Below are 220,593 nucleotides of genomic sequence, written 5' to 3' on the forward strand. Positions count from 1 at the left end.
GCACGCGCTCGCCACGACGCACGAGCGTGCCCGAGCCCTTGTGGGTGAACAGTTCCTTCGCCAGCTCCGACGGCCGGGTAATCGACACCGACGAGGTCAGCGGCAGGTCGTCCAGCAGGTCCTTGATCTGCTCGATCTTCAGGCGCATGCCCGAATGCAGCCACGGCTGCGCGAGCAGCTGTTCGTATTCGGTCGACAGGTTGATCGAGTCGATGACGTTGCCGTCGCCGTCGAGCAGGCCGCCCGTGCCGGTCAGGAACACGATCTTGTATGGCTGGAGCACGCGCACCAGTTCGTTGGCGGCGAAGTCGGCGTTGATGTTGAGGATCTGGCCGGTTTCCGTCTCGCCGAGGCTGGCGATGACCGGGATCGAGCCGGCGCGCAGGCTGGCTTCGATCGGCGCGAGGTTGATCTCGCGCACGCGGCCGACGAGGCCCAGGGCATCCTGGTCGAGGAAGTCGGCCGTGAACACGCCCGACGGCACCGAGGTGGCGCGAGTGCCGACTTCCTGCAGGGCTTCCACCAGGCGCAGGTTCTGCGCCTGGAAGACCTTGCGGACGATCGCCAGGGCTTCCGGAGAGGTCACGCGCAGGCCGTTGACGGTCTTCTTCTCGATGCCGGCGGCCTGCAGCTCTTCGTCGAGCTGCGGGCCGGCGCCGTGCAGCACGATGGGCGTCAGGCCCACCTGCTGCAGGAACGACAGCGACGAGGTCAGGTCGGGTAGTTCGTCGCGCAGCACGGCGCCGCCCACCTTGACCACCGCGAAACGCGCGGCGTCGAGCTGGGAGAAGCGCTTGAGGTACTGCTGGATCTCGCGCGCGCTGCCCATGGCGGAGAGCAGGCGGACGATGGTCTTGCGGGTGTGCTGGTTAGATTCCACGATCGACGATCCGATGGATGGTCTGGGCGTAATGCCCAAGTTGTTCGAGAGCGACCCATTCGTCGGCGGTGTGCGCCTGCGCGATGTCGCCAGGGCCGTAGACGAAGGACGTGTAGCCACCCTTCGAGAACAGCGCCGACTCGGTCCAGAAGTCCACCGCGTTGCCGACGGGGATGTTCAGTTCATCGGCGATGTCGCGGGCGGCCAGGCGACGGGTTTCCGCCGTCGCGGTGTCACCGGCCGGCAGCGAATCGCCGCGGAAGGTTTCGCCGAATTCCACCGGATGCGGTTCGACCAGCGTGCGGAAGGTTTCCAGCAACTGGTCGGCGTCCATCGACGGCAGCGGACGGAAGCCGAAGCGCACGTCGGCCGTCGGTGCGATGACGTTGGCCTTGATGCCGCCTTCGACCTTGCCCACGTTGAAACGCAGGCCGGTGAGGCCTCCGAAACGTTCGTGCGACAGCGACTGGACGTGGTCCAGTGCTGCGGCGCCCCAGCGAATCGCCTGGTGCAAGGCGCTGTCGGACGGCTTCTGGTCACCCGAGGCATGGCCTGCGCGACCAAGGAAGCGCATCTGCACCGACAGGATGCCCCGATGCGCGAGCACCGCTTCACCCTGGGTGGGCTCGGCGACGATCACGGCCTCGTAGTCGCGCGGCGTCTTCAGGAAGCCGTCGATGCAGCGTGCGTCGTTGGCTTCCTCGTCGGTGGACAGCAGCAGGGCCATGTCGCCCTGTGTCGCGTTGGCCACCGCCACGAGCGCGGCGGCCGCGCCCTTGATGTCGCACGCGCCCAGGCCGATGGCACGATCTTCCGTCACGCGCAGCTCGAACGGGCTGGCCGTCCAGTGCGGGGAGTCCGGCACGGTGTCCAGATGCACGTTGAACAGGTACTTCGGCTTGCCGCGCACCGCGTACAGGTTGACGGCACCGGCGCCGAAATCGGTCACCTGCACGTCGAACCCGGGAAGGTTCGCGCGCAGGTAATCGAAGATGCCACCGGTACCGATGGTTCGCGGCGGGTTGCGCGTGTCGTGGCTCACGAGCGCGCGCAGATGGGTCAGGGTGTCCTGGAGAAGTTTATCCATGGGTCGGGATCACTTGCCGTTGGCGCGGTCGACTTCGGCCCAGAGCGTGGAGCTCATGCCGTAGAGCTTGATGAAGCCTTCGGCCTCGGCGACGCCCCAGTCGGCGGCCTGCGCGTAGGTGGCCTTGGCGGACTGGAGGATGTTCTTCGATTCCACCTTCACGGCGTACACCGAGCCACCACGCGTCTCGATGATCACCTTGCCGTCGACCTTGCGCTGCGTGGAGGCAAGGAAGGCTTCCAGGTCGGCCTTGATCGGGTCGTTGAAGAAGCCTTCGTAGGCCACTTCGGTCCACTTGCGACCGATTTCCGGCTTGAAGCGGTTCTGCTGCTTGGAGAGCACGGTCTCTTCGAGCGCACGGTGCGCGGTGAGCAGCGCGGTGAGCGCCGGCGCCTCGAATACGATGCGGCCCTTCAGGCCGATGTTGGTGTCGCCGGTGTACAGGCTGCGGCCCACACCGTACTTGGCCAGCTCACGGTTGAGGAAGCCGAGGATCTCCGGACCGGTGGCGGCCTTGCCGTTCAGCGACGTGGCCACGCCCTTCTCGAAGCCCAGCTCGACACGCAGCGGTTCGGACGGCCATTCGGCACGCGGCGCGCACCAGCCGATGGCGCCTTCGCCCGGGATTTCCCATGCGTCGATCTCGCCGCCGGAGATGGTCACGCCCAGCACGTTCTCGTTGATGGTGTAGTGCTTGGTCTTGGCGCGGACTTCGAAGCCCTTCTCTTCCAGGTACTTCTGCTCGTAGGCGCGCACCTGGGTGTGTTCGCGCTGGATCTCGCGAATCGGGGCGACGATGGTGTAGTCGCCGAGCGCCTTCACGGTGAGGTCGAAGCGGACCTGGTCGTTGCCCATGCCGGTGCAGCCGTGGGCGAAGAACTTCGTGCCCAGCTCGTCGCAGCGCTCAAGGGAGGCCTGCACGATGAGGTAGCGGTCGGACACCAGCAGCGGGTACTGGCCCTGGTAGAACTCGCCGGCCTGGATCAGCGGGGTGACGAAGCTGTCCCAGATCGCCTGCGCGGCGTCCACCGTACGATGCGAGGCGGCGCCCAGCTCCGTCGCGCGGTGCTCGATGTACTCGCGCTCCTCGGCCGAGACGCCACCGGTATCGACGAACACGGTATGCACGGCATAGCCGCGCTCCATCAGGTAGGGGACGCAGAAGCTGGTGTCGAGGCCGCCCGAGAAGGCGAGGACGATATCGTTGCTGGACATGCTGGCTCCGGAAAGAAAGTGGTCGTAGAAAAAAGGGGAATCAGAAACCGAGGCCGGACTTGGCGCCCGACTGGGAAAGCAGCGAGGCCATGATCGCCTTCTGCACGTGCAGGCGGTTCTCGGCTTCGTCGATGGCGATGCAGGCCGGCGAGTCCATCACCGCGTCCGTCGCCTTGATGTTCCGGCGCAGCGGGAGGCAGTGGCTGAACAAGCCGTTGTCGGTGAGCGCCATCTTGGCCTCGTCGACGATGAAGTGCTTGTTGGCGTCGCGGATCGCCTTTTCCTCGTCCCAGCGGCCGAAGTAAGGGATGGCGCCCCAGCTCTTGGCGTAGATCACGTGCGCGCCGCTATAGGCCGACTCGATGTCATGCGACACCTGGAGCGATCCACCGTTCTCGCGGGCGTTCTGCTTGGCGAACTCCATGTAGCGCTCGTCCAGCACGTATTCCGGCGTCGGGCACAGCAGGGTCACGTCCATGCCCATCTTGGTGGCGATGAGCAGGGCCGAGTTGGCCACGGCCGTATTGAGCGGCTTGGGGTGGTAGGTCCAGGTCAGGACGTACTTCTTGTTCTGCAGGTCGCCCAGGTGTTCCTTCAGGGCCAGCGCGTGGGCCAGCTCCTGGCAGGGATGGGTGATGGTCTCCAGGTTGATCACCGGCACCGTCGCGTAGCGAGCAAAGGCGGCCAGCACCTTGTCCTGGCGGTCCACCGACCAGTCCTGGAACTTCGGGAAGGCACGGACGCCGATCAGGTCGACATAGCGCGAGAGCACGCGGGCCACTTCGGCGATGTGTTCCTCGGTGTCGCCGTCCATAACGCTGCCCACCTCGAACTCGATGGGCCATGCATCCTTGCCCGGCGACAGCACCACCGCATGGCCGCCCATCTGGAAGGCGCCCAGCTCGAAGCTCGTACGCGTGCGCATCGACGAGTTGAAGAACAACAGCGCGATGGACTTGCCCGCCATCTGCTGGCCCTGCGGGGAGCGCTTGAACTCGGCGGCCTGCTCGAGCAGGGCGTCGATCTCGGCGCGGCTATGGTCCTGGGTGGAGAGGAAATGGCGAACGGTCATGACGGTCCAGGGCGGTGGGTGGCGATGGATGGGAGGAAAAACCGGAAACGGAAACAAAAAAACCCGGCACATGGCCGGGTTTTTTAGTCGATACGAATGAAACGCGCGCGACAGCCTACCCGGCCAATTGTCCGATGTACGGTCGACGAGCACGCGAGGTCATTCCTGCGGCCATACGGGCGCTGGTAAGGACGATCGCGGTGTAGACGGCGTTGGACACGGCGGAGCCTGTCAAGGTGGAAACGCGATCATGCCGTGGATTGGTGCGTTGCGCAACAGGTCTAGCGCACAAAAAAGGCCGCGATCGCTCGCGGCCTTTCCTGTACTGGATCGCCTGCCGGGTTCAATCGGCCGGCGCGACGTTCACGCGGACCCGCAGGCGCTCGCCCGGGTCGTAGTTCAGGCGCGAGACATAGACTTCGCCGCGATAGCGGTATTCCACGTCGTAGCCGGCGATGCGGCGCTGCTCGGAGACCGTGCTGACGTCGCGGCAGCGGGTTTCGGTGCTCTGGTAGGTCCGGTCATCGCCGCGCGAGACATTGTTGCCCACGGCGCCACCGGCCACCGCGCCGACCACCGTGGCGGCCGTACGGCCATTGCCCTTGCCAATGGTGTTGCCGAGCACGCCGCCCACGACGGCGCCAAGGATGGTGCCGGCGGTGCTGCCCTGGCCCTGCTCCTGGTGAACCACCTGCTGGTCGTAGCACTCCTGCCGGGGCGTCTCGACACGCGAGACACCGTAGACGGGATCGACGCGCAGGACGTCGGCCCAGCCGTAATGGGTGTTGTCGTCCGGACCGGACGGGCCGGGCGGACCATAGCGGCCATCCTGCGCGTTGGCGCCGGTGGCGAATACCGCAAGGATGAGTGCGGGAATGAGCAGGCGAGACATGTAGAAAAACCTCCAGCCAGGCGCACAGAACGCCTACTGGCATGCATTTCACCAAGTTCACGCTGAATCGACGCTTAGAAGTGCACCGCGACGGAATCACGTCGCGTGTCAACCAAATTCGACCCTGCGCGTACGCCCGTGGGGCGGCCGGCTTGCTACTATCTCCGACCGGCCGCCCGCCGCGCCCGTCCACGGATTCCAGATGCCGATCTCGCTCTACAACACCCTGTCGCGCCGCACGGAGGCGTTCACACCCCTCGATCCCGAGCGGGTGACGATGTACGTCTGCGGGCCCACCGTCTACAACTACATCCATATCGGCAATGCCCGGCCGCCCGTCGTCTTCGACGTGCTCGCCCGGCTGATCCGGCGGACCTACCCGAAGCTGGTCTACGCCCGGAACATCACCGACGTGGACGACAAGATCAACAAGGCCGCCGCCATCGCTGGCGTGCCCATCGGCGAGATCACCGGCAAGTACACCCAGGCCTACCGCGACGACATGGCCCGACTGGGCGTCGCCCCGCCCGATGTCGAACCCCACGCGACAGCCCATATCCCGCAGATCATCGCCATGGTCGAGCGACTGATCGCGAGCGGCCACGCCTACCCCACCGAAGGCCATGTCCTCTTCCATGTGGACTCGTTCAAGGACTACGGCGCCCTCTCCGGCCGCGATCCCGATGAACAGATTGCCGGTGCCCGAGGCGAAGTCGCCCCAAACAAGAAGAGCCCCCGGGATTTCGTACTCTGGAAGCCCTCCGACGAGACGCTACCCGGCTGGGACAGCCCCTGGGGCCGCGGCCGTCCGGGCTGGCACATCGAGTGCTCGGCCATGAGCGAGACCCACCTGGGCGAGACCATCGACATCCATGCCGGCGGCGTGGATCTCACCTTCCCGCACCATGAGAACGAGATCGCCCAGAGCACCTGCGCCCACGGCGGCAAGGTTTTCGCCCGCTACTGGCTGCACAACGGCATGCTCACCTTCGACGGCAAGAAGATGTCGAAGTCGCTGGGCAACGTGCTCCAGTTGCATGAACTGCTGAACAAGCACCCCGGCGAGGCACTGCGCCTGCTGCTGCTGCGCGGCCACTACCGCCAGCCGCTGGACTGGTCCGACGCCGCGCTGACCCAGTCCGTGCGCACGCTGGACGGCTGGTACGGCGTGCTGCGCGACCTGGCCGACGTGCCGGTCGCCGAAGTGACGATCCCCGACGCCGTCGAGGCCGCGCTGTGCGACGACCTGAATACCCCGCAGGCCCTGGCCGAGATCTCCCAGTTGGCCGACGCCGCACGCCGCGCCAGCGGTGACGAGCGCGCCGCGGCCAAGGCCGCCCTGCTCGGCGGCGCCGGCCTGCTGGGCCTGCTCCAGGAAGACCCGGAAGCCTGGTTCCGCCAGGGCAGCGACGGCGAGAGCGTGGACGCCGCTGTCATCGAGGCGAAGCTGGAAGAACGCCGCGCCGCCCGCGCCGCGAAGGATTTCGCCCGTTCGGACGCGATTCGCGACGAGCTCAAGGCGATGGGCATCGCTATCGAGGATGGCGCCCAGGGCACTCGCTGGAATGTGGTGAAGGCATGAACGTTCCCCAGGAATCCAGCGCCGCCGAGGCACAGGCCGCGATCGCCGAGGAATTCGGTTTCTTCGGCGACTGGACCGAGCGCTATCAGTACCTGATCGACCTGGGTCGCCAGCTTCCGCCGTTCGCGGAAGAGAAGAAGACCGAGGAACACCGCGTGCACGGCTGCCAGTCGATGGTGTGGCTGATCCCCTCGGGCGATCCCTCGCGCATGACCTTCGAGGCGACCAGCGACTCGGCCATCGTCTCAGGGCTGATCGCTCTGGTGCTGCGCGTGTATTCGGGCCGATCGGCTTGGGAGATCGTCGACACCGAGCCGGCCTTCGTGCAGGAGATCGGCCTGGCCAAGCACCTCTCCCCCACCCGCTCCAACGGCCTTGCCGCCATGCTGGCGCGGATCAAGGCGTATGCGGCCGAGGCGCTAAAAAACTGATGTAGGAGCGCGCTTGCGCGCGATCGCGCGCAAGCGCGCTCCTACAGGTCAAGGCTGCTCGCTGCGCTCGCGCACGTCCGCGAAAGACCAATCCCTGACCAGGCTACCGTTCTCCCACACCGTCTCCATCGCGTGCTCCCAGCCATGGTCGGGCACCATGTCCTCGACGCGCTCGGCATCCACGGGAATGGGTACGGTCTTGAAGGTGCCGTACTCGCGATGGCGGATCAGCGTGAGGCGACCACGCTGGGAAAACTTGCCGGCATCGGTGATCGGCGCCTTGAAGACATCCACCCAGCGTCCGTCGATGCGCGCGGCCGAGCACTTCAGCGCGAATTTCTGCGTATCGCGATCCACCTTCTGCAATAGTGCGCCGCCCATGCCGAAGGCGATGTTGTCGGCGGCATAGCCTGCGCCCGTGATACGTTCGAGGATCGCCCGAATGCTGTCCGGATTTACGCCGTCCCCCTGGATCAGACGGACATGGTTGAGCAACTTGAAGCCCTTGCCGTTCTTCGTGTGACCGAAGGCCTCGTCGAGCAGTGTGATGCACTGATGCACCACCTCCACCGGGTCACCCGAATCCGGACGCACCACCAGCGTGCCGCCCGAGGCGATCACTTCGTCGCGCAAAGCCTTGCCCCAGTGCTCGCGGATGGCATGGAAGATGTCGTAGCTATCGGACACCACGGCGACAAGACTGCCCGGCTTGGCAAAGTGCCGGAGCATGTTGCGATAGGCGTCGACCTCGCGCTCGCGACCCCAGCTCGTGATCGTGCTGTGCTCGGCGGCAGGAATCGAATAGCCGGCCATCGGTTCGCCGTAATACGTGTGGGCGGCTAATACCCCCTGCACCGTGTCGGTGCCTCGGAAGTTCACCAGATGTGACATGCCGCCGATCGCGGCCGACTCGGCGCTCGACACGCCGCGCGCGCCGAAGTCATGCAGCTTGAACGGCAACTGGCCTTCGACATCGTCGCTGGTCCGCTCAAGGAAGGCGCGGATGGTGCGCTTCACCTGCCAGCTCAGCGTGGCCACGGTCACCGGATACCACAAGCGCAACAGCAGGGTCTCCAGGTAGCTCGGCAGCCAGTAAGCCTCAGGGTCGGTCGATTCGATGGTGACGAGGGCCTGGTGCGTCGGTACCACCATGCCTTCGGGCACGGCGCGGATACGCATGGGCAAGCGGCCGCCATGCACGTCCACGATCCGCCGCCAGCCCGCCTCGTTGAACGGTTCGCCATGGGCCGCGAAGAAGTCACGAGCCTCGTCGACGTTGGCATGCGTGACGGGCGTGGCCAGCCACTCCTTGAGAATTGCCTGAAGTCCGAAGAACACCGTCTTGTCGTACACGCCACCGCGCGACTCGACGTAGAAGAACGTCCGGTCGGTGCCAGGCGGGTACTGCAACCAGTGGCTCGCCTTGTAGCTGTCGGTGTTGAGGATGAGGTTCTGCAGGTGGCGCATGACGGAAGCTCCTTCGCGTCCGGAAAGCCAGCGGTCTTTCTGCGGGCGGTCGTTGCCGGGATCAACCACGGCCAAGAAAGAATTCAAGGATGTACCGGTGGTCTTCGTACCTCAATGGCCGGGCCGAAACGAAGAAGCCCCGCGATGGCGGGGCTTCTTGTCGAACCAGGGGGCGTGGATCAGTCGCCCATCTGCTTCTGAAGGTGCTCGCGGCGCTCCTGCGCGTCGAGCGTGAGCGTGGCGATCGGACGGGCGTCGAGGCGCTCGAGACCGATTTCCTCGTCGGTTTCCTCGCAGAAGCCGTAGCGGCCTTCCTCGATGCGGCGCAGAGCCTTGTCGATCTTGGAGATGAGCTTGCGGTAGCGGTCGCGGGTACGCAGTTCCAGCGAGTTTTCGGTCTCGCGGGTGGCGCGCTCGGCCTCGTCGCCGACGTCACGGACTTCCTCGCGGAGGTTGTCCATGGTCTGTCGCGACTCCTCGATCAGATCTTCGCGCCACTTCTTCAGCTTGGCGCGATAGTAGGCGAGGTGCTTCGGGCTCATGTACTCCTCGCCATCGTTATCGTTGGGACGATAACCGGCGGGGAGGTCGATGATGGTGGTAGCCGGCAGCGCGTAGCGGCCGTCCTCTTTGGTGATGCCGTTTTCAAGAGTGGTGCTGTTCATGCTGAATTGCGCAGATTTCTCAGTTCTGGATGGGGAGGCGCTGGCCACCGCGGATGCCTTGCGACCGTCGGTCGCGGCCGCATCGTTGGCATGGGCGGTTTTGGCCGCCGGTGCCGGCGTGGCCTTGGGCGCGGCCTTCACCGGCGCCTCGGGCGTCTTCTTGGCCGTCGCAGCCTTGCTGGCGGCGGCCGTCGTCTTCTTTGCCGCGGTCGGCGCGGCAGGCGCCTTGGCTGCGGGCTTGGTTACGGCCTTGGCGGGCGCTTTCGTCGCTGCCTTGGCCGGTGCCTTCTTCGCGGCGGCCTTCACCGGCGCGCTCTTGGCGGGAACCTTCTTCGCCACGGCCCCCGCCGTCTTGGCCGGCGTCTTGGCCGCCTTCGCCACGGCCGGCGTGGCCTTCTTCACATCACCAGCCCCGCCTTTCTTGGCGGCGCCCTTGGCAGCTGCGGAACTACTAGCGATTTTCGCCATATCCTTCACCTCGGTGGCCGTGGCGGCGGGGTGTTATAGCCCAGATGCGTTACCCCAGCAACCTTCTTCTGGGATACTGTCGGCTGGCATACGCCGGTCGACACCTGGCCTTCAATCAGTGACCCGCCTCCTCCTTCTACTGTTGTCCTTCTACAAGCGGTGGCTCAGCCCCCTCCTAGGGGCCCGCTGCCGGTTCCATCCATCGTGTTCCGATTATGCACGGGTTGCCATAGCCCGCTTCGGGCCGGCGCGCGGCGCCGTCCTGGCCAGCTGGCGCATCCTGCGCTGCCAGCCTTTCTGCGAGGGCGGGCATGATCCCGTGCCGGACCAATTCACTTTGCGCCGCTGTGGCGCCCAAGGAGCCCATACCCATGACTAACGCCTGGCTCATCAAGAACGCCGAACTGATCAACGAAAACAAGCGGTTCACCGCGGATGTCCGCGTCCGCGACGGCAAAATCGCGAAGATCGCGCAAGGACTGGAAAAGGAGCGTGACGAAGAGGTTATCGACGCCACCGGCCTGTGGCTGCTGCCGGGAATGATCGACGACCAGGTCCACTTCCGCGAACCGGGCCTCACCCAGAAGGCCGACATCTTCCACGAGTCGCGCGCCTGCGCGGCCGGCGGCATCACCAGCTACATGGAAATGCCCAACACCAAGCCGCCGGCGCTTGACCGCGACACGCTGGAGGCCAAGTACACCCGCGCCGCCGAGACCTCGGCCGTGAACTACGCCTTCTACATGGGCGCCAGCAACGACCATCTTGAACACATCCGCAAGCTCGATCCCAAGGCCGCCCCGGGCGTGAAGGTCTTCATGGGCGCATCCACCGGTAACATGCTGGTCGACAACCCGGAGACGCTCGACGGCATCTTCCGCGACACCCCCGTGCCGATCATCACCCATTGCGAAGACACCCCGATGATCGACGCCAACCACGAGAAGGCGCGCGAGAAGTACGGCGAGGACATCCCCGCCTGGGAACATCCGCACATCCGTTCCCGCGAGGCCTGCATCAAGTCCACACGCCTGGCGATCTCGCTGGCGAAGAAGCACAACACCCGCCTGCACGTGCTGCACATCTCCACCGCCGACGAACTAGCCCTGTTCGAGCCGGGCCCGATCGAGGGCAAGCGCATCACGGCGGAAACCTGCGTCCACTTCCTGCATTTCGGCGGCAAGGCCGATTACGACGAGAAGGGTTTCTTCATCAAGTGCAATCCGGCGATCAAGGACGAGGCCGACCGCGAGGCCATCACCAAGGCGCTGGCCGAAGGCCGCCTCGACGTGCTCGCCACCGATCACGCCCCGCACCTGCTGGAAGAAAAACAGCAGAAATACGACAAGGCCCCGTCCGGTCTGCCGCTCGTGCAGTTCGCCCTGCAGGCCGCGCTCGAGCGCGTCACCGAAGGCAAGCTCACGCTGCAGCGCGTGGTGGAGACCGTGTGCCACAACCCGGCGAAACTGTTCAACGTGAAGGATCGTGGCTTCCTGCGCGAAGGTTATGCAGCCGACCTGGTCCTGATCGATCCGAAGAAGTCGCATACGGTGACTCAGCAGGAAGTGCTCTCCAAGTGTGGCTGGACACCCTTCGAAGGCACCACCTTCAGCCACAGCATCGCCTCAACCTTCGTCAATGGACAGCGCGTGTGGGATGGCAAGAAGCTCGACGATTCCGTGCGCGGCCAGCGCCTGGCCTTCGATCGGTGAGGCGCATCGCACTCGCCCTTGCGGCGTGCCTCGTGTTCCCGGTGGCCCACGCAGTCACCACCGACCTGCCACCCAGCGTCTCGCAGGGCGGCCTGGTCATCGGTCACGCGGCGCCGGGAACGCGCGTCGCGGTGGCGGGCAAGCCGGTGCGCGTCGGCGACGACGGCACCTTCGTTTTCGGCGCCGGCCGTGACGAGCAAGGCCCCATCGTCGTCACCGTGGGCGGCACTCGCCACACGCTGACGGTGACGCCCCGCGACTGGCCCATCGAACGCGTGAACGGCGTGCCGCCGAAGACGGTGAACCCGCCGCCGGAGATCGCGAAGCGCATCCAGCGCGAGCAGGCCGAGGTGGTCGCAGCCCGCGATCGCGACGATGCGCGCGAGGACTTCGCGAAAGGCTTCATCTGGCCGGTGACCGGACGCATCAGCGGCCGCTTCGGTAACCAGCGCATCTATAACGGCGATCCCAAGGCGCCGCATTCGGGCATGGATATCGCCGTGCCGGAAGGCACGCCGGTGAAGGCGCCCGCCGATGGCGTGATCACCTTCGCCAAGCCGGATCTCTACCTCACCGGCGGCACGGTGCTGCTCGACCACGGTTTCGGCCTGTCGTCGAACTTCCTCCATCTGTCGCGCATCGACGTAAAGGTGGGCGAGCACGTGCGGCAAGGCCAGGTGATCGGCGCAGCAGGCAAGACAGGTCGTGCGACGGGGCCGCACGTGCACTGGGGTTTCAACTGGTTCGGGACGCGTCTGGATCCGTTGCTGCTACCTGGCATCCGTCAGCCCTGACGACCACCATCGCGGACACGGTCCGCTCCCATCCCTTCGGTAGGGCGGAGCGTGGCCGCAATGGGATCAGCCGCGGGCCTTGCTGGCGAAGGCCACCGCGTCATGCGGATGCAGGCTTTCGTGGTGTGCCACACGCACGTGGAAATCCGCGACGCCCGTGTCCGCGTCCAGCGTCTTCTGGATGCGCCTCGCGGCATCCTCGCAGAACATCAGGTTGCCGCCGTTGGCCAGCGCGAACGCCTGCTCGTCGGCGCGCTTCACCGCCGTCTGCACGGGGGTGCCAAGCGCATCCTCCACGCGATCGATCATGCCGATCAGGTCGAAACCGCCCTCGCCTGCCGGACGCACGCGAATTGTCGCGGTGCTGCGCTGGGCATGGGGCGTGGCGACAATGCCCTGCTCCGTGCCCAGCCACGCGAGGATCGTCTCGCGATCCAGCGACAGGTCGGCGGGGAAGGCCTTCGCGAAGCTGTCCTGGATCAGCTGGCGCGACAGCGCCGCCGATGCCGGACAAGTGGACGAATAGACCACGTCCGTCATCAGTTCCAGATGGAAATGGCCATCCGAACGCAAGGTGGCATCGATGGTGATCGGATACGCGCGCCAGCCACTGTTGTCGCTGCGTAACGCACGACGACGCACCAGATGCTCGAAGCCGATGGTGATGCGCGCATGGTCGGACAGACCCTCGTGCGAGGCGAGGAACCGGCCAAGCAGCTCACGTACCCCGATCATGGTCAACGGCCCCGCCGACAACGCCTCGGATACCAGCAGATAAAGGCGCGACATATGGATGCCACGCACATCGGCCTTCACGAGGTTCACGAAGGCACCCACCCGGGCGCCCGTGGCGCGAACGTCGCCATCACCGGCATCGAATGCCACAGGCATTTCCATGCCGTCCATGCCGACCCAGTCGAGCGTGCCGGGAGCGACCGCGTGATCGTGGGATGCGACGTCGGGAAGCAGGCGGGTCGGGGAGTCTTGCGTGTACATCGGGAAGATCCTTAGGGCAGGTCGTCGGATGACCGACTCACTGACAGGACATGGGGGAGACGGCGGCGGCGGTCAATGGCGAACAAGAGAACGCTCCGTTCACCCCTGGCGGGAAGCCGCCTGACGCGCCGAACGCCATGCGCGGAACGCCGTGGCCGGACCGGTACGCGACTGGCGGCGATGTAGCTCTACGAAAGGTTCAGCCGCCTTGGCGGCGCCACGCGCCGTGGCCAGCGCCGTGCGGCCCTCCAGGCCACGGAAGGTGCTAAGGGGCTCACCCAGCGCCAGCGCCTCGTCCAGACCCGCTGCAAGGTCCTGCAACTGCGCACGCAGGGCATCGCGACGAGCCGGGGAATCGTCCTTCAGCTGTCCGCGCGACAGGCCATGGCGGGCCAGACGGGACATCGGCAGCGGCAGGCGTTCGCGCTCGGCATCCAGTTCGAGCCGGGACAGCGCGAAGACCAGGTGCGACAACGTGGCGATCCGGGTGGCGGCCTCGGATGGTGCCGTCGGGCCGAACCACCAGGCGTTCTCCAGTGCCGCCAGCGCGCCATGCATGTTGCGGGCGGCGACGACCTGGGACGCGAAGTCCGAGGCCGTGCCCTGCTCGAGCTGAGCCATCGCCGCAAGCACGGGAGCGAGCCAGAGTCGCCCATCCACCTGGCGTGCGCGCTCGCTGGCGAACAGCACCTTGGTCAACGGATGGCGGCCGCCACTGGCGGCGGCGCCGGAAAGCTCCTCCGCCCACCATTGCAGCTTGGCTGCGGCCACCTGGGGCTCACGAATACCGTAGGCCGAGGCGATCAGCTCCTGCTCGAAAGCCGCCAGCGCCACATGCTCGTCGCGTACGGCCGGATCGACGAAGCCCAGCGCGACGCGCTGCTGGGGCTGCACCGCCAGCCATTTGTCGACGAAGCTCTGGGTCGCGCCTTCGGTCACGCCGCCACCTCGATACCGAGCAGGGTCGCCAGCTCGTCCGGGTGGTCGATCACCAGGTCGGCGCCCCACTCTTCCGGATTGCCGCCGTCCAGGTAACCCCAGCGCACAGCCACCGTGTACAGGCCGGCCGCATGACCCGCCTGCACGTCGCGACGATCATCGCCGACGAACACAGAGCGCATGGGAGCGCAGCCCGCGATCTCGCATGCGCGGATCACAGGCGCGGGGTCCGGCTTCTTCACCGGCAGGGTATCGCCAGCCACGACGGCGGCGGGCTTCCAGTGCGGCACCGCCTTCGGCAGCAACGCCTCGGTGAGGAAGCCGGGCTTGTTGGTGACGATGCCCCAGCGCATGCCGGCGGCTTCGATGCCGCTGAGCAGCGGCTCGACGCCATCGAACGGATGCGTGCCGGCGAGGCCCATGTTTTCCTCGTAGATGGCGAGGAAACGCGGGACATGGCGCAGCACGGCGTCGGCGTCGAACTCGGGGAAGGCCACGGCGATCATCGCGCGCGAACCGCGCGAGACGACTTCGCGTAGCGGCGCGAACTCAGGGTGCGGTGCCTTGAGTTCGTCGCACAGCTGCACGATGGCGGCGTAGAGATCCTGCGCGCTGTCCAGCAGCGTGCCGTCGAGATCGAAGAAGATGCCATCAGGCTTGAAAGGTAGTGTCGTCATGCGGCTTTCCTTGCGGACAGAACGTAATTCACCGAGGTATTGCCCGACAGGCTCGCGTTGCGCGTGATCGGGTTGTACGCCAGCCCCTTGATGTCCTCCAGTTCGAGATCGAACTGGCGCAGCATGCCGGCCACCTCGGAGGGTTTGAGGAACTGCGCGTAATGATGCGTGCCGCGCGGCAGCAGGCGCATGAGGTACTCCGCGCCGACGATGGCCGCACCGAACGCGGCCGGCGTGCGATTGAGCGTGGACAGGAACAACTGGCCGCCCGGCTTGAGCATCGCCGCGAGATCGCGGATCAACACCAGCGGATCGGGGACATGCTCGATCATCTCCATGCAGCACACCACGTCGAACGAGGCGCCTTCGCTGGCAGCCAGTTCCTCGGACGATTGCACGCGGTAGTCGACGCTGAGGTTGGATTCGAACAGGTGAAGCTTGGCGATCTCGATCAGCTTCTCGCCGAGGTCGATCGCGGTGACATTCGCACCGGCGCGGGCCAGGGCCTCGCTCAGGAGGCCGCCGCCGCAACCCACGTCCACCACCTTCGCGCCGCGAAGGTGGGCACGGCCGCCCACGTAGGCGGCGCGCACGGGGTTGAGGTCGTGCAGTGGACGGGATTCGCCATCGGGATCCCACCAGCGGGCGGCGAGTTTTTCGAAGCGCGCGATTTCTTCCGCGCTGACGTTGGCATGGGACATGGGGCTACCTCAACTGAAACGGCGCACGCGCCACTCATGGATAGTGAGCGTCGACGAGCCGCTGGTGTGCAGCGGATCGTCATGGGCGATACGGGTGGCCTCCTCGAGGCTGCCTGCGCGCAGCAGGTAGGCGCCGCCGGTGCCGTCGGTGAACGGACCGGTCGTGTCGAGCGCGCCTTTGGCGATCAGGTCATCGAGGAAGGTCTTGTGGGCTTCGCCGGCCGAGGCCTGGAACGCAGGCTTGCGAATGGCGAGAATGAGGTACAGGTGGTCGGTCATGCCGGGTCCTCCGCGGCGATGCGTTCACGCCAGCCACGCGCCTTCTCGCGGATGGCGTCGATGTCGACGTCGACCAGGCGCTTGTTCGCGAGCTTGCGCGCGCCGTCGATCCACACGTCGCTGACCTGGTGGCGGCCCGTGGCGTACACGAGCTGCGAAGCCACATGGTAGAGCGGCTGGGTTTCGAGGTCGTCGAGACGCACCGCGGCGAGGTCGGCGCGCTTGCCCGGCTCGATCGAGCCGACGCGGTCGCCCAGACCGATGGCCCTGGCGCCGTTGAGCGTGGCCGCGCGCAGCGCGCTGGCCGCGTCGAAGGCGGCCGCGTCACCGGCCACGGCCTTGGCGAGCATCGCGGCGGTGCGCATTTCGCCGAACATGTCCAGGTCGTTGTTGGACGCGCAGCCGTCGGTGCCGATGCACACGTTCACGCCCGCCTTGCGCAGCTTCTCTGCCGGGCAGAAGCCCGAGGCCAGCTTGAGGTTGGATTCCGGGCAATGCACCACCGAGACGCCGGCAGCGGCGCAGGCGGCGATCTCGCCGTCGGTGAGCTGAGTCATGTGCACGGCGATGAGACGCTCGTTGACCAGGCCCAGCTTCTGCAGGCGCGCGAACGGACGGATACCGTCCTTCGCGGCGCCCTCTTCCACTTCCTGCGCCGTCTCATGCGTGTGCAGGTGCACGGGGATGTCGAGCTGGTCGGACAGCACGCGGATGCGCTCGAAGTTCTCGTCGGACACCGTGTACGGCGCGTGCGGCGCGAAGGCGGTGGTCAGCAACGGCTCGCCACGCAGCGAGTCGTGCACTTCCTCGGCGCGCTGGAAGTATTCGTCGGAGGTCTTCGCCCAGGGCGTGGGGAAGTCGATGATCGGCAGGCCGATCACCGCGCGGAAGCCCATCCGGCGATACGTCGCCGCGATGACATCCGGAAAGAAGTAGTTCTCGTTGGCGCAGGTGGTGCCGCCACGGATCATCTCGGCGACGGCCAGTTCCACGCCGTCGCGGATGAAGTCCGGACCCATCACGCGGCCTTCGGCCGGCCAGATGTGTTCCTGCAACCAGACCATCAGCGGCAGGTCATCCGCGAGGCCACGCAGCAGGGTCATGGGGTTGTGGGTGTGCGCGTTGACCAGGCCCGGGATGAGCGCATGCTCGGCAAGCGTGACGCGCTCGCGCGGCGTGTAGTGCTTGCGGGCCTCGTCGGTCGGGAGGATCGCAAGGATCTCGCCGCCGTGGATTGCCACGGAGTGGTCGTCGAGGACGATGCCGTGCGGCTCAACGGGGACGACCCAGCGGGCTTCGATAAGGAGGTCGATGTCGATCGGGGAAGAATTCATTCAGTGCCTCAGGGAAGCCGGATACCAGAAATCGCGGAACATATCGGAACCGTAGGACTTTCCATCGTAATGGAGCATCGTACGGACGGTTCGCGTGCCCGTCTGCTTAAAGTCGCCATCACTGTCTTGCGTGCGCGTGACATGGGCGGTGAGGGAGAGGTCGGCGAAGCCGTGGCTCGTCGTCTTTTCTACCGCGATGGTCATGTGCGCGGATTCGCTGACGCTGCCCGAACGGGGCATGCACGACGTGCCTTCGATCTGCGCCCAGCCATCGAGATTGCTGCCGAACACAGCGCGCAAGCGGTCGCCTTCGCGGATCCAGAGCGTCAGTTCCGACGAGGCGTCGGCGTCCGGACAGCTCGCGCCGCGCGCGCTGCTGGAAAACACGACACCGAAGGCCCGAACCTCGGGTGAAAGACGATACGGAGCGGTGTCGATGCGATAGCTGCCGACCTCGGTCGAGGCGTCCTCCTCGATGGTGGAGCGATCGGCGGCGAGCACCTTGCCGCCCGCGACCAGGGCAACCACCTGCTCCTTCGAGCCATCCTGCGAGCCCGGGCCTTCGTGCTTCGTGTCGAAGGCGATCGCGGCGATGGTGGTACCCGCGCTGCCGGGCATGGCCTTGCAGCTCGCCGCGGCGATGAGGCCACCGTCCTCGGTCCAGGACACGAGCTTGCCGTGGATGCCCGCCCAGGACGCCACGGCGGCGACCACGCCATCCGCGCAGGGCTGCTCGTCGGCATGGGCCAACGGAGCCCCCGCGAGGGCCAGCAGGGGCAGGAAACGTAGGATCGAGCGCATGGGGAGCATCCTGGTCACCATAAAGAAACGGCACGGCGCCCCGGGGGCCGCCGTGCCGATCAACCGTGCGAAAACCGGCTGCCTTACTTGACGCGGCTGTCGTACTCGCCGGTGCGGGTATCGACCTTGATGATTTCGTCCTGGTTGACGAAGAGCGGCACGCGGACCACGGCACCGGTTTCCAGGGTGGCCGGCTTGCCGCCGCCGCCCGAGGTGTCACCACGGACGCCCGGATCGGTCTCGACGATCTTCAGCTCGACGAACTTCGGCGCCTGGACGGCGATGATCTGGGTTTCGTTGAAGAGGGTGATCTGGCACTCCTCGTCGCCCTTGAGCCACTTCCAGGCGTCGCCCATGGCGGCCAGGTTGGCGCGGTACTGCTCGAAGGTCTCCGAATGCATGAAGATCCACTCGCGGTCGTTGCCGGTGCCCTCGATGTACGAGAACGAGGCGTCGGTGTCGACGGCGTTGGCTTCCTCGTAGGAGTCGCTCGACTTCAGGGTGAGCTCGGTGGTGCGGCCGTCCTTCAGGTTGCGCACGCGAATACGGGTGAACGCCTGGCCCTTACCCGGCTTGATGAAGTCGGCTTCGGTGATGACCCAGGGATCACCATTGTGAAGGATCTTCTTGCCCGTTTTGACGTCATTAAGGCCAAGGGTCGCCATGCGTTTCTTGCTCCAGAGGTGAATCCGCCCGCCGGGCGGCTAAAATAGGGGGCTATCGGGGGCCATATGGCCCGCCCCAAGGCCGACCATGATAACCGCAAGCCCCACCTCCCGCCTATCCGCGCCCGCCACGGGCTGGCGCGAGCTTTGGCGGGACGCCATCACGGACGCCGCCGAGCTGCTGGCCGCCGTGGGCCTGGCCCACCGCACCGACCTGCTGCCTCCGGACGACGCCGGCTTCCCGCTGCGCGTACCGCGCGGCTTCGTGACCCGCATGCGCCAGGGCGACCCGGACGACCCCCTGCTGCTCCAGGTGCTACCACGCCAGGCGGAGCACGTCGAGGCGCCTGGCTACACGGTGGACGCCGTGGGCGACATGGCCTCCCGGGCCAGCCATGGCGTGCTGCACAAATACGACGGTCGCGCCCTGCTGATCGCCAGCGGCTCCTGCGCCGTGAACTGCCGCTACTGCTTCCGCCGCCACTTCCCCTACGGGGACGAGATCGCCGCCGCGTCGCAGTGGCGCGAGGCCCTGGCCCACGTGGCGGCCGATACCTCGATCCGCGAGCTGATCCTGTCCGGCGGCGATCCCCTGTCGTTGGCGACGCACAAGCTCGAGGAATTGACCCAGGGCCTTGCCGCCCTACCCCACGTAATCCGCCTGCGTATCCATACGCGCCTGCCCGTGGTGTTGCCGGAGCGCATCGACGACGCCTTCGTGGCCTGGCTGTCCGCGCTGCCGCTGCAAAAGGTGGTGGTGCTGCACGCCAACCACGCCAACGAGTTCGACGCGGGCGTGGACGCCGCCTGCGCCCGCCTGCGCGATGCCGGCGCCACGCTGCTCAACCAGTCCGTGCTGCTGGCCGGCGTGAACGACGACGCCGACACCCTGGCCGCAATGTGTGAACGCTCGTTCGCCGCGGGCGTGCTGCCCTACTACCTGCATCAGCTCGACAAGGTCACCGGCGCGGCGCACTTCGAGGTGCCCGACGACAAGGCGCTCGGCCTCGTCGACGCGCTGCGCGCCCGGCTTCCCGGGTACCTCGTCCCAAAACTCGTACGTGAATTGCCCGGGGACCCGTCGAAACGCCCCGTTGCCGATTCGGCGCGCTAGTATGTCGATCTTCCGGTCGGCGACATGCGACCGGACCGCGTTTGGGGGAAGCGGGGCGGGTAACCGTTCCGCGGGGTGAACAAGGCGGCAACCGGAACGGCATGAAACACGACAACGTCATCAGGATCCTCTTCATCGAAGACTCGGTGGAAGACGCCGAGCTGTTGATCAACGTATTGCGCAATGGCGGCATCGCCGTGCGTCCCGCAAGGGCCACGAAGGACGAGGAGGTCCATGCCGCCCTCGACGAGCTCCAGCCGGACCTCGTCGTCCTGAATCCCGCGGTGCCCGGCATCGAGACGTCGGCGGTCATGCGCCGTATCGACGCCAGCGGCCGCGACATGACCCTGGTCGCCGTGGTCGACGGCATGGACACCGACACCGTCGCGGACCTGTTCGCCAGCGGTGCGCAGGGCGTGGCGCTGCGCCGCCACTCCGACCAGGTGCTGGCGGTGGTGAGGCGCGAATTCGAGGCACTGTCCACGCGTCGACAACTGCGTCGCATGGAGACCTCGCTGCGCGAGACCGAGCGGCGTTGCGACGCCCTGCTCGACTCGTCCCGCGATGCCATCGCCTATGTCCACGAAGGCATGCACGTCAGGGTAAACCAGGCCTTCCTCGAGGCCTTCGGCTTCACCGAGGCGGACGACGTGATCGGCCTGTCGATCCTCGACCTCGTGGCGAACAGCCACGCCGACGAGCTGAAGGCGGTGCTGCGCGGCCTGTCGCGCGGCGAAAAACACGCACCGCTGGACCTGGTCGCGCGCCGCGACGACGACCGGACCTTCAAGGTGGTGGCCGAGTTCGCCCCCGCGTCCTATGAAGGCGAGGCCTGCGTGCAGATTGTCTTCCGCCAGCAGGCCGTCGATCCGGCGCTGGTGGCTCAGCTGCAGCGCGACCCGGTCACCGGCCTGTTCAATCGCGCGCGTACCCTCGAACACATCGACCAGGCGGTCGCTTCGGCAGCCGGCGGCAACGAAGGGCAGGCCGTGTTGCTGCTCGAACCCGACAACTGGAAGGACATCGTCGCCAGCGTCGGCATCGGCAATGCCGACCGCGTCCTGTCGACCCTGGCGAGACGGGTCGAGGACGTGATCGACGACGAGGATGTCGTCGGCGTCCTTGGCGACCATACGCTCGGCTTCATCCTCGGCTCACGCGGCGACCTCGAGCACTCGGCCCTCGCCGAGCGTCTGCGCACGACCGTGGCCGAGCACATCTTCGACGCGGGCAGCCGCTCGGTCACCCTCAGCGTCACCATCGGCGGCGCCCTGCTCGCCGAGAAGAACGCCAACGCCGAGACCGTGCTCGACCAGGCCAGCGCCGCGCTGCGCAACGCCCAGAACCAGGGCGGCAACCGGGTGGAACTGCACGACCCCAGCGCCCGCGAGAAGGCGGAAGCCGAGCGCGAGCAGTACTGGCTGGACCTGGTCAAGGAGGCCCTGGCCGACGACGGCCTGCGCCTGTACCACCAGCAGATCATCAGCCTGCAGGACGCCGCCGGCGAGTTCTACGAGATCCTGATCCGCATGCGCGGCCCCAAGGGCGACGTGCTGCCGTCGTACTTCCTGCCCGTCGCCGAGCGCAACGGCCTGCTGCCAGCCATCGACCGCTGGGTGCTGGGCCATGCCATCGACGCCCTCGCTCATCGCGAAAAGGACGGCCTGACCACCACCTATTTCGTGAAGATCACCCTGCAATCGGTCGAGGACCCCGACCTGCTGCCCTGGTTGAAGCGCCGCCTGGAAACCGCGCGCCTGCGCCGCAGCACCCTCGTGATCGAGATGCCCGAATCCAAGGTGCTTACCAGCCTGCGTCCGGTTCAGGAGTTCGTGAGCGGCTGGCGCAAGTCTGGCGGCCGCTTCGCGATCGAGCAGTTCGGCTCGGGCCTCAACTCGTTCCAGATGCTGACCCACGTCGAGGCCGACTACCTGAAGATCGACCGCAGCTTCATGACCGACCTGCCTCAGCATCCGCAAAACCAGAAGAAGATCGCCGACATCTGCCGCGAGGGCCATGCCTCGGGCAAGCAGACCGTGGCCGAATGGGTGGAGGACGCCGTCAGCACCTCCCTACTGTTCGCCTGCGGCGTCGATTTCGTGCAGGGCAACTTCCTCCAGAAGCCCGCCAAGGTGCTCGCCGAGGAATACATGCCCCTGTGACGGCCCGGGTATAATCGGCGGCTGCCCCGCATCCGCCTCAGGAACCTCCCATGTCCCACGCCACGCTGACCGCCCTTTCGCCGCTGGACGGCCGCTACGCCGCCAAGGCGGCCTCGCTGCGCCCCATTTTCAGCGAATTCGGCCTGATGCACCGTCGTGTGCACGTGGAGATCCACTGGCTGCTCGCCCTGGCGAAGCACCCGGGCATCGTCGAGCTGCCGGCCTTCCCGGCCGAGGCCGTGGGCCGCCTGGAGGCCATCGCCGATGGCTTCTCCGTCGACGACGGCGAGCGGATCAAGGAGATCGAGGCCACCACCAACCACGACGTGAAGGCCGTGGAGTACTTCATCAAGGAGCGGATCGGCAACGACCCCGCCCTGGCCCAGGCCAAGGAGTTCGTCCACTTCGCCTGCACCAGCGAGGACATCAACAACCTCGCCTACTCCCTGATGCTGCGCGATGCCCGCGAGACGGTGCTGCTGCCGGCCATCGACCAGGTGATCGGCAAGCTGCGCGCCCTGTCGCACGAGCACGCCGGCCTGTCGCTGCTGTCGCGCACGCACGGCCAGACCGCCTCGCCCAGCACCATGGGCAAGGAACTGGCCAACGTCGTGGCCCGCCTGGAGCGCCAGCGCCGCCAGCTCGTCGCCATCGAGATACCCGGCAAGATCAACGGCGCCGTGGGCAACTACAACGCGCACGTCATCGCCTACCCCGAGGTGGACTGGCCGACCCTTGCCGCCGGTTTCGTCGAAGGCCTGGGCCTCACCTTCAACCCGTACACCACGCAGATCGAACCGCACGACGGCATCGCCGAGTTCGCCGACGTGCTGCGCCGGATCAACATCATCCTGATCGACCTGGCCCGCGACGTGTGGGGCTACATCTCGCTGGGCTATTTCCGCCAGGCGCTCAAGGCCGGCGAAGTCGGCTCGTCGACGATGCCGCACAAGGTCAACCCGATCGACTTCGAGAACGCCGAAGGCAACTTCGGCCTCGCCAACGCCCTGCTCGGCCACTTCGCCGAGAAGCTGCCGATCAGCCGCTGGCAGCGCGACCTCACCGACTCCACCGTGCTGCGCGCGCTGGGCACCGCCTTCGGCCATTCGATGGTGGCGCTGGAGTCGCTGATGAAGGGCCTGGGCAAGCTCAACGTGAATGCCGACCGCGTCGCCGCCGACCTCGACGGCAGCTGGGAAGTGCTCGCCGAAGCCGTGCAGACCGTCATGCGCCGCTACGGCCTGCCGGAGCCGTACGAGCAGCTCAAGGCCCTCACCCGCGGCCAGGGCATCACCAAGGACTCGATGCGCGCCTTCATCGCCGGCCTGGATCTTCCGGCCAACGCGAAGCAGGCCCTCGCCGATCTCACCCCGGCCAGCTACATCGGCCTCGCGGACAAGCTCGCGCGCGAGATCTGACCGAGGATTTGCTTGTAGGAGCGCGCTTGCGCGCGATGGGTGCTTGCCGCGACCGGTGATCGCGCGCAAGCGCGCTCCTACAAAAGCTGTCCCACACCGCGACGCCCCAACAAAAAACGCCAGTCTTTCGACTGGCGTTTTTTGTTTACCCGATGACCGAATCGATCAGCAGCCGTGCTCGTTGCCGAACGGGTCGTCGAGGACGATCGTGTCGTCGCGGTCGGCGCCCGTGGCCACGAGGGCCAGCTTGCAGCCCGAGAGTTCTTCCACGGCGCGCAGGTAGGCGCGGGCGGCGAGCGGCAGCTTGTTCCAGTCGCGGATACCCGCGGTGGATTCTTCCCAACCCGGGAACTCGAGGTAGACCGGCTTGCACTCGTCCCAGCCGTCCGCATCCAGCGGGGCCAGTTCGCGACGCTTGCCGCGGTATTCGTATGCGATGCAGACCTTGATGCTTTCCAGGCCGTCGAGCACGTCGAGCTTGGTGATCGCCAGGCCGTCGATGCCGTTGATCTGCACGGCGCGCTTCAGCGCGACGAGGTCGATCCAGCCGCAGCGACGCGGACGCCCCGTGCTGGCGCCGAACTCGTTGCCCTTCTTACGGAGCAGCTCGCCCATCTCATCGTGCAGTTCGGTCGGGAACGGGCCGCCGCCAACGCGGGTGGCGTAGGCCTTGCAGATGCCCAGCACGTAGTCGATGTCACGCGCGCCCACGCCGGTGCCGGCCAGTGCGCCGCCCACCGTGGTGTTCGACGAGGTGACGTACGGATAGGTGCCGTGATCGATGTCGAGCAGCGCGCCCTGTGCACCTTCGAACAGGATGTTGCCACCCTCGCGACGCACGTCGTGCAGGATGGTGGCGACGTCGTCGACCATCGGCTTGATGTACTCGCCCCAGGTGAGGGCTTCGTCGAGGACGGTCTGGTAATCGACCGGCTCGGCCTTCAACCACTGGGTGAGCACGAAGTTGTGATACTCGACGGCAGCCTTCACCTTCTCCGGCAGCTCGTGCGGGTACATCAGGTCGGCCACGCGGATCGAGCGACGGGCGATCTTGTCTTCGTAGGCCGGGCCGATGCCGCGACCGGTGGTGCCGATGGCCTTGGCGCCGGAGGCGACTTCGCGCGCCTTATCGACGGCGATGTGGTACGGCATGATCAGCGGCGTGGCCGGCGAAATCTTCAGGCGGGCGCGGACATCGACGCCCTGGCCTTCCAGCTCGGCGATTTCGCTCATGAGCGCGGCCGGCGACAGCACGACGCCGTTGCCGATGAGGCACAGCGCGTCGTCGCGCAGGATGCCCGAGGGAATCAGGTGCAGGACGGTCTTCTTGCCCTTGATCACCAGCGTGTGGCCGGCGTTGTGGCCGCCCTGGAAACGCGCGACGGCGCCGACGCGCTCGGTGAGCAGATCGACGATCTTACCCTTGCCTTCGTCGCCCCATTGCGCGCCGAGGATGACTACTGACTTGCCCATGATGATGATGCTCTCTTCAAGGTAGGTTGCCCCGCCAGGGGCGATGTGGAGATGGTTCAGCGCTGGCGGCCGGGGCCGTCGTTGAGGTAGCGCAGGAATTCGGAATCGGGTTTCAGCACCAGGGTGCCCTTGCCGTCGGCGAAGGCTTTGCGATACGCGGCGAGGCTGCGATAGAACGCAAAGAATTCGGGATCCTGGCTGTAGGCCTGGGCGTAGATGGCGGCCGCCTGGGCGTCGCCGTCACCCTTCACTTTCGTGGCGTCGCGATTGGCGTCGGCCAGCAGCACGAGCCTCTGGCGATCGGCGTCGGCGCGGATGCGCTCGGCGCTTTCCTGGCCCGTGTAACGCAGTTCGTTCGCCAGCTGCGAGCGCTCGGCGCGCATGCGCTTGTAGACAGAGCCACTGACTTCGTCGGGCAGGTCGATGCGCTTGATGCGCACGTCGACCACGGAGATGCCGAGGTTCTTGCGGGCGACGGCGTCGGTCTGCTGGCGCACGCGCTCGGTGATGTCCTTGCGGCCACCGGCGATCAGGTCTTCGAGCGGACGAGCATTGAACTCGTAACGCAAGGCGTCCTTCACGATGGGCGTGAGGCGCTGCACGGCCTGGATGGTTTCACCCGAGGTGGCACGGTAGAACGCTGCGTTATCGGCGATGCGCCACTTCACGTAGAAGTCGACGTTGACGCTCTTCTTTTCCAGCGTGAAATAACGCTCGGGCTGGGCATCCAAGCCGAGGATGCGATTGTCGAAGCGCATCACCTGCTGGATGACCGGCACCTTGAAATGCAGGCCGGGCTTGTAGTCGGCGCGCACGATGCGGCCGAACTGCAACAGCAGCGCGTTCTCGCCTTCCTTCACGACAAAGGCACTGTTGAAGCCGAGCAGGACCAGGGCGACGACGATGAGGCCGGAAATGATCTTCACTGGGCGTTCCCCTGCGCGTTCGGCTCGGTGGTCGCGGACTGCACGACGGTGCCCACGCCCGGCACGTTGCGGACGGTCGTGTTCGACGAGCCTTCCACCGGCAACTGGATGATGTTCTTGCCGTTGGTGCCGTCGATGACCTTGGGATTGCCGGCCATCACTTCCTCCACGGTTTCCAGCCAGAGGCGACGACGGGTCACTTCGGGCGCGGCCTTGTATTCCTTGAGCAGCAGGTTGAAGCGCTCGACGTCACCGTTGGCGCGAGCGATACGCTCGACACGCTCGGCCTCCGCCTCGGCGCCGATACGCGCGGCATCGCCACGGGCCACCGGTACCACCTGGCTTTCGTAGGCACGCGCCTTGTTCTCTTCGCTCTGCTTGTCTTCGCGGGCGGCGTTGACGTCGTCGAAGGCGTCCTTCACTTCCTTCGGCGGAGCCACGTTCTGGAAGCTGACGCCGGTCACGGTGACACCCGCGTCGTACTTGTCGAGCGTGGCCTGGAGGATGTCCCGGGTCTGCTGCTGCAGGGTTTCCTTCGCCGCGGGCGCGACACCGGCGGCGGGCGCCTGGTCCGGCGCCGTCGGATCGGCACCCGGCGTGGTCAGGATGTTGTCCATGATGTTGGCGCCCACCACCGAACGCACGGCCGCCTCGGCCGCGCTCGAGATGGTGCCGTTCTCGATGTCGGCGTTCGAGTACAGGAACTTGCGGGCATCCGCCACCTGGTACTGGACGTTGAAATCGATCGCGATGATGTTCTCGTCGCGGGTCAGCATCGACACGTTGTCCGAGATGGAGCGGATCTGGGTAGTCTCGACCTTGGTGACCGTCTCGATCGGGCTCGGCGCCTTGAGATGGAAGCCGGGCGGCAGGATGCGCGAGAACTCGCCGAAGCGCAGCACCACGCCGACCTGGCGCGCATCGATCACCGTGTAGCTGGACACCAGCAACCAGGCCACGATGAACACACCCACGATGGCCGTGACGCCACCGCTACCGGCACCAAACTTGCCGAAGCGGGATTTGAGATTCTTGATCGCGCCGTCGAGGTCGGGCTTGCGCCCGCCTTGCCGGTTGCGGTTCCAGGGATCCTTCTGGCCGTTACCGGGTTCGTTCCAAGCCATGGGCGGCAGTCTCCTTCGGGGACCGGAGGGTGGGCGGCTGGCAAGCCTTGATCAGGCCGACACGGCAAGAGCGAACGGCGGGCGTCATATCGACCCGGCGCCGCGCCGGATCGGCACGCAAACAGTGGCAATTCTACCAGAAGGCCATGGCGATGCGGCGGGTCAGAAATCCGCCTGGGGTGGTGCGATCAGGTCGCGTAAAGGCCTGGCATGCTCGTCGTCGCCCAGCAGCGGCGCCAGCACGGAGCGTGGCGCGTCAATGTCGAGGTGCCAGCCATGCTCATCGACCGCCTCACCGGCGATCGCGCCGGCGGCCTTGAGTCGCGCATGCAGCCGGCCCGCCGTGAGAGGAAGCTCAAGGCCCGCGCGGATACGGTCGCCACCCAGCAATTCGCCAAGCGCTTCACGCAGCCCCTCGAGCCCCTCACCCGTATGCGCGGACAACCAGACCTGGCGAGGACGGCCGTCGTCTCCGCGATCGACACGCGCCTCGGTATCCACCAGGTCGATCTTGTTCATGACGGACAACTGCGGCACGTCGCCCGCACCGATCTCCTCCAGCACCTCGTCGACCACTCGGCGCAGCAATTCGCGCTCCTCGTCGGCGGCATCGCTGACATGGATGAGCAGGTCGGCATCGCGGGCTTCGGCCAGGGTCGCGCGGAAGGCCGCGACCAGGTCGTGCGGCAGCTCACGGATGAAGCCGACGGTGTCGGCGACCACTGCGGGGCCGCAGGACAAGCCGTCGATCTTGCGGACCGTGGGATCGAGCGTGGCGAACAACTGGTCGGCGGCATAGACACCGCCGGTAGTCAGCACATTGAACAGCGTGGACTTGCCGGCATTGGTGTAGCCGACCAGGGCGACGCGCGGGACGGTGTTGCGCAACCGCGCACGGCGCTGCTGGTCGCGCTGAACCTGAACCTTTTCAAGGCGCTTGGTCAACATCTTCACCCGCTCGGCAAGCAGGCGTCGGTCGGTTTCAAGCTGCGTTTCGCCCGGGCCACGGTTGCCGATGGCGCCGCCACGCTGGGCGTCCAGATGGGTCCAGCCACGCACCAGCCGGGTGGCGATGTGCTTGAGCTGGGCCAGTTCCACTTCGAGCTTGCCCTCGTGCGAACGGGCACGCTGAGCGAAGATGTCCAGGATCAGGCCGGCACGATCGACCACGCGAGCCTTGAGATGCTTCTCGAGGTTTCGCTCCTGGACGGGCGTGAGCACGTGGTCGACCAGCACCAGGTCGGCCTCCAGGGCGCGCACGGCCTCGGCCACTTCCTCGGCCTTGCCACTGCCGATATAGAAGCGGGGATTCGGGGTTTCCACCCGGGCGGAAATGCTAGTCAGCACCTCGGCGCCTGCCGAGGTCACGAGTTCGGCGAATTCCTCGCCACGACGGATCGCGTCGCCTTCGCCGCGCGAATGCGGCAGCACCAGGACGGCCCGGTCGCCTTTCTTTTGCCTATCGAACACTTAGCGGAATAACCTCATGAATGGTGAAGGGCGCGCGCCGCCTACGCGTACGTGCGCCCAACGCACTTATATGGGATTCCGTCGAAGGCCCCTCAACCCTCGGCGTCGCCCGACACCGACTCCGCGTGGTTCTCATGACCACCGACCCGCACATTACGGCTCGGCACCACGGTGGAGATGGCGTGCTTGTAGACCATCTGGCTCACCTGGTTGCGCAGCAGCACCACGAACTGGTCGAACGACTCGATGGTGCCCTGCAACTTGATGCCGTTCACCAGGTAAATGGCGACCGGTACGCGCTCGCGGCGCAGCGCATTCAGAAACGGATCTTGCAACGATTGCCCCTTGGACATTTTTCTTCTCCCCTACGTATTTTTATTGTGCGGGTCCGGGTAAAGAACGCCCCGCGGCGCCCCGGCCCAAATTTTTTGAATCTTAACTGCATTTAAATGCCATCTGGAAGCGTCTGTCGTGACGATTTCGGCATTCCAAGAAACAGCCCCACGGCGGCCGCGGCTTCCGCCAACGGAGGAGCCGTGTCCGGGTCGAATGTCCGTGCATCCAGCTCGCTCCGCAGCCAGGTGATCTGCCGCTTGGCGAGTTGCCGGGTCGCATAGATACCACGGTCGCGGAATTCCGTCGCGTCACCGCGTCCGTCGAGGTATTCCCACGCCTGACGATAGCCCACCGCGCGGATGGCGGGCAGGTCCGCATGCAGGTCGCCCCGGTCGCGCAGCGCCCTCACCTCATCAAGCAGCCCCTGCCCGATCATCTGATCAAAGCGCAGGGCGATCCGCTCGTGCAGCGCGGCCCGCTGTTCCGGCAGCAAGGCCAGCTTGAGCACTCGCCAGGGAAACACGCGGCGCGCCTGCTGCTGCAATTCACTGATCGGTCGCCCGGTCAGCGCCATCACTTCGAGCGCGCGCTGGATACGCTGGGCATCGGCCGGTTTGATGCGCTGCCCCGCATCCGGATCCATGGCGGCCATACGAGCATGCATGGCGGCCCAGCCCAGGCTCGCGGCTTCGGCGGCGATCCGCTCGCGGACGGCGGGATCCGCCTCCGGCAACGCGGACAATCCGCGCTGCAAGGCCCGGAAATAGAGCCCCGTACCGCCAACCAGCAAGGGCACCTTGCCCTCGCCTGCCACCTTCGCCATGGCGGCCTCGGCATCCGTCGCGAAATCGGCCGCCGAATACGGCTGAGCAGGGTCGCGGATGTCGATCAGCTCATGGGGATAGCGCGCCAGCGTGGCGGCATCGGGCTTGGCGGAGCCGATATCGAGCCCCCGATACACCAGGGCAGAGTCCACCGAAATCAGGCCCACCGGAAAGCGATCGGCCAGATCGCAGGCAAGCGCCGTCTTTCCCGACGCGGTCGGGCCCATGAGGAAGATGGCGAGGGGGCGCTGGTCGATGGACATGCCGGTCCCTGGAAGAAAATCGCCGGCCCTGGGCCGGCGATTTTCAGGGGATCAGTTACTGCTGGGTCTGGGGGTCGTAGGCACCGCTGGAGGCTTCCTTACCCTGCATGCGATCAGGCAGTGCGGCCTTCTGCGGGGTGTCTTCCAGGACGCGCGCGTCCTTCTCGACGGCGTTCAGACGGACCAGCTCGCCCTTCTTGTCGTAATAGACGGCAAAGCCATAGTCGAGGGCCATGCGAGCCATGAAGCCAAGGTGGGCGTCGCGGATCTTGGAGTCGTCGCTGGGCACCAGCAGCACGGTCTTGGGCAGCTTGCCCTGGTCCTTCAGGTAGGCGAAGTGACTGCCCGTATCGGCCGCCGAAAGCACGGCGCCATCGACGAGGAACTGGCCGCTCTTGTACGCCTTGAGGGTGACGTCGAACTTGCTCTGGCTGGCGGCGGACGCGGCCTGGTCGTCCTTGGAGACGCCACGGTGGCAGCCGGCAAGCACCAGCAGGCTGGCGAGAAGGATCGCCGCGGCGGCGCGGGCCATCAGGGTGGGAACTCGGATCATCGGTGTCTCCGTGGATCGGGTGCGGCTTCGGAAAGGGGCGAGTCTACCGCGCACGGGTTTCGTGCGCGGCTGGGACGCGAAAGGCGTTCAGGTGCTCGGCAGCGTCACGCCGCGCTGGCCCTGGTACTTGCCACCGCGGTCGGCGTAGGACACCTCGCAGACCTCGTCGGATTCGAGGAACAGCATCTGCGCCACGCCCTCGTTGGCGTAAATTTTCGCGGGCAGCGGCGTCGTGTTCGAGAACTCCAACGTGACGTGGCCTTCCCACTCGGGCTCGAGCGGGGTCACGTTCACGATGATGCCGCAGCGAGCATAGGTGCTCTTGCCCAGGCAGATCGTGAGCACGTTCCGCGGGATGCGGAAATACTCCACGGTGCGCGCCAGGGCGAACGAGTTCGGCGGGATGATGCAGACGTCCGACTTGATGTCGACGAAGCTGCCCTTGTCGAACGCCTTGGGGTCGACGATGGTCGAGTTGATGTTGGTGAACACCTTGAACTCGTCGGCACAGCGGACGTCGTAGCCGTAGCTGGACGTGCCGTAAGACACGAGACGGTGGCCGTCGCGCTCCTTGACCTGGCCCGGCGCATACGGCTCGATCATGCCGTGCTGCTCGGCCATGCGGCGAATCCACTTGTCTGACTTGATGCTCACTTACGGTCTCCCTCGCTGGAGCGGGAAAGGTATAGGAACGCCCCTTTCCACGCCACTTGTTTACGTGTTCTGGATGACGATCTTGGGGAAGGAAATGGCTTTGTTGCGGGCCTGGAGCGACAGCTTCGCGGCAGCCGACCGGGCGATCGCCCGGTAGCGCGCCGCGAGGTCCGACTCCGGTATCGCCGCGACGGTCGGCTTGCCGCCGTCGGCCTGCTCACGGATGCGGATGTCCAGCGGCAGGTCGCCGAGGTAGGCGATATCCGCCTCCTCCGCCATGCGCGCGCCGCCACCGTGGCCGAAGATATGTTCCTCGTGGCCGCACTGGGAGCAGACATGGGTGGCCATGTTTTCCACCACGCCCAGCACCGGGACCTCCACCTTGCGGAACATCCCGAGCGCCTTGCGGGCATCGAGCAGGGCGATGTCCTGCGGCGTGGTGACGATCACCGCGCCGGACACCGGCACCTTCTGCGACAGCGTGAGCTGGATGTCGCCCGTGCCGGGCGGCAGATCGATGATGAGGTAGTCCAAGCCGTCCCAGCGCGTGTCGGTCAGCAGTTGCATCAAGGCCTGAGTGACCATCGGGCCGCGCCAGATCATGGGCGTGTCCTCGTCGATCAGCACGCCGATGGACATCGCCTGCAAGCCGTGCGCCCGCATCGGCTCGATACTCTTGCCGTCCGGCGAGACGGGCTTGCCGGACAGGCCAAGCATCTTCGGCTGGCTGGGACCGTAGATATCGGCGTCCAGGATGCCCACGGTGGCGCCCTCGGCGACCAGCGCCAGGGCCAGGTTGACCGACACGGTGGACTTGCCCACGCCACCTTTGCCCGATGCCACGGCGATGATGTTCTTCACGCCCGGCAGGGGGGCCAGTTGGCCCTGGACCTTGTGGGCGTGGATGCGCCAGCTCACGGACACGGCCGCGGAGGCGATCGCGGACTCGGCCTCCAGGGCCGCCCGGGCCGCGGCGGCGGCCTGCTCCACGTAGCCGACGGCCGGGTAGCCCAGCTGGATATCGACGGACACGCGGTCGCCATCGATACCGACGGCGCGGATCGCGGCAGAGAGCGACTGCCCGGAATGGGGATCGATGACGCGGTCGAGGACGCCGCGCACGAGGGTTTCGCTGGCCTGGGTCATGGGGAGAAGTGAGGAAAATCGAAGATGACATTATTATGCCAGCCTGGCGCTGCCACCGGTTTAGCTGGCGCCACGCCAGCCCCGATCGCGCGCAAGCGCGCTCCTACACAAGCTGCCCTGTAGGAGCGCGCTTGCGCGCGATTGCTTCACCCGTGGCGCGATGCAACTTGACGATTCCCGCCCCGCTTAGTCAGTCTCACCCCATACCTGACCGTATGGGGAGTCCCGATGCTTGTGAAGCACCTGATCCGCACCACCGCCGCCCTCGCCTTCGCGACGGCCACCCTCCCCGCCTTCGCCGCCACCGATACCCCGGTCGGCAAATGGAAGACCATCGACGACACCACCCACGAGGTGAAGTCGGTCGTGGAGATCACCGACAACGGCGGCGTCCTGGAGGGCAAGGTGCTCCAGGTGCTCAAGCCCACGCCCGGCGCCGCCAAGGACGCCAACGGCCACCTCATCTGCGCCAAGTGCGACGGTGAGCGGAAGAACAAGCCCATCGAGGGCATGACCATCCTGTGGGGCCTGAAAAAGGACGACGACGTATGGTCCGGCGGCCAGATCCTCGATCCGTCCAAGGGCAAGATCTACAAGGTCACCCTGAAGCTGGTCGATGGCGGCAAGAAACTCGACGTCCACGGCTACATCGGCATCTCGCTGATCGGCCGCAGCCAGGAATGGGTCCGCGACGAATAAGGCGCATCGCGCGCAAGCGCGCTCCTACAGTGGCCTTTTGTAGGAACGCGCTTCGGCGCGAAACCCCAGCAGGGGAATGACCCCCATGCCATAATCCCCGGTCCCATAGCCGACCGTGCGAATCATGGCCCGCCGCATCCTCGTCACCAACGCCCTCCCCTACGCCAATGGCCCGCTCCACCTGGGCCACATGCTCGGCTACATCGAAGCCGACATCTGGGCGCGGGCGCAGCGAATGCAGGGTAACGAGGTGTGGTACGTGGCGGGCGAGGACGCCCACGGCACGCCCATCATGCTGGCGGCGGAAAAAGCCGGAAAGACGTCCGAGCAATACATCGCCGACATCCGCGCCGGCCACGAAGCGGACTTCACCGACTTCCACTTCAGCTACGACCAGTACCACACCACCCATTCGCCGGAAAACCAGGACCTCGCCACGGCGATCTACCTGCGCCTGCGCGACGGCGGCTATATCGCCCGTCGCAACATCCAGCAGCTGTACGATCCGACGCGCGACATGTTCCTGCCGGATCGCTACATCAAGGGCACCTGCCCCAACTGCGGCACGCCCGACCAGTACGGCGACAACTGCGAGAACTGCGGCGCCACCTATGCGCCGACCGACCTCGTCAACCCGTATTCGGTGATGTCCGGTGCCACGCCGATCCTGCGCGACTCCGAGCATTACTTCTTCGAACTGGGCAAGTTCGAACAGCTGCTTCGTGACTGGTTCGCCGGCACGTACACCGATGGCAAGCCCACGGCCGACAGCAGCGTCGTGGCCAAGCTAGGCGAGTGGATCGACGGCGGCCTGCGCGACTGGGACATCTCCCGCGACGCACCTTACTTCGGCTTCCCGATCCCCGACGCCCCGGGCAAGTTCTTCTACGTGTGGCTCGACGCGCCGGTGGGCTACCTCGCCTCGTTCAAGGCGCTGTGCGAGCGTACCGGCCTGCGCTACGACGACTTCCTCGGCAAGGACAGCACTGCCGAGATGCACCACTTCATCGGCAAGGACATCATCAACTTCCACGGCCTGTTCTGGCCCGCGATGCTGCACGGCGCCGGACTGCGCGTGCCGACCGCGCTGCACGTCAACGGCTACCTCACCGTGAACGGCGCGAAGATGTCCAAGTCGCGCGGCACCTTCATCCAGGCTCGCACCTACCTGGACGCCGGCCTCGATCCCGAAGCGCTGCGCTATTACTTCGCCACCATGCTCGGCCCGACGCCGGTGGATGTGGACCTCGACCTCAAGTCCTTCGAGGACAAGGTCAACTCGCACCTCGTCGGCAAGTGGGCGAACATCGCCAGCCGCACGGCGGGCTTCCTGCACACGCACTTCGACGGCAAGCTGGCCGACCGCTTCGACGACGAGGCCACCGCCATCTGGCGCGACCTGCTCGCCCAGTACGAAGGCATCGAGGCGCTCTACGAAGCCGACGAGTACGCCGAGGTCACCCGTCGTTTCGTCGCCATGGCCGATGCGGTAAACGGCTACATCGCCACGAAGGCGCCGTGGGTCATCGCGAAGGACGAAGCGCGTCGCGTCGAGCTGCAGCAGGTCTGCACCTTCGCGATCAACGCGTTCCGCCTGCTCTCCGGCCTGCTCAAGCCCATCGTGCCGATCACGGTCGCCGGCGCCGAGCAGTTCCTCGGCGGCCCCATCGAAAACTTCGCCGACGCCCGTCGCGAACTGTTCGGCCATACCGTCAACGCCTTCTCGCCGCTGTTCGGCCGCCTCGATCCGAAGAAGATCGACGCCATGGTCGAGGCCTCGAAAGAGTCACTGACGCCCGCCGAGCAGGCCCGCGAAGTGGCGAAGGCTGAAGCAAAGAAATCGAACAAGACCAAAGAAGCTCCCAAGCCCATGACCGACACCACCACGACCCACATCTCCATCGACGACTTCGCCCGCCTCGACCTGCGCATCGGCAAGGTTGATGTCTGCGAATTCGTCGAGGGCTCGGACAAGCTGCTGCGCTTCGAACTCGACGCCGGCCCGCTGGGCAAGCGCCAGATCTTCTCGGGCATTCGCGCCGCCTATGGCGAGCCGGAGAAGCTGGTCGGCCGCAACGTGGTCTTCATCGCCAACCTCGAACCGCGCAAGATGCGCTTCGGCCTCTCCGAGGGCATGATCCTCTCCGCTGGCGAAGGCGGTTCGGACCTGTTCCTGCTCGACGCCGACCAGGGTGCCGCGCCGGGCGCCACCGTTCGCTGATCGCTCCTCCGGCCGTGCGCCAGCCATGACGCCAACGCTCGCCGACCGCATCGACGACCTGCTGCCGCAGACCCAGTGCGAGCAGTGCGGCTTCCATGGCTGCCGCCCCTACGCGGAAGCCATCGCCGCCGACGAGGCCGAGATCAACCGCTGCCCGCCGGGCGGTGCCATCGGCATCGCCCGGCTCGCCACCCTGCTCGATCGCGCGATCCTTCCGCTCGACACCTCGCGTGGCGAGGAAAAGCCGCGCACGCTCGCACGCATCGTCGAAGCCGACTGCATCGGCTGTACGAAATGCATCCAGGCCTGCCCCGTCGATGCGATCCTTGGCGCCTCAAAGCTCATGCATACGGTGGTCAGCGATCTCTGCACGGGCTGTGAGTTATGCGTACCGGCCTGCCCCGTGGATTGCATCACGCTCGACCCGATGCCACAGGCCCAGGCCGACGACCGTGCGCACGCCGACACCGCGCGCCTCCGTTTCCAACGACGTGAGGCACGTGTAGCCCGAGACCGCGACATGCGCGAACGCCAGCTTGCCGCGAGCAAGCGCGATGTCGGCGCGCCGGCGGCACGCAATGCCGTACTGGAAGCCCTGGCCCGTGCCAAGGCGAAAAAGAAGGACACCCCGTGAAGAAAGCCGACATCGTCGAGATGTTCAGCCGCCTGCGCGAACTGAATCCGCATCCGAAAACCGAACTCGAATACACCACTCCGTTCGAGTTGCTCTCGGCCGTGGCCCTGTCGGCGCAAGCCACCGACGTGGGCGTGAACAAGGCCACGCGGAAGCTGTTCCCCGTCGCCAATACGGCGCAGGGCATCCTCGACCTGGGCCTGGACAAGCTCAAGAGCTACATCAGCACCATCGGCCTGTACAACAACAAGGCCAAGAACCTCATCGCGATGAGCCAGATCCTCGTGGATCGCTACGATGGGGAGGTGCCGCAGTCTCGCGAAGCGCTTGAAGAACTACCGGGCGTTGGCCGCAAGACGGCAAATGTCGTGCTCAACACAGCCTTCGGCCAGCCCACCATCGCGGTGGACACGCACATCTTCCGCGTTTCCAACCGCACGGGCCTCGCCCCGGGAGCGGACGTGCGCAAGGTGGAGGACAAGCGGGAAAAAGTGATCCCCAAGGAATTCATCCAGGACGCCCATCATTGGCTGATCCTGCACGGGCGTTATGTGTGCAAGGCACGCAAGCCGGAGTGTCCGGGCTGCCCGATCGTGGATCTTTGCGCGTTCAAGCAAAAGACCAAGGCGGCGTAGCCGCCTTGGTCGTCGTGTTGTCGTAACCGGGGGTCGCGCGCAAGCGCGCTCCTACAGGCGATCGGACTGCTAGGCGGCCTTGGGTGCGCCCTCGACGCGTCGGCCCAGCTCTTGCCAGTCGACGATCAGTTCGCAACCGCGCTTGGAAGCGTTACGGCCCCATTCGCGCAGCAGCTCCAGCGACGCCTGGTCCACATGCTGCAAGCGATCCATCACGACGCGCAGGCGGGTATTCGGCGGCACGGCTTCGAGAGTGCGGGCCATGCTCGGCACCTTGAGGAACGTAGCGGAGCCTTCCAGGTGCAGCGTGGCCTGACCGGGTTCGTCGTGGTGCTTCACGTCCATCTTCAGCTTGGAGGACAGCAGCGCCAGGCGGAACAGCGACAGACCGAAGCCGACGATCACACCGGTGAGCAGGTCGGTCGCCACGATGGCGACGGTGGTCGCAACGTAGACGGCGGCGGTGCCCTTGCCGTAGGCGGCGAGGTCCTTGATCTGCTTCGGATTGACCATCTTCACGCCGGTGAACACGAGGATGCCGGCCAGGCACGACACCGGGGTCATGCGCATCAGCCACGGCAGCAGCATCACGAAGGCGAGCAGCCACGCACCCTGGAAGATCGTCGCCATGCGCGTGGCGGAACCTGCCTGCACATTGGCGGCGCTGCGCACGATCACGCCGGTCATCGGCAGCGCGCCGAGGAAGCCGCAGATGAGGTTGCCCACGCCCTGCGCGGTCAGCTCGCGGTCGTAGTTGGTACGCACACCGTCGTGCATGCGATCCACCGCGGCGGCGGAAAGCAGCGTTTCGGCGCTGGCGATGAAGGCGAAGGTGGCGGCCGCCACCAGCAGCGTGGCATCGAACAGGCCGAACAGGCTGCCCATGTTCGGCAGGCTTACCGCCGAGAACAGGTTGGCCGGCACGTCCACGCGCTTCACGTCGAGTGCGCCCAACTGCGCCACGAGGGTCATCGCGACCACCGCAAGCAACGCACCCGGGATGAAGCGCAGCTTCGCGGGGCGAAGCTTTTCCCAGCCGAGCATGATGCCGATGGTGCCCAGACCGATCAGCAACGCGGCGGGCGCCTGCCCTTCGGCGGCACCGGTCACCGATTCCCACGCAGCGGCGGGGAGCGCCGCGAAGTTCTCGAGACCGCGAGCCTTGGGAATCGCATCGAGCAACACATGCGACTGCGAAGCAACGATGAGGATGCCGATACCCGAGAGCATGCCGGCCACGACGGCCGGCGATGTCATACGGAACCACACGCCGACCTTGCACAGGCCAGCCACGATCTGGATCAGGCCGGCAAGGAGCACGACGGGACCGAGGGCGGCCACGCCGTGCTCGCGCACCAGTTCGAACACCAGGACCGCCAGGCCCGCCGCCGGGCCGCTGACCTGCAGCGGCGATCCGGCGATGGCGCCAACGACGAGACCGCCGACGATACCGGTTATCAGGCCCGCGCTGGGCGGCATGCCCGACGCGATCGCGATACCCATGCACAACGGCAGAGCGACAAGAAAAACGACCACCGAACCTAGGAGGTCGCGGCCAAAGAGGCCCTGGGAGAAATAGGTGCGCATCGGGGTAAGTCCTTAGGCGGCGGAAGCCACCGGCAGGCGCACGGAGAACCGTGCGTGCGGCGTGGCATCGGGGATTTTGGTGGCATCCGCCTCCAGCGGACGGAAGCGACCCTCGGCGGGGTCGAAGGCGGTGATCTCGGTCTTGGCGATGTCGTAGATCCAGCCGTGGATGCGCAGGCTGCCATTGGCCATCGCGGCGGCGACAGCAGGCAGCGTGCGCATGTGCTCAAGCTGGCCGACCACGTTTTCCTCGGTGAGGTAACGCAAGCCTTCCTCGCCGTGGATCGTCGGGCGGTTCTCGGCAACGACGTAGCGAGCGACATCGGCATGCTTCAGCCACTGCTCGACCGACGGCTTGCCCTTGAGCGCCGCCGGATTCTGCAGCGCCTTCATCGCACCGCAATCGGAGTGACCGCAGATCACGATGTGCTGCACCTTGAGCGCGGTAACCGCGTACTCGATGGCGGCGACGACGCCGCTGACGTGCTGCGCGTACGGCGGCACGATATTGCCAACGTTGCGGTAGACGAACAGCTCACCCGGCTGCGCACTGAACATCAGTTCAGGCATCACACGCGAGTCGGCGCAGGTGATGAACATGGTGTGCGGGGTCTGTCCGGAAGCCAGGCGCGCGAAGAGCTCGCGCTGCTCGGTGGTCATTTCACGGCGAAACTGATTGAAACCCTGGATAAGACGTTCCATTGTGGTTCTCTCTCTTTGGGGGAGGATGGGGATGCGGACACACGGGCCCGCGAGCGCCCCGGCTCAAGCCGGCACGCGCATGCATCGATGGCACGGGGAAAGGAATGGCCGTCGCGGACGCGACGACGCACCGGATCGATCAGACGATCGGAGGACGGTGGTCCTGGCGGGGATGATGCGCGTGCGGCGGAGGCACGAGGTCGACAGGACGCGGGGTGACGCCGCGCGGCACGTTCATCACGTACTCGGGCGGAACGTCGAAGGTGTCGTCGAGGTTGTAGCTGTTGTCTTCGAGCGAGGGAACCTGGCCCGATGAATCGTCGTCCGCAGCAAACATGCCACTCATGTCATGGGAGACATGCTCCATGACGACGACATCGTCGTGCGTGACGCAAGGGTTCGCCTGCACCGCGCCGCACGCGACGAACATCGCCACCAGCACGAACATCGTGCTGAGGAAACGGCGCATAACGGTGGCGAAGGGGATACCCATGACGGCCGAACCTACCCAGCGCCCTGGTACCTTGCAAGCGCTGCGATGCAACAGATTCAGGTTTTGCGCCATTTCACATGCCAAACCGTGATAAATGCCCGTTTGTCGCAGGTACCCGGCGGCAAAAACAGTGGGAATCCGTTCACATTCTGGCTTCGCAAGCCCCCTGACGCGGTGAGACGATTCGCAGCCAGAGGACAAAAGCCAGGCAAAAGCAGGCCCCACCATCATCCCGGCACGCCGGCCCATCCCTCCACCCGCACCGAATCGAGCCACCTCCATGCATATCCTCCTGATGGAAGACGACACTGAACTGGGCGAAGCGATCAAGCACGCGCTGGAGCACCAGTCCTATGCCGTCACCTGGCTGACCGACGGACGCCAGGGCATGGCGGCCCTGGCGGACGGCTCGATCGACCTGGTTCTTCTCGACCTCGGCCTGCCCGGCAAGGACGGCTTGGAGGTGCTGGCAGAGGCCCGGCGGGGCGGCGTGAAGACGCCGGTGCTGGTGATGACCGCCCGCGACGCGCTGGAAGCGAGGATCCGCGGCCTCGACCTGGGCGCGGACGATTACCTCGTGAAGCCCTTCCACCTGGGCGAGCTGGCAGCCCGCATCCGCTCGCTGACCCGCCGCGCCCAGGGTCTCGTGGACAATCGCGTGGAAGTCGGCGGCCTCCGGCTCGACCTCGCCACCATGGAAGTGGAGTTCCGCGAGCAGCGCGTCACCCTCACCCGCCGCGAATTCGCCGTGTTGCGCACCCTCATGGAGCGCGCCGGCCGCATCGTCCGCCGTGAAAGCCTGGAAGGTTCGGTCTACGGCTTCGACACCATCGTGGATCGCAACGCCATCGAGGTGCAGGTGCACTGGCTGCGCCGCAAGCTCAGCCCGGAAGTGATCCACACCGTACGTGGCATCGGCTACATGATCCCGAGGGATCCCCAATGAAGACGATGAGCCTGCGCTCGCGCCTGACCTGGCTCATCATCGCCGTCATGGTGGTGGTGCTGATTCCCCTCGGCGCCATCAGCTACCAGCGCGAGCAGCGGGAGATGGGCCAGTTGCTCGACGGACGCCTCGCCCAGGCCGGCCGCACACTGGGCACACTGATCGCTCACGGCCAGGACGGCTACGTATCGCAGGAGCAACCCCGGGACATCGCCCTGCCCGAGGAGGCCCGGCGCGGCAGCGTGCTCGTGCCCGTCCACCCCCGCAACTACGAGCCCGAGGTGGGCTTTCAGGCCTACGACCCCGAAGGCCGAATGATCGCCGCCACCGCGAACCTCGCCGACCTGCCCCCGCCCACCGCGGCGGAACGCGGCTTCAGCGACCTGGACCACGACGGTTCGCGCTGGCGCATCTTCACGCTGAAGAACCGCTACAACCTGGTAATCCGCATCGGCGAGCGCTACGACAACCGCCGGGACATCACGCGCGGCCTCGTGCTGGAGCACACGCTGCCCCTCGTCATCGGGCTGCCCCTGCTCGCGATCCTCGTCAGCCTGGCGGTCAAGCAGGGCTTGCACCCCCTCGACCTGCTCACGCGCCTGCTCGCCAAGCGCACGCCCGGCAGCCGAAAGCCCATCGCCCTGGATCGCACCCCCGACGAGATCAAGCCCCTCATCGTGACGCTGAACCAGCAGCTTGAGCGACTGGAAGACGCGATCGAGCGCGAACACCGCTTCGCCAGCGATGTGGCGCATGAGCTGCGCACGCCCCTGGCGGCGACCATGATCCACCTGGAAAGCGCGCTGATCGCCGACGATCCGGACGAAGTCCAGTACACCCTGAAGAACGCGCGCCGCAGCCTCGGACGACTGGGGCGGCGGATTGAGCAAATCCTGGCCATCGCCCGCCTTGAAGCCGGCGCGGCCTCGCAGCACCGCATGCCCCTGGACCTGGTGCTCATCGCGACGGAGGTCGTCGAAGAGCTAGCGCCAGTGATCGCCGAAAAGGACATCTCCCTCAGCCTCAACCATGACGAGCCCGAACTGCGCGTGGCGGGCCACGAAGTGGCGCTGACCGCCATGTTCCGCAACCTCATCGAAAACGCCTTGCGATACACCCCCGAACGCGGGCAGGTGGACATCGACATCGCACGCGTCGACGGCAGGGCCGTGATCGATGTCCGTGACGATGGCCCCGGCATTCCTGCCGAGCGCCGCGAGGCGGCCTTTCGTCGCTTCCACCGCGAGACGGAGGCCGGCGCCACCGGATTCGGCCTGGGCCTGAGCATCGTCCAGCGCGCAGTGGAGCTCCACGATGCGCGTATCGACCTGCTGGAAGCCCCCGGCGGTCATGGTTTGCAGGCGCATATCGTGATGGACGCCCTGCCCCCGCCCAGCCCGGGAACGGTCGCCTGACGCAGGCGGCGGGAGGCTTTTCCCGCCCAAAAGATTTCCACAAGCATCGACGCCGATGATGCGCATGGGCGCTTCTGCCCGAGGCAAAGCCGAGCGTTATCCGTCGATGAAACCCCAAGCGCCCGAACGGCGTGCCGACCGTCATCCGCACGTCACATTCCCCGCCCTGAACGCCCCGGAGCGCCTGCCATGCTAGCGCTCGTCCGCATCGCGCTTTCGCGCCCGTACACGTTCATCGTGCTGGCCCTGCTGATCCTCATCGCCGGACCGCTGGCCGCCCTGCGCACGTCCACCGATATCTTCCCCAACATCGGCATCCCGGTGATCAGCGTCGTGTGGACCTACAACGGCCTGCCGCCCGACCAGATGTCCGGTCGCGTGATCTACTACTACGAGCGCCAGCTCACCACGTCGGTGAACGACATCGAGCACATCGAGTCGCAGTCGCTGCCGGGCGTGGGCATCGTGAAGATCTTCTTCCAGCCCGGCGTCGACATCCGCACGGCCACCGCGCAGGTCACCTCGATCTCGCAGACGGTGGTCAAGCAGATGCCGCCGGGCATCACGCCGCCGCTGATCCTCAACTACAACGCCTCCACGGTGCCCGTGCTGCAGATGGCGCTGTCGAGCAACAAGCTGTCCGAGGCGACGATCCGCGACATCGCGCAGAACTTCATGCGCCCGACGCTGATCTCCGTGCCCGGCGTCGCGATCCCGACGCCCTACGGCGGCAAGCAGAAGCAGGTGACGCTCGACCTCAACCCGCGCGCGCTTGCGGCCAAGGGTTTGTCCGCGCAGGACGTCGGCAACGCGCTCAGCGCGCAGAACCAGATCATTCCCGTGGGCACGGCGAAGATCGGCACCTACGAGTACCACGTCCAGCTCAACAACAGCCCCACGGCGATCGACGAGCTGAACAACCTGCCGATCAAGACCGTCAACGGCGCCACCATCACCATCGGCGACGTGGCCCACGTGCGCGACGGCGCGCCACCGCAGAACAACGTGGTACGCATGGACGGCAAGCGCGCGGTACTCATGCCGGCCCTGAAGAACGGCAATGCCTCCACCCTCGACGTGGTGGCCGGCATCAAGAAGCTGTTGCCACTGATCCAGGAAACCCAGCCGAAATCGCTCAAGATGAACCTGCTGAGCGACCAGTCCATCTTCGTGAAGTCGGCGGTGGCCTCGGTGGCCCGCGAGGGTGTCATCGCCGCGGCACTCACCTCGGTGATGATCCTGCTGTTCCTCGGCAGCTGGCGTTCGACGGTGATCATCGCGCTGTCGATTCCGTTGTCGATCCTGTCCGCCATTGCCCTGCTCTCAGTGTTCGGGCAAACGTTGAACGTCATGACGCTGGGTGGTCTGGCGCTCGCGGTGGGCATCCTGGTCGACGATGCCACGGTGACCATCGAGAACATCAACTGGCACCTGGAACAGGGCAAGTCGGTGATGACCGCGATCATGGATGGCGCGAAGCAGATCGTGACGCCCGCCTTCGTCTCGCTGCTGTGCATCTGCATCGTGTTCGTGCCGATGTTCATGCTCAACGGCATCGCCGGCTTCCTGTTCCGCCCGATGGCGCTGGCCGTGATCTTCGCGATGGTCTCGTCGTTCATCCTATCGCGCACCCTGGTGCCGACGCTGGCGATGTTCCTGCTCAAGCCGCACCACGTCGAACAGGGCTCGGGTGGCCATCCGGAAGATCCGTACATCAACCATCACGAAGGCGACCAGCACGCTCGCCGCAAGCCAGCGGTGATCCGCGCGCTGGTGGCGTTCCAGCTCGGTTTCGAGCACCGCTTCACCCGTATCCGCGACGGTTACTACGCCATCCTCGGCGTGGCCCTGGAGAACCGCAAAAGCTTCATCGTCGGCTTCCTCGCCTTCGTGCTGGCCTCGTTCGCCCTGCTGCCGGCACTCGGTCGCGACTTCTTTCCGGCCATCGATTCCGAGTCGATCTCCATGCATGTACGCGCCCCCATGGGTACCCGCGTGGAGGAAACGGCGGCCGAGTTCGACCGCATCGAGGCCGCCATCCGCAAGATCGTCCCGCCCGACCAGCTCGAGACGATCATCGACAACATCGGCCTGCCGCTCAGCGGCGTGAACCTGGTGTACAGCAGCAGCGGCACCATCGGTCCGCAGGACGGCGACATCCAGATCGCATTGAAGGAAGGCCATCGCCCCAGCGCCGACTTCATCAAGACGATGCGCGAGACCTTGCCGCGCCAGTTCCCCGGCACGCAGTTCGCCTTCCTGCCCGCGGACATGACCAGCCAGATCCTCAACTTCGGTGCGCCGGCGCCGCTGGACGTCTCCATCGCCGGTCGCGACCGCGCAGGCAACGAAGCCTACGCCGAGGCGATCATGAAGGAGATGCGCAAGATCCCCGGCATCGTCGACGTGCGTCTCCAGCAAAGCTCCAGCTATCCGCAGCTCAACGTCTCGGTGAACCGCGTACGCGCCGACGGCCTGGGCATCACGGAACGCGATGTCACCAACAGCATGGTCGCGTCGCTGGCCGGCAGCTCGCAGGTGGCCCCCGCGTTCTGGCTGAATCCGAAGAACGGCGTTTCGTACGCCATCGTGGCAGCGACACCGCAATACCTCATGGATTCGATGGCCGATCTGCGCGCGCTGCCGGTCACCTCGTCCAGCGACCGTGCCACGCAGATCCTTGGCGGCATCGCCTCGTTCAAGCGCGGCCCCAGCGACGCCGTGGTCTCGCACTACAACATCATGCCGGCCTACGACATCTACGCATCGATCCAGGGCCGTGATCTCGGCGGCGTTTCGCACGACGTACAGGCGGTGCTGGATCACTTCCAGGCCACTCGCCCGAAGGGCACCCTGGTCAGCCTGCACGGCCAGGTCGGCACGATGAACGAAGCCTTCAGCGGCCTGCTGTTCGGCCTGGTCGGCGCCGTGTTGCTGATCTACCTGCTGATCGTCGTGAACTTCCAGTCGTGGCTGGACCCGTTCGTGATCATCACCGCACTGCCCGCCGCGCTGGCCGGCATCGTCTGGATGCTGTTCCTCACCCATACGAGCCTGTCGGTGCCCGCGTTGACCGGCGCGATCATGTGCATGGGTGTGGCGACGGCGAACTCGATCCTTGTGGTGAGCTTCTGCCGCGAACGCCTCGCCGAACACGGCGACGGCATGAAGGCGGCGCTCGAAGCCGGTTTCACCCGTTTCCGTCCCGTCTGCATGACTGCGCTGGCGATGGTCATCGGCATGCTGCCGATGGCGCTCAGCCAGGAACAGAACTCCCCGCTCGGTCGCGCCGTGATCGGCGGCCTCATCTTCGCCACCTTTGCCACGCTGCTCTTCGTGCCGGTGATCTTCTCGATCGTGCACGGCCGCACCGCGCCCGCCCCTTCTGACCAACGCCTTATCGGAGACGAACCTCATGTCGCATGAAGCCACCAACGCGATGCCGGGACGGCCGCCCCGCCTGCGGCTGGCCATTGCCATCGGCTTGGGCCTCGCCGTCGTCGCCGTCGTCGCCGGGCTGTCCCTGCGCACCGTCGAATCGCATGAACTGACCCACTGGACCGACGCGCAGCTGACCCCCACCGTGGACGTCATTGCCGCGTCGCAGCTTGCGGGCGGCCAGGGCCTCACCCTGCCGGGCCACCTCGACGCATGGATCAGTACGCCGATCCATGCCCGCGTGGGCGGCTACCTCAAGAAATGGAACGTGGACATCGGCGACAAAGTGAAGGCGGGCCAAGTGCTCGCCATCATCGACACACCGGAGCTCGACCAGCAGTTCGAACAGGCCAAGGCGGAGCTGGTGCGTGCACAGGCCAACGTCCGCCTTGCCGAAACCACCGCCTCGCGCTGGCAGAACCTGCTGGATTCGCGCTCGGTGTCCAAGCAGGAAGCCGACGAGAAGGCCAGCGAAGCGGAGACCGCGCGCGCGAACGTGCTGGCCGCGAAGGCCGACGTCGACCGCCTGGCCGCACTCGAATCCTTCAAGCAGATCGTCGCCCCGTTCGACGGCACCGTCACGGCGCGCAACACCGACATCGGCGACCTGGTCACGGCCAACAACGACAGCGGTCGGCCACTGTTCGCGGTCGCTGACACCAGCAAGATGCGCCTGTATACCGAGGTGCCGCAGAGCTACGCGGCGGCCGTACGCTCCGGCATGAAGGTGAAGATGCTCGTGCTCGGTCATGGCGGCGAGACGGTCGAAGGCACATTGATCGGCAGCTCCAGCGCGATCGATCGCTCGTCCGGCACCCTGCGCGCGCAATTCGAGGTGGAAAACCCGCGCCACGACCTGCTCCCCGGCGACTTCGCCGAGGTGCAGCTCTCGCTCACCCCCGACCCGAACACCGTGACCGTGCCTGCCACCACGCTGCTGTTCCGCGCGGCCGGCCCGCAGATCGCCGTCGTCGGCAAGGACAATCACGTGGTGCTGCGTGACGTGCATATCGCGCTCGACCTCGGCGACAAGCTGGAGATCGACCACGGCCTGCAACCGGGCGACCGAATCGTCGATCACCCGTCCGACTCCCTCGCGCAGGGTGACCTCGTCCAGATCGCCACGCCCGTCGCCCAAGAGGCTCCCCATGCCAAGCAAGCGTGACCTCACCCCGCGCCTACTCGGCGTGGCCCTGCTCCTGGCGCTAGGCGGCTGTTCCCTGGCGCCGACGTACAAGGCACCCACGGTCGGCCCGCTGCCGGACGCGTTCAAGGGTGCAGCGAATCCCGAGGGCTGGACCCAGGCCAAGCCCGGCGACGACACCTCCCGCGGCCCCTGGTGGAAGGTTTATGGCGATCCCGTATTGGAGCAACTGGAAGGCCAGCTCGACACCGACAATCCCGACCTCGCCATCGTCCTGGCCCGCTTCGACGAGTCGCGGGCGTTCGAGCAACAGCTGCGATCGAGCCAGTTACCCCACGCCGGACTCGACGCCAGCCCGACCAACAACCGCCAGTCCGACAATCGTCCGCTGCGCGGTTCGAACCAGCCCAACGAGTACGACACGCGCACCGTGCAGTTCAGCGCGGGCTATGAGCTGGACCTGTGGGGGCGCATCCGCAACGAGGTCGCCGAGGGCAAAGCGCGTAGCGACGCGGCGCAAGCCGATCTCGCCTCCGCCCGCCTGAGCCTGGAGGCGCGCCTGGCGGACCTCTACATCCGACTGCGTGGCCTCGATGTCGAATCGCGCATCGTGCAGGACTCCCTGCAGGCCTACACCGATGGCCGGCAGATGACGCAGAAGCGCATGGAGGGCGGCGTGTCGTCCGGCCTGGATGTCGCGCGGGCGAACGCCCAGTACTCCGATGCGCAGGCGCAGGCTACCGAGCTGCGCGCGCAGCGGGCGCTCGCCGAACACGCCATCGCGGCATTGGTGGGCAAGGCGGCATCCAGCTTCTCGCTGCCGGCGAAGACCGCCGCGCTGGCGATTCCCGCGATTCCGCTGGGCGTGCCATCCACCCTGCTGGAACGACGCCCGGACATCGCCGCCGCCGAACGACGCACGTTCGCTGCAAACGCCGGCATCGGCGTGGCACGGGCTGCCTTCTTTCCGACGGTGAGCCTCGGCGCCGGCTTCGGCTGGCAGGATGTCGGCCACGGCAGCCTGCTCAGCACGGGCAACCGTTTCTGGGCGCTCGGCCCCCTCGCCTCGTTACCGCTGTTCGATGGCGGCCTGCGCAAGGCCCGTGTCGCACAGGCGCGTGCGGAGCTGGATGCCGCCTCGGCGCAGTACCGCAGCGTGGTGCTGCACGCCTTCCAGGAGGTGGAAGACAACCTCACCCTGCTGGAGGAACTGGGCCGCGAAGCCGCGCAGGAGAACGCGGCCGCCGACGCCGCGAAGGAATCGCAGACGCTGGCGACCAATCGCTATAAGGAAGGCGTGGTGAGCTATCTCGACGTGGTGACCGCACAGACGGCGGCGCTGCGTGCCGAACGCACGGCGGAACTGGTACGCACACGGCAGCTCCAGGCTAGCGTAGATCTGATCCGTGCACTGGGCGGCGGCTGGTCGGCCGGCGAGAACGTCACCCAGGCCACATCCATGTAGGAGCGTGCTTGCGCGCGATGGGTGCTTGCGCGCGATGGGTGCTTGCGGCAATTCCCATCGCCCGCAAGCGCGCTCCTACAAATACGTCGCCCATCCAACCGTTCGCGGTGACGCAGAAAAGAAAACGGCGGGCCATGCCCGCCGTTTTCTCCGTCCCTGGGTCGAACTCCCTTGCGATACCGGTATTAGAACGGGTAGTAGCGGAAGCTGGTGAAGAGCATGTCTTCCTTGGCCTTCGGCGAGCCGCCGATGCCTTCGAACGCTTCGCGCTCGGTGTGCGAGTACTGGGCACCGAACTGGGCGCGGCCGAACTTGCCCTGGTAGAACTTCCACCAGAAGCCCAGCGTGCCCTGCCACACCTGCTTGGACTGGCCCACGCAGGCGCCGCCTTCGACGTCGCAACCGGCGTTGCTGTACTTGGGGTTGCCCCAGCCCAGCGCGACGCCGTTGTAATCGAACGCTTCCTTCTCCTGACGCTCGCGGCCGCCGAAGGCGTAGATGTCCCAATCCGGCGTGGCGTGGTAGGTCAGGCCGGCAAGGAGCATGTTTTCCTTGATCGGGGCGATCGAGCCGTTCGGACGGAAGGTCACGTCCGGCAGCTGGGCGCTGCCGTAGCGGCCGATGCCGCGACCCTGCATGCCCGAGAACTGGAAGTCGAGGACCTTCTCCACCACCGGCAGGATCACGCCGATGCCGTAGCCGCCACCGTAGACGTTGTGGTTGCTGTTGCCCTGGCCCGAGTTGTAGCGGTTGTAGAACGCGCGGCCCACACCGAAGATTTCGTAGTGACCGAAGCCCGGGTCAGCCGCGAACTTCACGACCACGTCGGGAATGTGGTTGAGCGAAAGCGTGTTGGCCGAGTCATAGCCCGAGCCAGCCGGGGTGTTGTAGATCGACTGGACCGGCGCCTTGGCCTGGTTCGGGCTGATGCCGAACGTGGTCTGCGGGTTTTCCAGCGAGATACCGAGCCAGTACTTCTTGTCGAAGTCCTTGACCAGGCGGATCTGCGTCTGACGTGCCCAGGTGAAGCCCGGGAGGTACTGGGCGTCGATCTGCGGCGGGGTCAGTTCCTGGCGCGGGGTGATGCCCTTGCTGTTGAGCGTCAGCAGCGACCAGTTCTGGCCGGCCAGCAGGTGCAGGCCCGGGTTATCCCAGTCGACCGTCATGTAGACGTTGCGCTCGCGCGGATTGAACGAGTTGCTCTCGTTCTGGTTCGCGGTCTGGGCGCCGCCGATGAAGTCGGCCTCGATGTAGCCGGCAACGTGGGTGTTCGGATCGATGTCACCCTGGGCGAGCAGCGAGATGCGGCTCTGGCGCGCGGTGAAGTGCGTTTCCGAGGTGCGGCCGACCGAGCTGTTGCGGTACGGGATCGCGTTGAAGTTCGAAGCGATGTCCGCGCCTTCGTTATGCGTGCGGTAGATCGTTTCCGCGGCGAGGAAGCCGCCAAGCGTGATGTTCACGCCCTTGTACGAGAGCTTGTCGGCCGACTTCTTGATCTGGGTGTCGACGGCAACCTGCTGCTTCTGCACGGCCTCGATGTTCTGGCCCGTGGAGACATTGATGTCGGACTGCGCGTCGGTGCGCTGTTCCAGTTCGACGACCTTCGCCTGCAACGCCTGGAGCTGGGCCTTCAGGGCCTCGATCTCGGCGTTCCGCGACGCTTCCGCACTCTGGCTCGCCGTCTGCTTTTTGGTCGTGGCCGGGTCGGCCGCGACGTGGAAGCTGGTAACGCCCAGGCCAGCGGCAATGGCCACCGTGAGCAACTTGGAACGCATGGGATGTCTCCGCTTGATGGAATGGCTTGAGTGATTGCCCCTGAGCTTCTGCTGAGCCTTTTCCGTCAGAAAAAACTCAAAAGAAGCAAACGCCGCGAAGAATGGGACCCGGCCTTTACCGTTACATGCCTTTTTTGTTACAGAACCAAGACATCGGTACATCGGCTTAACGAATGCCCGGCCCCGCCCCGGGCTGGTATCCTTGTCATATGGATACAGTGAGCAATAGCACCGCCACCACGATGGCCGCGCGGTTCCGCGGGTTCCTGCCCGTCATCGTGGACGTCGAGACAGGGGGGTTCGAGGCCGAACGCGACGCCCTGCTCGAGATAGCGGTCGTTTCCGTCCGTATGGACGCCTCGGGCCTTCTGGTGCCCTGCCCGGCCGTGGCGGCCAATGTGGAGCCCTTCCCGGGCGCCAACATCGACCCGCGCTCGCTGGAAGTCACCGGCATCGACCCCGACCACCCCTTCCGAGGCGCCCTGCCCGAACGGCAGGCCCTGGACCACGTCTTCGCGGCCGTCCGCGAGGCGGTGAAGGAAACGGAGTGTCAGCGGGCCATCCTGGTCGGCCATAACGCCGCCTTCGACCTGGGCTTCCTCAACGCGGCGGTGCGTCGCGTGGGCCACAAGCGCAATCCCTTCCACCCCTTCAGCTGCTTCGACACCGCCACCCTTGGCGGCCTGGCCTACGGCCAGACGGTGCTCAGCCGTGCGGCCATCGCGGCCGGCGTGCCGTTCGACACCCGAGAGGCTCATTCCGCCATCTATGACGCGGAACGCACGGCCGAACTGTTTTGCGAGATCGTCAATCGCTGGCGTCGCCTGGAGCTCTCGGAGCAGGAAAAGCCAACGCCTCTGGCGGTTTGAGTCTTTTCGTAAGTTCCTGAATATGACGCCAAAAAGACGGGTGTCATATTCGTGAAACATTCAACTCATTTCATTGCAACACGGCGGGGCTGCAATACGCCCCCGGGCGGGCTTCGCCCGACACTCTATCCATCGAGGATTACTCCGTGTTCACACGCAAACTCCGCATCGCCGCGCTGGTCGCCGCTTCGCTGTTCGGCATGTCGGCCGTGCAGGCCACCGACATCACCGGTGCCGGCTCGAGCTTCGTCTATCCCGTGATCTCCAAGTGGTCGGCCGCTTACGCCGAAAAGACGGGCAACAAGCTGAACTACCAGTCCGTCGGTTCGGGTGCGGGTATCGCCCAGATCAAGGAAGGCACCATCGACTTTGGCGCCTCCGACGCTCCGATGAGCGCCGAAGACCTGCAGAAGTTCGGCCTGGGCCAGTTCCCCAGCGTGGTCGGCGGCATCGTGCCGGTCATCAACCTCAAGGGCGTCGACGCCGGCAAGCTCAAGCTCACCGGCCCGGTCCTGGCCAAGATCTTCCTTGGTGAAATCAAGGAATGGAACAACGCCGAGATCCTCGCGCTGAATCCCGAGCTGAAGACGGCCCTCACCGGTCTGGAAGGCAAGGCCGCGCAGATCACCGTCGTGCATCGCTCGGACGGTTCGGGCACCTCGTTCAACTTCACCAACTACCTGTCCAAGGTCAGCCCGGAGTGGGCCTCGAAGGTGAAGTTCGGCACGGCCGTCGAATGGCCGGCCGGCGTCGGTGGCAAGGGTAACGAAGGCGTGTCGCAGTACGTGCGCCAGATCCCGGGCTCCATCGGCTACGTCGAGTACGCCTACGCCGAGAAGAACAAGATCTCCTGGGCGCAGATGCAGAATGCCGCCGGCCAGTGGGTCGAGCCGAACGCCGACGCCTTCGCCGCCGCCGCCGCCACCGCGGACTGGAAGTCGGCCAAGGACTTCAACCTCATCATGACGAACGCCCCGGGCGCCAAGGCGTGGCCGATCACCGCCACCACCTGGATCATCATGTACAAGAAGTCGAAGAACCCGGAGCACACCAAGGTCGCGTTCGACTTCTTCAAGTGGTCGCTCGAGAACGGCCAGTCGCAGGCCGCCTCCCTCTCCTACGTGGCCCTGCCGCCGGAGCTGGTCAAGCAGATCGAAGCCTACTGGGCCGAGTTCAAGTAATCGAAGCGATCCGACAGGCCGGATGAAACACTTCCGGTCCAGAGTATCGTCCAAGGGGGTCGCCGTCCCGTCAGGGGCGGCGGCCCAAAACTTTGCATAGGCCCGGGAAACAGCACTCACCATGCATGCCACCGCCAGCAACGTCGTGTCCGCCGAGCAATCGGCCGAAGCGGCCCGCAACGCGAAGGATTCGCGCAACGACGTCCTCTTCGGGTGGATACTCAAGGCCTGCGCCCTGCTCGTCCTCCTGGCGCTCGTCGGTGCCGCGGCCTCCACGCTCTGGCTCGGCCAGGACGCGTTCCGTACCTTCGGCTGGGGCTTCCTGACCAGCGCGACGTGGGACCCGAGCAACGACCAGTACGGCGCCCTCGTGCCCGTCATGGGTACCGTCGGCACCGCGATGATCGCCCTCGTGGTCGCCGTGCCGATCAGCTTCGGCATCGCCCTCTTCCTCACCGAGATCGCGCCGCAGTGGCTGCGCGGCCCGGTCAGCTCGGCCATCGAATTGCTGGCCGGCATCCCCTCGATCATCTACGGCATGTGGGGTCTCTTCATCTTCGCCCCCTTCGTGGCGGAGCACATCAAGCCGTGGCTGATGAACAACTTCAGCGCCGACCCGCCGGACGGCAAGGTCTCGCTGCTGGTGGTCAAGCTTCCCTGGATCGCGAAGTTCTTCTCCAGTGAATACGCCTTCTTCGGCGCCGGTGTGCTCACGGCGGGCCTCGTGCTCGCGGTGATGATCATCCCCTTCATCTCCTCGGTGATGCGCGAAGTCTTCCAGACCGTGCCGACGCGCCTGAAGGAATCCGCCTATGCGCTGGGCTCCAGCACTTGGGAAGTGGTGTGGGACATCGTGGTGCCCTACACCCGCACCGCGGTGATCGGCGGCGTCTTTCTCGGCCTGGGCCGCGCGCTCGGCGAGACCATGGCCGTGGCCTTCGTGCTCGGCAACACCTTCAAGTTTTCCTGGTCGTTCCTGGAGACGGGCAGCTCCATCGCCTCCACCATCGCCAACCAGTTCGGCGAGGCCCAGGGCCTGCAGAAGTCGGCCCTCATGGCGCTGGCCTTCCTGCTCTTCGTGGTGACCTTCATCGTGCTGCTGATCGCCCGCCTCATGCTCCGCCGGATGGCCACCAAGGAGGGTCGCTGATGTCCTCCGCGCTCTACACCAGCCGTCGCGTCAAGAACGTGCTGGCGATGATCTTCAGCGTCATCGCCACGGGCATCGGCCTGCTCTTCCTGGCCTGGATCCTCTGGGAGACCCTGAGCCAGGGCATCTCGGCGCTCAAGCCCCAGCTGTTCACCAAGATCACCGCGTATCGCGAGGAAGGCGGCCTGGCCAACGCCATGGTCGGCAGCCTGATCCTCAATACGCTCGGCATCCTGATCGCCACGCCCATCGGTGTGGCCGCCGGTACCTGGCTGGCCGAGTACTCGCGCCGCTCGCGCCTGGGCCCGACCATCCGCTTCCTCAACGACATCCTGCTGTCGGCGCCATCCATCGTGCTGGGCCTGTTCGTCTACACGATCGTGGTGCTGCCGTCGAAGTACCTCACCGACGGCGCGGTCACCTTCTCGGGTGTCGCTGGCGGCATCGCCCTCGCGCTGATCGCCCTGCCCGTCATCGTCCGCACCACCGACGAAATGCTTCGCCTGGTGCCGGGCACGCTGCGTGAGGCCGCGCTGTCGCTCGGCGTGCCGCAGTGGAAGCTCACCCTGCAGATCCTGGTCCGCTCGGCCCGCTCGGGTATCGTCACCGGCGTGCTGCTCGCCCTGGCGCGCATCAGCGGCGAAACCGCGCCGCTGCTGTTCACGGCGTTCGGCAACAACTTCATGACGTTCAACCCGCTGGACAAAATGCCGAGCCTGCCGCAGATCATCTACGAGTACACCAAGGACCCGAGCCCGGACATCAACGTCCTCGCCTGGGCCGGTGCCTTCGTGCTGACCATGTTCGTGCTGGCGCTCAGCCTGATCGCCCGCTTCGTATTCTCGCGTTCCAAGGTGTCCCATGACTAACATGAACGACGTCGTTTCCCAGCCAGGCTTTGGCACCTCGCCTCACGCCTCGGGCGTCGACCTCGGCCAGGTCCCCGCGAAGATGACGGTGCGCGACCTCAACTTCTACTACAACGAATTCCATGCGCTGAAGAACATCGCCATGGACGTTCCGGAGAAGAAGGTCACCGCCATCATCGGCCCGTCGGGTTGCGGCAAGTCCACCCTGCTGCGCATCTTCAACCGCATCTATGCGATCTACCCCGGCCTGCGCGCGCAGGGCGAAATCGTGCTCGACGGCGAGAACATCCTCGACCCGAAGTATTCGATGAACCGCCTGCGCAGCAAGGTAGGCATGGTGTTCCAGAAGCCCGTGCCGTTCCCGATGACCATCTTCGAGAACGTGGCCTACGGTATCCGTCACCACGAGAAGCTCTCGCGCCAGAAGATGGAAGAACGCGTCGAGCAGGCCCTGCGCGGCGCCGCCCTGTGGGACGAGGTGAAGGACAAGCTCCGCCAGAGCGCGCTCGGTCTCTCCGGCGGCCAGCAGCAGCGCCTGTGCATCGCGCGAGGTATCGCCCTGAAGCCCGAGGTGTTGCTGCTCGACGAGCCCACCTCCGCGCTCGATCCGATCGCCACCAGCCGCATCGAGCAGCTCGTGGAAGAACTCAAGAAGGACTTCACGATCGTCATCGTGACGCACAACATGCAGCAGGCGGCCCGTTGCTCCGACATGACCGCCTTCATGTACATGGGCGAGCTGATCGAATTCGACCGGACCGAGAAAATCTTCACGAAGCCGGACAAGAAGCAGACCGAAGACTACATCACCGGCCGTTTCGGCTGAGCCCCAGGATACGAGGGACGCGATGAACACTACGCACCAGCACATCATCAAGAGCTACGACGAAGAGCTGAAGCGCCTGACCGGCGAAATCGTCAAGATGGGCGAGATCGCCGTGGCCCAGATCGAGGCAGCCATCGATGTCGTGGAACGCCGCGACGAACGCGCCGCCCAGCGCGTGGTCGACAACGACGACGCCATCGACGCGCTGGAACACGACATCAGCCAGGACGTCGTCCGCCTGTTCGCCCTGCGCGCGCCCATCGCGGGCGACCTGCGCAACGTGCTTGCCGCGCTGCGCATCGCCGCCGATATCGAACGCATCGGCGACTACGCCGCGAACGTGGCCAAGCGTTCCATTCCGCTCAGCCGTGTAGCACCGATTCCCGTCGCCGGTGGCCTGGCAAACCTAGCCGAACTGGCCGCCGAGCAGCTGCGTAACGTGCTCAAGGCCTATCACGAGCAGGATGCCGAGGCGGCCTATGAAGTGTGGAAGGCCGATGCGGAGCTGGACGAAGCCTATACGATGGTGTTTCGCGCCCTGCTCACCTACATGATGGAAGACCCGCGCAACATCACGCCGTGCACGCACCTGCTGTTCATGGCAAAGAACATCGAGCGCATCGGCGACCACGCGACCAACATCGCCGAAAACGTCTGGTTCGTGGTGCATGGCGAGCCGCTGGTGGCCCCGCGCACGAAGCGCGACACCACGTCGAACCCGGAGCCCTGACCCTGTCCTGTAGGAGCGCGCTTGCGCGCGATGGGGATTGCCGCAAGCACCCATCGCGCGCTAGCGCGCTCCTACAACAGCGGTCAGGCGTCTTCAGACAGCGGTGAGCTTCAGGCCGATGATGCCGGCCACGATCAACCCCACGCACAGCAGCCGCAACGGCTGCGCCGACTCGCCGAACAGCACGATACCGAGCGTCACGGCGCCCACCGCTCCGATACCGGTCCAGACGGCATAAGCCGTGCCCAGGGGCAGCTTCTTGGTCGCGAAGGCCAGCAACACGATACTCACCACCATGGCCGCACCCGTCAGCAGGCTGGGCACCAGCTTGGTGAAACCTTCGGTGTATTTGAGTCCCACGGCCCAGCAGATCTCGAACAGGCCGGCGAGGAAAAGGATGAACCAGTACATGGTTTCGCTCCACCAGGGCGGGGCCGTCCCCGCAGTGAAAGAGCGCCATGGGGTCGTCCCCATGGGCGGACCGGCATTGCGCCGGTCCGTTGAGCATTCTAGCGGGTCATCCTGACCGGGGTGTAACCCTGTAGGAGCGCGCTTACGCGCGATCGCGCGCAAGCGCGCTCCTACAAGGGCATTACGGCACGATGGGGGTAACCCTCCTGGCCCGAACGCCGCGCACGATGCCGTACACGCTGATCAGGAACCAGGCCAGCTCCTGGAGGAAGGCTGCCAGGTTGAAGGTACCGAACACCAGCGACAACAGAATGCCGAACGCGCCCAGCAGGTTCATCACCTGGTACGTGTATCCCTGCCCCGACAGCTTGTGCGCCTGGAGCAGGAAATAGGCGATCAGCACCAGGCCCACGCCGAACAGGCCGGTCCAGTCGTGCCAAAGCATGTTGCTCATCGTGCGACTCCTCGTTGCCTCAACGCCTCGAACAGCACCACGCCGGTCGCGACGGATACATTCAGGCTTTCCATGTTACCCGGCATCGGAATACGCGCCACGAAATCGCAGGTTTCACGGGTGAGATGGCGCATGCCGTCGCCCTCGCTGCCCATCACCAGGGCCACGGGGCCCTTCATGTCGATGTCGTAGATGGACGTTTCGGTCTCACCCGCCAGGCCCGTGATCCACACACCCGCGTCTTTCAGCGCACGCAAGGCACGCGCGAGATTGGTCACCGCCAGCACGGGAACAAGATCCGCACCGCCAGCCGACGCACGACGCACCGTCGGCGTGATGCCCACGGCGCGATCCTTGGGTACGATCACAGCGGTAACGTTCGCGGCCGCCGCACTGCGCAGGCAGGCGCCGAGGTTGTGCGGATCGGTCACGCCGTCCAGCACTAGCACCAAGGCATCGCGACCGGCGGCCTCGATCAGCGCCGGCAGGTCGGCATCGCCGCGCAGGGGCGGCGTTTCATATTTGGCGATAACACCCTGGTGACGGGCCTCGCCACCGATACGCTCAAGCTGATCTTTGCCGACCGACTTCACCTGGATGCCACGCTTGCGCGCAGCCGCCGTGATCTCGTTGATGCGGGCGTTCTTCGAGTTCTGCTCGATCAATACTTCACGGACTCGCTCCGGGTCGTTGGCGAGGGCGCCTTCGACCGGATTGATGCCGACGATCCACGTCTCGCTCATGACTTACGACTTGCTCCTGGGTTTGCGCGGCGCGGTCTTGGTCACCGCGGCCTTCTTGGTGGCAGCCTTCTTCGCGGCCGCCTTTTTAACTGCCAGCTTCGGCGTCGAGGGCTTCGCTACCGGCGCCTTCGTCACCGCGACCTTCTTCGCCACGGCTTTCTTCACCGCGACCTTCTTGACCGCCGCCTTCTTTACAGGCGCGCTCTTGGCCACGGCTTTCTTCGCCACGGGCATCTTCACGACCGGCCCGGCAACGGGCTTGGCACGCGTCGCGCGTACCGGCGCTGCCGGCGTCGGTGCGACCACGGGGCGCGCATCATCGCGAACCGTCGGCGTGGCGACAACCCCAGTCTTCGGCTTTCGCTTCGCGCCGAGCTTCTCGGCGACCTTCTTCACGACGCGCCCCAGAGCCTTGCCAGCCTCGGCGACGGCGCTGGTGGGCTTGGGCTTGGGCGCGACGACCGGCGCCGGTGCGGGTGCGGGTGCGGCCGGCTTCGGCAGCGACTGGAGACGGGCGACGAGGCGGAAATCGATCTTGCGATCTTCCAGGCTCGCGCGCATCACCTGCACGCTCACGTAGTCGCCCAGGCGATAACTCGCACCCGTTCGTTCGCCAGCAAGCAGATGTCGGACCGGATCGAACTTGTAGTAATCGTTCGGCAGCTGCGACACATGGATGAGGCCCGACACGCGCGACGCTGCCAGTTCGACGAACAAACCGAAGGAAGTGACGCCCGTGATGGTGCCGGCGAACTCCTCGCCCACGTGCTTTTCCATCCAGGCACACTTGAAGCGCTCGTCCACATCGCGCTCGGCCTCTTCCGCACGACGCTCGCGCTGCGAGCAATGCACGGCCATCGCGGCCATCTGCGCTTCGCTATAGGTGTAGTCCGCCGGCTTGCCACGGGTCACCGCATAACGGATCGCACGATGGACCAGCAGGTCGGGATAGCGACGGATCGGCGAGGTGAAGTGGGCGTACGCGTCCAGCGCCAAGCCGAAGTGGCCCTGGTTTTCCGGGTGGTACACCGCCATGCTCTGCGCGCGCAACAACACGGACTGGATCAGCTCGGCCTCCGGACGATCCTGCACCTTCTTCAGCAAGGCGGAGAAGTCGGCCGGCGTCACCTCGTCGGCGGGCGGCAGCTTCAGCTTGAACTCGCGCAGGAAGCGCAGCAGGTCGTCGTACTTTTCGGCCAGCGGCGGCGCGTGCACGCGATACAGGGCCGGAATCTTGCGCTTCGAAAGGAATTTCGCCGCCTGCACGTTCGCGGCGATCATGCATTCCTCAATGAGCTTGTGCGCATCGTTGCGGTCGGTGGTGCCCATGGACACCACGTCGCCCGACGGCGCGAGGCGGAACTTCACTTCCGGCGTCTCGAAATCGATCGCGCCGCGACGCTTGCGCGCCTTCGACATGGCCTTGTACAGGCGATGCAGGTTTTCCACCTGCGGCAGCACGTCGGCGATCTCCTGGCGGACATCCTCGTTGCGCTCACCCACGGCCTGCCAGACCTTGGTATAGGTCAGGCGCGCATGCGAGAACATCACCGCCTCGTAGAACTTCGATTGCTGTACTTCGCCCTGCTCGTCCACTTCCATGTCGCAGACCATGCACAGGCGGTCGACGCGGGGATTCAACGAACAGATACCGTTGGACAGCGTCTCCGGCAGCATCGGCACGACGAAGCCGGGGAAGTACGTGGACGTGCTGCGCTCGTAGGCCTCGGTGTCCAGCGGCGTGCCCACGGGCACATAGTGCGAGACATCGGCGATGGCGACGATAAGACGGAAGCCACCGCCCTTCAGCGGCTCGGCATACACGGCATCGTCGAAGTCGCGAGCGTCCTCGCCGTCGATGGTGACCAACGGCAGGTCGCGCAGGTCGATGCGACCCTTGCGCTCGGCGGCGGACACCTTCGGCTCGACCTCTTCCGCCTGGCGGACCACCTGCGGCGGCCATTCGTGCGGCAGGTCGTGGCTGGCGATCGCCATCTCCACCACCAGCGACGGTTGCAGGCGCTGGCCCAGGACGGCGCGGACGGTGCCGAGCGGCCCGCGGTGCGGAGTCGGCGGATCGGTGATCTCGGCGACCACGATCTCGCCCGAGCGGGCACCGGCATCGCGGCCGGCGGGAATCATGATGTTCTGGTGCAGGCGACGGTCGTCCGGCTCGACCAGGGTCACGCCGTTCTCGATGACAATGCGGCCGACCAGTCGGGGCGAGCGACGCTCAAGCACCTCGACGATGGCGCCCTGGCGGCGTCCACGGCGGTCGATGCCGACCACGCTAGCGAGCACCCGGTCGCCGTGCAGCACGCTGCGCATCTGCGAGGGCGAGAGGTAGAGGTCTTCCCCGCCCTCGTCCGGACGCAGGAAGCCGTAGCCTTCGGCGTTGGCGATAACGCGGCCCGGGATCAGGCTGAGCTTCTGCGCCGGGGCGTACCCGCCACGACGGTTACGCAGGAGCTGGCCGTCGCGGATCATCGCGCCCAGGCGCTTGCCCAGGGCGTTGATCTCGTAATCGGTGAACAGGCGAAGGGCGCGGGCGATGTCCTCGGCGGACACCAGCTCACCACGCTCCTCGAGCAACGCGAGGATCGCCTCGCGGCTGGGAATGGGCTGCTCATAGCGCTGGGCTTCGCGCTCGGCATGGGGATCCTTGACCGCCACCGGCAGCTGGTCACGGAACTTCGCCAGCGCCTTGCCCGGGCGCGTGGCTTTGGCTTTACGGGGGCCCTTGTGGCCTCCGGAACCTTTCTTTTTCTTCGTCACTGAGGGACCTTGGAAAGTGGATGCGAAATTTTTTTGCATCCGTTGTGAAAAATCGTTGACAAGTTTACCCGACCTGCCTAATCTACGTGGCTCACGGCGCAGCAATGCAACACACTGCACCGAGTCACCTGCCCAGGTGGCGGAATTGGTAGACGCACTAGTTTCAGGTACTAGCGGGTAAAACCGTGGAGGTTCGAGTCCTCTCCTGGGCACCAATATGGATTGCGGCACAACGCTTACAGAGGTTCTGACGTAATTCTACCGGAGAAGCCACCCATCGGGTGGCTTTTTCGTTTGCGCGATCCGCATGTGAGAATCACGCTCACCACTTGCTACGGCGCTGCCTGCGCTTGTCGACCACTATCTCAGGGTACGGCCGCCCCATGGCATCCCCCGTCGGCGGCGGCAAAGCGTTGCAGCAGGTAGGGAGGATCTTAGCCCGATCGCTCAGCGGCCCAACCAGACGGTCGGCGTGGATGGACAAGTAGCGCCGTAGATGCTTGTGGGCCGTCTCAAAGCGCGCGTAGTGGTACGGGCCACGGTGGCGCGGGCCTCGCTCAAACATAAGGTCCCAGCCGTCTCCGACCCTGCGCACGACGCAGATCGGCATCGACCCGCTTGTGTGCAGGTACTTGTATAGGTCGGGGCCATGGCGCTCGTAGATCCACATGCCGGCGAGCCTACGCCGAGCCTGTCTCACCCGTGGAGATGGGTATCGTAGAATTAGCTAAACCACTCAGGCGGATGGAAATGCTTAGAGCCACGCTAATTTGTATGATGTCCGGCCTTGTCGCTTGCACTGCGCCGCCGAACGCCTCGATTACTACAAGCGCGGACCTCAAGATGGCGATGGAAGCCCGTTGGCGCGTTAAAGTAGGCGGCTGGTATCAGCCTGGGGACGAGGAAATAGCCGCGGCTGTAGGACCCTACGTCGATGGGGTTGTTGCGTCGAATGACGGACATGCCTTTTGTGTCCCCAAAGGTTCGTCGCAGGACTCCATACTTGAGGAACTGAGCGTGCAGGCAAGAGATCCCGCACCGGTTCCAGTGCAGGGCGCCGCAAGCTACATCGTTAGGGTCTTATCAAAGAGCCACCCGTGCCAACCGCATCAATAGTATTGAAACTGACAAACTGGACTTGGTCATGCACGACTTACTGATTTCTGCCTGGACAGGCATGCGAAACTATGCCTGGAGCGTACTTCTGGCGTCGACAATTTGCCTCGCGCTGGAGATGCTTTGGCCCAAGAGCAAGTACTCCGTCAAGTCCCGCCTGCGGGGAGGACTGCACTGGGCGGTGTACATCGCTATCACCGCGACTTCTCTGGCGTTCTTCAACGCGCTATGGGCTCAGCTGCATATCACGCCACTCTTCACCCTCCGCCTTGGCGTGCTGTCGTATTCCGAACACAAGTGGCTGCACCCTATTAGCTGGTTTGGCGCGCCATTGCTCGCGGGCATCATTGGTGAGTTCTTTTACTATTGGTTCCATCGGGCACAGCACACCTTCAAGTTCATGTGGCGCTTCCATGAGGTGCATCACTCTCTTGAAGAGATGAGCGCATGGAATAGCAATCATCACTTCAGCGAGGAAATTTTTCGAATTCCATTCATTACGATACCGATGTCCCTGCTATTTGCGCTGGACACCGGACTCGTGCCCGCCTTGATTTTCACCATCATCGGCATGCAGGGACAGTATGAGCACTCCTGCACGCGTTGGAACCTTGGCCCACTGAGGTACATCGTGGCGGACAACCGATACCATCGAATTCACCATTCGGTGCATCGAGAACAGTGGGGCCACAACTTCGGCTCCTTCGTGCCCTTCTGGGACATCGTGTTCCGCACTGCGATCTTCCCAAAGAAGGGAGAGTGGCCGGATGTGGGCGTGCCTGGCACGCCCGAACCCAAGACAGTCCGCGACTTCTTGTTCATGCCATTCCGTCGCCGAACCGGTGCAGAAAACGCACTCACACAGCAGACATTACAGCCTGTATCGCAAGCTGCTGACTCTCCGGCAGTGTAATCCCTGCCGGAACGGCCGGGAAATGATAGCTCGCCGGGAAACCTGACTGCTGAGGGACATCCCTCAGCTGCTGACGCCAAGTCCTGAGCGATGCCACGTCTTGCGACGCATCTGCAACCGTGTTGATCGCAAAATCCGCAAGGTTGAGCAAGGAATTCCGCGCCGAACGCAGTTGATCGGCGGTTGGCGGCGGCGGGGGCGGCGGAATATAGGGACCAAATGCCCACGTCCCGTCGACCTGCGCTGCCGCCCATCCGACGATGGGCCTTGGGTCAACATCCGTCACGTCGATCCATACGAAGCTCGCGGGGAATTGTGCTGACCAGTCCTCTACCGTCATGTCGTTCGGATCGTCTGCCACTTGCGTCACGTATCCGCTATCGATCAGTGCATACGTCTTCATGCGTATTCCTCGATGATCACGATGCCAGGTGCACCGTTTCCGCCAATCTGAGCAGCGCCATTCGGCATGGTGAGGCTGCCGCCACCACCACTACCAGGGAATGTTCCCGCGAATCCAGGGCCAGTTGAACTATTGATGCGTCCATCACCTCCGGGTCCAAACGCCGAGGCACCGCCGCTCCCGGAAACTGCAACACCGCCATTAGAAATGACCAAAGTCACGATGCCGGTATTGCCTTGCCCTCCGCGGCCATTTATCACCGTGCCACCGGTTGCAATCGCTGGCCCGAATACGCCGCCAGCCATTGCGATGCCAGTAAACGGAGTTCCGGTGGCGGTAGACCCAATCCCCCCGGGAGCCAACATAAGTCCGCCGAAACTCGAAGAGCCACCATTTCCACCAGAGCTACCGAGCACAGCCACGCCCGGCGCACCAACAACAACCGAAAGGCCAGAAAAGCCAGAGGTAATCCAGCTCTCACAATAGGACCCGGCGCTCCCACCGCCGCCCAAAGCCACTTGAGATGCGCCGCACGCAACCGTACCCGAGCCCGCTGCACCCGAGCCTTGAACCTTTGCACGAACTAGCCTGGTTCCCGGCGAAGGGTTGTAAGTAAAAGTTCCTGGGGTGCTGAAAACACGAGTCGTAATAAGCCTACCGATGGAAATCGGCGAACTCGTGATCTGGTTGGTGTTGGCCCCGACGATATTTGCGGAGGTAATTGTCGTCTGACCGTTAGCAACCGTCACAACAGCGAGTGCAATAAATCCGTTGTCGACCGCCGGCGTCGTCTGTGTGCCCGTCGCCGCAGCGACACCCGACTTAACCTGCAACTGCACAATCCCGGCACGCGTCGTTGCCTGCTGCGCACCGCTGTTGTTCGGTCCGCTGTATGCCTGAGACGGATTACTCGCGTTGTAATACGGAAGCGTCGTATTGTTCGTATCGCTGTCCGAATACGTCGCTTCGATCAGATAATTGACCGAGAAGCCAGCCGTCGGAGGCGCCGCACATGCCAGCGTTACGGGGTCCAGCAAGATCCCTTGCTTCACCAGCGTGTGCGCGTTGTCCGCCGGCAACGAGCTGTACGCGGTAGCCTCAAGGTTCATCAGCTGATATATCTCGCCTGGGGCGACGACGACGTTCAGCGCAGCCGGGGTATTCGGACCCACGGTGAGGCCGTTTACGGCTCCCCCTGTTCCGAAGATCGCGCCCATCAGCTTACCGAGGGCCACCATCACCGACTGGTTCGTGCCGAGCAGGTCTGTTTCGAGCGGGATCTGACCCGGGTAGACGATTTTTCGATCCAAGAGATTTCTCCAGGCATAAAAAAACCCGCCTCAAGGGCGGGTTCGGGGATGGACTTAGTTGGATTGGCTAGTTGCTAATTCGGGTCCAAACGATGGTCCCAGCAGGCTTCACCGCATCGATAGCCGCGAAGATGTCGGCGTCTGTCACACCACCGGTCACCATTCCTATAGATGCGTACTCGGCTCTCGATGGCGTGCCATACGCGCCGGTTGGGATGCGATAGCCGGCGACGTTAGCAATGCCGACATTGCTCACCGGCCTATAGGCGATGACGAATGCCTGGTAGGGGAGCAGCATCGAGCCGTAGGCGCCCGCCACGCCGTATCCAATGTTCGGGGCCCCATAAGCACCAGTGTCTGCGGGCCGTAAGGGCTCGATGATCGTCGGCGACCTACCCGTCAGCGCGGTGAGGATCGAGACGATCGCGTTACGCGTCGCCTTCTCGCGGAACAGGTTCGCGAGAATCACGAGGCGATAGGAGGTATCCGACTGGCCGACCTTGCGCAGGAGTCCCGTTGGCCCAAAGAAGTCGGCGGCGATCATGTCGAGCCAGCCATCGGTGGCTGTCATGATCCGCGTCTGGAGCTTCGCATAGCCGTAGATCGTGTAGACGAAGCTAAGCAACGTCGCAATGCCGGACAGCACGCCATCCAGCAAAGGCATGCTGTCCGAGACACCACCAAACCACCGCGTGGGCAGCTTTGCTTTTAGCCTCACGAAAATGTCGTTGAAGTCTCCGATCACGATACGGTCACCGTTCCGACGATGATGCGCTGCTGGCCGGACACGACGATGTCGGTGGTGCCGCCGTTGACCGTCAGTCCCGTGATGTTGGTGATACCCGGGGACGCGTCATACGCCACCTGAAGAAGACGGCTCCACGAAAGGCCCTGCCCCAGACTCAGTCCAGCGATGTAAGCCTGAATCGCGGCCCTGATGGCGACCTTGGTAGCAACCGGGTCATATCCAGAACCCACCGCCGCGGCCATCGCCACGTTGGCGAGGGTAGTGATCGGCGCGAAGACCCCGAAGGCAACGGTAAATGGCCGAACGGCGTCAATCGCGTTGTACGCCGATGCGAGAAACGTCGATCCGGGTACGCCGCTGCCATCGTCGACGACGGCGTAGAAGTACCCTGGATGGTAGTTGCCGTTGTAGTCCTGATTCTCGGCCAGCGATGCGGTGGCTCCGATTTTTAGTGAAGTGATCGCGTTGAGGATGGCTTGCTTAGTCGCCCTCGAAAGGCTGGCGATGTAGGCGACGAACCGAGCGCGGAAAGCGCCATCCTGCTCCGCATCGGCGCCATTAGTGATCGGCACCAGATTGGTGACGGTATCCACGTAGGGAACCGCCTGCGCAAGCACGCTTATGGCGCCAGCGACGACGTTGTAAGCCGCACCAGCCGAGGCAGCGACCACCGGCACCGACATGCTCGCCGCGGCAGGTAGGATGACGTAGCCGCCAAGCTGCGCGCTGTACGCTGCGTTCGTGGCGTCCACCACCACCGAGTACCGAAGGGTGCCATCGGCCGTCTGCACGACGGCGCCAATGGGAACGACCGCCTGCATGCCAGGGGTGAACCGAGCGAATACGACCTGCCCCGTCGCGGTTGCTGCCTGGAGCCGGAAGAACTGAAAATCCGCCATCCACGAGTCGAGGTCGGGCCCGTTACTCGTCGCCGCTCGCGTTGTCGCCAGCAAGAGGAGAATCAGGCCCTCAAGCCAGATCACCACCGACGCCTGCGACTCGGCTGTCGCGCGCAGGATGGAACCGACCGTGAAGTCCACCAGGGCCGACGCCCGCGCCTGAACGCTGACAGCGAAGTCGGTAACCAGTTGGGAGAAGCTTTTCGAATTAACGCTGGCCATGGCCGCTCACTGGTTGACGTTGAAAGACAGGATGGCCGCCGAATCGGACTCGGCATCGGTGTAGCGGATCGAGACCGCGAGACCGTTCGTGATCGTGCTCACGCTGATGACCGGCTCCGGCAGCGACGCGACGGCATCCTCGAGCTGGATCTGCCCTCGGATCAGCGCAACGATTTCGGCTAGATCGACCGCTAGTCCCACATACCGTGGCAAGCCGGCGCCGTAGTTAGGATGGAACGGGTAATCTGGAGGCAAAACGGTCCCGTCAGGAAGCACCGCGCGGGGGTTGGTCAGGAGCCGGCGCAAGATGCGCTGTTGCGTGCGCGCCGATCCCTGTGCCTGGCCGAGGTCGCCAGATGGCCCCACCCCCACGTCGGCGCCCCAGTAATGGTTGATGTCGGTCAGGTCAGCCACGCGAATTCCTTAAGCCACTGGGCCGGACGTACCCGAACCCGTTTGAACCCCGGTCACGCGGAGCGTGCTGTCGACATGCTTGCCATTCGACGTGATGCTGCCGGTGTGGGCCTGGTTGCCGTTCACGTTGAAGTCGCCGGCGTGATTCCACGTGCCTGCCGATGAAAGCGTGCCGTCGCCGTTGAGCGCGATGCTCGCGCCGTTCCCATCGCTGAAGGTGGCCTTGCCGTCGTTCGTGAGCTTCCAGAACGCGCCGGACCGATGGACGATCCAGACCTCGCCAGCCGGAACGGCCAGCGGCACGTCGATGTCATTGAACAGGGCTCCACCGGCGACGCCCGCGTCCTGCGCGCCATCCTGAAACTCCACCGTGATCTGGTCATCGAGGTTCGGCGGCGCGTAGATGCCGAAGCCATTGCCCACCTGAACGGCCTGCAAGGGAATCCAGCCCGTCTCGACCTCGTCGGGCGGAAACTTCACCTTGACCGCATAGCGGTTCGGATCGTAGGCGCTGACCAGGCCGACACGCAGGCCCGCACGCCCCTGCGCGGCGGCCGTGGCAATGCCGCGCATGGCGTTGTGAAGCCTGGAACCGGTCATGGGACGATGCTCGTATCCTGCGAGTGGTTTTTGCCGCTGATGTCCATCGTGTAGCCGCCTCCGTTGGACATGGAGCGGTTTACGCTGTCCACGTAATACGTCTGGTCGAAGGAGGTCCCGGTGCCCGTGACCTTCACCATGCTGGTCGCCGTGGTGTCGCTATCCGCGGGCATTGATGCTCGGAAGCGCATCTCGTGCTTGATCAGCTCGTTGTAGAGCGCCTGCGCCCGCTGAAGCGCCTGCTCCTGGGTAAGGTTGCCGATGACGTAGGAATAGACCTGCGCGGGAGACGTGGCCTGCCCTGGCCTGATGCCCTTCGCGTGGCTCGTCGGGTACGTAGCCGTGAATCCCTTCTTCTGCTTCTGGTTCCAGGATCGGACCTGCACGATGGCGCCCTTCCCCACCGTCAACGTGCGCGAGAAGCCGAGCCGGATGGTGTTGGAGCGATGAAAGCCATAGGTGTCATCCGGCTCTTCCCACCAGATTTCGAGGGGAACGGCGTCGGCTGGGTCCGGCTTGGGCTCGAAGTGCAGTTCGTCTCCCTTCACGTAGACGACGAAGCCCTCCTGCATGGCGAGCCAGGTCAGTAGCTCCCACTCGGTGTCCGTCGATGTCATCGACACATGGTCTATCTGGTAATAGCGCCCCACCGGCGTGGAGGTGTCCGTAACCACCGGTGTGAGACCGTGTCGCTGCGCCAACGTGGTCGCGATCTGGCTTGCCGTCTGGGTCTGCCACTTCTCCGTGGTCTTCGCGTCGATCAGCAGGGACGTGAGATCGCGGCCGCTGAGCGGGATTTCGCGCGCGGCAGGATCGAAGTCGATTACGTCCACATTCCCCTTGATCAATAGCGTCAGTTCGTCGGCACTAACCACATCAGGGTTCGACGGGAAGCCAGCGAAAATCTCCACGCTGATCTGATCCTGCGACAAAAGCCAAGCTTTATCCTGCGGTGCAACCAGTTCTTTAACGGCGAGCAACACGTCGAAGGTGTCGGCCTCGTGGTAGGCATTGGAATCCACGGCGAAGTCGATCCACGCCGGAGACGGCGTACCGTTGAGTCGCACCAACCCGCGCGGCTGGCGAGCAGCCTGCATCGATGGATCGATGACCGCGGCGACCGACGAGAGGTCTTGAACTTCAGTCACCCAGCAACCCTCCCGCGTTGTCGGCGCGTAGCGGCACCGAGATGGTTTGCAGACCGGTCAGCATCGGGTCGCTTAGGCCGTTGGCCTTGGCGATGCCGGTCCATGCCGTGGCGTCTCCGTACTGCGAGGCCGCCATGTCCATGAGGTTGCCGCCGGACACGGGAACCGAGCGGCCAGCACCCGCCACTGAACCCAGGTTCGAGCGCATGCGGCCTACTACGTTCTGTAGCGCGTAGAGGTTGGGCAACTGGTTGAATGCCACGACCTGGGCCGCCAGCGATTGCGACGACAAGCCGATGGGCGTGTTGGGCAGCACGCCGCCAAGCGTTCCGATGTTCTGGATGCTGTTGCCTGCACCGGCGATGAGCTGATTTGTGCGCGTAAGCACCGTCCCGATCGGGCCGAGCACGCTGTTGATGACCGAGGTCGAGGCATTCGCGAAGCTCGACACGCCGGTCACTGCCGAGTTCAGCGTTCCCAGCGCTGACGACAGCGCCCCGTCACCTATGCTCCCTCCGAGGCCGATGGCGGACGACATGTCGTCACCCATGGCGTCATCGATCGATCCGCCGGCCACCTGGGTAATGGGCGCCGTCAGGTCTTCGACAACCTCCAGGCTGATCCTGTAGGGAATCTCGTAGGCGCGACGGAAGTCCGCCTCGAAGGTCGCGATCACCACGTTGAAGCGGAAGGCATCCCAGGTCAGTGTCAGCGCGCGCCCCTGCTTGCGAAGGGTGTCGATATACCGGGCGCGCGACACCGCATCCTGGCCGCGGAACCAGCCGCGCCAGTCCTTCGGCGCGTCGTCCGGTCCCATGGCATCGACCACCCGCTGGCCACCAACGAGCTTGTGGACAACCAGCGCCTGCCCACCGCCGAACAGAATGGACTCGGGGACCTCCATGTCCCGAAACTGGAAATCGCCCAGCGTGACAACCGTCGTAGCCATGTCTCTCCCGTCAGCGGGCTTGGTTCATGCCGACAGGCGCCGGCGTTGCGGAGAAGTCGAAGGCGTTGCCGCCGCGCTGTGGGGCGCTGAGCATGTCGCCGAAGTGCGGGGCGAGGTATTTGCCGACCTTCTTTCCGTCGAGGTAGACGTCGCCCGCGCCGCCGCCCTGTGCCGTGGGCTTCTTCGGCGCGACGAACGGCGAGCGGCTCATGTAGTCGGTCTCGGCCTTACGACTCAGCGGGTCGTCACTGAATACCCGACCGATCGACGACCACGGCTTGAATTCCCGCTTGCCCGTGGCCTTGTTGAACGGGTTCCACAGGTCGTAGAGAGTGCCGGATAGCGTGTCGTCCTTCTGGCCCGTCACCTTCGCCGCGAGCGGATTGATGGCGTTGTCGTTGAGCCATCCGCCGGTCTTCCATCCGATGTAGGCGGCCATAAAGACGCCGGCCGCCGAGGCGATGGCGCCAAGCCCAGCTCCAACCCCAGTAAGTAGACCGCCCAGCCCCCCAGCGGCCGTTACTGCCGTTCCGATAAGCGTCAGTGCGCCCCCAACAGCCAGAATCGATCCACCAATTACCGCTAACGCAGCGACCGCCCCGAAGACGATGACCAAGCCCTTCGTGAGGGTTGAGTGGTCATTGATCCACGTCGCGATCTTTTCGATCAGGGGGGTGACAAACTGGAGCCCCTTAACCAGCATTGGAAGCACAACCGCCCCAAGACGTACCGAAGCCGTCTCAAGCTCCTTCTGCGCTCGCAGGTACTGGCCGCGATAGGTTTGGCTCTCCTCATCGACCGACGCATTAATACCAAGCGCCTTCTTCTGCGCTTCGTCGGAGTGGTGGATTGCCGCAAGCTGGCGATCGATCAGACTGAACATCGCGCCGCCAGTGCGGCCAAAGATCATTGTGTTCTCGCGAGCCTTTTCCGCCGTGGTTGCGATACCCATACGGGCATACATCGGGAGGATATTCTTCTCGTAGAACTCCACTGGATCGCTGGCGAACGTCGCCATGTCGCGAAGAGGGTTGCCCTTGAACTGCTTGATGCCGCCCTGCGAGTTCCACTGGATCTTCGACGCGTCCCAGATGCCGTTGTCCGCAAGCAGGTGCGCGACCTGGTTCGGGATGCGCACGCCGCCGACAAGGCGGTTGTAGGATGTCATCCACGCGTTGCCGGCGGTGCTGCCCTTCAACTCACCGATGACCGGCTCGAGCTTCCCGAACAGCGCCTCGTTGTTGAGCCCCTGCGCCGCGACGCCGCCTCGGGCGATGAACTGGCGAAGCTGCTCCCAGTCCACGTTGCCGCCAGAGCTGCGTATTGCCTTCCATCCCTGATCCGCGATCGAGTTGAACGTGGCCGCGTCTTTCAACCCGCCGCGCATCTCGATGAAGCGGAGCATGGCGAGGCTTTGCGTGTGCATGCGCGACTGCGAAGCGCCGTCAAGGCCCTGGGTCGCGTAGGCGATCTTCGCCAGGACTGGAGCCGCGAGCTTGGCGCCCTCCAGCGCCTTGCTCCCGTCGAGGCCCGACTCGCGGAAGACGCCCTGCGCCTCGGTCACGTTGTTCATCGCGTCGATGATCGACGTGCCGATGATGTGCATCCCCTCGGCGAACTTCACGGCTTCTCGATTGACCGCGTCGCTCATGCCGAAGAGGCGGAACCTCGCCTGAGCCTGCTCGTACTCCGATGCCTTGTCGATTGGTCCGCCGAGCATGCCGAACATGGCACGCCCCGTGCCGGCGAGCGCATCGCCACCGATCAGTCCGCCGAAGCCGCCGAAGCCGCCACCAGACCCGGATCCACCGCCGCCCGCACCACCGCCGCCGCCGCGCCATCCGCGCCAACCCGCCCAGCCAGCGGCGGCCATGCCTGGCATGCCCATGCCCCCGCCAACGCCGCCGCCAGACATGCCGCCACCGGACCCACTACCCGTCAGGAGCAACGGACCATTGGCCGCCGGACCACCCAGAGCCAGGGCGCCCCCCGTGCCGGTGAGCAGGCGCTGTCCGGGACCACCTAGCAGCATGGGGGCCGAGCCGCCGCGGGCACCCGCGAAAGCAGCGATCGCCATCATCCCGCCACCGCCAGCACCGCCGAAACCGCTCCCGCCACCGCCGTAGACGGACATGCCTCCCGAGGCACGGGAGGCGCGCTCGGCAGACGAGGCGTAGCCATCGGCGGCGCGATGGGCGCGATCGAAACCGCTGGCGGCCGAATCGGCCCATGTCGAGCTGAAGCCGCGCCGCGTGGCCTCGTTGATCTTGATGATCGTGTCGAGGAGGCCCTTGGCCGACTTCTGCGCCTTGTCGAACTGCGCAGCCAGCTTCAAGATGCCGCCGCCGGTGGCATCGACGACGCCGATGCGCACGCCGATCTTGTATGCTTCGAACATGCCAATACCTTTACGAATCAGGCTTCAAGACTGGCTGGCTGACCGTTTCTCGTTCATCCAGTACGCGGTGCCAAGGGTCCAGCCTGCAAAGCCGGGGTTGGATTGGCTGAAGGTGCGCCGGCAACTGGGGGACCTCGCCATCGGCGCCGCTGCCCTACTCGTCGCAATCCACGTGGTGGCAAGAGCACTGGCGCCGCGCGCCGGTGGGCCGCCGGTCGCCCTACTGCTGTTCGGCGCCGTCCTGGCTGCGATACCTGGCACCGTTATCGTGCTGCTCCTGTGACGGAGGAAGCGTCACGCCGACGCAAGCGCACCGCGTGGCAGATCGCGTTCCTGACGCTGATCGCTGCCATCGCCTACCTCGAGATCGTTAAGGAAGCGCCGGTTAATCCGACGACAGCGGAACAAACATCAGGTCACCACCGATAAGGCCAGCCATGGCGGCTTCGGCGAGGATGCGGAGCACCTTTGCCTCATTTCGAATGGCGGCCGGCGCGAACACTGCGCGTGGAGGCATGCGTGGCGTGCCCATTTCGAACCACACTCTGCGCTCGTCGTTGGTCCCGACGACCGCCTTCAGTCCTACCGCGCTTTTCGTAATCGTGTCGCGGAAACCTCCAGAGGCAAGAAGGGGCGCGTCAAGCGGATAGCCCGCGCGCTCCTTCTGCTTCTCGGTCGACGGCGCGAGCTGCTCCCATGCAGGAATCAGCCCGACGCCACCGCGGTCCGAGGCAATCGCGTCTTGGTACTTGCCGATCTCGTCGCGCGCATCCGCCAGAACGACGTCCGCCGCGTCCTGCACGCCCCGGTGAAGGGCGACAGGCGCGGCGGCAGCGATGCGCACAAGGTGATCGGCGAAGTCGCCGAAGCTTTCGAAGGACCTCATTTCGGCTCCTTGAAGCTCATGGTGGACCAATCGAACTCGTTGCCCTCCATCTCGCTGAAGGAGATGGCGAACGCGGCGCGAGTCACATCATTGAGGGCGAAGGCCACGTCGAACGGAATGCCATTTTTTACCAGCCAGAGGCATTCGCGTATCGCCGGGGCCGTCGCTAGTTTTTTACCGCTTCCTTATCGGCTTCCGTGTCCTGCTCGCCGAAGTTTGCCTGGACAGCCGCCGCAACGGCCATGATGCCACCCTCGTCCAGACGCTGGATCAGCGCCTCCAGCTCGCGCTTGGTGCTGATCGAGACGGCGTCCCCGTCGATGCTGCCGACGAACGTGAGCGGCAGAACCATGCCCATGTACGTCTGGTTCGAGGCAGAGGCGCCGAGCATCTCGACCAAGCGAAACTGGGCGAGCACGCCAGGCTTACGGAGCACGATGCGACGACCCTTCGCGTCGGTGGTGGCGACCTCCGCCGAAGCTTGGCGGATCAACTGCTCGCTCGCCGTCGGCTGAGGCACGTCGCCGGCCTCGGTGATGGTAACGGTGGGTTCGGTCATGGGTTAGGCAACCTTGAGTTTTTGGGAAGCGAAGAACCCGATCGTCTGGGTGACCTTCTGATCGCCAGTGTACTTTCCAGCCTCCTCAAACGAGAAGACGACGTCGGTGTATCGGTACTGCGAGATCGAACCGTTCGCTTCCTGAATCGTCTCCGTGATCGAACCCGTGAGCGTGTTGAGGCCAGCGTAGTAGCCAGCCTCCTGCTGTGCGAAGAAGTCGTCGACGACACTGCTGAAACGGTCGAGCTGAAGGCTTCCATCCCATCCTTGCGGCGTGTTCGCGCCACGGGTCTTGTCCAGATGGGTGCTACGTATCTTGTTGTAGATCGGCTTCGCTTCAAAGCTCGTGACGGAGACTGGCAGGTTCAGCGTGCCCGTGGGCGTGACAAAGACGACAGAAATGTCCTTGCCGATGCTGAAATTGTTTGCGGGCATGGTTCTCTCCAAACGAGAAAGGGCGCCCTAGGCGCCCGGAGATGGATGAATTGCGTCGCCCGCTTAGGTCGGCGCGTTGGCTCGCGTGACGACCGTCTGGCCGCCCTGCATGTTCACGAGGAACTTCTCCGCGACACTCTGGTAGCGGACGGCGGTGTCATCGCGGAGGTTGCCCGCCGCGACCTGTGCCGGCGGGTTGTTGTTCTGATCGCACTGGTTGCTGAAGGTGTCGATCTGCTTGGCGTCCTGCATCGCCTGGAAGGTGGCGTCGAGGGTGGCCTTGACCTCGGCACGAAGCGGATCGTTCGCAGCCGTGGTCTGGAGGCGGCCGACGAACTTACCCATGGCGGCGCCGATCGTGCTGGCAATGTAGTTCGTCATCCGCGTGTAGTTGTCGCCCTGCGTGGCGGGGTTCGAACTGCCGTTGTGGCCGACGCGCATGCCGAAGTAGTTGCCGCCCGGCACCGGGTTGGTGATGACGTCCCAGCCTGCCGAGATGAGCGTTTGCAGCTCCGCCACCGAATAGGTGAGGTTCTGGCTGGTCTTCTGGGTGCCGACGATGCCGTACAGCGCCTTGTTGAGCGAGCTGTGCTGCGGCGCCAGGTTCGCGAGACGACCGGCGCAGAACGCCTGGGGCGATACCAGGCGCGTGACGCCATTCACCGGATCGGCCCAGTAGCAGTAGTCACCGAAGATCGGCTTGAACGCGTAGCTGTCGACGCCGACGGCCGCGCGCGTGGTCACGGCATTGGCGATGGTGTCGCCGGCCGGTCCGGTGCAGATCATGTAGGTGCCCTCGGACAGCCCGTAGGCGACCTGCGTCGTCCACGTGGTCAGATCGTCCACGTCGGCCAGCATGGCGACCGAGGCGCCCGCGCCGCGCAGGGCGTACATGCCCTTCCGGGGCGACGTGTCCACACCCACCAGCACGGCGGCGTTGATGGTCGTGGCGCCATCGGTGCCACCGGTCAGCGCGTTCGTGGACGCCGAGGGCGCCGTCGTGCCAGCGCCGGCCGTGGCCACGATCATGTTCGACGGGCCGCGCAAGCCGTACTGGCCGTTGTTGATCGCCGCGGCGAGGTTCGACCAGAAGGCGGCACCCGTGCCGGTGATGTTGTCGAACACCTCGGCCACCTGGCCGGGCATCGAGACGATCGCTTTCCAGCTGTTCGCCGCGCTACCGGTGGCGATCTGCACGCTCGCGCTGTTGCCCAAGGTGCCGGTGTACTTGCTGGTGAAGGTGATGTTGGTCGAAAGCGCGACGCTGGCGGCAGTGTCGGTGCCGTCGGTGACGCGCACGCCGACGATGTTGTTCGCGCCCTGCTGGACGGCGATCGCAACCGCGGTGCCGAGGTCGTACTTGCGGTTCTGCAACGCGCCGAACTGGCGCGCGAAGTCCGCCATGTTGCCGAACACGGTGGGGGCATTGACCGGTCCCCACGTCGCGGTGCCGACGATGCCGAGCACGTTGGTCGGCACGCCATTGAGCTGCGAGGTCTGGGGCGGCACGATCTGGACGTACAGGTCGGGCACGATGAGCGCGGTCGTGTTGATCGCACCCTGCTGGACGATCTGGGTCATGGGTATCTCCGGGCGAAAAAAAACCCGCTTTCGCGGGTCTGTCGGGGCTCAGTGCGAGGGGATCAGCCCTGATCGCCGGAGCTGTTACTGCCGCGGCTCTGGGCCGTGGCGTCAGGGGCGTTGATCGGGAGGACGTTGGCCGAGTTGGGCGAGGCGAGAATCTCCTCGACCTTCTCGGTGATGCGGTCGCCCTTGGCGTAATCGCCGAAGGCCTCACGAACGATCAGGTGCTTCGCCATGGTGTCCTCACTGGAAGATGGTCTTGATGCCTGCCGGCGACGTCGCTCCGGCGACGGCGACAGCGATGTTTTCCTGCGCCACGACCACCTGGGTCGCGTTGCTGGTCTGGGTCACCGCGTATTCGGCGGTATAGATGATGTCGCGGCGGTAGAGGTTCGACTTCTGGGTGGCGTCGATCTCGTGGCTTGTCTGGTACACCAGCCGCGCCGAGGTGAGATCGGGCAGGTCCACGCGTTCGGCCGCCGCGAGGATCGGGTCGATCAACCGCGCGATGGCGCTACGCCGGTCGGGTGTGTCGGCCCAAATCGTCACCTGCACCGGCCGCTTTCGGCGCTGCACCTCTCGCTGCATGGTGCCGATGCCGCCGGCACGCGCCGCGACGATTTTCGCGCCGGCAGGGAGCGTCAGCACGGGTCCGCTGCTCGTCGCACCGGGAATGATCGCTGCCAGCGCCGTTGCGATGCTGGTCAGCGTGTCGCTGGCCTGCACGGCGTAGGTGAAGGCCTGCGTCGAAAGGACGATGGCCACCACCTGGTTGATGGCGGCCACGCCTCCCAGCGTCACGTTCTGCCCCGCGACCGACAGTGTCACTGTCGCCGCTTGCTGGCTCAGCGGGGTCCAGGCGTTTGAGTACGCTGGCACCAGGGTCTCCCCTGTCAGGGGGAAGACCGTGATATGGACACGGCCGCCCTGCCCGTTCGAGAACCCGGCAAGGTCCTTGTCGAGCTGGGATGCCTGGGGCCAACCCGGGTAGATGACCACGGGGTCGCCAGTGGCCGATGGCTGCGCCGTGCCGTTCGGATAGATCGCCTGCGCGAGCAGGCCGACGACGGCGTTCAGCGCGTCGGTGAGGTCTGCCATGGTCGTTCCTGCGTCAGGTGCCCGCCTCGGCCGCGGTAAGCCGCCAGCCCAGGTCCGTTTGTTCGGCGCTGGCCAGCACGTAGCGTCGGCCGTTCTCGTCGATGGCGACGTCGTCGGCCCGAAGCTGCGCGTTGCCTGGAAGCGCCGGCAGGAGGATGGCCCACCACGGCGTCTTGACGTCGCCCGGCAGGCCCACCTCGTTGCGCTCACCCTTCGTGCCCTGGAGCACCGAGGCGGGGAATCCGGTGGCGATCAACTGCTGGTTTTCCGCCGTGTTGCCGCCGTAGGCACCGATTCCGACCGTGGGCTGCTGCTGCGGCCGGTAGAACGACAGCATGCGGTTGCAGTCCACCGCCAGTATCGGGAGCAGCGGCTGCATGCCTGCGATGAAGTACGTGGAGGCCGCGTTGACCAGATAGTCGCCCGGGGACAGCACCCGGCCGTCGGCCAGGCAATACCAGAGCGGCTTGCCGTAGGCGTTCGGCTTCCCGTATTTCATGTCCTGGGCGTTGAAGCTCGCCACCACCGTACCGATCAGCGCCGCCGGCACGATCGCGCCTGACGTACTGGTCGTCCGGTACTGCTGGAACGGCAGGCCGATGCGCTTCGCCGCCTGCGCGTAGCCCGCGTAGACCTTGCCTTGGAGCTTTACGCCGTCCATCAGACCACCAGATCGATCGTGCCGTCGCCCGATGAGCCCGACATACTCGGTCCAGCGGGCACGCCGAGAAAGCCGCATAGCTGGCGTCGCCACATGTTGTAGAGCCGCATGCGGTCGCGCACTTCGGTGCGGTTGTGGGTCCAGACGGCCGCCTGGTCGGTGTCGAGGTTGTCGCTTGCCGAGGTGACGGCCTGCTCCAGTTGGTAAAGGTTGTTCGTGCCGGTGAGGTACGTCGTGCGCAGCGTGGTCTCTTCCGCCGCCGACAGGTTCGACATGCGGTATTCGAGCGTGCCGTAGGCCTGGAAGAAGCGGTACGACTGGAAGCTGGAAGGCGTGCCGCCGAACATCGGGTAGCCGCAGAAGCGGCGGATGTCGACCCTCTCCTGATCGGTCAAGGCCATGGCTACACCTCAGTCGTAGGAAACGGCAAGCACCTGACCCGAGCCCGGGATGACCGTCAGGCCGGCGAAGCAAGGCATGTCGATCAGGTACGAGCCGACGGTGTTGGGGATGACGGCAAGCTGGTTGGCGGCGGCAGAACCGGCCACCGTGGGGCTGTCGTAGGCGCCCCCGGCGGTCGTGCCAGCCGTCAGCACGATGACTCGCTGGATCCGCGCCTTCGGCCCGGTGCTGTAGAGCCCGGGGCTATTGCCGCCATTGAGCACGGTCGCCGCACTGATATTCAGCGCGGAATTTTTGCCCTGCGAGACGTAAACGCCGTCACTCATTGGGGTAACCCTCGATGCTGGCACCGCGGTCGAAAAGCATCGCGATGTCCTCGGCATTGGTGATGGCCCGGCCAGCGGGGAAGTGCCGCAGCACCCCGTTCACGGCGAAGCCGAAGGATTCGGTCAGGCAGATGGTCGACGGCAGCGCGTGGGCAGTCTTTTCGCCACCCTGGGCCGTGACCGGTGCCGCCTTGGCAGGCGCGACCAGTTCGTGTACCACGCCGGCCAAATCCTTGACCGCAGTCGCCAACTCGCGCTTGGCCGTTTCCAGCTCCGCGCGCTCGCCGGCCAAGGCCTTCTTCGCTTCATCGACGGCCGCGCGATCGCGCTGAACCGCGGCGCGGTCGCGATCGAGATTGGCCGCTGCGGCGAGCTGCCGGTTAGACGACGGGGGCATTGGCGGCAACCAGAGCAGAGGCGAGTTCGGGCGTCACGACGAACGGCACATTGGCCGTGAACTGCATCAGCGCGCCACGAAATCGCAGGGTGAAATGTCGGGTCGGCGTGCGGACGTTGCCGGCGCCGTACTTGGTCGATACCTGGCTTGCGGTCAGGTTCTGGATCTGCCCGTTGCCCACCGCGTGCGGCGAGGTGTCGGGGATATACGGGGTGCCAAGGGGCATACGGTCCTCCCAGAAGACGTGCGAGGCCCGCGCAGGGCCCCGCACGCAAGCACCGGCTTAGCCGGCGTGCTCGATCACCACGGCGCGCTTGTAGTAGCTCGCGCTCGCCGTCGGAACGATCGTGCTGTTAACGGTCTGGTCCGTGGGCGCGGTGAAACCACCGATCCAGTACCAGGACTGGGCGATGATCTGCTGGAGGCGATCCAGCGGCTCACGGGTGACGTGCACGATGTCATCCACGACGTCGATCTGGGCGTTGTTGCCGGCGATGTCCTGCGCGGCCATGCCCTCGAAGTCGCCTTCGATGAGCGAGCCCTCGCCGCAGATGATCGCCCGGCGGACGCGCACGCCGTTGAGGTTCTGAACGTAGGCCTCGGTCGTCGGGATCAGGCGGACATCCACCAGCTCGACGATGCGGCCCATGCGGAACTCCTTGCTCATGCCCGTCGCGCCCTGGTACAGCAGCTTGAAGTCGGGATCCGCGAAGAGCTGACGCGCGCTGACCGGATCCACGTACATGTTGTACATGCCGCCGATCGTCGGAACGCCGTTGGAACGCAGGTAGGCCACGGCGTCGAGCATCGCGCCCATGGTGAGCAGGTCCGTGCCCACGATCTTGGACGTGTTGCCGCGGCCGTTCGGACGCAGGATGAACGGGGCGACGCCGCTGCCGAGGTTGTAGGCGGTCACGTCGTTGCCAGCGGTGCCGTCCGCCACCGAGACGGCGGCCGAGAAGGTCAGCGTGCCGCTGACGCCGTTGGGCGCGGTGGAGACGTTGCTGCCGTCCGCCGCGGCGCCGACCAGGGTGTAGACGTTGCCACCCACGGTCACGGCCATGGTGTTCGTGCCGTTGACCGGGATCATCATGCCGTTCACGAACACGAACTGGAAGCCGCGGATGTCGTCGACCTGCACGGCGGTGCCCGCCGAGCCGAGGGTCACGCGCACACGGCTGTTACCACCCATGTAGGCGTTGTAGATCGTGTTGCGCGCCAGGCGGTCCAGCGACTGGGCCGACTGCACGCCGTTGACCTTGGCGTTCTGGAGGAACTGCTCGACGATGCCGACGCGGTTGGTGACCGTGTTCAGGTCGATGGTGTCGCCGTACTGGTTGATCGAGAGCGTGTACTGCTCGATGGTCCAGGTGCCCGGCGTCAGGCCGTTGTCGAGGTTGGTGTTGGTCGACGGGTTCAGCGGCGTGGTGACCGGCGCCTTGAGGCCCGGGCGGGTCTTGGTGATCGTCTCGCCGATCTTGTTGGGGAACGTCTCGCGGCGGGCGATCTCGCGGAAGCCGAGGACGGACTGAATGCCGTCCTGGAATTCACGCTCGAGATAGCCCTGCTGGATCATCGGCTGGAGAGCAGCCGGGAAGTTCTGGATACCCATGCGGGGTAGCTCCTATCGGGGTTGGGAATGGCTTCTCCCCTGGGCGCCTGGCCCCGATGGGTATCTGAACGGTCAGCGTCGGCGAACGGCTTCGCGCCGCGCTGCCGCGTACTCTTCCGGCGTCATTTCGGACGCCTTCTTGCCCGACGGCGGCGTGTTGGCCGGCGGGGTGGACGTGCTGCTGCTGCCGGCCGCGCCGAAGAGGTACGGCTTGGCGGTCTTCAGTTCTTCGATGAGCGCATCGGCGCCCTCGACCTCGCCCTGGTCGTTGAGCTTCACCTTGCTGAGATCGACCAGCTTCAGGCCGTCGAGGTCAACGATGCCGGCCTTGATGGCAATGGCCTTGAGTTCGGCTCGGATGATCCGCTGGTCTGCCGCGCTGGATGCCTCGGCGATGCGGGCATTGGCAGCTTCCTCGGCTTCCTGGGCGCGCTTCTCGGCGGCTTCGCGGGCGTCCTGCTGTTCCTTCGCCTTCAGCCGGTAACCGCTGCTCTCGGCGCGAAGCTCCTGCACGTACTCGCGGGAGAAGCTTTCCTTGTCGCGTGCCGGCGGCTGCTGGACGGGCGGACCGCCCGCGCCACCACCACCTTCGCCACCGCCCTCACCTTCCATCAGGCGACGGCGCTTGCGTCCGAAGCGAATCATGCGGCACCGCCTTCGGCGTCGATCGACGCCTGAACGCTCTGGGCATACTCACCTGCCGCGCCATCACGGACCATCTGGTCGTGCTGGCTCAGGTTGATGTGAATGCCGACGCTCAGCAGCTCGTTGGCCTTGATGGGCGAGACACCATGGGCGCTGAAGCCGATGGACCCGTCCACGTTGGCAATCAGGACGATGCAGCCCGGTACGCCGATCTGATCGCAGATCGCCTTGGGGGCCGTGTTGAGGGTGAGGGGTAGTGCGCTTTCGTCAGGCATCGGGCCTTCTCCGTGTGGGCACCGGCTCGCGCCGGCGCAGTGGCGAGGGATCAACCCTCGCGGTTAAGCGTTGCTGGTGATCTTGGTCTGCTCGGTCGGCAGCTCAGCAATCAGCTGTTTGCGTTCGGCGTCGATCAGGGCCATCTCGGCCTGGACGTCGGTGATGTCGTAGTCGCTGGCGATGATGCGCACCGCGGTCTCCCGGCTCAGCGAACCCACCTTGATAAGCGTGGCGAGGGCCGTGGCCAGCGTCTGCCGGTCGTCTGCCGTGGGCGGGAACCATGCGGGCCACGAAAGCGTGACCGGCTCGTTGTCCGCCAGCTTGCCGAACTCCTGCCCGTTGATCGTCAGCGGGAACTTGGCGCTGCCGCGCACGATCATCCGGTAGATGTCGAGCAGTGCGCCCTCGCCGTAACTGGCCCGCAGCTTGTCCGCCAGCCAGATCAGCGCCTGGTGCATCAGCTCAAGGGCTCGACCCGACTGGGCCGCGCTCAGCTTGTCCGCGTTGCTGCGGTTGCCGTGCATCCGCTCGAGCGCGAACTCGCGAAGCCTGCCCACGTATTCCAGAACCGCTTCCGACGCTGTGCCGTTGATCTCCAGCATCTTCGCGTCGCCCTTCTCGCCTACCACGATGGCGTTGGCGGCCGAGCGGACCATCGGCTGACCATCGTCGGTGGCCGCCGTCTCCTTGATGAGCAGCGTGGGGTCGGCGCTGTACTTCAGACCTCGGCCAGCCTGCGAAAGCAGGTAATCGGCCTCGACGGTCGTGTTGATGGGCTCGACGCCGAAGGTGGGCTCACCGTCGATGTCATCGCCGCCGGGCAAGTTCTTCACCCAGACGATGGGAACGAAGCCCAGGCCGTGATTATTCGAGCGGGCCTCGTCCACTGTACGCGCCGCAGCCTTGTCGGCGACCTTGCGCGGCACGAACCAGGTTTCCGCGATGGCAGTCCACTCGCGCTCGAACCAGTATTGCGTGGCGTCGTCCTTGACGTCGTACCCGGCCGCCACAAGCGTCTTGCCGTCCACCTTTCGGCGTTCACCAACCCGATCCAGCGTATCCGGCGCTTCCGCGCTCCAGACCGGCGTGAGGTAGGTCGTCGCCATCACCTGAAGGAACACGCGCTTCGAGAGGAAGCGCACGGCGATGGCCACGCTACCGACCGAGCCGCGTGTGGCGGCGTCGATCATCGCGAGGTTCAGCTTGGCGTCCTTGGTGACAGCGTCGAGCGCCGCCTTCGTGTCCTCGTTCTTGCACTCCACGGACGGGAAATGCCCCTCGCTGAAGAGCAGCGAGATGCTGTCATCCACCACGGTGCGGATCAGGCCCGTGCGAACGCTCGGCCTGCGCTCCCGCACCGGGATGTATTCACCCGCACCGTTCTTCTCCTCGTGGAACTGGTACGTCAGTACGTCGTAGATCGAGCCGTCCAGCACGCGCGACCACACCTCAAGGCGCCACGCACGCAGCGGCAGGTCGTTATCCCGGGGAACCAGGTTGGCGAGCGTGTCGAACATGCGGTTATCGGCCCATGTGTGGCAGGTGGATCGACCGGGCGGTAACCGGCTTGATGATCGGGAACATGCGGTGGATGAAGTAGCCGCCCGCATCGTTCGTGTGGTCGTTCCCCGACTTCTTGTCGGGCTCGCCTTTCTCGTCCCATATCTGCTGCTCGAGGTGGTCCGCGTAGGTCGGGCACCGGAGGGTGTTGACCTTGTAGCGGCGCTCGCCGGCAGCGTTGCAGAACATGGCGTTCATCGCGTTGATGCGGTCCTTCACCGGAGGGTTGGCCTCGGGCGCGGACACGCGGAAGCCCGCGTCACGCAGCAGTTTGATGTCGGTCTCCGACGCGTTTACCGAGCGGCGGGAGCCGCCCGACGCATCGGGGTAAATGGTGATCTCGCGCGTCTTCAGGTACTGGCCGGCGCTCTCGTCGTATCGCCAGAACCTCTCCTTGATCCGGCGGATCATGTCCGGCGTGTCGTAGCCGCCCGTGATCTCGTCGACGGCCAAGGGGAGGCCCGCGCGGGTCACATGGACGATGCCGGCCATCTTGCTGACGTTGAAGTCCATGCCGATATGCGCCGCCTCGCCCTCCTCGATGGAGTCGAGCGTGTGGTTCAGCACGCGGTCGAACTGGTGGTAGATCGTGCCCGCCAGCAGGTTGACGAACTCGCCGCGCAGGTAGGCCTTGATCAGCTGCTCGGGGTAGCTCGCCATGAGCGAACTGATGTAGTCGTCCGGGAGGTTCGCCTCGTTGTCGTAGGTGCTGGCCTGGACCATGCCGTAGAGCGGCGCCAGCTTAGGGTCGTCTCGGACGGCCTTCACCCACTGCTGGTGAACGAACTTGAATCCCTCCGGCGTAGTGGTGACATCGATGCCGTTGAGCAGGCCATCGGCCACCTGGCGCAAGCGAGCGATGATCTTGCGCCACGACGTTTGCGCCTTAACCAGCGTCAACACGTCCAGCTCATCGACCAGTGCGCGGCCGATCTTGAAACCCACGATGGTCTCCGGCTTCTCCATCGACCGGCAAATCACCGTGCCGCGGTACTGCCGGCCGGCGTATACGTGGACTTCCTTGTTCGCCTCGCGCGCGATGGTGCGCAGGCCCCAGTCGAAGGCCACCTCGTCCATGGTCGGGAAGAAAATATCCCGGATCATCGGGTACGTGGGCGCGAAGTACCCGGCGTTGATCCCAGGGAACTCCCAGAAGTGCGCACAGAGACCAGCGCATCCAACCCATGTCTTGCCGGAACCGAATCCGGCCACGAAGGCTCGGAATTTATGCGGGAGCGAGAGGAATCGAGCCTGCGGCACGTTCAGGCTAGGGTTGACCTCAATCGCCTCCGCGCCTGGCATCACGCACCTCGATCGATACCTTCACCGGCGTAGGCGGCGCCTCGTCACCAGCCACGTCAGGCCTGTCGCGCCACTTCTCCGGCTGCCGATTCTTGAGCCAGAAGATCATTGCGGTGACGTCCGGCGGGTAATGCTCCTGCGTTGGCGCCCGGATCACCCCTTCCTTGAACTGGAAAACCTTCTCGCTGTCGTGGGTGTAGCCCATCGCCCTGCGGAACAGCGACTGCTCGACCTGGGCGTCGATCTCTTCCTTCCCACGCTTTAGGGCATCCGAAAAGGCTTGGTGCTGGACCTTCCACAGGTACAGTGTCGAGAGGGTCACTTTGAAGAAGTCGGCGAGCTGGGCATCGGTCGCACCCATGCGGGTGAGCTTCGCGCCCTGCTCTACGAACTCCTCCTTGTACTTCGTGGGGCGACCGGTCTTCTTCACCGGGTTACGCGGCTTGGCGGTCTTCTTCGCCTTTGTGGTCTTGCGGGGAGCGCCCATGTGGTCAGTAGGTCGGCATCAGGCCGCCTCTCCATGTAGAGACGCCATCAGGGCGCCGCCTATTTCACCGTGACCCGAATGCCCCGGCCGATGTGTCGGCTGATCGCATGCACATCGGGCACACGGCCCGTGAGGTTTGCCCACCCCCGACGGAACCGGAGGTAGGGATCGACCCACCATGCAACCGAAACGCTGAGGCGTGCGGTCAACCGGGCCATCAGAGCTTCGCCTTGGCTTCCGCCACCTTGCTCTTCACCCAGTTGACCAGGGCGATGGGGCTGTGGAGCAGGCTTTCGACCTCGTCCTCGATGGTGGTGAGGATCGCGCGGGCCTCGTCCGTGAGGCTTTCGGGCTCGGGCTCGACGGTCGGCTCGGTGGCATCCGTCTGGGCATGGTCGACCGCTTCCTGCACCAGGGCATCGGCGGCCGCCTTGTCTTCGGGGGTCTGCGCCGAGGCGGCGAGATCCAGCGCGGCGGCATGCTCATCGCTGAGCGGCGCGGCCGCCGCGGTTTCGTTGTCGGCCGGGGCCTGGGTGGTTTCGTCGTTCATAGGGGTATCCCGTGATTGCTGGCGCAGGCGCCGTTAGGCGGTGGGCTGGGCCGGGGGCGCGGCGATCGGCGCGGCGGCAACCGGTGCCGGCGCGGACGGCTTGCTGGACTGGAACGTGCCCGCAGCCTTGAACGTGGCGACCAGGCTGCTCGCGATACCGGAGAGGGCCGGCCACACCTCGCTGAACGCGACGCTGGCGTTCTGCTCCTTGGCGTAGGCGCTGGCGAGGGCGTCCTCGACGGCCTTCAGCTTCGCGGCACCCGGGGTGCCTGCGGGGAGTGCGGCCTCGATGCCCTGCACCAGCGCGGTCAGGAGCGGAATGAGATTGGCGACCACCTGGAACTTCGCCAGGGCGCCGGAGACACCGGACAGCAGGGACATGGGTACTTCCTCGGGAGTGGCGGCCTCGGCCGCGGTGGATAAAGCGGGTTCGGGCTTCGCCCGCGGACGGGTGATGACCTCCGGCTGCGGGTCACCGCGCGAGATCCACCACCACAGCGCGCCCGCGGCGATGGCCAGGATGGCGATGACGATCCAGACGATCATGTGTCGGTCCTCCGCGCCGCGCGCGCCGGGTTGTTCGGGAACAGGTTGGCGACGATGGTCGTCAGGTTCGTGATCAGGGCGCCCACGATCAGGCTGACCATCTCGCGGTTCTCCGCCGGCACGGCGGCGTTAACCAGCAGCGCGAGGGCGACCGCGACCATGGTCACGATCAGGATGGCGACGCCACCCTTCAGGGCGCGCACGCTACGGCCGGCGAGATTCATGCGGATACCAGTTGGGCGGGCTCGTCACCGGTGCGCATCATGCGCGCCAGCTCGAGCATGCGGCGGCGGTCGTCGTCGTTACGGGCCTTCTCCGGCCACTTCGTGAGCATCAGCTCGTCGGCGGCGTCGTCCCACCGGCTGTTGTGAATCGCCGTCCACAACGGCTTGCACTCCAGAAGCGCGGTGATGCGGATGGCGAGGGCCACGTGGGCCAGCACAGAGAGGCGGACCGCGTCGAGCTGCGGGTAGATCGCCGCCCGTGACCGCAGTGCGGACACGAAGCGAGAAAGGTTCCTCTCGGCCATCTTCAGTAGCTCCTCGCGGCTGACCAGGCGAGCAGCACCGATTCGGGCGAAGTCAGCGAGGTCGCGGTCGCCCACGTCGAGCGGGGCGTTGGAGAAAGGTTCGTGGATCGCGATATGCCGACACGCGATCTCGATCGCGCGCGCGGAGGTCTCGTCAACCCGGGCGGAGGCTTCGGCGGCATCGTCATCGGCTTCGATCACTGGAGCCCCAGCGCGGCGCGCGCCACGGTGCGGCGGCGCTGCCGGTCATCCCAGCCGTTCGGCAGGCCGTTGGCGTTCTTGCCGTTGATGCGGATCGACTCGGTCAGGAAGTCGCCCTTGTCGGCGTAGGTATTCAGGCCCTTCAGGCTCCAGAACCAGCCGGCGGCGATCGCGGCGTAGTCGTCGCGCTCCAGCAGCTGGGAGTTCTTCACGAAGTCGACGCCCACGGCCTTAGAAAGCGCGGCGTAGTTGGCGCGGCCGGTGACCATGATCAGGCCGCGACCCATGAAGCGCATGCCGTCCCCGGGCTGCGTGTTGCCTAGGTCGGCACGACCCTCGTAGCGAGCCTGCGCCGGCACCTGAGTCGGGTTCCAGATCTCACGCGTGCGGGCAAAGCCCATCGACTCGTGGCCCACCTGGGCGATGAAGTCGGCCTGCCGCGCCGGGGTGTTGATGGCGAACTCGTCCATCGCAGCCGTCAGCGGAAGCGCCCACTGCTGTGCGCGCGGCAGCGAGATGCCCGCTGCGCGGCTTAGGGTGTTGGCGTCCATGAGGCTCCGAGAATAGGGTTGGCCGATCCCGCCAGGGGAAACGGGATCGGCCGGTTTGCGCCCTAGGGGTGAGCGCAAAGGGGGAAAGGGCTGCATGCTGGTGCACCGGCATGCAGCGGCCCGATGCTTTCGCAGAGCGGGAGACGCTGGCGGTCAAAACGAAAAAGCCCGACGCATGGCCGGGCTTTTTTTGCAGGGAACCCCGCATAGTGAAACTATGCGTCGACGTGTCCGGAAAGTCAACACCTCGCGAAGAGCCGTTTACGCTTCGCGGTGATCGTGACCCCCTGCGCGGGAGCTGGCGTCGTGTAGCAAGAACCGATGGGGTCCCCATCGGCATCCAATATCGACACCTTCTCTGCTCCGTCAAGCAACTGCTCGCGAAAGCTGATTCGCCCATCGCCATAGGGCTGCGGCGTATGCCTCGCATGCCTTGGAGGATGCGACATCTGGTGTGCGGCAATATCGTACACGTCCGCCTCTAAGCCATGAATCTCCGCTTCCGTTGCGACGCGCCCCCAGGGATCGAACCACTCCCCGCGAAGCCGTGCGTGCGCGTAGGCTTCGTGCATCATCGCCTCGCGTTGCGACGCGGTCAGCTTGTCGCCCACATCGCAGGAATAAACCTGGGTCACCGGGTAGGGGCAACCCGTCTGGATCTCGCTGAGGCGCTGCCGGACGCTCCCTGCTCGTCCGAGCTTCACGAGCGTGCGGTCCGGCGCCGCCACGAAGATCGCGTAGATGAAATACTCAAGGCTCATGCGGCTCGCTTCGAATACATGGCGCGCTCAGCGCGTTCTACCGCTGCTTCCATCGACATCCAGAGCCAGCCCTGAGCGATGCTGTAAAGCGACCGGAAGTCATCGTGCATATTCTCGGCGATGTCGCTGAGGTCGAGAACCGCCGCGGGATCGACGATCCATTCATATGCCTGCATCGCCACCGGCATCAGACGACCGGCGTGCTTCCTGCCCATGGGCCCGGTGCCCGCCGCCAGCTTCTCGGCCAACCATTCGACCACTGCGGCGCCATTGTATTGCTGCTGCGTCGCGAGGCTGTAGGCGATGTCAGGCCCCTTGTCCCGAGGATTACGTCGCGCCATGGCCAGTGCCAACACGAGGGCGTTCTCGGTCGCCATCCCGCGTGCCGCGTACGGCGTGCCCCCGCCAACCCTGCCCGGCTCGCGCCACGCGGTGGTTCCGGCGAGCTGCCCAAGCCGTTCGAGGAATCCGGCCCGGTCTTTCTGTGCTGCGTTATTCATGATTCCCCCTTCTGGGTCAGCGAGCGGTTCTTGTTCTTTCGATTTCGGTGGCTGATCTCGCGCACGATCATGTCTTTCCGGCTCTGGGCTTCCTTGAGCCTGGCGCGCGCGATTTCGAGGAGGGCGGGAAGGCCGTCGGTTGGGATGCCCTCGAATCCCGTTCTCGCCTTTGCGCGAGCTTTGCCTGCATGCGCAGCCACGGGCGGCATTCCTCTTGCTGATCCGGGGTCAGGGCGTCGATCATCGGTCCCCACTTTCTCCAGTCGCTCTCCTGCTGGATGATCCGTAGGGCGTAGCCCAGATGCTGGTAAACGGTCATGCACGTGGCGCCTCCCGCATGCTCCATAGCGCCTGCGCATGGTGGTATGGAGCCTTGACGACGTGGCCTCTCTGGCGCATCACCGTCAGGTGGGCGCGAACGAGATGCCCGGTAATACCGGTTAGCGCGGTGATCTCCGCACTCGTCGAGGGAGCCTCGCGCAGGACCGTACGGATCGTCTCGGCCTTGGTCATGCTGCCCTCCGCACACCGACGCTCGACAGCAACTGAATGGCCTGGTCGACGTTCTCGACGACGTGGACCTTGCAGCCCTTGGCCAGCGCCTCGCCGTGGAAGATGGTCTGCGCGGGCGTCAACTTGCGGCGCGAGGGAGGCTTGTCGCCGTCCTTGATCTCGATCAGCGTCCAGACGCCGCGGAACGCCACAAGCAGGTCTGGGAAGCCTGAGCCGACGTGGGAACAGTCCACGACGTACACGCCGATGCGCTGGAGCGCGCGCACGATCTCGGCGTGGTTGTCGTCGACGCGGGCGGCGTATCTCATGCGCCCTCCTGGCGCCCGGCCAGAAGCTCGGCCTGACGATCCTGGAACCGCATGTGCAGCACGCGCCGGAACTCGCCGTCGCCCATGCTGATACGAATACGGTTCAGGCCCGACAGCAGCATGGCCGTCTCGCAATCCGTGGCTCGCTGCTCGTGCCAGAACTCGCTTTGTCGTATGTACGCCCGTCGTGGATCAGGGCCAGCTAGCATGACCACGCGGCGTCCGCGCACTTCAAGGAGACCCCAGCGTTCGGGAAGCTCATCGACCTTGATCAAACCTTCGGGCGCCATGAAGTAGCGAAGCGCGCCCATGCCCTGCGACGGATCGCGCCGGAAAGCCTTATTGCGATCCGCCAGGAAGTCGCCCCGGGTTGCCTTCGCCTCGACAAGCACCGTTCCGGCTTCGCGCCAGCCGATGGCATCCGGTATCTCGCCGGACCGGCACAATGCCGATATTTCGGTCATGACGACCTTGCATCCGGCGACGCGGCGTAGCCAGATGCCCGCGCGCTCTACCAACTCGTCGTGCGTCATGCCGCGATCCCCTTTACCGTGATGATGCCCTTGGCGACCATGCGCTGCTGCGTGCGCACGAGAGCCCGGAGGGCGTAGAAGTTGCGCAAATCCTCGTAGGCCTTGCGGTCTACGGTTTCCGCCTTCGAGGGGGAGTCGGTCCAGCGGTTGCACTCCGAACACCCATAGGCAGCTTGGAGATCGGTCGGCTTCAGCGAGCCGCCGCAATCGCCCAGCCACCGCATGTGCACGAGCACGACCGTCTTCGGGTCGTAGTTGCAGACCCCGGCGACGTTGAAGGTGCAGCCCTCCCCGTTCGCCGACTTCCGAAGTGGGGTCATCTTCGGCCGCGACCGCTTCACCGCCTTGCGCTTCGGGAACGCCATCGCATCCACCGCCTTCTCGGCGCCGTCAGAGCGGGCCATCTTCGGCACGCGGCCGAGGGCCTTTCGCTGCCGGATCGGCGCCCTGCGCTGGATGCACTTAGACGTCTTCATGCGCTCTGAGCCCATTCGTCGTCTAAAATGCACGGATGGCCATCTCCAGCACGGCGGTTCCATGCTGCGGCAGCGCGGAGCTTGTCCTTGCTGTACGTCGTCCTGCTGTCGCAATGCGCGCACTCGACCCAATAGTAGGAACTCGCATTTTCCACACGTATGTGGACTCGGTCCGAAGTCCCGCAAAATGGGCAGGGCTTGAATTCGAAGGTCATGCCGCCCACCTCCGCGCGATATCTTCGTCGGCGTCGGAAATCCCGCGCGCACGCTGGATGACCTCGCACCAGCGCACAGGGGCACTTTTGAGGCCCTGGCTTTCGGGGTCGTCACCGATGTGGAACGCCATCGTGATCGCCTCCGTGCATTCCTCCTTGCGGAGGTTGAGGCTCGAACCGCCGAGCATGACGAAGCCCGGCGCGCCGGTGCCCATGTCGATGCCCGGAAGCATGCGCCAGCCAAGCACGGTGCCGGCCAGAAGATGCCTCCAATCGTCCTTCGATAAGCGATTTCCATGCCAAACGATCTGATCAGCCAGATCTCCGCACGCGCTGTTCAACAACTTTCTCTGCTGATCGGAAAGCATGTCGACCTACGGCTCTTTCACCATTTCGCGAACTCCCGATGAACGGTTCGCGCCGCATCACGATAGGCGATTGCAGCTTCTTCTTCGGTATCAAAATGACCGACAACCTTGGTCGTTCCATCCTTGGTGATCTGTGCCTTCCATCGTCGGCTTCGGTGCTCCCGCACGACGCCCTTGAACCGTGACATACGACGCCGCGGCTGACCTGCGCTATTGCACCTGTTCTCACTGGCGTTAGCTGCACGAAGATTCGACCAGCGATTGTCGGTGCGAATCCCGTTGACATGGTCAGCTTCCGATTCGGGGAACCTGCCGGTCATGAATAGGAAGGCAAGGCGATGCGCAAGGTAGGTTTTCCCATCCACCTTCACCCGGACATATCCTCGTGAGTGCGCTGACCCGGCCACGTCACCAGCGCGACGCGATCTCCCCCGACCGTTCGATTTCCACCGAAACTCACCTGTCTCCGGGTTGTAGTCGAGCGCGTTGAGCAAGCGGCGCTGCTCATCCGACATCATGTACATCCACGGTTCGCTGGGCTTGGTAGTTGCGCGCTGGTTCATGCCTTTGGCTCCTTGGGAAGCCGGGCCCATTCCTCCAACGTCAGCGCGAAAGGCCTGCATTTGGGCCTCCTGACCATGACATAGCCGCCGGAAGTCACCATGTGCCGGATCTCGCCGTAGTCATCAAAGGCAGGGCGCTTATCGACTTGCTCGAAAGCCTTCATGCCGTCACCTCGCCCTGCGTCGGCCGCCACAGGCACTCGCTCCACTCGACCTTGTCGTAGCTGTCGGTGATGGGTTCGAGCTGGTCGCCGTAGGCGCGCCATTTGCCCCCGTTCGGGCAGCAGATACTTTCAACGTCTACCCAGAACCGACCATCCTCAAAAAGGCCTAGGATTGACGCTTGTCTTCCCACGCACTTCTCACCTTCAGCGGTATAGGCGTATTTGATCCGCACCCGCTGCCCCACGTAGAACCTGCTCATGCTGCCCTCCAGAGGTAAGGCGTTGCGCCGGACTTTGCCGTGCGCTCGCCGAAGCCGATACGGCGGATGCGGCCAAGCTGCTCCAGCCGACCCATGACGAGACGCGTGCTGTCGTAGCCAGCGGAAAGACGTGTGGACACCTCGCGCGCGGTCATCGGCTCCAGCTTGAGCGCTTCGACGATTCGCGATTGCAGTGGTTGCTTGGTCATCACGCGGCCCTCGGCGGCTCGGGTTCGTTGTCGCTTCGCGTCGAAACTTGAAGCCTCGCTGCAACCTTCTCGGCAGCGACCTTGCCATCCGTGATGCGCACGGCGCCTTGCCCCTTGCCACGTTCAAGCACCAGTTGTGCACGCTCGGGATTTCCGATCAGCACGGGCTTCGTCCGGTTCGGGAAGCCGTTGAGCCGGTTTTCGGACTCGTGGCTGCCGACAAGCATCGGCTGGAACTCCGGGATCTCTCGCCGCGCGCGGTACGCCTGGTAGCGCTTCTCGAAGTCGCGGGCCTTGAACGGCAGCTCCGCTTCCATGCAACTGGCCAGCGCGTACCACCCACCCATCTCGGCGATGCAAACGTGGATCAGCGGATCGTCGAAGACCACCGACTGCATCTTGCCCACCGACGTAATCGCCGAGCGCACCTTCGACCACGCCCGCATGCCCTGCGATTCGGTCGAGCCTTCGAGCATGCGGACAATGTCCGCCAGCTTCGGCCAGAACTGCCCGTTATCCGGGTTCTGCGCATGGGCGCTTAGCGCACGCGACACATCCTCAAACTCGAAGCGCTTCAGTCCGTCCCAGTAGATCGATACGAGGAAAGGCGTGACGTCCTTCCCGTAGTAATCCATGACGCTCTTGAGCAGCGCGGCAAATTCGGTTTTCTCGGTATCGATCATCGTGATGGTCCCTGGGTCAGCCGTTCGCCAGCCACTGGTCAACGGCGCGCTGGTTTCGGTCTTCGAGCTGCTGCTGTCGACTCGGCGCGCTCCTGGCGGGGTGCCCGCGGTTTCCCGGCAGCTCCAGCACCTCCGCCTTCCGCTGGTGGTTGGTCCGCGCCGCCTTCACGGCATAGGCGAACAGCCCGGAGTTCTGGACCTTCGCCTTGTGGGCGATGACGGCATCCTCGAATTCCTTGAGCGTAACGCCTTCGGCCAGCGCCTCGATGAAGTCGGGCAAGCTCTGGTTGATCGAGATGCAGCCAGCCCGGCGCATCGCGAGCGCAGCTTCCCCGGCGTCCGTTGCGCAGGTGTGCGCGCTCGTATCTCTCTCCTCTGGGTTGAGGGAATCAGAGGAGAGGGAATCAAGGTTGAGGGAATCAGGAATCAGGAGAGAGGAATCAGCCGGAGGGCTTCCGTCAGGCGACGCAACTTGTACCGTGCTTGTACGGTGCAACTCCGGTGCAGGTATCGAACTCGGAGCTTCGTTCTTGTGAGGGTTCTGGTGCTTGCCGAATGCAAGTATCTGAATGAACCGGAGGCCGCCAACCTCGTACCGGAGGATGAAGCCGTTCGCCGAGAGCTGTCCGAGGAGCGCCTCGATGTCGCATTCGTCGTACGGCAGGCACTCCGCCTTGATTTTCTTCGGCCGATCCTCCAGCCGCCCTGCCCGGTCGGCTTCGCACCAGAGGGCGGCGAACAGGATGCGTGCGAGAGGATCGCACTCGGCGAGCACGTCGTTCTTGAAGAAGCCCGGCTTGATATTGCGCGCGCGGCTCATGCGGGAATCCAGACCACGGCGAGCGTGCCGTTGCAGTTGCAGCGGCGCTTCGGCCCCTTCTGCACGGCGCCCGCCGTCTCCGCCTCGGGCAAGCGGCGCGCGACCTCGTGACGGGTCAGGGTCGAGTAGCGCGCAAGCTCCGCGCTCGTGCAGCCGGGATGCAGGCGAACCAGGTCGATGACAGCCGCCACGTTCGTGCCGCGCTTGCCGCTGGCCGTATGCTCGGCCGCCGCGATGTGAGACGTCTCGGGATCGGTCGATCGCGCGGCCGGCGTGTCGATGACACGTAGCGGGCGGTCGAACATGGTCGATTGTCGAATGGTGTCAATCATCACGGCGCGCCCTATTGAGGGCCCTCATGGGGGCCACGCTGGCCCGGTTCTTCGGTAGGACGTAGCGCGCCTCGATGGCGCGCCGTGCGAGCTGGGTCGCAGCCTCTTCGGCGCTGATCCCCTTCTTGCGGGCGTAGCTTTCGACGCTGGCGAATTGCTTCGGCGTCAGGTCGATCGATTCGTTTTCACGCACAGGGCCTCCACAGGGCCTCGAATGGGCACTTCAGGCGCAGCGGTTCTGCTCGGTACTCTGTTCGAACAGGGCGATGCCCTGGAGCACAAGGTCACGCAGCAGAACGGCGGGCTGGGTTTTGTTCAAACGCGCCAAGGCGTCGACCAAATCTCGCTCGTCGTCGTTCAAGCGAACCTTGATGACCTTGTTCCGCAGGTGCGTCGGGTCGGCGTACATCGGTGAATCCTTTGAGGGACAATCGTGTGGGGAAATGGCAGGAAGGCTTAGGCGAAGGCCTCCGCGCGGTAAGCTGGGTGTGCGACCACACCAACCACCAACGCGGAGGACTTCATGAGCTTCACGGACAAAGAGTTGATCGATCTGGTAAACGGGTTCACGAAGCTTGCAGAACGGGTAAGCGAAATGCGGGGGCAGATGGATGCACAGCAGATCGTCATATCGCACCTCGCCGCGGGCGTAACCGACGAAGCAAGGACCGAAGCGCACGTCGCGCTCTCACTTGCATCGAAGGCCGCTGCCGAAAAAGACCCGACGTATCGTCGGGGCTTCGAGGAAGGAATGGCGCTATATCGACGCGCGAATCCAGGCCAGAGATAGCCCTACCCATCGCCTCGATCTGCTCCCGGCGGCCCATGTCAGGCCGCCTTCTTGCGGGGCTTAGTCCCGCGCGGCGCCCGACCGTACACATCCGGGCGCATCTGGTAGCGCGTGCGGCGCCCTTCGTTCGCCGCCTCAATCGCGAGACAATGCTCAGACGGGATGCGGCGCCACTTATAGACAGCCTGCGCAGTGACGCCAGTGACACGCACTACTTCACGGATGGTCGGAAGGCCTGTGGCCTCGAGGATCTGCTCGGGGGTCATGGATGGGTTCATGGCACGAATTCAACCATGGTGTATTCATGAAGTCAACCATGGTTTCGCCTGTGTATTCAACAATGGTTGGCATGGAGACCATTGCCGATCGACTCCGCGATGCGCGGACGAGCCGAAAGCTAAGACAGGGCGATTTGGCGGACGCCGCAGGTGTAACGGCGGCGGCTATTTCCGCGCTCGAAAAGGGGCTGACCAAGAGCCCTACGCCCGAGACCCTGTTCCCGCTGGCCCGTAGACTGGGGGTTTCGCCAGAATGGCTCATCACCGGGAAGGGTGAACGCGAGGCTGGAACGTCTCAACCCGTAGCGAGATTTGAGACCACCAAGGGATACCTTCGCTTCCAGGTCATGGGAGAGGGAGGCGCGGGACCGGGCATGATCAATGCGGACAGGCCAGAGGTGTTGCAGGAAATCGATGTAGCAGAATGGAGCGTTCGCAGTGCCCTTGGCCGCACTGTCTCGCCTGACCGGGTGAAGCTGCTGACCGTACGCGGAAACTCGATGGCGCCTCGGATCAAAGATGGCGACGTTGTATTCGTAGACATCCAGGACACTGCGATCATGGATGGCGGTATCTTCGTTTTTGTCATGCACGGGCAGGCTATCGTGAAGCGGCTCGACATTCGCTCAGACGGATTCCATATCGTCAGCCTCGCCGAACCCGGCAACCCGGATGTCATTGACCCCGACCACTTCGACTCGGTGCACATCGCAGGCAGAGTGCTTGGCACCATTCAGCTGCGCAACGCGAACGAAGTGGCTTACTCATGACTTCGCACAAAACTAAGAAAGAGGTTTCCGCTCCGGTAGCATTCGCCGGCATCGTGCTGGGGATATTTGGCGTATGGCTACTAATGCGTGACGGCCCCGAGCCGCAGGCCACACCCGAGACGCCAGCGACCGCAACGAAACCCTCTGTTCAGGACGCATATGCACCCGGGTTCTACGAATCCGATGACGATTTGCATCGCGCATTCGAGGGATTCAAAACTTTTGATGGACGACCGCTGGATGTCGTTCTTGGATCGATTGGCCTGCACATCAAGTCAGTTTTTGTCGACCGAGTTAAACCCGGTGTTGTTGATGGCGACCGAGCGGGGGACGTTAGCTATGACGTCACGATGGCAGGGCATATGACTCGTAAAGTTCCATGCGCGAACATTCGGCCAACATCGAAAGATGAATCATTCATCGAAGAATTTGTGCGTAGGCGTGAGGAATTTCCGCTTTCAGACGAAACCAGCGACGCTCCTACAGGTCCCGTCCTCTATTGGGCGGCAACTGGAAAGTGCTCGAAAGCGTATTAAGAAAAGCCCCGCTCTTTGGCGGGGCTTACTTGTGATGATTGAAGAAATTCACAGCCGTAGCAGCAAATCCTTCCATGATCTGAACATGTTCAGGGCTACGCATTTTTGCTACGCGATGCGCGTCTGGTTCTTCGAGTATGTAAATTAGGAGGTGGCAACCAAACCCATCACTGGCATAGACTAAAGCCCTGTCGCTCGTTTTCCGCGAACCGAACCTGAGTCTCTCATACCACTTCGCCTCCGCGTCCTTGTCGACAAGTGGAACCAAGTGAACGTGTCGGAGCAAGCGCTTACCGTCAATGAGTGGAGCGTCGTATGCGCCATCCTTACCGAAGAGCACGCTCCTAGCTTTGTCTTCCTGAGAACTTTCAACCCACTCAGCAAACGCCTTGCTTAGGGTTGCTAGCTTGTTGCCTTTAGATTCCCAGTAACTCTTCAACTGATGGGTGACAAATACGCGCGCTTGGCCCATCCAAGCTTACTTGTGTAGCTTGATGCCACCGAAAGCACGGTGCGCATCCTTGGCGGTAGGGGCTTTGCTCGCATGGAAGCGACGGAAATCGGCAAGGATCTCCGGGTCGCTGTTATGACTAAGCGAGGCACCCTTCTTTGACTCAGAGTGCTTCGGCATCACCATGCCAACCATTGCAAAGATGTTCTTCATATCTCCCTCCTGCGGAAGGTGCTTAGCGAGCTGCACATGCGTGCGCTTAGCGAGAAGTATATCGCAATGTAAATGGCTGTTTTCAATCCCGCGACGCACTTCACAGCGTTTGTTCAACTCAATTTCGGCACCGTACCGATTAAATCAATCATGATTGGATCGCTGTATTCTCCAGCATCTATATCGGCGGCTTGAGCGAAAGCTATAACCCCATCGCACGTTAGCCCAAGCCGTGCGGCCCTTGATCGCGCCTCCGCCTCTGTCTTGAAGGCAATCGGCTGCATTGGCGTCAGCTCACCGCGCTTACCAGCCACAAACCCCTGAACTATGTAGATCGTTTCCATGGCTCATCCTTTGGAGAGCATTCTCCTATCCGCTTGTCTCACCGGGCGCGACCAGCCCCGCTAACCAATTTCAATCTTGCTAAACAACCATGCTTGACTATTGAAATACACCATGGTTGAATACTCCCAACGCCGGGCACCCCGGCAGGGAGAGAGCCATGCGCACCTACGCCATCAGCTTCAACGGCAATGCCCCTGAGTCCTGGGCCCACGAAGCCGTGGTGTCCGATCACTCCAGCGAACATCCGACCTTCGCCCCCTTCGAATTTGAATCGCTGGCCACGCTGTTTCGCGTCGGGCAGAGCATGCGCCTGCACGATGGCACGCGCGCCACGCTGGTCGAGGCCTGAGCCATGGATGTCCGTGTCCTCGTCTATGGATCGATTAACGCTTTCGTCTACGACGAAGCCCCGATCCGCGAATACGACATGAACCATAACGACCCGGCCCAGCGCCGCGTTCTCGGCGAGCAGTGCCGAAATGCGTTCGAGGGCGGTCAGGTCGTCGTCACCTATCCGGCCTGAGGAGTTCCCAATGCGCACCCCGATCATCACCGGCCACGACCACTTCCGCCCCGTCGACCTTCCGGAACCTCTGGAGTTCGACCTGACGCCCGGCGACGCCGAGCTGGTCGCCATCTGCGCCGAAGGCATCGACGCGCTTCGCCGGAAAAACGCTGCGCAGTCGGCTAAGGCCGAAGGCGGCGTGGCATGAGCGCCGAGATGCAGAAGGTGGATGTGTTGGCGGTGATGGATCGACTTATCGAGCTGTCTTCGTCCGAATTCAATCGAAGGCGAGATGCGGGCGCGAGCAGCGGCGATCTGCATCTACTTGCTGGCCGAACGAATGCCGCGATCGAAGCCCGTGCCGCCGTGTCCGAGCTGATCGAGGCGGCGGTGCAGGCTCACGCATACCTATGCGAGAAGGCGCCAGGCTCGGCTACCGAGTACCGACTTCGCGCCGCCCTCGCCCGCGTAGGGGGTGCCGAATGACCCGCCTAATCTGCGCCGCCTTCCTGATTCTCGCCGCCGCTGGGCGGGTGGTGGGGCTGGTATGAGCGCCCTTCTCCGCTCCATGGTGGACAACCACTCTCGCGTCGAAACGCGCATCGGCTCGCTCACCGCCGACGCTGCATGGATCGACGATCAGTGGTCCAGCATCCCGGCCGAGACCTACGCCGCCGTGGCGACCGCCATTGCCGAAGGCGACAGCGCCGAGGCAGGCCACATCCTCGAACAAGCCTTTTCCAAGATCGCCCGTCGCGAAGCCATGGGCACGAAGGAGACCGACCAGTGAAACGCAATCCCACGATGTTCCGCTGCGTTCTCGTGAACGCCCACGGCGAGCGCATGACCTACATCGGCCCGTTCGATTGCTGGTCGCGCGATTGGCACATGCTGATGCGCGCCTCGGTCGGGCCGCGCGGGGGGTGTAGCGGCATGAGCAAGAACGATGATTGTCCGGCGTTTCCTTACGAAGATGGACCGTATTTCAAGAAGGGCATGACGCTCCGCGACTACTTCGCGGCTAAGGCAGTGCAGGGTGAATGCGCTCGCGAGGATTGGAGCATCACCAATCTTCCTAACCTAGCCAGATGGGCTTATGAATTAGCCGACGCCATGCTCGCAGCCCGCGAAGGAGACAAGGCATGAACGCCTTCGACCGCTACCTAGCCGAGGTGTCCGCCTCTGCCAACCGTCGCCGCCCGATGACCGCCGCCGAATGGCGCGCGCTGGGCGCAGGCATCGGCATCCCTCTTGCCTTCCTTCTCCTGCTCGTCGCGTTCTGCCCGCGCTGAGCCCCGATCACAACACGCCGGGCGTGCCCGGCAAAGGAATTCATCACCATGTCCGACTCGTCCCTCATCCCTGTCGAATCTGTCAACGGCATCGAACTGTTCACCGGCGCCGGCAACCTCGACGACCTCCTTGCGCGCATCCGTCAGGAGACGATCACAATCATCCCCGATGTCACCACCGATAAGGGTCGCAAGGAGATCGCGTCGCTGGCTTACAAGGTCGCGCGCTCGAAGACGGTCATCGACGACGCCGGCAAGGCGCTCGTCGCCGACTGGAAGGCGAAGTCCGCCGAGGTCGATGCCGCGCGCAAGAAAGCCAGAGACACCTTGGACGCGCTGAAGGGTGAGATTCGACAGCCCCTCACCGACTGGGAGGAGGAGCAAGAGCGCATTGCCCGCGAGGCCGCTGAAGCTGAAGCGCGTGCCCGTGCCGAGGCGGAAGCCGCACGCTTGGCTGAGATCGAGCGCCGCGAGGCTGAAATCCGTGAACGCGAAGCCGCCATTGCTCGCGCCGAAGCCGAGAGGATCGCCGCCGAGAAGGCGGAGCGGGAAGCCCGCGAGCGCGTCGAGCGGGAGGAGCGTATCCGTCAGGAAGCGGCCGAGCGTGCGAAGAAGGAGGCCGAGGAAGCTATCGCCCGCGCTGAGCGTGAGGCGAAGGAGGCCCGCGAGCGTGCTGACCGGGAACGTGCCGATGCCGTTGAACGCGAGCGGGTCGCCGCCGAGCGTGCGGAGCATGCGCGGGTCGAGGCCATCCGTGCAGCTGAGCAGCGCGCCGCTGACGAAGCTGCGCGAGCCGAACGCGAGCGCAAAGCTGAAGCCGACCGGATCGAGGCCGAAAACGCACGCCGCGCCGCCGACCGCGAACACCGCAAGGCGATCAACAACGCCGCGCTCGCTGCCCTGGTTGAGGGCGGGATCGATGAGAACGTCGCCAAGGCCGTCATCACTCTGATCGCGTCGGGCTCGATCCCGGCCGTGTCGATCAACTACTGAGGCCGTCATGAGTACGATGACCGCAACCACGATCCACGAAGGCACCCTCGGGCTGGAGCCACGCGAGGTACGCGCTGAGCAGACCACGAAAGCCCTTTCCGCCACGCCCACGCCCGCCGACCTCCTTGGCATGGCGATGGCTCAGGGTGCCGACCTCGACCGACTGGAACGCCTCATGGCATTGCAGGAGCGCTGGGAGGCGAACCAGGCCGAGAAGGCTTACGTCACCGCGATGACGGCCTTCAAGGCGAAGCCCATCGACATCTACAAGCGGAAGCGTGTCCGCTTCCAGACTTCGAAGGGCGTCACCGAGTACAACCACGCGGAATTGGCCGATGTCGTCGATGCTGCAATCACGGGTATGGCCGAGCACGGCCTGAGCCATGCTTGGGAAACCGAGCAGCGCCAGGGCGGCTGGATCGCCGTGACCTGCGTCGTCACCCACGCCCAAGGGCACAGCAAGCGCACGATGCTGACGGCGCAGGCCGACGACAGCGGTGGCAAGAATTCCATTCAGGCGGTTGGATCGACCATTACTTACCTCCAGCGCTACACCCTGCTCGCTGCACTGGGCCTTGCCACGAAGGGCATGGACGACGACGGGCGCGGTTCCAGCGCCAGCGGACGTCCCGCTGCCGCCGATGATGGCCAGCCGGATGAGGTGCGCGACCGCATCGTCGATGACCTCTACGCCTGCGCCGACAACGGCATGGAGGAACTGATGAAGGCATGGCGCGCCCTGCCCGAGGCCAGCCGTGCCCGCGTGGGCCGCGAGTTTGCCGCCATCAAGGCCCGTGCCGAGAAGGCCAGCGCATGAAGATTTTCACCTGCGCCCAGGGCTCGCCCGAATGGCACGCCGCCCGTGCCGGGGTCATTACCGCCAGCATGTTCGAGACGGCACGCGCCAAGCTCAAGACCGGTCCCAACAAGGGACTGCCTACGAGCGCAGCCGCGGATTACGCGTTCCGGCTGGCGGTGGAGCGGATCTCCGGCGAGCCGCTGGATAACGGCTATGAGACGTGGCAGATGCAGCGCGGGCACGAGCTTGAGCCCGAGGCTCGCATGGAGCACGAAATTCAAACGGGGCTCGTGGTTCAGCGCGCGGGCTTCGTGGCCACCGACGACGGCATGTTTGGATGCAGCGCCGATGGCCTGATCGGCTCGGATAGCGGCGCCGAGTACAAGTGCTTCATCGCACCGGAGAAGCTTCGTAGCATCCACATCGACGGCGACGCGAGCGACATCTTCGCCCAAGTGCAGGGCTGCATGTGGATCACCGGGCGCCGGTCCTGGCACATCGGCCTCTACTGCCCCGCGCTGCGACCCGCCGGCAAGCAGCTTTGGTGGCGCGAGTTCCAGCGCGACGACAACTACATCGAGAGCCTTGAGGCCGACATGTGGGCATTCAAGCTTCTCGTCGATGAATACGAAGACGCGCTTCGGAACAAAGCTGCCTGACCACCTTCAACAGCGCCGGCGCTCGCCGGCAAAGGAATCCCCGTGAGCAAGACCCCGACCCGAATCTACGCCGTGAAGCGCCAGTCCAGCGGCACCACGCGGCTCGTCCGCGCCACCTCGCAGGCACAGGCCCTGCGCCACGTCGCGCTCGATGAGTACGACGTCGACGTGGCGAGTCAGGACCAGCTCGTCAACGCGCTCGGCGTCGGCATCGCCGTCGAAACCGCCACCACCGTCGAAGCCGCGAGCGTCTGATGGCACGCGGCGTCAACAAGGTGATCCTGGTGGGCAACCTCGGCCAGGACCCGGATGTGCGTTACACGGGATCCGGCACGGCGGTGGTCACCATGAGCATCGCCACGTCCGAGAAATGGACGGACAAGCAGACCGGGGAACCGCAGGAGCGCACCGAGTGGCACCGCGTGAAGCTGTTCGGGAAGCTGGCCGAGGTCGCGGGCGAGTACCTGAAGAAAGGTCGCCAGGTCTACGTCGAGGGCTCCCTGCGCCACGACAAGTACACCGACCGCGAAGGCATCGAGCGTTTCACCACCGACGTCATCGCCAACGAACTGCAGATGCTCGGCGGCCAGGCGGGATCCCGCGCCGGTGACGGCTATGCCGACTCCCGCTACGGCGGTGGTGTGCGCGCCTCGCGGCGCTGCGGGTCGCGCCGCTCAGGCATTGACCATGGCGGTCAACGGCCACCAGCCCATCCTGGACGTGCCGTGAAGCCCAACACCGAGCGCCCGGACGCCTGCGCCATCTCCGGCACGGTCCACATCTTCGTCGGCGGCTACCACCAGGTCTTGTCAATCGCCGCCGCCGAATCCCTCGTTCTCAAGACCAACGCCGCCATCGAGCAGGCGAAGCAGCAGGAGGCCGTCAAGGCATGACCACCAAGCCCATCAGCCAGCGCGAGGCGCGTGCATTGAGCGCACAAGACATCCTCCGCCGCGCCGCCGGCCACATCGAGGACCGCGCGGCGCAGCGCGACCAGCCCGGCGGCGAGCGCAGCATGGCCCACACCGTGGCGGCCTTCAACGCCCTGACCGGCCACCAGCTCAGCGAGCGCGACGGCTGGCTGTTCATGACCACCCTGAAAATGGCCCGCGCGTGCTGCACGCCCACGGGCATTCCTGACGACTACGAAGACGGCGCGGCCTACATCGGGCTGGCTGGGGAGAGTGCACATGGCTGACACGAAAACCTTGGAGGGGACGCGCGACCAGATTCGTGCCTTCGCGCAACTCCAGCCTCGCGACTGCGAGAGCAAGAACTACTACGTCGAAATGAACGTGCTGCTCATGGATGACTGGTGGAAGGCCATCGACGCCCATCTCGCCTCCCAGCCTGCCGAGCAGCCGAGGGACGAGCCGTTGGTGAATCGCCAGGATATACGACAGGTTTGCCGGACCATAGATGGCCTAAAAGACCTTTTGTTCGACGCCAACGCGCTCGACGCAGAAGCCCTTTCGCTGCATAAGGCTGGGTGTGATGCGATCTTGCGTATCGGCGATCTTTCGCGGGAATCCGCCCAGCCGAAGCCCGAGCAGGCGGTGGGCGATGGGGTGGAGTCGGCGAAGATGCTCGCCGATGCGCTCGCCGAAATCACTGTCACCCGATACGACGATGACCCGAGCAGCGAAACTTACGATGCTGACGGCCATTCGCGCTGCGTGGACATAGCTGACGCGGCGCTGCTCCGATACGAGCAAGCCATCACCACCGCGCGCCCGGCTGTCGCCACGCCTGCCGAGGTGACGGACCTGCACCGCTTGCTCGAAGGCTTTACCGTCACCGTCGAACGAAACCCGCTTGTATCACCGGCGACGTATCTCGACGAAGTACGGCTGTGCTGCGAGTTTCAGCCGGGGCAAGGCCGTGTTCGTGCGGATGCACTTCGCGCCGCCCTCACCTCTCAATGTCAGGTCCGCAAGGATACCCAAGGGCTGGATGATTCCGGCCGCCTGACGCCATGCAAGCCAAAAAATTACGCGTCTTTGAACGAACTGCGCAACTGGTTCGATTGGCGTGCCGCGCACGTTACGGAAGCCTTCATGGTCTACGCACCGGAATTTGCTGCGTGGCGCGATGCTATCGACTACTACTCACGCGTGCCCCACGCCTTGGCTGATGTTGTCAGTGCTGTCCGCCGCTTCGATGAATGTGCGGAGGATGGCGAGGACGTGGACATCGGCCGAGACTGGTTCGATGCGTTGACCACCATCGGTTTACTGCGTCGCGTTCAACGCAGCCCTGCTCGATGGGAAATGACCGATGCCGGTCGCTCCCTGCTTGAACTCGCCTCGTCCAGCGCCCAGGCGGCGGCGCCTCCGGGATGGAAGCTCGTACCGGTTGAGCCCACAGCGGCGATCCTCGACGTAATCGCATGGCATCTTGATGAGGCCCAACAGGGACCTCCGTTCTTTCCCCAAAAAGTCTTTGACGCGTTGCTCGCCGCCTCGCCCAGCGCCGGGGCGGCGGTGCCGGAGGTACTGCTTGCCGATCTTCGCAAGTTCCACGAGGAAGCCGAGGCATGCGACGAGTTCGACCTTACCAGCGAGGCAACGGCGGCGCTGCTGTCTGCGAACCTGATCGAAGGCACGCACTTCGTGCTGACGGCGAAGGGTAAGGCACTGCTCGCCGACGCGCCGGAGGTGCCCCGTGGCTGAGAACAAGGACGCCCACTATCTGGTGGCCCTCGGGCGCGCCATAGAGCATGCGGCTGCGGCGCTCCCGGAAGGCTGGCAAATCACCATCGAGGTTGAGCGCGGCTCCGGCTCGGTTCTCCTCTACACCCCGGAAGGTGACGAAGTAGACGAAGGCTTCGGTGGTGGGGACCACTTCTACGAAGAGGTGGAAGAAGCGATCGCCTACGCATGCGCGATGGACACCCGCACGGCGGCGCTTGAGGAGGTGCCCCAGTCATGAGCATGGAATACGTGAGGCGTTACTACGGCGTCCCTGCTCGGCGCGGCGGTCGCGTGGAATACACCGGCTGCGGCATAGTGGAGATGGGCACGATCCGCTCCGCAACCGGCAGCAATCTGAACATCCAGCTCGACGGCGTCAAGCATGCGATGCCGTTCCACCCGACGTGGAAACTGCGCTACATCGACCAACCGACGGACACCCTCACGGCGGGGGATGGGGAGGTGCCGCATGGGCGCCGCTGAAGACCTACACGCGCCGTTCGACGAAGCTGAGGCCGCGCGACGCCTCGGCGTCAGCAAGGCAACCCTGATGCGCGAGCGCGCGGCCGGCAAGATTCATCCCATGCGGATCGGTAAGCGCGTGATCCGCTACACCGAAAGCATCCTCAACGAGTACCGCGAAGCATGCAGGAATGTCTCGGCCAAATCGGCGACTTCTGGCTCAGCAAAAGGCCGGGTTCAAACCAGTGGTGCCGAACCTGGTTCGACGCCGATACTCGACAAACGCGACGCGCATCGGTTGGCACAGACGATCTTCAAGCGGCCAAGCTGATCCTTTGGGAGTGGTTCGCCAAGCACGGCCGCGTGGGCAAGCAGGAGGCCCACGAAACGAGCCTGGAAATGGTCTTCGTGCGCTACTACCAGCAGCACGCCGAGTTGACCGAGTCGGCTGAAATGGCACGTGTGGCGCTTGGCTACTGGTCGGACTTCTTCGCCGGCGCGATGGTGGCCGAGGCGACGCCGCAGCGCCAGCGCGAGTTCATCGGATGGCTCAAGGGGAAGGGATTCTCCGACGGCTACGTCAAGCGGATACTGACGGTCGGAAAGGCGGCGCTGAATCGCGCCTGGAAGGAAGGAGAAGTCGACACGGTGCCCTACGTCATCCCCGGGCAGGACGGCCCCCCGCGAGACGCAGTGCTGACCGTGGCCCAGTCGGCCGCGCTGTGGCGAGCTGCCGAACTGCCGCACGAGCGCATGTACCTGGCCCTCGCTTTCGGGCTCGCATCGCGGCCGGAGACGATCCTCGACCTGCGCCGGGGCTTCGTGGACTTCGATCGGCGCATCATCGACACCAACCCGCCAGGGCGGCGCCAGACGCGCAAGTATCGGCCCGTCGTGCCCGTGGGCGCATTCCTACTGCCGTGGCTCGTGCAGGCGCCAGATGGCCCGCTGGTGGCCTGGCGCGGGAAGCCGATCGAGAGCTTCAAGACGGCGTGGCGGAAGATGCGCGATCGGGCAAGACTGCCGGCGTACTACGTTGCGAAGGACATCCGCCACACGATGGCGACGGAGATGCGCTCGAAGAACGTGCCGGAGGCGGAGATCGACGGCTTCCTCGGCCACAAGGCATATGGTGGGGTGACCGAGGTCTACGCCAAGTACCGGCCCGATTTCCGCAGCCAGGCCGTCGCCGTGATCGACGGATACATGGAAGGCCTGCGTGCTAGTTGCGTGTTAGACGCGGGATACGTGCCTGACCGCAAGGCAAGAAAAAAGGAGCCTTGAGGGCTCCTAAATCTTTGTCTTCAAGCCACTTGCCGACTGAGGAAAGTGGTGGGCGGTACAAGGATCGAACTTGTGACCCCTACCATGTCAAGGTAGTGCTCTACCGCTGAGCTAACCGCCCGGAAGAGCTGCGCAGTTTACTGATACCCGCCCCCGCGTGCAAGGGGGCCGTGCGAAATTATCGCAAGGCCCGTTCCCGCAGGCGGTGGATCTCATCGCGGAGCTTGCCCGCCTCCTCGAACTCGAGGTTCTGGGCGTGCTTATACATGCGGGTCTCGAGCTTCTTGATCGCGGCGCCCACCTGTTCCGGGCTGAGGCCTGCATAGTCGGCGGCTTCCTCGGCGACCTTCTTCGTGTCCTTGCCCTTCTTGCCCTTGCCACGGGAACCGAAGTCGGAGCGCGCGCCCTCCATGATGTCCGCGATACGGCGGACCACCGTCTTCGGCGTGATGCCGTTGGCGGCGTTGTATTCCATCTGCTTCTCGCGGCGACGGGCCGTCTCGCCCATGGCCTCCTTCATCGATCCGGTGATCTCGTCGGCGTAGAGGATCGCCTTGCCACGGACGTTGCGCGCTGCGCGGCCGATCGTCTGGATCAACGAACGCGTGGAGCGCAGGAAGCCCTCCTTGTCCGCGTCCAGGATCGCCACGAGGGACACCTCGGGCATGTCCAGGCCCTCGCGCAGCAGGTTGATGCCCACCAGCACGTCGAACTCGCCAAGACGCAGATCACGAATGATCTCGGTGCGCTCCACCGTCTCGATGTCCGAATGCAGGTAGCGCACTTTGACGTCGTGCTCGGCCAGGTAGTCCGTGAGGTTCTCGGACATGCGTTTGGTGAGCGTTGTGACCAGCACGCGATCGCCCATGCCCACGCGCAGGCGAATCTCGCCGAGCAGATCGTCGACCTGGGTGCGCACGGGACGCACCTCCACCTCCGGATCGATCAGGCCGGTCGGGCGCACCACCAGTTCGACGATGTTGTCGTCGGCCTGTTCCAGCTCGTACTTGGCCGGCGTGGCGGAGACGTAGATCGCGCGCGGCTTGCGCCGCTCCCACTCCTCGAAACGCAGCGGACGATTGTCCATCGCCGACGGCAGGCGGAACCCGAATTCCACGAGGGTTTCCTTACGCGAGCGGTCACCCTTGTACATGGCGCCCAGCTGCGGGACGGTGACGTGCGATTCATCCACCACCATCAAGGCGTCGGGCGGCAGGTAGTCGAACAGGGTCGGCGGCGGCTCGCCGGGTCCACGGCGGGTCATGTGCCGCGAGTAGTTCTCGATGCCCTGGCAGAAACCAACCTCGGCCATCATTTCCAGGTCGAAGCGCGTGCGCTGTTCGAGGCGCTGCGCCTCCACCAGCTTATTGTCGCGATACAGCTGTTCCAGGCGCTCCGACAGCTCGACCTTGATCGTCTCCATCGCGTTGAGCACGCTCTGTCGCGTGGTGGCGTAATGGGTCTTCGGATACACGGTGTAGCGCGGCACGCGACGAATGGTCTCGCCGGTCAGCGGATCGAACAGCGACAGGTTCTCCACATCGCCGTCGAACAGCTCGATGCGCAACGCCTCGTTTTCCGATTCCGCCGGAAACACGTCGATGACCTCGCCGCGCACGCGATAGGTACCGCGACGCAGTTCCATCTCGTTGCGGATGTACTGAAGCTCGGTCAGCTGGCGGATCAGCGCGCGCTGGTCGATATGTTCGCCACGCGACAGGATCAAGCGGAGGCTCATGTAGTCCTCCGGATCGCCCAGGCCGTAGATCGCCGAAACCGTCGCCACGATCAGCGAATCGCGCCGCGACAGCAGCGCCTTCGTCGCCGCCAGGCGCATCTGCTCGATATGGTCATTGATGCTCGAATCCTTCTCGATGAAAGTATCCGAGGCGACCACATAGGCTTCCGGCTGGTAGTAGTCGTAGTAGCTGACGAAGTACTCCACCGCGTTGTGCGGGAAGAACTCCTTGAACTCGCCGTAGAGCTGCGCCGCGAGAGTCTTGTTCGGGGCCAGCACGATGGTCGGCTTCTGCACCTGCTCGATCACGTTGGCGATCGTGAAGGTCTTGCCCGAACCGGTGACGCCGAGCAGCGTCTGCGCCGCCAGACCGGCCTCGAAGCCGTCGACGAGCTTGCGGATGGCTCCCGGCTGGTCGCCGGAAGGCTGGTAGGGGGATACGAGCTGGAAGCGATCGGTCATGGCTGACGATATGCAGGTGCGAACCCCGAGTTTAAAGCGCTGGCGCCTACGTGACGTGAGGTAACGGGCCGGCGGCGAATGACTGCTGACAAATCGACGATCGAGCGCCCGCCCGAGGACATCCGATGCCCCGACAGCGCCCTCACGGCTTCACCCTGGTCGAACTGGTCACGGTTCTGGCCATCGTCGGCCTCCTCACGGGTGTCGCCCTGCCCGCCTTCCATGACGCGGTGCTCCACCGGCAGCTGCGCCTCGCGGCGGAGGCCCTGCGCGCCGACCTGGATCGTGCCCGTCTACTGGCCGTGGCGACCGACGCCCCCGTCACGGTGATCGCCGGAGACGGCCGTCGAGGCTGGGCAGGCGGATGGACCGCGTGGCAGCACGGCCGCGCCCTCAAGAACCTCGGACATCCCGCGCTGGATACGGGCCTGCGCACGGCGCGCCGGCAAGCCCCCAGCCTCCATTTCGATTCACTGGGCGCCGCCAACCCGCCGCAGACCATCACGTTCTGCGTCAGGCGCAAGCCTGCGACGGCGATCAAGGTCGTCGTTTCGATCGCCGGGCGCGTACGAACCAGCACCGACGACGTACAGAACGCACACGACTGCGCTCGATGATGCCAACGAAAAGGCCACGCATCGCTGCGTGGCCCTTCAAGCATGGATTCAAGGCAGAAGAAGCTCTCCGTTACTCCGCCGTCGCGGGGCTTGCTCCATCCGCCTTGGCGGTTTTTCGCGCAAGCGCCTCGTGGACGTGCTGAATGGCCTGCGCCGCCACTGTCGCCGCCGGGGACGATGCATCGATGACCACCGTCCGGGGCAGATTCAACGACAAGAAGATCTCCCGGCACCGCTTCAGGTTCTCGCTGGTCTCGAAGTGGTTCGGTGCATCGCCACGAGCACGAATCCGGCCCAATCCGACGGGGGGCTCGAGATCCAGCAAAAGCAAAAGGTCGGGGCGAGGAGCAAACTCGTTCGCTTTCAGAACGTCGGGGATATCGATACCCGCTGCCCCTTGGTAAGCGACATTCGAGGGGAAATACCGATCGAGAATGACAACCTCGCCCCTGCCCAGAGCCGGCGCGATGAGCTCGTCGACGTGCTGCCGGCGATCCAGGATCAGAAGGCGAAGCTCTTCTTCGGGCGTCAGGCGACCGGCCGCCGCGGACTCGCGCATCTTCATGCCCCAAGGGCCCGTGGTGGGCTCTTTGCTCAGCGCGACCTTGGCGCCGTTCGCTGACAGCTCATCCGCAATGACCTTCGCAAGCGTCGTCTTGCCAGCACCATCGATGCCTTCGATGGCGATGAGTAGACCACCAGGAATGGAAAGAAGGGCCATAGGACGGGACTCTACCTGATTTGACACAGCGGATTCATCCGCATCGGCGTCCCGGAAAATCGCCCCGGTCGAGCATCGAAACGGACAAATAAAAAGGGCCAGCATTTCTGCTGACCCTCGATATATCTGGCGCCCGAAGTTGGACTCGAACCAACGACCCCCTGATTAACAGTCAAGTGCTCTAACCGGCTGAGCTATTCGGGCGGGGAGCTACGTATTGTGTTGATGTCGGTGGGGGCTGTCAAGCACTGTCTTCACACTCCCCGAAACGACGATCAGCTGTCGATCTGCGTGATCGACTGGACGCGGCCATCGACCACTTCGAACTGCACGGACTTGCCGCCACGGAAGTACTCAAGGCGATAGCCCTTGAGGCCACCTCGGGTGGTTTCGATCGGCGTCTCGCGGTCCGGCTTGCCCATCACCTGGCGCAGTTGGCCTTCGCTCTGCCCCGTGGAAATCACCTGGGAACCGTTGCGGTACGTATCCGAGGCGGTGGCCGCGACGGAGAACGCGGCGAGGAGAACAGCGGCGATGATGCGCTTCATGCGACTTTCCTTAGCGAGGGTTCGCGGAGCCTATACCCAGTCCCCCACCAGGGCCACCCCCGGTCAGGCACGGGACACATGCGGGTTGCCCGCCACATACCAGCGCCAGAGCAGGTCCGTGCCCTCGCGAATGCCGATGCGTGCGGAGCCGGGGACATTCTCCGGGGCAGGCATGCCATCGTCGACGACGGTATAGCCGTCTTGGGCCCGGACCAGATCGATGCCGTTCTGTGCCCCTGTGATGCCAAGCGCCTGGGTCAACCGGGCCGGGCCGCTGCACAGCTCGCGATCCTTGCGGGCACGAGGCCGGGCCTCGCGCATCCGCTCGATACCGGCGAGGGGTTCCAACGCGCGGATGAGCACACCCGCCCCTTCACCGTCATCGCCACACACGGTGTTGCAACACCAGTGCATGCCATAGGTGAAGTACACATACATGTGGCCCGGCGGACCGAACATCACCGCATTACGCGGTGTCTTGCCCCGATAGGTGTGGGCGGCCGGATCGATCGCCCCGCAATACGCCTCGACCTCGACGATGCACCCCGCCCTGCCATCGGCGCAGGCGAGCACCTTGTTGAGCAGTTGGGGGCCAACGATGCGGGGGTCACGGTGGAAAAAGCGTCGCGGCAGGATCCGACCCGGCCAGCGCGGGGAGGAACGGGGCATCAGTACTCCAGGGGCTCGCCATCGGTGTCAGGATCGGGGCCCGGCCGCTCCACCGGCTCATGGTCGAGCGGTGGCGGCGAGGTACCCGGCGACGCGGGTTCCGTGTCGGGCACGGGACGGAATGGACGCGGCATGACGGACCTCCGACGGGTCAGGCGTACTCGCCTCCCGTTCGCATGCGCGCCGTCATCGACGCGCGGTGTGGAGAGGGATAGTAACGGAGCTCGACGGTGGCGCGCCCGGCGAGCGCCTGCCACGCCTCGTCGGCGCCGCCCGTAAGCCACGAGGCCCAGGCATCGGGCGCGATGAACACCGGGTCGCAGTCGTTGTCGATTCCCCTCGCCAACAGTGAGTACGACAGCACGCCGTCCCCTGAGCGATTCCACAGCCCGGCCATGCAGAGCAGGCGCCCCCGGACGGGGCGCGCCAGCAGCGAGCCCTCGCTCGCCTCCCCGCCGGGAGCGACAAGAAAGCCCGTCGCGGGAACGAGGCATCGACGGTGGACGAAGGCCTCACGGTAGGCCGGACGCTCGGGTGCGGCCTCCGCGTCGACGAAGGCCGTGCGCGCGGCAAGCGTCAGGCGATCGGACCAGCCGGGAAGCATGCCCCAGCGCTTGCCGTGCAACGAAGGATGACCGTCGACGCAGCAGACGACCGGTGCATAGCTGCCCGGCTCGATGCGTGGAAACACGCCATACGCCCCTAGCGCCGCCCGGGCGTCGATGCCCAGGGCGCGCAGCGCGCTCCTTGCGCCGCCAGTCACCGCCCAGGGCGGCATGAGTTCGTAGCAGGCCTCCATGACCTCATGATCGCGCGTTCGCTTGCCCCGGACCGTGCGCCCGTCGCAGTCGCACGAAGATGGCCGCGAACGCGTACACGGTCAGAACACGCCAAGGAGCCAGCAGACCAGGATGATGGCGAGGATGACGCCGATGCCGCCGCTCGGGCCGTAGCCCCAGGTACGCGAGTAACCCCAGGTGGGCAGGCCGCCGACGAGGGCGAGAAGGAGGATGACGAGGAGGATGGTGACCAGCATGGGCGACTCCGACCGTGACGGTGTGGCGCGCATCCTCGCCCGGAGAGCCGTCTAGACATCGTGACGCCGGAGCCTGGCTCCGACGTCACGTTCAGCCAGCGGATAGCCGACTCAGGTACGAACCACGTAGCACGGCTCATAGGCCGTGCCGCCGGGAAGCTTCATGCGGTGCTGCACCACGAAGGCCTTCAGCAGGTCGTCGAGGGCGTGCATGATCTCCGGCTCGCCGTCGATCACGAACGGGCCGTGCTGGGCGATGGCGCGCACGCCGTCTTCCTTCACGTTGCCGGCCACGATGCCCGAGAAGGCGCGGCGCAGGTCGGCGGCCAGTTCATGGCGCGGACGATCGCGATGGAGCGCGAGGCCCGCCATCGCTTCGTGGGTCGGACGGAACGGCTGCTGGAACGGCAGCGGGATGTCGAGCGCCCAGTTGAAGAAGAAGGCGTCCTTGTTGTCCAGTCGATGGTTACGCACCTTGTCGATGCCCGCCACCATGGCGTGAGCCACGGCCGCCGGATCGTCAATGATGATGCGGTAATGCTCGGCCACGCTCTCGCCCAGGCACAGGCGCAGGAAGCGGTCGATCTGCTCGAAGTACGCCGCCGACGCCTGCGGACCGGAGAAGATCAGCGGGAACGGAATGCCCTGGTTCTGCGGCATCAGCAGGATGCCGAGCATGTACAGGATCTCTTCCGCCGTACCGACGCCGCCCGGGAACACGATGATGCCGTGGCCAAGGCGGACGAAGGCTTCGAGGCGCTTCTCGATGTCCGGCATGATCACGAGGTTGTTCACGATCGGGTTCGGCGACTCGGCGGCGATGATGCCCGGCTCGGTCACGCCGATGTAGCGATTGCCCTTGCGACGCTGTTTGGCGTGGGCGATGGTCGCGCCCTTCATCGGGCCCTTCATCGCGCCCGGGCCGCAGCCCGTGCAGATGTCCATGCCGCGCAGGCCGAGCTGGTAGCCCACCCGCTTGGTGTATTCGTACTCGTCGCGCGAGATCGAATGGCCACCCCAGCAGACGACGAGGTTGGGATCGACCTGCGGGCGCAGGATGCGCGAATTACGCAGGATTTCGAAGACGGCGTGGGTGATGCCCACGGTCTCGTCGAGATCGAAACCACCGCTCTCCAGCTGCGTGGAGATGTAGACAATGTCGCGCACGACGGCGACCAGCAGCTCGTTGATACCGCGGATGATGCGGCCATCGACGAAGGCCTGCTCCGGGGCGTTCTTGAGCTCGATCTTGATGCCGCGGTCTTCCTGCAGCACCTGGATGTCGAAATCGGGGTACTGCTCGAAGATGGTACCCGGCTCGTCGGACAGGTTGCCCGAGGTGAGCACGGCCAGCGCGCAGCGGCGAAGCAACTGGTGCAGCCCGGACCCGCTGGCGTCGCGCAGGCGGGCGACTTCATTGCGGGAGAGGATATCGAGACCGCCGGCCGGCGAGACGCGGGCGCTGACCGTCTTGCCGGAGACCGGCTCTCCGAACTGGTTGGCATTCATGGAGTTACATGTCCTTCTGACCGCGAATTAGCGGCGAACCCCGCCCCGGGTTCTGGAGCGGACCGCCTAGGATCACGCGCCGCGCCCATGAGGGTCAAGCCCGCCCAAAGAAAAAGCCAGCCCCTTTCGGGGCTGGCTTTCGTCCATTGCGACGTGGTGTCCGCTTAGAACGTGTAGCGCAGGGTCAGCTGGGCCGACCAACGCGAGACCGGGTTCACCTTGGTCGCGCTGTTGTCCGACGGCGAGTCGTACACCGCCTTCTGGCCCGGCTGGTAGTTGCCGTTGGAGTCCGTCGGCAGGTTGTAGATGTAGTGACCCTGGGCATCGACGCCACCAAAGGCGACGAGGTTGCGGGTGTACGGGAAGCCGACGTAAGACTGCTGGCCCCACTTGTTGTTGAGCAGGTTCAGGACGTTGTAGATGTCGAGACGAATCTCGCCCTTGTTGCCCTTGAAGATGCCCGGGACTTCCTGGCTCAGGCTCAGGTCGAGCTGGTTCACCCACGCCGAACGGGTCGCGTTGCGGCGGGCGACTTCACCCTGGTGCTTGCGCAGGTAGCTGTCGCTCTGGATGAAGTTGTAGAACTGGTCCTGCAGCTGCTGCGACGCCGGGGCGGTGCCGTTCGCGTTGCGCAGGATCACATCGCCGCGGTTCGGGATGTAGACCAGGTCGCGCGAGTAGCTGTCGCCGTTCGCATCGTTCGAGAACACCCAGCTGTACGGCACGCCGTCATGACCGTCGTAGAACGCGCTGATGGTCGTGTTGTAGTCACCGAAGAACTTGTGCTGCCAGGTCAGCGAGGCGTTGAGGCGCTTGCCGATGTTGGTGTTGGCGGTGGACGCGACGTTCTCGTTCGGGTTCAACCAGGCGTTGTTCGAGTAGTTCGAGCTAGCCTGGCTGGAGGTACCCGGGTTCACTTCGGTCGAGTGACCGGCGGTGGCGGCGACGCTCCAGGCCCAACCGTTCTGCAGAGCCTTGCTGAACGACAGGGTCACCGTGTCCGCACCGCCCTTCTTGGTGTTGGTCAGATAGGTGACGGCCTGGGCGAAGCGGTTGTCCGAACGCTAGCGATTGTTGTTGTTCGTGTTGGTGCCGACCTGGACGCTGGCCTGACCGTTGGGCAGGGTCGCGCAGTTGTTAGCACCCGTCGGACCGCCGAGCGACGTCGCGCCACCGATGCAGCCGTAGTAGGTGAAACGACCGTCGGGCAGCTTGCCAGTCGGGTTACCGATGTTGAGGTTCTGGTAGAAGATGCCGTTGTTGACCTCGAGATGCTGCCATTCGAGGCTGGCGATGATGCCATCCCACGGCAGCTCGCGATCGAACGCGATGGAGGACTTCCACACGCTCGGCAGCTTGAAGTTCTTGTCGACGGTGTCGACGGCCATCTGCGGGATGGTGCCGTCGCCGGTGGTCGGCTGCTTGAACGGATTCGGGCTGAACTGCGGGCACGCGAAGTTGGGACCGCTGTTGCCAAGCCTGCAACTACCGTCCTGCTGGCGGTTGTAGGTGTAGGTGGCGATGTTGATACCGTTGTTCTGGTACGGGTTCGCCAGCCACACGGTCGGCGGATCCGACTGGAACAGGCCCACGCCGCCGCGCAGCTGGGTCTTGTATTCGCTGTCGAAGGTGTAGTTGAACGACAGGCGCGGCTCGATCAGCTTGCTGCCATTGATGGTGTTGGCGTTGCTGAAGCCGAACTTCTGCTGGAAGGTCGGGTTGTAGAGCGGCTGGTCATCGGTCAGGTACTTGTTGACACGCACGCCGAACTGCACCGACAGGTTGTCGCTGGCCTGCCAGGTATCCTGCAGGAACCAGGTCTGGCGACGCAGTTCCAGCTTCGCGGCGATGTCGGAAAGCGAATAACCCTTCGCCGGCTGGTACAGCACGTACTGCGTGTAGTCGGCATTACCAAGACGGTTCACGCCATCGAAGGTGTAGGCGCCGAACTCGGTACGACCGAACAGGTTATAGACGCGGTTGCGCTCCCACTCGACACCACCCTTGATGGTGTGGTCGCCCAGGTACAGCGTGCCGGCCCACATGGCGTTGAGGGTCTTCACCGAGGCCACGTTGTAGTGGCTGAACTGATCTTCACCGAGGTTGATCGTCGGCGAGGTACCGACGTTGGAACCGCCGTTGACGCGCACGGTGACCATCGGCTGCTGCGTGGACACCGAGCGATTCAGGTTGTAGTCGCTGTAGCCGACCTTGGTTTCCGACGAGAAGATGTCGTTCCAGTCGTCGAACGACTGCAGCGTGTAGTTCTTGATGTCGGAGTTGACGGTGTACCAGTAGCTGGACAGGCCGATGCTGTTGACGCTGTTACCCTGCGGATTCGGCTTGGTCTCCTTCGTCCGCGAGTACGCGAAGTTCATGCGGTGACCGTCGGTGATGTTCCAGTCGATCTTGCCGATGTAGCGCTTGTCGGTCAGGGTACCGGCGTTCGCACCGAGCGAGCCCGGGTTCAGGCCGATGTTCGAGGCGTTGCGGATGGCGCTATTCAGGTCGCCCTGCGAGATCTTGTTCGAGGTCGAGTTGACCAACGACGGATCGAGGCCGTTGACAGCACCCGAGCTCAGGCCGGTCACTTCTTCCTTTTCGTAGCCCGCGAAGAAGAACAGCTTGTCCTTGATGATCGGGCCGCCGACGGTGGCACCGGCCGTCCAGTTACGGTCGAACTCGGTGTAGTCGCGGTTCTGCTTCAGCCAGCCGGCGTCGCCGACCATGCTGCTGGCGTTCTTGAAGCCGTAGTAGACCGAACCGTGGTAGTCGTTGGTACCCGACTTGGTCACGGCGTTGATTTCAGCACCGATCGTGTCGGAGCTGACGTCGTAGTTGGCGGTCGAGATGTTGAACGAGTCGATGGTGTCCATCGAGACCGGGGAGCCGACGGTCGGCATGCCGGTGGAGTTCAGGCCGAACGGGTCGCCCACGCCAAGGCCGTCGACCTTGATGCTGTTCATGCGGGTGTTCTGGCCGTTGGCCGAGATGGCGCCCGTGCCGTGGTCGACGGTGACGCGCGGATCAAGGCGCGCGATGTCGGCGATGTTGCGGCTCGGGGCCGGGGTGTTCTTCAGCTGTTCCTGCGAGATCGACGTGGACAGGCCCTTGTTCTCCGACGAGAACTGGCCCGACACGGCCGACACGGTCACGGCGGAAAGCGCCGTGGCGTCGGCGGAGCTGGCGGCACCGGCGCCGACCGTCAGGTTGACGGCGGTGTCGTTACCCACGGCGAGGAAGACGTTGTCCTGGCGGGTCGACGGGGTGCCGTCCTTCTTCACGGTCACGTCGAACGGACCGCCCGTGCGCAGACCCTGCGCGTTGTAGCGACCGGAGGCGTCGGTGGTGACGGTCTTGGTGGTGCCCGACGGCTCGTGAACGATGACGACGGTGGCGTTGGACACCGGCTGGCCGGAAGCGTCGAGGACGCGACCGCTCATCGTAGCGGAGGTTTCCTGCGCGAATGCAGGTGCCGCAAACAGCGATGCGATCGCAAGCGGCAAGAGTTTGGCGCGGATTCGGCTATTCATTTAATGGTCGACCCTGTGGCTTGCAACGAAAAATTGGCCAGACGAAGGGACACCCGGCGGCGTGCCGGGTTGGTGCATTCGTCCTGGTTTGTCCCCTGAGTGCTTCTTGGGCTCGTACGTTCTACGTGAGCTTCGCAGGCTTTTACGCTTGCGTGACCGGCATCACATCCGTAGACCCGGCGGCGACAGTTGTTAAGCCCACTTTAACGGCATTGTATGACAGATTTGTAACGCTTTCACGCCATTTTGATAAATACCACTTTTTCCTAGAGAGGGGTCCTTCCCACCCATCTCCATGAAAAATCAGGCGTTCTTCCCTAGGTACCGTGACCGCTTGGCAGCCTTCAAAGAAGCCAGGTCGAGCATGACAAGGCCATCGACGCAGCCGGAAAAGTCCGGATCCTCGCCGAACGCAAGGAATTGCACACCCTCGGGCTCCACGAGGTCCACGTACTGGCGGTACAGCACCGGCAAGGTGACACCCAGGGCGTCCAGGCGATGGCGAAGCTTGCCCAGGCCGGCGGCCGGGTCCAGGCCTTCCAGTTCGGCCCGCACGGAGTCGATGGTGGCTTCCGGGATCACGAACGGCTGGCGAGCGGCAGCGAGGCCCTGCACACCGAAGAAATGCTGGTGAGCGGCGGCGATCCATTCGCGCGCCTCGCGCGGCATGCTCACCGACATGCTCACCGGGCCGAACAGGTAGCGCAGTTCACGATGGCGCTGGAGGTAGAGGCCAATGCCCTGCCAGAGCTGATCGAGCGCGCGCGAGCGCCAGTAGGCCGGTGCGATGAAGCTGCACCCCAGTTCCAGGCCCTGGGCCAGACGCGATTCCAGCGCCGGCGAATAGTCGAACAGGCTGGACGTGTAGAGCGAGGACATGCCGTGCGCGGCGATCAGCTTGCCGCCGTGCCCGAAACGGTAGGCGCCCACGATGCGCAGGGCCTTGGCGTCCCACAACACCAGGTGCTCGTAGTAAGGGTCATAGGCATCGAGGTCGCGACGCTTGCCGGTGCCCTCGCCCACCCGACGGAAAGTCAGCTCGCGCAGGCGGCCGATCTCGCGCAATGCGGCGCTATCGGTCGCCCCCTGCATCAGCAGGATCTTCTTGCCGTCGGGCAGTTCGGCCAGTAACTCGGCCTTGTCCAGGTCGGCGACCACGCGCTCTATCGGCTCGGGGTGCGCCAGCGGCGTCTGGCCACCGAAGATCAGGCCGCGCTGGGCGCCGACACGGTAGACGTGGCGACGCATGAGCTTGGCGGCCTGCTCGGTCGAATCGCCGCTGACCTGCTTCAGTTCCTCGGCGTCGACGAGCTTGCCGATGCGGAAGCCGATGCGCTGCTTGCCCGAGGTGGCCTCGCGCGGAAGCATGGCCGTGCTCAAGGGCTTGGCCAGCATCGACAGGCCGTAGAAGGCCACGGAATTGCGTGCGTGGATATGTACCGGCAGCACGGGGACACCCGTGCGCGTGGCGATGCGCGCGAAGCCATCGGACCACTTGCCGTCGCGGACGCCGCCGGGGCGCACGCGGGACACTTCGCCGGCCGGGAAGAGGATCAGCACCTCGCCCGCCTCGATGGAGCGGAAGATGGCGCGCATGCGCGAGGCAGCGCCCTTGCCGAAGACATCGACCGGCAGCAGCAGGTTGCCCAGCTGCGGCACCGCGTTCAGCACGTCGTTGCCCAGGATGCGGACGTCGCGGCGGACCGAACCAATGAGCTGGATCAGGGCGATCGCGTCGACCATGCCCAGCGGGTGGTTGGCGACCACGATCAGGGGGCCCTCGACGGGGATGTTCTCGCGCTCGCGTTCGGTGACGCTGCAGCTGACGCCCAGGTGTTCGAGGGTCTTCTCGCAGAACTCGAAGCCCAGCGCGGTGCCGGCGACCTCGAGGGTGCGGTTGAAGCGATCTTCGTGGGCCAGCGTCTCCAGCATGCCGACAAGCGGCTTGCGCAGACGCGGGTGCTGGGCCAGCCAAGGCAGGCGCTCAAGCAGGGTCTGATCGATGCTCAGCATGATTTAGGCTCCCCATGACGTCGAACGGTGGAAACCGAACGTGGCCGGTGCGGAGTCGTGATTTCTCATAGTGCCTTCGAACGTCCTCTATGACTCCCACCCTGGGAGCCTCGACCCATGCCCGGAGACGAATACCATCCGCCCCCGCCCATGCTCGCGGGCAATTATGACAGCTACCCTACCGTCACGTATGTTCCTACGGCAATGTGCCGTTTGGATCAGACGGCGATATGCAGGTAGGACGACACGCCGCCCAGGAACATCTGTACCGAAAGCGCGATCAGGAGCATGCCCATCAGGCGTTCCAGGGCCGTCAGGACGCTCTCGCCCAGCCATTTGAACAGGAAGGTGGAGCTGAGCAGGATCACCGAGGTGGCGAACCAGGCCAGGAACAGGGCAATGCCCCACTCCGCCGTGCGGCCGGGCTGGGAATTGGTCAGCAGCAACAGGGCCGCCATGGCCGAAGGCCCCGCCACGCCCGGGATGGCCATGGGCACGATGAAGGGCTCGCCCTCTCCCGGCTTGCCGAACACGCCACCCTCCACCGGGGGGAAGACCATGCGGATGCCGATCAGGAACAGCACGATGCCGCCGCCGATGCTCACCGATTCCTGGCGAAGCTGAAGCACCTTGAGAATAACCTGGCCACCCAGCAGGAACGCGACCAGCACGCCCAGGGCGATCAGCAGTTCGCGGATCATCACCTTGCGCCGGCGCTGGGGCGGCACGTCCTTCAACAGGGCAAGGAACAACGGAATGTTGCCCAGCGGATCCATGATGAGGAACAGCAGGATGCCCGCGGACAACGTCGTCATCTGCGTTTCCATGAAACGACTCCTTGCACGTCGCGCCCCGAGGCAGGGCCGTGCGAAAACTTAGTGGGTGTGGCGAATATCGAGCACGGTGCCGCGCGCATCGGCGCCGGCACCCGAAAGCAGATAGACGATGGCCTCGGCCGATGCCGTGGGCAACGGACGGTCGAGGGTGTTTTCTCCGTAGTACGCCGCGCGACGTAGCGCCGTACGCATCGGCGCGGGCAGGAGCGCATGCACGCGCATCGCACCCTTGTGGTTCTCGGCGTGCAGCACCGCGGTCATGCGTTCCACGGCCGCCTTGGATACGCCGTAGCCACCCCAGTGCGCGCGCGAAAGCAGTTCCGGGTCGTCGAGCACGAACACCACCGCGCTGTCTTCCGCACGCGAAAGCAGCGGCATGCAGGCCTGGGTGAGCGCGAACGGCGCCGATACGTTGACCTGCATCGCACGAAGCCAGTCGTCCGGTTTGTGCATGGCGATGGGCGTCAGCTCGTTGAAATGCGCCGCCGCGTGCACGATGCCGTCCAGACGGCCGAATTCGTTTTCGAGGCCTTCGGCCAGTGCCGCGAAGTCGGCAGGCGTGGCGGTCTCGAGATCGAGCGGATGGATCACCGGCTGCGGACCGCCATCGGCGACGAGCTGGTCGTAGAGTTTTTCAAGCGAACGCACCTTGCGCCCGGTGATGACCACCGTGGCACCCGCCCGCATCGCTGCCCGGGCCGTCTCACCGCCGAGGCCACCGGTGGCTCCGGTGACCACGATCACGCGTCCGTCGAGCTGGCCCGGCGAGGGGTTCCAGCCTTCGGGCAAACGGGTGGACGGCAGCGCGCTCATGTCCCGGCCCCAGCCACGTCACCTACCATGCGCTTGAGTTCACCCGCCGCATGCAAGTCCTCCACGACGTCGCAACCGCCGATGAATTCTCCTTGGAGGAACAGCTGCGGAAACGTGGGCCAGTTGGAGTAGTGAGGCAGGCCCGCACGCATGCCGGGATCGGCCAGAACGTTGACCGAATGGAACGTGGCCTCGGCGGCGGCAAGCGCCTTGGCCGCACGATCGGAGAACCCACAGGTGGGGAATTCCGGCGTGCCTTTCATGAAAAGCACGATCGGATGCGTCGCCACGGTGGCCTTGATCTCGTCTACGACGTCCATAGGTCGGGTTTCATCATTAGAATGCTGACAGTTGCGTAGTGTAGCAGCGTGGCGCCCGCGCCCCCTGCTTCCTCTTTTCCTTCCCCCAGCCACCGCTAAGGAGTCCGCCCATGGCGTTCGAACTTCCCCCGCTTCCCTATGAGAAGAATGCACTGGAGCCGCACATCTCGGCTGAGACCCTCGAGTTCCACTACGGCAAGCACCACCAGACGTACGTGACGAACCTCAACAACCTGGTCAAGGGTACCGAGTTCGAGGGCAAGAGCCTGGAAGACATCGTCAAGACCTCGTCCGGCGGCGTCTTCAACAACGCGGCCCAGATCTGGAACCACACCTTTTACTGGCATTCGATGCGCCCGGCCTCCCAGCAGGCCGAACCGCCGGCCAAGCTGGCCGATGCCCTGACCAAGGCCTTCGGCTCGGTCGACAAGTTCAAGGAAGAGTTCAGCAAGCAGGCCGCCGGCAACTTCGGTTCGGGCTGGACCTGGCTGGTGCAGCGCCCGGACGGCTCCCTGGCCATCGTGAACACCTCCAACGCCGCCACCCCGATCACCGGAAGCGACAAGCCACTGTTCACGGCCGACGTGTGGGAACACGCCTACTACATCGACTACCGCAACGCCCGCCCGAAGTACCTCGAGAACTTCTGGGCCATCGTGAACTGGGAATTCGCGGCCAAGAACCTGGCCTGATTCTTCGGTATCGGAATACGCGAAAGGCCGGGTCTAGCGACCCGGCCTTTCGTTTTTTGTAGGAGCGCGCTTGCGCGCGATCGCGCGCAAGCGCGCTCCTACAGTCAGCCTAAGGTTTCGATGGCCGGTGTGACCTGGGATTCGCGACCCAGCCCCTGCCCCACTTCGGCAAGGCGCTTGCGCAAGGTGCCCGCATCCGGCGCGCACACGGTGGCATGACCCACCTTGCGACCGACACGCGCCTCCTTGCCGTAGTCATGCCAGTGACCGTCGGCCACCGACAGCACCGTCGCCGGGTCGGGCATCTCGCCGATCCAGTTGAGCATGGCGCTGCAACCACGCACGCCGGTGTCGCCCAGGGCCATGCCGAGCACGGCGCGCACGTGGTTCTCGAACTGGCTGGTATGCGCGCCTTCGATGGTCCAGTGCCCCGAATTGTGCACACGGGGCGCCATTTCGTTGCCCAACAGCTCGCCGTCACGGACGAACAGTTCGAGGGCGAAGACGCCGACATAGTCCATCTTCTCCGCGATGGTCCGGGCGTGGGCATTGGCCGCGCGCTCCAGCTCATCCGTGGAGCCCGGCGCGGGCGCCAGGCTGAGGGAAAGCACGCCGTCGACGTGCCAGTTACGGGTCAGCGGCCAGCTACGGAACGAACCGTCGCGTCCGCGCACCGCCACCACCGACACCTCGCGCTCGAACGGCACGAAGGCTTCCAGGATCAGGCCGACGCGACCAGCGGCTTCGCCGAGGGCGGCCCAGGCGGCGTCGATATCAGCCGGCACCTTGAGGCGGAACTGGCCCTTGCCGTCATAGCCCAGCCTGCGGGTTTTCAGCACAGCCGGCAGGCCGATGCGCTCCACCGCGCGGACGAGGTCGTCACGGGTGTCGACCGGATCGAATTCGGGGGTGTTCAGACCCGACTCACGGAACAGGGTCTTCTCCGCGAGACGATCCTGGGCGATGGCCAGCGCGCGCGGATTGGGGAAGACATCGACCAGACCCGCCAGCTTCTCGGCCGTGGCCGCCGGCACGTTCTCGAAATCGAAGGTGACCACATCGACCCGGCGGGCGAACTCGGCCAGGGCGGCCTCGTCGTTCCAGTCCGCGACGACCAGCTCGGCCACCTGGCCGGCACAGGCATCGGCGGAACCGTCGACCACCAGGGTGCGCACGCCCAGCGGCGCGGCCGCGAGGGCGAGCATGCGGGCCAACTGGCCGCCGCCCAGCACGCCGAGGCAGGGAAGCTTGCGGTTCACGCGCGGGGATCCGGGTTGTCGAGGACCGTCTGGGTCTGCTCGGCGCGGAAGGCATCGAGCGCCGCAGCCACGGCAGGATCGTGCAGGGCCAGCACCGAAGCGGCCATCAGCGCGGCATTGGTAGCGCCGGCCTTGCCGATCGCCAGGGTGCCCACCGGGATACCGGCCGGCATCTGCGCAATGGACAGCAGGGAATCCATGCCGTTGAGGGCCTTGGACTGCACCGGGACACCGAAGACGGGAAGCGGGGTCTTGGCCGCGATCATGCCCGGAAGGTGGGCCGCGCCACCGGCACCGGCGATGACCACCTGGATGCCGCGATCGCGCGCCGTGGCGGCGTAATCGAACAGCAGGTCGGGGGTCCGGTGGGCCGAGACGACGCGGACCTCGTGGACCACACCCAGCCGGCTCAGCATCGCCGAGGCGTGCTCCATCGTTTCCCAGTCCGAACGCGAACCCATCACCACGCCGACGCGGGGAGCGCTCGCTTCGTTGCCTACAGTCATGGCCGGAGCTTCCAAAAGCGGCTATTGTACGAGCATTCCCGATTCCCAGGTTGGCCGTCCGGCCACATCCCATGGACAAGCGCCTCATCGATATCCTCTGCTGCCCTGTCAGCAAGCGCCCCGTGCGCCCGCTCACCGCCTCCGAACGCGACAGCCTCAATGGCGCCATCCGCGCCGGCTCGGTCGACACCGTGGCCGGCGAAAAGGTCTCCGCCCCGCTCACCGAGGGCCTGATCACCACCGACGGCAAGCTGGTCTACCGGGTAGACGACGGCATCCCCGTCATGCTCCCCGAGGCCGGCATCGGCACCACGCAGCTGGGCGGCTTTACGCCGGATCAGGGACTCGCGCAAAATCCGTGACCAGAGTCACGCTATAAGAACCTGCTTCCCTCACAATGCCTCCTCAGGCGGGGGCCAGCAGTAATCCAGGAAGCGCGATGAGCAACGCGAGCGAGCCGTCCAACGTGATCGACCTGAGCCAGAGGCTCGACCCGCGCAGCGATCGGGTCGGCGCCCTGCTGGTCAGCGTCCGTGGACTGGCCACCAAGCGCCTGCACGCGCTCGCCAGCAACATGTTCGAGAACATCGACGACGCCCTGTTCGACCTGGCTGAAAAGGCCGAGAACAACGCGGCGCAGACGCAGTTCTTCGACGGCATGCGCGAGGTTCGCAAGAAGCGCGCGATCGTCGAGCGCACCTTCCTGGGCCAGGTGGCCCGCGACCTCGCCGATTTCGCTTCCGGTCGCGCACGTGCCCCGGAAAGCGACACCAACGCCCGCCCCCTCGCCAACATCGAGCTGAGCCTCGTCGGCGAGAACGAGCTGGAAGAATCCCTCGCCATCACCGGCATGGTGAGCAAGAACGAGCAGCGCCTCGCGCGCGCCCTGTTCGCCGTGAACCAGCGGCTGTCCGTGATCTGTGGGGGCACCCGCATGGACGACGCCAGCAACCCGGTCGGCCCATCCTCCCTCGCAGCCGCGTTCCGCCAGGCGATGCGCGAGCTGCTGGTCGAGGTCAAGGTCAAGCTCATCATCTACAAGCTGTTCGATCGCTACGTGCTGGCGGCCATCGACGACCTGTACGACGACATCAACAACGAATTGGCGACGGCCGGCGTCCTGCCGCAGCTGCGCCACGAGATATCCACCCGTCACAGCGATGCGCCGGCTTCGACCGGCGCGACGAGCGAGACTCCGGCGGCCACGGCCCCGGCGGCTGGCATGTCCAACCTCACGGACGCGGCCGCCAGCGAATTCATGCAGTCGCTGCATGCGCTCTTCAGCGCGCGGCGCGGCCCCGACATGGCGACCGGTGTCGCCGCGGGCCCGCTGCCCAGCGCGACCGAACTGCTGGGCGCCCTCACCCTCCTGCAAAGCCAGATCTCCCACCTGCCCAACGCCGCTTCCCCGCTGGCGACGCAGGCGGACGTCAGTCGCGACGTGGCCCAGCTCAAGGCCCAGCTGCTGACGCAGATCGGCCAGCTTCGCGGCCAGCAGACCACCCATGTGTCGAGCATGGACGAGGACACCATCGACCTCGTCGGCATGCTCTTCGAGTTCATCCTCGAAGATCACAACCTGCCGGCCGAGATGCAGGTCCTGCTCGCCCGCCTGCAGATTCCCTATTTGAAGGCCGGTCTCATCGACCGCCGGATGTTCGCGCACAAGACCCATCCGGCGCGCCAGCTGCTGGACGCCCTGGCCGATGCCGCCAAGGGCTGGTCGGTGGAAGGCGATCGCGACGGCCGCCTGTACGACAAGGTCAAATCCATCGTCGAGCGACTGCTGCACGACTTCGACGACGACGTGGCCATCTTCCAGCGCCTCGCCGCCGAGTTGCAGGAATTCCTCGACATCAGCCGCAAGCGAGCCGAACTCGCCGAGCAGCGCGTCGCCGAATCCACCCGCGGGCGCGAGAAGCTGGAGCAGGCGCGTCGCCGCGCCGCCCAGGAAATCGTCGGCCGCATCGGGGGCGAATCGCTGCCTCCGATCATCTACGGCGTGCTGACCCGCGCATGGGCCAACTACGTCGTCCTGACGCTGCTCCGACAGGGCGAGGACTCGCAGGAGTTCCACGAGTCGCTCCGCTTCATCGACGAGTTCGTGACCAGCGCGCAGCCGACCCACGATACCGACAGCCGTCGCAGGTTGCGTTCGTTGCTGCCTGGCATCGAGCGCTCGCTACGTCGCGGCCTCGCGTCGGTGGCCTTCCAGGAAGCCGATACCGAACAGCTGCTCGCGCAGCTGCACACGTATTACCGCCAGCAACTCGGCGAAGCCTCCGCGATCGCCGAGCCGCCGGTCAGTGAGATGCCGCTGCCGCAGGCGATCCAGGCCATCGAAGAGCCCGTGCCGCCCGAGCCGGACGACGAATCGGAAACCCTGTCCGACGACGCTTTCGACGAGCGCTACCTGTCGCAGGCCCGCGAACTCAAGGTCGGCCAGTGGCTCGAATTCGTCGCGGAAGATGGCACCTCGGATCGCGCCAAGCTCTCGTGGATCAGCCCGATCAGCGGCCGCTACCTCTTCGTGAATCGTCGTGGCCTCAAGGTCGCCGATCACAGCCTGGGCGCGCTCGCACAGGCCTTCGCCAACGAAACAGCCCGTGTGCTGGACTCCACGCTACTGTTTGACCGCGCCCTGGATTCGATCGTCGAGAAGCTCCGCGCACCGCAGTGATCCCGTCTGGCGATATCGCGCGCAAGCGCGCTCCTACACGTAAGATGGCGCCCTCTTCCTACCGACCGCCGTATCGATGACCCCATCCGATCCGCGACACCTGGCCGAGGCGCTGCCGCCGGCCGACGAGATCCTCGCCGCCGTCGAGCGCTCCTTCGCCGAAGACGTCGGCCCCGGCGATGCCACCGCCGACCTGATCGACCCTGCCAAGCGGATCACCGCCACGCTGACCTGCCGCGAGGATGCCGTGCTCGCCGGCGCACCGTGGTTCGACGCCTGCTTCCGCAGGCTGGATCCCTCGGTTCGGATCGACTGGTCGTTTCACGATGGCGATCGCGTGCCGCCCGGTTCGGTCGTGTGCCGGATGGAAGGCAACGCGCGCGCCCTGGTCACCGCCGAACGCTCAGCGCTCAACTTCCTCCAGTTGCTGTCCTCCACTGCCACGATGACGGCGCGCTACATGGACACCCTCGCCGGCACGCGCACCCGCGTGCTGGACACGCGCAAGACCCTGCCCGGCCTGCGTCGCGCGCAGAAGTACGCCGTGCGCTGCGGCGGCGGCACCAACCATCGCATGGGGCTGTTCGATGCGATGATGCTCAAGGAAAACCACATCATCGCAGCCGGCGGCATTCCGCAGGCGATCGTCGCCGCGCGACGCATCCATCCGGAGTTGCCGCTTATCGTCGAGGTCGAAAACCTCGACGAACTGAAGCAGGCCATCGAGGGCGGCGCCGATCGCGCGCTGATCGACAACTTCACCCTGCCGATGATGCGCGAGGCCGTGGAACTGACCGCCAGCCGGATTCCCCTGGAGGTTTCCGGCAACGTCGAGATTGACACCCTGCGCGCCATCGCCGAGACCGGCGTGGACTTCGTCTCCAGTGGCGCCCTCACCAAGAACGTCCGCGCCATCGACCTGTCCCTGCGGCTGGATCTCTAAGGGCGATCGAAAGAACCTCCGGGGACTTGTCCTCGGAGGCTTGCGGCCACACACTCGGGACCATGACCTCGTTCACCGACCTGTTCTGGCTCATGGCCCTGGCAGCCGTCATCGGCGCCTGGTATCGGCTGACCCGTGCCCGCGAGATCGCGGTACAGGCCGCGTCGGCGCTGTGTCGCCGCCATGGCCTGCAATTGCTCGACCAGTCGGTCGGCCTTCGGGCCATCCGCCTGCAGGGCGTGAACGGTGCCCGGCGCCTGGAACGCTGCTATGCGTTCGAGGTAAGCGACGACGGCATGTCGCGCCAGGCGGCCCGGCTGTGGATGGTCGGCAACGAGGTGGCGAGCTTCTCGCTGCCGATGTCGGGCAATCCGGATCTGGAAACCGTTGTCGCCACCGACCCCGGTGTTTATGCCGGCAATGTGATTTCGCTTGCCGAGCGGCGTCGCCTGCACTGATTGCCGCCTTGTAGGAGCGCGCTTGGGGCGATCGCGCGCAAGCGCGCTCCTACAAGAGCGTGTATTACTTCACGACGCGCAGGTGCGGGGCACCGCGCTTGGGGCGATCGTCGTCGCCGCCAGCGGGAGGCGTGGGCGCCTCGTCGGATTCGTTCTCGACCACTTCAAGCCCCTGCTGCGGAGCGGCTTCGTTCTCGTCGGCCGGGAACATCATGCCCTGGCCGTTCTCCTGGGCGTAAAGCGCCAGAACGGCAGCCACCGGGATCACGATGGACTGGCTGACACCCGAGAAACGCGCCTGGAAGGAGATCTTGTCGTTACCCAGGTCGAGGTTGGCGACGGCACGCATCGCCAGGTTGAGCACCACCTGGCCGTTCTTCACGACATGCGGCGGCACGCGAACGCCGGGCTGGGCGGCGTCGACCAGCACGTAGGGCGTGAGGCCGTTGTCGCTGATCCAGTCGTAGATGGCGCGCAGCAGGTAGGGCCGATTGGAAGTCATGCCCGAGCTTTCGTTCGTATCCATGGGAAACCGTCCTCGTCTTTCCCGCCGGTCGGTCGGGGATCACCAAAGCCCCGGCAGGGCAAGGCCAGTGGACAGTTTAAGGGATACGGGCGACCGGGGACACCCGGGCCACCCCAGGCGTCTCACACCCGGCCGAAATCGAAGTCCGGCCGCATCGCCTTTTCCTCGGCGGTGAGGCTGCGCTCGAAGCCCTGGCTGTGAAACAGCCGCTCGCCGTAGTCGACGATGGGCTTGCCGGCGGCGCCCAGCTCCACCCCCAGCGAAGGCAGACGCCAGACGATCGGCGCCACGAGGCAGTCGATCAGGCTCATTTCCGGGTTGAGGAAGAAGCGGGAGGCCTTGAACAGCTCCACCGAGACCAGCAGGTGCTCACGCAGCCGCTTGCGGGCGGCCGTGGCTTCCTTACCGCCCTCGCGGATCAGGTCGATCTCCGGCAACCAGTCGTTCTCGATGCGCCAAGTGGCCAGGCGCAGCCGGGCCCGGGACAGCGGATCGATCGGCATCAGCGGCGGGTGCGGGTAGCGCTCGTCGAGGTATTCGACGACCACGAGCGGGTCGTAGACGGTGAGGTCGCGATCCACCAGCGTCGGCAGGGTACCGTAGGGGTTCAGCTCGAGCAGGTCCGGCGTGGGTTGTTCGGGCTTGAGGAGGATCCGGTCATAAGCCACGCCTTTGGCCGCCAGCACCAACCGGGTGCGGTGGCAATGGATGTCGTCGGCGGTGGTATAGAGCGTCAGCGCCGTGCGCGAGCGTGCATGCTGGACCATCTTCGCTATCTCCCTCCCTGTGTGGCCGGTATACGAACGGGGCGACCAGCCGGCCGCCCCGCGCAGGGACGTCAGTGACTTTCGTGGACGTCCTTCCAGTACTCATGTTTCAGAAGGTACAGCAGGAAGGTCAGGGCTACCAAGAACAGGATCACCCAGACGCCAATCGATTGACGCTGGAGCGCGGCCGGCTCCGCGGTGTACTCCAGGAAGGTGGCGAGATCGCGGGCGGCACCCTTGAACTCTTCCGGCGACATGCGACCCGGCTGGGCGATCTCCAGCTTCTCCACCGCGGCTTCCTCGCCCGGCTTGGCGGCGCCATGCACGGCCACCTGCAAGCCCTGCAGCTCCCACAGGGGATTGGGCATGGAGGCGTTCGGGAACACTGTGTTGTTCCAGCCGACCGGGCGACTCGGGTCGAGGTAGAACGACAGGAGGTAGTTGTAGATGAAATCGGTGCCCTTGGCTCGCGCTTCGAGCGAGAGGTCCGGCGGGTCCTTGCCGAACCACGCCTTTGCCGAATCCGCAGGCATGTGCGAAATGACCGGCTCGCCGAACTTGGCACCCGTGAAGTTGAGGTTGTTCATCACCTCGTCTTCGGAGAGGTCCAGGTCCGTGGCCAGGCGCGAATAGCGCACGTACTTCAGCGAGTGGCAACCGACGCAGTAGTTGAAGAAGAGCTTCGCGCCACGCTGCAACGAGGCCTTGTCGGCGACATTGGCGCCTGCCGAGGGCAGGTCTTCTCCACCTTCGGCGGCGAATGCGGGAACGGTGGCGGCGGCAAGCCCCAGCGCCAGGGCGAGGGAGGAAAGATAGCGCTTAATCATGCATCGTCACCCGTTCCGGAACCGGCTTGGTCTTCTCGAAACCAAAGCGCGTGTAGATCCATACGAACACGAAGAAGCCGAAGTAGCCGAGCACCATCAGTCGCCCGAAGGCGTTTTCCCAGGTCGTGACGTCGACGCCGGGGAACCAGGCGGGAATCACTTCGGCGGTGACGCCGGCGCCGACCAGGCCCAGGGCCAGGAAGGACACCACCAGCACACCGAGCGCAATGCGGAAACCGAGGCCGCGGAAGCGCACCGAGCGGACCTCGCCCTTGTCGATCCAGGGCAGCAGGGCCAGCAGCAGGATCGCGCCGAACATGCCGAGCACGCCCCAGATCGCCGTGCCGAAGTAGGACGGGATCATGCGCAGGATCGCGTAGAACGGCGTGAAGTACCACGAGGGCTTGATGTGGCTCGGCGTGACGAGGTTGTTCGCCGGGGTGAAGTTGTCGTGTTCGAGGAACCAGCCGCCGAAGGTGGGCGCGAAGAAGATGATGAATGCCGCGACAGTGATGAAGAAGCCGGTGCCGAAGAGGTTCTTCACCGTGTAGTACGGATGGAAGGGAATGGCGTCCTTCGGCTTGTTGGCGTCCCAGCGATTGCCCTTGGGGCCGTGCTTCACGTCGACGCCGTCGGGGTTGTTGGAGCCCACTTCATGCAACGCGGCCAGATGCAGCACCACCAGCAGCAGGAGCACCAGCGGCAACGCGATAACGTGCAGCGCGAAGAAGCGGTTGAGCGTGGCGTCGGCGGGCAAGAAGTCGCCCATGATCCACTGCACGAGCGAGTCGCCGATGAAGGGAATCGTGCCGAACAGCGAGATGATCACCTTCGCGCCCCAGAACGACATGTTGCCCCAGGGCAGCACGTAGCCCATGAAGGCCTCGGCCATCAGCACGAGGAAGATCAGCATGCCGAGAATCCAGACCAGCTCACGCGGCTTCTTGAACGAGCCGTACATGATGCCGCGGAACATGTGCAGGAAGACCACGACGAAGAACAGCGAGGCACCCGTGGAGTGCATGTAGCGAATCAGCCAGCCCCACTCCACGTCGCGCATGATGTACTCGACCGAGTTGAAGGCTTCCGCCGCACTCGTCTTGTAGTTCATGGTGAGGAAGATGCCGGTCACGATCTGGTTGACCAGGACCAGTAGGGCCAGCGAACCGAAGTAGTACCAGAGATTGAAGTTCTTCGGCGCGTAGTACTCGGTCATGTGCTTCCGGTACGTCGGCGCCAGGTTCGGTGCGCGTTCGTTGACCCAGTCGCCGATGCGGGAGAATACGTTTGCCATCAGCCGGCCTCCTGCGGATCGACACCGATCTGGATGTGGGTGTCGTCGATGAAGTGATACGGCGGGACCGGGAGGTTCTTCGGCGCAGGAACGCCGCTGAACACGCGCCCGGAGAGGTCGTAGCGCGACTTGTGGCAGGGGCAGTAGAAGCCGCCCTTCCAGTTGGCGTCGAAGGGCTCGGGCTTGATGTCGGGAACGAAGTCCGGAACGCAGCCCAGATGGGTGCACAGGCCAATGACGACCAGCCACTCGGGCTTGATGGAACGGGTTTCGTTGGTCGCGTATTTCGGCTGTTGCGCCGCATCGGACGATAGCGGATCGAGCAGGCGGGGCTCGAGGCCCTTCAGTTGCGCCAGCTGGTCCTTGGTGCGGTTGACGACGAAGACTGGAAGGCTTCGCCAGGCGAAGGTGACCTTTTGGCCAGCTTCGATGGCACTTATGTCGACCGTGACTGGCGCCCCCGCCGCCTTGGCCCTCGCACTGGGTTCCCACGACTTGATGAAGGGGACGACTGCCGCTATCACCCCTGCACCGCCCACGACAGCTGTCGTCACGGTCAGGAAGCGACGGCGGCCGTGATCGACGACTTCTTCGTTCGCCATCAGGCTCTCCGGAACTTTGCCATTGAGAATGCGGGCCCCGTTCGCCGGTTTACTCTGGAAATCGGCTTCCGCAAATTCTGGCAGTGTAACGGCAGCATCCGCGACGTACAATAAACTGAACCGTACCTCGCCCATTTGCATGGACGGGGCTGCCAAGTACCCGCCAGGATGCGGAAAATCGGCGGAGGCCGTGCGTCCCGACGTGCGCTCCCGCCACCGGCCACCTCGCCATCGGGCAAGGCGACGACGACAGGATCCCCCGTTCTTAGATGAAACACGCCGCCCGCACGCTCGCCTTCGTCGCCCGCTTCGTCGTGCTCGGCCTTGCCGTCGCATTCGTGGTCGGCCTGCTCTGGCCGCGTGCCGGTTCGCTGTTGCGCCAGCGCCTGTCCGGCGCCGAAACCACCCAGACCACGGAGCAGGCGCCCGCCGCCCCGGCCTCGTATGCCGACGCCGTCACCAAGGCCGCGCCCTCGGTGGTCAACATCTACGCGAACAAGCTGGTGACCGAGCAGCCGCGCGAGCTGTACTCAGACCCCGTCCTCCAGCGCATCTTCAGCGTACCCACCGGTCCGGTGCGTACGCGACGCCAGCAGAACCTGGGCTCGGGCGTGATCGTCAGCGACGATGGCTACGTATTGACCAACAACCATGTCATCGCCAACGCCGACGACATCCAGCTGCTGCTCTACGACGGCCGCGTGGCCAAGGCCCGCGTGGTCGGCTCCGACGACGAGACCGACCTGGCCGTGCTCAAGGTCGATGCCGGCAACCTGCCCGCCATCCATATGACCGACGCCAGCAGCCGCCCCCGCGTCGGCGACGTGGTGCTGGCCATCGGCAACCCCTTCGGTATCGGCCAGACGGTGACCATGGGCATCGTCAGCGCCATCGGCCGTCAGATCAACCTGTCGAGCCTGGAGAACTTCATCCAGACCGACGCGGCGATCAACTTCGGCAACTCGGGTGGCGCTCTGGTCAATGCGCACGGCGAACTGGTGGGCATCAACACCTCACTGATCGGCCAGGCGGTTGGGGCCGAGGGCATTGGCTTCGCCATTCCCGTACAGAGCGCACGCGATGTGCTGGAGCAGATCGTGAAGACCGGCCATGTCGTCCGTGGCTGGATCGGCGCCGACTACGGCGCGGTGCCCGTCTCGGCCGACAGCGGCCTGCCCTCCGCCGCGCGCGGCGTGGTGGTCAACGAGGTGTCGCCCGGTGGCCCCGCCGCCATCGGTGGCATCCAGCAGCGCGACGTGCTGCTGAAGATCGGCGACGAGGACATCCTCGATCCCTCCGACCTGCGCCGCCATGAGGCCTCGCTCAAGCCGGGCAAGCCGGTGGAAGTTTCGGGATTGCGCTATGGCACGCCGTTCTCGGTGACGATCACGCCATCGCAGCGGCCGCCCAGCTCGACGCTGCAGGCCTTGCGGCCCAATCCGTAATCCGGGGCTGATCCGCGAGATCCATCGCGCGCAAGCGCGCTCCTACGGGGAGCGCGTTGGCACCAGGTGCCTCAGGCTTTCGCCATAGCGGCGGCGCAGGATGCCCACTCGCTCCACGTAGACCTGGGTTTCGTCGTAGGGCGGCACGCCGTTGTAGCGCTCCACGGCTTTCGGGCCGGCGTTGTACGCGGCGGCGGCCAGGCGCTCGTTGCCGTTGAAGTTGCGCAGCAGTAGCGCGAGGTAGCGCGCGCCACCGCGGATGTTCTGGTTCGCGTCGAAGGCATCGAGTACGCCCATGTCGCGGGCCGTACCCGGGATCAGCTGCATCAGGCCCTGTGCTCCGGCCACCGACAGCGCCCGGGGATTGAAGGCGCTCTCAGCGTGAATCACCGCCCGGAGCAGCGCTTCGTCCACGCCATATTCGATGCTGGCGGCGCGGACCACGTCGCCATAGGCGGTCAGGTTGAGGCCCACGCTGTTCCAGTCGATCTTCGAGTGGATATCGCAGGCGACGCACGTGGCGATATAGGTGAAGAGCATCTTGATGCTCTGCCCCTTCGGCGCCCCACCCGGCGGGATGTTGGTGTACTCGACACCGCCGTCCGCGCGGGTGATCCGATACACCGCGCCGCGTAGCACGCGTGAGCCCTTCTCGGGCTCAGGCGCCGGCCCCGCGGTGAGGTCGGCGGAGGCGGATTCCTGGTACGACCAGCCCCGTTTCGCCGGTGGTACGGCCGGTGCCTTCTCGCTGCCGTCGCCCGGATAGGACACCACCGAAGCCGTCACGCCGGCCAGCGAGGCCACCGGTGCGGGCGCGGCCGGCGGCAAGGACACGCTGGCGGCGGCGAGCACCGGCTTGGCGGGCTTCGCCGGTCGCGAGGGCCCGGTGTTGCCGATCTTCTTGCACTCCCGGTAGCCCGCGGCGCTTCCGGAAAACACCGTCTCGCCCGTGGCACCGATGCAGCGATACAGGGCGCCAGCCGACGCCGGACCAGCCAGCAGCAAGGCCAAAAAGAGGACGCAGACGGCCGCGACCCTTCGCAGGGCCGGGCGGGAGACACGGAAACGAACACCGGCCCGGCCGGCGCATTCCCCTGGCGACACGTCCTCGGTCATGGCCGCAAGTGTGCCGGAGCCCCCTGCCCCCGCCAAGGGCCAGGAACGTGACCACCTTCACGCAAGTCATTGATCCATGGCCGCCATCTGGCGATGGGTCGCCCTCCGGCGTAAACTACGCGGTTCGGTAATCCCCCACGAAACACGGTATCCAGCCCCATGAGCGGCAAGCTTTTCATCAAGACCCACGGTTGCCAGATGAACGAGTACGACTCGGCCAAGATGGCCGACGTGCTGCGCGCGTCGCACGGGCTGGAACTGACCCAGGACGAGAACGAGGCCGACGTCATCCTCGTCAACACCTGCTCCATCCGCGAAAAGGCCCAGGAAAAGGTCTTCAGCCAGTTGGGCAAGTGGCGCGAGCACAAGAAGAACGGCAAGGCCGTGCTGATCGGTGTGGGCGGTTGCGTGGCCTCGCAGGAAGGCGACGCCATCCTCAAGCGCGCGCCCTATGTCGACCTGGTGTTCGGCCCGCAGACGCTGCATCGCCTGCCGGACATGATCGAAGCCAAGCGCGCCAGCGGCAAGGCGCAGGTGGACATCAGCTTCCCCGAGATCGAGAAGTTCGACCGCCTGCCGGAACCGCGTGCCGAAGGCCCCACCGCTTTCGTTTCTATCATGGAAGGCTGCTCGAAGTACTGCTCGTACTGCGTGGTGCCCTACACCCGCGGCGAGGAAATCAGCCGTCCGTTCGACGACGTGATCGTCGAGGTGGCCCAGCTCGCCGAACAAGGCGTACGCGAGGTGAACCTGCTCGGCCAGAACGTCAACGCCTACCGTGGCCCGATGCACGACGGCGAGATCGCCGACCTCGCGGTGCTGATCCACGCCATCGCGCAGATCGACGGCATCGGCCGCATCCGCTTTACCACCTCGCATCCGCTGGAGTTCTCCGATTCGCTGATCGAGGCGTATGCCAACGTGCCGCAGCTGGCGAACTACCTGCACCTGCCCGTGCAAGCCGGCTCCGATCGCATCCTCTCGGCCATGAAGCGCGGCTACACCGCCATCGAGTTCAAGCAGAAGATTCGCAAGCTGCGCGCCGCGCGCCCGGATATCTGCATCTCGTCTGACTTCATCGTCGGCTTCCCCGGCGAGACGGACGACGACTTCGAGAAGACGATGAAGCTCATCAACGACATCGGCTTCGACCAGAGCTTCTCCTTCATCTTCTCCTCGCGCCCCGGCACGCCGGCCGCGAACCTGCCGGATGACACCTCCAGCGAGGTCAAGCACGCGCGCCTGTCGCGCCTGCAGGCCACGATCAACGAGAACGCCCGCAAGATCAACGAAGCCATGGTCGGCACCGTGCAGCGCGTGCTGGTCGAAAAGCCCAGTCGCAAGAATCCCAACGAAATGTCCGGACGCACCGAAAACATGCGCTACGTGAATTTCCCCGGCCATCCACGGATGATCGGCCAGTTCGTCGATGTGGTGATCACCGAGGCGATGACCAATTCCCTGCGCGGCCGCGTCCGCCTCGACGACGAGGTCGCGCTCGCCTCGTGAATGCCATGAGCCAGCTTTCCCAGCGTGACTTCGCCCTCGATCCCGAGGACAACACCCGCCTCGCCAACCTCTGCGGACCGCTCGACGAGCACATCCGCCAGATCGAGCTGCGCCTGGGCATCGAGATCGACCATCGCGGCAACCTGTTCCGCGTGATCGGCGACGAGCCCTCGGCCAAGGCCGGCGAGCGCGTCTTGCAGGCTCTCTACGCGGCCACCGAGACCGAAACCCTCAACGGCCAGGCGATCAATCTGCGCCTGGCCGACTCCGGCATCGACGCCCTGAACGAACAGGCGGCCGAGTCGGCGCAGGAAGTCGTCATCAAGGTGAAGCGTGGCGTGATCAAGGGCCGCGGCCCCAATCAGGCCCGCTACCTGCACGCCATCACCAGCCACGACATCAACTTCGGCGTGGGCCCGGCCGGCACCGGCAAAACCTACCTCGCCGTCGCCAGCGCCATCGAGGCGCTGGAAGCCAACCGCGTGCAGCGCGTGCTGCTCGTGCGTCCGGCCGTGGAAGCGGGCGAGAAACTCGGCTTCCTGCCCGGCGACCTCAGCCAGAAGATCGACCCCTACCTGCGCCCGCTGTACGACGCGCTGTACGAGATGGTCGGCTTCGAGAAGGTGGCCAAGCTCATCGAGCGCAACGTGATCGAGATCGCGCCGCTGGCCTACATGCGCGGCCGCACGCTCAACGACTCGTACGTGATCCTCGACGAGGCGCAGAACACCACGGTCGAACAGATGAAGATGTTCCTGACCCGCATCGGCTTCGGCTCGGTGGCAGTGATCACCGGCGACGTCTCCCAGGTCGACCTGCCCCGCAACGTGCGGTCGGGCCTGCGCCACGCCATCGAGGTGCTGCGCGGCGTCGACGGCATCAGCTTCACCTTCTTCACCTCCCGCGACGTGGTCCGCCATCCGCTGGTGGCGAAGATCGTCCGCGCCTACGAGGCCTTCGAGCAGAAGCAGGACGAGGCCCCGTGAGCAAGGTCGACGTCGCCCTGGGCTATGCCGTGGTCTCCCGCAAGGGCATCCCGGCCCCGGCCAGCTTCCGTCGCTGGGTCGAGGTGGCCCTCAAGGGGGCCAAGCGACGCAAGGCCAGCGAGGTGTCCATCCGCATCGTCGAGGCCGACGAGGGCCAGGCGCTGAACCTTCAGTACCGGGGCCGCGACTACGCCACCAACGTGCTCTCCTTCCCCGTCGACCTGCCGCCCGGCGTCGACCTGCCCCTGCTGGGCGACCTGGTGATCTGCGCCCCCGTGGTCACCCGCGAGGCCGCCGAGCAGGGCAAGAAGGCCGCCGACCACTGGGCCCACCTCACCATCCACGGCACCCTGCACCTGCTGGGCTTCGACCACATCGAGGACGCCGAGGCCGAGGAAATGGAAGCCCTGGAGACCCGCATCCTGGCCGGCCTGGGCATCGCCGATCCCTACGAGGTCCTGTAGGAGCGCGCTTGCGCGCGATGGGGGCTAGCCGCAACCTGGCATCGCGCGCAAGCGCGCTCCTACAACAGTCCGGTCCAGGCCGAGCCCCGTCCCCATCAGGTTCGGCCCTGAACCGTCACACGAATTCCAGTAGACTGACCCTTCCGCCCATCTGGGCCGAACATCAAAGAGTAATGAACGAGGACCCTGGTAGTACCAACGGCCCGGCCCACCGATCGTGGTGGGATCGACTGGGCCACATGTTTTCCGGCGAGCCGCGCAACCGCGATGAACTGATCGAGGAACTGCGTACCGCCCAGGCCAACGGCCTGATGTCCAACGACACCCTGACCATGGTCGAGGGTGCGATCAAGGTCACCGAACTCAGCGTCGACGATGTCATGGTGCCCCGGGCCCAGATCGTCAGCCTTCCCGCCGACGCGCCCCTCGCCGACATCCTCGCCACCGTGGTCGAATCCGGCCATTCGCGCTTCCCCGTGCACGGCGAAGACAAGGACGAAGTCCTCGGCATCCTGCTCGCCAAGGACCTGCTCAAGTACTTCGGCCAGAGCGACGGCTTCGACCTTCGCGGGCTGCTGCGTCCGGCGGTGCTGATCCCCGAATCCATGCGCCTGAACGTGCTGCTGGCGGAGTTCCGCCTCACGCGCAACCACATGGCGCTGGTGGTGGACGAGTACGGCGGCGTCGCCGGCCTGATCACCATCGAGGACGTCCTGGAGCAGATCGTCGGCGAGATCGACGATGAGCACGATGACGAGGAAGATCCGGTGCTGGTCGAGGCCTTGGCCGAGGAAGGCGCTTTTTTGGTCAGCGCGCTCACGCCCATCGCCGACTTCAACGAGATCGCCGGTTCGCATTTCTCCGACGAGGAATTCGATACGATTGGCGGCATGGTCACCTCCGAATTCGGCCACCTGCCGACGGCGGGCGAAGAAATCTCGGTCGGTGGTTTCCTGTTCCGCGTCACGCAGGCAGACGACCGTCGCGTGCAGGCCTTCCACGTCACCCGTGTCGGCGAAGTATCCTGACCGACACCCTCGGGCCCTGCCTTTCGCGCTACGCGACAGGGCCCGAACCGAGACCCTGTCGCGCACATGGCGCGCCCCCACAACGGACGTCGCACGCTCCATGCGCTTTGCCCTGATCCTGCTTCTCGCCCTGTGTATCGCGCCGCTCGCCCGTGCCGGCGTCGTCGACGCCCCGGCGAGCGACATCGACATCTCGCTGATGACCTACGGTCCCGGCGACATCTACTGGGAGCGCTTCGGCCACGACGCACTGGAAGTGCGCGACCGCGTGAGCGGACAGGCCATCGCCTTCAACTACGGCGTGTTCGATTTCGACCAGGATGGCTTCATCCTCAATTTCGCGCGCGGCATCATGGCGTATCGCATGGATGCCGAGCCCACCGAATCCGATGTGTCGTTCTACTCCGGCGAAGGTCGCTACGTGCGTCGCCAACACCTCGCGCTGAGCGACGAACAGAAGGACCGCCTGCGCCGCTTCCTCATCTGGAACGTGCAGCCGCAGAACGCCGGCTACAACTACGATTATTACCTCGACAACTGCACCACCCGCGTGCGCAACGCGCTCGACGATGCGCTCGACGGTGCATTGGGCAAGCAGCTTCGCGAGCGGCCCGGCGGCATGACCTACCGCGAGCAGACCGCACGACTGATGAGCAACCAGCCCTGGCTGATGCTCGGCATGGATCTGGGCCTGGGCCCTTTCGCCGACCAGCCGATGACCGCATGGAAGGAAGCCTTCCTGCCCATGGTTCTAGAAGAGGAAATCCGCCAGGTGCGGATCGGCAGTGGTGCCGACGAGCGCCCGCTCGTGGCCGACGAATCCACGCTGGCCCCGAGCCGGCTGGACGCGCCTCCCGAACAGGCGCCCGACCTGCGCTGGCCGCTGCTGCTCGCCGGTATCGTGCTCGCCCTACCGCTGGCGCTGCCCGTGTTCAGCCGGCATCGCGTCGCGCGCGGCGTCTTCGTGGCCGTCGGCACGCTCTACACCCTGTTCGTCGGACTTGCCGGCCTCATGATGATCGGCCTGTGGACGCTGACGCTGCATCGCTCGGCATGGGGCAACTTCAACATCCTCGCCTACCAGCCGCTGGCCTTCCTGCTGATTCCGGCCATCTGGAAGCTACGCAGGGCCGGTCGACCGATGGGGCGTTTCGCCCCACGCATCGCCGGGGTGTCCTTCGCGGCGTGCGTCATCGCGCTGTTGCTGCATCTGTGGCCTGATTTTCCGCAACGGAACATGCCCTGGATCCTGTTCGCCCTGCCGTGCTGGACCGCGCTCTTCGCCACGTTCTGCCGCCGCCACGACTGAACGCGTGACGCGATGATGGCGGGGCCGCTTGGGCGCCCCGTACATTGCCGCGTCACGTACGTCACGGCATCATGGCCGTCATGGCACCCTTACCGCTCCTTCCCGAACCCTCACCCAGCCAAGCGCAGGGTGGCATGATCGTCAACTGCGTGGCCTACAAGGCCGACGGCAAGCGCATCGGCGACATCACGCTGGACGCGATCAGCGACGTGCTGAAGGAGCCGGACACCTTCGTCTGGGTCGGCCTGCACGAGCCCGACGAGGCGCTGCTGATGAAGTTGCAGGAGGAATTCGACCTGCACGATCTTGCGATCGAGGATGCCCAGCACGCTCACCAGCGCACCAAGATCGAGGTCTACGGCGACTCCCTGTTCATTGTGGCTCAGACCGCCCAGCTGGTCGGCGGCAACATCGCCTTCGGCGAAACCCAGATCTTCGTTGGCCGCCGCTACTTCGTGACGGTGCGCCACGGCGCCTCCCTGTCCTACGCCCCGGCACGCCGCAGCTGCGAGCAGTCGCCCGAATTGTTGAGCCTGGGCCCGAGCTACGCGCTCTACGCCGTACTCGATTTCATCGTGGACAATTTCCTACCCATCGTGCGCGACTTCCGGCAAGAACTGCACGAACTCGAAAACGACATCTTCGCCGAGACCTACAACCGCAACACCATCAAACGCCTCTACGACATGCAGCGCGAGTTGATGACGCTACGCCTCGCGGTGGTGCCGCTACAAGACATCGTGGCCCAGCTCGTGCGCCTGCATCCGCACCTGATCCACGACGAGCTTCGCGCGTATTTCCGCGACATCTACGACCACGTGTTCCGCGTCAACGAATCCATTTCCGCCATGCGCGAAATGCTCGGCGCCGCCATCAGCGTCAATCTTTCGCTAGTCACATTCGGCCAGAACGAAGTGATGAAGAAGCTCGCCGGCTGGGCCGCGATGCTCGCCGCCCCCACGCTCATCACGAGCTGGTACGGCATGAACTTCTCGCACATGCCCGAATTGGAAAAACCCTGGGCCTACCCCACCATCATCTGCGTGGTCGCCTGCATCGTGGCCGGCATCTTCGTCGCACTAAAGAAAAACCGCTGGTTCTAACACCTCGTCGTTCCTGCGCAAACCACACGCCACCCACCGTCGTTCCTGGGAACGCAGATACCGTGTCATTCTTTCTCAGGCAACCGCAATGACTAGACCAAGCGGTCGATCGGCCGGTGCGACACACCACTCGCGATAGCCAGACGCTTCGCCGTAGGCACCGACCGTCGCCGGTACCCACCGCATCGGTTCACCAGCAACGCGATAACACTTCATCGGATCGTGTGCACCGCTCGTCGTTCCTGCGTACGCAGGAACCCAGCGCCCCAGTTCACCAGCACCACGACACCGCTTCATCGGCTTTTACGTAGGTAACATCCTCGCGACAACCCACTGCATCGCGCAAGATTCCTGCTTACGCAGGAACGACGGAATACGCAACTCCCGGTAGCCAACCACGCACGGGACTACAGACATTCCGTAAACGATCTGATAGCTTGCTCGCATCGCCAGCGGAGTGGATGCAAAGACGCAGCACTGGCGATCATCGCTCACTCGATGAGTGAGAAGCGCGGAGGGATCCGGGGTGCAACCCGAACCCCTCCACTAACTAACCCCTGTACGACCAGAGGTATAGCTATGTCGAAGCATACGGCATTCCCACGTCCACCGCTTGGACGCGGCACGCCCCACGACGGTACGCACGCAGTCCGGAGTTCTTCCGGAGGCGGTTGAAGCGCTTCGGCGTCCGTCGATCCCACGCCTGTTGCCTTGCCGTGACACCCGGCGCATTGCCATGTGAGCGGATGGGAACGAACGACGCCGATTCACCGTATTACGAACCGTGAGCCACCCGTCAACGGGAGGCATGGGAAACAGCGCCTCACTGTCCGAGCGATGAGGAGCATGCCGAGAGGCGTGCTCCGGGGCGAGGCACGTCGACGACGTGTCGCGCCTCGGACCGGAGGCAATCATAGGGAGAACGCATATGCACACACCGGACGATTCCGCCCGATTGGGCGAAGGCAGCTACACCCTCAATCCCGAGGCCAGCATCGATACCTTGCTTGACGACGCCGGCGAATGGCTCGCCTATGCGGAAGGCATCAACGAAGTCGTCGCCGAAAGCGTCGCCGATCAGGATCTGCCGAACCGACGTCACCTCATCCGCCTCATAAGCGCCAGCATCCTGCTGACCCGAATGGGCATGCAGTGCGTCTGCCAGGCCAAAGTCCACCACCTATGGAACGCTCAGGCGGCACTAGGTGGTGGATGACAACGATCCCCGTCCCGCCAGTCCTATCTGGCGGCACCGCCCCGTTTGCCGCGAACTTGGCCGTCTATATCGATCCATAGCGAAGACGCGACCCATGTACGAAAGCGCCACTAGATGGTTGATATCCATGAACCCGGTCACATTCCATAACGTGTAGGAATTCCCTTACATACGCCATCCTGAAGTGAGAATACTCTCCCTTCCGACCATCATCGAATGATACTGCCGCAGGGGGCACTATGAAGTGGGCGCATGCTTGGCTCGTGAGCCTTATCGTTCTGTTTGCTTCGGCCACCTATTCACCATCCACCCAGGCGAACACGACCCGATCCGAGGCGCTCGCGGTTTGCCAGGGAACGATCGCATGGCATGAAAAGGGTACCCCTCAATGGAACTGGTTTCTCACATGCAAGGAGCATCCCGTAGATGACAACCCCTACGCTATTGGGTGCTTTGTGGCCTGGGGACACGCCGATGTACCAGGTCAGCAGGTACCCAATGAGGATAGCGAATGGGGTGGCGAATGTTACAACATAGATACCGATCCATCGGGTGCAAATGCTGGCGCAGCCGGTGGTTGCGACGGCGGTGAAGGTGGATGCCCTTCGCCCACGAATGGCGCCCCCATGGATGGCGACCCCGTTAATACGGCGACTGGCAACAAATACATCGAAGAAGAAGACTACACGGCCGATGCATGGCTGACGTTCCGACGCTTCTACAATAGCGACAGCGCAGCCACTACCACAGCGATGGGACTGCATTGGGGCCATTCGTTTACACGAAAGCTGTCACGCGTCGATTACGATACGGGCAACTCCACCTTGACGGCTTTTCGCCCCAATGGCCTGCGCGAATTGTTCCGTCGCCCCAAAGGAGGGACGTGGAACGGCGACCCGAACAATGCCGATACGCTCTCGGAAATCGTAGACGCTCAAGGACATACGACGGGATACCTCCTCCGTATTGCCGCGCTTAGGCACGTTGAAACGTATTCGGCGCAGGGTTTCCTCCTCTCCATCAGCGACAGAACAGGACAGACAGCCACGCTTACGTATAGCGACGCAAGTTCTGATCGCTCCGTCGCGCCAGTGCCGGGCTTACTGATGTTCGTCACGGCTCCAGGAGGACGCCAACTGTCGTTCGCTTACGATGGAAATGCGCACGTACGCCAGGTTCTACTACCGAATGGACGAGCCCTGACCTATGCCTACGACTCTTATGGCGACGTCGCGTCGGTGACGTATCCGGACGGCAAGACTCGGCAGTACCTATACAACGAGCCCGCATTCAACGGCGGCGCAAATCTTCCCGCCGCCGTGACCGGCATCATCGATGAAAACGGTGCGCGGTACGAGAGTACCTCGTATGACTCGGCGTCCAGGGCAGCCGTGGCGGAAGGCGCAGGAGGAGCCGGCCGTATCGCCATCAAGTACAACGACGATGGTTCCGCCGACGTCACCTACCCGCTCGGACAAATCACTCATCGGACACACACGACCGTCCAGGGCCTGCTCCGCCTGGGCTCGCTCGACAAACCATGCGGAAGCTGCGGCCAGCCTTATGCGGCACGCACCTATGACACCAATTCGTATCCTGCGACCTATACCGATTTCAGGGGTGCCGTTCGGGCGACAACCTATGACAGCCATGGTTTACTGACGCGGTCCGTGGACGCGCAAAGCTCTGCCGATGAGCGCACCACGGACACAGTCTGGAACACGGACCTGCGTGTACCCCTTACGCAAACCATGAAAAACCACGCGGGAGACATGATCCAGAGCGCCTCCTGGAGCTACAACGCCCGGGGACAAGTCACCTTCGAATGCACCATCGATCCAGGTCTGACAAGCAGTTACACCTGCGGCAGCCAAGCCAATGCCCCCTCGGGCATACGCCAGACCCGATACACGTACTGCGATGCGGTCGACACCACCCAATGCCCGTTGATTGGCCTTCTTCTGTCAACCGATGGTCCTCGCACCGACGAGAACGACATCACCCGGATGCGTTACTACCTCACCACCGACGAAAGCGGTTGCGGACAGTCCGGTGGAGCCTGCCATCGTGCTGGGGACCTTTATCAGACCGTCGACGCCGCTGGCCACACCGCGACTGTCCTGGCCTATGACAAGGCGGGACGGATCGTACGCCAATCGGACGCCAATGGGGTGATCACCGACCTGGCGTACACCCCACGAGGCTGGCTCACCCGACGAACGGTACACGCCAACGCGGACGGAAGCGCCAGTAACTCGGATGCCGTCACTATCATGGCGTACGACCCGACAGGAACGCTGCACAGCGTGACCGACCCGGACAACGTCACGGTGACGTATGGCTATGACGACGCCCACCGCTTGACTGACATCACCGATGGTCAGGGTAACCGCATCCACTACACGCTGGATGCGGCAGGAAATCGGACTCGGGAAGAGACCTTCGACACTGCCCATACGCTTCGTCGCTCCGTCACTCGCACGTACAACAACCTTGGTCAGCTGATCACGACGAAAGATGGACTCGGCCAGACCGTGTTCGACGCTAGCGCCAACGGCAGCTACGACGCCAATGGAAACCTCGTGCAATCCCGAGGCGCTCTTGGCGCGGTACATCAGGACGTGGTCGATGCCTTGAATCGCGTCGTTACATCGATCGACAACGCCAACGGCGCGGATATTGCGACCCAGAACACGACCAATCAATACGTCTTCGATGCGCTGGATCGACTGACCGCCGTAACCGATCCCGACGGCCTCACAACACACTACGGTTTCGACGGGCTGGGCAACTCCTCGTCGTTACAGAGTCCCGACACGGGCAGCAGCTCTGCAACCTTCGACACCGCAGGCAACACGCTCACCAAGGTCGATGCCAAGGGCATCACCGTCACCAACAGCTACGATGCCCTGAACCGCCTGGTGTCGGCCAGCTATGCGGACACCCGCGCCAACGCCGCCTATCACTACGACGAAGCGAATAGCGTCACGGGCTGCGCCACCTCCTACCCTCAAGGCCGCTTGACCCGCGTCGTCGAATCGGCGGTGACCACGACCTTCTGCTATGACTTCCAGGGCCAGGTCACGGAGAAACGCCAGACCCAAGGGACCGTGACGGACACGGTGAGCTATGTCCACACTCGCGCCGGTCGCCTTGCGGCAATCGGCACGCCCAGCGGAGCGGTTACCGAATACAATCGCGATGCGCTCGGACAGATCATCTCCGTTACCGTCACTCCGGCACAAGGAACGGCCACCCCGGTCGTCACCACAGCCACCTACCTGCCCTTCGGGCCTATTGCCTCCTATACGCTCGGCAATGGACAGACCATCACGCGAACCTATGACGCGAACTACCGCGCCACGGATGTCGTCAGCCCGGCACTGAACCTGCATTTTGCTCGGGATGCTGCTGGCAATATCGTGGCGCTTGGTGATGCGGCGGGTGCGAATCCTGCCAGTGAGACGTATCGGTACGATGCGCTTTATCGACTGACTTCGGTCAATGATCCATCCGGCTCTGTCGAAGCTTATACCTATAACAAGACCGGTGACCGTTTGAGCAAGACGGCGCCCGGTTCGGCTACCGGTAACTACCAGTATCAGCCTGGAACACATTGGCTAACCGCTATCGGCACAACATCTAGGGTGTACGACGCTAATGGCTCAATGACAGGCAATGCATCGGCTGGAGCCACGTGGGGATATGGATATGACAGCCGAGGACGCTTGAGTGTGGTACAGCAAGGGGGACAGGCAGTAGCCACCTACATATACGACGCGTTCGGTGAAAGAATATCCAAGACAATCAACGAAGTTAACACACGATTCGTTTATGGCGACAACAGCGAACTGATAGCCGAATACGGCTCTACTTCCCTCGAATACATTTGGATGGGCACGATTCCGGTAGCCGTTCATAGCACGAATCTCGTATCGTACATTCATGCCGACGCTCTCGACTCTCCGAGGGCGATTACCGATGGGAACGCCACGTTGTGGCGATGGGTGTTTAATAGCAATCCCTTCGGAGAAACATCTCCCGTATCAACATCCGGTTACAAGTTCAACCTACGATTCCCAGGACAATACTTCGATGTAGAGTCAGGGCTAGCCGACAACCTGAACCGAACTTACGACCCAACTTCCGGCCGGTTCGTCCAGAGCGATCCTTTAGGCTTAAGTGCGGGCAACAGTACATATGGCTACGCAAACGTCAACCCACTATCTTTCAGTGATGCTTCCGGACTTCAGGCTGTATGTCTTGCCTGTCACAACGGCGTACTGCCTGGATTCCCGGGGCCCGTCCCGGTACCGCCAACCATTCGTTCTGCTCCTTCGACCGGTACGGACACTGTTTCTACGTCTACTGACAATGTAAAGGACGTCGCCAAGCCTGATCAGTGCCCTCCAGACAAACATTGCCCTCCGTGCAAGACCATATATGGAGACATTATTCCCGTAGGAACAATCGGGTTTCGATTCGACAGCGTCCCCCCATCCAAACCTCATTGGCCTTTTTCTGGATCGCACTATCACATCAAGCAAGCACATCAAAATCCTAACAACTGCCGTTGCTTTTGGGTCGAAATTCAGGTCATCGATGGCTCGGGAGGTGCTCCACCACCCCCTGGCTTGGTACCGGCTGCAGAGTTCGTCATACCTTGATAACAGAGGAAGTATCGATGCAGTCCTACAAAAGCGATGAAATTGGCTTATTCGACGTCATAGACGGTGGCGACGGTGATGCGGTGGTCGTGGGAATATCTGATTCAGAAGAGTACGCCTCGTTTTGTAAGTTCCCAACTGTCCCAAAGCGAGACGCGGGACTGCTTGTCGTGCTCGATGACGGATCACTGAAATGGCGCCCACTTTTAGGCATGCCATTGATTGTCCGAAAAAAAATACTGAACCCCCAAGGTACCCAACTTGCTGAACGCTACCCTCCAGCGTCATCTATCCCCGCCTATCAAGGGTGCTATGTAAGTGGAGCGCCGATTGAGCTGATGGATACTGTACGACTTGACGCAAGCACCTTCGGTCAAGTTGTGGCAATCATCGGTAAGGGTCTATTTTCAAAAAATTGCAGCTCAAAAGACTGGGCTTACCTGAAGTACGGATTTCTCGTTGAATCATCACACGGAGGCCTGGAGTGGATGAAGGATGCTAATAATGACCTCGAGCTGTTATGGCGGGCGCAAGGTTAAATGAGCTCATCTACGACCCGTGTCCTGCGGCATAGTCATCGCCGTCGGTTGGGAGCGCGCTTGCGCGCGATGCATGATCGCGAAAACGCAAAACCCAACTGTCATCGCCAGACCGGATCGCGCGCAAGCGCGCTCCTACAGAAGGGGGTCTGCATCCTGATCGGCTAGGGGCTAAGCTTCTGTCATCCCTCCACCGCGCCCCAGGCGCCAAGGTGAATGGCACCATGAAGAAGCTCATCGACGATCCGCGTCATGTGGTCCGCGACATGCTCGAAGGTACGGTCGCACGCTCGCCGGGACTGGCCTTGCTTGATACCGAGAACGTGGTGGTCAGACGAGGCGCCGATGGCGCCCGCCAGGCCGCCATTATTTCCGGCGGCGGTAGCGGGCATGAGCCTGCGCATGCCGGGTATGTCGGTGAAGGGTTGTTGACCGCTGCCGTGGCAGGCGATGTCTTCACCTCGCCCAGTGTCGATGCCGTTCTGGCCGCGTTGCGCAGTGTGGCGGGTTCGGCGGGTGCGGTGCTGGTGGTGAAGAACTATACGGGCGACCGGCTCAACTTCGGACTGGCCGCAGAAATCGCACGCTCCGAGGGCATTCCTGTGGAGGTGGTGACCGTGGCGGACGATGTCGCGCTGCGGGATACCGTGCCGGCCGATCGTCGTCGCGGTATCGCGGGAACGGTGTTGGTGCACAAGGTGGCCGGTGCCGCCGCAGCGGCGGGCAAGCCGCTGGCGGACGTCGCCGCCCTTGCCCGCCGTGCCATCGATGGATTGGGGTCGATGGGTATCGCGCTGGGGTCGTGTACGGTGCCTGCCGTGGGGCATCCCGGCTTTGAACTGGGCGATGACGAGATCGAGTATGGGCTTGGCATCCATGGCGAGCCTGGGGTGCGTCGTGGATCGATGACGGATGCGGCGAGTCTCGTGGATACCATGCTGGGAAGCATCGTTGCCGATCTGGGCGTGCGTGACGGGCAGCGTGTCGCACTGCTTGTGAATGGATTGGGTGCCACGCCGCCGATGGAGCTGGACGTGGTGTTGCATGATGCGCTGCGTTGGTTGTCGGCGCGCGGCATCGTCGTGGTGCGTGCGTGGAGTGGCAATTTTCTTACGGCATTGGATATGCCGGGTTGTTCGTTGTCTCTGCTGAAGGTCGATGACGAACTGCTTGCCCTGCTCGATGTGCCGGGCGACGCGCCGGCATGGCCCGGTGGCGGTCGATTGAACGACACGCCCGTGATGCCGGCACCGAAGCGTGCGGCGGAACGGACGTCATCGGCGCCGCCCTCGCCCGCTGGTCTGCGCGTCAAGGCCGTCGCCCATGCCGCCGCACATGCCCTGATCGACGCCGAGGACGAGCTGACCGAGCTTGATCGCAAGGCGGGGGATGGCGATCTGGGGAGCAGTATGCGGCGCGGGGCCGAAGCCGTGCTGGCGCTTGGCGATCATGCGTGGAGTTCGCCGGAGGTGGCGTTGCGTGCGATGGGGGATGTGATGCGGCGTGCCATCGGAGGGAGTTCGGGGCCGTTCTACGCCACGGGCTTGACCCGTGCGGCGCGTGAACTGGCCGGCAAGGATGATCCGCGTCCGCAGGAATGGCATGCGGCGCTGGTTGCGGCGACGGAAGCGATTTCGGAGCTGGGCGGTGCGAAGGCCGGGGACCGCACTATGCTGGATGCGTTGTATCCGGCGGCGGAGGCATTGTGGCAGGCCTTGGAGGCGGGACGGTCGCTTGACGATGCGTTGACTGCGATGCGGGAGGCCGCAGTAAAAGGTGCTCGGGATACCGCGGGAATGCGGGCACGTGCGGGGCGAGCCAGCTATCTCGGAGATCGGGCAACGGGGGTGCCGGATGGTGGGGCCGTGGCGGTGACGGTTTGGATGGGGGTGATGGGTCGTCAGTGATGGGTGCCGGTGCGGTGTGTCGCGATAACCGGATACTGGGGCGCTGGATTCCTGTGTGCACAGGAATGACGAGCTCATGGGCGTGGTCGCGATAGCTGGGTACCTGTTTTCGCAGGAACGACAAATCGGCGAATGCGTTGCACGGACACGATCCGATGAAGCGTTATCGCGTTGCGGGTGAACCGATGCGGTGGGTACCGGCCTGCGCCGGTACGACGGGGGCGTGTCGCACCGGCGCAGGCCGGTGCCCACGGCGAAGCGTCTGGCTATCGCGAGTGGTGTGTCGCACCGGCCGGACGACCGTCTGGTCCAGCCATAGCTCTATCTGCGTGCACAGGAATGACGAGCATGAAAAACGGCGACCCGTGAGGGTCGCCGTTTTTGGTTACGCTGGAGCTTGGATTACTTGCCCTGCGGAGCGGTCCATTCCTTCAGCCAGGCGTTGACCGTTTCGTGCCACTGCACGCTGTTCTGCGGCTTGAGCACCCAGTGGTTTTCGTCCGGGAAGTGCAGGAGCTTGCTCGGGATGCCGCGACGCTGCAGCGCGGTGAATGCGCCCAGGCCCTGGGTATCCGGGATTCGGAAGTCCTTGCCGCTGTGGATGATGAGCATCGGCACGCGCCAGTCCTTGACGTGGTTGACCGGGTTGAAGCGCTCGTAGTTTTCCGGATGGTCGAACTGCGTGCCGCCGTTCTCTTTTTCCTCGAACCAGAGTTCTTCGGTGTCGTAGTACATGGAGCGCGCGTCGAACACGCCGTCGTGGTCGACCAGGCACTTCCACGGCTGGTTCCAGTTGCCGGCCATCCAGTAGACCATGTAGCCGCCGTAGCTGGCGCCCAGCGCGCAGGCGCGATTGCCGTCGAGGAAGGTGTACTTCGACAGCGCGGCGCTCCAGCCGAGCTTCAGGTCTTCCAGCGGCTTGCCGCCCCAGTCGCCGGAGATGGCGTCGGTGAAGGCCTGGCCGTAGCCGGTGGAACCGTGGAAGTTCACGGTGACCACGGCGAAGCCCTGGCCCGCGTACGTCTGCGCGTTCCAGCGGTAGCTCCAGCTGTTGGTCATCGCGCCCTGCGGGCCGCCGTGGATAATGAAGGCGACCGGATAGGTCTTGCCCTTCTTGTAGCCCACCGGCTTGACCACGTAGCCCTGCACGCTTTCGTTGTTCCAGCCCTTGAAGGTGAAGAACTCGAAATCGCCGACCTGGGCGTTCTTCAGGCGCTTGGCGTTGTAGTGCGTGATCTGCTTCAGGCTCTTGCCCTTCGCGTCGGCCGTGTAGAGGTCGGCGGGACGCTTGAGGTCGTCGCGGGTGAGCAGGATCTTCGACTTGCCCACCGAGAAGCCCGCCACCGAACCGTCGGTGACCAGCGTGGTGGCCTTGCCCGTGGCCACGTCGATGGCGAACAGCGGATGCTGGCCGTTGGCGTCGGCGGTGGTGTAGAGGGTCTTGCCGTCGGCGGACACCTGGAGAGCACCGGCCGTGAAGTCCCACGACGGGGCCACTTCGCGCTTGGTGCCGCTGGCGAGGTCGAGCGCCATGATGCCGAAGCGATCGGCTTCGGAGCCCGGCTCCTTCATCGCGGTGTAGAACAGGGTCTTGCCGTCGGGCGACACGAGCGGGTTCGCGTCCCAGGCGAGGTTGTCGGCGGTGAGGTTCACCGGCGCGGCGGAGCCGTCGGCGGGCACGCGGAACACGTCGAAGTTGGTCGACCACGGCTCGGTCTTGCCAGCGATACGTACGTCGAAGAACACCGTCTTGCCATCGTGCGAGAACGAGAACTCGTCGTCACCGCCGAAGGGCTTGCTCGGCACGTCGCCGTCGATGCCGCGGCTCAGCAGCACCGGCTGCGAGGGCGCGTTGGCGTCGGCGATGAAGAGCTGCGAGCGGCGGCCGTCGGCCCAGGTATCCCAGTGGCGGACAAACAGCTTGTCGTAGACGGTGCCGGTGGCCTTGTCCTTTTCGCGGCCGTCGAGGCGCTCCTTGGTGCAGGCCAGGTCGGGGCAGTCGGTGAAGACGTCGTAGCTGAGCAGCAGCTTGGCGCCATCCGGCGAGAGCTTGAAGGCGTTGACGTCCAGCGGGGCGTCGGTGACGGCGTCACCGTTGCGCAGCGTCAGCGCGAGGCCCTTGCCGTTCGTGCCGGCGTCGAGCACGCGGTGGAACACCTGCGCGGTGCCGTCCTTCGGTGCCACGTAGAAGAAGCCATGACCATCCGGCGCCCAGCGCGGCGACGAGCCCTTCTCCACCACCTTGACCGGCTGCGGCGGCTTGTCGAGGTCGATCAGGTAGATCGCCGTCGAGCCCTTGTTGGCCGCGTAGTCGGTGGTGCGCACGGTATAGAGCGCATAGTGGCCATCGGGCGAGAGCTGCGGATCGCCGACGCGATCCAGCATCACGAGGTCACGGATAGAGAACGGATGCGGCGACGTATCGCCGGTATCGACATCGGCGGCCAGGACCGGGCCGGACGCCAGCGCGAGGGCCAGCGCTGCGAGCAGGGGCTTCATGGGTGGGGGGACTCCCTTTACGGAACTAGCCCGGCACGGTACGGGGCGAGGGGCGCAGGCGCAAGCTCATGCCCCGTTTCCGCCGTAAAACGGCAGGCGACGCTCGTCACAGTATCGATGTGACCCAGGTCTCACCCTTTGGATTCAAGGGCTTTTCGCGGCAGGATTGCCAATGGACGCTTTACGTCATAGTGTGACGCCAGGGGTCAAATGCCGCGCCTTTGCTGTGATCGGTTCGTCAATTGTGGATTGTCGCGGCTTGTCAATTCTGCGCCCCTATGCAAATCAGCTCGCCCACCGTGTGGGCTGGCCGTCCCAAACGGGCTGGCATAGTCCATGCTTCGAGGGATAATGAGCGTCCTGGTCAGTCCTCGTACTCGTGATGAGGGGCCGGATCAGCCAGTAGGGAAAGATCCGGCACTACAGCTCAGGGGCATCACAAACTTGCGGTTAGCCAACCAAAATTAACGAGGAAGTTCCATGAAGACCATGCAGAAGGGCTTTACGCTCATCGAACTGATGATCGTCGTCGCGATCATCGCCATCCTGGCGGCCATCGCCATCCCGCAGTACCAGAACTACGTCAAGCGAGCCAAGGTCTCGGAAGGCTTCGTGCTGCTCGACGGCGCCAAGCTCGCCGTGGCCGAGTCGTTCCAGTCAACGGGCCAGATGCCGAAGAACAACGCGACGGCCGGCTATACCGCCACGAGCTCGACGTATGTCACGAGCATCGTGATCGACTCCACTGGCACGGGCGCGATCACCGCCACGCTGCGTGGTATCAGCGCTAATGACATCGATACCAAGACCCTCGTCATGACGCCAAACACCGCCGGCGGCGTGATCAAGTGGTCGTGCAACGCCAGCACCGTGCCGAAGCAGTTCCTGCCGGCCATTTGCCGCCAGTAACGCATCTCGCATCGTGAAAAAAGAGTCCCGCCAGGCGGGGCTCTTTTTTTTTACCAAGGCTGACGCATCCCATGATCGATCTGCTCGAGCACAAACGCGCCGCACGCATCGTGGCCCTCCTGGCCGCCGCGGCAGTCACCCTGGCGATCTATGCTAGTGGGCTGCACGGCCCATTCCTGCTCGACGACGCACCGAACCTGGAGACCATCCAGCGCTGGGTCGAGGGCCGGCTCAACTGGCGATCGGCGATCGACAATCGCTCGGGCCCGATGGGCCGCTCCGTATCGATGCTGACCTTCCTGCTGGACGCAGCCCGTCGCCAGGCCATGGACGCCGAAGCCTTCAAGACCACCAACCTGGTCATCCATATCATTTGCGGAATGCTCGTCTACCTGCTGTGCCGGCAGGTTTTCCGTAGAATCACGGCGACGCGCGATATCGCCTCGACCACCGCCCTCTTCGTCGCGGCATGGTGGTTGTTCCTTCCGATGCACGTCAGCACCGTGCTCTATATCGTCCAGCGCATGGCGCAACTGGGGGCCCTGTTCACGCTGGTGTCGCTCATCGCCTACATGGCGATTCGTGGATGGATGGAACGCAACGATAGCTTCGTCCCACGGGTCGCCCTGTGGGTCGCCTTCCCCTTGAGCGTGGGCATCGGTGCCTTGGCCAAGGAAAACGCCGTGCTGGCCGTGCCGCTCGCGCTGCTGATCGAATGGCTGTGCTTTCCGCCAGCACCAGGCCGCTCGCGCCCGCGAGCCGTGAGCTGGCTCTTCGCCGTCACCGTCCTGTTGCCCGGCCTGCTCGCCACCGGCTGGCTGGTGACCCACGCCGACGCGATCCAGGGCGGTTACGCGGCGCGCTCGTTCACCCTCGCCGAACGCTTGCTCACCGAACCCCGGATCCTGTGGTCCTACGTCAAGACCACGCTGTTTCCCGTGGGCGAAGACATGGGGCTATTCCACGACAACTACGCGATCTCGACCGGCCTGCTGTCGCCTTGGACCACCTCGCTCGCCATCCTGGCCTGGATGGGTGCGATCGTCCTTGCGTTCGTCTGTCGCCGACGGCACCCCCTGATCTCGCTGGGCATCGGCTTCTTCCTGATCGGGCACGTCCTCGAATCGTCAATCATTCCGCTGGAACTCTACTTCGAGCATCGTAACTATCTACCGGACCTGGGTGTCCTCCTTGCGGTTCTCGGCATCGCGCTCGCCCTGTGGCAAAGCCATCGGACGCCTACGGCTGGATTCAGGCGCATCGTCCTGGCCTGCCCGCCCCTGATCCTGGCCATCTTCGCCGCCGGTACCTGGATACAGAGCGGCAGTTGGGGAGACGCCGATACGCTTTTTGAATTGCAGCAGTCGTACAACCCCACGTCTCCTCGCCTTCAAGCCATACTCGGCGCGCGTGAAGTGGAACGCGGGAATACTCGTGGCGCGCTCGCCCACATCGAACTGTCCGAGCGATTCGGGCCGGCAAACGAACGCATGACCGCCACGCTCTGGCGCATCATCGCGTATTGCTCGGCCGGCCAACCTGTTCCCGAATCGGTCTACGCCGAATTCGAACAGCGCACCGAGTTGCCGATCACGCTCAACGCCATGCGTTACTGGGAGCAGGTCGCGGCCTCCACCGAGAAAGGCTGCGGCGATGCGAAGCGGCTGGCCGCAGCCGCGCAGCGATGGATCGCCGCGGACCATCGCTCGCCCCGGGACCAGCTGATCTGGCGCTCCCGTTACAACCTCGCACGCGTCGAGGCCGTGGCGGGCGACCTCGTCCTGGCCGAAGCTACTGACCGGCAGGCCTGGAACGACAGCGACCGCAATACCGGCATCGGCGTCTTCCTGTTTCAGGTCAATGCCACCCTGGGTCGGAAGGAAGCTTGCGAGGCGATCCTCGCCGACCTGCGTCGACAGTTGAACACCGGCAATGCGGACCTGGTCGAGGCCGTGAACATCTTCTCCAAGGCGCTGGCCGACGGACAGATCGGGGCGCCCGCGAAACGCCCCTGATCCTTGGCCACCCCTTCATCCGGTCATTTTGTGACGCCGCTTTTGGTATGGCCCGCATCATGGCACGCAAGCTGCTTTCAAACCGGCACAGGGGGCATTCGATCGATGAAGCCCGATACATATCAACCAGGGAATCCATGAAACAGCGCCAGCAGGGCTTCACGCTCATCGAACTCATGATCGTCGTGGCGATCATCGCCATCCTCGCGGCCATCGCGATTCCGCAATACCAGGCCTATGTCAGGCGGGCCAAGGTGTCCGAGGGACTGGTGCTGGCCGACGCCGCCAAGCTGGCCGTGACCGAATCGCTTCAGGGCAACGGCAAGTACCCCAAAGGCAACGCGGAAGCGGGATACACCACGAGCTCCAGCACCTTTGTCACCTCCATTGCGATCGACTCGGCGGGCAGCGGCGTCATCACCATCACCTATCGCAACACCGGCACGCCCGCCATCGATGGCAAGACCGTCACCTTCACGCCGACGACGCGATCCGCCGCGCAGGTCTTCCAATGGGACTGTGCCGTCGGCAACGCGGGCGTGGACAAACAGTACGTACCGGCCAATTGCCGGCATTGACGGGCGGAAGGGGTACGGAGGCCCCTGTCCGGCATTAATGCTAGGATGCCGGGCGTAAAACCGCCCACGAGGCCCCTTTGACTTCCAGCGACATCCCGCCGACCGGCCGGCCGGCCGGCGTGACGCCCAGGATGGCGGATACCCGCCTCCTTCAGCGGCCCCTGCTTACCCTGGCCTGCCTGGCGATCCTGGCACTGGTGACGTGGCTGGTCTACGCCACGGGCCTTTCGGGCGGCTTCGTGTTCGACGACTACCCCAACATCGTCGACAACGCGCTCGTCCAACCCGAACACGCCTCGCCATCGGAGCTGGTCGCCGCCGCCCTGTCGTCGCCATCCAGCGAGTTGAAGCGGCCCCTGTCGTCGCTGACGTTCGCCGCCAACTTCCTCGTCGGCGGATTGGACGCCGCGCCGATGAAGGCCACCAACGTGGTGATCCACCTCCTCAACGGCTTCCTGCTGTTCTTCGTGGCCCGACGGCTACTTACGCGCACCTGGGCAACATCCCTGCCCGCCATCGACATGGTGGCCGCGGCGCTGGCCCTCGGCTGGCTGATGCTGCCGATCAACCTCACCGCCGTCCTCTATGTCGTGCAACGCATGGAGAGCCTCGCGAACCTGTTCGTGCTGCTGGGGTTGCTGGGCTACCTGCGCGGGCGCGACCGCATGCTGGATGGCCAAGGCAGCCTGATCGCCACGCTATGGCCACCGCTGGTCTGCACGGCCATGGGTGTGCTCGCGAAGGAAACCGCGGTCATGCTGCCGCTGTATGCCTTGCTGGTCGAGATCGTTGTCTACCGCTTCGCGCGTCGCGACGCGACGGGAGTGGATCGCCGGCTGCTTGCCTTCCATGGCCTGGTGCTGGTGCTTCCGCTGGTGGGGGGGCTCGCATGGCTGCTGCCTGCGGTGCTCCAGCCGAAGTCATGGCTCACGCGTGACTTCACGCTCGAAACGCGTCTGCTCAGCGAAGCGCGCATCCTGGTGGATTACATCGGCTGGACCATCACGCCCACACCATCGGCACTGAGCTTCTATCACGACGAGTTCGTGGCAAGCCAAGGCCTGTTCGAACCGATCACCACCGCCCTGTCGGCGCTCGTACTGCTCGCATTGGCAGGCATCGCGGTGGCACTGCGGCATCGTCGTCCGCTCACGTCGCTAGGCATCGCCTGGTATCTCGGTTGCCATGCCCTCACGGGCACGATCCTGCCGCTGGAACTGATCTACGAACATCGGAACTACTTCGCCAGCATCGGCGTGCTGTTGGTGATCGCCGATACGTTGCGGCGCTGGCCGCGTGTGCCGGGCGCATTGTGTGCTGCCCTGTTGCTGGCCTGGTGGACCGGTCTGACGGCCCTCACCGCCTATGCATGGAACGATTCGCTGCGCCTCGCCCAGGAACTGGCCAGGCGCGGTCCCGATTCGCCTCGCGCCCAGTACGAACTTGGCCGGGCCTATATCATTCATTCGCACTACGACACGAGTTCGCCCTATACGGCCCAGGTGTATCCGCCTCTGGAACGAGCGGCATCCTTGCCGGGGTCGTCGATCCTTCCCGAACAGGCGATGATCTTCATGAACTCGCGGATCGATCGCCCGGTAAAGGGGGCCTGGTGGACAAGCATCGAAACGAAGTTGCGTGCGCGTCCGCTGTCCGTCCAGGACGAAAGCTCGCTGGACGCATTGAGCCGTTGCCTGGCCGATCAGGCCTGCCATTTCGACACGGCGGCCCTGCATGAAGCCTTCAAAGCCGGCCTCGATCATCCCGCTCCGACCGCTCGTTTCCTCGCGATCTACGCCTCGTTCGCGTCAAATAGCCTGCATGACGACAGGCTCGCGCTGGACCTGCAGAAACGCGTCGTCGCGATATCGCCGAACGAACCGGCCTATCGCGTTTCACTGGCACGCATGGCGATTGCGCGACACGATGCGCCGCTGGCGAAAGCACAGCTCGCGGCACTGAACGCACTGAACATCGGCGGCCGCCTCGATAGCGACATCGCCAGCCTCGAAGCCTCCCTGGCACGCTCCACCTCTACTCGACCATGAAAGCCAGACTGACCACTTTCGTCCGGACATTACGCGAAGGCTATGGATGGGTCAGCGTGGGGATGATCGCCCGCGCGGGATTACAAGCCTTACTGGTGGTCCTGCTCGCGCGTACGCTGGGGCCCACCGAATATGGCCTGGTGGTTGCCATCACCAGCGTCACGGGTGTTTTTGCCCTCTTCACCGGCATCGGCGCCAACGCGCTTCACCTGCGCGAACTGTCATTGGAGCGAGCAGAGCCGAGACACAGCTTTGCCATCGCTGTCCGACGCAACCTCTACACGTTCGTGCCACTCATGATGATGGCCGTCGCATCCGTCTGGCTGCTTTACGGAAGCCAGACGGACGCGACGACCGCCATCCTGCTCGTCGGTGCCGATCTCGTCGGCGTATCCGCTTCCGACCTGATGCAACGCAACCTCCAGGGTCAAAGGCGCTATGGCGGCATGGCCGTATACATGTGCCTGCTACCCGCTACGCGCGTCGCGGCGGTCGCCCTCATGATGCTGCTTGGGCAACCTCCCGGCATCCACGGATGGTCCGTGATCGCCATCGCATCCGCCATGCTTCCCGCGTTGACGGTCGCCTGGCGAGCACGACACAAGACAGCGGTGACGGGGCACGACGGGTTTCAATGGCGGGAGGGACTCGGCTTTGCATTGGCCGCCGGATCGACACGCGTCCATGCGGATGCCGACAAAGCCGTGGTAGCCAAGTTGTCGTCGCTCGGCGATGCGGCCCAGTACTCGTTGGCCTACAGGCTTTTCGATGTCTTGATGCTTCCGATCCTGTCCTTCATCGAATGGCGAATGCCCTCCCTGTTCCACTCGGGAGGAAGCCATCGAGGCATTGAGCTGATCCGCAGCAACAAGACCTTCATCGCCGCGATTGGCGGGGGAGCCGTGCTCATGGCCGGCCTGTCGATCCCGTTCGCCCTGCTGCTCCCCTTGGTGCTTGGTTCGGGCTACGACCAGGTGGTCACCATGGCTCACTGGTTGGCCCTGTTACCCCTGACCAGCGCACTATGGTGGATCTTTCGCACGCTGCTTTCCACCAGCGGCGAACAGACGATGAGCGGAAGCATCGAGTTGGGAGGCGCGATCTTCAACGTCGTCGCCACGCTGGCCATGGTGGCCGGCATGGGCTGGAAGGGTGCTGTGATCGCTACGTACACGACCCATGCCTGCATGTCGCTGGCCGCTCTCTGGCATCTATCACGAGGCCGAAACAAGGACACGGCATGAGGATCGGTATCGACGGAAGGGCGTTCACGGGACAGCCGGGGGGTACCGGACGCTACGTCCACGAGCTGATGCGCGGACTCGACGCCATGTGCCCGGAAGCGGACTTCGTGCTTTACCTGCGGCGGGATCCCGGCATGGAGCCACTGTCTCCCCGCTGGCGGTTTCGCATAGATCGCTCGCCCTGGAGGCGATTACCGGGTCCCGCATGGTCTCGCTGGGCGTTGCCTCGACTCATTCGAGACGACCGGCTCGATGTGTTCTGGGCCGCTGCCGCCATCGTGCCGCGCTCCATCGATACGCCGTCGGTCATGACGGTCTTCGACCTCACCCATCGTATTTTTCCCGCGAGCATGCCCGTAGCCACACGTTGGGGACATCATCTGTGGTTCGCTAAGTCCCTGCGGGAAGCCGCTCGTCGTATCGCCATCTCGCAAGGTACGGCCATGCGGGTTTGGGAGATGTACGGCATCCGTTGCGACGACGTGATCGCACCGTCGCTGGGGCCGGTATTTGACCACCCTCCCGCTCGCGACACCCATGTCGACACCGACTACATCCTCAGCGTCGCAACCCGCGAACCGCGAAAGAACCTGTCCGCTCTGTTGCTGGCCATGGAACGGATCAACGCCGGGCGCGCGTCACCGATCGAACTGCGTCTCGTTGGTGGCAAGGGATGGGGCAAGAGCGTATCCACCGAAGGACTTCGCCTGCTCTCCGCACCCTGGTGCCACGTGCTTGGCTATGTACCCGACCACGCCCTCCCCGCGCTCTATGCGGATGCGCGCGCTTTCGCCTTCCCATCGATCTACGAAGGGTATGGTATTCCCGTCGCCGAAGCGGCCACGTGTGGAACGCCCATCGTCACGACGGATATCCCCGAGCTGCGCGAGGCCGCCGCAGCGGATGCCATCTTCGTAGGCACGTCGCCCGATGCCATTTTCCGAGGGCTGGAACAGGTATTGCGTCGACCGCGGGAAGACGCGGCCGTCCAGCGCACCGCAGGCGATCGGCTCGACGGTGCCCGCAGACTTTCGGCGCAGCTACGCGCGGCGGTGCGACGCTAGCACGTCGGCGTAGGCGCCGATGTAGGCATCGACGCCCAGTCGTTCCGTGAACAATGTTTCGGCGCGATATCGCCCTGCCGCACCCAGTCGTGCCAGCAATGCAGCGTCCGCGAGAAGCTGTCTCGCACGATGTTCCAATCCATCGATATCGTTGACCGGCACGAGAAATCCGTGCTCCCCGTCGAGGATGATCTCTTCCACGGAACCACAAGCGAAGCCCAGCACGGCACGACCGCATGCCATGGCTTCCAACGCCGAGTAACCAAAACCTTCGTAACGCGAGGGCACGAGCGCCGCATCGCAATCACGATAGGCCTGCACAAGCTCGTCGTCCGATAGACGCCCCAAGGCAACGACGTTCGTGGGCAAGTCGCCATGATCGACGCCTCGCAAACCACCGGTGCATCGAATCTCGACGTCGGCTCCCAGCCGCCCGGCGAGCGCCAGCACCATGTCGAAACCTTTTCGGCGAGACACATTGCCTACGAAAAGCAGCCTCAGCGGACGCCCTTCCCGAGGTGCCGGAAGTGACGGCGAAAAACGTTCCAGATCGACCCATAGGGGAATGATGCGAGGGCGCACGCGCGGACAGGCGTCCATCACCGTGCGCGCGACAAAACGGCTATGGGTGGTCACCAGGGACGCTTCGCGCATCGAGCGCAACGCCGCCCGCCCCGTGACGAGGCGATGATACATATGCTGCAAAGCAGATTTGTGGGAACGATACGCCGGGTCCAGAACGAAGTGATGCTCGGTGACGATCAAAGGCAGCCCATGCCCGGCGAAGGCATACCCCGATTGGGCATTCGCATGGATGATCTGCGTGCCCTGAGGTGGCCTGCGAGACGAAAGCGCCCCGGGGACAAACTCATACCGCTGATCGAACCAATCGATCGTGACCGTCCAACCCCGCTCGCGCAGGCCGGAAGCCAGGCGTTCGACGAATACGTCGCCGCCGCTATGGGCGCGAATCGTCGGCATCCACACGTGCCCCATCGCATTCATTCCACTCGCCGTCACCAAGGGATTCCTACGCCATGCCCATGTGCCATCCGGATGCGTTCGCGGATAGTTCAAAAACCGAGCGCTTTCTGCAAAGCACCATCGAACGACGACCAGTCGAATCCGGCAGCGAACGTCCTGGAAGACGCCGACATACTGGATTTGCCCTGCTGAAGCACTCGATCGATCGCGCCGGCAAACGCTACGGTGTCGTCCGCGGGAACGAGATAACCGGAAACGCCATCCTTCACGGCATCGGGTACCCCGCCAGTGGCATAGGCCACCGTCGGCAAACCGTGCGCCGCCGCTTCCACGGCGACCATGCCGAATCCCTCGACATCGCCAGGAATCGTCCTCACAGGGAAAACGGCAACGTCCGCCGCCGCATAACCCAGGGCGAGCGTCGCATCGTCCACCTCGCCAAGCATCCGGATATGCTCCCCAAGACCCCGCTCTTCGACGAGCGCCTGCAATGCGTCACGCACACCCTTGCCCGTCAGGGCGTCCGGGGCATCGTTGCCCATCACGACAAGAAGTACCCGAGGATGTCGTGCGATAACACGGGGAAACACTTTGTCGACAAATTCGAGCATGCCCTTGCGCGCCGTCAAACGTCCCACCGAAAGTAGTACCGGCCTTCCCTCCCATCGCTCGCGTCGACGGAAAGCGGCCACGTCGTCGGCCGCGACGGAGTCGGCGAGTTCGACGCCGGGATGGACGATGACCGTCCGTTCCCCCGGCACACCGACCTCACGACACAGGCGAGCCGTATTGTGGCTGTTGGCCACGCAGATGTCGGCCCTGCGGATGAATGGCAGCCAGAAGGCGCGATAGGCCCAATGCCGGGCGATCACGTCCAGTCCGTGCACGTAGACCGCGTATCGACCTCGCGAGAGGCGTGCCGCCATCCAGGCGAACGGGGCGCATAAGCCACTACCGGCGACCGTCAGTTCGGGGCGTACGGTGATCGCGCTCCACCCTGCCGCACCGAACGCCCCAAGAAAAAATCGCCACAAGGGACGTAACGGAACTTCGCGTATCGAGCCTAGGCCTTGCAGTGCCGCACCGGCGCCACGAGGACCGACCATGTTCAGTTCGGCCACCTTCGCGATCGCGCTTGCCATGCGGCAGTTCAAGCGCTCCATGCCGCCTTTCAACGGCGGGAAATTACGAGATATGAGAAGCACCCTGCGACGTATGCTGGAATTCGCAGGATGGCCCGCCCCCTCAGTCATCGCGTGTCCTGGCGGTGTCGATGGGTCGATAAGTAAGGGACGTGATCTGCTCGGAAACCAGGCCGATCAGAAAAATGATGACCGAGGCGATCCAGAGCAAGGTACTGCCATTCGTCAGGCGTGCCATATGCCAATACGTCCAGGCATAGTTCAGCACGCCGAGCAGGAAGAACATCGCACTCACCGGCACAAAGAGCTTCAATGGCGAGTACAAGGTGGCGATCTTGAAGATGATCAGCAAGAATCGCACACCATCTTTCAACGGCTTGATGTGGCTTTTCCCCACCCGCTGCGAGGCCTTGATCGGTTCGTAGGCCACGCCATAGGCACTACGGAAGAACGCCATGGTGCTGGTGGTCGGATACGAGAAGCCATTGGGCAGCAGATGGATGAATTCACGGAAACGCTCGGCCCGAACCACGCGAAAACCCGATGTCAGGTCGAACACACGCTGCCCCGTCATCTGCGATGCCAGCCAGTTGTACAGCGTGTTCGCCAGGCCACGTCCCACGCCGGCCTGGCTTTCCCAGTCGCGTGCGCCGACGACCATGTCGTAGCCCTGCTCGAGGCGGGCCAGCATGCGTGGTACGTCGTAGGGATCGTGTTGTCCGTCGCCGTCCATGAAGACAACGATATCTCCCTTCGCCGCGCGGGCACCCCGCTTGATGGCCGCTCCGTTGCCCATCGAGTAGGGCGACGAAAGGCAGATGACCCCAGCGGCCTCGCAGGTGCTGCGGGTGGCGTCGGTGGAACCGTCGTCGACGACGATGATCTCCGCGTCCGGCAGCGCCTCGCGCACGCGTGGCAACAGGGCTGCCAAGGCAGCGGCCTCGTTCTTCGCGGGAATTACCACACTCAATCGTGTCACGAACCATGCTCCGACGGCGACGGCGGCATGGCCCGCGGCGACCTGCGCCCGTTCCCGGCGGCGCCGCCGCTCAAAAGAGGCATAGCGTGGACCAAATCGCGTGTGAATGCCACCCGCGCGCGGCGGTCCAGATGGGAGCCGTCCGGACATACCAGGGCTTTCATGGACGGCACATCGGCATAGTGGAGCGAGGGCGCCTGCACGGCGTTGATGAACGGTCGCCAGTAGTCCTCGCGGGGGAAAAGACGCTCGTCGGCGGTGCGGACCAGGCCGCTGCGGGGCAGCATGATGAAGGCCACGTGGCCCCCACGCGCTTCGATACGCCGGACCATCGCCGCGATGACCTGGCTGTTGGTGGCGAAATCGGGCATCGACACCGGGGCGAGTGCCTGGATCTGACGAGTCAGCTGGGCACCAAAGATCCGCACGTCTTGGGTTCTCCGGACTTCGGATATGCCGGCATTGCGCATCACGCGCTCGAAGTAGAAGTCCGGCATGTGGACGAGTGTGTAGTCGGCCATCCGCTCCCGGGTAGGCAGCGTCACCAGGTATTGGGGCGTCACCTCGTCACTCAGGGCGCGGAGCACCAGGGAATCAAGCGGGCTGGCACCGTCGGCGAAGCTGCGTAGATGATGGTGTACGAACCGGGTAAGCCACGCCTCCGTCCGGGCGAAATCGGGGAAGGGATCACGGTCACGCGTCTGTTGCCAACGAGCGACGTAGACCAGCGCGCCATACCGGTGCAAGTCAGCCATGACATGGTCCTGGTAGTCGACGAGGATCGTTCCGGTGACCTTGTCGTCAGCGGCCAGGTCGGCTAGCACGGGAACGAAAGAGCTTCCGTCGATCGCCAGTTGTACCGGCTCCCTCCCGGTCATGTCGCGAAGGGTGGAGAGGTCGACATCCAGTTGCATGCGCGACGCACCTACCAGAACCAGGGCTCGATCGCCCAACCGATCCACCCGTGCCCGCTGCTCGGCCCATAGGGTCGGAGAATCGAGGATGGTCGCCTCGAATCCCCGGGATGCGAGGCGGGCTTCCAGGCCCGCCACGAACAGGCACGCCAGCACCAGGGCCGTGCTTAACGGCCTCAGCCAACGCCCTTCCGGTACAAAGCGCCTTGTGAGGTGGATATCAGAATTGGAAATAGATGAACGCACGTTCGTCCCCCCCTGCGGCCAGGAAGATTCCGATCAGGCACAGGGTCCCGATAGCGACCCGGCCCCCTTCGGGCATCCTCGCTAACCATTGGTCGAGCGAAGTGTCCCGCATGCGCCACTGCCAGGCGAACATCGCCAGCGCGGCAAGCAGCGCCAGCCACTGCACCGAGGTGCCGCTACCCACCCGCGCGAAGCCCTGTAGGAATGTCCAGGCGGCACCGGCCGAGGGTGCCCGGAAAGGCACCCATGCCACGCAGACCAGCAGGAAGGTCGTCACGGTCAGCACGGTGTCCGCACCTCGCCAGGACACCGTCGGCCAACGCTTGCGCCATGCCCTTTCCCCGATCAGGAACGTGCCATGCAGACCGCCCCACGCCACGAACATCCACGACGCGCCGTGCCATAACCCACCCAGGAGCATGGTCAGCATGAGATGTCGCGAGGTGGCCCAGGAGCCGCCCCGGTTTCCGCCCAGCGGGATGTACAGGTAATCGCGCAGCCAGGTGGAGAGGGAGATATGCCAGCGGCGCCAGAAATCCGAGAACCCGCGGGCGCCATAGGGGCATCGGAAGTTGTCGGGGAAAGCGAAGCCGAAGCAGAGCGCCAGGCCAATGGCGCACAGGGAGTAGCCACCGAAATCGAAGTAAATCTGCGCGGCGAAGCCGAAGAACGCTGCGAACGAACCGACGATGTCCTGACCGCCGTTGGTGTACACATCGTCCACGACGGGTGCGAACACCTGATCCGCGAACACTGCCTTGCAGAACAAGCCGATCAACACGAGCACGATGCCGTAGGCCGCCTGGTCCATCGCAGGAAGCCGCGGCGCCGCCAACTGGGGAAGCAAGGCCCTGGCCCGCACGATCGGACCGGCGACCAGGTGGGGAAAGAAGGCGACGAACAGCGCGTAGTCGCGCAAGCCCGTCCGGCCGTCGATCTCACGGCGGTATACGTCGATCGTGTAGGACAGCGAGGCAAACGTGTAGAACGAGATGCCTACCGGCAGCACGATGTCCCAGCCCGGTGGCTGGTAGGCCACGCCCAGGGCACCGAACGCGGACTGCAGATTGGCTAGCACGAAACCGCCGTACTTGAAGAAGCCGAGCAGGCCCAGGTTGGCCACCAGGCTCAGGATCAGCAGCCCCTTGCGCCGCCTTTCACCCTCGGTCACGGCCAGCCGGCGCGCGAGCCACCAGTCCAGTGACGTAGAAAAGGCCAGGATCAGCACATAGGCGGGATTCCATGCCGCGTAGAACACATAGCTGGCCAGCAGGAGGAACGACTTGCGGATGCCCCATCCTGGCAGCAACAGGTACACCGGAAAGACGATTGAGAAAAAAACCAGAAAACTCAATGAATTGAAAAGCACCCATTTCCCCCTGGCATCGATGCAGCACGGCGGCGCTGCCCAAGCGGGCATCCAGCTCGCGAAGCCGACCGCGGGGATGATAGCCAACGCACGCCCTCACGCGGTCTTCAGCCCGCCACGACGTGACCGGTCACACGTTCTGGAGTAGATTGCCCCCGAATCTCGGGGTAAACGGAAGCCATCATGGTTTCAAACATGCAGCAAACCATGCTCGCCGGACTAACGGGCATGGCGCGGCGGCTCGTCACCGAGGGCGTATTGCCCGAGGCGGACGTCCGCAAGGCCGTCCAGGACGCCGCCGACAAGCGGGTGTCGCTGTCGTCGTGGCTCGTCGACCACAATCTCGTGGACAGCGGCAGACTGTCGCAGGTGGCGTCGGCCGAATTTGGCATGCCCTTGATGGACCTCGGGGCCATGGTCCCCGCGAACATGCCGCTGGACCTGGTGACCGAGGCCCTGATCTCCAAGCACCAAGCCCTTCCCCTATTCAAGCGCGGCAAGCGCCTGTTCGTGGGCATCGCCGATCCGATGCAGTCCCACGCGCTGGACGAGATCAAGTTCCACTCCAATCACATGGTGGAACCCGTGCTGGTCGAGCGGTCCCAGCTGCGTCGCGTGATCGATGGCGCCCTGTCGGCCATGACCAGCAACGTCCCCGGGTTCGACGAGGGCGGCCTGGAAGAGCTCTCGCTGGAAAGCGGAGACGATGAGGCCGAGGGCAGCTCCACCGGTATCGATGCCAACGCCAACGACGACGCGCCCGTCGTCAAGTTCGTCAACAAGATCCTGGTGGACGCCATCAAGCGCGGCGCCTCGGATATCCATTTCGAACCGTTCGAATCGGTCTACCGCGTACGCCTGCGCATGGATGGCATCCTGCGCATCGTGGCCAACGCGCCGATCAAGCTCGGCAACCGCATCGCCTCGCGCCTGAAGGTGATGAGCGGCTTGGACATCGCCGAACGACGCGTCCCGCAGGACGGACGCATCAAACTCAACCTGACCAAGACGCGCGCCATCGACTTCCGCGTGAGCACGCTGCCCACGCTGTTCGGCGAGAAGATCGTGCTGCGTATCCTCGATGGCTCGTCGGCCAAGCTGGGTATCGACAAGCTCGGCTACGAGGAAGCCCAGAAGAAACTCTACCTGGACGCCATCGAAAAACCCTACGGCATGGTGCTGGTCACCGGGCCGACCGGCTCGGGCAAGACAGTGTCACTGTATACGGCGCTGAACATCCTCAACGTCGAGGGCCGGAACATCTCCACGGTGGAAGACCCCGTGGAAATCCGCGTCGAGGGCATCAACCAGGTCCAGCAGAACACCAAGCGCGGCATGACCTTCGCCGCCGCCCTGCGCTCGTTCCTGCGCCAGGATCCGGACGTCATCATGGTCGGCGAGATCCGCGACCTGGAAACCGCCGAGATTGCCGTGAAGGCAGCGCAGACCGGCCACATGGTGCTGTCCACGCTGCATACCAACGACGCGCCGCAGACCATCTCGCGCCTGATGAACATGGGCATCGCGCCCTACAACATCACCTCGTCGGTCACCCTGATCATCGCCCAGCGCCTGGCCCGGCGCCTGCACGATTGCAAGCGGGAGGTACACCTTCCCGCCGCTGCGCTGCTCGCCGAAGGCTTCACCCAAGAGGAAATCGACGCGGGCATGACCGTCTACGAGCCAGTCGGCTGCGATGGCTGCAACGAGGGCTACAAGGGTCGCGTGGGCATCTATCAGGTGATGCCGATGGTCGAGGACATCCAGAAGATCGTCCTGGAGGGCGGCAACGCCATCCAGATCGCCGAGGTGGCCCGCAAGGCCGGCATCAACGACCTTCGCGCCTCCGCCCTGCTCAAGGTCCGCAACGGCGTCACCAGCCTGGCCGAGATCAACCGCGTCACCAAGGATTGATACAGGTGGGCGGTAGCGTCAGGATGTGCGCCATATGGCAGAAAAATAAGCGGAAAGTCGTTCAGACTATCCGTCGGTGTGGGGCGCCCGAGGGCGTTTCCGCGACAGTTTGACCCCGGGGGATCACCGCGACATGGCACTCGCCACCGCCAACAAGAATACCAAGGCCATCGGTGCCGCCCGCGCGGAAGTTTCCAAGCTGGCCATGTACGAGTGGAGCGCCCTGGACAAGCGCGGCAAGCGCATGACCGGCGAAATGCAGGCCAAGAACGCCGCCCTGGTGAAGGCCGAACTGCGTCGGCAGGGTATGAACCCGCAACAGGTCCGCGAAAAGGCCAAGCCGCTGTTCGGCTCCACCGGTTCCAAGGTGAAGCCTCGCGACGTCGCCATTTTCAGCCGCCAGATCGCCACGATGATGGCTTCCGGCGTCCCCATGGTGCAGGCCTTCGACATCATCGCGGGCGGCCAGAAGAACATCCGTTTCAAGACCATCCTGACCGACGTCAAGACCAACATCGAAGGCGGCGCGTCGCTGCATGAGGCACTGGGCCAGTATCCGATCCAGTTCGACGAGCTTTACCGCAACCTCGTCCACGCCGGCGAGCAGGCGGGCGTGCTCGACACCATCCTCGACACGGTCGCCACGTACAAGGAACGCACCGAGGCGATCAAGGGCAAGATCAAGAAAGCGCTGTTCTACCCGACCATGGTGCTTGTGGTGGCGCTGCTGGTCACGATGATCCTGCTGCTCTTCGTGGTACCGGTATTCCAGCAGACCTTCAAGGATGCGGGTGCCGACCTGCCCGTGCCCACCCTCGTCGTGGTCAAGGCCTCGGAGTTCATGCAGTCGTACTGGTGGCTGGTGATCGGCTCGATTGTCGGTACGATCGTCGCCTTCATCATGGCGAAGAAACGTTCGGTAAAATTCGCCCACCTGCTCGACCGCGTCTCCCTGCGCATCCCGATCATCGGCAACATCCTGCGACAGTCGGCGCTTGCGCGTTTCGCGCGAACCCTGGGCGTAACCTTTCAGGCCGGCGTACCCCTGGTTGAGGCGCTTGAGGCCGTCTCCGGCGCAACCGGCAGCATCGTCTACGGCGAGGCCGTGCTGCGCATGCGCGACGACGTCTCCGTGGGTCATCAGCTTCAGCTGGCCATGCGCCAGACCAACCTGTTTCCCAACATGGTGGTGCAGATGACCGCCATCGGCGAGGAGGCCGGCTCGCTCGACAACATGCTGTTCAAGGTGGCCGAGTTCTACGAGGAAGAGGTCAACAACGCCGTCGATACGCTGAGCAGCTTGCTGGAACCCTTCATCATGGTGATCCTGGGCACCCTGGTCGGCGGCATGGTCATTTCGCTCTACCTGCCGATCTTCAAGATCGCCGGTACGACCTGAGCCCCTTCCACGGGCACAATACCGGGCCCTACGCCGACACGGCGGGAGGGCCCTTCTTTTACACGGATACCCCATGCCGGACCTGCCGCTTCCCCTCTGGATCGCCTTCGCCACCGTCTTCGGCCTGATCGTCGGCAGCTTCCTCAATGTCGTCATCCTGCGCACGCCCGCGCGCATGCAGTGGGAATGGCGGCGCCAGGCCCGCGAGGTGCTCGAACTGGCGGACGTGGACGAGCCGAAGCCACCCGGCGTGGCGCTGGAGCCATCCCATTGCCCGCACTGCAAGCACCGGCTCGCCATCCAGGACAACATCCCGGTGTTCGGCTGGCTGTTCCTGCGTGGTCGCTGCCGGTACTGCGGCGAGCGCATTTCGGCGCAGTATCCGCTGGTGGAACTACTTGCCGGCCTGGGTAGCGCCCTGGTCGTCTGGCGATTCGGCATCACGGCCGGCACCCTGGCCGCGCTACTGTTCACCTATCTGCTGATTGCCCTGTCCGGCATCGACGCCCGCACCCAGCTACTGCCGGACGAGCTCAACTATCCGCTGCTCTGGATCGGCCTGGGACTGACCCTGATCCCGGCATGGCAGCCGTTGTCCGTGGCGCCGTCGTCGGCGATCCTCGCGGCGTTGATCGGTTATCTCAGCCTGTGGAGCGTCTACTGGCTGTTCAAGCTACTGACCGGCAAGGAAGGCATGGGCCATGGCGATTTCAAGCTGCTGGCCGCGCTCGGTGCCTGGATGGGGCCGTCGGCCCTGCTGCCGATCGTGCTGCTGTCCTCGCTGATCGGCGCCATCGTCGGCGGCACGCTGATGGCCTTGCGCAAGCAGCAGCGCGACGTTCCGATGCCTTTCGGCCCGTATATCGCGGCGGCCGGCTGGGTATGGCTGCTGGTCGGTGACCAGCTACTTTCCGCGTACATGCGGATGACGGGGCTGGAATGAGCGGTTTCGTCGTCGCGCTGACGGGCGGTATCGCCTCGGGCAAGAGCGCGGTGGAGCGATGTTTCGAAGCGCTGGGCGTCCGCGCTTACGATGCGGACATCGCCGCACGGGCCGTGGTGGAACCGGGCTCCGAGGCGCTGGCCGAAGTCGCCCGGGTCTTCGGCGCCAGTGCGCTGGACGCTGAAGGGCGACTCGACCGCGCGGCGATGCGCCAGCGCGTCTTTGCCGATCCCGGCGCCCGGACGACGCTGGAGGGCATTCTCCATCCGCGGATCCGCCAGTGGCTACGCGACGCGGTCGAGGCTGATACCGGTCCGTACTGCATCCTGTCCATCCCGCTGCTCGTAGAGAACCACGCGCATTACGCATGGGTCGATCGCGTGCTGGTGGTGGATGCGCCGGAAGACACGCGCATCGCCCGACTGGTGCGTCGGGACGGTATCGACGACGCGCTGGCGCGGAAAATGATCGACGCGCAAGCGTCGCGGGAGCAGCGCCTGGCGATCGCTGACGACGTGATCGTCAATGACGGCGACGAGGCATCGCTGCTCCTCAAGGTTGAAGCGTTGCATAAGCGCTACCTGGCACTGACCACGGACTAACAACCCGTCGTTCCTGCGCACGCAAGAACCCAGCGCCCCGGTCCACACGAAGCACCATGCGATCACATCGGCTTTTTGCAGGCGAGACGGTCGCGAGAATCGACCTCATCGCACTGGGTTCCTGCGTGCGCAGGAACGACGTGAGGGTGGGTTGCCTGTTTCGCGAGAACCGTGAAACCTCAGACCATCGAGGCGGCCGCAAGGCGTTCCGCAACGAAGGCTTCCGCTGGCATCGGGCGGCCGATGTGGTACCCCTGCACCACGTCGCAGTCCATTTCGACCAGACGCAGCAGGGTTTCCTCGTTCTCCACACCCTCGGCAACCGCCTCCATGCCGAGGCGATGCGCGACTTCGACCATCGCACGCACCAGCTGTTCAGTGCGGACGTCCGTCGTCATGGCGCTGACGAACGAGCGATCGATCTTCAGCTCCGTCGCCGGGAAATGGCGCAGGTAGGCGAACGAGGCATAGCCCGTGCCGAAGTCGTCGATGGCGACGCGCACACCCCGGTCGCGCAGGCGGCGCAAGCCGCGCACGCTCATGTCCAGGTCGGTGAGCAGGGCCGTCTCGGTGATCTCGACGATGGTCGATTCCGGCGGCACGCCCCATATTTCCAGCGCACCGAGGATGTGCTCGGCAAAGCCATGTTCCACGAACACCTTGGGCGAAAGGTTGATGGCCACGTCGAGCGGGCAGCGGCCACGATGCAGTGCCGCGACATGACGCAGCGACGCATTGAGACTCCAGCGGGTCAGCGGCACGATCAGGTCGCTACGTTCGGCGAAGGGAATGAAATCGCCTGGCGCGACATCCCCGTGCATCGGCGTGGTCCAGCGCGCCAGCGACTCCACGCGAACCACGTCGCCGCTGCGCAGGTCGCGCAAGGGCTGGAAAGCCACGTGCAGGCGATTGCTTTCGATGTCTTCGCGCAACTCGCCGTAGAGGATCTCCACCGGCGTCACGTCCGGCTCGTAGATGGCGAACGGCTCCCCCAGGCGCATGGCATCGTCGTGCGCCATCTCGGCGCGACGGTAAAGCCATTCCGCCGAGTTGCCGTGATCCGGATGCATCGCGACACCGACGACGACGCGCCCGTGCCATGGACGCTCCGGATGCGGCAGCGGCGTGTCGAACGCGCCGACGATGCGGGTGGCGGCGAGCATCGCGTGCGTGCGGTTACGCACGGCGGGAAGCACGATCACGAAGTTGTCGTCGCCGGCGACGAAGACCTTGTCGATATGGCGCAGCGCGTCGACGATGCGTTCGCGCGCGGCCAGCATGATTTCGTTGCCGAAGCCGTAGCCGAAGCGCAACTGCAGTTCGCGCATGCCCTTCATCCGCACGACCAGCACGGCGCACAGCCCCGTCTCCGGCGACGCGCGGTCCAGCATCACCTGGACGGCGGGAAGGATGTGACTGCGTTCGCTCATGAGGCCAGGGACTCCCTGGGATCGACACCGTGGCTGCCTGCCGCCAGCGTGCGCTGGATCTCGCGCCTCACCCCGCCCTCCTGGCTAAGCAGGTCGACGATGACGGGGCGATCCAGCCGCTGCTTGTCCGTCCGGGTGAGCACCGCCACATGCGGCTGCAGTCGTCTTGTCTGGTTCTGCATCGTCACCACGGCGACCTCCCCGGTGTTGAGTTCCACCAACGAGCCTGTGGGATAGACACCGATGCAGGCCTGGAATTGTTCCACGAGCTCCCCTTGGAACTCGCGGTCGCGACCGGCGTAGATCTGCCGGATCGCATTATGTTGCGACACCGCCGCCCGATAGGGCCGTGGGGTGGACATCGCGTGGTAGGTGTCCACGATGGCCGCGATGCGGCCCGCCAGCGGGATGGCCGTGCCGGTCAGGCCGTGAGGATAACCGCTACCGTCGAAGCGTTCATGGTGCGTAAGTACCATGTCGCGAATTTCGTTGTCCGTGACCCCGGCACCATCGAGGATCTTCAGCCCATCGTCCACGTGGCGACGGGCGATCGTCCACTCCGTCTCGCTGAGCGGCCCTTCGCCGTGAAGCAGTTCGTCGGGCCAGCGCGCCTTGCCCACGTCCAGCAACAGGCCGCCGGCCGCCAGGCTGACGATGGCCTCCTCGGCGATCCCCATGTGCCGGCCGAACACCGCCGCCAAGCTCGCGCAGCCCACGGCGTGACGGTACGTGTAGCTGTCGTAGCGGCGCATGCTCTCGACCCACAGGAAGGCGTCAGGGCAACGCAGCATGCTGGACACCATGGGCGCGACCGCCGCCAGCAAGGCGTCCTGACCGAAGAAGCGGCCGGCGTGGAGATCGTCGAGCACGCTGCCTGCGAAGGTGTTGATCGTGGCGAACGCCGCGCTGGCGCGCGGTAGTTCCTCCTGCACCGACGAGGTATCGGTATAGCTGCACTGGGAGAGGAGCCGGGTATTGAGCACAGGCCGCGATGGCGGCGCGGCGACCACGCGCGCGGGCATCACCCGGCGCTGCATGTCGACGAAGACATACTTGCAAAACCGGCTGAGCTTCTCGATGTCCTCGCGTGAGGTGATCGGCACGCCCTGCCACGGGAACGGCGTGTCGGACCACTCGCAATCGAGACGGCTGACGAACATGCCGACCTCCAGGTCGGACACGAAGACACGCCTCTCCACCAGATCGTACGCCACTTGCTACTGCTCCTTCGGATCTACCTGCCTGTGCACCAGCCACGAGGCTTCCATCCCCGTACGGCGCGCCGCATGGTCGTGCCACCCTCTGGCCGGCGTCAATGCCAGCTGAACAGAATGCCGAATTTGCGCCATGAACGACTACCCACGGTTGACCGGAGTCTTATCGGCCAGTTCCCCCGAAGCTGAAGGAGGGATACTGTCAGCAAACACTCCCTGGACCGGTCTCCTTCCGTAAGCCCCTGTCCCCCGGAGAGATTCCATGGCTCGCCTGCTCCCTCTGTTCGTCCTCACCCTCGCCGCCTGCTCCACCGCGTCCGCGCGGGAGGAGGGTCTGCACCTGCCCGCCCCCGCCGTAGACGCCGCCCCCGCCACGGGTGAAGCCACCGCCGTGTTCGCCGGCGGCTGCTTCTGGGGCGTGGAAGGCGTCTTCCAGCACGTCCGTGGGGTGAAGAGCGTCCGGACCGGTTATTCCGGTGGCGACGCCCGCCACGCCAACTACGACGACGTGAGCGACGGCGACACCGGCCACGCCGAGTCGGTGCGGGTGACCTACGACCCCGCCCAGGTCAGCTATGGGCAGCTCTTGCAGGTGTTCTTCTCCGTGGCCCAGGACCCGACCCTGCTCAATCGCCAGGGACCGGACCAGGGCACCCAGTACCGCTCCGCCGTCTTCTACGCGACGCCGGAACAGCAGAAGGTGGCCGAGGCCTACATCGCCCAGCTGACGGCCGCCCATGCCTTCTCCCGGCCGATCGTCACCGAGGTGACCCCGCTCAAGGGGTTCTACCTGGCGGAAGGCGAGCATCAGGACTACATGCGACTGAATCCCTATACGCCGTACATCGCCATCAACGACCGGCCGAAGGTGCTGGCCCTGGAGCGGATCTACCCGCAGATGTACGTGGCGCAGTGGGCGAACGGCCGGTAATACCCTCTGTAGGAGCGCGCTTGCGCGCGATCGCGCGCAAGCGCGCTCCTACAACAGGACATCAGCCGAGCATCGGCAGGTCCAGGCCCTGCTCCTTCGCGCAGGCAATGGCTTCGGGATAGCCTGCGTCGGCATGACGCATCACGCCCGTGCCGGGGTCGTTCCACAACACACGGGCGATGCGCTTGTCGGCGGCCTCGCTGCCGTCGCAGACGATGACCACACCGCTGTGCTGGCTGTAACCCATGCCTACGCCGCCGCCGTGGTGCAGGCTGACCCAGGTGGCGCCACCGGCCACGTTGAGCATGGCGTTGAGCAGCGGCCAGTCGCTCACGGCGTCGCTGCCGTCGCGCATGGCCTCGGTTTCGCGATTGGGGCTGGCGACCGAGCCGGAATCCAGGTGGTCGCGGCCGATCACCACGGGTGCCTTGAGTTCGCCGTTACGGACCATCTCGTTGAACGCCAGGCCAAGGCGGTGGCGCTGGCCCAGACCGACCCAACAGATGCGTGCCGGCAGCCCCTGGAAGTTGATGCGCTCGCGGGCCATGTCGAGCCAGCGGTGCAGGTGCGGATCGTCGGGGATCAGCTCCTTCACCTTGGCGTCGGTCTTGTAGATATCTTCCGGGTCGCCCGAAAGCGCGACCCAGCGGAACGGACCCACGCCACGACAGAACAACGGACGGACGAAGGCCGGCACGAAACCGGGGAAGGCGAAGGCCTCGCCCAGGCCCTCGTCCTTGGCCATCTGGCGGATGTTATTGCCGTAGTCGAAGGTCGGCACGCCCTGGGCGTGGAAGGCCAGCATGGCTTCCACATGGCGACGCATAGAACGCTTGGCCTCGCGGGCGGTACCGGTCGGGTCGCTCTTGCGACGCTCGAACCACTGCTCCACCGTCCAGCCCGACGGCAGGTAGCCATTAACCGGGTCGTGCGCGCTGGTCTGGTCGGTGACCGCGTCCGGACGCACGCCACGGCGGACCATCTCGGGCAGCACGTCGGCCGCATTACCGAGCAACGCCACCGAAACGGCGCGGCCTTCCTTGGTGTAGCGGTCGATGCGCGCGAGGGCGTCGTCGAGGTCGGTGGCCTGTTCGTCGACGTAGCGCGTCTTCAGGCGGAAATCGATGCGGCTCTGCTGGCATTCGATGGTGAGCGAGGACGCCCCCGCGAGGCTGGCCGCGAGCGGCTGCGCACCGCCCATGCCGCCGAGGCCGGCGGTGAGGATCCAGCGACCCGCGAGCGTGCCGCCGTAATGCTGGCGCCCCATTTCCACGAAGGTCTCGTAGGTGCCCTGCACGATGCCCTGGGAACCGATGTAGATCCACGAGCCGGCCGTCATCTGGCCGTACATCATGAGGCCCTTGCGATCGAGCTCGTTGAAGTGCTCCCAGTTGGACCAGGCCGGCACGAGATTGGAGTTGGCGATGAGCACGCGCGGCGCGTCGACATGCGACGGGAACACGCCGACCGGCTTGCCGGACTGCACCAGCAGGGTCTGGTCGTCGCGCAGTTCGCGCAGCGCGCGCAGGATCGCGTCGAAGCATTCCCAGTTGCGCGCGGCGCGGCCGATGCCGCCGTAGACCACCAGTTCGGCCGGGTTCTCGGCCACCTCGGGATCGAGGTTGTTCTGCAACATGCGGAACGGGGCTTCGGTGAGCCAGCTCTTGCAGTTGAGTTCCGTACCGCGAGGGGCGCGGATGGTGCGGGTGGTGTCGATGCGCGTCACGGCGTTCATCGGGGGCTCCATCATCCTGGGGAAGCCCCGATTATGGTCGCGCGCCTCGACGCCTCGCCATACGCGTTGCAGCAATAGCCCGTGGGATCAGCGGGTGGTCGCCGGCGGCGGCTGGTTGGGGTGCTGCTCCTGGTAGCGCCGTGCGTTGTCTTCCTGGCGCGCCCGGTCCAGTTGCTGCTGGGCCTGGTTGGCGTTGGTCAGCTGGTTGCGCTGGTTCGGATCGGTCACGCCGTTGAGCTGGCGGTTCATGCTGTCCTGACGGAGCTGGCTTTGCAGGGCGTCCTGGCGCTGGCGGCTCTCCACGGCCGAACGGTCCACGGCGCGCTGCCAGTCGTGCTGGGCGGCCGTCGGCGCCGGTGGCGCGGGGCGCGGCGGGGGTACGGGGCGGGCGGGCGCGTTGGGCTGCACCTGGGCGAAGGCCAAGGCCGGGACAAGCACCAGGCCAGCGAGAAGCAGGGATTTGCGAGATGAATTGGTCATGCGACTGGTCCATCATAGGGGGCTGTTTCGTTCCAGAGCCTACGCCGTCCCTTATGAATGTCTCGTTGCCCACCTCGTGGCGCAGTGTCCTCGCGCTGCTCGTGGTGGCGCTGGCCGGTTGCGCCGAGCAGCCTGCCAAGCCCGCCGTCTCCTCTCCCGATCCGGTCCTGCTGATCTCCATCGACGCCTTCCGGCCCGACTACATGGAACGCGGGCTGACGCCGAACCTTGCCGCGATCGCCGCGGACGGTGTCCGCGCGCCTTACATGCTGCCGTCGTTTCCGTCGCTGACCTTCCCCAACCACTACACGATCGTCACCGGCCTCGTACCCGACCATCACGGCATCGTGAACAACACGATGATCGATCCGGCGCTGGGCCAGTTCAGCCTGTCGAACCGTGATGCCACCAGCGACGGTCGCTGGTGGGCCGATGCCGAGCCGATCTGGGTCACCCTGCAAAAGCGCGGCCTGCGCACGGCGACGATGTTCTGGCCCGGCACGGAGGCCGCCATCCACGGCGTGCGCCCTGATCACTGGATCCCCTACGACGGCAACCTGACCTCGATCCAGCGCGTCGACAAGCTGCTGTCGTGGATCGACGAGGCTGGCCCGAAGCCGCTGTTCGACACCCTGTACTTCGACACCGTGGACCACGCCGGTCACGAGCATGGTCCGGATTCGAAGGAACTGGACGATTCGCTTCGTGAAGTGGACGGCGCGCTCGGCCATCTCGTGGCGGAACTGCGTCGCCGAGGCCTTTACGAGCGCATGAACATCATCGTGGTCTCCGACCATGGCATGGCGCCTGTGCCCAAGGGCAACACGGTCTTCGCCGACGAAGCCACCGACCTGGATGCGCTCGATCCCGTCTCGTACGGCGTGATGGCCACGTTCAACCCCAAGCCGGGCCATGACGCCTCGAAGGCCATCGCCCGGTTGCTCGGTCCGCACGAGCACATGCGCTGCTACCGTCGCGAAGACCTGCCCAAGCGCCTCGACTACGGCACCCATCGCCGCGTCCCGGCCATCCTCTGCCTCGCTGACACCGGCTGGGCGATCATCAGCCACGAGGCCCTGGCCAAGCGCACCGACCCGATGTCGCTGGGCGAGCACGGCTACGACAACCTCGATCCCACCATGCGCGCCCTGTTCATCGCCCATGGCCCTGGCTTCCGCAAGGGCGCCACGGTGGCACCGTTCCAGAACGTCGACGTCTACCCGCTGATCATGCGCCTGCTCGACCAGCAGCCGCTGCCGAACGACGGCCACCTGGACGAGGTAAAGGGCCTGCTGGCCCACTGACGCGCGATCTGGCGCAATCCCGTAGAATCGGACGATGCGCCAGATCTATACCTCTCCCCGCCAGGACAACATCGACCGGATCGTGGCCCTTCTCGACGAACACGAGATCGCGACCACGGTCACGAACCGGTCGAACTGGAACCGGCCCACCTACCAGCGCTTCAGCTATTCGCAGCGCAACGACAACCGTGATGCCTGGCCGCAGGTGTGGGTCAAGCACGCGGACGACTTCCCGCGTGCCCGCGCCTTGCTCAAGGACATCGGCATCGAGCCGGTAGTGCGCTTCCAGGAAGAACTGCAGATCCATCGCAAGCCGGACTACCGACCGCCCGCCCAGCGCACCGCCGCCCGCGTCCGCCTGATGGTGCTGGCGATCGTCGCCGGCGTGATGCTGGTCTCGGTGCTCAGGGCCATCCAGGTCATCTGAATGCCAGGCGTCGCTGAAGCCACGCCCGCCCACCGCTTTCTCCGCGAGCAGACCCGCGACGCCCACGAGGCCGCCGAAGCCACGACCGGCATGCGGCGGCTGATGGATGGGCAACTGGATGCCGAAGGGTATCGGGCGTTGCTCGGTGCGCAGTTGGCGTTGTTCCGGCGCTGGGAAGGCGAGCGCGGCGAGTGGCTGGAGGCGATCCGCGATCGGTGGCATTACGCATCGCGGGCCACGCCCCTCGAAACCGATCTTTGTAGGAGCGCGTCTTGCGCGCGATCCACGATTGCGACCAGCGGCCATCGCGCGCAAGCGCGCTCCTACAACGGAAGCGAGCCGTCGTATTGGGGTGAGCTTTATGTCATCGAAGGCTCGTCGCTTGGCGCACGCGTCATCGTGAAGCGCCTTCGCGCGATGTTCCCGGACCATCCGCACCACTACTACGCGATGGGCGAAACCTCGCCCACCGACTGGCGTCGCTTCCAGGCCACCCTGGACAACGCCCTTCCCGACGACAACGCGCGACGACAGGCCCTTGATGGTGCCTGTGCCATGTTCGCGCGCTTCCAGCAGACCCTCGAGGATCCCGTCGCCCATGTCTGAGCTGCCCGACCTGACCGCCTGCGATCGCGAGCCGATCCATATCCCCGGTTCGATCCAGCCCCATGGCGTGCTGCTCGTGGTGGATGCCACGACGAATCGCGTGCTTCAGGCCAGCGAAAACGCAGGCGACCTGCTCGGCGTAGGCCTCGACGCGCTGCCCGGCGCGCCGCTGGACGATGTGCTCACCTTGCCGCTGGGCCTGTTCGACGACGACGAACGCCCTGCGCACAGCGCCTGGGTGCCCGTACGCTTTCCCCACGGCCATCACGCGGGCACGTGGCATGCCGCGGTGCATGCGTACGACACGCGCTGGATGATCGAGATCGAACCGCGCGAGGCCTATTTCGAGGACGATCCGATCCGCGTCGCCTACGACCTGGCGCGCAAGCTGGAAAACGATCCCAGCGTGGAACGCGCCGCGTCGCGTGTCGCGCGGACCATCCGCAACCTGCTCGGCTACGACCGTGTCATGGTCTATCGCTTCGATCACGACTGGCATGGCGAAGTGGTCGCCGAAGCCCGTCGCGACGACCTGGAGGCCTACCTCGGCCTGCACTACCCGGCCACCGACATTCCCGTGCAGGCCCGCGCGCTGTACCTGCGCAATCGCGTACGCCAGATCAGCGATTGCAAGTACGTACCGTCGCGCATCCTGCCCGCCAACGATCCGCAAACGGGCGCGCCCACCGATCTGTCCGACGTTTCGTTGCGCAGCGTCTCGCCCGTGCACCTGGAGTACCTGGGCTACATGGGCGTGACCGGCACCCTGGTCGCCTCCATTGTCAGCAATGGCCGGTTGTGGGGCCTGATCGCCTGCCATCACTACAGTCCGTTCTTCGCCGACCACCAGATGCGCGAAGTGGCCGACGCCGTCGCGCGCTCGTTCGCCACGCGTGTCTCGGCGATCGAGGAACTGGAAAAGATCGATGTCGAAAGCACCCTGCTAACAGTGCGCGAAAAGCTCATCACCGCGTTCAACGAAAGCGAGCGCATCGATCCGGACCTGCTGGCCTCGCTCGCACCCGAGCTGCTCGAAGTGGTCGATGCCGACGGTGTCGCCATCTTCGCGGGCAATCGCGTGATGCGTCACGGCATACTGCCGGACGAAGCGACGTTGCTGCATATCCGCGACGTCGTCGGCACCGGCGAGCCTTCGGGCGACGACGGCATCGCCGGCGTGCTGCATACCGACGAGATCGGCCGACGTTATCCACCGCTGGCCGCTCCCGAAGTGACCGGACTGGCCGCCGGCATCATCTTCATGCCCTTGCAGATCGATGCCCACAACGCCGTGGTCTGGACCCGCACGGAGCAGGTTCGCCACGTGCGCTGGGCGGGCAATCCCGCATTGGCCAAGCTGGAGAACATTCCCGGTGCACGTCTCTCGCCCCGGCAGAGTTTCGCCTCATGGCAGGAAACCGTGCGCGGCAGTTCCCGCCCCTGGTCGCGCCAGCACCTGGATTCGGCGCGCGGCCTGCGCGTGCTGATCGAGATGATGGAACGCAAGCACTACCAGCAGAGCTTTGCCCTGCTGCGCGCCTCGCTTGGCCGCCTGCCGGACGCCGTGGTCATCACGGATGCCTCCAGCGGCGACTGGCGCGAATGCGTCGTGGTCTTCGTCAACGATGCCTATACCCGGCTGACGGGGCGCTCGGCCGAATCTGTCGCGGGGTTGCCGATGTCGTCCCTGCTGGGCGGCGATACCGAAGCCCTGGCCCGCTCGCTGGACGCCAGGGCGGCGGCCAGCCTTGAGATCCCACTGCGCCGGAACGACGAAAGCCTGCTGCCCGGGCGGGTGGAGCTGGAGGCCGTGGCCGACCAGGGGGGCAACATCACGCATTGGATGTCGGTGCACCACCCATTGGTCTAGGCGGATCGCGCGCGAGCGCGCTCCTACAAACGGGGGGCGGGGAGCGCTATAACATGGGGCCATGACCGACCGCGTCCGCCTCTTCCAGACCTTGCCGCATACCTGCGGCTACTACGCCGAGCGGACGGCGCAGAATCTCGTGGTCGATCCGGGCGCGCCCCATCTCGATCGCCTTTACGGGCCGGCCCTGTCCAAGGGTTTCCGACGCGCAGGCAGCCATTTGTATCTGCCCCAGTGCGCCGCCTGCCAGGCCTGCGTGCCGTGCCGCATCGACGTGGAGCGCTTCGAGCCCGACCGCACGCAGCGGCGTGGTCTCAAGCGCAATGCCGACCTGACCGTGGTCGAGGCCATGCCCGGCTACAGCGAGGAGCGCCACATCCTCTACGAGCGCTACCTGCACGCTCGCCACAGTGGCGGCGGCATGGACGCGGCGGACGCCGAGGATTTCCAGCGCTTCCTGAGCGCGCCGTGGAGCCCCACGCTGTTCCTGGAGTTCCGCAAGAACGACCGCCTGCTAGGCGTGGCGGTCACGGACGTAATGCTGGCAGGTCTTTCGGCCGTCTATACGTTTTACGATCCGGACGAAGCCGCGCGCAGCCTGGGCACCTTCGGCATCCTGCAACAGGTCGCCCTGGCCCGGCGTCGCGGCATTCCGTATGTGTACCTGGGCTTCTGGATCGCCGGCCATCCGAAGATGGACTACAAGCGCCGCTTCCATGCGCTGGAAGTTCGTCGGCACGGGCGTTGGATATCCATGCCCGACGATTGATCAGTGGCCGATCACCGTGACGGTGATCTTGCGCTGGTGCGCCTCGTGGCGATGTTCGTAGAGGAACACCCCCTGCCAGGTGCCCAGCAGGGGACGCCCTGCATGCACCGGGATCGACAGCGATACGCCGGTCAATACGGAACGCACATGGGCCGGCATGTCGTCCGGCCCCTCGTCGCGATGCCGGAACAGCGAATCGCCGTCGGGCACGAGACGGGAGAAGAACCGTTCCAGGTCGGCCACGACGGTGGGATCGGCGTTTTCGCCGATCAGCAGCGACGCGCTGGTGTGCTGCACGAAGACCTGCGCCAGCCCCGTGGTGACGCCGCTGGCCGAGACAGCCTCGGCCACGCGATCGGTCACCTCTTCCAGCGAGCGGCCGCGCGTATGCACGGTAAAGGTGGTCTGCGCGACGTGCTGGACGGGCTGGGCTCGGCTCATGGCGACCTCAGGGATAAAGCAGGCGACTCGTCCAGCTTGTACCGTGATCCGTGTGCACGATGCGTTCGTGGAGGCGGAAGGTGGCGCCGTACCAGAACTCGATGCGATCCGGCTCGACGAGGTAACCGCCCCAATGCGCCGGACGCGGTACGTCACGGCCGTCGAATTCCTTCTCGTAATGGGCGACGCGATCCTCGAAGGTCTGCCGGTTGGGCAGTTCCTGGCTCTGCTTCGACGCCCAGGCGCCGATCTGGCTGCCACGGGGACGACTGGCGAAATAGGCGTCCGATTCGGCGTCGGAGACCTTGGACGCCCGGCCTTCGAAACGCACCTGGATGCCTTCGCGGATCTGCTTCCAGTGGAAGCACACGGCGACCTGGCCGTGCGCGGCGATCTCGCCGGCCTTGGCGCTTTCGTAATTGGTGAAGAAATGCAGGCCGTGTTCGTCGATCGCCTTGAGCAGGACGATGCGCGAGTGCACGCGACCGGTACCGTCGACGGTGGCGAGGTTCATCGCCGTGGGTTCGCGGTCGCCGCTGGCCTTGGCCTCGTCGAGCAGGCCACGGAAGGTATCGAGAATCTCGGGGGTAAGCATGACGTTGGACTATGCTTCAGACCATGGAAGCACCCGATGCTAGCACGCTGGCCCAGGCCATCCTTGGACGTTTCGTCGCGGGTATCGAGCCGGCGCGGCCGCCGTTCGTGCTGGGTATCTCGGGCCTGCAGGGCAGCGGCAAGAGCACGCTGGCGGCGGCGCTGGTCGAAGCGGCAGGCCACCTCGGATGGGGTGCCGTGGCGCTGTCGCTGGACGATGCCTACCTGACCCACGCGGAACGCCAGTCGCTGGCTCGCGAAGTGCACCCGCTGCTGCGGACGCGCGGTGTGCCGGGAACGCACGACCTGGCCTTGCTGGGCACCACGCTCGATGCCCTGGCGAACGCCTCGCCGGAAAACCCGGTGCCCGTGCCGCGCTTCGACAAAGGCCACGACGACCGCTACGACCCGCACCTGTGGCCCACTGTCGCCGAGCCGCCGAGACTGGTGGTACTGGAAGGTTGGTGCCTTGGTGTCGATCCCGAGGACGACACCGCGCTGGACACGCCGATCAACGCGTTGGAACGCGACGAGGATGCCGACGGTCGCTGGCGACGCTGGGTGAATGCCCAGTTGGAAGGGTATGCCGCGATCTGGCGGCGCCTGGACGCCCTGGTGGTGTTGCAGGCGCCGTCATGGGACGTCGTGGCGCGATGGCGCGACGAGGCCGAACGGCCGCTGCGCGAACGCGATGAACCCAGGGCGATGGATGCGGCCGCGTTGGCGCGTTTCCTGGCGCATTACGAGCGGTTGAGCCGGCATGCGCTGAGGACGCTGGAATGGAAGGCCGATGGGGTCATCCACCTCGACGAAGATCGCCACCCTACCCTGTAGGAGCGCGCTTGCGCGCGATCGCGCGCAAGCGCGCTCCTACAAGAGCAGGGCCGCATAACCCTCACGCGCATCCGGCCATTGGCAACGAAAACCGCTCTCGCGCAATCGCGCATTCGACAAGCGCTTGCTGCCCACACCTGCCGGCCCCGGACCATCGGCTGGGCGTGGCACGCCCAAGAGATCGGCCAAGCGGTCATACAGCACATCGATCGGTAGCGGCGTGTCGTCCACGCCGACATACACCGGCGCGGGCTCCGCCAGCGTCAGCACGTGCGCCAGCACGGCCGCCGCATCGTCGACATGGATGCGGTTGGCGAACACCTGCCGCCCACGCGGAACGACCGCCTTGCCCTCGCGCAACCGATCCAGCAATTGCGTGCGCCCCGGACCGTAGAGGCCGGCGAACCGCACCGACACCCCACCGATATCGCTCGCCGCAAGCCAACGCTCGGCCTCCAGCAGCACCTGCCCGTTGAAGCCGGGCGGCGCGGGGGAGGTGTCTTCATCGACCCAGCCCTCGCCCTGCTCGCCGTACACCGCCGAGGACGACACAAACACCGTGCGCCGGGGCCGCGTGGGAAGCGCCTCGACAAGGTGGCGCAGGCCGTCCACGAAAACGGCCCGATAGGCCGCCTCGTCACGACGATCCGGCGAGGGGGCGAACACCACGGCATCGACCGCCGGCAGGCCCTGTAACGACGCGGGATCGGTCAGGTCGCCGCGTAGCCAGGTCCACGGATCGCCTGCGCCCTCGACCGGATGGCGACGAAGGGCGAACACCCGATGACCGCGCTCGGCCAGCCTTCGCGCGGTCCGCATGCCGATATCGCCGGCACCGGCGACGAGAAGGGTTTCATATCCGGGGGCCGGGCTTGTTGCTAGCATGGGAGCGATGAATCCTTCGCCCAACCTGTTCCTGGTCGGCCCCACGGGCGCCGGCAAGACCACGATCGGACAACGCCTCGCGGCGCATTACGGTTTGCCGTTCGTCGATCTCGACGTGGCCATCGAGTCGCATTACGGCGCCACGGTGGCCACGATCTTCGAACGCGAAGGCGAGGCCGGTTTCCGGTCGCGCGAAAGCGCGCACCTGGATGAGTTTAGTCGCCACGATGGCATCGTGCTCGCCACCGGCGCCGGCGCGGTGCTCGACCCCGCCAATCGCGAGGCATTGGCGACGCGCGGCACGGTGCTGATGCTCGGCGTCGAGGTGGACGAACAGCTCGATCGCCTCGTGCACGACACGGCCCGGCCGATGATCGCCGGCAACGACCGTCGCGGCCGGCTCGAAGCGCTGGCCGACGCGCGCAACCACCTTTACGAGGAGATTGCGGACCTGATCTTCCGCGGCCGCCACGAAAGCGTCGACGACGCGGTGCCGCGCGCGATCGCCCTCCTCGAACGCCACTGGAAACGCCCCTGATGGATACCGTCGACGTCGCCCTCGCCAGACGCAGCTACCCCGTCTGGATTGGTCCCGGCCTGCTGGCCGACAGCGCCCGATGGCGTGCGCGCATCCGCGGCCGCCATGTGCTCGTGGTGAGCAACACCACCGTCGCGCCGCTCTACCTCGGCGCACTGGAGCGAGGCCTGGCAGGCCTCACCTGGTCGTCCTTCCTGCTCGACGACGGCGAGACCCACAAGACCTTCGCCAACGTCGGCCGCGTGCTCGACGCGCTGGGCGCGCTGGGTGCCACGCGCGACGCCTGCGTGATCGCGCTGGGCGGTGGCGTCGTGGGCGACCTGGCCGGCTTCGCCGCCGCCTGCTGGATGCGCGGCATCGATTTCATCCAGGTGCCCACCACCCTGTTGGCCATGGTCGATTCGTCCGTGGGCGGCAAGACCGGCGTGAACCTGCCCGTGGGCAAGAACCTCGCCGGTGCCTTCCACCAGCCACGCGCCGTGGTGGCCGACACCGAGCTGCTGCGCACGCTGCCACAGCGCGAATACCTCGCCGGCATCGCCGAAGTGGTCAAGGGCGCCGCCATCGGCGACCTGCCCTTCTTCGCCTGGCTGGAAGCCAACGCCGCCGCCCTCGCGCGTCGCGACGCCGACGTGCTGGTCGAGGCCATCGCGCGCAAGTGTCGCTACAAGGCTGGCGTCGTCGCCCGCGACGAGACCGAACAAGGCGAGCGCGCCCTGCTCAACCTCGGCCACACCTTCGGGCACGCCCTGGAAACCGCGGGCAACTACAGCGAGATCCTGCACGGGGAAGGCGTCGCCATCGGCATGGTGCTCGCTGCTCGCTTGTCCGAGCGTCTGGGCATGGCGTCGGCGGAGGACACCCACCGCCTGGTCGCGCTGCTCCAGCGCCTGGGCCTACCCGTGGAACCCTCCAAGGCCCATGCGGCCAGCCGCCTGCTCGACCTGATGCGGCTGGACAAGAAGAACACCGCCGGAACGTTGCGCCTCATCCTCTGGCGCGGCATCGGCCAGGCCGAGATCGTCTCGGGCGTGCCCGACGCCGACGTGCTCGCCGTGCTGGAATGACGCACGGCGTGCGCCCCCTGGGGGGAGCGCCTACAATGGTCGGCCTTGCGCTGTTCGGATGGTTCGATGCGGATCTACCTGCAAACCTTGCCCGAATCGGGAGCGGAAGCGCCCCGGTACGTCCAGATCTCGCTCGAACAGGATCTGTTCGGCGGCTGGACGCTCTATCGCGAAAGCGGCGTGCAGGGTGGCAAGGCCACGCTCAAGCGTGACGTCTATCTGGAATACGACAAGGCGCTCGCCGCCTTCGTCCGCGCGCGCGACGCGCAACTGAAGAAGGGTTTGAAGGTCATGTTCAGCCAGGGTCAGGAGTCCGCGCATGGCCGCTGACGTCCTTCGTAACGATCGTTTCCTGCGCGCACTGCGTCGCGAAGCCACCGACACCACGCCGATCTGGGTGATGCGCCAAGCCGGCCGCTACCTGCCGGAGTACCGCGCCACCCGCGCGAAGGCCGGCAGCTTCATGGGCTTGGCGACGAATCCCGAGTACGCCTGCGAGGTCACGCTCCAGCCGCTGGAGCGCTTCGATCTCGACGCGGCGATCCTGTTCTCGGACATCCTCACCATTCCCGACGCGATGGGCCTGGGCCTGTCGTTCGCCCAGGGCGAAGGCCCGCAGTTCGCGCATCCCGTGCGCGACGCCGCCGCCATCGAGCGCCTGTCCGTGCCGGACATGGACGGCGAGCTTCGCTACGTGATGGACGCCGTGCGCCTCATCCGTAAGGAACTGGATGGCCGCGTGCCGCTCATCGGTTTCTCGGGCAGCCCTTGGACGCTGGCCTGCTACATGGTCGAAGGCGAAGGCTCGCGCGATTTCGCACGCGTGAAGGCTATGGCCTGGAACGAGCCCGCCCTCGCCCATCGCCTGCTCGACACAATCGCCCGCTCCGTCGCCGCCTACCTCATCGCGCAGGCGCATGCCGGCGCGCAGGCCCTGATGGTGTTCGATACCTGGGGCGGCCTGCTGGGCCCGGTGCCGTTCCGTGAGTTCTCGTTGCGCTACATGGGCCAGGTGGTCGACGCGGTGAAGGCCGACGCCGTCGCGCGCGAGTTGCCGATCATCCTGTTCTCCAAGGGTGCCAACGGCCATCTGGAAGCCATCGCCGATACCGGCTGCACCGGCGTGGGCCTGGACTGGACCATCGACATCGGTGAGGCACGCCGCCGCATCGGCGACCGCGTCGCCCTGCAAGGCAACCTCGATCCGGCCGTGCTGCGCGCATCACCGGAGATCGTGATGCGCGAGGCGCGCAACGTGCTGGACGCCTTCGGCAACCACCCGGGCCACGTATTCAACCTGGGCCACGGCATCACGCCGGAAGTGGACCCGGAGAACGTGAAGGTGCTGGTGGATACCGTGCACGCGCACGGCAAAGTCATTCGGCAGGGCTGACCGCTTTTGTAGGAGCGCGCTTGCGCGCGATCGGGCTGGCCGGCTGCCGCCGGATCGCGCGCAAGCACGCTCCTACAAGGTTTCGATACACCGCCCGTTGGGTGCGGGCTGGCTTCAGAAGCGATTCGGCCCAGCGATATGGCACTTGGCCAGTTCGCCGCGCGCGGCCATCGCACCGTTCTGGTCGTCGGCCTGGATGCGCATCTCGTACACGGTCTGCCAGTTGCGGGCGCAGAGGCTGCCGGACTTCGGACCCATTTCGAACGACTGCTTCGCCAGTTTCTCGGCGGAGGCGAAGTCCTGCTTGCGCACGGCGACTTCGGCACGATCCTGAATCAGTTCCGGCGCTTCAGGCGCCATCTTCAACGCCTGCACCAGCTTGGCGTCGGCGTCGTCGTACTTGCCGGCCTGCTCGTCGGCAAGCGCGGCCTTCTCGAGGCCCTGCACGCCAGGATCGTGCAGCGGCGCGACTTCGATCGCCGACTTCTCGCGTTCACCCGCCGCGCGGATCTGCGCCACGATGTCGTAGTTGGGCTTGCTGGGACGGGTAGCCTGCGGCGGGGCAGGCTGGCTGCAGGCGGCGGCGAGCGCGACGGCGGCGATGGCGCAGAAACGAAGGCGATGCATGGGTCAATCCGTAGGATTACTGGGAACGGCGGACGCAGGTTCTGCTGCGTTGCCGCCGCCGAACATACCCTTGAATTGCTGCCAGAAACAGCCCTCTTCGCTTTCCGGCACGTAGCCGGAGATGAACGGGAACTGCCGGGCGCCCTCGCAGGAAGGATCCGTGCGCTTGCCGGTCTGGGTGTTCACCCAGGCCATCTCCAAGCCATCGCCGAGCTCTGTGGAGAGCGGTCGGGTGGGCAGCTTGCGGAACAGCTCCTGCCACACGCGCATGCTGCCCGTGGCGCCATACAGCCCCGTGGGCTTGTTGTCGTCGCGGCCCATCCAGATCACCGCCAGGTGTTCACCGGTGAAACCGGCGAACCAGCTGTCGCGCTGGCTGTCGCTCGTGCCGGTCTTGCCCGCGGCATGTAGCGAGGACAGCGCCGAATTGCCGATGGCGGCCGCCGTGCCGCGAGCCACCACCTGCTGCATGGCCCACTTGATGAGACGCGCAGCCTCCTGATACTCGCCTGGACCGGCCTTCACTTCGTATCGCTTGATCGTCTGGCCCTTGTCATCGACCACGCCGCGCACCGCGAGCAGCGGCAACGCGTGCCCGTCGGCCGCGATGTACGTATAGAGCTGCGCGACCTGCAACGGCGAGATGTCGATCGCACCGAGCAGTAACGACGGGCTCGGATTCACGTTCTGCAAGCCGAAGGATTCGAGGAAACCCTTGATGCGCGGCACGCCGACCTGCATGCCCAGGTCCACGGTCGCAAGATTCCACGAATGCACTAGCGCTTCGAGCACCGGCACGTCGCCATGGATCTGGCGGTCGTCGTTCTTCGGCGTCCACGGCGTGCCGTCGGGCTGCATCATGTTGATCGGCTGATCGTGGATGGTGGTCGCGAGCGACCACTTCGACGGCTGCGCGAGCGCAACCAGGTAGACCAACGGCTTCACCAGCGAACCGATCGAGCGCCGCGCGTCGAGCGCACGGTTGAAACCCTGCTCGCCCGGATCGCGCGAGCCCACCACCGCCAGCACGCTGCCGTTAGTGGTATCGGTGACCACGGCGGCGGCCTGCGCGGCGGCGCCGCGCTTGCCCAGGCTTTTCACGGTCGTGAGGATCGCCTGCTCGGTGTAGAGCTGCGCCGCGGGATCGAGCGTGGTGAAGATGCTGAAGCTACCGTCACGCAGGGCCGCTTCGTCGAAGTCGGCGGTGATCTGCGCGCGCACCAGCTGCATGAAGGCCGGGAAGCGATTGTGCGGCAACTGCGCGTTGACCGCGATGCCGAGCGGCGACGCCTGCGCGAGCTTCAGTTGCGCATCGTCGATCAGACCCGTGTCGTGGAACTGCTGGAGCACCAGATTGCGACGGGACAACGCGCGGTCGGGATAGCGACGCGGATCGTAGTAACTCGGACCTTTCACCAGACCGACGAGCAACGCGATCTCCTGCGGCTTCAGGTCTTCCATGCGACGGCCGAAGAAGAACTCCGCGCCGGCGGCGAAACCATGTACTGCCTGATTGCCCTGCTGGCCGAGGAAGACCTCGTTCAAATAGGCCTCCAGGATGCGCCCCTTCGAGTAGTGCGCCTCCATCAGCAGCGAAAGGATGGCCTCGTTCACCTTGCGCAGCATGTTCTGGCTGCGGTCGAGGAACAGGTTGCGCACCAACTGCTGGGTCAGCGTCGAACCGCCCTGCACCGTGTGGCCAGCACGCAGGTTGGCGAACGACGCGCGCGCGATCGCCGAGAAATCCAGGCCGATGTGGTTCTTGAAGTCGCGATCCTCGACGGCCTGCAGACCCTGCACCAGCAGCGGCGGCACGTTTTCGAGGCGGACGATGCGACGCTCTTCCTGCGCTGCGCCGTAGAACGTCGCGATGCGGGCGGGGTCGAGATGGATGGACTTGATCGGCTTGTCGTTGGTGTCGTCGACCAGTGACGTCACCTGCCCGTTGCCCAGCAGGACCCGGATGCGATGCGGCAGCTCGCCTCCGTCAGGGCCGGCATAGCCCCGGGAGGCGATGAGAAAGCGCGAGCCGTTCTTCGAGAAGCTGCCCTGCACCTTGCCACCGCCGTCGGGCGTGTAACCCGCGAACGTCAGCTCCAGTTCGAGCGTGGCAGGCGTCATGGCGCGGCCGGGCTCGAGCAACAGCGGTCGCGCGTAGACACGGGTGGGCACCGCGAAGACGAGATCGTTGAAGCGCTCCTGCAGACGCGAGTTGAGGATCAGCGTGTACGGCAGGAGGAAGCCGAAAGTCAGGCCCATCACGAGCCAGAAGGGAATGCGCAGCCAGGGCCACGCGGTACGCAGGAAGGAACCGATACGGGTCAGGAAAGCCAACGCGGGAAGGTCCTGGGGGAAAGGAGTATGGAAGGGGATGATAGGGGCATCCCCCCGGCGCCCATCTGAACGGACGCTGGCGGAACGATGACCAACACGGTCACGCCGGGGGCTGCCACATGGACGGATCGGGGCGGAACGGCCGCGGATGCATGTCCAACAGCCGCTCCAGGTCCGTATTGTCGGCGATCAGGTCGCTATCGAGCCGATGGATGGGACCCCGGATACGTGGCACAAGCCAGCTGGCCAGGGACAAGGCGAATCCTGGAATGGGAAGGGGAAGCGCCAGGACACCCGCGTTGCGCCTTACGCGATGGAACATCTCGGAGGCACTGAGTCGCTCGCCGCCACCGATGGGGAATGTCCTGCCGCGGGCCTGGGGGTTACGCAACGCCCTCACCATGGCCTCGGCGATATCCTCGGCATGCACCGGCTGTCGCTGCCCCCGGCCACTGGGCACGGGGAAAACCCGGCGACGCGCGGCCTGCCGGACCATCGGCGTGAGGCTCTTGTCGAGGCCGGCGCCGTAGACGAGCGTGGGCCGGAACAGGGTCCATGGCATGCCGCGCGAGGCGCAGGAGGCACTGAGCAGGGTTTCGGCGGCCCGCAGCCGACGGGACAGGTCCCTCTCGGCGGGTACATCCGATTCCCGCTTGCTTTCGGCGCTCATCGACGAGGTGGCGATCACATGGGGGATGCCTTTCAGATGCGTCGAGGACAGCCATGTCGCCAGGCCGTCCAGCGGCCCGCTCGACAGGATCGCGCGAAGGGGTGGAAGCGTCGCCGGCATCGTGTCGGGAAGGCCTCCGCGAAGCCATGCGGGATCGTCGGGGTCAGCATGCCTGCTGAGGCAAAGCACCTCTTCACCCAGGGCGTGCAGCCTCGGCAGGAGGAAGTGACCGATCTGGCTCGACGCGCCGATGACAAGAATCGTCATGCGGCGCTCAACGTCCCGTGGCGATGCGCTCGTAGGCGCTTTGCAGGCGAGGATCGTCCGGAACGTAGCGACGCGCGCGATCCAGTGCCGTGAAAGCGCCTTGGCGGTCGCCCTGCAACGCGCGCTGCAAGGCGTTGTCGATCCAGGCACTGCCCAGGCGGTGGCGTAGCTCGCCCTGGGAGGCGTCGCCGGGGGCCAGGTCGGACATCGTGGCGTAGAGGTCTTCCGCGCGATTCACGTTGCCGTTGGAGACGGCCTGGAGCATCAGCTTTTCGACCTGGGACGGCAGGCTCTGCAAACCCGCACGGGCCGTCGGATCGTTGCCGTCGATAGCCAGCGCATTGCGATAGAGGTCGTAGGCGCTGTCGCCCGGGGGATCCATGATATCGCCCCGCGACGCGGCGGCCTGGGCGCGACGCACCAGCGCCGCGACCCTTGCCTTCTGCTCCGGGCTGACGGCCAGCGAAGCTTCCGCCGTATCGCCCGGCTGCCCGGCGGCCTGCGCCACCGGCAACTTGCCGGCGGAGGGCGTCGCACGGGGCGTCGCCTTCGTGTCGCCACCCGCGATGCGAGCGCGCGCCGCGGCCAGCTCGGCCGACTTGGGAGCCAGCTTCGCGGCATCGTCGAGCAGCTTCGCAGCGTGGTCGTCGTCTTCGCTGTCGATAGCCGCGTTGGCCTGGACAATGAGCGCCTGAGCGACCTGCCCCAGCCCCGCCTTCGCGTCGGCGTTGTCCGGGTCGAGCGCGAGCGCGGCCTTGAAGCGGGCCAGGGCGTTGTCGTCGCCCTCGCCCGTAAAGCGGCCGGCGCGCATGGCGTCGGTGCCCTGCTGGACGAGCGCGGCCACGGCCTGGTCGTCCTGTTTGCGGGTTTCGGCCAGCGCCGCGCGCAACGACGGGAGATCGCCGTAATTGGGCACCAGGATCGCGATGCGATCGACGAGCGCGTTGGCCTTCGCCTTGTCGTTGTCCGCGATCGCCTGGCGCGCCTGCGCCGCGAGGCCTTCGCCGACCTTGTCGAGGCCACGCGCGGCCACGGCGTTGTTCTTGTCGGCGTCGAGCACCTGGCGATAAAGCGGGCCGGCACCGTCGTCGCCGTCGAGCTTGCCGGCGGCGAAGGCCTGCTGGGCGCGATCGATCAGCGACTCGGTCTGCGACTGCGGGTTACGTGCGGTGGAGAGGCGCTGGTTCAATTGCTCGATGTCGCTGCCACCGCCGAGCAATTCGCGGGCGACGTTGAGCGCGGTCTCGGCTTCATCCAGGTGACCGGCGGTGAGTGCCGCGTCCGCGCGAGCGATCTCGGCCTGCCCGACACGCCGCAGGCCATCGCGGGCCTGGTCGCTGTCGGGCTGCTGGTCACGCGCTTTTTCGAAGAGTTCGCGGGCACTGTCGCCGTTGCTGCCGTCCAGTCGCCCCGCGTCGAGCGCCTGGTTGGCCTGGGTCAGCAGGTCGTTGAGTTCGGTGCGGGGCACCAGGGTACGCAGGCGATCCTGCTGCAACCACAGCGCCGTGACCGCGCCGATGAGCACGAGCACCAGCAAAGGAATAAGCCAGCCCCGCTTACGCGGACCCTTCGGCGGCGGCGTGGGCGCACGGCCGGAACGGCGACGCGGCCCGTCGACGACGATATGGGGCAAGCCGTCGTCCGCCGGTGGCGGCGTCGGCTTGTCCAGGTCGTCGATCCGGCCCAGCGTGGGTTCGGTCCGGCCGTGGGAATCGTGGGAATCTCTGCGTCCGCTCATGGAAATGGATCGTCCTGACGAGCGGCCGAGCTTAACATTCACGCGTGAACGGACGTTGTAGGCACGTTCATGCGGCATGCCGCGTCAGAGCTGCACCTTGATCCGTGCCGCCGCGCGCTTGGCTTTTTCCAGGGCCTCGTCGACCGAGGCGGCACGCGCCAGAGTGACGGCCATGCGACGACGGCCACGGACCTCCGGCTTGCCGAAGATGCGAAGCATGGTGCCCGTCTCGGCCAGCGCTTCGGCGATGCCGTGGTAGGTCGGTGCATGGCCTTCGCCCTCCACCAGCACCGCGCAGGATGCAGCCGGACCGAAGGCAAGGATCTGTGGCACCGGCAGGCCGAGGATAGCCCGCGCATGCAGCGCGAATTCCGAGAGGTCCTGCGAGATGAGCGTGACCAGCCCAGTGTCGTGCGGACGGGGGCTGACCTCGGAGAAAATCACCTCGTTGCCGCGCACGAAGAACTCCACGCCGAACACGCCCCAGCCACCGAGCGCCGCGGTGATCGCGTCGGCCTGCTTCTGCGCCGCGATGAGCGCGGCGTCGCTCATGGGCTGCGGCTGCCAGGATTCGCGATAGTCGCCGTCTTCCTGGCGATGGCCGATCGGCGCGCAGAAGGACACCCCGTCGCGATGGCGCACGGTGAGCAGCGTGATCTCGTAGTCGAAGTCGATGAAACCCTCGACGATCACGCGCCCCTTGCCGGCGCGACCGCCTGACTGGGCGTACTCCCATGCGGCGTCGGCGTCCTCCTGGCGACGAACCACGCTCTGTCCCTTGCCGGACGAACTCATCACGGGCTTCACCACGCAGGGGGTACCCAGCGCCTTCACGGCGGCAAGGAACGCCTCATGGGTGTCGCAGAACCGGTAGGGCGAGGTGGGTAGACCCAGTTCCTCGGCGGCCAGGCGGCGGATGCCCTCGCGGTCCATGGTCAGCCAGGCCGCTTTCGCGGTCGGAATGACCTTGAGCCCCTGCGCTTCCAGCTCGACCAGCGTGGGCGTGTGGATGGCCTCGATCTCGGGCACGACGAGATGGGGTTTCTCCTGCTCGATCAGCGCGCGCAGGGCAGCACCGTCCAGCATGTCGATCACGTGGCTGCGATGGGCCACCTGCATGGCCGGCGCGTTCGCATAACGGTCCACAGCGATCACCTCGACAGCGAAGCGCTGCAGCTCGATCGCGACCTCCTTGCCCAGTTCGCCGGACCCCAGCAGCAGCACCCTGAGTGCGTTGTCGGAGTGAGGGGTGCCGAAGATATGCATAACGTGGGCCTTGCCGGGGTCGGGAAGCCCCTAGTGTAGCGGCTACCCGATATGCCTTCCGGGGCACTTGACTCCGGCACTGGACGTGATGTGATGCGGTTGTCCCCACAATCCGGACGTACGCCCATGAGACGCTGCCTTGCCGTTCTCGCCGTACTGTCGTGCCTCGCCATCCAGCCCGCCCTGGCCGAGCGTCGCTGGATGACCGTCCTGCTGGACGGCCGCAAGGTGGGGGCCCTGCGTATCGACCGTGACATCACCACCGATACGGTCACCACCACGCAGACCCTCGATTTCCGACTCACCCGTATCCATACGCCGCTGCTGCTGCATTCGACGGTGAAAGCCGTGGAGTCGCCGGCCGGTGCTCCCCTGGCTTTCTATGCCAGCAGCAACATGTCCGCGAGGGAAAACCTGGTGGAGGGCACGCGACGGCCGGACGGCGCCTTCCAAGTCGCCAACACGGTCGGCGGTGAGTCGCGCGTCGACCTGTTGACCTGGCCGACGGGCGCGTCGCTGATCGAAGGGCAGCGCCTGGCCACGCTGGCGCATGGCTTCCGCCCCGGTACCATCTACCAGGTACGCAACTTCGATTCGGCGAAGCAGCAGGTCGCCACGGTCGATGTCGCCGTCCTCGGCGACGAGGTCGTCGAGATGCCCGATGGCCAGCGCGAAACCCTCCACCACCTACGCCAGTCGCTGTCCGGGATGCCCTCGGTACGATCGGTGGACGTGTGGGTGGACGACCAGGGATACATCCGCCGCGCCATCTCTCCCCTGCTCGGCTTCCACCTGGAAATGGCCTCCTGCGACGAGGCATGCGCCAACGCGCCCGACCAGGACGTCGACGTGCTTCGTGCATCGATGATCGACGCGCCCCGTGCCATCACGCCGAACCTTCGCGCCGCGCCGATGCGCTACATGATCACGGTCCGCGGCGACCACCCCAAACCCTTTGTCGAAACCGACGAGCAGCATGTATCGCCGCTCGGCGACGGCGTCTACTACGTCGATATCGGATTCTCTCGCAAGGGGAAGGAAAGCACCCCGTCGAGCGAAGACACCTCGTCCAGCGCCTGGGTGCAATCGGATTCGCCCCGCGTCATCGACATGGCGCGTTCGATCGTCGGTGACGCCCGCAACGATCTTCAGCGCATGCGACGCCTGCGCGCCTACCTGTCGGACTACATCAACCAAAAGGGACTCGACGTCGGCTATGCCTCCGCGCTGGAAACCATCGACAGCCGGCGCGGGGATTGCACCGAGCACGCCGTGCTTCTCACTGCGCTGGCGCGCGCGCTCGGCATCCCTGCCCGCGTGGTGACGGGTATCGTCTACGTCGAACGTATGGGAGGGGCATCCCGCGTCTTCGTGCCGCACGCATGGACGCAGGCCTATGTCGATGGACGCTGGATCAGCTTCGATTCCGCCGAGCGACGCTTCGATGCGACACACATCGCCCTGGGTACCGGCAACGGTGATCCCTGGCGATTCTTCGCCGCGATGAACACGCTGCGGGATATCCGCATTGATCGCGCCATCGCCTCGTCCAACATCATTGACCTGCCCGGCCCCTCGGATACGGGAGCCGTCGGTAACGTCGGGGCCGGTTCGGGGCGCTGAGCGATCAGTTCGTCGAAGCGCCCCGGGCCAGCGACCAGCCTGCCGCGAGCCAGCCGGCGATGAAGGCGAGGCCGCCCACCGGCGTGATGATGCCCACCCAGCGCGGCGCGCCGAGGGTCAGCGCGTAGAGGCTGCCCGAAAAGAGCACGATGCCCACAGCGAACAGGACGATCGCGGCCTTGCGTCCTCCACCCGCCGGCAAGCCCAGCGCGGCGGCGAACAAGGCCAGGGTGTGCCAGAAGTGGTACTCCACGCCGGTATGCCAGGTCTGCATGCCCTGTCCGTCGAGGAGTCCCCGCAGGGCATGGGCGCCAAAGGCGCCGAACACGACGGCGGTGGCGCCGGAAAGGGCCACGACCAGTGCCGTGGCGCCGTTGACACGATGTCGCATCATGGGGAATTCCTGTTTCCTGGAGCGGTGACGGCGGGACGTGTGGCGTATGCTTCGAACGATATCTCGCGGAGTGTCGCATGAAGTCGTCCCCATTCCGCAGGGTCGTACTGGCCCTGCTCGCCTTCGTCGCCCTGGCCAGCCTCGCCGGTTGCCAGCGCGAACCGCAACCCGAGTGGCGTCTGAACGATGTCTCGGGTCACCTGCCCGACCTGGATTTCCGCCTGGTGGACGACCAGGGCCGTAACGTCACCGGTGCGGACTACAAGGGCAAGGTCGCGATCCTTTATTTCGGCTACACCCATTGCCCGGATGTCTGCCCGCTCACGCTTACCCAGCTCCACGTGGTGCTCGATCGCCTCGGCCCGGCCGCCGAAAACGTGCGCATCCTGTTCGTCAGCGTGGATCCCAAGCGCGACACGCCATCGGTGATGCACAGCTATGTCACGGCGTTCGACAAGCGCGCAGTGGGCCTCAGCGGTCCCGATCCGGAACTGGAAAAACTCGCCAAGCGCTACCGTTCCGCGTTCTCGCGCGAACCCGACCGGGGTGACGGCAACTACGACGTCAGCCATAGCTCGGCGATCTTCATCTTCGATGCGCAGGGCAAGGCCCGCCTGCTCGCGACACCGTCCGCGTCGCAGGACGATATCGTCCACGACCTCACGCTGCTCACCTCGCTGGAGAACCATCCGTGATCCTTCGCCCGCTCGCTTTCGCGCTCGTCCTTGCCGCCGGCATCGTCCATGCCGCCGATAAACCGGTCGCCACGACATCGCCGGTGAAGGCCTCGGGCGGCTGGATCCGTGTGTTGCCAGGCGCGCTCCCCGCCGGCGGCTTTGTCACCTTCGAGAACACCTCGGATCGCGCGCTGTCGATCGTCTCGGCGACGAGCACCGACTACGGCGACGCGATGATCCATCGCAGCAGTACCGAAGGTGGCATGGGGCGCATGGAAATGGTCGACAGCGTACCGCTGCCGGCGAAGCAGACCACGGCATTCTCGCCGGGCGGCTATCACGTGATGCTGATGGACGCCAAACACCCCATCAAACCGGGCGATACGCTCACCGTAACGTTCAAGCTGTCCGACGGCGAGACGTTGCCCGTGAAGATGCTGGCACGCCCAGCGAACGCGACGGGCCCGAAAGACTAAAGCTGAATTCGACCGTAGGAGCGCGCTTGCGCGCGATGGGTGCTTGCGGCAAACCCCATCGCGCGCAAGCGCGCTCCTACCTGACGACGAACGTCGTCAACGGTTCGTGTACCTCGATGTCTTCCCGATAAAGCTCATCGACTCTCGCGGTATCCGGCCCGTGATGCAGCCAGGCATCCAGCTGATCGATGGCCACGGTATCGCCGAGCGCCACGACTTCGACGCTGCCATCCAGCAGATTGCGTGCATGCCCTGCGAGCCGGAGCGCCACCGCCTGCTCACGCGTGGACGCACGAAAGAACACGCCCTGCACCCGGCCCCTGACGATGAAGCGCACGGCCTTCATCTCATTTTCCTCCGACCATCGCCTCGTTGAGCTTCTTCGCATCCACGGGACCGACAAACCGCTTGGCGACATGGCCATCGGGCGCAATTAGGTACGTGGTGGGCAATCCCTGCGGCGGATCGAAATCCTTCGGCGGTTCGGTGACATCGACCTGGGCGATCGGGTAGCTGACCGGATGCTTCGCCACGAAGGCCTTGATGTCCTTCACGTCGGTGTCCTCAAAGGCGAGGCCGATGGCCGTGACGTTCTTGTGATCCTTCACGAAGCCGGAAATGTCCGGCATCTCCTTGATGCACGGCACGCACCAGGTGGCCCAGTAGTTCACGATCACCCACTTGCCGCGCTGCGCGGCGAGATCGAACGAGGTGCCGTCGATCGTGGTGACCTTGAGGGTAGGCGTGACGGCGGTGGCCATGGCCGGCGTGGCGACGGCAAGGGCCAGGGCGGCGGCGAAGCGCAGGATCATTCGATGGTGTCCTCGGCGGGGGATGGGACGGCATGGGGAGGGAAGAGTGTATCCAGCCGCGCCCCCAAGGTGGCGTCCAGCGCCAGCGCGAGGTTGTCCAGCAATACCAGCAGTTCGGCCGGAAGGCGGATACCCAGCCGCTCCACCTGTTCGCGCGGATGCAGCGGCAACCGGTACTGCGCGCAGCGATAGACCCGCATGAGTTCCGTGGCGTCGAGCGAACGGCTGAGCAACCAGCCGCCCGCTTCGCCGCGCTGGATCATGTCTGCCTTCTGCAGGTCATCGAAATAGCAGGTGATGGCGCCGGACGAAAGATAGGGCTCGCGCAGGCGGATCGTGGCGGGATCGACGCTTTCGCCCAGGCGCTGCGCCGCGACGAAATGCTGCAATACCACCAGCAGGCCGATGAACTCCGCACCGTCCGGCAGCGACTCGTGCGGCACCGTGTATTCGAACGCCGAGATGGACGCGGCGATCGACGCCCCGAGGATCACGATGATCCACGACAGGTAGATCCACAGCAGGAAAATGGGAATCGCCGCGAGCGCGCCGTAGATTTCCTCGTAGTTGGGCGATCGGCGGATGAACAGCGTGAAGCCCCAGCGCGCGATCTCGAACAGGACCGCGCCCAGCAACGCGCCGATGGCTGCGTGACGCCACGAGACGCGACGGTTCGGCACCATCGTATACATCAGCACCAGGGTGACGAAGGTGATGCCGAACGGCAGCGCATTGAGCAGACCGCCCTGCGTGGCGAGCTGATCCGCGGCCGCGTGCAGCATGGGCAACGCCGTGAGGTACGACGACAGCACGAGGCCACCCACCACCAGCACCGGACCCAGTGTCAGCGCCGCCCAGTAGAGCAGCAGGCGCGACGTCCAGCCGCGTGACTTGCGAACCCGCCAGATGCGGTTGAGGCGATCCTCGATGCTGATCATCATCGACACCGCGCTGAACAGCATCACCAACACGGAAATGCCCGTGAGCTGGCTGGCCTTGTCCGCGAAGGCGAGCATGTATTCCTGGATCTTCGCGCCCGTAGCGGGCACGAAATTGCGGAAGGCGTAGTCGGCGATGCTGCCGCGCCATTCCGCGAACACGGGAAACGCCGACAAGATGGCGAACACCGCCACCGTCAGGGGAACGAGCGAGACCAGCGTGGTGTAGGAAAGCGCGCCGGCGGTCTCGAAGCATTTGTCGTCGAGGAAACGCGACCACGTGAAACGGGTGAAGCTGAGGGTGCGTTCCCGATCGAAGCGCAACGGCATGTCCATCCTTATTTTCCCGAACGATTGGGAACGTGTGGCAGTTCTGCGAGACTAGCGCCTTCGAAAAGGCGACCATCCATGTCCCACGACGTTCTCGTACTCTACTACAGCCGTACGGGCCACACGGCCCAGCTCGCCCGCCTCGTGGCGCGCGGCATCGAGGAAGTACCGGGCATGCGTGCCCGCCTGCGCCAGGTACCGCCGGTGGCGCCGGTCACCGAGATCGCCATGCCGCCCGAGCCCGAGGAGGGCGCGCCCTACGTAACCCGGGCCGATCTGGTGGAATGCGTAGGCGTGGCGATGGGCAGCCCGACCCGGTTCGGCAACATGGCCGCGCCGCTGAAGCATTTCCTCGATACCACGGGCGCGGAATGGGCGTCCGGCGCCCTGGCCGGCAAGCCGGCGGCGCTGTTCACCTCCACCAGCACCATGCACGGCGGCCAGGAATCCACGCTGCTGACGATGGCCCTGCCCCTGCTCCATCACGGCATGCTGCTCGTGGGCATTCCCTTCACGGAACCTGCACTGAGCACCACCACCAGCGGTGGCACGCCTTATGGCGCGAGCCACGTTGCCGGTCACCGTGGCGACCAGGCCATCACCGAGGTGGAGCGCGAACTCGCGCGCGCCCTGGGTAAGCGCCTGGCCGACATCGCTCGCCGCCTCGGTACGCCTGCATGATGGCAACCGCGACCGTCACGCAGAAGACCGGCCTTGTCGCCTGGGCGGGGCTGCTGGCGGTGCAGGTGCTGTGGTACTCGCTGTACGTGCCCGTCTCGATTCCGCGCTGGGTGGCTTTCGCGCTCGCCGTGCCACCGCTGCTGCTGCCGCTGCTGGCACTGCCCAACGTCACGCGGGCGTTGCTGTGGGTCGGCATCCTGTCGTTGTTCTACTTCTGCCATGGCGTGTCGGAGACGTGGAGTTCCAGCGCCGATCGCTGGCTGGGCATCCTGGAGATCGCGTTCGCCCTGCTCCTTATCGGCACGCTCGGGGCCGGCGTCCGTCGACGCCGCTGATCGTTCGGCATACCGCCGGTACGCTTCCTGCGGCGATGTTGCGCAGCGTCTCGACCTCCACCGGTCGCCGGTGCAGGCTAGGCTGTGACTATCGACGACAGAGGACCGCACGATGGGATTCCTTCAGGACTCGCCGCGACTGGCCCACCCGTTCCGCAACGATCGCCTGCTAGGCGCCTGGCTCGCCCACACGTTGCCCGATGAACGCTTCTCGGCGACCACACCCGACCTCGTCGCACTGGGCGACTACGCCGTCGCGGCGTGGGACCGGCGCCAGCGCACGCCGCGCACGGAACCCGTCCTCACGAACTGGGATGCCTGGGGCGAGCGAGTCGACCGCATCGCCCTGACCCCTGCGTGGGAGGAAGGCCCAGGCATCACCACCCGACACGGTGTGCTTGCAGCGGGCCACGAAACGACGCCATGGGCGCGCACTGAGCAATTCGCCCGGGTCTACCTCTACCATCCGGCCAGCGAGTTCTATTGCTGCCCGCTCGCCATGACCGACGGTGCCGCCACCGCGATCCGAGCTTCAGGCAACCAGGCGCTTGTCGACCGCGCCCTGCCGCATTTCCTCAGCCGCGAAGCGTCCTCGTTCTGGCTCTCTGGCCAATGGATGACCGAAACACGGGGCGGCTCGGACGTGGGCCGCACGGAAACCGTCGCGCGCCGCGACGCCACCGGACAGTGGCGGCTTTACGGCCGCAAGTGGTTCAGCTCGGCCGTGGTCGGCGAAGCCGCCCTTGCGCTGGCGCGCCCCGAAGGCGCGGGTGCGGGAACCTCGGCGCTCGCGCTGTTCTATGTGGAAACCAAGGACGAACACGGCGCCTGGCAAGGCATCACGATCGACCGCCTCAAGAAGAAGCTGGGCACCCACGAACTGCCGACCGCCAAGATCCACCTCGACGGCCTCCCGGCGACGCCAGTCGGACCGCTGGAGCACGGCGTAAGGCAAGTCACGCCCATGCTCAATATCACGCGCACATGGAACGCCATCTGCGCGATCTCCAGCATGTCGCGCGCGATCGCGCTGGCCCGCGACTACGCCTACCGACGCCAGGCCTTCGGCGCCCACCTCATCGACCAGCCGCTGCATGCCCGCACCCTGGCCGACATGCAGGCGGAGTTCGAAGGGGCGTTCTCGCTCGCCTTTTATGTCGCCGAACTCTTGGGACGTACGGAACAGGGCGCCGCCTCGCCACGCGACACCGCCCTGCTGCGCCTGCTGACGCCCCTGGCCAAGCTGTGGACGGCCAAGGCGTCCATCGCCGTGGTGTCCGAGGCGCTGGAATGCTTCGGTGGTGCGGGCTACATCGAGGACACCGGCCTGCCCCAGTTGCTTCGCGACGCCCAGGTCTATGCGATCTGGGAGGGCACCACCAACGTCCTCTCCCTCGACATGCTGCGCGCCCTCGGCGCGGGCGGCCTGGCCCCGCTACGCGAAACCATCGGCACGCTGGTGCCTGCGGGATCGGACGCTTTGCGCCCCATCCATGCGGCCCTCGACGCCACGGAGGCCCTGCTCGGCGACGTCGCCGCTGACCGAAGCGCCTTGGAAGCCTCGGCTCGCGGCATCGCCTTCACGCTGGCCCGGACCATGGCAGCCGCGCTGCTCGTCCGCTCGGCGGGCTGGGGTGAGGCGGCCGGCGACGGACGCCCCATGGCCGCCTGCCGACGCTTCATCGCCCGGGGGCTGGACCGCCTGTTCCTGCCCGAGGGCGAGGACGACGCCATGCTCGCCCAGGACCGCCCTAGCGAGCCGACTGCCCGGAAGGTGTGGGCGGCCATGTAGAATGGCCGCCCCGCTCCACGCCAGCTCCAGGTCACGCCCATGCAGCACCTCACCATCGTCACCACCGGCGGCACCATCGACAAGGTCTACTTCGACGACAAGTCGGACTACCAGATCGGTTCGCCCCAGATCGGCGACATCCTTACCCAGCTCGGCGTGGCGTTCCGTTTCGACGTGATCCCCATCCTGCGCAAGGACAGCCTCCACGTCACCGATGAGGATCGCGCCCTCATGCGCAGCACCATCGAGGCTCAGCCGCATCGCCACGTGCTGGTCACGCATGGCACCGACACGATGGTGGAGACGGCCAAGGTGCTCGAAGGCATCCCGGGCAAGGTCATCGTGCTCACCGGTGCGCTCAATCCGGCCCGCTTCCAGGGGTCGGACGCCGTGTTCAACATCGGCTGCGCCGTGGGCGCGGTGCAGACGCTGGCCGAAGGCGTGTACATCGCCATGAACGGTCGCGTGTGGGACCCGAAGACGGTCCGCAAGAATCGCGAAGCCAACCGCTTCGAAGCGGTCTGAGCTCAGGGCGTCGCGCCGCGACGCTCTCGATCCTCCACCACCGCATCCACCGTCGCGCCTGCGTCCATGACACCGGCGCCACAGCCTTTCGGGCACCGCCCCTGCACGGGGCGCGCGTTGTCGACGAGCTGCTGCCCCACCTCGTCGACACCTATCGCCGGGTCGGCCGAGCGCATCAGCGCGACCAGCCCCGCCACCTGCGGCGCGGCCATCGACGTACCCGCCAGGTAACCGAACACCGGACGGGTTGCCACGGTTCGTCCCAGATCCAGCGCGGACACGATGTCGTCACCGCGAACGCCCGACTTCGAGCCGCCCGGGGCGGACAGCGTCAGGCCGTCGCCGTGATTGGAATACCAGGCCTGGGCGCCGTCACGCCCCAGCGCGCCCACCGAGACGACACCCGGACAGTTGGCGGGAGCGAAGGCGGACGCTTTTACTCCGTCGTTGCCCGCCGCCACCACGACCACGCTGCCCCGTTCACGCGCCGCAGTGATCGCCGTCGCCAGCGCTTCACCACACGCACCCTGACCGCCGAGACTCAGGTTGATCACATCGGCTCGACGTTCGACAGGAGGAACGCCTTCGACATCGCCACCTGACGCCCAGGTGATCGCGTCCACGATGTCCGATGTCCAGGCACCGCACATGCCGGCGACCCGAACGGGAAGCAGCATCGCCTCCGGCGCCACGCCAACCATGCCGTAGCGGTTGCCGCCACGCGCCATCGCCAGCCCGGCCACATGTGTGCCATGCCACGACGACGGACGCGCCAGCGACGAACCACAGTCGCCGGAATCGCGCCAATCGCCTTCGTCGGTCGGATCGGCATCACGTCCATCGCCGTCCCGCGCCTCATCGGCGTCGGACAGGAAGTCGTATCCCGGCAGCAGGCGTCCGGCGAACTCGGCATGCGGCACGATGCCCGAATCGATCACGGCCACGACGGCACCCACACCGCGCGTGTGGCGCCAGGCCACCTCGACATCCGTCCCGTAGCGAGGATCGTGCATGTACCACTGGCGACGCCATAGCGGATCGGGCATCGCGGTCAGCTGTAGCAAGCGGTCTTCTTCGATGGAGACGACGCCCGGCATCGCCGCCAGCGCGGACGGGTCGGCCGAGTCCTGTTCGTAGAGGGCGTCACCTGTGGCCAGGCGACGTATCGGTTGCACGGGCTCTCGCATCAGGGCGGCAGAACGACGGGCGCGTCCGTGAAGCGACGTCGTGGCCGGTGGCATGTAGTCCGGGGCAAAACGCACGATGAAGCGGGTCGTCGCGAACGTGTCGGTGGTGCATGACACGGTCAAGGCGATGGCGAGTGTCGATACGAAGCGGCGCATGTGAGGTGTCCTTGAGGGAAACGGACGTCACACGTTAGTTATGGCTTCTATCCTGGGGGATCGTCTTCGCCTGAGGGGTCGTGTCGGTGGGTTATTTGGCGGGGTAGTGGGCGGCTTCCATACTTCGTGGGCTGTCGCGCGCAAGGCGCGCTCCTACAAGGGAGCGAGGCTGCTCTTTTAGGAGCGCGCCCTACGCGCGACCGGTCCAGAAATATCAAAGCACGGCAGACTCACGCCAGAGGTCGGTGCCGCCGTCGACCGCGTAACGGTCGATCTCGACCAGTTCCTCCGTCGAGAACGACAGCTTCGACAGCGCACCAAGGGAGTTGTCGAGCTGCTCGACGGTGCGCGCACCGATGAGGGCCGACATCACGCGCGGATCGCGCAGCACCCAGGCGATTGCCATCTGGGCCAGCGTCTGGCCGCGGCGTTCGGCGATGGCGTTGAGCGCGCGGATGCGGTCGAGGTTCTCGCCGCTGAGCATGTTCTTTCGGAACGAGCCGTCACGCGTGACGCGCGCATCCGACGGCACGCCACCGAGGTACTTCGATGTCAGCAGACCCTGCGCCAGCGGCGAGAAGGCGATGCATCCCGTGCCCAGTTCTTCCAGTGTGTCGAGCAGGCCGTTCTCGATCCAGCGGTTGAACATCGAGTAGTTCGGCTGGTGGATGAAGAGCGGCACCTTTTCTTCGGCGAGAATCGCGGCGGCCTTGCGGGTCAGTTCGGGCGAATAGCTCGAAATGCCGACATAAAGAGCCTTGCCCTGGCGATGGATATGGGTGAGCGCGCGCATGGTCTCTTCCAGCGGCGTGTCGGGATCGACACGGTGCGAATAGAAGATGTCCACATAGTCCAGCCCCATGCGACGCAGGGACTGATCGAGACTGGCGACGAGGTACTTGCGGCTGCCACCGATGCCGCCATACGGACCGGGCCACATGTCCCAGCCGGCCTTGGTGGAAATGATCAGCTCGTCGCGATACGGCGCGAAATCGCTCGCCAGTACGCGGCCGAAGTTCTCTTCGGCCGAACCTGCCGGCGGACCGTAGTTGTTGGCAAGGTCGAAATGCGTGACACCGCGGTCGAACGCGCGGCGCAGGATGGCACGACCGGTCTCGAATACATCGGTGCCACCGAAGTTCTGCCAAAGGCCAAGGGAGATCGCCGGCAGGTCGATGCCGCTCCTGCCGCAACGGCGGTAGGGCATGATGTCGTCGTAGCGATCGGAGGCGGCGCGGTAGGACATGGAGAAACTCCCGTAGACAAGGCCGCCATCGTAGCAACGCCGCTCACCTGCGTACCGGCCGGCCATTCAAGGCAACGATGAGCCGGGCTCAACAAAAGCGCCTCACCCCCGCGGTTGTAGGAGCGCGCTTGCGCGCGATTCAGGGTTACCGCGAGCCCCATCGCGCGCAAGCGCGCTCCTACAGACACAAAAAAGCCCGGGCGTCAGCCGCCCGGGCTTTTTATCGTGCTTGCGTACGATTTACTGGACAGCCTTCAGCGTGACGCCCGTGAACGCCGAGTAGCCACGCACCTTGATGTAGTACGTGCCGGGGGTCGACACGGTCAGGGTGCAGGTCTCGTTGTTGCCGGCGACGTACGGACGGCAGTCGTAGGTCGTCGTGGTCGGGGCGGCGCCACGACGCACGTACAGGTCGGCGTCGCCGGTGCCACCGGCGATCGACACGACGAGGGTACCCGCCGCCGCGTTCACCGAGTAGCTCAGCTCCTGGTTAGCGCTACCGGCCAGGCCGGTCTGGTTCAGCAGCACGGTACCACCGGTGCCACCCGAGCAGCTCACGCCCACCGCCGCGAAGGCGGAGGTCACGTCGGCCTTGGTGAAGCCAAGGTCCTGCGCGGCGGTTTCGACACCGCAAGCGCCGCTGTTGAAGGTGCTGTTGGCCTGCCAGTAGAGCTTGTTGGCGCGAGCCATGGCCTGGAAGGCGGTCTTGGTGTTCCAACCAGTCTTCTTGGCCAGCAGGCAGAACGCCTTGTTGTACACACCCGAGGAGTAGTGCACATCGAGGCTGCTGGTGTAGTTGGCGGCGTTGTCGATCGAGCGACCGTCCTGGGTCGGGTTGCACATGTAGCGCAGCGCACCGTTGCCCTTGAAGATCTCGGCACCCACCAGCCAGTCGTTCACACCGTTGCGGTCGTAGTACTCGACCGTCTCGCCGGCCATGTCCGAGAAGGCTTCGTTCATGCCACCGGACTGGCCGCTGTAGGTCAGGTTCGAGTTCTGCTCGGTGTAGCCATGGCTGATTTCATGGCCGGTCACGTCGAGCGCCACCAGCGGATAGAACGTGCTGGCACCGTCGCCGAAGGTCATCGAGCTGCCGTCCCAGAAGGCATTCTCGTAGCTGGTGCCGTAGTGCACCTTCATGACCAGCACCATGTTCAACGGCGGCGCGCCGTTGTAAGCCTGGTACATGTCGTGGACCACGCCACCGAAGTGGTGCGCATCATTGATCGGGCCGTAGGCACCGTTGATGGCGTCACCGCTGGAGTTCGGGCAGGTGAAGGTCCACAGCGTGCCGGAGCCCGACGTGGCGTGGTTCATGTTGTACGAACGCACGTTCGCGTTCTGCGCCGTACAGCTCGTACCCGACTGGGTCACGTCGAGGTAGGCCAGTCCGTTGGCGCCCCAGGTGTACTGGCCGGTCTTCTGGTTGCCGCCCGGGCCGGTGGCGTTCGCGTAGGTCAGGCCGTCCCACTGCGAGATGATCTCGCCGGTGTTGGCATCGACGAAGGCCGTCGGACGCGACGGATGGTCACCGCCGACGAAGAACGAGGTGAGGTAGACCAGACGGGCGGGCGCGCCGTCCTGCGGATAGACGTAGAGATCGGCCTTCGCGTTTTCCGGCTTGGCGGCGCTCAAGGCGGTGGCGTTGCGGGCCAGCGTAGCGATGGCGCGGGTCTGGTCGAGCTTCGGCGACACCGAAGCGATATCGACCTGCAGGTCGGACGAGACCACGCCGTTGGCGACGAGGGCATTGCCCTGGGCATCCTGTTCCACGGCGATGGTGTGGCCGAAGACCGGCACACCCTTGAAGGTCTGCTGCATGCGGACGGTCTGGGTTCCCCGGACGGTGGGTGCCGACGCCTTGGCGACGAAACCGTTGTCCGACGACAGACCCAGTTTCACGGCCAGCTGCGATACCGGTGCGGCGCCCAGGCTCTGTGCCTGGAGCGCCTGCTCCGATGCCGCCGAGGCGATTGACGTACCCGCGATCGCCAGCGAGGCGACAAGGAGTTTCAAGCGAACATGACGTGCCATTACGTTCCTCCTCCAGGAAAGGGCCGCACGAAACCATTGCGGTCGGCGGACCACATTCCGAAACGATATGAAAGTCGCGCCGGATGGCGCGAAGCCCGTACAGATGCAGCAAACCCCGTGCTGATCCGATGCGCCGCCTTTTTCCTGTAGTCCCTCGCAAGAGCGGAGCGGAACCGGAACAAGGGCACATCGGCGATGCGTCGCGTCGATGCCCCACGGAGCCGACCGCTGGCCTCCCCGCCAGCAGTCCTTGTCAACCTAGCGCAAGTTATCGCGGACGACTACCTAGGGATTTCCCTAGTCATGGGAAAAAAGCGATGCTAGACACATCGCCGTCGCACGAACTTGCCGTTAAAGGGGAAAGGTCCATGATCGACACGACGACAGCGGCCGACGATCTTCACGATCGTGCGCCGCGCGTACGCGCCTCGTTCCGACTGACGTCGGAGCGCCATCTTGTCGATCACCTCAAGGACGAGTTCGGTTTCGACGCGGCGCGCACCTGGCAAAAGGGCGACCTGGACGACACGCGCATCAACCAGCGACGCGCCCACGGCTGGTGCCTGCCCATGCCCGAATGCGCCACTTACTCTACCGACACGGCGTTGCGTGAACTGCTCGACGCGTTGCGCCCGCGCCAGGACGCCATCGTCGCGGCCATACGCGCCCTGGAACTGGACGCGCACTTCCACCTCGAGGTGGACGTACACCCGGGCCACCTTCCCGCCTGTTTCTGGTCGGAAGGAAACATCCGTGGCGTGGCCGCCTACGGCGCATCGCTGCATGCGCAGCTTTTCGACGCACCGTCGGAACGGCGGGTGGATCAGAGCATGCCGGTTTCGAGCTTGGCGGCATCCGACATCATGGCGTGATTCCAGGGCGGGTCGAACACGAGATCGACATCCGCCTCGATCACGGTGGGAATCATCTCCAGCTTGGTCCGCACATCGTCCACGAGGATATCGCCCATGCCGCAACCGGGCGCGGTCAAGGTCATCTTCACGTAGGCCTTGCGGCCGCCTTCTTCGCTGGTTTCCAGGCTGACGTCGTAGACCAGTCCCAGCTCCACCACGTTGATGGGAATCTCAGGGTCGAAGCAGGTGCGCAACTGCTGCCACACGAGCTTTTCCACGTCCTCGTCGGAGGCGTCGTCAGGCAGCTCGATCGGGCGCGGCGGCTCCTTGCCCAGCGCATCAGCGTCGTTGCCGGCGATGCGGAACAGGTTGCCTTCCACGTAGACGGTAAAGCTGCCGCCCAGGGCCTGGGTGATGTAGCCGATCTGCCCGGCCGGGAGCGTGACCGTCTCTCCCTGGGGCACCATGACCGCCTGGCAGTCGCGCTCTAGGGTGAAGGGTTCGCTGCTGAGGCTGAAACCGCTCATGAAAATCCTGTGGGGGGCCGCGCCGCGGCCGCGAAGTCGACAATTATGCGCTGGCAGGTGGCCTGCCGTAAGCGTTTTCCTACAGGTCGGGGCGAGGGCCTCGCCGCTCAAGGGCACGATCCGCCCACAGCGGCTATGATGCGCGCTTTGCCCGGATTCCCCATCCATGCCCATCCCGAGCCCGATCCATGGCGGTTGATCCCGCCCGCCGCCTCGCCAGCGTGCTGTTTGGCGCTGTCTGCGCCGTGGTGTTCGGCTTCGCGGCCGGTGTCGTCTGGATGGTCCCCTGCATGATGTTCGGGCGTGCCCTACCCTCCCTGGTGCTCCCGGCCGGGTGGTTGCTCGGGTTGGTGGTGCGCCGCTGGCTGCGCTTCGATGGTGTCCTGGGCGCGACGCTGGCGGCCCTGGCCACCCTGGTGGCCGCCGCTTATACGGCCTGCCTCGTCGTGGCCGCCACCATTTCCGGCATGATGGGCGTCGGCTTCGTCCAGGCCATCGCCGACGCCGGCCCGGGCATGCTGCTGGGGCTGGCGCGGATCGCACAGGGCCCCTCGGAACTGGGACTCTACGTGGCTGGCGCACTGCTGGCCGCCATCACCGCCCTGCCCATCAAACGCTCCCGCGCCTGACTTCATGACCGGTAAATGCCGCCTCGATCAGGATAAACGCAAGAAATCCCGTCAACCGGCGCTGGCCGATCGCGTTTAGCGGAGTGAACCAAGGCGTTATGGAGCACGAGGATGGCAAGACTGACGAAACGGACGACGCCGTGAACGGCTCGCTCGCGCTCGACACCGCCTCGCTCGAGGACATCCGCGACGTTCCCGCGAACATGAACGCTTTCCTGGCGGGCATCGAGCGTCGGGCATGGCGCATGGCGGAAATCCACCTGGGCAACCGTGACGACGCGATGGATGCCGTCCAGGACGCCATGCTCCGCCTCGTCAGGCACTACGGCGAAAAGCCCGCTGGCGAGTGGACTCCATTGTTCTGGGGCATCCTCCGCCGCCGCATCGTCGATTTGCAGCGCCGTCGGAAGGTCCGCTCGATCGTGGTCGGCTGGATCGGCGGTGGCCGGGACGACGAAGGCGACGAACTGCCCAGCTGGGATCCGGCCGACGACGCGCCCGACCCCTCGGCGCGATTGCAGGACTCGCAGGCCTACTCCGACATTGTCGGTGCCCTGCGCAGGCTGCCCAGGAGCAAGCGAGAGGCCTTAACCTTCCGCGTGATGGAAGGTCTCGACGTGGCGGAAACGGCCGCCGCGATGGGCTGCTCGGATGGCAGCGTGAAGACACACCTTTCGCGCGCGATGCATGCGCTGCGCGATCAACTGGAGGCATGGCGATGAGCCAGTACGATCGAAACATCGAACGTCGCGCCCGGGAGCTTTACCTGCGGGCCAGCCGGGACGTGGATCCGGCGACGGCTGGGCGCCTGCGCGCCGCCCGCCGCACCGCCATGGCCGGCCCCCGCGAATCCATGGCCCGACGCCTGCTGATTCCGGCCAGCGCCTTTGCCATGGTCGCCCTTGCCACCCTCATGGTCTGGCAGCCGGGTGGTGGCGGCAACGCCGTGGAATCCTCGGCCATCGGCCAAGTGATGGAAAGCGAGTCGCCGAGCGACCTCCCGCCCGATGCCGACAGCGCCGATCCGAGCCTGTACCAGAACCTGCAGTTCTACAGCTGGCTGGCCTACAACGACGCCCCGTCGTCGTCTTCGCACAAGTGATAGCCATGCGTCGCCTCGCTCTACCGCTCACCGTGCTGCTCGTCTTCGCCGCGCCCCTGGCGGCAGACGCGCAGGACCGGCCGCCCCCGCCGTCACATGGCGAGATGCAGCCACCTGCGGGTCCGTTGCCGTCGCCGCGCGCGTGGAAGGACCTCTCGCCGCAGGATCAGGACATCCTCAAACCGCTCGAGCACGACTGGGACGGCTTCAAGCCCGAAAAGCAGTCGCGCTTCCTGGGTAAGGCCCTGCAATGGCGCTCGTTGCCGTCCGACCGGCGCGCCGAGATCCGCGACCGCATCGACCACTGGCAGAAGATGACACCGGAAGAGCGGGCCCAGGCCCGGGCAAACCATGAGAAGTTCAAGGAACTGACGCCCGAGCAGCGCCAGAAGCTGCACGACGCCTTCGAACGCTTCAACCACCTCTCGCCGACGCAGCGCCAGGCGATCGAGGAAAAGTGGCGCAACCAGACGCCGGAACAGCGTCACCAGTGGGTCGACAACCTCGGCCCCAACGATGCCCTGCCGCCGCCTCCGCCGCCCCCGGGTGGGCAACCCCCACCGCATGGCGGTTATCCGCCGGCCCCGCCTCCCTCGGCCCGCTGAGCCCGGCCCACGGGCAGGCACCGGCCCAGCGGCGATGCGCTCCAGGCGGTAAGATGGGTGGATGAGCACATCTCCCCTCGACTTCCTCCTCGAGCGCCGCTCGGTCCCCTCGCGCCAGCTCACCGAACCGGCCCCGGACGACGCGCAGCTGCGTCGTCTCATCGATGCCGCGATCCGTGTGCCCGACCACGGCAAGCTCGATCCCTTCCGCATCCGCATCCTGCGCGGCGACGCCAAGCGCGAGTTCGGCCGACGGCTCGCCAGGCGCGCCGTAGAGGCCAATCCGGACCTCTCCGACGCCAAGCGCGACAAGGAGCGCAACCGCTACGAGCACGCGCCCCTGGTCCTCGTCGTCACGGCGAAGATCGACGGCGACAGCAAGGTGCCCGAGCTGGAGCAGCAGATCACGGCCGGGTGCGTAGCCTACAACCTCATGCTCGGCGTGCAGGCCCTGGATTTCGGCGCGCAGTGGCTCACCGGGTGGGCCGCCTACGATCGTGAGGTCGCCAAGCTGCTCGACATGAAGAAGAGTGAGCATGTCGTGGGCTTTTTGCACATCGGCACGCCGTCGATGGTGGCACCCGAACGCGAGCGCCCGCGCTACGACGACATCGTCAGCGAATGGACTCCGTGAGCGGCGATTCCCTCGTCCACCTGGTGGACGGCAGCCTCTATGTGTTTCGCGCCTGGCATTCGATGCCGGACGAGTTTCACGACCACGAAGGTCATCCGGTCAACGCCGTCCACGGCTTCACGCGGTTCCTTTGCGAACTGTTGGAACGCAGCCGGGCGGAGCATATCGCGGTGGCTTTCGACGCGTCGCTCACCACCTCGTTCCGCAACGCGATCTACCCCGCCTACAAGGCGAACCGCGAACTGCCGCCGCCTGATCTCGAACGCCAGTTCGGGGTGTGCCGGGAGATCGCCGCCGCGCTCGGCCTCACCGTCCTGAACGACCACCAGTACGAGGCCGACGATCTGATCGGCAGTGCCTTGTGGGGCCTGCGCGTGCACGGTTTCCGTGGCGTCATCGTCTCGGCGGACAAGGACTTCGGCCAACTCCTCGGCGAACACGACGAGCAATGGGATTTCGCCAAGAACGTGAGGTGGGGCCCCGCCGGGGTGTTCGAACGCCTGGGCGTGCATCCTCACCAGGTGGCCGACTACCTCGCCTTGTGCGGTGACGCCGTGGACAACATCCCCGGCGTACCCGGTATCGGTGCGAAGACCGCCGCCGCCCTGCTCGGTCACTTCGGCAGCCTCGACGCCGTGCTCGAACGCATCGACGAGGTGCCTTACCTGCGCATCCGTGGCGCCGCGGCTTGTGCGGCACGACTGCGCGAACATGCGGACCAGGCCTTGCTCTGCCGTCGCCTGACACGCATCGCGCTGGACATCGCCGTCGCCGAAACGGCGGACGCCCTGAGCCGCCGCCAAGGCGACGTCGCGACGATCGACGCCCTCTGCGAGCGTCTTCGCTTCGGCCCCCTGACCCGCACCCGCCTGCGCGCCCTCCTGTAGGAGCGCGCTGGCGCGCGATGGGATGTGCGACACGCCTGGATCGCGCGCCTGCGCGCCCCTACCGATAGGCGGGCGTCACATGGACGCGCTACCCTTGTCAGGATCGACCCCATCCGGAGCCGCCCATGCAGCACAGTCCCCTGCCCCACGCCTCGCCGATCCCCGACGATGCCAACCTGCCGGAGGAAACCCTGCACAAGGCCAAGTGGCTCACGCTGAAGAAGCGCGGTCGCTGGGAGTACGTCGAGCGCAACAACCCCGGCGGGGCCGTGATCATCCTGGCGGTGACGCCCGAAGATAAAGTCATCTTCGTCGAGCAATACCGCGTGTCGATCCTGAAGAACACCATCGAGATGCCGGCCGGCCTGGTCGGCGATCTGGCCGGGGCGGAAGACGAAGATGTCCTGGTGGCCGCCAAGCGGGAGCTGGAGGAAGAAACCGGCTACGCCTGCGGCCACATCGAGTTCGTCCATGAAGGCCCGTCCTCGTCCGGCATGAGCACCGAAATGATCGCCTTCGCTCGCGCCTGGGACCTCGTCAAGGTCGGTGCGGGCGGCGGCGACGAGACCGAGAACATCATCGTCCACGAAGTGCCCCGCACCGAGGCAGGCAAGTGGCTGTTCGACCGCGCCGCCGAGGGTTTCTCGATCGATGCCAAGCTCTTCGCGGGCCTCTGGTTCATCGACCACCCCGAGGCGCATACTCGCTGAGACGCCGAATCGGCTCGCCCACCCCGCCCAGAAAACCCGGGCGGGGCCGTTTTTCGGTCCTGTCAATTCTTGCCCCGTCCCCGTCCCCCGGTTAGCCTTTCCAATGGCCTACACCGGCGCCGTTCATGTCCGTCCGCTTCGCCCATCTTCACCTTCACAGCGAATACTCGCTGGTCGACTCGACGATCCGCATCAAGCAGCTGATCGCCGCGTGCGTGCGCGCCGGTATGCCGGCGGTCGCGCTCACGGACGAGAGCAACATGTTCGGCTTGGTGAAGTTCTACAAGCAGTGCGCGGCGGCGGGCATCAAGCCGATCGGTGGCTGCGATATCTGGGTCTCCAGCCCCGACGATCCGCGCCCCTGGCGGCTCACGCTGATCTGCCAGAACCGCGACGGTTACCTGAATCTCTCTCGCCTGGTCTCCCGTGCCTGGCGTGAAGGCCAGGGTACCGGCCGCGCGCTCGTCGACGCCGCCTGGATCACTCCGGACAGCGTGCATGGCCTGATCGCCATCGCCGGTCGCGAAAGCGAGGTAGGTCGTGCCGCCCTGGGCGCCGGGCTTCAAGCCGCGTCGGCCCGACTATCCTTCCTGCGCCGCCTGTTTCCGGAACGCCTCTACCTGGAGCTGACCCGCACGGGCCGCGACAACGAGGAAAACTGGATCCGTGCGGCGATGGCGCTGGCTGGCGAACACATGCTGCCCGTGATCGCCAGCAACGACGTCCGCTTTATCGAACGCGCCGGCTTCGAATCGCACGAGGCGCGTACCTGCATCAACCAGGGACGCGTGCTCGCCGACCCCAAGCGGCCGCGCGACTACAGCGAAGAGCAGTACTTCAAGTCCTCCGAGGACATGGAGGCCCTGTTCGCCGATATTCCCGAGGCGCTCGAGAACACCATCGAGCTGGCCAAGCGCTGCAACCTGGAACTGGAATTTGGCACGTACTACCTGCCGAACTTCCCGGTGCCCGAAGGCCACAACCTCGACACCTTCATCCGCGAACAGGCCCAGAAGGGTCTCGAGGAGCGCCTGGAGGCCAATCCACTGGCGGCTGGCAAGACGCGCGAGGACTACCAGGCGCGTCTGGACCGCGAAGTGGACGTCATCATCCGGATGGGCTTCCCCGGCTACTTCCTTATCGTGGCGGACTTCATCAACTGGGGTAAGCAAAATGGCATCCCCGTCGGCCCCGGCCGCGGTTCGGGTGCGGGTTCGCTCGTCGCCTGGGTGCTCAAGATCACCGACCTGGATCCGCTCCAGTTCGAGCTGCTGTTCGAGCGATTCCTCAACCCTGAACGCGTGTCGATGCCCGACTTCGACATCGACTTCTGCATGGATCGCCGCGATGAGGTGATCGACTACGTGTCGCGCAAGTACGGCCGCGACCACGTCAGCCAGATCATCACCTACGGTTCGATGGCCGCGAAAGCGGTGCTACGCGATTCCGGCCGCGTGCTCGGCATGGGCTACGGCCAGGTCGACCGCATCGCCAAGCTGATCCCCGCGCGCCCGCTCGACCTCACGCTGTCGTGCGCGTTGGGTCGTTCGGAAAAAGCGAAGAAAGAACCCGAGCGCATCGTCAAGGATTTCTGCGACCTCTACGAAAACGAAGAAGAGTCGCGCACCCTGATCGACCTGGCGCTGAGCCTGGAAGGCCTCACCCGAAACGCCGGCAAGCACGCCGGTGGCGTGGTGATCGCGCCGACGCCGCTGACCGACTTCGCCCCGCTCTATTGCGAACCCAGCGGCGAAGGCGTGGTGACGCAGTACGACAAGGACGACGTGGAAGCCGTGGGCCTGGTGAAGTTCGACTTCCTCGGCCTGCGCACGCTCACCATCATCGACTGGGCCGTGAAGGCCATCAATCGTCGCCGCGAGACCACGGGCGAAGAACCGCTGGTGATCGAGACGCTGCCGCTCGACGACCCCAAGGTCTACGATCTGCTGAAGAAGGCGCAGACCGTCGCTGTCTTCCAGCTCGAATCGCGCGGCATGCAGGGCATGCTCAAGGACGCCCAGGCCGACCGTTTCGAGGACATCATCGCGCTGGTGGCGTTGTACCGCCCCGGCCCCATGGACCTCATCCCCAGCTTCTGCGCCCGTAAACACGGCAAGGAAGCGGTGGAATACCCCGATCCGCGCGTCGAACCCATCCTGAAAGAGACCTACGGCATCATGGTCTACCAGGAGCAGGTGATGCAGATGGCGCAGATCGTGGGTGGCTACACCCTCGGTGGCGCCGACCTGCTTCGCCGTGCCATGGGTAAGAAGAAAGCCGAGGAGATGGTCAAGCATCGCGCCACCTTCCGCGAAGGTGCCGCGAAGGATGGCATCGACGGCGAGAAAGCCGATGCGATCTTCGACCTCATGGAGAAGTTCGCGGGCTACGGCTTCAACAAGTCGCACGCGGCCGCCTACGCACTGGTTTCCTACCAGACCGCCTGGCTGAAGGCGCATTACCCCGCCGAATTCATGGCGGCAACGATCTCCTCGGACATGGACAACACCGAAAAGGTGGTGACCTTCCTCGACGAGACGCGCGCCATCGGCATCAAGGTGCTGCCGCCGGACGTCAACGCGTCCGAGTGGATGTTCGAAGCGGTGGAATCGCGCGTGGTCCGCTACGGCCTGGGCGCGATCAAGGGTGTGGGCCAGGGCATCTGCGAGGAGATCGCCGCCGAGCGCAAGGCGCGTGGTCCCTTCAAGGGCCTGGTCGACTTCTGCCAGCGCATCGGTTCGAACAAGCTCAACAAACGCGTGATGGAAGCGCTGGTACAGTCCGGCGCGCTCGATGCGCTTGGCGAGAACCGCGCTACGCTCGTGATGCACATCCCCGAGGCGATGCGTGCGGCCGACCAGGAAGCCAAGAACCGTGTGTCGGGCCAGGTCGACATCTTCGGTAGCGCCTTCGGCGACGCCGAGGCGCCCAGCATCATCGAGCTGTCGGGCTCGATGCCCGAATGGCCGCTCGAACAGCTCCTGCAAGGCGAGCACACCACGCTGGGACATTACCTTTCCGGTCATCCCACCGATCCATGGAAGGCCGAACTCGGCCAGCTTTCTAGCTGCCCCATCGGCGAGATTCCCCAGCGTTACCAGCCGCCCCGCCCTCGTCGTAACGATGACGACGAAGGCGCCAGCCGCTTCCGCCGTGGCCCGGAAACACCGTGGACGGTGGCGGGCATGGTCGTCGGCATGCGCAAGCGTGGTGACAGCGACGCCTTCGTGCAGATCGAGGATTCAACGGGCCTGCTGGAAACCAGCTTCTTCCGTGAAGTCTTCACCGACGCGGCGCCGCTGCTCACGCGCGGCAACATGATCGTGATCGAAGGTGGCCTGCGCATCGACGATTTCGCGGGCGGCTACCAACTGCGCGCTCGCAAGGCCTACTCGCTCTCCGATGCGATGGAGCACTTCGGCCGCCTGCTGACGCTGAAACTCAACGGCGTCGACCCCGATTTCCCGAAACACCTGAAGCAGGCGCTCATGGGGTATCGCGGCGGACGCACGCCACTGCTGCTGGCTGGCTACCGCAACGAGGTCGGCCAGGCCAGCATGGAGCTGGGCGACGCCTGGCGCGTCCGTGCCCTGCCCGACCTCGTACGCACGCTACGGACCCTGCCTGGGGTGCTTGGCACGGAACTGCGCCTGGTCCGCCCGTCGGACTAGGTTGTCTCCCACTAGCTGGTGCAGACTCACGGAAGACACCGCGAGTCTTTTGCCCCCTTTGTTTCCATCCCGCCTGAAGACGACTTTCAGGCGGGCTCCTTCGGGCACCGACGAAACTCTCATGCCCAGTGCATAGTCTCGCCATGGCGAGCCATCGGGCACCACGGTCATTCCTCGGGACTCCAGAAGGTCACCGTTCGGGGCAAACAGTAGTAAACCAACCGAGAGGGTGCCTCCGGGGGCATCGAGATTCGCCACGGCGAATCGCAGTGCGAAATTACCCCGCTGCTGGGGTCCGATATCCATCGCACTCAGCTCCTGCCAGATGGCGTGCCCATTCGCCGGCAAGACGGAGCCCCAGCGCCCATCGTGCTCGATGCCGAGGTTGTTGTAGCGATCGGTCGCACTCCAGTAAGCAAGGTGACTCCATCGCAACGCGCGCGTACCGACGTTCCGAAGTTCCGTGAAATCCCCATTTTTCAGGAGAAGGCTGCACTCCCCTCTGAACGTCTCCTCCGCATGCGGCGGGCAAGGCGTCGCTATGACGCCGCTGCAACCCAGGGCGAAAAAACTCGCCATGCACCACGCCCGATACCGGCGCGTCCTGATCCTTGTCATACCCATGCTCCCTACTCGTGCCATCTCGTTAGTCATGCATGCCATACGGTCAGTCACCGAAATCGAAATCGACGACTGGCTGAGTCAATACCGTGCGATGGAGCGTCACGCCATGCAGGGCGAATTGTCGCCCGGACAGGTTCTCCAGCACGATCGTCATCGACTTCGCGGCGGGAAAAGGCGTGGCGTTCACCTCCAGCTTCATTTCGCCCTTTTGCTCCATCTCCGCTGAACCATTCGCCACGACCTGGGAACTCGCGAGAACATGGCGGTTCTCGTCTCTCAGCAAGACACGTAACTTCAGTGATGAGGCGTCATCAGGTAATCCGTAGGAGGCACGAACCGTATAGACGACGCCCTTCGGCGCGCGTGCGTAGACCACCTCGGGTGTGCCCAGGTCGAGGGTCTGGAAAACTAGGTCACCGGGCTTGTCCAACTCGAAAGGTCGCACAAAGTGACGCTTCGCATGGCTGCCGCCCATCCGCTCGCGGTAGGTCCACGGTTCGATGTGATCCTCGATGGTATGTGTCGGCGAGAGATTGAACTTGAGCAGCGCATCGTCGTGTTTGTGCACATCGCCCGCCGGGCCGCCGAAATTACCGTTAGGCACGGCAACGACGTACGTCTGTTGATATGGAATGCCGCCCACGGCATGGCCGGAGAAGGACATCAGCGCCAGGGGAGCGACCAGCATGGCCGCCACGAGGTCATGTCTTTGCATGTCGATCTTCCTGTTCAGTGAAACGAGGTCAGCCACGACCTATCCGCCGCCTCGTCGGCACGTACGATCTCCACACCTTTCACCGCGACCGGGCCATCGGCCGCCTCCACGTTCACCTCGACCTGGATCGCGTCGGCCGTCTCTCCGGCGGGAACGAGCACCCAGGTGAGCACGGTCCTGCCGATACCGCCCGGCGTCGGCCGTCCGATGGTCGCGCCCCCTTCCGATGCGTCCAGCGACACGCCACGACGCTGCACGCTCGCCTTCAAACCGACACGGGCTGCGCCACGGACCGGATCCACATGAGCACGGACGGCATACACCACGTCGTGCATCGGCGGCAGGTCCTGCGCCGGCAGGGGAATCACCTGCGAGAGGCCGTCACCGGGGTGCCCGATGGCGAAGGACGTTTCGGCCGTACCGTGCTGGTAGCGATGACCGCTGCCATCCACGTAGTGCCACGGCGCGACATGCTCGGCCACGCTGTGTCGAAGCGGCTCCGGCTCCCAGGCACCACCCCACGACGCCCTGTGGAAGAGTGCATCGTCGAACGGTCCGGCCAACGAGCCATTGGGAACATCGACGCGACACGTGTCGCTCCATGCCGCGCCCTCGCACGATGGCAAACGGTCGATCGCGGCGGCTTGCGCCGTGCCGACGGAAAGGGCGATGGCCGCGTAGCAGACTACGCGAGTGATGTGCATGTTCTTTTTCATGATGTCGTTCCTTCGACAGATGAGAGGGTCAGGGAGACCAGCGTCTGATGCGTGACGCCGTGGGATCAGGTTGCAGTTCGGGTACATAGGCGTCGGGATGAGCGCGAACGATGAACACGTCATCGATCGATGTCGCGCCCCAACCCGCCTGGACGGCGATGGAAATGCGCAGGTCGGTCGCCATGACGCCTACCGGCGCTTCCACCCAGCCCACCAGCTCACGCGACGCCGTGCTTGACGGCGATCGCAGTTGCACCGTCCGATTAGTGGATGCCACAGCGCGATCGGTGTCGAGCAACGTCAGCTCCATGCGTACGTCGTTGGCGCCGCTCCAGGCGCCGACATGCGCATGCACGGTGTAACCGACGGTACCGCGTGCGGGCGGCAACGCGATCGACTGGGTGATGGCGTCGCCGACGCTCTTGAGAACGATATCGTCGGCGGCTTCGGCCAAGGCGTATCCCGTACCGGCATGGTCGAGGTACACCCATGGCGAGATGTGCTCCGCGACACTGTGCGGCCATCGCCAGAACTTCAGCGGTTCGTATCCATGGGTGTACACGCCATCGTCTTCCGGCCCTTCGAAGTCGCCGTTGGGTACCGCGATGCGACAGGTTCGTTCAACCGATACGCTCTCGCAGGTGGGCAAGCGCCCCACGCCGGGATGCCAGGGCACGTCGTTGGACGCCGCATGGAGGCCGGTGGTGCCACATAGGCCGAATAGGATCGAGAGAGTCGTTCTTTTCATCATCGTCTCGCCCCTCATCCGTCAGGATTCAATTCAGCCAGCATGGCGTCCGCCGGCGAGCGAACCAGGAAAACGTCGTCCACGACGACGGGGGCTCGTCCGCCCTTCGCGGCACCTGCGGCGATGTACAACACCCCCGTCCTTGCCTGGGTCGCGGGAACGATCAACGAGGCAAGCACTTCCTGTCGCGGTGCACCGACACCCCGCGATACCGCCTCATAGCGGATGCTTCGATCCACTGTCGATGTGCCGTCGGTCAGGAACAGGCCGATCGCGGCGTCGGCGATGTCGATGTCTCCTCGTGCATGGGCATGCAAGGTGTAGCGCACGTCGCCTCGCGTACCGGCTGGCAGGATGTCCTTCAACGCATAACGCTGGCTCACGCGATCACCCGGCGAACGAAGCATGAGCGAGGTTCCGCTTGCCGGACCATCGAGCCAGGCCGCATTCGACGACGTGGCGTAGTGCCATGGAGCCAGATGCGCCCGGATCGAGTGCGTGCCCGGATGGACCGACCACCATGAGAATTCACCATGGTTGTAAGGGTCGCCAGCGGGGCCAGCGAAATCGCCATTGGCGACGTCGACGATACAGGTATCCGTCCAGGTCGCTCCTGCGCACGAGGGCAACGCGGACAGCCGCGCATGACCCGGCACGTCCGCCGCGACGGCCGCACAGGAGATACCGGCCACGCACAGGCCGCTCAGGAGGGCTCGCCGCCCTGTCCTTTTCATTGGGATCGATTCCTTTCGTAGGGGAGATGACCACGGCGCGCTGGGGATACGGCCATGGCATGCGGAAGGCGTCCGCGGAATGCATTGAAACAGGCGACGTCAGCCTTTTGGGCGCGGACTACCCATTGCAGGAAAAAGGACTACACGCAAAGACGTAATAGGCCCCGCCCGATGCTCCCCGACCGGCCCGGAGTCTGGCCGACCATGAATAATCTCAACAGGTTCATTGACTTGCGAACGCATGGCCGACCATACTGCCGCGCACACCACCCCGGTCGCAGGGCGGCTATAATGACCGGTCTTGCCCGGATGCTCCGTATTCCATGAATCCCAACTTCCTCGATTTCGAACAACCCATCGCCGAACTGGAAGCGAAGATCGAAGAACTCCGCCATGCCAGCAGCGGCCAGGCGTTCAACATCGATGAGGAAGTGTCCCGGCTGCGCGAAAAGCTCAAGCTGAAGACGGCCGAGATCTTCCGCAATCTCGCACCCTGGCAAGTCAGCCAGGTGTCGCGCCACCCTGGGCGGCCCTACACGCTCGACTACATCCAGGGCATGTGCGAGGAATTCCACGAGCTCAAGGGCGACCGCATGTTCGCGGACGACCAGGCCATCGTCGGTGGCCTCGCCCGCATCAATGGCCGCTCGATCATGATCGTCGGCCACCAGAAGGGCCGCGACACCAAGTCGAAGGTCAAGCGCAACTTCGGCATGCCCCGTCCCGAGGGTTATCGCAAGGCGCTGCGCCTGTTCAAGATGGCGGAACGCTTCAACATCCCCGTCTTCACCTTCATCGACACCGCGGGTGCGTGGCCCGGCATCAATGCCGAGGAACGCGGCCAGTCGGAAGCCATCGCGCGCAACCTGCTCGAAATGGCCGAACTGCGCGTGCCCATCGTCTGCACCGTGACGGGCGAAGGCGGCTCCGGTGGCGCGCTCGCCATCGGCGTGGGCGATCGCACCCTGATGCTCCAGTACTCCACCTATTCGGTCATCACGCCCGAAGGCTGCGCCTCGATCCTCTGGAAGAGCGCCGACAAAGCCAAGGACGCCGCCGAGGTCATGGGCCTCACGGCGCCTCGCCTGCTCGAGAACGGGCTCATCGACAAGATCGTGCGCGAGCCGCTGGGTGGTGCCCACCGCAATCCGCAGGCCATGGCGGTCCGCCTCAAGGCGGTGCTGCTCAACCAGCTCGACGAGCTGGAAGCCCTGTCGGTCGACGCCCTGCTGGAGCAGCGCTACCAGCGCCTGCGCCGCTACGGCGCCTTCACCGAGTAAGCCGCCTCCGCTTGATCACATCCGCCCCGTTCATCGGGGCGGATGCGTTTCACGGGTACGCCAACGGCCCCACGCGGACGTGACGCCTCTGCCTGTACCATCGCCGCATCCCATCCTGTGGAGCCGGCCATGGCCACCGACGTCACCGACAAGCTCGCCGTGCTGATCGATGCCGACAACGCGCGTCCCGCGATCGTCGATGGACTTCTCGCCGAAATCGCCAAGTACGGCACCGCCCACGTCAAGCGCATCTATGGCGACTGGACCGGACCCAATCTCAATGGCTGGAAGAGCGCGCTGCTCAACCATTCCATCCAGCCGATCCAGCAGTTCGCCTATACCTCGGGCAAGAACGCCACCGATTCGGCGATGATCATCGACGCGATGGACCTGCTGTATTCGGAACGCTTCGACGGCTTCTGCATCGTCTCCAGCGACAGCGACTTCACGCGCCTCGCCTCGCGCATTCGCGAAGCCGGATTGATGGTCTACGGCTTCGGCGAGACCAAGACACCCAAGCCCTTCGTTTCTGCTTGCGACAAGTTCATCTACACCGAAGTGCTCGTTGGCACGGAGGAGGATGAAGACGAGGCGATGCCGGCGCCACGCACGGCGAACGAACTGCGTGGCGATTCCCGCCTGATGAACCTGCTGCGCAACGCGATCGGCGCCGCCTCGGATGAGCACGGCTGGGCGGCGCTCGGCGGCGTCGGCAGCATCCTCAGCAAGCGCTCGCCTGATTTCGATTCGCGCAACTACGGCTATGCCAAGCTCAGTGGCCTGATCAGCGGCATCGGCCTGTTCGACGTGGAAGAGCGCCAGTTCGGCAATGCCAAGCACCTTTACATCCGCCAGCGCGCCAAGGGCAAATGAGTCGTACGTTATCCGCCCATCTCATCGCCCGGCTCGACGGCGTGGCGGCCATTCCGCTGGTGGTGGCCTACAGCGGCGGTCCCGATTCCACGGCGTTGCTCCACGCCCTGGCGACGCTACCGTCGCGACCGACGCTGCGCGCGATCCATATCGATCACGGCCTGCATGCCGAGAGCGGACTGTGGGCAATGCATTGCCGCCGATTCTGCGAATCGCTGGGCGTGCCGCTCGCGGTGCGCCGTGTCGCCGTGGATCTCACCACGGGCGAAGGCATGGAGGCTGCCGCGCGTCACGCGCGCCGCGCCGCGTTCGTCGCCGAACTGGCACCCGGCGAACGCCTTGTGCTGGCCCATCACCGCGACGACCAGGTCGAAACTGTGCTGCTCAAGCTGCTGCGTGGTGCGGGCCCGGAAGGGCTGGGCGGTATGCGCGAGTTACGCCCGCTCGGTGCGGGGGAACAGTGGCGCCCGCTGCTGGACCTGCCCAGGCAGGCGCTGCTCGCCCACGTCGCCAGCCATGCGCTGGACACCGTGCACGACCCCTCCAATGACGATCCGCGTGTCGCCCGCGCCTACCTGCGGTCCAGCGTGATGCCCGCGCTGGCTTCGCTCTGGCCACAGGCCGCGCGCAGCATCGTGCACAGCGCACGACTCTGCCGTGAGGCGGCGGACACCCTCGAAGAGGCCTGGGCCGTCGATCTCGCCTCGCTGAAGGCAGCCGATGGCAGTCTCGACGCGGCCGCCTGGCTGGCCCTGCCTCCCGCCCGACGCGCACCGGCCCTGGATCGCTGGCTGCACGACGCCGGGCTCGAAGCGCCCACCACCGCGCAACGCGACGCGTTGGAACGACAGGTCGGCGAAGCCTCGATCGGCCGCCTGCCCATCGTCGGCTGGCAGGGCACCGAGGTGCGGATGTGGCGTGGGCGGCTGTGGGCGCTACGACGCCCGCGCTCTTTCTCCCAGGCCTGGACCGCGCCATGGCGAGGTGAGGCGCTGGATCTTCCCGGTGGCGGGCGTCTTGCGCTTACCCACGGGCGCCTCCCTCATGCGCTGACGGTCCGCTATCGACACGGCGGCGAAACCCTCCGCCCAGTCGGCGACCGGCACACCCGCGAACTGCGCGACCTGTTCCAGCGCGACGGCGTGCCACCGTGGGAGCGGCCGTGCATGCCCATCGTGGTCGATGCGGACGACCGCGTCCTCGCCGTCGCCGACCGCTGGCTCACGGATGAGGCCCTGGCATTGTTCGACGTCGCAGGTGGCCGCCCAGTCTGGCGACGGTACGACCAGCCGGGCTGAGCGATCAGTACTCGGGCTTCTGGCCCTTCTCGGCGACGAAGGTCGGTGTACCCGCCGTTCCCGAATACG

238 protein-coding genes, 3 tRNA genes and 1 pseudogene (2 of these 242 only partly in view) are annotated in these 220,593 nt (G+C 65.1%); 104 read left to right on the plus strand and 138 right to left on the minus strand.

Annotation, left to right across the window (positions count from 1 at the left end; genetic code table 11):
* From GAK28_RS00275 to GAK28_RS00295, 5 genes are all read right to left on the minus strand, one after another.
* A protein-coding gene (locus tag GAK28_RS00275; protein ID WP_291773611.1) for an acetylglutamate kinase crosses the window boundary here: on the minus strand, positions 1 to 880 show its 5' portion. The gene continues 437 nt to the left of window position 1, outside the view; the window shows 880 of its 1,317 coding nt (coding positions 1-880); it begins with the start codon at positions 878 to 880; its stop codon lies beyond the left edge, outside the window.
* Positions 870 to 1,967, minus strand: a complete 1,098-nt coding sequence (locus GAK28_RS00280) for an acetylornithine deacetylase (RefSeq protein ID WP_291773612.1) — start codon at positions 1,965 to 1,967, stop codon at positions 870 to 872. Before GAK28_RS00280 ends, GAK28_RS00275 begins: the two co-directional genes overlap by 11 nt.
* Positions 1,968 to 1,976: 9 nt before the next feature.
* The gene (locus tag GAK28_RS00285) at positions 1,977 to 3,182 is read right to left on the minus strand and encodes an argininosuccinate synthase (protein ID WP_291773613.1); all 1,206 of its coding nucleotides are present in this window, start codon (positions 3,180 to 3,182) and stop codon (positions 1,977 to 1,979) included.
* A gap of 40 nt (positions 3,183 to 3,222) precedes the next feature.
* The gene (locus GAK28_RS00290; protein WP_291773614.1) at positions 3,223 to 4,254 is read right to left on the minus strand and encodes an N-acetylornithine carbamoyltransferase; all 1,032 of its coding nucleotides are present in this window, start codon (positions 4,252 to 4,254) and stop codon (positions 3,223 to 3,225) included.
* A gap of 343 nt (positions 4,255 to 4,597) precedes the next feature.
* Entirely contained in the window at positions 4,598 to 5,146 is a 549-nt protein-coding gene (locus GAK28_RS00295; RefSeq protein WP_291773615.1) for a glycine zipper 2TM domain-containing protein, read from the minus strand.
* Positions 5,147 to 5,348: 202 nt separating this feature from the next.
* On the opposite strand from GAK28_RS00295, the gene cysS reads away from it, so the two are divergent.
* Positions 5,349 to 6,728: a cysteine--tRNA ligase gene (cysS, locus tag GAK28_RS00300; protein ID WP_291773616.1), complete on the plus strand. Its 1,380-nt coding sequence runs from the start codon at positions 5,349 to 5,351 to the stop codon at positions 6,726 to 6,728.
* Positions 6,725 to 7,159: a SufE family protein gene (locus GAK28_RS00305; protein ID WP_291773618.1), complete on the plus strand. Its 435-nt coding sequence runs from the start codon at positions 6,725 to 6,727 to the stop codon at positions 7,157 to 7,159. Before cysS ends, GAK28_RS00305 begins: the two co-directional genes overlap by 4 nt.
* Positions 7,160 to 7,207: 48 nt before the next feature.
* On the opposite strand, the gene GAK28_RS00310 is transcribed toward GAK28_RS00305, so the two are convergent.
* The gene (locus tag GAK28_RS00310) at positions 7,208 to 8,626 is read right to left on the minus strand and encodes a nicotinate phosphoribosyltransferase (RefSeq protein ID WP_291773620.1); all 1,419 of its coding nucleotides are present in this window, start codon (positions 8,624 to 8,626) and stop codon (positions 7,208 to 7,210) included.
* Between the two features lie 179 nt (positions 8,627 to 8,805).
* Complete coding sequence (gene dksA, locus GAK28_RS00315) at positions 8,806 to 9,759, minus strand: RNA polymerase-binding protein DksA (RefSeq protein ID WP_291773622.1); 954 nt, start codon at positions 9,757 to 9,759, stop codon at positions 8,806 to 8,808.
* Positions 9,760 to 9,877: 118 nt separating this feature from the next.
* On the opposite strand from dksA, the gene yidD reads away from it, so the two are divergent.
* Genes yidD through GAK28_RS00330 form a run of 3 tightly spaced genes read left to right on the plus strand, consistent with a single transcriptional unit; the run spans position 9,878 to position 12,265 of the window.
* Entirely contained in the window at positions 9,878 to 10,138 is a 261-nt protein-coding gene (gene yidD / locus GAK28_RS00320; RefSeq protein ID WP_291773625.1) for a membrane protein insertion efficiency factor YidD, read from the plus strand.
* The gene (locus tag GAK28_RS00325) at positions 10,131 to 11,471 is read left to right on the plus strand and encodes a dihydroorotase (RefSeq protein ID WP_291773627.1); all 1,341 of its coding nucleotides are present in this window, start codon (positions 10,131 to 10,133) and stop codon (positions 11,469 to 11,471) included. Before yidD ends, GAK28_RS00325 begins: the two co-directional genes overlap by 8 nt.
* 32 nt (positions 11,472 to 11,503) lie before the next feature.
* Entirely contained in the window at positions 11,504 to 12,265 is a 762-nt protein-coding gene (locus GAK28_RS00330) for a M23 family metallopeptidase (RefSeq protein ID WP_291774473.1), read from the plus strand.
* 66 nt (positions 12,266 to 12,331) lie between these two features.
* On the opposite strand, the gene folE2 is transcribed toward GAK28_RS00330, so the two are convergent.
* The 8 genes from folE2 to efp form a co-directional block, all read right to left on the minus strand.
* Positions 12,332 to 13,261, minus strand: coding sequence for a GTP cyclohydrolase FolE2 (gene folE2 / locus GAK28_RS00335; RefSeq protein WP_291773629.1), 930 nt, complete (start codon positions 13,259 to 13,261; stop codon positions 12,332 to 12,334).
* A gap of 99 nt (positions 13,262 to 13,360) precedes the next feature.
* Positions 13,361 to 14,200, minus strand: coding sequence for a squalene/phytoene synthase family protein (locus GAK28_RS00340; protein ID WP_291773630.1), 840 nt, complete (start codon positions 14,198 to 14,200; stop codon positions 13,361 to 13,363).
* Positions 14,197 to 14,877: an HAD-IA family hydrolase gene (locus GAK28_RS00345; protein ID WP_291773632.1), complete on the minus strand. Its 681-nt coding sequence runs from the start codon at positions 14,875 to 14,877 to the stop codon at positions 14,197 to 14,199. The genes GAK28_RS00340 and GAK28_RS00345 overlap by 4 nt, the downstream gene beginning before the upstream one ends.
* Complete coding sequence (gene ubiG, locus GAK28_RS00350; protein ID WP_291773634.1) at positions 14,874 to 15,578, minus strand: bifunctional 2-polyprenyl-6-hydroxyphenol methylase/3-demethylubiquinol 3-O-methyltransferase UbiG; 705 nt, start codon at positions 15,576 to 15,578, stop codon at positions 14,874 to 14,876. The genes GAK28_RS00345 and ubiG overlap by 4 nt, the downstream gene beginning before the upstream one ends.
* Before the next feature lie 9 nt (positions 15,579 to 15,587).
* The gene (locus GAK28_RS00355) at positions 15,588 to 15,857 is read right to left on the minus strand and encodes a YciI family protein (RefSeq protein ID WP_291773636.1); all 270 of its coding nucleotides are present in this window, start codon (positions 15,855 to 15,857) and stop codon (positions 15,588 to 15,590) included.
* The gene (locus tag GAK28_RS00360) at positions 15,854 to 17,191 is read right to left on the minus strand and encodes a TRZ/ATZ family hydrolase (protein WP_291773638.1); all 1,338 of its coding nucleotides are present in this window, start codon (positions 17,189 to 17,191) and stop codon (positions 15,854 to 15,856) included. Before GAK28_RS00360 ends, GAK28_RS00355 begins: the two co-directional genes overlap by 4 nt.
* Entirely contained in the window at positions 17,192 to 17,992 is an 801-nt protein-coding gene (locus GAK28_RS00365; protein ID WP_291773641.1) for a hypothetical protein, read from the minus strand.
* An 83-nt stretch (positions 17,993 to 18,075) separates the two neighbouring features.
* Positions 18,076 to 18,657, minus strand: coding sequence for an elongation factor P (gene efp, locus GAK28_RS00370; RefSeq protein WP_291773643.1), 582 nt, complete (start codon positions 18,655 to 18,657; stop codon positions 18,076 to 18,078).
* An 88-nt stretch (positions 18,658 to 18,745) separates the two neighbouring features.
* Between efp and epmB the strand changes: the two genes are divergently transcribed.
* From epmB to purB, 3 genes are all read left to right on the plus strand, one after another.
* Positions 18,746 to 19,771 carry an EF-P beta-lysylation protein EpmB gene (epmB, locus tag GAK28_RS00375; protein WP_291773644.1) on the plus strand — a complete coding sequence of 342 codons (1,026 nt, stop codon included), beginning with the start codon at positions 18,746 to 18,748 and terminating at the stop codon, positions 19,769 to 19,771.
* A gap of 101 nt (positions 19,772 to 19,872) precedes the next feature.
* Positions 19,873 to 21,933 (plus strand): EAL domain-containing protein, encoded by a 2,061-nt coding sequence (locus GAK28_RS00380; protein WP_291773646.1) that lies wholly within the window; start codon positions 19,873 to 19,875, stop codon positions 21,931 to 21,933.
* Positions 21,934 to 21,983: 50 nt separating this feature from the next.
* Positions 21,984 to 23,351, plus strand: coding sequence for an adenylosuccinate lyase (gene purB / locus GAK28_RS00385; protein WP_291773648.1), 1,368 nt, complete (start codon positions 21,984 to 21,986; stop codon positions 23,349 to 23,351).
* Between the two features lie 165 nt (positions 23,352 to 23,516).
* On the opposite strand, the gene GAK28_RS00390 is transcribed toward purB, so the two are convergent.
* From GAK28_RS00390 to apbC, 9 genes are all read right to left on the minus strand, one after another.
* Positions 23,517 to 24,824 (minus strand): adenylosuccinate synthase, encoded by a 1,308-nt coding sequence (locus GAK28_RS00390; RefSeq protein WP_291773650.1) that lies wholly within the window; start codon positions 24,822 to 24,824, stop codon positions 23,517 to 23,519.
* Positions 24,825 to 24,880: 56 nt separating this feature from the next.
* Positions 24,881 to 25,750, minus strand: coding sequence for a protease modulator HflC (gene hflC, locus GAK28_RS00395; RefSeq protein ID WP_291773652.1), 870 nt, complete (start codon positions 25,748 to 25,750; stop codon positions 24,881 to 24,883).
* Positions 25,747 to 26,874, minus strand: a complete 1,128-nt coding sequence (hflK, locus tag GAK28_RS00400; RefSeq protein WP_291773654.1) for an FtsH protease activity modulator HflK — start codon at positions 26,872 to 26,874, stop codon at positions 25,747 to 25,749. Before hflK ends, hflC begins: the two co-directional genes overlap by 4 nt.
* Positions 26,875 to 27,036: 162 nt before the next feature.
* Complete coding sequence (hflX, locus tag GAK28_RS00405; protein WP_291773656.1) at positions 27,037 to 28,344, minus strand: ribosome rescue GTPase HflX; 1,308 nt, start codon at positions 28,342 to 28,344, stop codon at positions 27,037 to 27,039.
* 92 nt (positions 28,345 to 28,436) lie between these two features.
* Positions 28,437 to 28,697 carry an RNA chaperone Hfq gene (gene hfq / locus GAK28_RS00410; RefSeq protein WP_291773658.1) on the minus strand — a complete coding sequence of 87 codons (261 nt, stop codon included), beginning with the start codon at positions 28,695 to 28,697 and terminating at the stop codon, positions 28,437 to 28,439.
* A 92-nt stretch (positions 28,698 to 28,789) separates the two neighbouring features.
* Positions 28,790 to 29,767, minus strand: coding sequence for a tRNA (adenosine(37)-N6)-dimethylallyltransferase MiaA (gene miaA, locus GAK28_RS00415; protein ID WP_291773660.1), 978 nt, complete (start codon positions 29,765 to 29,767; stop codon positions 28,790 to 28,792).
* Positions 29,768 to 29,822: 55 nt separating this feature from the next.
* Entirely contained in the window at positions 29,823 to 30,320 is a 498-nt protein-coding gene (locus tag GAK28_RS00420; RefSeq protein WP_291773662.1) for a hypothetical protein, read from the minus strand.
* An 87-nt stretch (positions 30,321 to 30,407) separates the two neighbouring features.
* Positions 30,408 to 30,974 carry a dCTP deaminase gene (gene dcd / locus GAK28_RS00425; RefSeq protein WP_045827707.1) on the minus strand — a complete coding sequence of 189 codons (567 nt, stop codon included), beginning with the start codon at positions 30,972 to 30,974 and terminating at the stop codon, positions 30,408 to 30,410.
* A gap of 60 nt (positions 30,975 to 31,034) precedes the next feature.
* On the minus strand, positions 31,035 to 32,120 hold the full coding sequence (gene apbC, locus GAK28_RS00430; protein ID WP_291773667.1) for an iron-sulfur cluster carrier protein ApbC: 1,086 nt from the start codon (positions 32,118 to 32,120) through the stop codon (positions 31,035 to 31,037).
* Between the two features lie 228 nt (positions 32,121 to 32,348).
* Between apbC and GAK28_RS00435 the strand changes: the two genes are divergently transcribed.
* The 4 genes from GAK28_RS00435 to nth all read left to right on the plus strand — a co-directional run bounded on the left by GAK28_RS00435 (position 32,349) and on the right by nth (position 36,309).
* Positions 32,349 to 32,819, plus strand: coding sequence for a DUF2147 domain-containing protein (locus GAK28_RS00435; RefSeq protein WP_291773669.1), 471 nt, complete (start codon positions 32,349 to 32,351; stop codon positions 32,817 to 32,819).
* Between the two features lie 124 nt (positions 32,820 to 32,943).
* Positions 32,944 to 35,040, plus strand: a complete 2,097-nt coding sequence (metG, locus tag GAK28_RS00440) for a methionine--tRNA ligase (RefSeq protein WP_291773671.1) — start codon at positions 32,944 to 32,946, stop codon at positions 35,038 to 35,040.
* A gap of 25 nt (positions 35,041 to 35,065) precedes the next feature.
* A complete protein-coding gene (locus GAK28_RS00445; protein WP_291773673.1) occupies positions 35,066 to 35,674 on the plus strand; it encodes an RnfABCDGE type electron transport complex subunit B in 609 nt (202 codons plus the stop codon).
* A gap of 20 nt (positions 35,675 to 35,694) precedes the next feature.
* Complete coding sequence (nth, locus tag GAK28_RS00450; protein ID WP_291774475.1) at positions 35,695 to 36,309, plus strand: endonuclease III; 615 nt, start codon at positions 35,695 to 35,697, stop codon at positions 36,307 to 36,309.
* A 69-nt stretch (positions 36,310 to 36,378) separates the two neighbouring features.
* Here the strand turns inward: nth and GAK28_RS00455 are convergent, their stop codons facing one another.
* The 3 genes from GAK28_RS00455 to GAK28_RS00465 all read right to left on the minus strand — a co-directional run bounded on the left by GAK28_RS00455 (position 36,379) and on the right by GAK28_RS00465 (position 39,373).
* On the minus strand, positions 36,379 to 37,896 hold the full coding sequence (locus GAK28_RS00455; protein ID WP_291773675.1) for a SulP family inorganic anion transporter: 1,518 nt from the start codon (positions 37,894 to 37,896) through the stop codon (positions 36,379 to 36,381).
* Positions 37,897 to 37,908: 12 nt separating this feature from the next.
* On the minus strand, positions 37,909 to 38,598 hold the full coding sequence (locus GAK28_RS00460) for a carbonic anhydrase (RefSeq protein WP_291773677.1): 690 nt from the start codon (positions 38,596 to 38,598) through the stop codon (positions 37,909 to 37,911).
* A 139-nt stretch (positions 38,599 to 38,737) separates the two neighbouring features.
* Positions 38,738 to 39,373 (minus strand): hypothetical protein, encoded by a 636-nt coding sequence (locus tag GAK28_RS00465; RefSeq protein ID WP_291773679.1) that lies wholly within the window; start codon positions 39,371 to 39,373, stop codon positions 38,738 to 38,740.
* On the opposite strand from GAK28_RS00465, the gene GAK28_RS00470 reads away from it, so the two are divergent.
* The 5 genes from GAK28_RS00470 (at position 39,372) to GAK28_RS00490 (ending at position 47,499) form a co-directional block, all read left to right on the plus strand.
* Positions 39,372 to 40,037 (plus strand): response regulator, encoded by a 666-nt coding sequence (locus GAK28_RS00470; protein WP_291773681.1) that lies wholly within the window; start codon positions 39,372 to 39,374, stop codon positions 40,035 to 40,037. The two genes, GAK28_RS00465 and GAK28_RS00470, sit on opposite strands and share 2 nt — an antisense overlap.
* Positions 40,034 to 41,452, plus strand: coding sequence for an ATP-binding protein (locus GAK28_RS00475; RefSeq protein ID WP_291773682.1), 1,419 nt, complete (start codon positions 40,034 to 40,036; stop codon positions 41,450 to 41,452). Before GAK28_RS00470 ends, GAK28_RS00475 begins: the two co-directional genes overlap by 4 nt.
* A gap of 189 nt (positions 41,453 to 41,641) precedes the next feature.
* Positions 41,642 to 44,878 (plus strand): efflux RND transporter permease subunit, encoded by a 3,237-nt coding sequence (locus tag GAK28_RS00480; RefSeq protein WP_291773684.1) that lies wholly within the window; start codon positions 41,642 to 41,644, stop codon positions 44,876 to 44,878.
* Positions 44,868 to 46,055, plus strand: coding sequence for an efflux RND transporter periplasmic adaptor subunit (locus tag GAK28_RS00485; RefSeq protein ID WP_291773686.1), 1,188 nt, complete (start codon positions 44,868 to 44,870; stop codon positions 46,053 to 46,055). Before GAK28_RS00480 ends, GAK28_RS00485 begins: the two co-directional genes overlap by 11 nt.
* The gene (locus GAK28_RS00490; protein WP_291773688.1) at positions 46,039 to 47,499 is read left to right on the plus strand and encodes an efflux transporter outer membrane subunit; all 1,461 of its coding nucleotides are present in this window, start codon (positions 46,039 to 46,041) and stop codon (positions 47,497 to 47,499) included. Before GAK28_RS00485 ends, GAK28_RS00490 begins: the two co-directional genes overlap by 17 nt.
* A 185-nt stretch (positions 47,500 to 47,684) precedes the next feature.
* Here the strand turns inward: GAK28_RS00490 and GAK28_RS00495 are convergent, their stop codons facing one another.
* Positions 47,685 to 49,274 carry a hypothetical protein gene (locus tag GAK28_RS00495; protein WP_291773690.1) on the minus strand — a complete coding sequence of 530 codons (1,590 nt, stop codon included), beginning with the start codon at positions 49,272 to 49,274 and terminating at the stop codon, positions 47,685 to 47,687.
* 209 nt (positions 49,275 to 49,483) lie between these two features.
* Between GAK28_RS00495 and rnt the strand changes: the two genes are divergently transcribed.
* The 6 genes from rnt (at position 49,484) to phoU (ending at position 54,899) form a co-directional block, all read left to right on the plus strand.
* Complete coding sequence (gene rnt, locus GAK28_RS00500; RefSeq protein ID WP_291773692.1) at positions 49,484 to 50,143, plus strand: ribonuclease T; 660 nt, start codon at positions 49,484 to 49,486, stop codon at positions 50,141 to 50,143.
* Positions 50,144 to 50,310: 167 nt separating this feature from the next.
* On the plus strand, positions 50,311 to 51,324 hold the full coding sequence (gene pstS, locus GAK28_RS00505) for a phosphate ABC transporter substrate-binding protein PstS (RefSeq protein WP_291774478.1): 1,014 nt from the start codon (positions 50,311 to 50,313) through the stop codon (positions 51,322 to 51,324).
* A 121-nt stretch (positions 51,325 to 51,445) separates the two neighbouring features.
* Positions 51,446 to 52,474, plus strand: coding sequence for a phosphate ABC transporter permease subunit PstC (gene pstC, locus GAK28_RS00510; RefSeq protein ID WP_291773695.1), 1,029 nt, complete (start codon positions 51,446 to 51,448; stop codon positions 52,472 to 52,474).
* Positions 52,474 to 53,343, plus strand: a complete 870-nt coding sequence (gene pstA, locus GAK28_RS00515) for a phosphate ABC transporter permease PstA (RefSeq protein WP_291773697.1) — start codon at positions 52,474 to 52,476, stop codon at positions 53,341 to 53,343. The genes pstC and pstA overlap by 1 nt, the downstream gene beginning before the upstream one ends.
* A gap of 82 nt (positions 53,344 to 53,425) precedes the next feature.
* Complete coding sequence (gene pstB, locus GAK28_RS00520) at positions 53,426 to 54,169, plus strand: phosphate ABC transporter ATP-binding protein PstB (protein ID WP_291774481.1); 744 nt, start codon at positions 53,426 to 53,428, stop codon at positions 54,167 to 54,169.
* Positions 54,170 to 54,191: 22 nt separating this feature from the next.
* Complete coding sequence (gene phoU / locus GAK28_RS00525; protein ID WP_291773698.1) at positions 54,192 to 54,899, plus strand: phosphate signaling complex protein PhoU; 708 nt, start codon at positions 54,192 to 54,194, stop codon at positions 54,897 to 54,899.
* A 93-nt stretch (positions 54,900 to 54,992) separates the two neighbouring features.
* On the opposite strand, the gene sugE is transcribed toward phoU, so the two are convergent.
* The 4 genes from sugE to rnr all read right to left on the minus strand — a co-directional run bounded on the left by sugE (position 54,993) and on the right by rnr (position 59,282).
* Entirely contained in the window at positions 54,993 to 55,310 is a 318-nt protein-coding gene (gene sugE / locus GAK28_RS00530) for a quaternary ammonium compound efflux SMR transporter SugE (RefSeq protein ID WP_291773700.1), read from the minus strand.
* A 181-nt stretch (positions 55,311 to 55,491) separates the two neighbouring features.
* Positions 55,492 to 55,764 carry a hypothetical protein gene (locus GAK28_RS00535; protein ID WP_291773702.1) on the minus strand — a complete coding sequence of 91 codons (273 nt, stop codon included), beginning with the start codon at positions 55,762 to 55,764 and terminating at the stop codon, positions 55,492 to 55,494.
* Complete coding sequence (gene rlmB, locus GAK28_RS00540) at positions 55,761 to 56,507, minus strand: 23S rRNA (guanosine(2251)-2'-O)-methyltransferase RlmB (RefSeq protein ID WP_291773704.1); 747 nt, start codon at positions 56,505 to 56,507, stop codon at positions 55,761 to 55,763. The genes GAK28_RS00535 and rlmB overlap by 4 nt, the downstream gene beginning before the upstream one ends.
* 3 nt (positions 56,508 to 56,510) lie before the next feature.
* Positions 56,511 to 59,282 (minus strand): ribonuclease R, encoded by a 2,772-nt coding sequence (gene rnr / locus GAK28_RS00545; protein WP_291773706.1) that lies wholly within the window; start codon positions 59,280 to 59,282, stop codon positions 56,511 to 56,513.
* 130 nt (positions 59,283 to 59,412) lie between these two features.
* Between rnr and GAK28_RS00550 the strand changes: the two genes are divergently transcribed.
* Both GAK28_RS00550 and GAK28_RS00555 read left to right on the plus strand, forming a co-directional pair.
* Positions 59,413 to 59,497 (plus strand) — tRNA-Leu (locus GAK28_RS00550).
* A gap of 929 nt (positions 59,498 to 60,426) precedes the next feature.
* Complete coding sequence (locus tag GAK28_RS00555) at positions 60,427 to 61,311, plus strand: sterol desaturase family protein (protein ID WP_291773708.1); 885 nt, start codon at positions 60,427 to 60,429, stop codon at positions 61,309 to 61,311.
* On the opposite strand, the gene GAK28_RS00560 is transcribed toward GAK28_RS00555, so the two are convergent.
* The 9 genes from GAK28_RS00560 to GAK28_RS00600 form a co-directional block, all read right to left on the minus strand.
* Complete coding sequence (locus GAK28_RS00560) at positions 61,256 to 61,714, minus strand: phage tail assembly chaperone (protein WP_291773710.1); 459 nt, start codon at positions 61,712 to 61,714, stop codon at positions 61,256 to 61,258. The genes GAK28_RS00555 and GAK28_RS00560 overlap by 56 nt on opposite strands.
* The gene (locus GAK28_RS00565; RefSeq protein ID WP_291773712.1) at positions 61,711 to 63,024 is read right to left on the minus strand and encodes a hypothetical protein; all 1,314 of its coding nucleotides are present in this window, start codon (positions 63,022 to 63,024) and stop codon (positions 61,711 to 61,713) included. Before GAK28_RS00565 ends, GAK28_RS00560 begins: the two co-directional genes overlap by 4 nt.
* Positions 63,025 to 63,091: 67 nt before the next feature.
* The gene (locus GAK28_RS00570; protein ID WP_291773714.1) at positions 63,092 to 63,769 is read right to left on the minus strand and encodes a hypothetical protein; all 678 of its coding nucleotides are present in this window, start codon (positions 63,767 to 63,769) and stop codon (positions 63,092 to 63,094) included.
* Complete coding sequence (locus tag GAK28_RS00575) at positions 63,766 to 64,893, minus strand: baseplate J/gp47 family protein (RefSeq protein ID WP_291773716.1); 1,128 nt, start codon at positions 64,891 to 64,893, stop codon at positions 63,766 to 63,768. Before GAK28_RS00575 ends, GAK28_RS00570 begins: the two co-directional genes overlap by 4 nt.
* Before the next feature lie 6 nt (positions 64,894 to 64,899).
* Positions 64,900 to 65,307 carry a hypothetical protein gene (locus tag GAK28_RS00580; RefSeq protein WP_291773718.1) on the minus strand — a complete coding sequence of 136 codons (408 nt, stop codon included), beginning with the start codon at positions 65,305 to 65,307 and terminating at the stop codon, positions 64,900 to 64,902.
* Positions 65,308 to 65,316: 9 nt separating this feature from the next.
* Positions 65,317 to 65,907 (minus strand): phage baseplate assembly protein V, encoded by a 591-nt coding sequence (locus GAK28_RS00585; protein WP_291773720.1) that lies wholly within the window; start codon positions 65,905 to 65,907, stop codon positions 65,317 to 65,319.
* Positions 65,904 to 67,055, minus strand: coding sequence for a hypothetical protein (locus GAK28_RS00590; RefSeq protein ID WP_291773722.1), 1,152 nt, complete (start codon positions 67,053 to 67,055; stop codon positions 65,904 to 65,906). Before GAK28_RS00590 ends, GAK28_RS00585 begins: the two co-directional genes overlap by 4 nt.
* A complete protein-coding gene (locus tag GAK28_RS00595; protein ID WP_291773724.1) occupies positions 67,048 to 68,004 on the minus strand; it encodes a hypothetical protein in 957 nt (318 codons plus the stop codon). Before GAK28_RS00595 ends, GAK28_RS00590 begins: the two co-directional genes overlap by 8 nt.
* A 10-nt stretch (positions 68,005 to 68,014) precedes the next feature.
* Entirely contained in the window at positions 68,015 to 70,378 is a 2,364-nt protein-coding gene (locus tag GAK28_RS00600) for a phage tail tape measure protein (protein ID WP_291773725.1), read from the minus strand.
* Here GAK28_RS00600 and GAK28_RS00605 point away from each other — a divergent pair.
* Positions 70,371 to 70,685: a hypothetical protein gene (locus GAK28_RS00605; protein ID WP_291773727.1), complete on the plus strand. Its 315-nt coding sequence runs from the start codon at positions 70,371 to 70,373 to the stop codon at positions 70,683 to 70,685. The two genes, GAK28_RS00600 and GAK28_RS00605, sit on opposite strands and share 8 nt — an antisense overlap.
* A gap of 102 nt (positions 70,686 to 70,787) precedes the next feature.
* Here GAK28_RS00605 and GAK28_RS00610 read toward each other — a convergent pair whose 3' ends face one another.
* The 39 genes from GAK28_RS00610 to GAK28_RS00800 form a co-directional block, all read right to left on the minus strand.
* Positions 70,788 to 71,318, minus strand: coding sequence for a hypothetical protein (locus tag GAK28_RS00610; RefSeq protein WP_291773729.1), 531 nt, complete (start codon positions 71,316 to 71,318; stop codon positions 70,788 to 70,790).
* Positions 71,319 to 71,454: 136 nt separating this feature from the next.
* On the minus strand, positions 71,455 to 71,847 hold the full coding sequence (locus GAK28_RS00615; protein ID WP_291773731.1) for a hypothetical protein: 393 nt from the start codon (positions 71,845 to 71,847) through the stop codon (positions 71,455 to 71,457).
* Between the two features lie 3 nt (positions 71,848 to 71,850).
* Entirely contained in the window at positions 71,851 to 72,282 is a 432-nt protein-coding gene (locus GAK28_RS00620; RefSeq protein ID WP_291773733.1) for a hypothetical protein, read from the minus strand.
* 63 nt (positions 72,283 to 72,345) lie between these two features.
* Positions 72,346 to 73,863, minus strand: a complete 1,518-nt coding sequence (locus tag GAK28_RS00625) for a hypothetical protein (RefSeq protein ID WP_291773735.1) — start codon at positions 73,861 to 73,863, stop codon at positions 72,346 to 72,348.
* 62 nt (positions 73,864 to 73,925) lie between these two features.
* Positions 73,926 to 74,102: a hypothetical protein gene (locus GAK28_RS00630; protein WP_291773737.1), complete on the minus strand. Its 177-nt coding sequence runs from the start codon at positions 74,100 to 74,102 to the stop codon at positions 73,926 to 73,928.
* Between the two features lie 7 nt (positions 74,103 to 74,109).
* Positions 74,110 to 74,964 (minus strand): hypothetical protein, encoded by an 855-nt coding sequence (locus GAK28_RS00635; protein WP_291773739.1) that lies wholly within the window; start codon positions 74,962 to 74,964, stop codon positions 74,110 to 74,112.
* A gap of 13 nt (positions 74,965 to 74,977) precedes the next feature.
* Positions 74,978 to 75,625, minus strand: a complete 648-nt coding sequence (locus GAK28_RS00640; protein ID WP_291773741.1) for a hypothetical protein — start codon at positions 75,623 to 75,625, stop codon at positions 74,978 to 74,980.
* Positions 75,625 to 76,026: a hypothetical protein gene (locus GAK28_RS00645; RefSeq protein WP_291773743.1), complete on the minus strand. Its 402-nt coding sequence runs from the start codon at positions 76,024 to 76,026 to the stop codon at positions 75,625 to 75,627. Before GAK28_RS00645 ends, GAK28_RS00640 begins: the two co-directional genes overlap by 1 nt.
* A 9-nt stretch (positions 76,027 to 76,035) precedes the next feature.
* A complete protein-coding gene (locus GAK28_RS00650) occupies positions 76,036 to 76,353 on the minus strand; it encodes a hypothetical protein (RefSeq protein WP_291773745.1) in 318 nt (105 codons plus the stop codon).
* A complete protein-coding gene (locus GAK28_RS00655; RefSeq protein ID WP_291773747.1) occupies positions 76,346 to 76,750 on the minus strand; it encodes a hypothetical protein in 405 nt (134 codons plus the stop codon). The genes GAK28_RS00650 and GAK28_RS00655 overlap by 8 nt, the downstream gene beginning before the upstream one ends.
* Positions 76,734 to 76,976 carry a hypothetical protein gene (locus GAK28_RS00660; protein ID WP_291773749.1) on the minus strand — a complete coding sequence of 81 codons (243 nt, stop codon included), beginning with the start codon at positions 76,974 to 76,976 and terminating at the stop codon, positions 76,734 to 76,736. Before GAK28_RS00660 ends, GAK28_RS00655 begins: the two co-directional genes overlap by 17 nt.
* 57 nt (positions 76,977 to 77,033) lie before the next feature.
* Positions 77,034 to 78,362, minus strand: coding sequence for a hypothetical protein (locus GAK28_RS00665; protein WP_291773750.1), 1,329 nt, complete (start codon positions 78,360 to 78,362; stop codon positions 77,034 to 77,036).
* 72 nt (positions 78,363 to 78,434) lie between these two features.
* Positions 78,435 to 79,007, minus strand: coding sequence for a hypothetical protein (locus tag GAK28_RS00670; protein WP_291773752.1), 573 nt, complete (start codon positions 79,005 to 79,007; stop codon positions 78,435 to 78,437).
* Entirely contained in the window at positions 79,004 to 79,282 is a 279-nt protein-coding gene (locus tag GAK28_RS00675; RefSeq protein ID WP_291773754.1) for a hypothetical protein, read from the minus strand. The genes GAK28_RS00670 and GAK28_RS00675 overlap by 4 nt, the downstream gene beginning before the upstream one ends.
* 63 nt (positions 79,283 to 79,345) lie before the next feature.
* Positions 79,346 to 80,800 carry a phage portal protein gene (locus GAK28_RS00680; RefSeq protein WP_291773756.1) on the minus strand — a complete coding sequence of 485 codons (1,455 nt, stop codon included), beginning with the start codon at positions 80,798 to 80,800 and terminating at the stop codon, positions 79,346 to 79,348.
* Between the two features lie 4 nt (positions 80,801 to 80,804).
* Positions 80,805 to 82,145, minus strand: a complete 1,341-nt coding sequence (locus tag GAK28_RS00685; RefSeq protein WP_291773757.1) for a terminase family protein — start codon at positions 82,143 to 82,145, stop codon at positions 80,805 to 80,807.
* Positions 82,123 to 82,632 (minus strand): hypothetical protein, encoded by a 510-nt coding sequence (locus tag GAK28_RS00690; RefSeq protein WP_291773759.1) that lies wholly within the window; start codon positions 82,630 to 82,632, stop codon positions 82,123 to 82,125. The genes GAK28_RS00685 and GAK28_RS00690 overlap by 23 nt, the downstream gene beginning before the upstream one ends.
* Positions 82,633 to 82,849: 217 nt before the next feature.
* On the minus strand, positions 82,850 to 83,182 hold the full coding sequence (locus GAK28_RS00695) for a hypothetical protein (protein WP_291773761.1): 333 nt from the start codon (positions 83,180 to 83,182) through the stop codon (positions 82,850 to 82,852).
* Positions 83,183 to 83,215: 33 nt separating this feature from the next.
* The gene (locus GAK28_RS00700; protein WP_291773762.1) at positions 83,216 to 83,728 is read right to left on the minus strand and encodes a hypothetical protein; all 513 of its coding nucleotides are present in this window, start codon (positions 83,726 to 83,728) and stop codon (positions 83,216 to 83,218) included.
* On the minus strand, positions 83,725 to 83,952 hold the full coding sequence (locus tag GAK28_RS00705) for a hypothetical protein (protein ID WP_291773764.1): 228 nt from the start codon (positions 83,950 to 83,952) through the stop codon (positions 83,725 to 83,727). Before GAK28_RS00705 ends, GAK28_RS00700 begins: the two co-directional genes overlap by 4 nt.
* Positions 83,949 to 84,458: a hypothetical protein gene (locus tag GAK28_RS00710; RefSeq protein WP_291773766.1), complete on the minus strand. Its 510-nt coding sequence runs from the start codon at positions 84,456 to 84,458 to the stop codon at positions 83,949 to 83,951. Before GAK28_RS00710 ends, GAK28_RS00705 begins: the two co-directional genes overlap by 4 nt.
* On the minus strand, positions 84,455 to 85,009 hold the full coding sequence (locus tag GAK28_RS00715) for a glycoside hydrolase family 19 protein (protein WP_291773768.1): 555 nt from the start codon (positions 85,007 to 85,009) through the stop codon (positions 84,455 to 84,457). The genes GAK28_RS00710 and GAK28_RS00715 overlap by 4 nt, the downstream gene beginning before the upstream one ends.
* A gap of 239 nt (positions 85,010 to 85,248) precedes the next feature.
* Positions 85,249 to 85,770 carry a GIY-YIG nuclease family protein gene (locus GAK28_RS00720; protein ID WP_291773770.1) on the minus strand — a complete coding sequence of 174 codons (522 nt, stop codon included), beginning with the start codon at positions 85,768 to 85,770 and terminating at the stop codon, positions 85,249 to 85,251.
* Positions 85,767 to 86,270 (minus strand): hypothetical protein, encoded by a 504-nt coding sequence (locus tag GAK28_RS00725; protein WP_291773772.1) that lies wholly within the window; start codon positions 86,268 to 86,270, stop codon positions 85,767 to 85,769. The genes GAK28_RS00720 and GAK28_RS00725 overlap by 4 nt, the downstream gene beginning before the upstream one ends.
* On the minus strand, positions 86,267 to 86,470 hold the full coding sequence (locus tag GAK28_RS00730; protein WP_291773773.1) for a hypothetical protein: 204 nt from the start codon (positions 86,468 to 86,470) through the stop codon (positions 86,267 to 86,269). The genes GAK28_RS00725 and GAK28_RS00730 overlap by 4 nt, the downstream gene beginning before the upstream one ends.
* Positions 86,471 to 86,585: 115 nt before the next feature.
* Positions 86,586 to 86,783 carry a hypothetical protein gene (locus tag GAK28_RS00735; RefSeq protein WP_291773776.1) on the minus strand — a complete coding sequence of 66 codons (198 nt, stop codon included), beginning with the start codon at positions 86,781 to 86,783 and terminating at the stop codon, positions 86,586 to 86,588.
* Complete coding sequence (locus GAK28_RS00740; protein WP_291773778.1) at positions 86,780 to 87,091, minus strand: hypothetical protein; 312 nt, start codon at positions 87,089 to 87,091, stop codon at positions 86,780 to 86,782. The genes GAK28_RS00735 and GAK28_RS00740 overlap by 4 nt, the downstream gene beginning before the upstream one ends.
* On the minus strand, positions 87,088 to 87,624 hold the full coding sequence (locus GAK28_RS00745) for a hypothetical protein (protein WP_291773780.1): 537 nt from the start codon (positions 87,622 to 87,624) through the stop codon (positions 87,088 to 87,090). Before GAK28_RS00745 ends, GAK28_RS00740 begins: the two co-directional genes overlap by 4 nt.
* Positions 87,621 to 88,100, minus strand: coding sequence for a nuclease domain-containing protein (locus tag GAK28_RS00750; protein WP_291773781.1), 480 nt, complete (start codon positions 88,098 to 88,100; stop codon positions 87,621 to 87,623). Before GAK28_RS00750 ends, GAK28_RS00745 begins: the two co-directional genes overlap by 4 nt.
* 211 nt (positions 88,101 to 88,311) lie before the next feature.
* Positions 88,312 to 88,683: a recombination protein NinB gene (locus GAK28_RS00755; protein ID WP_291773783.1), complete on the minus strand. Its 372-nt coding sequence runs from the start codon at positions 88,681 to 88,683 to the stop codon at positions 88,312 to 88,314.
* A gap of 17 nt (positions 88,684 to 88,700) precedes the next feature.
* Positions 88,701 to 89,246: an HNH endonuclease gene (locus tag GAK28_RS00760; protein ID WP_291773785.1), complete on the minus strand. Its 546-nt coding sequence runs from the start codon at positions 89,244 to 89,246 to the stop codon at positions 88,701 to 88,703.
* A complete protein-coding gene (locus GAK28_RS00765; protein WP_291773787.1) occupies positions 89,243 to 89,410 on the minus strand; it encodes a hypothetical protein in 168 nt (55 codons plus the stop codon). The genes GAK28_RS00760 and GAK28_RS00765 overlap by 4 nt, the downstream gene beginning before the upstream one ends.
* Entirely contained in the window at positions 89,407 to 89,670 is a 264-nt protein-coding gene (locus GAK28_RS00770) for a hypothetical protein (RefSeq protein ID WP_291773789.1), read from the minus strand. The genes GAK28_RS00765 and GAK28_RS00770 overlap by 4 nt, the downstream gene beginning before the upstream one ends.
* A complete protein-coding gene (locus GAK28_RS00775; protein WP_291773791.1) occupies positions 89,667 to 89,879 on the minus strand; it encodes a hypothetical protein in 213 nt (70 codons plus the stop codon). The genes GAK28_RS00770 and GAK28_RS00775 overlap by 4 nt, the downstream gene beginning before the upstream one ends.
* Entirely contained in the window at positions 89,879 to 90,562 is a 684-nt protein-coding gene (locus GAK28_RS00780) for a DUF6475 domain-containing protein (protein ID WP_291773793.1), read from the minus strand. Before GAK28_RS00780 ends, GAK28_RS00775 begins: the two co-directional genes overlap by 1 nt.
* A gap of 16 nt (positions 90,563 to 90,578) precedes the next feature.
* Positions 90,579 to 91,382 (minus strand): hypothetical protein, encoded by an 804-nt coding sequence (locus tag GAK28_RS00785; RefSeq protein ID WP_291773795.1) that lies wholly within the window; start codon positions 91,380 to 91,382, stop codon positions 90,579 to 90,581.
* Positions 91,379 to 91,714 (minus strand): winged helix-turn-helix domain-containing protein, encoded by a 336-nt coding sequence (locus GAK28_RS00790; RefSeq protein ID WP_291773797.1) that lies wholly within the window; start codon positions 91,712 to 91,714, stop codon positions 91,379 to 91,381. The genes GAK28_RS00785 and GAK28_RS00790 overlap by 4 nt, the downstream gene beginning before the upstream one ends.
* On the minus strand, positions 91,707 to 91,907 hold the full coding sequence (locus tag GAK28_RS00795; protein ID WP_291773799.1) for a hypothetical protein: 201 nt from the start codon (positions 91,905 to 91,907) through the stop codon (positions 91,707 to 91,709). Before GAK28_RS00795 ends, GAK28_RS00790 begins: the two co-directional genes overlap by 8 nt.
* A 30-nt stretch (positions 91,908 to 91,937) precedes the next feature.
* Positions 91,938 to 92,123 (minus strand): hypothetical protein, encoded by a 186-nt coding sequence (locus tag GAK28_RS00800; protein WP_291773801.1) that lies wholly within the window; start codon positions 92,121 to 92,123, stop codon positions 91,938 to 91,940.
* 114 nt (positions 92,124 to 92,237) lie between these two features.
* On the opposite strand from GAK28_RS00800, the gene GAK28_RS00805 reads away from it, so the two are divergent.
* A complete protein-coding gene (locus GAK28_RS00805; RefSeq protein WP_291773803.1) occupies positions 92,238 to 92,504 on the plus strand; it encodes a hypothetical protein in 267 nt (88 codons plus the stop codon).
* A 38-nt stretch (positions 92,505 to 92,542) separates the two neighbouring features.
* Here GAK28_RS00805 and GAK28_RS00810 read toward each other — a convergent pair whose 3' ends face one another.
* Positions 92,543 to 92,770 (minus strand): YdaS family helix-turn-helix protein, encoded by a 228-nt coding sequence (locus GAK28_RS00810; protein ID WP_291773805.1) that lies wholly within the window; start codon positions 92,768 to 92,770, stop codon positions 92,543 to 92,545.
* Positions 92,771 to 92,808: 38 nt separating this feature from the next.
* On the opposite strand from GAK28_RS00810, the gene GAK28_RS00815 reads away from it, so the two are divergent.
* Positions 92,809 to 93,552: a S24 family peptidase gene (locus GAK28_RS00815; RefSeq protein ID WP_291773807.1), complete on the plus strand. Its 744-nt coding sequence runs from the start codon at positions 92,809 to 92,811 to the stop codon at positions 93,550 to 93,552.
* Positions 93,549 to 94,088, plus strand: a complete 540-nt coding sequence (locus GAK28_RS00820; protein ID WP_291773809.1) for a hypothetical protein — start codon at positions 93,549 to 93,551, stop codon at positions 94,086 to 94,088. The genes GAK28_RS00815 and GAK28_RS00820 overlap by 4 nt, the downstream gene beginning before the upstream one ends.
* Before the next feature lie 478 nt (positions 94,089 to 94,566).
* Here GAK28_RS00820 and GAK28_RS00825 read toward each other — a convergent pair whose 3' ends face one another.
* Both GAK28_RS00825 and GAK28_RS00830 read right to left on the minus strand, forming a co-directional pair.
* Entirely contained in the window at positions 94,567 to 94,752 is a 186-nt protein-coding gene (locus tag GAK28_RS00825; protein WP_291773811.1) for a hypothetical protein, read from the minus strand.
* 113 nt (positions 94,753 to 94,865) lie between these two features.
* On the minus strand, positions 94,866 to 95,096 hold the full coding sequence (locus GAK28_RS00830) for a hypothetical protein (protein ID WP_291773813.1): 231 nt from the start codon (positions 95,094 to 95,096) through the stop codon (positions 94,866 to 94,868).
* A gap of 158 nt (positions 95,097 to 95,254) precedes the next feature.
* Here GAK28_RS00830 and GAK28_RS00835 point away from each other — a divergent pair, with 158 nt between their 5' ends.
* The 18 genes and pseudogenes from GAK28_RS00835 to GAK28_RS00920 all read left to right on the plus strand — a co-directional run bounded on the left by GAK28_RS00835 (position 95,255) and on the right by GAK28_RS00920 (position 103,784).
* The gene (locus GAK28_RS00835; RefSeq protein WP_291773815.1) at positions 95,255 to 95,446 is read left to right on the plus strand and encodes a hypothetical protein; all 192 of its coding nucleotides are present in this window, start codon (positions 95,255 to 95,257) and stop codon (positions 95,444 to 95,446) included.
* A gap of 3 nt (positions 95,447 to 95,449) precedes the next feature.
* Positions 95,450 to 95,620: a hypothetical protein gene (locus tag GAK28_RS00840; RefSeq protein WP_291773816.1), complete on the plus strand. Its 171-nt coding sequence runs from the start codon at positions 95,450 to 95,452 to the stop codon at positions 95,618 to 95,620.
* Positions 95,621 to 95,630: 10 nt separating this feature from the next.
* Complete coding sequence (locus tag GAK28_RS00845) at positions 95,631 to 95,810, plus strand: hypothetical protein (protein WP_291773818.1); 180 nt, start codon at positions 95,631 to 95,633, stop codon at positions 95,808 to 95,810.
* Complete coding sequence (locus GAK28_RS00850) at positions 95,807 to 96,088, plus strand: hypothetical protein (RefSeq protein ID WP_291773820.1); 282 nt, start codon at positions 95,807 to 95,809, stop codon at positions 96,086 to 96,088. Before GAK28_RS00845 ends, GAK28_RS00850 begins: the two co-directional genes overlap by 4 nt.
* 61 nt (positions 96,089 to 96,149) lie before the next feature.
* On the plus strand, positions 96,150 to 96,392 hold the full coding sequence (locus GAK28_RS00855; protein WP_291773821.1) for a hypothetical protein: 243 nt from the start codon (positions 96,150 to 96,152) through the stop codon (positions 96,390 to 96,392).
* A complete protein-coding gene (locus tag GAK28_RS00860; RefSeq protein WP_291773823.1) occupies positions 96,389 to 96,748 on the plus strand; it encodes a hypothetical protein in 360 nt (119 codons plus the stop codon). Before GAK28_RS00855 ends, GAK28_RS00860 begins: the two co-directional genes overlap by 4 nt.
* Positions 96,745 to 96,894, plus strand: coding sequence for a hypothetical protein (locus GAK28_RS00865; protein ID WP_291773825.1), 150 nt, complete (start codon positions 96,745 to 96,747; stop codon positions 96,892 to 96,894). The genes GAK28_RS00860 and GAK28_RS00865 overlap by 4 nt, the downstream gene beginning before the upstream one ends.
* Before the next feature lie 48 nt (positions 96,895 to 96,942).
* A complete protein-coding gene (locus tag GAK28_RS00870) occupies positions 96,943 to 97,887 on the plus strand; it encodes a hypothetical protein (RefSeq protein ID WP_291773827.1) in 945 nt (314 codons plus the stop codon).
* A 7-nt stretch (positions 97,888 to 97,894) separates the two neighbouring features.
* The gene (locus GAK28_RS00875) at positions 97,895 to 98,704 is read left to right on the plus strand and encodes an ERF family protein (RefSeq protein ID WP_291773829.1); all 810 of its coding nucleotides are present in this window, start codon (positions 97,895 to 97,897) and stop codon (positions 98,702 to 98,704) included.
* A complete protein-coding gene (locus GAK28_RS00880) occupies positions 98,701 to 99,345 on the plus strand; it encodes a lambda exonuclease family protein (RefSeq protein ID WP_291773831.1) in 645 nt (214 codons plus the stop codon). Before GAK28_RS00875 ends, GAK28_RS00880 begins: the two co-directional genes overlap by 4 nt.
* A gap of 42 nt (positions 99,346 to 99,387) precedes the next feature.
* Positions 99,388 to 99,600: a hypothetical protein gene (locus GAK28_RS00885; protein WP_291773832.1), complete on the plus strand. Its 213-nt coding sequence runs from the start codon at positions 99,388 to 99,390 to the stop codon at positions 99,598 to 99,600.
* Positions 99,600 to 99,962: pseudogene (gene ssb, locus GAK28_RS00890) on the plus strand (single-stranded DNA-binding protein); the annotation flags it as partial. The gene GAK28_RS00885 and the pseudogene ssb, both read left to right, overlap by 1 nt.
* A 272-nt stretch (positions 99,963 to 100,234) precedes the next feature.
* Positions 100,235 to 100,543 (plus strand): DUF6378 domain-containing protein, encoded by a 309-nt coding sequence (locus GAK28_RS00895; protein ID WP_291773834.1) that lies wholly within the window; start codon positions 100,235 to 100,237, stop codon positions 100,541 to 100,543.
* Positions 100,536 to 102,017, plus strand: a complete 1,482-nt coding sequence (locus GAK28_RS00900; protein ID WP_291773836.1) for a hypothetical protein — start codon at positions 100,536 to 100,538, stop codon at positions 102,015 to 102,017. The genes GAK28_RS00895 and GAK28_RS00900 overlap by 8 nt, the downstream gene beginning before the upstream one ends.
* Positions 102,010 to 102,276, plus strand: coding sequence for a hypothetical protein (locus GAK28_RS00905; RefSeq protein ID WP_291773838.1), 267 nt, complete (start codon positions 102,010 to 102,012; stop codon positions 102,274 to 102,276). The genes GAK28_RS00900 and GAK28_RS00905 overlap by 8 nt, the downstream gene beginning before the upstream one ends.
* Positions 102,273 to 102,521 (plus strand): hypothetical protein, encoded by a 249-nt coding sequence (locus tag GAK28_RS00910; protein WP_291773840.1) that lies wholly within the window; start codon positions 102,273 to 102,275, stop codon positions 102,519 to 102,521. The genes GAK28_RS00905 and GAK28_RS00910 overlap by 4 nt, the downstream gene beginning before the upstream one ends.
* Entirely contained in the window at positions 102,508 to 102,831 is a 324-nt protein-coding gene (locus GAK28_RS00915; RefSeq protein ID WP_291773842.1) for a helix-turn-helix domain-containing protein, read from the plus strand. The genes GAK28_RS00910 and GAK28_RS00915 overlap by 14 nt, the downstream gene beginning before the upstream one ends.
* Before the next feature lie 32 nt (positions 102,832 to 102,863).
* On the plus strand, positions 102,864 to 103,784 hold the full coding sequence (locus GAK28_RS00920; RefSeq protein ID WP_291773844.1) for a tyrosine-type recombinase/integrase: 921 nt from the start codon (positions 102,864 to 102,866) through the stop codon (positions 103,782 to 103,784).
* 46 nt (positions 103,785 to 103,830) lie between these two features.
* Here the strand turns inward: GAK28_RS00920 and GAK28_RS00925 are convergent.
* Positions 103,831 to 103,905, minus strand: a tRNA-Val gene (locus GAK28_RS00925).
* A gap of 57 nt (positions 103,906 to 103,962) precedes the next feature.
* Positions 103,963 to 105,984: an excinuclease ABC subunit UvrB gene (uvrB, locus tag GAK28_RS00930; protein ID WP_291773846.1), complete on the minus strand. Its 2,022-nt coding sequence runs from the start codon at positions 105,982 to 105,984 to the stop codon at positions 103,963 to 103,965.
* 125 nt (positions 105,985 to 106,109) lie between these two features.
* Here uvrB and GAK28_RS00935 point away from each other — a divergent pair, with 125 nt between their 5' ends.
* Positions 106,110 to 106,601, plus strand: coding sequence for a GspH/FimT family pseudopilin (locus GAK28_RS00935; protein WP_291773848.1), 492 nt, complete (start codon positions 106,110 to 106,112; stop codon positions 106,599 to 106,601).
* A gap of 70 nt (positions 106,602 to 106,671) precedes the next feature.
* On the opposite strand, the gene tmk is transcribed toward GAK28_RS00935, so the two are convergent.
* The 14 genes from tmk to grxD form a co-directional block, all read right to left on the minus strand.
* Positions 106,672 to 107,322, minus strand: a complete 651-nt coding sequence (tmk, locus tag GAK28_RS00940) for a dTMP kinase (RefSeq protein WP_291773851.1) — start codon at positions 107,320 to 107,322, stop codon at positions 106,672 to 106,674.
* A gap of 127 nt (positions 107,323 to 107,449) precedes the next feature.
* A tRNA-Asn gene (locus GAK28_RS00945) sits at positions 107,450 to 107,526 on the minus strand.
* A 71-nt stretch (positions 107,527 to 107,597) separates the two neighbouring features.
* Positions 107,598 to 107,870 carry a DUF2845 domain-containing protein gene (locus GAK28_RS00950; protein ID WP_291773853.1) on the minus strand — a complete coding sequence of 91 codons (273 nt, stop codon included), beginning with the start codon at positions 107,868 to 107,870 and terminating at the stop codon, positions 107,598 to 107,600.
* A 63-nt stretch (positions 107,871 to 107,933) separates the two neighbouring features.
* Positions 107,934 to 108,539 carry a DNA-3-methyladenine glycosylase gene (locus GAK28_RS00955; protein ID WP_291773855.1) on the minus strand — a complete coding sequence of 202 codons (606 nt, stop codon included), beginning with the start codon at positions 108,537 to 108,539 and terminating at the stop codon, positions 107,934 to 107,936.
* A complete protein-coding gene (locus GAK28_RS00960; protein ID WP_291773857.1) occupies positions 108,539 to 108,673 on the minus strand; it encodes a hypothetical protein in 135 nt (44 codons plus the stop codon). Before GAK28_RS00960 ends, GAK28_RS00955 begins: the two co-directional genes overlap by 1 nt.
* A gap of 17 nt (positions 108,674 to 108,690) precedes the next feature.
* Positions 108,691 to 109,338: an SOS response-associated peptidase family protein gene (locus GAK28_RS00965; protein WP_291773859.1), complete on the minus strand. Its 648-nt coding sequence runs from the start codon at positions 109,336 to 109,338 to the stop codon at positions 108,691 to 108,693.
* 81 nt (positions 109,339 to 109,419) lie between these two features.
* On the minus strand, positions 109,420 to 109,572 hold the full coding sequence (locus GAK28_RS00970; RefSeq protein ID WP_343161828.1) for a DUF3309 family protein: 153 nt from the start codon (positions 109,570 to 109,572) through the stop codon (positions 109,420 to 109,422).
* A gap of 114 nt (positions 109,573 to 109,686) precedes the next feature.
* A complete protein-coding gene (ppnN, locus tag GAK28_RS00975) occupies positions 109,687 to 111,084 on the minus strand; it encodes a nucleotide 5'-monophosphate nucleosidase PpnN (RefSeq protein ID WP_291773863.1) in 1,398 nt (465 codons plus the stop codon).
* A gap of 164 nt (positions 111,085 to 111,248) precedes the next feature.
* Positions 111,249 to 112,079: a hypothetical protein gene (locus GAK28_RS24875; protein ID WP_343161799.1), complete on the minus strand. Its 831-nt coding sequence runs from the start codon at positions 112,077 to 112,079 to the stop codon at positions 111,249 to 111,251.
* A 69-nt stretch (positions 112,080 to 112,148) separates the two neighbouring features.
* A complete protein-coding gene (locus GAK28_RS00980; protein WP_343161800.1) occupies positions 112,149 to 114,527 on the minus strand; it encodes a carboxypeptidase regulatory-like domain-containing protein in 2,379 nt (792 codons plus the stop codon).
* A 393-nt stretch (positions 114,528 to 114,920) separates the two neighbouring features.
* Positions 114,921 to 116,630, minus strand: a complete 1,710-nt coding sequence (locus tag GAK28_RS00985; protein WP_291773865.1) for a lysophospholipid acyltransferase family protein — start codon at positions 116,628 to 116,630, stop codon at positions 114,921 to 114,923.
* Positions 116,631 to 116,848: 218 nt separating this feature from the next.
* Positions 116,849 to 117,445, minus strand: a complete 597-nt coding sequence (locus GAK28_RS00990) for a YhgN family NAAT transporter (protein ID WP_291774483.1) — start codon at positions 117,443 to 117,445, stop codon at positions 116,849 to 116,851.
* A 60-nt stretch (positions 117,446 to 117,505) separates the two neighbouring features.
* Positions 117,506 to 118,279, minus strand: a complete 774-nt coding sequence (locus GAK28_RS00995) for an SDR family NAD(P)-dependent oxidoreductase (RefSeq protein WP_291773867.1) — start codon at positions 118,277 to 118,279, stop codon at positions 117,506 to 117,508.
* Complete coding sequence (gene grxD / locus GAK28_RS01000; protein WP_291773869.1) at positions 118,276 to 118,599, minus strand: Grx4 family monothiol glutaredoxin; 324 nt, start codon at positions 118,597 to 118,599, stop codon at positions 118,276 to 118,278. The genes GAK28_RS00995 and grxD overlap by 4 nt, the downstream gene beginning before the upstream one ends.
* Before the next feature lie 110 nt (positions 118,600 to 118,709).
* On the opposite strand from grxD, the gene GAK28_RS01005 reads away from it, so the two are divergent.
* The gene (locus GAK28_RS01005) at positions 118,710 to 119,291 is read left to right on the plus strand and encodes a Fe-Mn family superoxide dismutase (RefSeq protein ID WP_291773871.1); all 582 of its coding nucleotides are present in this window, start codon (positions 118,710 to 118,712) and stop codon (positions 119,289 to 119,291) included.
* Positions 119,292 to 119,395: 104 nt separating this feature from the next.
* On the opposite strand, the gene GAK28_RS01010 is transcribed toward GAK28_RS01005, so the two are convergent.
* Together GAK28_RS01010 and purE are read right to left on the minus strand one after the other, a co-directional pair.
* On the minus strand, positions 119,396 to 120,550 hold the full coding sequence (locus GAK28_RS01010) for a 5-(carboxyamino)imidazole ribonucleotide synthase (protein WP_291773873.1): 1,155 nt from the start codon (positions 120,548 to 120,550) through the stop codon (positions 119,396 to 119,398).
* A complete protein-coding gene (gene purE / locus GAK28_RS01015) occupies positions 120,547 to 121,056 on the minus strand; it encodes a 5-(carboxyamino)imidazole ribonucleotide mutase (RefSeq protein ID WP_291773875.1) in 510 nt (169 codons plus the stop codon). The genes GAK28_RS01010 and purE overlap by 4 nt, the downstream gene beginning before the upstream one ends.
* A 71-nt stretch (positions 121,057 to 121,127) precedes the next feature.
* On the opposite strand from purE, the gene GAK28_RS01020 reads away from it, so the two are divergent.
* The 4 genes from GAK28_RS01020 to GAK28_RS01035 all read left to right on the plus strand — a co-directional run bounded on the left by GAK28_RS01020 (position 121,128) and on the right by GAK28_RS01035 (position 125,137).
* Positions 121,128 to 121,418, plus strand: coding sequence for a Trm112 family protein (locus tag GAK28_RS01020; RefSeq protein ID WP_291773877.1), 291 nt, complete (start codon positions 121,128 to 121,130; stop codon positions 121,416 to 121,418).
* A 77-nt stretch (positions 121,419 to 121,495) separates the two neighbouring features.
* On the plus strand, positions 121,496 to 123,736 hold the full coding sequence (locus GAK28_RS01025; RefSeq protein WP_291773878.1) for a DUF1631 domain-containing protein: 2,241 nt from the start codon (positions 121,496 to 121,498) through the stop codon (positions 123,734 to 123,736).
* A 76-nt stretch (positions 123,737 to 123,812) separates the two neighbouring features.
* A complete protein-coding gene (gene nadC / locus GAK28_RS01030; protein WP_291773880.1) occupies positions 123,813 to 124,679 on the plus strand; it encodes a carboxylating nicotinate-nucleotide diphosphorylase in 867 nt (288 codons plus the stop codon).
* A gap of 62 nt (positions 124,680 to 124,741) precedes the next feature.
* Entirely contained in the window at positions 124,742 to 125,137 is a 396-nt protein-coding gene (locus GAK28_RS01035) for a DUF3301 domain-containing protein (RefSeq protein WP_291773881.1), read from the plus strand.
* A 64-nt stretch (positions 125,138 to 125,201) separates the two neighbouring features.
* Here the strand turns inward: GAK28_RS01035 and GAK28_RS01040 are convergent, their stop codons facing one another.
* From GAK28_RS01040 to petA, 5 genes are all read right to left on the minus strand, one after another.
* Entirely contained in the window at positions 125,202 to 125,639 is a 438-nt protein-coding gene (locus GAK28_RS01040) for a ClpXP protease specificity-enhancing factor (protein WP_291773882.1), read from the minus strand.
* A 146-nt stretch (positions 125,640 to 125,785) separates the two neighbouring features.
* The gene (locus GAK28_RS01045; protein WP_291773883.1) at positions 125,786 to 126,430 is read right to left on the minus strand and encodes a glutathione S-transferase N-terminal domain-containing protein; all 645 of its coding nucleotides are present in this window, start codon (positions 126,428 to 126,430) and stop codon (positions 125,786 to 125,788) included.
* A gap of 71 nt (positions 126,431 to 126,501) precedes the next feature.
* Entirely contained in the window at positions 126,502 to 127,257 is a 756-nt protein-coding gene (locus GAK28_RS01050; protein WP_291773885.1) for a cytochrome c1, read from the minus strand.
* Positions 127,250 to 128,551: a cytochrome bc complex cytochrome b subunit gene (locus GAK28_RS01055; RefSeq protein ID WP_291773887.1), complete on the minus strand. Its 1,302-nt coding sequence runs from the start codon at positions 128,549 to 128,551 to the stop codon at positions 127,250 to 127,252. Before GAK28_RS01055 ends, GAK28_RS01050 begins: the two co-directional genes overlap by 8 nt.
* Positions 128,551 to 129,153 (minus strand): ubiquinol-cytochrome c reductase iron-sulfur subunit, encoded by a 603-nt coding sequence (gene petA / locus GAK28_RS01060; protein ID WP_291774485.1) that lies wholly within the window; start codon positions 129,151 to 129,153, stop codon positions 128,551 to 128,553. Before petA ends, GAK28_RS01055 begins: the two co-directional genes overlap by 1 nt.
* A gap of 269 nt (positions 129,154 to 129,422) precedes the next feature.
* On the opposite strand from petA, the gene GAK28_RS01065 reads away from it, so the two are divergent.
* Positions 129,423 to 130,598, plus strand: coding sequence for a trypsin-like peptidase domain-containing protein (locus tag GAK28_RS01065; protein ID WP_291773888.1), 1,176 nt, complete (start codon positions 129,423 to 129,425; stop codon positions 130,596 to 130,598).
* A gap of 42 nt (positions 130,599 to 130,640) precedes the next feature.
* Here the strand turns inward: GAK28_RS01065 and GAK28_RS01070 are convergent, their stop codons facing one another.
* Positions 130,641 to 131,714 carry a transglycosylase SLT domain-containing protein gene (locus tag GAK28_RS01070; RefSeq protein ID WP_291773890.1) on the minus strand — a complete coding sequence of 358 codons (1,074 nt, stop codon included), beginning with the start codon at positions 131,712 to 131,714 and terminating at the stop codon, positions 130,641 to 130,643.
* Between the two features lie 159 nt (positions 131,715 to 131,873).
* On the opposite strand from GAK28_RS01070, the gene miaB reads away from it, so the two are divergent.
* The 10 genes from miaB (at position 131,874) to GAK28_RS01120 (ending at position 146,442) form a co-directional block, all read left to right on the plus strand.
* Positions 131,874 to 133,223: a tRNA (N6-isopentenyl adenosine(37)-C2)-methylthiotransferase MiaB gene (gene miaB, locus GAK28_RS01075; protein WP_291773892.1), complete on the plus strand. Its 1,350-nt coding sequence runs from the start codon at positions 131,874 to 131,876 to the stop codon at positions 133,221 to 133,223.
* A gap of 5 nt (positions 133,224 to 133,228) precedes the next feature.
* On the plus strand, positions 133,229 to 134,209 hold the full coding sequence (locus GAK28_RS01080; RefSeq protein ID WP_291773893.1) for a PhoH family protein: 981 nt from the start codon (positions 133,229 to 133,231) through the stop codon (positions 134,207 to 134,209).
* Positions 134,206 to 134,673, plus strand: coding sequence for an rRNA maturation RNase YbeY (gene ybeY, locus GAK28_RS01085; RefSeq protein ID WP_291773895.1), 468 nt, complete (start codon positions 134,206 to 134,208; stop codon positions 134,671 to 134,673). Before GAK28_RS01080 ends, ybeY begins: the two co-directional genes overlap by 4 nt.
* A gap of 173 nt (positions 134,674 to 134,846) precedes the next feature.
* Entirely contained in the window at positions 134,847 to 135,701 is an 855-nt protein-coding gene (locus GAK28_RS01090) for a transporter associated domain-containing protein (protein ID WP_291773897.1), read from the plus strand.
* A gap of 100 nt (positions 135,702 to 135,801) precedes the next feature.
* On the plus strand, positions 135,802 to 137,010 hold the full coding sequence (locus GAK28_RS01095) for a DUF4105 domain-containing protein (RefSeq protein WP_291773899.1): 1,209 nt from the start codon (positions 135,802 to 135,804) through the stop codon (positions 137,008 to 137,010).
* 134 nt (positions 137,011 to 137,144) lie between these two features.
* Positions 137,145 to 138,113: a magnesium and cobalt transport protein CorA gene (locus tag GAK28_RS01100; protein ID WP_291773900.1), complete on the plus strand. Its 969-nt coding sequence runs from the start codon at positions 137,145 to 137,147 to the stop codon at positions 138,111 to 138,113.
* A gap of 928 nt (positions 138,114 to 139,041) precedes the next feature.
* On the plus strand, positions 139,042 to 139,329 hold the full coding sequence (locus tag GAK28_RS01105; protein ID WP_291773902.1) for a hypothetical protein: 288 nt from the start codon (positions 139,042 to 139,044) through the stop codon (positions 139,327 to 139,329).
* Between the two features lie 263 nt (positions 139,330 to 139,592).
* Positions 139,593 to 143,996 carry an RHS repeat-associated core domain-containing protein gene (locus GAK28_RS01110; RefSeq protein ID WP_291773904.1) on the plus strand — a complete coding sequence of 1,468 codons (4,404 nt, stop codon included), beginning with the start codon at positions 139,593 to 139,595 and terminating at the stop codon, positions 143,994 to 143,996.
* A gap of 17 nt (positions 143,997 to 144,013) precedes the next feature.
* The gene (locus tag GAK28_RS01115; RefSeq protein WP_291773906.1) at positions 144,014 to 144,535 is read left to right on the plus strand and encodes a hypothetical protein; all 522 of its coding nucleotides are present in this window, start codon (positions 144,014 to 144,016) and stop codon (positions 144,533 to 144,535) included.
* 224 nt (positions 144,536 to 144,759) lie between these two features.
* Positions 144,760 to 146,442, plus strand: coding sequence for a dihydroxyacetone kinase family protein (locus tag GAK28_RS01120; RefSeq protein WP_291773908.1), 1,683 nt, complete (start codon positions 144,760 to 144,762; stop codon positions 146,440 to 146,442).
* 402 nt (positions 146,443 to 146,844) lie between these two features.
* On the opposite strand, the gene GAK28_RS01125 is transcribed toward GAK28_RS01120, so the two are convergent.
* Positions 146,845 to 148,941 carry a S9 family peptidase gene (locus GAK28_RS01125; protein WP_291773910.1) on the minus strand — a complete coding sequence of 699 codons (2,097 nt, stop codon included), beginning with the start codon at positions 148,939 to 148,941 and terminating at the stop codon, positions 146,845 to 146,847.
* Positions 148,942 to 149,421: 480 nt separating this feature from the next.
* Between GAK28_RS01125 and GAK28_RS01130 the strand changes: the two genes are divergently transcribed.
* The 6 genes from GAK28_RS01130 to GAK28_RS01155 all read left to right on the plus strand — a co-directional run bounded on the left by GAK28_RS01130 (position 149,422) and on the right by GAK28_RS01155 (position 156,799).
* Positions 149,422 to 149,850, plus strand: coding sequence for a pilin (locus tag GAK28_RS01130; protein WP_291773912.1), 429 nt, complete (start codon positions 149,422 to 149,424; stop codon positions 149,848 to 149,850).
* A gap of 71 nt (positions 149,851 to 149,921) precedes the next feature.
* A complete protein-coding gene (locus GAK28_RS01135; protein WP_291773914.1) occupies positions 149,922 to 151,865 on the plus strand; it encodes a hypothetical protein in 1,944 nt (647 codons plus the stop codon).
* Positions 151,866 to 152,002: 137 nt separating this feature from the next.
* Positions 152,003 to 152,443: a pilin gene (locus tag GAK28_RS01140; protein WP_291773916.1), complete on the plus strand. Its 441-nt coding sequence runs from the start codon at positions 152,003 to 152,005 to the stop codon at positions 152,441 to 152,443.
* Between the two features lie 77 nt (positions 152,444 to 152,520).
* Positions 152,521 to 154,491 carry a hypothetical protein gene (locus tag GAK28_RS01145; protein ID WP_343161805.1) on the plus strand — a complete coding sequence of 657 codons (1,971 nt, stop codon included), beginning with the start codon at positions 152,521 to 152,523 and terminating at the stop codon, positions 154,489 to 154,491.
* The gene (locus GAK28_RS01150; RefSeq protein ID WP_291773918.1) at positions 154,488 to 155,735 is read left to right on the plus strand and encodes a lipopolysaccharide biosynthesis protein; all 1,248 of its coding nucleotides are present in this window, start codon (positions 154,488 to 154,490) and stop codon (positions 155,733 to 155,735) included. Before GAK28_RS01145 ends, GAK28_RS01150 begins: the two co-directional genes overlap by 4 nt.
* A complete protein-coding gene (locus tag GAK28_RS01155) occupies positions 155,732 to 156,799 on the plus strand; it encodes a glycosyltransferase family 1 protein (protein WP_291773920.1) in 1,068 nt (355 codons plus the stop codon). The genes GAK28_RS01150 and GAK28_RS01155 overlap by 4 nt, the downstream gene beginning before the upstream one ends.
* On the opposite strand, the gene GAK28_RS01160 is transcribed toward GAK28_RS01155, so the two are convergent.
* The 5 genes from GAK28_RS01160 to GAK28_RS01180 form a co-directional block, all read right to left on the minus strand.
* The gene (locus GAK28_RS01160) at positions 156,776 to 157,780 is read right to left on the minus strand and encodes a glycosyltransferase family 4 protein (RefSeq protein ID WP_291773922.1); all 1,005 of its coding nucleotides are present in this window, start codon (positions 157,778 to 157,780) and stop codon (positions 156,776 to 156,778) included. The genes GAK28_RS01155 and GAK28_RS01160 overlap by 24 nt on opposite strands.
* 92 nt (positions 157,781 to 157,872) lie before the next feature.
* The gene (locus GAK28_RS01165; protein ID WP_343161808.1) at positions 157,873 to 159,036 is read right to left on the minus strand and encodes a glycosyltransferase family 4 protein; all 1,164 of its coding nucleotides are present in this window, start codon (positions 159,034 to 159,036) and stop codon (positions 157,873 to 157,875) included.
* On the minus strand, positions 159,029 to 159,904 hold the full coding sequence (locus GAK28_RS01170; protein ID WP_291773926.1) for a glycosyltransferase family 2 protein: 876 nt from the start codon (positions 159,902 to 159,904) through the stop codon (positions 159,029 to 159,031). Before GAK28_RS01170 ends, GAK28_RS01165 begins: the two co-directional genes overlap by 8 nt.
* A complete protein-coding gene (locus tag GAK28_RS01175) occupies positions 159,901 to 160,818 on the minus strand; it encodes a hypothetical protein (protein WP_291773928.1) in 918 nt (305 codons plus the stop codon). Before GAK28_RS01175 ends, GAK28_RS01170 begins: the two co-directional genes overlap by 4 nt.
* Positions 160,819 to 161,038: 220 nt before the next feature.
* A complete protein-coding gene (locus GAK28_RS01180) occupies positions 161,039 to 162,382 on the minus strand; it encodes an MBOAT family O-acyltransferase (protein WP_291773929.1) in 1,344 nt (447 codons plus the stop codon).
* 258 nt (positions 162,383 to 162,640) lie between these two features.
* Here GAK28_RS01180 and pilB point away from each other — a divergent pair, with 258 nt between their 5' ends.
* From pilB to coaE, 4 genes are all read left to right on the plus strand, one after another.
* Positions 162,641 to 164,347, plus strand: a complete 1,707-nt coding sequence (gene pilB / locus GAK28_RS01185; protein WP_291773932.1) for a type IV-A pilus assembly ATPase PilB — start codon at positions 162,641 to 162,643, stop codon at positions 164,345 to 164,347.
* Between the two features lie 133 nt (positions 164,348 to 164,480).
* The gene (locus GAK28_RS01190; RefSeq protein WP_291773934.1) at positions 164,481 to 165,746 is read left to right on the plus strand and encodes a type II secretion system F family protein; all 1,266 of its coding nucleotides are present in this window, start codon (positions 164,481 to 164,483) and stop codon (positions 165,744 to 165,746) included.
* Between the two features lie 73 nt (positions 165,747 to 165,819).
* Positions 165,820 to 166,689, plus strand: a complete 870-nt coding sequence (locus tag GAK28_RS01195) for an A24 family peptidase (RefSeq protein WP_291773935.1) — start codon at positions 165,820 to 165,822, stop codon at positions 166,687 to 166,689.
* The gene (gene coaE / locus GAK28_RS01200; RefSeq protein WP_291773937.1) at positions 166,686 to 167,291 is read left to right on the plus strand and encodes a dephospho-CoA kinase; all 606 of its coding nucleotides are present in this window, start codon (positions 166,686 to 166,688) and stop codon (positions 167,289 to 167,291) included. The genes GAK28_RS01195 and coaE overlap by 4 nt, the downstream gene beginning before the upstream one ends.
* A gap of 179 nt (positions 167,292 to 167,470) precedes the next feature.
* Here the strand turns inward: coaE and GAK28_RS01205 are convergent, their stop codons facing one another.
* Both GAK28_RS01205 and GAK28_RS01210 read right to left on the minus strand, forming a co-directional pair.
* Entirely contained in the window at positions 167,471 to 168,721 is a 1,251-nt protein-coding gene (locus GAK28_RS01205; RefSeq protein WP_291773940.1) for a GGDEF domain-containing phosphodiesterase, read from the minus strand.
* Positions 168,718 to 169,935 carry an HD-GYP domain-containing protein gene (locus tag GAK28_RS01210; RefSeq protein ID WP_291773942.1) on the minus strand — a complete coding sequence of 406 codons (1,218 nt, stop codon included), beginning with the start codon at positions 169,933 to 169,935 and terminating at the stop codon, positions 168,718 to 168,720. The genes GAK28_RS01205 and GAK28_RS01210 overlap by 4 nt, the downstream gene beginning before the upstream one ends.
* Positions 169,936 to 170,197: 262 nt before the next feature.
* Here GAK28_RS01210 and msrA point away from each other — a divergent pair, with 262 nt between their 5' ends.
* Positions 170,198 to 170,866, plus strand: coding sequence for a peptide-methionine (S)-S-oxide reductase MsrA (gene msrA, locus GAK28_RS01215; RefSeq protein WP_291773944.1), 669 nt, complete (start codon positions 170,198 to 170,200; stop codon positions 170,864 to 170,866).
* A gap of 61 nt (positions 170,867 to 170,927) precedes the next feature.
* Here the strand turns inward: msrA and hutU are convergent, their stop codons facing one another.
* Both hutU and GAK28_RS01225 read right to left on the minus strand, forming a co-directional pair.
* Positions 170,928 to 172,592 carry a urocanate hydratase gene (gene hutU / locus GAK28_RS01220; RefSeq protein WP_291774488.1) on the minus strand — a complete coding sequence of 555 codons (1,665 nt, stop codon included), beginning with the start codon at positions 172,590 to 172,592 and terminating at the stop codon, positions 170,928 to 170,930.
* Positions 172,593 to 172,688: 96 nt separating this feature from the next.
* The gene (locus tag GAK28_RS01225; RefSeq protein WP_291773946.1) at positions 172,689 to 173,081 is read right to left on the minus strand and encodes a hypothetical protein; all 393 of its coding nucleotides are present in this window, start codon (positions 173,079 to 173,081) and stop codon (positions 172,689 to 172,691) included.
* Between the two features lie 53 nt (positions 173,082 to 173,134).
* Here GAK28_RS01225 and GAK28_RS01230 point away from each other — a divergent pair, with 53 nt between their 5' ends.
* The 5 genes from GAK28_RS01230 (at position 173,135) to GAK28_RS01250 (ending at position 178,057) form a co-directional block, all read left to right on the plus strand.
* Entirely contained in the window at positions 173,135 to 174,385 is a 1,251-nt protein-coding gene (locus GAK28_RS01230) for an ectonucleotide pyrophosphatase/phosphodiesterase (protein WP_291773947.1), read from the plus strand.
* A gap of 34 nt (positions 174,386 to 174,419) precedes the next feature.
* A complete protein-coding gene (locus GAK28_RS01235; protein WP_291773949.1) occupies positions 174,420 to 174,812 on the plus strand; it encodes a hypothetical protein in 393 nt (130 codons plus the stop codon).
* Positions 174,813 to 175,418 (plus strand): biliverdin-producing heme oxygenase, encoded by a 606-nt coding sequence (locus tag GAK28_RS01240; protein WP_291773950.1) that lies wholly within the window; start codon positions 174,813 to 174,815, stop codon positions 175,416 to 175,418. It abuts the gene before it with no gap.
* Positions 175,411 to 177,288, plus strand: a complete 1,878-nt coding sequence (locus GAK28_RS01245; protein WP_291773952.1) for a GAF domain-containing protein — start codon at positions 175,411 to 175,413, stop codon at positions 177,286 to 177,288. Before GAK28_RS01240 ends, GAK28_RS01245 begins: the two co-directional genes overlap by 8 nt.
* 61 nt (positions 177,289 to 177,349) lie before the next feature.
* Positions 177,350 to 178,057, plus strand: coding sequence for an arginyltransferase (locus GAK28_RS01250; protein ID WP_291773954.1), 708 nt, complete (start codon positions 177,350 to 177,352; stop codon positions 178,055 to 178,057).
* On the opposite strand, the gene GAK28_RS01255 is transcribed toward GAK28_RS01250, so the two are convergent.
* Together GAK28_RS01255 and pdxH are read right to left on the minus strand one after the other, a co-directional pair.
* Positions 178,058 to 178,498, minus strand: coding sequence for a secondary thiamine-phosphate synthase enzyme YjbQ (locus tag GAK28_RS01255; RefSeq protein WP_291773956.1), 441 nt, complete (start codon positions 178,496 to 178,498; stop codon positions 178,058 to 178,060). It lies immediately after the preceding gene.
* Positions 178,499 to 178,505: 7 nt separating this feature from the next.
* Positions 178,506 to 179,093 (minus strand): pyridoxamine 5'-phosphate oxidase, encoded by a 588-nt coding sequence (gene pdxH / locus GAK28_RS01260; protein ID WP_291773958.1) that lies wholly within the window; start codon positions 179,091 to 179,093, stop codon positions 178,506 to 178,508.
* A gap of 23 nt (positions 179,094 to 179,116) precedes the next feature.
* Here pdxH and GAK28_RS01265 point away from each other — a divergent pair, with 23 nt between their 5' ends.
* Positions 179,117 to 179,926, plus strand: coding sequence for a kinase (locus tag GAK28_RS01265; RefSeq protein WP_291773960.1), 810 nt, complete (start codon positions 179,117 to 179,119; stop codon positions 179,924 to 179,926).
* A 36-nt stretch (positions 179,927 to 179,962) separates the two neighbouring features.
* Here GAK28_RS01265 and GAK28_RS01270 read toward each other — a convergent pair whose 3' ends face one another.
* On the minus strand, positions 179,963 to 180,811 hold the full coding sequence (locus GAK28_RS01270; protein WP_291773962.1) for an SDR family oxidoreductase: 849 nt from the start codon (positions 180,809 to 180,811) through the stop codon (positions 179,963 to 179,965).
* 7 nt (positions 180,812 to 180,818) lie between these two features.
* On the opposite strand from GAK28_RS01270, the gene GAK28_RS01275 reads away from it, so the two are divergent.
* The 4 genes from GAK28_RS01275 to hemE all read left to right on the plus strand — a co-directional run bounded on the left by GAK28_RS01275 (position 180,819) and on the right by hemE (position 183,809).
* Complete coding sequence (locus GAK28_RS01275; protein ID WP_291773964.1) at positions 180,819 to 181,349, plus strand: shikimate kinase; 531 nt, start codon at positions 180,819 to 180,821, stop codon at positions 181,347 to 181,349.
* Positions 181,349 to 182,416: a 3-dehydroquinate synthase gene (aroB, locus tag GAK28_RS01280; protein WP_291773966.1), complete on the plus strand. Its 1,068-nt coding sequence runs from the start codon at positions 181,349 to 181,351 to the stop codon at positions 182,414 to 182,416. Before GAK28_RS01275 ends, aroB begins: the two co-directional genes overlap by 1 nt.
* A gap of 66 nt (positions 182,417 to 182,482) precedes the next feature.
* Positions 182,483 to 182,746 carry a WGR domain-containing protein gene (locus GAK28_RS01285; RefSeq protein WP_291773968.1) on the plus strand — a complete coding sequence of 88 codons (264 nt, stop codon included), beginning with the start codon at positions 182,483 to 182,485 and terminating at the stop codon, positions 182,744 to 182,746.
* Positions 182,736 to 183,809: a uroporphyrinogen decarboxylase gene (gene hemE / locus GAK28_RS01290; RefSeq protein ID WP_291773970.1), complete on the plus strand. Its 1,074-nt coding sequence runs from the start codon at positions 182,736 to 182,738 to the stop codon at positions 183,807 to 183,809. Before GAK28_RS01285 ends, hemE begins: the two co-directional genes overlap by 11 nt.
* Before the next feature lie 114 nt (positions 183,810 to 183,923).
* On the opposite strand, the gene GAK28_RS01295 is transcribed toward hemE, so the two are convergent.
* The 5 genes from GAK28_RS01295 to purT form a co-directional block, all read right to left on the minus strand.
* Positions 183,924 to 184,436, minus strand: a complete 513-nt coding sequence (locus tag GAK28_RS01295; RefSeq protein ID WP_291773972.1) for a tetratricopeptide repeat protein — start codon at positions 184,434 to 184,436, stop codon at positions 183,924 to 183,926.
* Positions 184,437 to 184,439: 3 nt separating this feature from the next.
* The gene (gene mrcB / locus GAK28_RS01300) at positions 184,440 to 186,770 is read right to left on the minus strand and encodes a penicillin-binding protein 1B (RefSeq protein ID WP_291773974.1); all 2,331 of its coding nucleotides are present in this window, start codon (positions 186,768 to 186,770) and stop codon (positions 184,440 to 184,442) included.
* A gap of 100 nt (positions 186,771 to 186,870) precedes the next feature.
* Positions 186,871 to 187,707 (minus strand): SDR family oxidoreductase, encoded by an 837-nt coding sequence (locus GAK28_RS01305; RefSeq protein ID WP_291773976.1) that lies wholly within the window; start codon positions 187,705 to 187,707, stop codon positions 186,871 to 186,873.
* Positions 187,708 to 187,714: 7 nt separating this feature from the next.
* On the minus strand, positions 187,715 to 189,445 hold the full coding sequence (locus GAK28_RS01310; RefSeq protein WP_291773977.1) for a hypothetical protein: 1,731 nt from the start codon (positions 189,443 to 189,445) through the stop codon (positions 187,715 to 187,717).
* A gap of 84 nt (positions 189,446 to 189,529) precedes the next feature.
* On the minus strand, positions 189,530 to 190,711 hold the full coding sequence (purT, locus tag GAK28_RS01315; protein ID WP_291773980.1) for a formate-dependent phosphoribosylglycinamide formyltransferase: 1,182 nt from the start codon (positions 190,709 to 190,711) through the stop codon (positions 189,530 to 189,532).
* A gap of 126 nt (positions 190,712 to 190,837) precedes the next feature.
* Here purT and GAK28_RS01320 point away from each other — a divergent pair, with 126 nt between their 5' ends.
* A complete protein-coding gene (locus tag GAK28_RS01320; protein ID WP_291773982.1) occupies positions 190,838 to 192,334 on the plus strand; it encodes a transglutaminase-like domain-containing protein in 1,497 nt (498 codons plus the stop codon).
* Between the two features lie 4 nt (positions 192,335 to 192,338).
* Here GAK28_RS01320 and GAK28_RS01325 read toward each other — a convergent pair whose 3' ends face one another.
* Positions 192,339 to 192,725 carry a DUF423 domain-containing protein gene (locus tag GAK28_RS01325; protein WP_291774489.1) on the minus strand — a complete coding sequence of 129 codons (387 nt, stop codon included), beginning with the start codon at positions 192,723 to 192,725 and terminating at the stop codon, positions 192,339 to 192,341.
* An 80-nt stretch (positions 192,726 to 192,805) separates the two neighbouring features.
* On the opposite strand from GAK28_RS01325, the gene GAK28_RS01330 reads away from it, so the two are divergent.
* Positions 192,806 to 193,423 carry an SCO family protein gene (locus GAK28_RS01330; RefSeq protein ID WP_291773984.1) on the plus strand — a complete coding sequence of 206 codons (618 nt, stop codon included), beginning with the start codon at positions 192,806 to 192,808 and terminating at the stop codon, positions 193,421 to 193,423.
* A complete protein-coding gene (locus GAK28_RS01335; protein WP_291773986.1) occupies positions 193,420 to 193,881 on the plus strand; it encodes a copper chaperone PCu(A)C in 462 nt (153 codons plus the stop codon). Before GAK28_RS01330 ends, GAK28_RS01335 begins: the two co-directional genes overlap by 4 nt.
* A gap of 76 nt (positions 193,882 to 193,957) precedes the next feature.
* Here the strand turns inward: GAK28_RS01335 and yccX are convergent, their stop codons facing one another.
* From yccX to GAK28_RS01350, 3 genes are read right to left on the minus strand one after another with little or no spacing between them, the layout of a single operon-like run.
* On the minus strand, positions 193,958 to 194,227 hold the full coding sequence (gene yccX, locus GAK28_RS01340; protein WP_291773988.1) for an acylphosphatase: 270 nt from the start codon (positions 194,225 to 194,227) through the stop codon (positions 193,958 to 193,960).
* A gap of 1 nt (position 194,228) precedes the next feature.
* Positions 194,229 to 194,693, minus strand: a complete 465-nt coding sequence (locus tag GAK28_RS01345) for a TlpA disulfide reductase family protein (protein ID WP_291773990.1) — start codon at positions 194,691 to 194,693, stop codon at positions 194,229 to 194,231.
* Positions 194,690 to 195,961: a YihY family inner membrane protein gene (locus GAK28_RS01350; protein WP_291773992.1), complete on the minus strand. Its 1,272-nt coding sequence runs from the start codon at positions 195,959 to 195,961 to the stop codon at positions 194,690 to 194,692. The genes GAK28_RS01345 and GAK28_RS01350 overlap by 4 nt, the downstream gene beginning before the upstream one ends.
* A gap of 78 nt (positions 195,962 to 196,039) precedes the next feature.
* Between GAK28_RS01350 and wrbA the strand changes: the two genes are divergently transcribed.
* The 4 genes from wrbA to GAK28_RS01370 all read left to right on the plus strand — a co-directional run bounded on the left by wrbA (position 196,040) and on the right by GAK28_RS01370 (position 199,294).
* Positions 196,040 to 196,642, plus strand: coding sequence for an NAD(P)H:quinone oxidoreductase (gene wrbA, locus GAK28_RS01355; protein ID WP_291773995.1), 603 nt, complete (start codon positions 196,040 to 196,042; stop codon positions 196,640 to 196,642).
* Entirely contained in the window at positions 196,639 to 196,977 is a 339-nt protein-coding gene (locus GAK28_RS01360) for a DUF2069 domain-containing protein (protein WP_291773997.1), read from the plus strand. Before wrbA ends, GAK28_RS01360 begins: the two co-directional genes overlap by 4 nt.
* A gap of 112 nt (positions 196,978 to 197,089) precedes the next feature.
* Positions 197,090 to 198,769: an acyl-CoA dehydrogenase family protein gene (locus GAK28_RS01365; protein ID WP_291773999.1), complete on the plus strand. Its 1,680-nt coding sequence runs from the start codon at positions 197,090 to 197,092 to the stop codon at positions 198,767 to 198,769.
* 39 nt (positions 198,770 to 198,808) lie between these two features.
* Positions 198,809 to 199,294: an asparaginase domain-containing protein gene (locus GAK28_RS01370; RefSeq protein WP_291774001.1), complete on the plus strand. Its 486-nt coding sequence runs from the start codon at positions 198,809 to 198,811 to the stop codon at positions 199,292 to 199,294.
* Between the two features lie 2 nt (positions 199,295 to 199,296).
* Here GAK28_RS01370 and GAK28_RS01375 read toward each other — a convergent pair whose 3' ends face one another.
* From GAK28_RS01375 to GAK28_RS01385, 3 genes are all read right to left on the minus strand, one after another.
* A complete protein-coding gene (locus GAK28_RS01375) occupies positions 199,297 to 200,637 on the minus strand; it encodes a S8 family peptidase (protein ID WP_291774003.1) in 1,341 nt (446 codons plus the stop codon).
* A gap of 214 nt (positions 200,638 to 200,851) precedes the next feature.
* Entirely contained in the window at positions 200,852 to 201,883 is a 1,032-nt protein-coding gene (gene mgrA, locus GAK28_RS01380; RefSeq protein WP_291774004.1) for an L-glyceraldehyde 3-phosphate reductase, read from the minus strand.
* 240 nt (positions 201,884 to 202,123) lie between these two features.
* Positions 202,124 to 203,917: a M4 family metallopeptidase gene (locus GAK28_RS01385; protein ID WP_291774005.1), complete on the minus strand. Its 1,794-nt coding sequence runs from the start codon at positions 203,915 to 203,917 to the stop codon at positions 202,124 to 202,126.
* A gap of 368 nt (positions 203,918 to 204,285) precedes the next feature.
* Between GAK28_RS01385 and GAK28_RS01390 the strand changes: the two genes are divergently transcribed.
* A complete protein-coding gene (locus GAK28_RS01390; protein ID WP_291774006.1) occupies positions 204,286 to 204,789 on the plus strand; it encodes a DUF4279 domain-containing protein in 504 nt (167 codons plus the stop codon).
* On the opposite strand, the gene sufT is transcribed toward GAK28_RS01390, so the two are convergent.
* A complete protein-coding gene (gene sufT, locus GAK28_RS01395; RefSeq protein WP_291774007.1) occupies positions 204,741 to 205,298 on the minus strand; it encodes a putative Fe-S cluster assembly protein SufT in 558 nt (185 codons plus the stop codon). The two genes, GAK28_RS01390 and sufT, sit on opposite strands and share 49 nt — an antisense overlap.
* A gap of 188 nt (positions 205,299 to 205,486) precedes the next feature.
* Between sufT and GAK28_RS01400 the strand changes: the two genes are divergently transcribed.
* The 8 genes from GAK28_RS01400 to dnaE all read left to right on the plus strand — a co-directional run bounded on the left by GAK28_RS01400 (position 205,487) and on the right by dnaE (position 213,536).
* A complete protein-coding gene (locus tag GAK28_RS01400; protein WP_291774009.1) occupies positions 205,487 to 205,927 on the plus strand; it encodes a hypothetical protein in 441 nt (146 codons plus the stop codon).
* 98 nt (positions 205,928 to 206,025) lie between these two features.
* On the plus strand, positions 206,026 to 206,649 hold the full coding sequence (locus tag GAK28_RS01405) for an RNA polymerase sigma factor (protein WP_291774011.1): 624 nt from the start codon (positions 206,026 to 206,028) through the stop codon (positions 206,647 to 206,649).
* Positions 206,646 to 207,029, plus strand: a complete 384-nt coding sequence (locus tag GAK28_RS01410; RefSeq protein WP_291774013.1) for a hypothetical protein — start codon at positions 206,646 to 206,648, stop codon at positions 207,027 to 207,029. The genes GAK28_RS01405 and GAK28_RS01410 overlap by 4 nt, the downstream gene beginning before the upstream one ends.
* Positions 207,030 to 207,034: 5 nt before the next feature.
* On the plus strand, positions 207,035 to 207,634 hold the full coding sequence (locus tag GAK28_RS01415; protein ID WP_291774016.1) for a DUF3106 domain-containing protein: 600 nt from the start codon (positions 207,035 to 207,037) through the stop codon (positions 207,632 to 207,634).
* 61 nt (positions 207,635 to 207,695) lie between these two features.
* Positions 207,696 to 208,268 carry a nitroreductase gene (locus tag GAK28_RS01420; RefSeq protein WP_291774018.1) on the plus strand — a complete coding sequence of 191 codons (573 nt, stop codon included), beginning with the start codon at positions 207,696 to 207,698 and terminating at the stop codon, positions 208,266 to 208,268.
* Positions 208,256 to 209,155, plus strand: a complete 900-nt coding sequence (locus GAK28_RS01425; RefSeq protein WP_291774020.1) for a 5'-3' exonuclease H3TH domain-containing protein — start codon at positions 208,256 to 208,258, stop codon at positions 209,153 to 209,155. The genes GAK28_RS01420 and GAK28_RS01425 overlap by 13 nt, the downstream gene beginning before the upstream one ends.
* Positions 209,156 to 209,280: 125 nt before the next feature.
* Positions 209,281 to 209,865, plus strand: coding sequence for an NUDIX hydrolase (locus GAK28_RS01430; RefSeq protein WP_291774023.1), 585 nt, complete (start codon positions 209,281 to 209,283; stop codon positions 209,863 to 209,865).
* Between the two features lie 125 nt (positions 209,866 to 209,990).
* Positions 209,991 to 213,536: a DNA polymerase III subunit alpha gene (gene dnaE, locus GAK28_RS01435; RefSeq protein WP_291774025.1), complete on the plus strand. Its 3,546-nt coding sequence runs from the start codon at positions 209,991 to 209,993 to the stop codon at positions 213,534 to 213,536.
* A gap of 667 nt (positions 213,537 to 214,203) precedes the next feature.
* Here dnaE and GAK28_RS01440 read toward each other — a convergent pair.
* From GAK28_RS01440 to GAK28_RS01455, 4 genes are read right to left on the minus strand one after another with little or no spacing between them, the layout of a single operon-like run.
* Positions 214,204 to 214,911, minus strand: a complete 708-nt coding sequence (locus tag GAK28_RS01440; RefSeq protein WP_291774027.1) for a hypothetical protein — start codon at positions 214,909 to 214,911, stop codon at positions 214,204 to 214,206.
* The gene (locus GAK28_RS01445; RefSeq protein ID WP_291774028.1) at positions 214,890 to 215,591 is read right to left on the minus strand and encodes a hypothetical protein; all 702 of its coding nucleotides are present in this window, start codon (positions 215,589 to 215,591) and stop codon (positions 214,890 to 214,892) included. The genes GAK28_RS01440 and GAK28_RS01445 overlap by 22 nt, the downstream gene beginning before the upstream one ends.
* 28 nt (positions 215,592 to 215,619) lie before the next feature.
* Entirely contained in the window at positions 215,620 to 216,339 is a 720-nt protein-coding gene (locus GAK28_RS01450) for a hypothetical protein (protein WP_291774030.1), read from the minus strand.
* A gap of 14 nt (positions 216,340 to 216,353) precedes the next feature.
* Positions 216,354 to 217,073, minus strand: a complete 720-nt coding sequence (locus GAK28_RS01455; protein ID WP_291774032.1) for a hypothetical protein — start codon at positions 217,071 to 217,073, stop codon at positions 216,354 to 216,356.
* Between the two features lie 323 nt (positions 217,074 to 217,396).
* On the opposite strand from GAK28_RS01455, the gene GAK28_RS01460 reads away from it, so the two are divergent.
* The 3 genes from GAK28_RS01460 to tilS all read left to right on the plus strand — a co-directional run bounded on the left by GAK28_RS01460 (position 217,397) and on the right by tilS (position 220,524).
* The gene (locus GAK28_RS01460) at positions 217,397 to 218,353 is read left to right on the plus strand and encodes an acetyl-CoA carboxylase carboxyltransferase subunit alpha (RefSeq protein ID WP_291774034.1); all 957 of its coding nucleotides are present in this window, start codon (positions 217,397 to 217,399) and stop codon (positions 218,351 to 218,353) included.
* 129 nt (positions 218,354 to 218,482) lie between these two features.
* The gene (locus tag GAK28_RS01465) at positions 218,483 to 219,226 is read left to right on the plus strand and encodes an NYN domain-containing protein (protein ID WP_291774036.1); all 744 of its coding nucleotides are present in this window, start codon (positions 218,483 to 218,485) and stop codon (positions 219,224 to 219,226) included.
* Positions 219,223 to 220,524 carry a tRNA lysidine(34) synthetase TilS gene (gene tilS, locus GAK28_RS01470; RefSeq protein WP_291774039.1) on the plus strand — a complete coding sequence of 434 codons (1,302 nt, stop codon included), beginning with the start codon at positions 219,223 to 219,225 and terminating at the stop codon, positions 220,522 to 220,524. The genes GAK28_RS01465 and tilS overlap by 4 nt, the downstream gene beginning before the upstream one ends.
* A gap of 4 nt (positions 220,525 to 220,528) precedes the next feature.
* Here tilS and GAK28_RS01475 read toward each other — a convergent pair whose 3' ends face one another.
* Positions 220,529 to 220,593 carry the end of a cupin domain-containing protein gene (locus GAK28_RS01475; protein WP_291774041.1) on the minus strand. The gene runs 376 nt beyond the window's last position, so only the last 65 of its 441 coding nucleotides appear in the window; its start codon lies beyond the right edge, outside the window; its stop codon occupies positions 220,529 to 220,531.

Source organism: Luteibacter sp., from assembly GCF_009912395.1.
Classification (GTDB): Bacteria; Pseudomonadota; Gammaproteobacteria; order Xanthomonadales; family Rhodanobacteraceae; genus Luteibacter.

What these genes read in the sequence shown, in the direction of transcription:
- GAK28_RS00700 (WP_291773762.1), bottom strand. Translation starts at nt 83,728, where the DNA reads ATGATCGTCTGGATCGTCATCGCCATCCTGGCCATCGCCGCGGGCGCG.
- GAK28_RS01250 (WP_291773954.1), top strand. Translation starts at nt 177,350, where the DNA reads ATGACCGACCGCGTCCGCCTCTTCCAGACCTTGCCGCATACCTGCGGC.
- GAK28_RS00460 (WP_291773677.1), bottom strand. Translation starts at nt 38,598, where the DNA reads ATGGAACGTCTTATCCAGGGTTTCAATCAGTTTCGCCGTGAAATGACC.
- GAK28_RS00780 (WP_291773793.1), bottom strand. Translation starts at nt 90,562, where the DNA reads ATGATCGATACCGAGAAAACCGAATTTGCCGCGCTGCTCAAGAGCGTC.
- GAK28_RS01360 (WP_291773997.1), top strand. Translation starts at nt 196,639, where the DNA reads ATGATGGCAACCGCGACCGTCACGCAGAAGACCGGCCTTGTCGCCTGG.
- GAK28_RS01320 (WP_291773982.1), top strand. Translation starts at nt 190,838, where the DNA reads ATGAGACGCTGCCTTGCCGTTCTCGCCGTACTGTCGTGCCTCGCCATC.
- GAK28_RS01195 (WP_291773935.1), top strand. Translation starts at nt 165,820, where the DNA reads ATGCCGGACCTGCCGCTTCCCCTCTGGATCGCCTTCGCCACCGTCTTC.
- GAK28_RS00680 (WP_291773756.1), bottom strand. Translation starts at nt 80,800, where the DNA reads ATGTTCGACACGCTCGCCAACCTGGTTCCCCGGGATAACGACCTGCCG.
- GAK28_RS00630 (WP_291773737.1), bottom strand. Translation starts at nt 74,102, where the DNA reads ATGGCGAAGCACCTGATCGTTCGTGAGGCCTTCGGCGATTACGCCAAG.
- GAK28_RS01255 (WP_291773956.1), bottom strand. Translation starts at nt 178,498, where the DNA reads ATGAGCCGAGCCCAGCCCGTCCAGCACGTCGCGCAGACCACCTTTACC.
- GAK28_RS00725 (WP_291773772.1), bottom strand. Translation starts at nt 86,270, where the DNA reads ATGAATAACGCAGCACAGAAAGACCGGGCCGGATTCCTCGAACGGCTT.
- GAK28_RS00865 (WP_291773825.1), top strand. Translation starts at nt 96,745, where the DNA reads ATGAACGCCTTCGACCGCTACCTAGCCGAGGTGTCCGCCTCTGCCAAC.
- GAK28_RS01375 (WP_291774003.1), bottom strand. Translation starts at nt 200,637, where the DNA reads ATGCGCCGCTTCGTATCGACACTCGCCATCGCCTTGACCGTGTCATGC.
- GAK28_RS00435 (WP_291773669.1), top strand. Translation starts at nt 32,349, where the DNA reads ATGCTTGTGAAGCACCTGATCCGCACCACCGCCGCCCTCGCCTTCGCG.
- GAK28_RS00685 (WP_291773757.1), bottom strand. Translation starts at nt 82,145, where the DNA reads ATGCCAGGCGCGGAGGCGATTGAGGTCAACCCTAGCCTGAACGTGCCG.
- ubiG (WP_291773634.1), bottom strand. Translation starts at nt 15,578, where the DNA reads ATGTCCCATGCCAACGTCAGCGCGGAAGAAATCGCGCGCTTCGAAAAA.
- GAK28_RS00655 (WP_291773747.1), bottom strand. Translation starts at nt 76,750, where the DNA reads ATGCCCCCGTCGTCTAACCGGCAGCTCGCCGCAGCGGCCAATCTCGAT.
- GAK28_RS00360 (WP_291773638.1), bottom strand. Translation starts at nt 17,191, where the DNA reads ATGAATTCTTCCCCGATCGACATCGACCTCCTTATCGAAGCCCGCTGG.
- GAK28_RS00915 (WP_291773842.1), top strand. Translation starts at nt 102,508, where the DNA reads ATGGGCGCCGCTGAAGACCTACACGCGCCGTTCGACGAAGCTGAGGCC.
- GAK28_RS01155 (WP_291773920.1), top strand. Translation starts at nt 155,732, where the DNA reads ATGAGGATCGGTATCGACGGAAGGGCGTTCACGGGACAGCCGGGGGGT.
- epmB (WP_291773644.1), top strand. Translation starts at nt 18,746, where the DNA reads ATGATAACCGCAAGCCCCACCTCCCGCCTATCCGCGCCCGCCACGGGC.
- GAK28_RS01330 (WP_291773984.1), top strand. Translation starts at nt 192,806, where the DNA reads ATGAAGTCGTCCCCATTCCGCAGGGTCGTACTGGCCCTGCTCGCCTTC.
- GAK28_RS00690 (WP_291773759.1), bottom strand. Translation starts at nt 82,632, where the DNA reads ATGGGCGCTCCCCGCAAGACCACAAAGGCGAAGAAGACCGCCAAGCCG.
- GAK28_RS01270 (WP_291773962.1), bottom strand. Translation starts at nt 180,811, where the DNA reads ATGCTAGCAACAAGCCCGGCCCCCGGATATGAAACCCTTCTCGTCGCC.
- GAK28_RS00465 (WP_291773679.1), bottom strand. Translation starts at nt 39,373, where the DNA reads ATGGAGGTGGCTCGATTCGGTGCGGGTGGAGGGATGGGCCGGCGTGCC.
- GAK28_RS01095 (WP_291773899.1), top strand. Translation starts at nt 135,802, where the DNA reads ATGCGCTTTGCCCTGATCCTGCTTCTCGCCCTGTGTATCGCGCCGCTC.
- GAK28_RS01190 (WP_291773934.1), top strand. Translation starts at nt 164,481, where the DNA reads ATGGCACTCGCCACCGCCAACAAGAATACCAAGGCCATCGGTGCCGCC.
- GAK28_RS01175 (WP_291773928.1), bottom strand. Translation starts at nt 160,818, where the DNA reads ATGCAACTGGATGTCGACCTCTCCACCCTTCGCGACATGACCGGGAGG.
- GAK28_RS01295 (WP_291773972.1), bottom strand. Translation starts at nt 184,436, where the DNA reads ATGCATCGCCTTCGTTTCTGCGCCATCGCCGCCGTCGCGCTCGCCGCC.
- coaE (WP_291773937.1), top strand. Translation starts at nt 166,686, where the DNA reads ATGAGCGGTTTCGTCGTCGCGCTGACGGGCGGTATCGCCTCGGGCAAG.
- GAK28_RS00490 (WP_291773688.1), top strand. Translation starts at nt 46,039, where the DNA reads ATGCCAAGCAAGCGTGACCTCACCCCGCGCCTACTCGGCGTGGCCCTG.
- GAK28_RS00280 (WP_291773612.1), bottom strand. Translation starts at nt 1,967, where the DNA reads ATGGATAAACTTCTCCAGGACACCCTGACCCATCTGCGCGCGCTCGTG.
- GAK28_RS00695 (WP_291773761.1), bottom strand. Translation starts at nt 83,182, where the DNA reads ATGAACGACGAAACCACCCAGGCCCCGGCCGACAACGAAACCGCGGCG.
- GAK28_RS01065 (WP_291773888.1), top strand. Translation starts at nt 129,423, where the DNA reads ATGAAACACGCCGCCCGCACGCTCGCCTTCGTCGCCCGCTTCGTCGTG.
- hflK (WP_291773654.1), bottom strand. Translation starts at nt 26,874, where the DNA reads ATGGCTTGGAACGAACCCGGTAACGGCCAGAAGGATCCCTGGAACCGC.
- GAK28_RS01040 (WP_291773882.1), bottom strand. Translation starts at nt 125,639, where the DNA reads ATGACTTCCAATCGGCCCTACCTGCTGCGCGCCATCTACGACTGGATC.
- GAK28_RS00715 (WP_291773768.1), bottom strand. Translation starts at nt 85,009, where the DNA reads ATGGACGCCAACACCCTAAGCCGCGCAGCGGGCATCTCGCTGCCGCGC.
- purB (WP_291773648.1), top strand. Translation starts at nt 21,984, where the DNA reads ATGTCCCACGCCACGCTGACCGCCCTTTCGCCGCTGGACGGCCGCTAC.
- GAK28_RS01055 (WP_291773887.1), bottom strand. Translation starts at nt 128,551, where the DNA reads ATGGCAAACGTATTCTCCCGCATCGGCGACTGGGTCAACGAACGCGCA.
- yccX (WP_291773988.1), bottom strand. Translation starts at nt 194,227, where the DNA reads ATGAAGGCCGTGCGCTTCATCGTCAGGGGCCGGGTGCAGGGCGTGTTC.
- purT (WP_291773980.1), bottom strand. Translation starts at nt 190,711, where the DNA reads ATGCATATCTTCGGCACCCCTCACTCCGACAACGCACTCAGGGTGCTG.
- tmk (WP_291773851.1), bottom strand. Translation starts at nt 107,322, where the DNA reads ATGGCCCTTCTTTCCATTCCTGGTGGTCTACTCATCGCCATCGAAGGC.
- GAK28_RS00285 (WP_291773613.1), bottom strand. Translation starts at nt 3,182, where the DNA reads ATGTCCAGCAACGATATCGTCCTCGCCTTCTCGGGCGGCCTCGACACC.
- GAK28_RS00475 (WP_291773682.1), top strand. Translation starts at nt 40,034, where the DNA reads ATGAAGACGATGAGCCTGCGCTCGCGCCTGACCTGGCTCATCATCGCC.
- GAK28_RS00745 (WP_291773780.1), bottom strand. Translation starts at nt 87,624, where the DNA reads ATGACGCACGACGAGTTGGTAGAGCGCGCGGGCATCTGGCTACGCCGC.
- GAK28_RS00805 (WP_291773803.1), top strand. Translation starts at nt 92,238, where the DNA reads ATGAGCTTCACGGACAAAGAGTTGATCGATCTGGTAAACGGGTTCACG.
- GAK28_RS01115 (WP_291773906.1), top strand. Translation starts at nt 144,014, where the DNA reads ATGCAGTCCTACAAAAGCGATGAAATTGGCTTATTCGACGTCATAGAC.
- GAK28_RS01045 (WP_291773883.1), bottom strand. Translation starts at nt 126,430, where the DNA reads ATGGTCCAGCATGCACGCTCGCGCACGGCGCTGACGCTCTATACCACC.
- rnt (WP_291773692.1), top strand. Translation starts at nt 49,484, where the DNA reads ATGGATACAGTGAGCAATAGCACCGCCACCACGATGGCCGCGCGGTTC.
- GAK28_RS00380 (WP_291773646.1), top strand. Translation starts at nt 19,873, where the DNA reads ATGAAACACGACAACGTCATCAGGATCCTCTTCATCGAAGACTCGGTG.
- GAK28_RS00615 (WP_291773731.1), bottom strand. Translation starts at nt 71,847, where the DNA reads ATGACCGAACCCACCGTTACCATCACCGAGGCCGGCGACGTGCCTCAG.
- GAK28_RS00625 (WP_291773735.1), bottom strand. Translation starts at nt 73,863, where the DNA reads ATGACCCAGATCGTCCAGCAGGGTGCGATCAACACGACCGCGCTCATC.
- GAK28_RS01365 (WP_291773999.1), top strand. Translation starts at nt 197,090, where the DNA reads ATGGGATTCCTTCAGGACTCGCCGCGACTGGCCCACCCGTTCCGCAAC.
- GAK28_RS00815 (WP_291773807.1), top strand. Translation starts at nt 92,809, where the DNA reads ATGAAGTCAACCATGGTTTCGCCTGTGTATTCAACAATGGTTGGCATG.
- GAK28_RS00325 (WP_291773627.1), top strand. Translation starts at nt 10,131, where the DNA reads ATGACTAACGCCTGGCTCATCAAGAACGCCGAACTGATCAACGAAAAC.
- GAK28_RS00740 (WP_291773778.1), bottom strand. Translation starts at nt 87,091, where the DNA reads ATGAGATACGCCGCCCGCGTCGACGACAACCACGCCGAGATCGTGCGC.
- GAK28_RS00455 (WP_291773675.1), bottom strand. Translation starts at nt 37,896, where the DNA reads ATGCGCACCTATTTCTCCCAGGGCCTCTTTGGCCGCGACCTCCTAGGT.
- apbC (WP_291773667.1), bottom strand. Translation starts at nt 32,120, where the DNA reads ATGACCCAGGCCAGCGAAACCCTCGTGCGCGGCGTCCTCGACCGCGTC.
- GAK28_RS00775 (WP_291773791.1), bottom strand. Translation starts at nt 89,879, where the DNA reads ATGACCAAGCAACCACTGCAATCGCGAATCGTCGAAGCGCTCAAGCTG.
- GAK28_RS01050 (WP_291773885.1), bottom strand. Translation starts at nt 127,257, where the DNA reads ATGATTAAGCGCTATCTTTCCTCCCTCGCCCTGGCGCTGGGGCTTGCC.
- GAK28_RS01205 (WP_291773940.1), bottom strand. Translation starts at nt 168,721, where the DNA reads ATGAGCGAACGCAGTCACATCCTTCCCGCCGTCCAGGTGATGCTGGAC.
- GAK28_RS01445 (WP_291774028.1), bottom strand. Translation starts at nt 215,591, where the DNA reads ATGAAAAAGAACATGCACATCACTCGCGTAGTCTGCTACGCGGCCATC.
- GAK28_RS01415 (WP_291774016.1), top strand. Translation starts at nt 207,035, where the DNA reads ATGCGTCGCCTCGCTCTACCGCTCACCGTGCTGCTCGTCTTCGCCGCG.
- pstB (WP_291774481.1), top strand. Translation starts at nt 53,426, where the DNA reads ATGACGGTGCGCGACCTCAACTTCTACTACAACGAATTCCATGCGCTG.
- GAK28_RS01235 (WP_291773949.1), top strand. Translation starts at nt 174,420, where the DNA reads ATGCGCCAGATCTATACCTCTCCCCGCCAGGACAACATCGACCGGATC.
- GAK28_RS00705 (WP_291773764.1), bottom strand. Translation starts at nt 83,952, where the DNA reads ATGAATCTCGCCGGCCGTAGCGTGCGCGCCCTGAAGGGTGGCGTCGCC.
- rlmB (WP_291773704.1), bottom strand. Translation starts at nt 56,507, where the DNA reads ATGAGCGAGACGTGGATCGTCGGCATCAATCCGGTCGAAGGCGCCCTC.
- mgrA (WP_291774004.1), bottom strand. Translation starts at nt 201,883, where the DNA reads ATGTCCTACCGCGCCGCCTCCGATCGCTACGACGACATCATGCCCTAC.
- GAK28_RS01345 (WP_291773990.1), bottom strand. Translation starts at nt 194,693, where the DNA reads ATGATCCTGCGCTTCGCCGCCGCCCTGGCCCTTGCCGTCGCCACGCCG.
- GAK28_RS01265 (WP_291773960.1), top strand. Translation starts at nt 179,117, where the DNA reads ATGGAAGCACCCGATGCTAGCACGCTGGCCCAGGCCATCCTTGGACGT.
- GAK28_RS00485 (WP_291773686.1), top strand. Translation starts at nt 44,868, where the DNA reads ATGTCGCATGAAGCCACCAACGCGATGCCGGGACGGCCGCCCCGCCTG.
- GAK28_RS01460 (WP_291774034.1), top strand. Translation starts at nt 217,397, where the DNA reads ATGAATCCCAACTTCCTCGATTTCGAACAACCCATCGCCGAACTGGAA.
- GAK28_RS00790 (WP_291773797.1), bottom strand. Translation starts at nt 91,714, where the DNA reads ATGATTGACACCATTCGACAATCGACCATGTTCGACCGCCCGCTACGT.
- GAK28_RS00785 (WP_291773795.1), bottom strand. Translation starts at nt 91,382, where the DNA reads ATGAGCCGCGCGCGCAATATCAAGCCGGGCTTCTTCAAGAACGACGTG.
- GAK28_RS01420 (WP_291774018.1), top strand. Translation starts at nt 207,696, where the DNA reads ATGAGCACATCTCCCCTCGACTTCCTCCTCGAGCGCCGCTCGGTCCCC.
- GAK28_RS01370 (WP_291774001.1), top strand. Translation starts at nt 198,809, where the DNA reads ATGCAGCACCTCACCATCGTCACCACCGGCGGCACCATCGACAAGGTC.
- purE (WP_291773875.1), bottom strand. Translation starts at nt 121,056, where the DNA reads ATGACTGTAGGCAACGAAGCGAGCGCTCCCCGCGTCGGCGTGGTGATG.
- GAK28_RS00825 (WP_291773811.1), bottom strand. Translation starts at nt 94,752, where the DNA reads ATGAAGAACATCTTTGCAATGGTTGGCATGGTGATGCCGAAGCACTCT.
- GAK28_RS00895 (WP_291773834.1), top strand. Translation starts at nt 100,235, where the DNA reads ATGACCACCAAGCCCATCAGCCAGCGCGAGGCGCGTGCATTGAGCGCA.
- GAK28_RS00675 (WP_291773754.1), bottom strand. Translation starts at nt 79,282, where the DNA reads ATGCCTGACGAAAGCGCACTACCCCTCACCCTCAACACGGCCCCCAAG.
- cysS (WP_291773616.1), top strand. Translation starts at nt 5,349, where the DNA reads ATGCCGATCTCGCTCTACAACACCCTGTCGCGCCGCACGGAGGCGTTC.
- GAK28_RS01160 (WP_291773922.1), bottom strand. Translation starts at nt 157,780, where the DNA reads ATGCCGACGATTCGCGCCCATAGCGGCGGCGACGTATTCGTCGAACGC.
- GAK28_RS00850 (WP_291773820.1), top strand. Translation starts at nt 95,807, where the DNA reads ATGAGCGCCGAGATGCAGAAGGTGGATGTGTTGGCGGTGATGGATCGA.
- GAK28_RS00755 (WP_291773783.1), bottom strand. Translation starts at nt 88,683, where the DNA reads ATGCTTTCCGATCAGCAGAGAAAGTTGTTGAACAGCGCGTGCGGAGAT.
- GAK28_RS00420 (WP_291773662.1), bottom strand. Translation starts at nt 30,320, where the DNA reads ATGATCCGAGTTCCCACCCTGATGGCCCGCGCCGCCGCGGCGATCCTT.
- GAK28_RS00595 (WP_291773724.1), bottom strand. Translation starts at nt 68,004, where the DNA reads ATGGCTACGACGGTTGTCACGCTGGGCGATTTCCAGTTTCGGGACATG.
- GAK28_RS00660 (WP_291773749.1), bottom strand. Translation starts at nt 76,976, where the DNA reads ATGCCCCTTGGCACCCCGTATATCCCCGACACCTCGCCGCACGCGGTG.
- GAK28_RS00960 (WP_291773857.1), bottom strand. Translation starts at nt 108,673, where the DNA reads ATGCCGCGTCCATTCCGTCCCGTGCCCGACACGGAACCCGCGTCGCCG.
- GAK28_RS00955 (WP_291773855.1), bottom strand. Translation starts at nt 108,539, where the DNA reads ATGCCCCGTTCCTCCCCGCGCTGGCCGGGTCGGATCCTGCCGCGACGC.
- msrA (WP_291773944.1), top strand. Translation starts at nt 170,198, where the DNA reads ATGGCTCGCCTGCTCCCTCTGTTCGTCCTCACCCTCGCCGCCTGCTCC.
- GAK28_RS01410 (WP_291774013.1), top strand. Translation starts at nt 206,646, where the DNA reads ATGAGCCAGTACGATCGAAACATCGAACGTCGCGCCCGGGAGCTTTAC.
- GAK28_RS01020 (WP_291773877.1), top strand. Translation starts at nt 121,128, where the DNA reads ATGGACAAGCGCCTCATCGATATCCTCTGCTGCCCTGTCAGCAAGCGC.
- GAK28_RS00445 (WP_291773673.1), top strand. Translation starts at nt 35,066, where the DNA reads ATGACGCCAACGCTCGCCGACCGCATCGACGACCTGCTGCCGCAGACC.
- folE2 (WP_291773629.1), bottom strand. Translation starts at nt 13,261, where the DNA reads ATGTACACGCAAGACTCCCCGACCCGCCTGCTTCCCGACGTCGCATCC.
- GAK28_RS00985 (WP_291773865.1), bottom strand. Translation starts at nt 116,630, where the DNA reads ATGCTGAGCATCGATCAGACCCTGCTTGAGCGCCTGCCTTGGCTGGCC.
- GAK28_RS00845 (WP_291773818.1), top strand. Translation starts at nt 95,631, where the DNA reads ATGCGCACCCCGATCATCACCGGCCACGACCACTTCCGCCCCGTCGAC.
- GAK28_RS01400 (WP_291774009.1), top strand. Translation starts at nt 205,487, where the DNA reads ATGGCGGTTGATCCCGCCCGCCGCCTCGCCAGCGTGCTGTTTGGCGCT.
- GAK28_RS00840 (WP_291773816.1), top strand. Translation starts at nt 95,450, where the DNA reads ATGGATGTCCGTGTCCTCGTCTATGGATCGATTAACGCTTTCGTCTAC.
- GAK28_RS01005 (WP_291773871.1), top strand. Translation starts at nt 118,710, where the DNA reads ATGGCGTTCGAACTTCCCCCGCTTCCCTATGAGAAGAATGCACTGGAG.
- miaB (WP_291773892.1), top strand. Translation starts at nt 131,874, where the DNA reads ATGAGCGGCAAGCTTTTCATCAAGACCCACGGTTGCCAGATGAACGAG.
- GAK28_RS01225 (WP_291773946.1), bottom strand. Translation starts at nt 173,081, where the DNA reads ATGACCAATTCATCTCGCAAATCCCTGCTTCTCGCTGGCCTGGTGCTT.
- efp (WP_291773643.1), bottom strand. Translation starts at nt 18,657, where the DNA reads ATGGCGACCCTTGGCCTTAATGACGTCAAAACGGGCAAGAAGATCCTT.
- sufT (WP_291774007.1), bottom strand. Translation starts at nt 205,298, where the DNA reads ATGAGCGGTTTCAGCCTCAGCAGCGAACCCTTCACCCTAGAGCGCGAC.
- GAK28_RS00810 (WP_291773805.1), bottom strand. Translation starts at nt 92,770, where the DNA reads ATGACCCCCGAGCAGATCCTCGAGGCCACAGGCCTTCCGACCATCCGT.
- GAK28_RS01385 (WP_291774005.1), bottom strand. Translation starts at nt 203,917, where the DNA reads ATGGCACGTCATGTTCGCTTGAAACTCCTTGTCGCCTCGCTGGCGATC.
- GAK28_RS01105 (WP_291773902.1), top strand. Translation starts at nt 139,042, where the DNA reads ATGCACACACCGGACGATTCCGCCCGATTGGGCGAAGGCAGCTACACC.
- petA (WP_291774485.1), bottom strand. Translation starts at nt 129,153, where the DNA reads ATGGCGAACGAAGAAGTCGTCGATCACGGCCGCCGTCGCTTCCTGACC.
- GAK28_RS01390 (WP_291774006.1), top strand. Translation starts at nt 204,286, where the DNA reads ATGATCGACACGACGACAGCGGCCGACGATCTTCACGATCGTGCGCCG.
- GAK28_RS01150 (WP_291773918.1), top strand. Translation starts at nt 154,488, where the DNA reads ATGAAAGCCAGACTGACCACTTTCGTCCGGACATTACGCGAAGGCTAT.
- GAK28_RS00820 (WP_291773809.1), top strand. Translation starts at nt 93,549, where the DNA reads ATGACTTCGCACAAAACTAAGAAAGAGGTTTCCGCTCCGGTAGCATTC.
- GAK28_RS00995 (WP_291773867.1), bottom strand. Translation starts at nt 118,279, where the DNA reads ATGAGCGCGCTGCCGTCCACCCGTTTGCCCGAAGGCTGGAACCCCTCG.
- GAK28_RS00640 (WP_291773741.1), bottom strand. Translation starts at nt 75,625, where the DNA reads ATGGACGGCGTAAAGCTCCAAGGCAAGGTCTACGCGGGCTACGCGCAG.
- GAK28_RS00390 (WP_291773650.1), bottom strand. Translation starts at nt 24,824, where the DNA reads ATGGGCAAGTCAGTAGTCATCCTCGGCGCGCAATGGGGCGACGAAGGC.
- GAK28_RS01135 (WP_291773914.1), top strand. Translation starts at nt 149,922, where the DNA reads ATGATCGATCTGCTCGAGCACAAACGCGCCGCACGCATCGTGGCCCTC.
- GAK28_RS00585 (WP_291773720.1), bottom strand. Translation starts at nt 65,907, where the DNA reads ATGACCGGTTCCAGGCTTCACAACGCCATGCGCGGCATTGCCACGGCC.
- GAK28_RS00355 (WP_291773636.1), bottom strand. Translation starts at nt 15,857, where the DNA reads ATGACCGACCACCTGTACCTCATTCTCGCCATTCGCAAGCCTGCGTTC.
- aroB (WP_291773966.1), top strand. Translation starts at nt 181,349, where the DNA reads ATGGATACCGTCGACGTCGCCCTCGCCAGACGCAGCTACCCCGTCTGG.
- GAK28_RS00555 (WP_291773708.1), top strand. Translation starts at nt 60,427, where the DNA reads ATGCACGACTTACTGATTTCTGCCTGGACAGGCATGCGAAACTATGCC.
- GAK28_RS00480 (WP_291773684.1), top strand. Translation starts at nt 41,642, where the DNA reads ATGCTAGCGCTCGTCCGCATCGCGCTTTCGCGCCCGTACACGTTCATC.
- GAK28_RS01275 (WP_291773964.1), top strand. Translation starts at nt 180,819, where the DNA reads ATGAATCCTTCGCCCAACCTGTTCCTGGTCGGCCCCACGGGCGCCGGC.
- GAK28_RS01080 (WP_291773893.1), top strand. Translation starts at nt 133,229, where the DNA reads ATGAGCCAGCTTTCCCAGCGTGACTTCGCCCTCGATCCCGAGGACAAC.
- GAK28_RS00870 (WP_291773827.1), top strand. Translation starts at nt 96,943, where the DNA reads ATGTCCGACTCGTCCCTCATCCCTGTCGAATCTGTCAACGGCATCGAA.
- grxD (WP_291773869.1), bottom strand. Translation starts at nt 118,599, where the DNA reads ATGGACGTCGTAGACGAGATCAAGGCCACCGTGGCGACGCATCCGATC.
- tilS (WP_291774039.1), top strand. Translation starts at nt 219,223, where the DNA reads ATGAGTCGTACGTTATCCGCCCATCTCATCGCCCGGCTCGACGGCGTG.
- GAK28_RS01285 (WP_291773968.1), top strand. Translation starts at nt 182,483, where the DNA reads ATGCGGATCTACCTGCAAACCTTGCCCGAATCGGGAGCGGAAGCGCCC.
- GAK28_RS00620 (WP_291773733.1), bottom strand. Translation starts at nt 72,282, where the DNA reads ATGCCCGCAAACAATTTCAGCATCGGCAAGGACATTTCTGTCGTCTTT.
- GAK28_RS01425 (WP_291774020.1), top strand. Translation starts at nt 208,256, where the DNA reads ATGGACTCCGTGAGCGGCGATTCCCTCGTCCACCTGGTGGACGGCAGC.
- GAK28_RS00750 (WP_291773781.1), bottom strand. Translation starts at nt 88,100, where the DNA reads ATGAAGACGTCTAAGTGCATCCAGCGCAGGGCGCCGATCCGGCAGCGA.
- GAK28_RS00720 (WP_291773770.1), bottom strand. Translation starts at nt 85,770, where the DNA reads ATGAGCCTTGAGTATTTCATCTACGCGATCTTCGTGGCGGCGCCGGAC.
- GAK28_RS00560 (WP_291773710.1), bottom strand. Translation starts at nt 61,714, where the DNA reads ATGAAGACGTATGCACTGATCGATAGCGGATACGTGACGCAAGTGGCA.
- GAK28_RS01325 (WP_291774489.1), bottom strand. Translation starts at nt 192,725, where the DNA reads ATGCGACATCGTGTCAACGGCGCCACGGCACTGGTCGTGGCCCTTTCC.
- GAK28_RS00765 (WP_291773787.1), bottom strand. Translation starts at nt 89,410, where the DNA reads ATGAAGGCTTTCGAGCAAGTCGATAAGCGCCCTGCCTTTGATGACTAC.
- GAK28_RS00290 (WP_291773614.1), bottom strand. Translation starts at nt 4,254, where the DNA reads ATGACCGTTCGCCATTTCCTCTCCACCCAGGACCATAGCCGCGCCGAG.
- GAK28_RS01070 (WP_291773890.1), bottom strand. Translation starts at nt 131,714, where the DNA reads ATGACCGAGGACGTGTCGCCAGGGGAATGCGCCGGCCGGGCCGGTGTT.
- GAK28_RS00310 (WP_291773620.1), bottom strand. Translation starts at nt 8,626, where the DNA reads ATGCGCCACCTGCAGAACCTCATCCTCAACACCGACAGCTACAAGGCG.
- GAK28_RS00470 (WP_291773681.1), top strand. Translation starts at nt 39,372, where the DNA reads ATGCATATCCTCCTGATGGAAGACGACACTGAACTGGGCGAAGCGATC.
- GAK28_RS00980 (WP_343161800.1), bottom strand. Translation starts at nt 114,527, where the DNA reads ATGAGCGGTCGCGTCCTCGACGCTTCCGGCCAGCCGGTGTCCAACGCC.
- GAK28_RS01230 (WP_291773947.1), top strand. Translation starts at nt 173,135, where the DNA reads ATGAATGTCTCGTTGCCCACCTCGTGGCGCAGTGTCCTCGCGCTGCTC.
- GAK28_RS00365 (WP_291773641.1), bottom strand. Translation starts at nt 17,992, where the DNA reads ATGCGCTCGATCCTACGTTTCCTGCCCCTGCTGGCCCTCGCGGGGGCT.
- GAK28_RS00935 (WP_291773848.1), top strand. Translation starts at nt 106,110, where the DNA reads ATGCCCCGACAGCGCCCTCACGGCTTCACCCTGGTCGAACTGGTCACG.
- nadC (WP_291773880.1), top strand. Translation starts at nt 123,813, where the DNA reads ATGACCCCATCCGATCCGCGACACCTGGCCGAGGCGCTGCCGCCGGCC.
- GAK28_RS00835 (WP_291773815.1), top strand. Translation starts at nt 95,255, where the DNA reads ATGCGCACCTACGCCATCAGCTTCAACGGCAATGCCCCTGAGTCCTGG.
- pstC (WP_291773695.1), top strand. Translation starts at nt 51,446, where the DNA reads ATGCATGCCACCGCCAGCAACGTCGTGTCCGCCGAGCAATCGGCCGAA.
- GAK28_RS01125 (WP_291773910.1), bottom strand. Translation starts at nt 148,941, where the DNA reads ATGAAGCCCCTGCTCGCAGCGCTGGCCCTCGCGCTGGCGTCCGGCCCG.
- nth (WP_291774475.1), top strand. Translation starts at nt 35,695, where the DNA reads ATGTTCAGCCGCCTGCGCGAACTGAATCCGCATCCGAAAACCGAACTC.
- GAK28_RS01100 (WP_291773900.1), top strand. Translation starts at nt 137,145, where the DNA reads ATGATCGTCAACTGCGTGGCCTACAAGGCCGACGGCAAGCGCATCGGC.
- GAK28_RS01120 (WP_291773908.1), top strand. Translation starts at nt 144,760, where the DNA reads ATGAAGAAGCTCATCGACGATCCGCGTCATGTGGTCCGCGACATGCTC.
- dksA (WP_291773622.1), bottom strand. Translation starts at nt 9,759, where the DNA reads ATGGCGAAAATCGCTAGTAGTTCCGCAGCTGCCAAGGGCGCCGCCAAG.
- GAK28_RS01165 (WP_343161808.1), bottom strand. Translation starts at nt 159,036, where the DNA reads ATGACTGAGGGGGCGGGCCATCCTGCGAATTCCAGCATACGTCGCAGG.
- GAK28_RS00990 (WP_291774483.1), bottom strand. Translation starts at nt 117,445, where the DNA reads ATGACGACGTTGTCCGCGGGCATCCTGCTGTTCCTCATCATGGATCCG.
- GAK28_RS00345 (WP_291773632.1), bottom strand. Translation starts at nt 14,877, where the DNA reads ATGACGACACTACCTTTCAAGCCTGATGGCATCTTCTTCGATCTCGAC.
- GAK28_RS01025 (WP_291773878.1), top strand. Translation starts at nt 121,496, where the DNA reads ATGAGCAACGCGAGCGAGCCGTCCAACGTGATCGACCTGAGCCAGAGG.
- GAK28_RS00650 (WP_291773745.1), bottom strand. Translation starts at nt 76,353, where the DNA reads ATGAGTGACGGCGTTTACGTCTCGCAGGGCAAAAATTCCGCGCTGAAT.
- sugE (WP_291773700.1), bottom strand. Translation starts at nt 55,310, where the DNA reads ATGTACTGGTTCATCCTTTTCCTCGCCGGCCTGTTCGAGATCTGCTGG.
- GAK28_RS00735 (WP_291773776.1), bottom strand. Translation starts at nt 86,783, where the DNA reads ATGACCAAGGCCGAGACGATCCGTACGGTCCTGCGCGAGGCTCCCTCG.
- GAK28_RS01430 (WP_291774023.1), top strand. Translation starts at nt 209,281, where the DNA reads ATGCAGCACAGTCCCCTGCCCCACGCCTCGCCGATCCCCGACGATGCC.
- GAK28_RS00770 (WP_291773789.1), bottom strand. Translation starts at nt 89,670, where the DNA reads ATGAGCAGGTTCTACGTGGGGCAGCGGGTGCGGATCAAATACGCCTAT.
- hfq (WP_291773658.1), bottom strand. Translation starts at nt 28,697, where the DNA reads ATGTCCAAGGGGCAATCGTTGCAAGATCCGTTTCTGAATGCGCTGCGC.
- pstA (WP_291773697.1), top strand. Translation starts at nt 52,474, where the DNA reads ATGTCCTCCGCGCTCTACACCAGCCGTCGCGTCAAGAACGTGCTGGCG.
- GAK28_RS00670 (WP_291773752.1), bottom strand. Translation starts at nt 79,007, where the DNA reads ATGATTCGCTTCGGACGCAAGCGCCGTCGCCTGATGGAAGGTGAGGGC.
- ppnN (WP_291773863.1), bottom strand. Translation starts at nt 111,084, where the DNA reads ATGAATGCCAACCAGTTCGGAGAGCCGGTCTCCGGCAAGACGGTCAGC.
- GAK28_RS00950 (WP_291773853.1), bottom strand. Translation starts at nt 107,870, where the DNA reads ATGAAGCGCATCATCGCCGCTGTTCTCCTCGCCGCGTTCTCCGTCGCG.
- hemE (WP_291773970.1), top strand. Translation starts at nt 182,736, where the DNA reads ATGGCCGCTGACGTCCTTCGTAACGATCGTTTCCTGCGCGCACTGCGT.
- GAK28_RS00645 (WP_291773743.1), bottom strand. Translation starts at nt 76,026, where the DNA reads ATGGCCTTGACCGATCAGGAGAGGGTCGACATCCGCCGCTTCTGCGGC.
- GAK28_RS00305 (WP_291773618.1), top strand. Translation starts at nt 6,725, where the DNA reads ATGAACGTTCCCCAGGAATCCAGCGCCGCCGAGGCACAGGCCGCGATC.
- GAK28_RS00910 (WP_291773840.1), top strand. Translation starts at nt 102,273, where the DNA reads ATGAGCATGGAATACGTGAGGCGTTACTACGGCGTCCCTGCTCGGCGC.
- GAK28_RS01405 (WP_291774011.1), top strand. Translation starts at nt 206,026, where the DNA reads ATGGAGCACGAGGATGGCAAGACTGACGAAACGGACGACGCCGTGAAC.
- uvrB (WP_291773846.1), bottom strand. Translation starts at nt 105,984, where the DNA reads ATGACCGATCGCTTCCAGCTCGTATCCCCCTACCAGCCTTCCGGCGAC.
- GAK28_RS00295 (WP_291773615.1), bottom strand. Translation starts at nt 5,146, where the DNA reads ATGTCTCGCCTGCTCATTCCCGCACTCATCCTTGCGGTATTCGCCACC.
- GAK28_RS01090 (WP_291773897.1), top strand. Translation starts at nt 134,847, where the DNA reads ATGAACGAGGACCCTGGTAGTACCAACGGCCCGGCCCACCGATCGTGG.
- GAK28_RS00665 (WP_291773750.1), bottom strand. Translation starts at nt 78,362, where the DNA reads ATGGGTATCCAGAACTTCCCGGCTGCTCTCCAGCCGATGATCCAGCAG.
- miaA (WP_291773660.1), bottom strand. Translation starts at nt 29,767, where the DNA reads ATGTCCATCGACCAGCGCCCCCTCGCCATCTTCCTCATGGGCCCGACC.
- GAK28_RS00575 (WP_291773716.1), bottom strand. Translation starts at nt 64,893, where the DNA reads ATGGCCAGCGTTAATTCGAAAAGCTTCTCCCAACTGGTTACCGACTTC.
- GAK28_RS01310 (WP_291773977.1), bottom strand. Translation starts at nt 189,445, where the DNA reads ATGAGCGGACGCAGAGATTCCCACGATTCCCACGGCCGGACCGAACCC.
- GAK28_RS00965 (WP_291773859.1), bottom strand. Translation starts at nt 109,338, where the DNA reads ATGGAGGCCTGCTACGAACTCATGCCGCCCTGGGCGGTGACTGGCGGC.
- GAK28_RS01130 (WP_291773912.1), top strand. Translation starts at nt 149,422, where the DNA reads ATGAAGACCATGCAGAAGGGCTTTACGCTCATCGAACTGATGATCGTC.
- pilB (WP_291773932.1), top strand. Translation starts at nt 162,641, where the DNA reads ATGCTCGCCGGACTAACGGGCATGGCGCGGCGGCTCGTCACCGAGGGC.
- GAK28_RS01035 (WP_291773881.1), top strand. Translation starts at nt 124,742, where the DNA reads ATGACCTCGTTCACCGACCTGTTCTGGCTCATGGCCCTGGCAGCCGTC.
- GAK28_RS00880 (WP_291773831.1), top strand. Translation starts at nt 98,701, where the DNA reads ATGAAGATTTTCACCTGCGCCCAGGGCTCGCCCGAATGGCACGCCGCC.
- GAK28_RS01140 (WP_291773916.1), top strand. Translation starts at nt 152,003, where the DNA reads ATGAAACAGCGCCAGCAGGGCTTCACGCTCATCGAACTCATGATCGTC.
- GAK28_RS01350 (WP_291773992.1), bottom strand. Translation starts at nt 195,961, where the DNA reads ATGCCGTTGCGCTTCGATCGGGAACGCACCCTCAGCTTCACCCGTTTC.
- GAK28_RS00875 (WP_291773829.1), top strand. Translation starts at nt 97,895, where the DNA reads ATGAGTACGATGACCGCAACCACGATCCACGAAGGCACCCTCGGGCTG.
- GAK28_RS00495 (WP_291773690.1), bottom strand. Translation starts at nt 49,274, where the DNA reads ATGCGTTCCAAGTTGCTCACGGTGGCCATTGCCGCTGGCCTGGGCGTT.
- dnaE (WP_291774025.1), top strand. Translation starts at nt 209,991, where the DNA reads ATGTCCGTCCGCTTCGCCCATCTTCACCTTCACAGCGAATACTCGCTG.
- GAK28_RS00605 (WP_291773727.1), top strand. Translation starts at nt 70,371, where the DNA reads ATGCGCACGCCGATCTTGTATGCTTCGAACATGCCAATACCTTTACGA.
- phoU (WP_291773698.1), top strand. Translation starts at nt 54,192, where the DNA reads ATGAACACTACGCACCAGCACATCATCAAGAGCTACGACGAAGAGCTG.
- GAK28_RS01305 (WP_291773976.1), bottom strand. Translation starts at nt 187,707, where the DNA reads ATGACGATTCTTGTCATCGGCGCGTCGAGCCAGATCGGTCACTTCCTC.
- metG (WP_291773671.1), top strand. Translation starts at nt 32,944, where the DNA reads ATGGCCCGCCGCATCCTCGTCACCAACGCCCTCCCCTACGCCAATGGC.
- GAK28_RS00760 (WP_291773785.1), bottom strand. Translation starts at nt 89,246, where the DNA reads ATGAACCAGCGCGCAACTACCAAGCCCAGCGAACCGTGGATGTACATG.
- GAK28_RS01465 (WP_291774036.1), top strand. Translation starts at nt 218,483, where the DNA reads ATGGCCACCGACGTCACCGACAAGCTCGCCGTGCTGATCGATGCCGAC.
- GAK28_RS01455 (WP_291774032.1), bottom strand. Translation starts at nt 217,073, where the DNA reads ATGAAAAGGACAGGGCGGCGAGCCCTCCTGAGCGGCCTGTGCGTGGCC.
- GAK28_RS00830 (WP_291773813.1), bottom strand. Translation starts at nt 95,096, where the DNA reads ATGGAAACGATCTACATAGTTCAGGGGTTTGTGGCTGGTAAGCGCGGT.
- GAK28_RS00855 (WP_291773821.1), top strand. Translation starts at nt 96,150, where the DNA reads ATGAGCGCCCTTCTCCGCTCCATGGTGGACAACCACTCTCGCGTCGAA.
- pdxH (WP_291773958.1), bottom strand. Translation starts at nt 179,093, where the DNA reads ATGCTTACCCCCGAGATTCTCGATACCTTCCGTGGCCTGCTCGACGAG.
- GAK28_RS01245 (WP_291773952.1), top strand. Translation starts at nt 175,411, where the DNA reads ATGTCTGAGCTGCCCGACCTGACCGCCTGCGATCGCGAGCCGATCCAT.
- GAK28_RS01450 (WP_291774030.1), bottom strand. Translation starts at nt 216,339, where the DNA reads ATGAAAAGAACGACTCTCTCGATCCTATTCGGCCTATGTGGCACCACC.
- GAK28_RS00800 (WP_291773801.1), bottom strand. Translation starts at nt 92,123, where the DNA reads ATGTACGCCGACCCGACGCACCTGCGGAACAAGGTCATCAAGGTTCGC.
- wrbA (WP_291773995.1), top strand. Translation starts at nt 196,040, where the DNA reads ATGTCCCACGACGTTCTCGTACTCTACTACAGCCGTACGGGCCACACG.
- GAK28_RS00900 (WP_291773836.1), top strand. Translation starts at nt 100,536, where the DNA reads ATGGCTGACACGAAAACCTTGGAGGGGACGCGCGACCAGATTCGTGCC.
- GAK28_RS01240 (WP_291773950.1), top strand. Translation starts at nt 174,813, where the DNA reads ATGCCAGGCGTCGCTGAAGCCACGCCCGCCCACCGCTTTCTCCGCGAG.
- GAK28_RS00635 (WP_291773739.1), bottom strand. Translation starts at nt 74,964, where the DNA reads ATGGCAGACCTCACCGACGCGCTGAACGCCGTCGTCGGCCTGCTCGCG.
- GAK28_RS00535 (WP_291773702.1), bottom strand. Translation starts at nt 55,764, where the DNA reads ATGAGCAACATGCTTTGGCACGACTGGACCGGCCTGTTCGGCGTGGGC.